A 223223-nucleotide genomic window follows, 5' to 3' on the forward strand; every position below is an offset into this window, starting at 1 on the left:
TTCTCCTTTCGCTTTACAATTAGCTTGAACACCTTTATTGTGTCGCGTTCGGAGTTTTTTTGGTATAACCTTCGACGCGCACCCGCATAGCGGGTGGTTTTTTGTCTCACACCTAACGGAGCGAGACGGACTAATAGTCACATAACAAAAAGATTGAAGGAAGTTGCTTTACAATAGCTCCCCTTCAATCTCTTTCAACTTTTATAAGCAACTTGTATTTCATCTAGGACTACAGCTATCATTACCATGATAAATCATATAACACAAAGTTTATTGTTTATCATCAGGCGCATTTTTATTACTATTGTTTAACCTTCAGATACTTAATTATCAACAAAATTCCCAACAAAATGTTTAAATAAAAGCCCAACTGATAAGTTTGTGTCAGGATTTCCAAACTTGTCCAAAGTCGTATCAAATCTTCTAGTGACATGCGGAAGAAATAACCCTCTGTAGCAATCCACAAAATCAAGAATAGATAACTTCCAGCAGCAAGCCATTTCGCCCACCGCTTTTTTAGTAAGAAAGCAATCAAGAGCGAACAAAGAAAGACAACTGTTACAATGTCATGTTCCATCAAAAAAGTAAAACCGTAATAGATTTCCACAAAGCGTCTACCATTATCCGCATTGACTCCTTTTATAAAAGGTAAGGCAAAACTTAAAATAAAACAGAGTTCCAATAGGTAACGTTTCAAGATTTTCATAGTACACCTCCTATAAGTTATAAACCCCAAAGCCCCCTTTATAGCTGATAAGTCAGTAGAAAGCAGCTCCTACTTCATCAATAAATTGTTCATCCTCTATCTACTTATATTATATACTATTGACTTACCACATTCAAGAAACCGCTTTATTTTTTTAACTTTTTATGGTATGATAGACAAAATATCTAGGGGAAAACAAATGACCAACGAATTTTTACATTTTGAAAAAATCAGCCGCCAGACTTGGCAATCTTTACATCGAAAGACAACACCTCCTTTGACAGAAGAAGAATTGGAATCTATCAAGAGTTTTAATGACCAAATCAGTCTTCAAGACGTTACAGATATCTATCTCCCCTTGGCTCATCTGATTCAGATTTACAAGCGAACTAAGGAAGATTTGGCCTTTTCAAAAGGAATTTTCCTCCAACGTGAAAGTAAATCTCAACCTTTTATTATTGGGGTTTCTGGGAGTGTTGCCGTTGGAAAATCAACAACCAGTCGCCTACTTCAAATCCTACTGTCCCGTACACTGACAGATGCTACGGTTGAGTTGGTAACAACTGACGGCTTTCTCTATCCCAACCAGACCTTGATTGAACAAGGGATTTTAAATCGTAAGGGATTTCCTGAAAGCTATGATATGGAAGCTCTTCTCAACTTCTTGGACTGCATCAAAAATGGACAAGATGTGGATATTCCTGTCTATTCTCATGAAGTCTACGACATCGTACCTGAGGAAAAGCAAAGTGTCAAAGCTGCTGATTTTGTAATTGTTGAAGGAATCAATGTCTTTCAAAATCCACAAAACGATCGTCTCTATATCACTGACTTCTTTGACTTTTCCATCTATGTAGATGCTGGAGTGGATGATATTGAGAGTTGGTATCTGGACCGTTTCTTGAAGATGCTGAGCCTAGCCCAAAACGACCCTGATAGCTACTATTATCGTTTTACTCAAATGCCGATTGGGGAAGTGGAGTCCTTTGCCCATCAGGTCTGGACCAGTATCAATCTCACAAATCTACAAAATTATATTGAACCAACTAGAAATCGTGCGGAAGTGATTCTACATAAAAGTAAGAACCATGAAATCGATGAAATTTACTTAAAAAAGTAATTTTCCCTTGTCAAAACGTAAGTTTTCAGATATAATGGTATAGTTAGTAAATATGGAGGTAAGAACATTGGCAAACATTAAATCAGCTATCAAACGCGCTGAATTGAACGTTAAACAAAACGAAAAGAACTCAGCTCAAAAATCAGCTATGCGTACTGCTATCAAAGCTTTCGAAGCAAACCCATCTGAAGAACTTTTCCGTGCTGCTAGCTCAGCTATCGATAAAGCAGAAACTAAAGGTTTGATTCACAAAAACAAAGCAAGCCGCGATAAAGCTCGTCTTTCAGCTAAACTTGCTAAATAAGAAACAGTCCATAGAGGCTGTTTTTTTGTCCTCAAATAGGAAAGGTAGAAAATGAAAATCGCAATTATCGGATATTCTGGTGCAGGTAAGTCAACTCTAGCTGAAAAGTTGTCTCACTACCACTCCATCCCAAAACTTCACATGGACACACTCCAATTTCAACCTGGTTGGCAAGACAGTGATCGCGAATGGATGTTAACCGAGATGAAAAATTTTCTTACCAAGCATGAAGCTTGGGTCATCGATGGTAATTATTCTTGGTGTTTCTATGAGGAAAGAATGCAGGAAGCTGACCAAATCATCTTTCTCAATTTTTCACCATTTACCTGTCTCTTTCGGGCCTTTAAGCGTTATCTTAAATACCGGGGAAAAGTCAGAGAAAGTATGGCTAAGGGATGCCCTGAACGCTTTGACTGGGAGTTTGTACGATGGATTCTCTGGGAGGGGCGAACAAAAAATGCTAAGGATAGATACCAATACTTAAACAATACTTACCCAGAAAAGATGCATATTCTCCATTCTCAAGCAGAGATTGATTGTTTTTTGCGATCTTTAAAAAAGTAAACAATATAGTAGCATTTCATTAAAATCAGCATGTACTGATTGACTAAAAAAGGAAGTTTTTCATCCAGAAAGTCTTCCTTTTTTCCTTTTATTCAACAATTAAAAATAACTCGAGCAATTTATAAATCAACAATAAAATTCCCCTAGAAATGAAGAGAATCTTGTTCATAGTTTCTGAGTTCGTGATACAAAAAAACTGAAGGAAGTATAATCCTACTTCTTTCAGTTTTTTATTGTCTCAATTTAGAAAAAACTTCTCCAATCTTACCTTCGATAACTAAATCAGCTTGGCTGTCTTGAGGAGTGCTGGACTTGTTGATAACGACAAGATTTGACCCTGAAAAATAATTGATTAGGCTAGCTGCAGGGTAAACAACTAAGGAAGTTCCACCAATGATCAACAAATCTGCTTGCTGAATGGCTCGAGCTGCGCGACTAAATACATCCATATCTAGCGCTTCCTCATAAAGGGTCACGTCAGGTTTGACCACCTTGCCACAATCTAAGCAGTAGGGAACTGGACCTCCAAGTTCCAAAAAGACAGTCAAATCATAAAAGCGATGACAGCCCAAACAATAATTACGATCTGCACTACCATGCAGTTTCAAAATTTTCTGAGATCCTGCCATTTCATGGAGACTATCGATATTTTGCGTCACAATCGCCTTTAATTTACCTGTTTTTTCCAACGACGCTAGATAATCATGTGCTAAATTCGGCTTGGCATCAGGATATACCAGATACTTTTTGTAGAAATCAAAAAAATCCTCTGGATAGCGCTCAAACATAGTGCGTGAAACCAGTTGCTCGGCAGTAAAATGGCGACCTAGTTTCAGACTATATATACCATCTGAACTACGAAAATCTGGAATATTAGACTCTGTAGAAACCCCTGCACCACCGAAAAAGACAATTCTCTGACTTTGATCAATAATACCTTGTAATTGTTCAATCTTATCCATTTTGTACTCCTAGGAATTTTCAAGTTAAAAAGTTGAAAGTCTTGACTTCTTGTCAACTTGGCTTCCAACTTTATTTGATTATGATTTAGATATTAAACTGACTAGTCTCGGTCCTTTGACACAATTAGGCTTTCTTCAATTTCCTTATTCTTACCTATTTCAGAATTGATTCATTGTTAATAGTTATCATTTGAGAACAAGAGAAATCATTCTGAATATAGCCTACTTTTAGTCTGCAATCAAGGTTTCCAAACCAACCTTCATCATATCAGTGAAGGTATTTTGACGTTCTTCTGCAGTCGTGTCTTCATCTGGATTGACCAAACTATCAGAAATAGTCATGATGGCAAGTGCGTCAACATGGTGTTGGGCTGCCAGATAGTAAAGTGCTGCTGCTTCCATTTCCACAGCCTTGACCCCCCATTTACCAAGCTCGATGTTCTTTTCAAAGTAGTTTGAATAAAAGACATCAGATGACAAAACGTTCCCAACGTGGGTTGTCATACCGAGATTTTTGGCAATATGATAAGCCTTATCTAGCAAATCAAAGCTAGCGATTTGTGGGAAATCGTACTGTGGCCAGTCATTGCGGATGATGTTAGAGTTGGTTGCAGCTGCCTGCGCCAAAACCAATTCACGTACGTGGACATCTGCATTCAAAGATCCTGCAGTTCCCACACGAATCAATTTTTTCACTCCGTAGTCAACAATCAACTCACGCGCATAAATCGAAATTGAGGGCATTCCCATCCCAGTTCCCATAACAGATACACGGTGACCCTTGTAAGTACCAGTGTAACCAAACATGTTACGCACTTCGTTAAAACAAACAGCATCTTCAAGGAAATTCTCCGAAATAAATTTAGCACGAAGAGGATCCCCTGGAAGAAGAATTTTATCAGCAATTTCACCCTGCTGAGCAGCAATATGGATAGACATAGTTAAGATATAAAGGGCGACAGAGAACAAAGTAAAAATAGGAAACTGACGTAGCATCAATGATGCTAGGAAGTTTATCTTTTTTACACAGTTCTCCGTCCGTATTCAGTTCAGCAAATACGGTTTACCCATCCTTTCTTTTATTGTTATGAAAAGTTTTCCGCTCGTGTTCAAATCAAAACACACGCTCTACCTTTCTTTTTTTTATTTTATTTTTATAGCTAGGAAAAATCGGATTCAATCATGACTCCGATAAACCTACTACATTTTTTTAAACAGTTATTGATAAATTGACGATAGTTTTTAATCTTTTAAGATAAATCTTTGATTAGAAGAAACGGTCGTTTTCTATCTTATTACTTTATTCTTTGACTTCTGACACAGTCTGTTAGCCCAAGAAAAGCGGTCTAACATTTTTGCAAATTCATAGGCTAAAACAGCTGTTACTAAGAGATACGGAAGAGAATCCAAACCTAGCCCAGTGAAACCTATTACTAATCCAGTTGCAGACCAGGGAGCCCTCAAGGTCACAGACAAAAAGCAAACCGATCCCAAAAGCAAAATGCTTGGCTGGCTATCCCCACCTAGAATCATTCCAAAGAGAGCAGCTCCAGCCATCCCCAAGGCAAAAGATGGCGTAAGTGTACCACCATAGGCCCCTGCCCACAGAGTAATAAGAACGACCAGTGCTTTTAGGATAAACAAGAGGAATACTGTTTTGCCATTGCTACCATTCAATACTTCCTGAGCCATCATACATCCATTTCCAAGTAGATGTGGAAAATAACTTGCCAACCCAGCAAGAAAAAGAAAAGCTGTGGGCAATGTGAGAAGTATTCGTTTATCTTTTATCCTGTTTGAAGACACTGCTTTACTCAAGCGACCAAAAAGCCAAGCTAGTGGGGTTAAGAAAAGAAGTAATAAGGGAATAATCCACATTTCCTTTAATGACCATGCGATGGCTGGAATCTGGTAGAGAGCCTGATCTGAAATAACCAAGCCTGCTGTATAGGTTGACACATAGGTAGTAAAACCGACTAAGACAACTCGTTTAATAGATAGAGCAATTCCTAGAGTTTCAAAAACAAAGAAGACACTTGTTAATGGAACCTGATAGACAGCTGCTAAACCAGCACCAGCACCACAAGCAAGGAGAAAGATTTGATCCTTCTTAGAGAGAGAACATATTTTTCCAATTGGTCCTGCAAATAGAGTTCCAATCTCTCGTGGCGCAGCTTCTTTACCAATAGGTGCTCCCCCTCCAACTGCAATAATCTGCCAAATTGAATGAAATAGCTGTTTTAAAAAATGAAGTTTGTATTGTGAAGTCTCATCCTTCATCTGTGCTTTAATGGAAAAAATCTGTGATTTGTTTTGCAAGAAATACCAGACCAAGGATGAGCTGACACCCACAATTATTAAACTTAATCCTATCCGCGATGAGGAAACTCCATCTGTCAAGAATACAGTTTGATGCTCTGATTGACCAAAAGCTATCCCCTCTATCATCTTTAAAAGATAATGTATAAAAATACCAGATAAACCTGAAACTATTCCTTGCAAAATGACTGCTAGGAATAATTTAAGATTATAAGGGATTTTCTGAAAAATACTCCTCAATTCTTTTAACATAGTAATAATTCAGCAAAAACGGCTTTAAGTACGCCTTTAAAATCACCTTTAACACACTCAATCACTTCTATAACCTCTTCGTGGTTAATCTCTTCTTTGAAACCAGTAGTATAGTTAGTAATACATAAAATTCCTAGAAATCTCAAACCTGATAGGCTACAACAATAACTTCAGGAGCAGTTGACATTCCGACCACATCTGTTCCAAGCATCTTATAGGTACGAATTTCTACTCGTGTTCAAATCAGAACACGTGCTCTACCTTTCTGTTTATACTCTTCGAAAATCTCTTCAAACCACGTCAACGTCGCCTTGCCGTATATATGTTACTGACTTCGTCAGTTATATCTACAACCTCAAAGCAGTGCTTTGAGCAGCCTGCGGCTAGTTTCCTAGTTTACTCTTTGATTTTCATTGAGTATTAATTTTGTTCTTTCACAGAGAGCTACCTGAGTTCTATTCAAGCTCAGGTAGTACTTCTCTTATGAACTAAATCATCTAACTGTCATTGTATCATCAGATTACAAGACATCGTCATCAGAAATCTTAGAATTTAATGTTGTTCCCCAATGGGTAATTTTACGGTGGGGTTGAGCTAAAATTGGTCTGTTTTCATAGATTGTTTGCCATCTATTCCATAGTAGACCTGTCTTTTTCTCAATCTTAATTCGCAGATTTCTCATATTTTCTTTGATTGGGAGGTTGAGGACAAAACCTGCAGTCTGGTTGCGACCGTTTCCTTCCCAAGAACGACTACGAACAACTTGGTTTCCATCTTTATCTACTGTAACTTCTTCCCAAGTTATAGAGTAGCGAGCAATGTAAGCTCCACTATGTTGAATTGTCAATGTTTTGTCTTTTGCAGGAGTTTGACTGATTGGTTGAACTGGCTTAGAAATTTGTGTCGCCGTCTCACCATTCGTAGCTATAAAGCGGAAAACTTCTACTTCTGCAAGACTGAGGGCTTGATTGTTCTTACGTAGTTGCACACGAACACGGCGTCCCAATTTCCCATTTAATTGAACATCCAAGCTCGTTCCGTCAAGTTTAGAAACATACTGTCTAGCAACTTCTTTCCCTTTTTCATCATATAAAATCACATCAAAGTCTGACAGACGTTTAGAAAGTTCTCCATCCCCACGGTTATGAAGGCGAACAAGTCCTACCTGTTCTGTACGACCTAAATCAACTTCCCACCAAGGCTGGTTTTCAAATTTTGTATGGGTAATTGATTGCTGGCTATAACTACTATTGGTATTACCATCCAAGGCACGACTAGCATCTCCTCCAAAATCAGTAGAACTTTGCTTGGCTTGTTTTTTCCAAGCGATATTCTCAGCACGATATACTTGGACTTCTGCAAGACTGAGGGCATTATAGCCTTCTAGCTCAATTCGAACATAGCGCGCTTTTTTATGGTTAATCGCAATTTGTGCTGATACATCTTTAAGAGATGTTATGCGTTTTCTCTCAATTTCTTTACCAAAACTATCTAACAGAATGACATCAAAGTTTGCCAATCTATCCTGGGCAGTGTCTGTTCGGTTGTAAATATTGATTTGGCGAATGGTTTCTTCTTTAGCCAAATCTACTTGCCACCAAGGCTTGGATTGGAAGTTGGTATGAGTGACAGAATTGTGACCATAGTTACCATCAACTTTGCCATCCACAGCTCTTCTAGCATCTCCTCCGAAAGCTGTCGAACTTTGAGTAACCTGTTTTCCTAAGGCAATATTTTCCATTGGTTCAGCGCTTGGTTGACTAGAAGATTGAGGCAGAGCCTGTTTCTTAAAGAATCGCACTTTATCCAATTTCGGATCACGATAACCATGTTTATCCAAGGTAGCTCGTTTACCAATATTAAAGTTAGGAATATCATTCATTCGACTTTCAAAATAGCCACGAGAACGGTGTTTAAAGCGTGAATTACCTGTAAATGTAACAATATCACGATCATTATGAATCAATGGAGTCACAACATTATCATTATCAACTACATAATGCTTAATTTTTCCACTAACAGCTAATTTACGGCTTTCCAAACCAACATCCCAGAAACCATTCTTAGCATTCCAAACAGTTCTGGAAGTAATCACTTTAGGCGCACTGAAAGTCGTCACTTTCCTCAATACATGGTTATAAAAGTCAGTATATTTTTGGTAAGCTTCAACCGCTGCAATCTGAGCTAGGTAGCCTCCAAGAGAATGACCTGTCATATACAACTTGGTAATACTTTTATCCTTGGCTAATTCCCCAACAACCTTGCGGATATCATCTGCTTGAGCTGGTTTATTTCCACCTAATAAAACCAAATCTGCACTTAAGTCCTTGGCGTCATTAACTCGCGTTCCACGAATAGCCAACATGTGCACCGTTCCATCTTTGAGATAAGGAAGGTCGCTCTTGGTCTCAAATAAGAAAGCATCCAAACCACTATCTGTATGGTAGGCTTTTTTCATTTTCCAGAAAGGAGCCAATTCATTGTGCATGAGTTTGTATTCTTGACGGTCAAGATAGAGACTAGGGAAAGGATTCTTATGATCTAAAATTTTCTCAATATAATCATCGTCTCGATAGGCTAACTCCATAAAGAGAAGAGAATCACGATCTGTGACATACCATTCTTTCTTATTGTCATCTTCTCCATCTGCCAAACCATCCCCATCACTGTCTGCTAGCAAGGGATGACTGTTATATCCTAGATAATCCTTACCATCTTTGTTGTAAACATAAAGTTCATCTTTGTTTTTGATGCCATCTTGGTCATCATCCCCTTCCAAATCAAGAACTTTTTCACCATAGAGAGATTCATCAATCAAATCATTTTCTAAATGCAATTCCCCTTTGGAAATCTTCACCAAATCTTCTGCGGTTAGAGAACGAGTATTTGTTGGTTTTTCTGTCACAACTTCTTCTTTAGTTTCTTCTACAGGAGCATGAACAGGTGAGTCTTGAGCTGGCTCTGTCATCTCTACTTTTGACTCTTCCCTTTTGTTTTCAAGAACTTCACTTGCTTCCGGAAGCGGTTGAGGAGCTAGTCTTGGCTCCTCTCTAAGAGGAGTTTCTAGTTTTGGAGCAACATTTTCCGGCTCTCTCAATTCCTCCTTAGAATCTGGCACTCTTGTTGCCACTTCAGATGTTACATCTTGTTTTACTTCATTGGCTGAAATTCCAGCTGGAGCTAGAAATGCGAAGCCGACTGCAACAGATACAACTCCGATACTTAATTTTTTTATGCCAAAGCGCATAATTCGTTGACCAATTTTCATTATTTCTTATCTTTCTTTTCGTTTATTTATAAGCAGACTCAAACTAAATCTCCTTGTCCCCTATATAAGACAAGGTTGAGAAATTCAGAAAGTAATACTCTTCGAAAATCTCTTCAAACCACGTCAGCGTCGCCTTACCGTAGATATGGTCACTGACTTCGTCAGTCTTATCTACAACCTCAAAACTGTGTTTTGAGCAACCTGCGGCTAACTTCCTAGTTTGCTCTTTGATTTTCATTGAGTATAAATTCATTCTTATCTTTCCTTATCATCCTAGTCTGCTTGGTAGGAAGCTAATGCTAGTATCCTAGAATCTTGTCTTTCACAATGCTAACTGTCAGACTCTTTCAGGTACAAGAGTAGGAAGAACCCCATAGTCTACCTATGTTTCTTCTTTATTCCGAATAGTCAACCATGAAAGGAAAGAGGCATTCCCCCTTTTAAATCTTTTTTCTTACAATTCTGCAAGAATAGCTTTAAGCAAGCCTTTGAAATCACCTTTGACACGTTCGGTTACTTCTACAACTTCTTCGTGATTGAGTTCTTCTTGGAAACCAGCCGCAAAGTTAGTAATACATGAAATTCCTAGAACTTTCAAGCCAGAGTGGGCTGCCACGATCACTTCAGGAACAGTAGACATACCAACTGCATCTGCTCCCAGTGTCTTATAGGCACGAATCTCTGCTGGTGTTTCATAAGTTGGACCAGTTACACCGATATAGACACCTTCATCAAGCTTGATACCCAGTTTTTTAGCTACTTCATGGGCAGTAGCACGGTATTCTGGTGTGTAGGCCTTAGACATATCTGGAAAACGAGGACCAAAGTCATCCAAGTTTTCACCTATCAATGGGTTTTGTCCTGTCATATTGATATGGTCTGAGATAGCCATCAAAGTACCAGGACCAAATCCGATACCACCAGCCGCATTGGTTACAATGACACCTTCACATCCGAGGACTTTCATGACACGAACTGGGAAAGTCACGACTTCCAGAGGATTGCCTTCGTAGAAATGGAAGCGACCTTGAAGAGCCAAGACCTTGCGACCTGCAAGTTCCCCATATACCAATTTACCAGCGTGGCCAACTACTGTTGAACGGCCCCAGTTTGGAATATCAGCATAATCTACTACAACTGGATTTTCGATTTCTTCTGCCAATTCTCCAAGTCCTGACCCAAGGATTAGACCGAACTCAGGCGCTTGGATTCCCTTTTCTTTCAGGAAGGCAGCTGTTTCATTGATTTTATCTAAAAATGTCATTGTGTGTCTCCTTTTTTAGTTTTTAGCATTTGACCGATTTTGTCAAAAGTTTTAGCATTGCGAATGGTAATGTGGCGATAGAAAGGCATCTTGAGCAGATCCTTGTGATAGGCAGTTTTAGAGTAGGTTTCTTCAGAAAATTTCCCCCAGAAAATACCAAGTTTTCCAAAATGAAGAACTTCATCTTCCAGTTTTAAACTGTCTACTTTCTCGATGACTTGATCCACATCCAAACCCTCAGTGTAAAATAGGACGTCTTTTCGTTCCAAGTCTTCGCTCCACCAAGCTGGGAGATTTTCCACTTCTGCTTCATAGTCTTCTTGACTCATTAGGGAAAAACTCTGAATAAATGGATAATGGACTGCAAAGAAAGTCTCTAATTTTTCAATCAATTGGGATTTTGAGTCTGCCGAAGTAAAGAAAATATTGCCACTGTTGATGTAGCTTTCAACCTTTTCCAGTTCCAATTCTGTCAGTTCTTGACGAAGCTCCGCCATGACGACCTTATTCTTGCCACCAACATTAATACCCCTCACCAGCAAAGCATAGTGCGTCATTTTATACCAATTTATCTAAGAAACTTTCCCCAATCATGGCTGTTTCAACACCAAAGTTATCTGCAACAGTCGCTGAAATATCTGCAAAATGTCCTACTGGAATCAAACCATTTCCTTTAAAGGCAGGACTGTAAGCCAAAAGTGGAATATATTCACGAGTGTGGTCTGTTCCTGCATAGGTTGGGTCATTTCCATGGTCAGCAGTAATCAAGAGGAGGTCATTCTCTCTCATGGCTGCGATAATTTCAGGTAAGCGTTCATCAAACTCATGCAGACAATCACGGTAACCGTGAGCATTACGACGGTGGCCGTAAAGAGCATCAAAGTCTACCAAGTTTGTGAATGAGAATCCTTTTTCAAACTCAGCAAGGCCCATGGTCTTCAATAGTGTATCAATTCCATGGCTATTTGACTTGTTGTGGCCCATGTCATGGTTGATACCAGCACCGTTAAAGATATCATTGATTTTACCCACAGCATAAGTATCGATACCAGCCTCATTCAATTTATCCAAAACAGTTGGGGCAAATGGAGATACAGCCAAGTCACGACGGTTTGCCGTACGAGTGAAGTTACCTGGCTCACCAACATATGGACGGGCAATGATGCGACCTAGAAGGGCTGGGCGCTCAAGGGTGATTGAACGAGCGTATTCACAGATACGGTACAATTCATCCAAAGGAATAATGTCTTCGTGGGCAGCAATTTGAAGAACTGGGTCAGCTGAAGTATAGATAATCAACTCTCCAGTTTCCATCTGACGTGGTCCAAAATCATCGATAACGGCTGTTCCTGAGTAAGGTTTGTTAGCTTCACGAATGACCTTACGTCCTGAAAATTCTTCGATTTTTGTCAAGATTTCTTCTGGGAATCCATTCCAGAAAGTATCGAAAGGCTCAGTAATGTTGAGTCCCATGATTTCCCAGTGCCCAGTCATGGTATCCTTACCAAGGGATACTTCTTCCAATTTTGTTGCATATCCAGTTGGATTGCTTTCTGCCGGTACAGTCTTAAGAGGAGTTTCACGAGGAATATTTCCAAGACCTATTTTAGCCATATTTGGGACATTCAAACCAACTGTTTTTGAAATGTGTCCCAGTGTGTCAGAAGCTCCATCTGGAACCCCTGCATTGACAAAGTTATTAGCATCTGGTGCTGCACCGATTCCTACAGAATCCAGTACCACCAAATGAATACGATTAAATTTAGACATCTTATGCCCCCTTCTATTTTTCTTTTCTTGAGGTTAAAATCTGAACCCCATCTCGTCCAGCAACAATGACCTTATCCACCATTTGGTTGAATAAACCGTGCTCTACGACACCAACGACATGGTCCAATTCTTGTCCGAAAGCAATTGGATCTTCAATGACATCCAAGGCAAGATCGATGATAAAATTCTGCATATCCGTCACAAAACGTTGGCCATCTTTTTCACGGAAACTTGGTTTGTAGCCAGCTCGTTCAAAATGACGAAAGACCTGCTCTGCACCATACTGAACCACTTCTACTGGCAATTTAAAAGCACCTAGTTTCTCGACCAGCTTGCTTTCATCAACTACCCAAATGTATTCTTTAGATGGTGTTGCAACCACCTTCTCCATGAGAAGGGCACCACCACCGCCTTTGATTCCGTTAAACTGACTATCCACTTCATCTGCACCATCAACCGTCACATCGACAAAGTCTACTTGGTCAATAGATTTGAGTGGGATATTAAGGCCTTCTGCCTGTTTAGTGGTCACACTAGAAGTCGTTACAGCTATAATCTGCAATCCTTCTTCCTTGATACGACGACCGATTTCTTCGACAAAATAATAGGCAGTCGAGCCTGTTCCAAGTCCAACGACCATGCCATCCTTGACAAACTCAGCAGCCTTGATACCTGCCATTTTCTTCAGATTTTCCACTCAAACACCTCCATTAAAGAGCTACCTCTATTATACCATGTAAAGGCTTTTATTTCATCTAAAAATACCTTTAGAATACTGCTTATTTATCCTTGAAATTGAATTTTTTTAATAAAAGTAGAGTTCTGACAAATCACTTTAAGTACGGATATAAACCAAATAAACTCTAACAAAAATAGATTTATAAGAGTAAGAAAACGAACAAATTTAGTTTCTCAGTGAGAAGAATGCTAAACGTTCGTTTTTTGTAATTTAAGAATAATGATACAAATTATCAACATTTTTTGTCTAACTATTTTAGACATATCTTTTCATTACTTTAGGAAGACAATTACTAATCTCCGTTGGCAAGACCACATAATGTTCTTGAGCTAGTTCTTGGGCAATAGCTGAATGAAGATGGGTCGCTACTGTCACACGTTCGTAGAGACTGGCCTGTCGGAATTGGCCTGCAAATCCTGCAATCATCCCAGCAAGCGTATCTCCCATTCCCCCAGTCGCCTGATAGGGACCGCCAACCTGTAACTGGTAATAATCAGATTGGCCAGCTTGCCAAATACGAGTAGCTGGACCTTTCTCCACCAAAATTGTTCCTTGAGGGAAGGAAGTTAGGGTACTAGTCGTTGCATCTTCGTTTTGCTTTTCAATCGTAATACCAGACAACTTTTCCCATTCTTTTTGGTGGGGAGTTAGGATAAGCTGGTTAGATGGAAACGACAAACTTGTCCTAGCAAGGATGGTTAAGGCCCCTCCGTCTACAATCAAAATCTGATTCTTTTTTAAGCCAGCAAAGACCTGTTTGACTAGTTCTTCTCCAAAAGCATCGTCTCGTAAACCAGGCCCCATCAAGACAACTTCTGCCTTCTCCAATTGCTCTTGTAACAATTGCTGGTCTTGAAGAGAAAAGGCCATAGCCTCAGGTAAATGACTGTGCAAAGCTGGGATATTTTCTCTATCTGTTCCAACAGTCACCAATCCTGCACCGCTTTTTACTGCTGCCAAGGCAGCCATGATGATGGCACCACCATAAGGATAAGTTCCACCCAGCAAGAGCAGACGACCGTAGTCTCCTTTATGACTTGTACGAGAACGTTCAATAATAATTTTTTCTAGTAAGGTTTGATCAATCACTTTCATCCTTTTTTCCTCAACTATCCTTTATCTGATTGTTTTAAAACAACTTGATAGACTTTCTTAGTCCACTCTTCTAAGTCTTCTCCAGCATAGTCAAGATAATGCACCCTATCTTGTATTTTAGTTGGAATAATATTTTCAAATTGGCTCTTATTATGAGTTGGAATAACACAAATATACAACTCACTAAATAAATTCAACATGTCCTTAATTTTTGCAACATGGTAGCCATCAAAAATATAACCAGTAACTTTAATCAAATCTGTATAGATAAAATGAAAACTCACTCCAGGAATAAACTTGTCTTGTAATTCTTTCTCTGAAGGAGCTCGACCTAATAAACGCTCCATCGCTAATCGATAACCAGAACTTGTATTTGACCACCCTAACATGACATAGTCAAAATAATCTATCGGATCCGATGCAGCATTTCTACTATCCAAAACCAACTCCTCAGCATCTCGCCCAAAGGCTTTCACAGCAGATAAGAGCTGACCTGTTTTAAAGATAGAAATAGCTGCATCTATAGTCGTAGTATGACTACAGTAGTCTGAAGTCACTAACCTCTTATGTAGATCATAAGTCGAGGCTACTATTTTATTTGTAGGGGTAAATGGTGGCAGAAAGGGATGCTGACAGATGTAATCTAAAATTTCTTTTTTTAAACAAGAATCAGCACAGTCAATACTTGTTTGACGTTTATGAAGTTTTTCGTAAGCTATAAATTTAGCAATTTTTTCTAATTCCCACTCTTGAATATTTGGATAATCAATTAGTGCTAAGTAGTATATTCCATCCCATTGTAAACTATATTCCCCATTATAAATTTTTAAAATCATCTAATCACCTCACTCCATTATACAACAAAAAGGAGGCGCAGACCTCCTTTTATAAACTTATTTCTAAAATTTAATACTCATTTCTGCCATTTCAGATATAGCTATAGAAAATACACTCTCTTCAGCGATTTTTCTCTTATTTTCTATCCAATGTCCGAAGTGCTGCCTGATAGGTTTGCTCCATCAGCATAGTAATGGTCATAGGACCGACACCTCCAGGAACTGGCGTGATGTGGCTAGCAAGTGGGGCAACCGCCTCATAATCAACATCCCCACAGAGCTTACCATTTTCATCGCGGTTCATCCCAACGTCAATGACTACCGCACCTGGTTTCACAAAATCAGGAGTCACAAACTTAGCACGACCGATTGCTACTACAAGAATATCTGCTTTAGCAGCTACCTTGGCAAGATTATGAGTACGTGAATGGGTCAAAGTCACTGTAGCATTCTTGGCCAAAAGAAGCTGAGCCATGGGTTTTCCAACAATGTTTGAACGACCGATGACAACCGCATTTTTACCTTCTAAATCAATCCCATATTCATGAAACATTTCCATAATTCCTGCAGGTGTCGAAGGAATCATGACTGGATGACCAGACCAGAGACGCCCCATGTTTAAGGGATGGAAACCATCCACATCCTTTTCTGGGTCAATAGCCAATAGAATCGCCTCTTCATCAATGTGTTTTGGTAATGGCAACTGAACCAAAATCCCATGCCAAGCTGGATCCTGATTATATTTAGCAATCAGGTCTAACAATTCCTCTTGAGTAATGGTCTCTGGAACTCGCACTACTTCGCTACGGAAACCAGCTGCAAGAGCTGACCTCTCCTTGTTGCGAACGTAGACTTGGCTGGCTGGATTGTCCCCAACCAAAATCACTACCAAACCAGGCACTAGACCTGTTTCTTCCTTTAATTTTGTAGTCTTTTCAGCCAACTGCCCCTGCAATTTGGCCGCTAAAGCTTTCCCATCAATAATCTGTGTCATATCACTTCTCTTTTCTTTCAAATATCTTCCATTATACCAAAAACCGCTAGTCCCCTCTAACACTTCTTTCCTAGGCTATCCTATAGTTTCAAACTATAAGAAAAAGCTCTGGTCGAGCTTTTCACTAATCTTGTCTTGAAAGTTTAAAATTGGTTACAAATAGCTTAACAAAGCTAACCTATAAAACCTTACTCAAGAAATCCTTAGTCCGTTGTTCTTGGGTTTGTTCAAAAATCTGTTCTGGTGTTCCATCTTCAACAACCACACCGTCTGCCATAAAGATGACACGGTCTGCCACCTCACGGGCAAATCCCATTTCATGTGTTACGATAACCATGGTCATTCCTGATTTGGCAAGGTCTTGCATAACAGCCAATACCTCACCTACCATTTCAGGATCCAAGGCTGAAGTTGGCTCGTCAAAGAGCAAAACATCAGGTTCCATGGCCAACCCACGCGCGATGGCAATCCGCTGTTGCTGCCCACCTGACAAACTCTGTGGATAAGCAGTTGCCTTATCTGGCAAACCAACTTTTTCCAAAAGTTCTTGGGCTCTCTTCTCAGCAACTGCCTTGCTCTCACCTTTGGTCTTGATAGGTGACAAGGTGATATTTTCCATCACAGTCATATTAGGAAAGAGATTAAACTGTTGGAAAACCATCCCCATCTTCTCACGCATAGCAAACAGGTCATTCTTCTTGTCCGTAATATCGACTCCCTCAAAGATAACCTTCCCCTTGGTTGCTTCTTCCAATAAATTCATAGAGCGAAGCAAGGTAGATTTCCCGCTCCCTGAAGGACCGATGATAACGACAACTTCTCCTCTTTTAATCTCGAGGTTGATGCCCTTCAATACTTCATTCTTTCCAAATGATTTATGTAAATTTTCAATTTTTATCAAGGTTTCTGTCATTATTTCTTATCTCCTTGTCCCATACGTTTTTCAAAAGCTTTCAAGGCTACTGTCAAAATAGAAGTCATAATCAAGTAATAAAAGGCTGCAAATAAAAGTGGTGTCAAAGGTAAATAGGTTGTTGTAGAAACTGTTGTAGCCCCGTTCCACAACTCCATGACACCGATAGCTGATAAGAGGGAGCTGTCCTTGATAATGGTGATAAATTCGTTCCCCAAAGCTGGCAAGATATTTTTGATTGCTTGTGGCAAAATCACATAGCGCATCGCATTTTTAGGACGAATCCCTAGCGAATAAGCCGCTTCTAGCTGACCTTTTGGAACCGCATTGATTCCAGCACGAACAGTCTCAGAAACATAAGCACCACTGTTCATAGAGATAATCAAAATCCCTGGAATCAGACGAGAAAGATCAACACCCAAAATCCCAACCTGAATAGTCGGAGCATTGATATGCATTAGAGCAAAGGCAATCATGATCTGAACCATCATCGGCGTCCCGCGGAAAATCCAAACGTACAAGTTGGCCAGCCAAACAAGCGGTTTAAACTTTGAACGTTGCCCAAAAGCCAAGACAACCCCTAAAATAGTTCCCAAAAAGACAACACAGATAGAAATGAGAACCGTCACAACAGCCCCATAGTTAAAATAAGGTAAATACTTAGGTAAAAAAGAAAAATTCATAGTCACACTGCTTTCTAAAATAGAGTACTGTATGATTATAACATGTATTGAATTAAAATTCAAATCTTTTATCCAATTTATTTAAAAATCTTTAAACTAGCAGAATTAGCGAGAAATCTTAGTTTTTTCTAGGCAAGTTGGCCTCCTTTATGGTAAAATAGTAACGATAAGAAATGAAGGAGAATCAAAATGGAATCACATTTGGTTAGAATCATCAACCGCCTTGAAGCAATGGCAAACGATGGCGGAAATTTAAAACGTAATTTTGAACGCGAAGGAGTTGTTGTTGCAGAAGTTGCATACAGCCACGACGAAGAAAACGGATCAATCTTTACCCTTCGTGATGTAGAAGCTCGCGAAACTTATACTTTTGATAGCATTGACTTGATTGCAATGGAGATTTACGAACTCCTTTACTAATACAAAACAAGCTGGGATTACACCCTGCATGTCTAACCAAAATCCTTTTTGTCTCACAAATAGGATTTTTTTATAGTCCAAATCCACGAAGATTTTCATTGTAACAACTTCTCAAAGCTACAATCTTTTTACTTGCTTTACACCCCAATCCTGTTATAATGAGAGTATAGAAATTTGACTATTTTTGACCTTTAAACAGGTCAGGCTAAAGAAAGAAATGAGGTAGATGTATGCTTTGTCAAAACTGTAAAATTAACGACTCAACAATTCATCTTTACACCAATCTCAATGGAAAACAAAAACAAATTGACCTCTGTCAAAACTGCTATAAGATTATCAAAACAGACCCTAATAACAGTCTCTTTAAAGGCATGACAGATTTGAACAATCGTGATTTCGATCCCTTTGGTGATTTCTTCAACGACCTAAACAATTTCAGACCTTCTAACAACACTCCTCCTATTCCCCCAACCCAATCAGGTGGAGGTTACGGTGGAAACGGCGGTTATGGTTCCCAAAATCATGGATCCGCTCAAACTCCACCACCAAGCCAAGAAAAAGGCCTGCTAGAAGAATTTGGTATCAACGTAACTGAGATTGCCCGTCGTGGAGACATTGACCCCGTTATTGGGCGCGACGATGAGATTATCCGTGTCATCGAGATTCTCAATCGTAGAACCAAGAATAATCCTGTCCTTATCGGTGAACCTGGTGTCGGAAAAACGGCCGTTGTCGAAGGCCTAGCTCAGAAAATCGTTGATGGCGATGTTCCACATAAACTCCAAGGTAAACAAGTCATCCGTCTGGATGTGGTTAGCTTGGTTCAAGGAACGGGTATTCGTGGACAATTTGAAGAACGCATGCAAAAACTCATGGAAGAAATTCGCAAACGTGAGGATATTATCCTCTTTATCGATGAAATCCATGAAATTGTCGGTGCAGGTTCTGCGAGTGATGGTAATATGGACGCAGGAAATATCCTCAAGCCAGCCCTTGCTCGTGGGGAACTGCAACTGGTCGGCGCTACTACCCTCAATGAATACCGTATCATTGAAAAGGATGCTGCCTTAGAGCGTCGTATGCAGCCTGTTAAAGTCGATGAACCAACGGTGGAAGAAACAATCACTATCCTCAAAGGAATTCAAAAGAAATACGAAGACTACCACCACGTTCAATATACCGATGCTGCAATTGAAGCAGCTGCAACTCTTTCCAATCGTTACATTCAAGACCGCTTCTTACCTGACAAGGCCATTGACCTCCTAGATGAAGCAGGTTCTAAGATGAACTTGACCTTGAATTTTGTGGATCCTAAAGTCATTGATCAGCGCTTGATTGAGGCTGAAAATCTTAAATCTCAAGCTACACGAGAGGAAGATTTTGAGAAGGCCGCCTACTTCCGTGACCAGATTGCCAAGTATAAGGAAATGCAAAAGAAAAAGGTCACAGACCAGGATACTCCTATCATCAGTGAGAAAACCATTGAACACATTATCGAGCAGAAAACCAATATTCCTGTTGGCGATTTGAAAGAGAAAGAACAATCTCAACTTATCCATCTAGCTGAAGACCTCAAGTCTCATGTTATTGGGCAAGACGATGCAGTCGATAAGATTGCCAAGGCTATTCGCCGGAATCGTGTCGGTCTCGGTACGCCAAACCGTCCAATTGGAAGCTTCCTCTTTGTCGGACCAACTGGTGTCGGTAAGACAGAACTTTCCAAACAACTAGCTATCGAACTCTTTGGTTCTGCTGACAGCATGATTCGCTTTGACATGAGTGAATACATGGAAAAACACAGTGTAGCTAAGTTGGTCGGCGCCCCTCCAGGTTATGTTGGCTACGATGAGGCTGGGCAATTAACTGAAAAAGTTCGCCGCAATCCATATTCTCTTATTCTCTTGGATGAAGTGGAAAAAGCCCATCCAGATGTTATGCACATGTTCCTCCAGGTCTTGGACGATGGTCGTTTGACAGATGGGCAAGGACGTACCGTTAGCTTCAAGGATGCCATCATCATCATGACTTCAAATGCAGGTACAGGTAAGGCAGAAGCCAGCGTTGGATTTGGGGCTGCTAGAGAAGGACGTACCAACTCTGTTCTCGGTGAACTCGGTAACTTCTTTAGCCCAGAGCTTATGAACCGTTTTGATGGTATTATCGAATTTAAGGCTCTCAGCAAGGAAAACCTCCTTCAGATTGTCGAGCTTATGCTTGCAGACGTTAACAAGCGCCTTTCTAGCAACAACATTCATTTGGATGTAACTGACAAGGTCAAGGAAAAATTGGTTGACCTCGGTTATGATCCAAAAATGGGGGCGCGCCCACTTCGTCGTACTATTCAAGACTATATTGAGGACGCAATCACTGACTACTACCTTGAAAATCCAAGTGAAAAAGACCTAAAGGCAGTTATGACCAGCAAGGGCAACATTCAAATCAAATCTGCCAAAAAAGCTGAAGTGAAAGCTTCTGAAACAGAAAAATAAATACTATATAAAATAAGTGGAAAATGAAAATTTTCTGCTTCTTTTTTACTAAAATAACTGTAATTTCTTGACAGCTTGCCCTTTGTCCATTATGATAATAATAACGATACTAGATAATGAGGAAAATGCAATGGCAAACCCAACTTTCGGAGAAAAAAAAGCGAATACAGACTATGTTTCACGTTACGGTGTATATGCAGTTATTCCTGACGCTGAACAAAAACAAATAGTTTTAGTTCAAGCTCCTAATGGTGCTTGGTTCTTACCAGGTGGCGAAATTGAAGCAGGGGAAAATCATCAGGAAGCCCTAAAACGTGAATTGATTGAAGAACTTGGATTCACTGCTGAAATTGGTACCTATTATGGACAAGCTGACGAATATTTCTACTCTCGTCACCGTGATACCTACTACTACAATCCTGCCTACCTCTATGAAGCGACTTCTTTCAAGGAAGTTCAAAAGCCACTAGAAGACTTTAATCATATTGCCTGGTTCCCTATTGACGAGGCTATTGAGAACCTCAAACGTGGTAGCCATAAATGGGCCATCCAATCTTGGAAAAAACAGCATAAGATTGACTAATACTCTTCGAAAATCTCTTCAAACCACGTCAGCGTCGCCTTACCGTAGGTATATGATACTGACTCTGTCAGTTCTATCCACAACCTCAAAACACTGTTTTGAGCAACCTGCGGCTAGCTTCCTAGTTTGCTCTTTGATTTTCATTGAGTATAAATCAAGCGACTTTATTCAAAAAGTGCTATAATAGAATTAGAAAATCGGAGGAAATATTATGAAGCTTATCAATACGACAAACTCACACTCGCAACTTGTAAAAAGTCAGCTAGAAAGTACCGATGCAACCCTTGTTGAGGTTTATTCTGCGGGGAATACAGATGTTATTTTTACCCAAGCGCCGCTTCACTATGAAATCCTCATCTCAAACAAACACCGTGCTATTCGTGAACCTGAAATCGAAACCATTCAAGAATTTTTCTTGAAACGTAAAATTGATAAGGACTCTATTGATGAAGCCAATATCAAGACACTCTACTCAGAGAAATTAATTGGAATTTCAATCCCAATCAAGTAAGGAAATTGAGTAAAAACTCGACTTGAGCGAAAGTCCAATAAGTCTTTCCATAATAAAACGCATAGTAGCAAGAGTTTCTACACCTGCTATTATGCGTTTTTATCATTTTGAAATCTTTTGCTAAAGATACTACTATAGAAAAAGATTTGATTCTGTTTCTCACACAATCAAATCTTTTTCTTTTATTAAAAACGAATCGTTTCACGTGTTTTCTCATATGAGGTAACAAAGCGATTGGTTACACCAGGCTCTGCCACTTCTAATGCTTGAGAAATCTTGTCAAATGAAGCGTGATAATCAAATTCTTTTTCAAAAATATCTAAAGCTTCGTTAAATGCTTCTTGAATGCGTTCATCAAATGAGCGATAGCGGTTAGAATATTGCAAGAGTTGCTCTGTTAAGGTTGCATATTGTACAATATTATAAGTTTCCGTTTCTAAAGCTTCCATATCATTCGTTGCAATTTCAAGAACTCGGGTAACAGATTCAATGTTAATCATTTTTTGTTCTAACTCAACCATTAAATCCTCGGTATTATTGCTTGCCGTAAAGAATAACTTCAAGAAAGTTTGTGGAATACCTGGCAGATTGCGTTTTTCCATGTATCGCTTGATAGTATGGAGACGATTGACATAAACATTGGCCTTTTGACGTGCATTGATATCATCTTTCTCAATTTGCGTCAGGCGCTCACTAACTGAAATTTGCTCATCTTCAATATCTTTTAGTTGAGTTTGTAAATCCTCAAGATTTTCTTCAAGAACTGAATAAGCTTGGGTTGGTTCTTCTTGATTTGAAGTTACCTCAACAATAGCTGCCTCAAAACTCTCTAATTCTGTCTGAATACGACGAACATGGCTTGCAGCTGTCTCAGGAAGTAAATAGGTCTTGCTCAAACGTGCAATATCTTCTCCCAATAAAGTATTATTCTCTTTCATATGTTGAAGGTAAGTTGGAAGAGTTGCAAGTAGATTTTCCACTACTTTCTGAGCAGCAATTTCTCGAGTAAAAATATCATACAAGGCATTGATTTCCTCTTGTGCCTGTCCATTCTCATATTCGGCATTATCCAATTCCAACTGACGAATATTCTCTTGGTTTTTCTTGAATGCTTCATAAAGCAAGTGGAAACGCGCTTCAATATCCGTTTCAACAAAATGATAATTAGCATCTAAGAGCTTACGATAACCATCTTCTAAATCTTCCAGTTGATCAGGTAGGTCTTTAGATAATGTCGCTACAATTGCTGGTATACGATCAACAATATGCGTTAAAGCCAAAATATGATTTTCAGCATTATCCAAAATCACAGCTGCTTCTACTGGATCTCCAGACGAATTTAAAGTTACAAACTGAGAAAACTCTGATTGGATATTTTCCAATTGTTTTTCAATTTCAGATAAACCTTGGCCATATTCTTCAGAATGATCTGCAACTCGGTGTTGCAACTCTTCAAACAAGTCCAAGGTATGAAGAACACGTCCACTATTTTTAGATTCTTGCTTCTCTAAGTCTGCCAAAGCATTGCGAATTTCAGCAATATCTTCTTCAATCAAAGTAATTTGACTCTCAATTTGGTCAATTTGATGACTGGCCTTGAGAAAACGAAATGAATGGTTATAGCCTTCTGCTTCAAAGAGATTATTTTCAATATCGGCAAAAGAGTTGAGAGATAAATCGACCCATTTTTGATTCCATTCACGGAAAGCCACTTGACTTTGTCCAATCAAGTGCATATTTTTTACAGCTTCTACTTCATCATTTACTGGAAGATTGTATAGTTCTTCTTTTCTTTCTTCTAGCGCCTCTAATCTTCCCTCGTTTCGCTTACGTAGAAAGATTGCCACTACATAAGCCAGAACTAAAATGACTGCAATTGCAACCATTAAATAAATTAGTTGTCCATTAGACATATCAAACTCCTTTTTTACTTGAAACAATCGTAATGATTATATCATATTTTTTAGACCAAGGGAACTACTTCTCCCTATTTTTTAGACATCAAGTGTACTATAAACGGCATTTTCCTCGATAAACTCACGACGAGGCTCTACTCGATCCCCCATCAACATATCAAAGATTTTATCTGCTTCTGCAGCATCATCTACAGAAACTCTAGCCATCAAGCGATGTTCGGGATCCATGGTTGTTTCCCATAACTGATGGTCGTCCATTTCACCCAGACCTTTATAACGCTGAATGGTTGGTTTGGCACGTCCTTCACTATGGCGGGCTAAAGCTTCTTGGAGTTTGATTTCTTGATCTGCACCTGGCTGGATGTATTCTTTAATCTCGCTTCCAACCTTGACACCATAGATTGGTGGTTGAGCGATATAAACATAACCAGCTTCTAGGATTGGTTTCATATAACGATAAATCAAGGTCAAAAGAAGGGTACGAATGTGGGCTCCATCGACATCGGCATCGGTCATCAAAACGAGTTTTTGGTAACGGGCTTTCGAAACATCAAATTCTGCGCCAAATCCTGTTCCCATGGCTGTGAAAAGACTACGAATTTCTTCGTTAGCAAGAATCTTATCCATGCTAGCTTTTTCAACGTTCAAAATCTTACCGCGAATCGGAAGGATAGCCTGAAACTCACGGTTACGACCAGATTTGGCTGATCCACCAGCTGAGTCTCCTTCGACGATGAAGAGTTCTGTTTCAGCAGGATTGTTTGAAGAACAGTCTGCTAGTTTCCCTGGAAGGTTGGAAATTTCCAAACCAGATTTTTTACGGGTGACTTCACGCGCACGCTTGGCAGCCACACGAGCCTTAGCAGCCAAAATCCCTTTTTCCACGATACGTTTGGCAATCTGTGGATTTTCCATGAGGAAATCGGAGAAGGCATCACTGAAGAGACGATTGGTAATCTTGACCACTTCGCTATTCCCCAGTTTGGTCTTAGTTTGTCCTTCAAACTGTGGATTTGGGTGTTTAACCGAGATAACTGCAGTTAATCCTTCGCGGACATCTTCCCCAGTTAAATTGTCTTCATTGTCTTTTAGTAACTTATTCTTACGAGCATAATCGTTGATAACACGTGTCAAGGCTGTACGGAAACCTTGTTCATGCGTTCCACCTTCATGTGTATGAATATTATTGGCGAAACTCATGACATTTTCATGGTAACCCGTTGTATACTGCATGGCTACCTCAACTGTGATATCATCCATCTCACCGTCTGTATAGATTGGTGTATCAAAGATCACATCCTTGTTCTCGTTGATATATTCAACGTAACTAGCAATCCCACCTTCATAATGGTAATTCTTGGTTTGTTCCAAACCTTGGCGCTTATCTGTGATGGAGATTTGAAGACCGCGATTTAGAAAGGCCAACTCTTGGATGCGTTTGTTTAATTTATCAAAATCAAAGGTTGTTGTTTCCGTAAAGATTTCTGGGTCTGGTGTGAAGTGAACCGTTGTTCCCGTTTTATCCGTATCTCCAACCACCTCAAGGTCTGCAACAACATGACCACGACGGTATTCTTGGTAATGAATCTTACCGTTTTTGTGGACATGAACATCTAACTGAGTGGAAAGAGCATTAACTACTGAAGACCCCACTCCGTGAAGACCACCTGAGACCTTGTAGCCGCCACCGCCAAACTTTCCTCCAGCGTGAAGGACAGTAAAGACAGTCTCAACGGCAGGTCGACCTGTTTTTTCCTGAATATCGACTGGGATCCCACGCCCATCATCGACAACAGTAATCGAATCATCTGGCTCAATAAAAACTTGAATATGGCTGGCAAATCCTGCCAAGGCCTCATCGATTGAGTTATCAACAATTTCCCAGACTAGATGGTGAAGACCTTCTTTTGAGGTTGACCCGATATACATCCCTGGACGCATACGAACAGCCTCTAAGCCCTCTAAAACTTGAATTTGACTGGCATCATAATCCTGTGCCTGCAGATTTTTGATTTCTTCTGTCATCTTATTCCTTTTTCTTATATGTCTAATACTTGTCTTAAATTCACGATACTGGTAAACAAGTGGGTATCCAATCCTGCTGCTTGACCTGCTTCGATATCAATCGGTCGATCACCAATGACAAGACCTGAGCTAATCTGATACTTTTCTCTTAAATAAATCATGGACTCAGGGTTTGGCTTTCTCTTAAAGCCTGAGCTAGAAGTCACTACTTCCGTAAAATAGGTTGTTATAGAAGTTTTTTCTAAAATTTCTAAGACCTGATTATTTCGATGAGAGACCAAAAAATGACGTCCACCTTGTTTTGAAATGTCTTCCAATAGGTCAGAAACTCCTTCAAACAAAATCGGGTGTTCAAGCTCTCTGGCTTCATTTTCCTTGTATTTTTCTAAAAAATTCTCTAAATTGGGAGCGAATATCTCAATCGCAAAAGGAGTAGAAACCTTTAAAGCCTGATAGACACTGTCATGGTCTTGTGTGATACCATACAATGCCAATGTTTCAACAAATGCAGCTGTTGAAGTTTCATAATTATCCAGTAAAGTTCCACCTAAATCCCAGATATAATCGTGATATTTCATACCCTTCATTATAGCATTTTTTTATGAAAAAAGCGATGATTTCCCTGATTTTTCCACATAAAAAACGAGAGAATAACTCCCGTTTTACTGATTTTTACCAAAGACATCTCGATAGAGCATTCCTGTTCGTAAACTCTCTGCGTCCCCTCCTAGTTGCTCCACCAACTCGTAGGCAAAGGCAAGAGCTGTCGAAGGGCCTCGACTGGTTGTCAAATGACCATCTACCACTACTGTTTCCTTTACATATTGACCATCAAGGATTTGCTCTTGAACGCCGTCATAACAAGTGTACTGCTTGTTTTTCAATATCCCTGCTTGATTGAGGGCAATTGGCGCAGCACAAATAGCTGCCAGTTTCTTCCCTTCTCGTTCGAAGCTTTGCAACTCTTGAATCAAGGCCTGATTGTCTCGCAAATGTACAGAACCAGGCATGCCGCCAGGAAGGACAATCATGTCATAGTCTGATAAATCACCATCAAAAACACGATCTGCACTTACTTGGATTGCATGCGACCCCATCACTTGCTTTTCAAAACCAACCATATCACAAGTAATATTGGCACGACGCAAGATATCTACAACTGTCAAAGCTTCAATTTCTTCAAAGCCCTGAGCTAACATAACTGCTACTTTAACCATGATTTTCTCCTTATTTAATTTGTTTTAATACAACCTTTTTCCGTTTGAATGGGACTTTTCCGCTCTTTTCTTCAGCTAGATTAGTCTGGTAACTCATCGATAAAAGCAAGCCAACACCAATCAAATTACTGATAATAGCCGATCCTCCTTGCGAAATGAAAGGCAGTGGAATCCCGGTCAAAGGAAGCAAGCCCGTTACAGCACCGATATTCTCAAAGATGTGGAAGAGCAACATCATAATCAAACCTGTGGAAATATAGGTGTAGAACTGGTTATTTGATTTGAGAGTAATCTTCAACATACGATAAATGAGCATGAGATAAAGGGCGATAACAAGGACAGAGCCAATAAAGCCAAAATCTTCTGCAATGACCGTGAAAATCATATCCGACTCTCGAACTGGGATAAGCAGATTCGAAGCATTAAAACCTTGACCAAATAAACCACCGCTCCCAATGGCAATCTGCCCTTGAGCCTGCTGGTAAGTCGTTGTTTGGGCAAACTCAAAGGGATTGAGCCAAGCCAAAATCCGATTGATTTGGTAGGTCGGCATTCCAATCTGGTGAAGAAAAGCCCTTCCGTCCTTGCTAATAAAGATGGCTAAGAAACCAGCAACTCCTGTTACAGCAGTCACAAATACTGGGATAATAATTTTCCAAGAAACCCCTGATAATAAAACGATTCCTGAGAAAATGGCTACAAAAACCAAAGCTGTCCCCAAGTCACTTTGAAGTGCTAAAAGAACTAGTACTGGAATAGTAAAGAGAATCATCCAGAAAATCAACAAAAAGTCCAGTGGAACTGTGCGTCTCCATTCCTTATGTTTTTTTGTAAATTGGACAATCACACGGGCCAACATGAGAATATAGGATATCTTCATAAATTCTGACGGTTGGAATAGGGTAATTCCATTTATTGATACCCAGTTTTTGGCACCCGTTGATGCAACTAGGCTTGGATTATAAAAGACAATCGGCAAGACCATAAGTCCCAAGCCTAAAATATACAGAAAGGGGGTCACTTTCCAAAGAAATTCTGTATTAAAGAGCATGACGATAAAACCAATCACAAGCCCCAAGGCGATCCAGGCGACCTGCTGCCCTAAAATGGGCAGAATATTATTTGGATAATCATGACTAACGGCTATATAGATAGCCACCACACCGATGACCAGTAGAAAAAATACTGGCAATAGCAAACTATAATCGACTCTAGAGTCGAGAGAACGTTTCATATACACTAACCTTATACTTTCATACAATACTATTTATCAAAGTTCATTTAAAAATTTATCAACAGCTTCATCAACTTCGGATCGAGAGACGGTTTTAACAGTCGCTTCTTTTGCTAGAGAAGTCACTATTTGCTTGCCGTATCGTTTTCCGACAATTCTCCTATCCAAAATAAGAGTTAAAGAACGTTGGTGTTCACGTCTCATACTTCTTCCCAAAGCCTGTTTTAAACGAATAATAGCCATTGGCAATTGATAATCATAAAAGGCATTTTTCCCTTCTTGAATTAGTTCCTGATTGATCTTTTTCGTCAAGGGCTCTTGAGGATTTTGGAAAGGAAGTCTTGGTACAACTTGAATTACAAAAGGATGACTTGAAAAATCAACTCCTTCCCAGAAACTTGCTGCGCCAAGCAGGATTTGTTGTTCACCTTTTTCAAAGCGTTTCTTTAGCTGATGAACATCCCCATTTTTATACTGGGCCAAGTGGCTAACTGGAAGTAAATCCGATACTGCTAGAAGCATGTCTTTAGCGGTAAAGAGAACCAAAATCGGTTGCTGGAAAGCTTGAACTCCCATCAGTAAATCAGCTACCTCTTGGGCATAAACTTCTAAGGAAGTTTCTGTTACTAGAGGAAAATCTTTGACCAAGACCACTTCTTGATCCTGTTTTTTACAAGCTTCAATCTTAACAAATTTAGCTTCGGGATAGCCTAACAGGTCTGCCAAAGAAACTCTTTGACTAATCTCAAGAGTGGCCGACACTCCCAAGACTTGACATGAATCAGGCACTAAGGAAGATAGAAGAATACGGCCTGATTTCGTAGAAGAAATCTGAATTTTCTTTTGACTCGTTTCAGTTGCTTCAAGCCAGTAATCTCGGTCAGCTGTAAAATAGCGAACCAGCTCCTCAAAGCCTTCTACCTCTAATTCTGAAAAATACTGATGGAGATTGACCAGAGAATCTAAGATATTTTTCCTAGATTTTCCAGACTGAAATTGTTCTATCAAGTAGAAGCACTCAAAGCGAATACTTTCTAGTATTCGTTGTTGGACCTTATTTTGCTCCTCCAGTAGAGCCTTATCAAGCAAATTGATAATAGACTGGATATCGTAGGTCTCTTGAAGCAGATTTTCTAGAGCTAACAAAATCTTTTGAACTTCATCAATAATCAATAAACGGTCACTGACAAATTCAGGATTATCTTCCAGTCTAGTTACAAGATAGGCATGATTGGTCACTAAAAGCTTGCAGGTTTGTGCCCTTTCTTGACTACGTTTCCAAAAATCTTCCGTCACAAATAAGCTATGAGATGATAAATTCCCATCATGACAAAGATCTGTCAGAAAATGTTGGTAACGGTAGAGTTGCCCAATTTCATCCAAATCTCCTGTTTCTGTCTCTGTCAACCAGACCAAGAGTTGCATTTTAAAACGTCTAAATAAGCGATTTTCATCATTTTCCTGCAAGGAACGATAAAAGGTATCCAACTTCAGATAATTGTGTGGTCCCTTTAAAGAATGAATATCTGTATGAAATACTTCCTTGAGACGTTTACCTTCTTCTTCCATGATTTGATTTTGAAGAATCTTTGTCGGAACACTAAGGACAATCTGACGATTTTCCACTTGGGACAAAGCGGGTAAGAGATAGCCATAAGTTTTCCCAATCCCAGTCGGCGCTTGAATCAGAGAGACAGGCTCATCTTTCAATAGCAAGCCAACCTCTTTAGCAAAACTTTCTTGTTCCTCCCTCACTTCAAGGTTCAACAAAGAAATATTTTTAGAAAAATCTTGAGATAGTTTTCGTAGCTCCAGGGGAGCTGTAGTTTTCTTGAAATACAGTCCTTGAACTTGGACCAAGTTTGGTGAACTCAGGATAGATTGACTTCGATAAATTTCTTCAATAACCAGATAGGACTCATATAAGAGAGCATCAGCCATTTCCAGCAAGCGTTCCAAGAGACCTTTAGGAAGTTGGGCCATCTTTTCCCGTAGAAATAAGAGTAATTCAGCAGTAGCTTGGGCATCTGAAAGGGCTGTGTGAGCGTGCTTAAGAGGAATTCCTAATTCCTGACACAAAATCGGCAAACTATATTTTTCCAGTTCTGGGAAAAAGACTTGAGCCAATTCGACCGTGTCCACACGAAGATTTCTTAGTTCATAGCCTTCAAAAAATAAATTCTCCGCCAAGAGATTAGCATCAAACTGAACATTATGGGCTACAAAAATCCCATCCTCCACCAAGTCAAAGATTTTTCTAGCAACTTGCGAAAAATCAGGTGCTTGCGCCAGACGTTGGTCTGTCAATCCTGTCAGTTCTTTGATATGAGCATCTAAGGGTTCATGTGGATTGACATCCGTCGTATAGTGATCGACGATTTTTCCGTCCTCAATCACAACAATTCCCACTTGGATAATTTTAGCCTTACTACCTGTGCTAGTTGCCTCTAAATCCACCACAACATAGCGATTACCAATCGTTTTCATTATAAAAAATTATACCAAAAAAAGGGCCATTTGGCACCTGCAAACATAGGATAATTTTCAAACTCAAGAAGGTTACTTGCCTTAAAAATCCCAGCAAACAGAGCATCCTAGCCTACTTATTTTTTTGAAAATATTGGAGAATAAGAAAAATTGAGAGAAGAAATATTTGCATCTTCCTTCTCTCAACGAATCATTTACTTTATTTAACCATGTCAGGATCGTAATCATAAAATCCTGTATCAAGGAAACGGTTTTTAGGATGTAACTTGCGCACTTCTTCATCCAGCAAGAAGGCTTGGTCATGACTAAAGTTGCCCTCTTGGATCAAGCTACGCGCTTGGATAAAGAGTTTTGCAATCTCAACAAAGTTCTGACCAGGTGTATAGAGACCTTCTAATTTCCAGTGAGTAAAGCCATGCTCCACCAATTCTGTTAATTTGGTCATCAAATCAAGGTCATTGTTGGCAAAGATGTGGGTACCATGATTGTCTTCAAAAATAGAATAGTGGCTCTCTGGGTCACTTGGCTCAGCCAAGAAGAGGTCACGCTTGCGAGTCTTTTCATCATCAATATGCGTAAAGTTATAGTAGTTTTGCAAGAGCGGACGTTTAGAATGATGGATGACACTAGCACCGTAAACCAAAACTTCAGCAGGAATTTCCAAAATCTCTGGCATTTTGAAAAGTTCAGCTGATGGAATTTCACGCGCCAAAACAGCCTCAGATGCGCCAGCCTTTTGTCCCCAGAAGTTGATCTGACGACTGCTTGTCACCATAGTTGAAGCATCATAAATGGTCTTAAATGAATAACCATCGCGGTTGACTACGTAAAAGACACCTGCATCCCCAATCGTAATGTAGTCTGTCTTGATTTCTTCCAAAAAGTCTAAGAAAGGTTTGATACGGTCCATCATATCTTGGTGCATGAGGGCATTGACTGCAACAATCAATTCCTTATCAGCATCATGAACCAGCTTAGCGATTTCACGCAATTGGTCATGACTAAAGGTTGTTGGCAGACGAAGGCCAAAATCTTTCTCACCGACATAGATACGGTCTACGCCAGCTTCGAGCAGTTGTTTAACTTGTTCAATACTTTCAGCAGTTGCTGTAATGATAATCTTTTCCATAAGAAAAATTATACCACATTTCTCAAAAATCAGCTATGCTTTGAAAATGAAAAGGGACTTTATTCTTTTTGTAACCTTTCTGTAATAATTCTCTGCTGAAAAAATGATAAAATAGGTATGTACTGTTAAGGAGAGAATCATGCCCGTAAGAAAATTACAATCCTATGAGGTAGACTATCAAGAAGAATTAAACCAGCAACTTCCTCATTATCAAGCTTATACACCTGAAGCACAAACTGATAGCAATCTCAAAGAAATTTTATTTTTTGTCAATATCGCTGTTTTTTGTATCTGCATTGCCATCTTTAGTTTTATCTTTTTATCATTAAAATTAACAACTGTGCTCGCCTTACCTGCAGCAATAGTATCCAGCTTACTTGTTTTAAAAGTCCAACGCTCTGTTATCAAACGAAAACTTAAAAAATAAACATATCGCCCCATCCGGAGCGATATGTTTATTTTTTCTTTTTAGATGGTGTGTGGATGGCAATCTTCACTTCAAAGATTGTTCCCTTGGGTTTATTATCTTTAACAGTAATGGTTCCTTTTAAGGCGTCTACAATTTGCTTGGCCAGAGATAATCCTAAACCAAAACCACCTTTTTGTCGGGTTCTAGCCTTATCAACTCGATAAAAGCGGTCAAAAATTTTCTTCTTATCTTCTGTCGAAATACCGACTCCATTATCAGAAACAAGTAAATACAGATTGCGATCGGTCGCCGAGATAAGAAAATCAATTTCACCATCCTCTTCAGTATACTTGACAGCATTATCAAATAGGATAGTCATCAACTGCTTCAAGAGAAGCTGATCTGTGACAATCGTGCGATGGATCCGATTTTCAAAACGGAAGACACGATCATTTTCCGAAGCAATCATCTCATAGTTTGTGAAAGTCGTATTAAAAAAGCTAGTTGGAACTTCTGCAAGTTCTGGCTTAATCCCATCATCTCTACGAGCTAAGTTCAGCAAGTTTGTCGTCAAAAAACGCATATTTCGGACTTCTTCCAAGCTCGATGCAATGCTTTCACTCACATCCATAATGGTAGCTTCTGGCTTACGAAAAAGGGTCTCTAAGCGATTTTGCAAAACTGCGAGTGGAGTTCGTAACTCATGACTGGCATTTTCCACAAAGGACTGTTGCTTCTGCATGCTCTCAAGCAGGGGCCTAACACTAACCCTAGCTAGATAGAGACTGGCAAGCAAAGACAAAATCCAGAAACTTGCCATCACAATCACAATCAATTTCTCATGCTTTTGACTGGCCTGCTCTAACTGACTGGTATTTATCAAGACAGCAGCATACTTGATATTGGTTGAAACCGAACTAATATTGGTTTCCATCAAAATCATACGATAGATTTCTTCCTGCCCATAGCTATTAAAAACCTGAATCTGATAGATATGGCCTAGTTCTTTCTTTTCTAACTTAATCTTATCCAAGCCCAAAAATCGATTTCCAGAAAGAAGTTGAGTAAAGTTCTTATCAAAGAGAATGACTTCCGTATTGGAACTGACATTGGGTTTTATCTCAGTCTTGCTAGTATCTGTAGCGGCATTTTCTAAATCTTTAATCTCTTCTGTTGCCCTATTTACTGCCAGCTGAATAACTGCTTGAGGATTTTCACTCAGTCCGTGGAGCTTATCATCCACCGAAGTATAAAGACTCGAATGCATGACTTGTAAAATAATCAGAGTCATGGTAGAGAAAATCAGAGTGAAGACACCAAAGTTGCGGATAAAATAACTAAAGTCATCCGCACACCATGTTTTTTTTAGTTTACTGAACATCTTTTAAAATATACCCAACACTGCGCAAGGTTTGCAAATTCTCTGCAAAAGTGGTTCCTTTTAATTTCTTACGGACTTTTGAAACATAAACTTCGACAACCGAAATCGTTGTATCACTATCAAATCCCCATAGACGATCAAAAATCTGAGTCTTAGGCAAAATAACATTTTGATTTTGAAGGAAATAAACTAATAAATCAAACTCTTTCCCCAGCAATTCGACAGGAGTATCTTCGACTTTAACGGTATTGGTTGACAAATTAACCACAATATTTCCATAAGTCAAGGTATTTTCATTAAACTTACCTGAACGTTTGAGAAGGGCTTGAATCCGCATTTTGAGTTCTTCTAGGTAGAAAGGTTTAGTCAGATAATCATCTGCTCCCAGTTCAAATCCATGTCCCTTGTCATCCAAACTTTCCTTGGCAGTCATAATCAGAACTGGAGTCGTAATCCCCTTTTCACGCAATTCTTTCAAGACTTGGAAGCCATTTTTTTCAGGTAACATCAAATCGAGCAAAATCAAATCATAGACGCCACTTTCAGCTTCATAGAGACCTTCTTCTCCATCAAATACCTGCATGACATCCGCAAAATCGTCTAAAAAGTCAAATACTGAATTTGACAGGCCTAGGTCATCCTCAACTAATAAGATTTTTATCATGAGAAACTCCTCCTTATTAAAACCATTATACCAAATTTGCCTTAAAAAAAACTCAACTCTCTGCATTTTACATGAGATAGCTGAGTTTTCTTTTTATTTTAGGCTTGTTTATGCATTTCCGTATTGAAGAACGACTGCTTCCACTGCAGCTTTTTCACGGTTAATCAAGTCAACACGCGCTGCAATTTCCTTGATTCCCATACCGATGTTACGGCTAAGAGCAAGGTCAGAAAGTTGTGGCTCAAAGAATTCCTTGTACTCTGCCAAGCGTTGCTGAGTCTTAAATACGTGTGCAGGAAGGATAACAAAGCTATCAAAGCTCATATCTCCACCAAGGGCTGCCTTAATCCAAGCCCAGTTTTCACGCGCCCAAGACCAAGCTGTTTCCTGAGTTGCTTGATGACCTAAGAATTGGTAATACCAAGCAGACAAGTCCTGCGGTTTGACCACAAATTTGTCCTTCCAAGAAGCAATCAAGGTTTGGATATTGTCCGCATCTTTACTATAGGCAAGAGCTGCTGCCAACTGACGTTTAAAGACAGCATCTGTTGCGTGAGTATAAGTATCAAGATAAAGTGCTAACAAGTCTTTAGTCTCATGATGTTTCATCTCATTGATCAGAACTTGTGAGCGAATTGCTGCTGGGAGTCCTGCAAGATTCTCCTTGTGAGCCGCGAAGATTTGGCTAGCGACTTGGCTAGCTTCTGCATCATTTGAGCGAATCATCATAGAAATGGCTAACTGACGAACCAATTCATCCTCATCTGATTCTCCGTCTTTAGCTTCAAAACCAAGACGGTCATAGTTGTGACGAGCCAATTTAGCAACCAAGGCTTTGAAGGCTATTTCAGCTTCTGTTCCTTCATCGATAAAGCGCTCGAGGGCAGAAATTACTTGAGAAATGGCTGAAACGACAAGGTAAGATTCTTCCTTAGCAAGTTTATCAAGGACTGGGAGCAAGTCAGCATAAGAAATGTGCCCTGCTTCAGCAAGCAAACGACGTTCTTGAACGATTTGAAGTTTACTTGTGTTATCAAGATTAACTAGGTCAGCAAGAACTGCATCCAACAAGTCTCCTTGATAGTCGGTAATGTAGTGGGCTGTATTTTCAGTATTGAAACGAAGAGCTCCGTCATTTTCAGCAAGAAGAGCTGCGTAGCCTGGAATTTCGATGCTTTCAGTTTCAAGTGTATCTGGCAAGCCTTTCCAGTTGCTATTGAGTGGCACAACCCAGAGACGGTTCTTGTCTTCGTTCTCACCGATGAAGAATTGTTTTTGTGAAATCTTCAAGACATCATTTTCAACTTTGACAGTAAGAACTGGGTAACCAGGCTGTTCTAACCAAGAATCCATAAAGGCTGCGACATCACGTCCTGACGCTTGACCAAGGGCATCCCAAAGGTCACGACCAATTGTATTGCTGTACTGATGTTTTTCAAAGTAGGCATGTAAACCTTTGGCAAAATCGGCATCACCTAGCCAACGGCGAAGCATGTGCATGAGGCGACTTCCTTTGGCATAGACGATAGCTCCGTCAAAGAGCGTATTGATTTCATCTGGATGTTTAACTTCGACGTGGACAGACTGAACGCCATCAGTAGCGTCACGTTCAAGAGCAAGAGGTACTCCACCTGTTTGGAAATCTTCAAAGATATTCCAGCTTGGTTCAATAGCATCCACACAGACGTACTCCATCATGTTAGCAAAGCTTTCATTGAGCCAAAGGTCATCCCACCATTTCATAGTTACGAGGTTACCAAACCATTGGTGAGCCAATTCATGGGCAACAACAAGGGCAACTTGTTGACGGCTAGCAAATGTAGAGTTCTCATCCACAACCAAGTAAACTTCACGGTAGGTCACCAGACCCCAGTTTTCCATAGCACCAGCTGAGAAATCAGGAAGGGCGATATGGAGAGATTGAGGAATTGGGTACTTAACTCCATAGTAATCTTCGTAAAACTCGATAGAGCGAACAGCGATATCCAGTGAGAAATCAAGATTTGAAAGTGGATGTGCTTTGGTTGAGTAGACACCTACCAGGGTACCGTTTTTAGTTTTAGCCGTCACACCTTGCAAATCACCCGCAACAAAGGCTAACAAGTAAGAAGACATGCGAGGTGTTGTCTCAAACTTCCAGATACCTGTTTCCTTACGGTTTTCAACATCGATTTCTGGCATGTTAGACAAGGCCAATTCATCTTCTGCTTGGTCAAAACGTAGAGAGAGGTCAAAAGTTGCTTTGGCTTCTGGCTCATCCACACATGGAAAGGCTTCGCGCGCAAAATGGCTCTCGAACTGAGTAGACAAGACTTCCTTCTTGACTCCATCAACTGTGTAATAAGAAGGGTAAATCCCTGTCATGTTGTCTGTGATTTTACCAGAAAAGGTAAGAACCACTTCAACTTGACCAGCCTCAGCCAATTCGATATGAAGGGCTTCATTGTCATGGTCAACTGTAAATGGACGAGCTTGACCTGCAACTTCTACAGAAGCGATTTCCAGGTCTTTTTGGTGGAGGGAAATACGGTCACTCTGTGCTTGACCAGTGATGGTCACCTTCCCTGAAAACGTCTTGGTCTCACGACTCAAGTCTAAAAATAAATCATAGTGTTCAGGAACAAATTGCTTAATAAAATGTTCAACTGCTTGCATAGTTTTCTCCTATTCTAAGTTTAAGAGCTAGAGCTCTTCTTCAAACAAACTTATTATATCATGTTTTGTCTAAGAAAAAAGGATTGGACAGCGATTTCTAAAACTTTCTTCCGTCTAACAGTCTACAGGGGGTAGACCTTGCGAAATTCTTCTAAAACAACCTTGCTGTCAGGTGTAAAAGTCTGTCCTGCCTCCCTCAGCCACTCGGCGAAACAATCCTCATGAACCTGACGCCAATAGGCTAAAGATTTGTCACCTTCCCCTTCTTTAAAGGCATGATCAGCAGAAACTTGATTGAAGGGTTCAACAGAAACCTTTGTAATTTCGACAATACAGACAGCTTGATCTTGGCTATTTAAAATGACATCGAAGGTCCCTTCTTGCGGAAGGGGTTCATCTTCTAGTGCGTAGAGGTCGTAGGCTGAAGCTGTTGCTGTCTTTTCTCCTTTTAAAACCAAATCTGCCAAGAGATCGGCTTCCACTCCAAAAGCCCAAGCATCGATTTCATCTCCGATAGAAGGATTGATTTGTTTGTATTTATTCCACATTTCTTGCGGTGTCATGGGTTTCTCCTTTGTAATTTTTTACTTTCTTCTTTTACACGTTTGAGGTGGTCTGGATGGTCAATTTCTAAATCAAAAATCTCCGGAATAGAGCTGTAATGGAGAATGCATTCGATATCCATCTGATTTATTTTTTGTATGAAAGAAGTATTCAGATAGCCTGCTACAGCAAAATCAATCTTTTTCATCCTTACTTTATCCTGCATATCTCTTAGCATATCTAACATTATTGGACTTTCCATATCATGCCATTGACTGTTTCTCACGGTCGCAAAAACAAAAGAAGTCAAATCATTCATTCCAACTACAATCTTTGAAATGCCCGTTTCCAGTATCCTATCCAAGTCAAAATACGCTGACGGTAATTCAATCATCGTTCCGACTTTCCCAGTAAAACCATGCTGATGTAATACTCTAATAGCTTGCTTTAATTGATCGGCATCATTGACAAAAGGAAAAATAACAGACAGATTGGGATTGGTTTGATAAACTTCTGTAACGACATTTGCCTCAGCCTGAAATTCATCCGAACACGCTAGTAAACGTCTAGTTCCTCTATAACCAAACAAAGGATGACGTTCATCAAAATACTCTTTAGTTCCCTCTAAACAATTGGCTTCTGTATTCGTTAATTCTGAAAAACGATACCAGACCTCTTCATCCGAGTACAAGGAACAAATAGTGTCTAGATAATCTTTTACAAATTGCTGACAACTTGATAACAGGATGTTTTGATTGAGCTCTCTCAATAAATATTCCCCACGAATCATGCCAACATGATGAAATAGTTGTGGGTAAACTTTTTCATCAAGTTTTTCGCCACTAAGAGCAAGTTGATTTTTCATCATTCACCTTCCAATTCATGTAAGAAGTATTGCCCAGTTCTGGAAATCCTAATAACTCTGCTTTGACCTTCAAGACTAATAGCGATGCATTTCTTCTGTAATCTCTTGAATATCCATCCAAACATATCCCAGTGAATCATTCGCACCATCAGATACAGCTTCCGAAATCGTAACTTGAGGTGCACTCTCATTCATTTCAACATCATACAAGGCCATGATATGGTGAACCATAAAATTTTTTAACTCTTCCCTGACGAAAACATCGTAGATTCGAGGATTAGAGTAGCTTCTAACAGTAAATCCCGTCTCTTCCATAACTTCTCTAGTCAGCGTTTCCGTCAGTCCTTCACCAAGTTGCTGACTGCCTCCAGGTAGATCATACCGATGTTGATAAGGGCCTCTCGTTTTTTCAATGCAGAGTAACTTCCTATTTTCAAAGCAAACAGCGTAGACTCCAAAGTGTCTTTTGATTTCCATCAGATCCTCCTACTTCAAAGACCAGCCACCATCTATTGTCAAAATTTGTCCCTGCATGGCAGATGCCTTTCCACTGGCCAAAAAGAGACTGACTTCTGCCACTTCCTCTGGTTCTATCCAACGTTTGATGGGTGTTTCACTAGCCACCCAGTCAGCCAATCCACCTGGCTCAAAATCTGCAGCGGTCATAGCTGTCTTGACTGCTCCTGGAGCAAGCCCAAATACCTGAATCCCAGCTTCTGCATAGTCTAGAGCCAACTGCTTGGTAAAGCCTGCCAAGGCGTGCTTCGAAGAAGTATAGGCGTGTCCACCGCCACCTGCTAGGCTAGAAGCGATGGAGCACATATTGATGATGATTCCCTTTTTATTTTCCAACATTTGTGTCAAATAAAATCGAGTCAACTCTACTGGAGTCACGTAGTTAATTTCAAAAATTTCTTGAATTTCCTGCGCTGTCTGTTCCAACAGTGGTTTATAATCATCCAAAACTCCAGCAGTATTGCACAAAATATCCACCTGTGGACACCAGTCAAAAATAGGCTCCAAGCCCAAGGTCAAATCTCTCTGTAAAAAGTGGAAATCACCCTGTAAGAGTGGATATTCACCTTGGTCAACTCCATAAACTTGATAGCCCTTCTCTAAAAAGAGGCTAGCTTGAGCCAGACCAATTCCTGAACTAACGCCTGTAATGAGTACACATTTAGTCATGCACTTCTACCCAATCCGTCGCCAAAACATCACAAGGTGTCGGACTCCACATGGAAAAACCTTCTCCTTCTCCAGACACGTTGATTAGGAAATAGGGCGTCACTTCAAGTGCAATCCCGTTTTGTTCAATAGTATCAAAGAGTTGGACATAGTTTTCAGCGCCTCCCCAACCAGTTCGTACATATTTTTTCTTAGCCTTTAACCCAGGCAGCATTTCTTCAAATGTCATATTTTTCTCCTTTGATTCTACATTCTTCATTTAATTATAACAAAAAAACCGCTTTACAACGGCTTTTTGACCGTGATTTATTTACATCTGCTTCTACTTATGGCAAATTATTCCCTGCTGCAAGATAAATTTCATACCATTCTTTTCTTGTTAAATTAAAGTTTGTCGCTTGGCTAGCTTCTATCAAATGCTTAGGATTTGTTGTACCTACGACTGCCTGCATTTTGGCTGGGTAGCGTAATATCCAAGAAATAGCAATAGTTGAAGAAGTTACTCCATATTTAATAGCTAAACGCTCAAGTACTTGATTTAAAGCTTGAAATTTCTCATTGCCAACAAAATTCCCTCTAAAATACCCGAATTGTAAGACAGACCATGCTTGAATGACCACATCGTGTAATTTGCAATATTCAAAAATGCTGCCATCTCGCATAGCTGCTTGACTATCTTCCATATTAACATGAAAACCTGATTCGAATCCTGGAGTAAAAGCCGCACTCAATTGTAGCTGATTAACAGTTAGCGGCTGCTTGACATCTTTTTTAAGCAACTTCATCATCATAGGATTTTGATTAGAAACTCCAAAATTTCGAACCTTACCTTGTTTATAAAGGAGATCAAAGGCTTCTGCTACTTGGTCAGATTCCATCAAAGCATCTGGTCGATGAAGAAGCAAGCTATCTAGATGATCAATCTTCAATCTTTGCAAAATACCGTCTACTGATTTTATAATATAGTCCTTAGAAAAATCAAAATAGGTAAATTCTTCAATGCGAATGCCACATTTTGACTGAATCCACATCTCTTCTCTTAAATCTGGACGATTTTTTAGGACAAGACCTAACAGTTCTTCACAACGACCACGACCATATATATCAGCCAAGTCGAAAGCATTGATTCCAACAGAAAGTGCTGTTTCTACAAGCTCTTCAACTTCTTTTACAGACTTATCTTCTATTCTCATCATTCCGAGAACAATTTCTGATAATTCTTTATCATCTTGACCAAGAGTTATGTATCTCATCAAATTTTTCTCCTTAAATTTCTAACATTCTTCTCTTCATTATAACAAAAAACCGCTTTGTAACGGCTTTTTGACTATATTTCACTCCATTTTATCTTCTTAAACCCACGGAACAAGACAAAGATTCCAATAAAGAGAACTGCTAAAGGAATAATCTTTGTGAGGAAAACATTTGAAATGCCCATCCACGCATAATAACGGAGCAGAGAGCCTACAATAAGATGGGCAACAATCATACTGACAAAGGGACGAAAGACCGCTTCTTTCCAATTCCAAATACTGATGACTAGAGAAAGCGTAAAGACAAGGAAACTATACCAGGGAGCAGGAAGATAAAAGGCTCCTTCTTGTATGAAACTTCCTATTCCTACATATCCTAGAACAACTAGCAGAACTATAGTCCCAACGACAACATAAGTGCCAATTTTCATCTTAGGATAATCTTGGACTAGCCCCCAACGTAAGATTGTGGCCACAAGTCCAAAACCAATCAGAAAAAGAAGAAGTTGCCCTAAAAATGTGAGCAAATTGACTGTTAAGAGAGGACCTTTAGAAAAATCACTTAGTAGTTGATAATAACGTAATACCGCTAGGACAAGAATTGGCGTCAAAAGGGACTCCTTGATAGAACTACGTGGCGCTTCCTTGAGCATCTCTTTCATTAATTTTTTAGGATCCTTACCTAGATAATCCTCTGCACTCATGCCATCTCGTTCTGCTTCTGAGAAATCTAACATCATCAAATAAATCTGCTCTCTGAGATAGTCCTCATCATAGAGAAATCCAGCAAGATTAAAACTATCCCACAGTTCCTCAAAATACTGCTGATTCTCCTCAGAAAACTCATGCAGCAAAGCGCTTGTTTCTTCGTAATACTTCATTTTCTTCATGGTTTAACCCCCATTCTTAATTCCTTCTACTTTTTGACTCAAATCGTCCCATTGTTGCCAAAAGACCGAGACACGCTCTTCTCCTTCTTTAGTTAACGAAAAATACTTCCGATCTGGACCATCTGGCGACGGACGCATGTCGCCTCTTATCCATTGATTTTTTTCTAACTTTTGCAACAAAGGATAAATAGTTCCCGGAACAATGGTGTCAAATCCAGCCTCTCGCAAAGTTTGAACCAACTCATAACCATATCGCTCTTTTTGACCAATCATATCCAAGACACAACCTTCAAGAACACCTTTTAATAGTTGAGTTTCCTTCATCACTTCTCCCTTCTAATCTATTTTGTAATACCTACTAGTAGCTCCACCTATAGTATACTACTTCTATACTAGTTTGTAAAGCATAATAGTTAATACTCTTCGAAAATCTCTTCAAACCACGTCAGCGTCGCCTTACCGTATGTATGGTTACTGACTTCGTCAGTTCTATCCACAACCTCAAAACCATGTTTTGAGCTGACTTCGTCAGTTTCATCTACAACCTCAAAGCAGTGCTTTGAGCAACCTGTGGCTAGTTTCCTAGTTTGCTCTTTGATTTTTATTGAGTGTAAATAAAAAAACAGAACTAGCATGAACTAGTCCTGTCTATTTTTACCCAATCACACTTCCGTTTGGTACAGCTGGATCAACTGTGAGAAGGGTTAATTGTCCATCATGTTCAGCTGATAGGATCATACCTTGGCTGACATATTTCTTCATCATTTTACGTGGTTTGAGATTGGCAACGATTTGAACTTTCTTGCCGACCAATTCTTGTTCATTTGGATAGTATTTTGCAATTCCTGAGAGGATTTGACGATCTTCTCCATCACCAGCATCCAAGCGGAATTGAAGCAACTTATCTGAACCTTCTACTTTAGACACTTCTTTGACTTCTGCGACACGGATTTCGACCTTGTCAAAGTCTTCAAACTTGATTTCATCCTTGTTGAGTTTGAGTTCAACTTCATCTGGGTTCCATTCTTTTTCGACAGCTGGCTTGTTTCCTTCCATTTGTTCCTTGATATAGGCGATTTCTTCTTCCATATCCAGGCGTGGGAAGATTGGTGTTCCTTTGGCAACTACTGTTACACCCTCAGGGAAAGCAGCCAAACTCAAGTTTTCAAGACTAGAAACTTCTGCTAAGCCAAGTTGAGTCATAACCGCACGACTAGTTTCCATCATAAATGGTTCAATCAAGTGAGCGACGACACGAAGGCTGGCTGCCAAGTGGCTCATAACACTTGCCAATTGGTCACGAAGAGCTTCATCCTTAGCCAAGATCCATGGAGCTGTCTCGTCGATGTATTTATTAGTACGAGAGATAAGAGTCCAGACTGCTTCAAGCGCACGTGGGTAGTCAACTGCTTCCATGTGTGTATGGTAGTCAGCGATTGATTGCTCTGCTACTTGAGCAAGAGCATTGTCAAACTCTGTTACACCCTCTACATAGGCTGGAATTTGTCCATCAAAATACTTGTTAATCATGGAAACCGTACGGTTGAGGAGGTTGCCAAGGTCATTAGCCAATTCATAGTTGATACGGCCGACATAGTCTTCAGGAGTGAAAGTTCCATCTGAACCAACTGGAAGACTGCGCATGAGGTAGTAACGAAGTGGATCTAGTCCATAACGCTCTACCAACATTTCAGGGTAAACGACATTCCCTTTAGATTTAGACATTTTACCATCTTTCATGACAAACCAACCATGGGCAATCAAACGATCAGGTAATTTAACATCCAACATCATAAGAAGGATTGGCCAGTAGATGGAGTGGAAACGAAGGATGTCTTTTCCTACCATGTGGAAGACTGTTCCATTCCAGAACTTGTCAAAGTTACTATGTTCGTCTTGACCGTAGCCAAGAGCTGTCGCATAGTTAAGAAGGGCATCAATCCAAACATAGACAACGTGCTTAGGATTTGATGGGACTGGCACACCCCATGTAAAGGTTGTACGAGAAACTGCCAAATCCTCTAAACCTGGCTCGATGAAGTTGCGAAGCATTTCATTCAGACGACCATCTGGAGTGATAAATTCAGGATGGGACTTGAAAAATTCGACCAAACGATCTTGGTATTTGCTGAGGCGAAGGAAGTATGATTCTTCAGATACCCATTCAACCTCGTGACCTGATGGAGCAATACCACCAGTTACATTTCCAGCTTCATCACGGAATACTTCCGCAAGCTGGCTTTCTGTAAAGAATTCTTCATCTGATACTGAATACCAGCCAGAGTATTCACCCAAATAGATGTCATCTTGAGCAAGCAAGCGCTCAAAGACCTGTGCGACAACTTTTTCATGGTAGTCATCCGTTGTACGGATAAATTTATCGTATGAGATATCTAGTAATTGCCAGAGTTCTTTAACTCCAACTGCCATTCCATCAACATAGGCTTGTGGTGTAATGCCAGCTTCTTCTGCTTTTTGTTGAATCTTTTGACCATGTTCATCAAGACCTGTCAAATAAAAGACATCGTAGCCCATCAGGCGTTTATAACGTGCTAGGACATCACAAGCAATGGTTGTGTAGGCAGAACCGATATGAAGCTTACCAGATGGATAGTAAATCGGCGTTGTAATATAAAAATTCTTTTCAGACATAATTTTTCCTTTCCAGGCAAATGAAACCTGTTTTTCTAACACTTCATTATATCACATTTTTAAGGATTTTCGATATGGAAATCTATACAAAAACAAGATAGACGAGTGTCCATCTTGTTTATTTTATTCATAACGAAGGGCTTCGATTGGGTCAAGTTTCGATGCCTTGTTGGCTGGCAAGACCCCAAAAACTATACCCACGCTAGCTGAAACTGCAAGACTAAATAGGGCAACTGGGATCGATACTCCCACTTCTATACCCGCAATCAAACCTTGCAGTAACAAACCTGCTAAGGCAGTTAAACCACTTGCAATTGTCAAGCCAATTAATCCACCTAACAAGGTCAAAATCATGGATTCAATCAAAAACTGGATTAAAATATTAGCACGAGTTGCACCCAAAGCCTTACGGAGACCAATTTCACGGGTACGCTCTGTCACCGAAACCAGCATGATATTCATAACACCAGTTCCTCCAACAAAGAGAGAAATACCTGCAATGGCACTAATAATCGTCGTCATAAAACTAAACGTTTGTTGAACTTCTGCAAATGCAGCTGACTCATCTGATACTTGATATTCTCCCTGTTGCAAGCCAGCAAGCTCTGTCATTTTTCGTGCCAGTTCTGGACCCAGAGTTGGAGTTAAACTGGTGTCATTCACTCGAAAGACAATATTAGCTATTTCATCTACATTAAAATTCGCAGCAAGGGAAGTATTTGTGGTAATGGGCAAGCCACCAAAACCATATATTTTTGAACGTTTAGCCTCTGGACTAGTATAAACCCCAATAACCCGGTAACTAAATCCATTGACTTCTACAACCTTGTTAATAGCCTCTTGAGGAGAGCCAAATAAACTAATGGACAATTCTTCATCAAGTAAAATGACACTTGCAAACTCTTTGAAATCTTGCTCTCTCAGACTACGACCTGCAAGAATTTCATTGTTAACAGCCTCCATATAGGTTCTATTCCCGCCTGTCAAATTGGCATTTTCAACCTTTTTATCTTTATAAGTCAAGATGGCGTTCGTTGAGTTGGTTACATAGTAATTATCCACTCCCTTGAGTTTGGCTGCCTCCTTGACCCAAGATTCTTGCGGTTTTGGTGGTTCAACATGAACTTCCTCTTCTTTTCCAGAAACCGTAAAAGCTGATTGTTTCTGAGTAAAAGACCCATCTTTACTTTTTTTAGAAGAGAAAAAGACACTAATATTCTTCTGAGATTTGGTCATATCTTTGTTGAGTTGACGAGATAGGGAGTCACCTAGAGCCATAATCACAACAACTGATGAAACACCTATAATAATCCCAATCATGGTAAGCAAAGAACGCATCTTATGAGCCATGATAGATGAAAAGGCAAATTTCAGATTCTGCATCTTAGTTTTCCTCCTTTTCTAACTGTGCACTATCAGATGAAATAACTCCATCTCGAATGACAATCTGGCGTTTAGCATAAGAAGCGATTTCAGGCTCATGCGTTACCATGATAATAGTTTTTCCTTCTTTGTTCAAGTCAACCAATAGTTGCATGATTTGGTTACCTGTTTTGGTATCCAAGGCTCCTGTCGGTTCGTCTGCTAGGATAATAGAAGGATTGTTTACCAAGGCACGCGCAATAGCCACACGTTGCTTTTGACCACCAGATAATTCCGAAGGTAAATGGTGACTACGCTCAGTCAATTCAACCTTATCTAGATATTCCTCAGCTAACTTGCGCCGTTTTGAAGCCGAAACTCCTGCGTAAATCAAGGGCAATTCTACATTTTGCAGAGCATTGAGTTTAGATAGAAGAAAGAACTGCTGAAAAACAAAACCGATTTGTTGGTTGCGGACCTTGGCTAGTTGTTTTTCACCAAGTCCAGCCACTTCTTGGCCTTCAAGATAATACTCTCCACTACTTGGTGTATCCAACATGCCAATCGTATTCATCAGAGTAGACTTACCCGAACCAGATGGTCCCATGATGGCAACAAATTCACCCTCATTCACTTCTAGGTTGATATTTTTGAGAACCTGCAGTTCTTGGTCACCGTTACGGTAACTTCTGCAGATATTTTTTAGACTAATTAGTTGCTTCATCAGCCTTCACCTCTTTTCCTTCCTCTAGAGAAGACGTTGGGTTACTGATGACCTTGACTCCATTTGTCAGACCTGAAGTGATTTCTTGGTTGTCTGCATCAGCATTACCCAAACCAACTTCCACTTTCTTGGCCTTTTTCTGCTCGTCAAGCACCCAGACATAGTTCTTATCATTTTCAGTCACAACACTTGTTAGAGGAACCAAAATGGCTTTACTCTTATTTTTGACCTCAACACTTACTGAGAATCCTTGTTTCAAATCACCGATTTCACTTGTAACATCAATAGTGTATGGATATTTAGAACCAGAATTACCAGAAGCTGCGGCAGCTGGACTAGCTGCTTCACCATTGTTTTTAGGATAGTCAGAAATATAGCTTAATTTCCCAGTCCATTTTTTATCAGGATACACTTTAGAAGTAAAAGTTACTTCTTGACCTACAGAAAGGTTGGCTAGATTGTACTCAGACAGTTCTCCCTTAACTTGCAAATTTTCATTACTTACGACATGAACGACTACTTGGCTAGCTCCTGTTGGAGATTTGGAAACATTATGGTTGACTTCGACCACAGTTCCCTCTAGGGTACTGAGAACCGTCATTGCATCTAACTGACTTTGAGCCTTACTTAATTGTGCTGCTGCATCTGCACGCGCATCACGGGCATCACCCAATTGAGCGTCAATAGAAGCAACAGAATTTCCAGCCACTGGAGTTGGGCTTTGCACCGTTGCATCTTCTCCTCCTGCTGGCGCAGAGGTTTGAGGAGCCGGAGCTGAAGCGGCTTCATTTCGTGCTTGATTGAGTTCATTGATATGACGATCTGCCTTCGCAACTGCTCGACTCGCTGAATCATAGGCCGCCTGGGCTTCTGAACTACTGTACTTGACTAGAGCCTGCCCTTCGCTGACCTTATCGCCCACAGAAACAAGGATTTCGTCTAAATCTCCCTTGCTAGCATCAAAATAAACATATTGTTCATTTTTTGCTGTTACTGTCCCTGACAATAAAACAGAGGATGCCACGCTTCCTTCCTTGGCAACAACAAGATGAGTAGGTTCATCTTTTACAGCGGTTTGAGATGGTTGTCTAAAGAGTAAAATCCCTCCAGCACCCAATACAACTACACTTGCAGCACCAATTGCTGCATACAATTGCCACTTTTTAGCTTTACCATTCTTTTTCTTCATAATGAAACTCCTTTTCTTTTTTACAATACTTTGCTATTATACCAGATTTCCCTCCAGCAAACAATGCAGTTCAGATGGAAATAATGACAGTTCAGGATTAAACAATCGTTCGGAAATTCTCCTTTTCTGTTGTACTAGTTATATAATACATTATTTTGACTTATTTGGCAAGCTTTTTTGCAATTTTTTGTGCGTAGCAGATTTTTGCAATCAAATCAAAAAAAAGATAGAATATGACTATCAAAAAAGACACTCGACTATTTAAAAGAGTACAAAGGAGTTTTCAATGAGAGAATACGATATCATTGCTATCGGTGGAGGTAGCGGAGGAATTGCCACCATGAACCGTGCTGGTGAACATGGAGCCAAAGCGGCCGTTATTGAGGAAAAGAAATTAGGTGGAACCTGTGTTAACGTCGGTTGTGTTCCGAAAAAAATCATGTGGTACGGGGCGCAAATCGCTGAGACTTTCCATCAATTTGGAGAAGACTACGGCTTTAAGACTACTGATCTTAACTTTGACTTTGCAACCCTACGTCGCAATCGTGAAGCTTACATCGATCGTGCTCGTTCTTCTTATGATGGCAGTTTTAAACGCAACGGTGTAGACTTGATTGAAGGCCATGCTGAATTTGTAGATTCTCATACTGTTAGCGTAAATGGTGAACTCATTCGTGCTAAACATATCGTGATTGCTACAGGTGCCCATCCAAGTATTCCAAATATTCCTGGTGCTGAGCTAGGTGGCTCTTCTGATGATGTATTTGCCTGGGAAGAACTTCCAGAGTCAGTTGCCATTCTAGGCGCTGGTTATATCGCTGTGGAATTGGCTGGCGTACTCCACACTTTTGGTGTCAAGACAGACCTCTTTGTTCGCCGTGATCGCCCTTTACGTGGTTTTGACTCTTACATCGTTGAAGGTTTGGTCAAGGAAATGGAAAGAACCAACTTACCACTTCATACTCACAAAGTCCCTGCCAAGTTAGAAAAAACTGCTGAAGGCATTACTATTTATTTCGAAGATGGTACCAGTCACACAGCTAGCCAAGTTATCTGGGCTACTGGTCGCCGTCCAAACGTTAAGGGATTGCAACTTGAAAAAGCTGGAGTAACCCTGAACGAACGTGGCTTTATCCAAGTGGATGAATACCAAAATACTGTTGTTGAAGGAATCTACGCTCTAGGTGATGTAACAGGTGAAAAAGAACTGACTCCAGTTGCAATCAAGGCTGGGCGTACCCTATCTGAACGTCTCTTTAACGGAAAAACTACTGCAAAAATGGATTACTCAACTATTCCAACTGTCGTCTTTTCACACCCTGCTATCGGAACGGTTGGTTTGACAGAAGAGCAAGCTATTAAAGAATACGGTCAAGACCAAATCAAGGTTTACAAATCAAGCTTTACTTCTATGTACTCTGCTTGCACTTGCAACCGTCAAGAAACTCGTTTCAAATTGATCACAGCTGGTTCAGAAGAAAAAGTTGTCGGACTTCATGGAATTGGATACGGTGTTGATGAAATGATTCAAGGATTTGCCGTTGCTATCAAAATGGGAGCAACCAAGGCAGACTTTGATGCAACTGTGGCAATTCACCCAACTGCATCTGAAGAATTTGTAACCATGCGTTAATCGAAACAAAAGAAGCAAAGCAAAAAACACTTCTAAATAGCAAAAAGCGAGTATTTCCGTAGTTGGAGATACTCGTTTTCTTATGTTTTATTTTATAGTATGTTGAAGTAAGATATGCAAAAATCAATTAACAAACCATAGCAAAATACAAGGATTATAATACAATCATTTATTCTTTTCTTTAAAAGATTCATATATTTTTTTATATAACTCTTTTATATCTTTTTTCTGAGAATTCAACTCTTCTTTACCGTAGTCAAAGTTTGCTACCACAAATCCCTCGCCATCATCAGAAAAAGTAAAAAATTCTATTTCAATTAGTTTATTATGCTTAGAGTCCTCTATAGTGTCTCCTAAACCATTATTGAATTTCTTCACTTCTTCTTCACGAACTCCGAACCCCGTAGCAGCTCCATTTGCAATGATGTTTGAAAATACTTCTTCTGAAGATGATACTTCTTTCACAGTTATGAAGTATATAGCTTCTTCCGTTTCTACTTGTCTCACTTTATTCCATTTTTCTGTATCACTAGAAGAAAGCGTATAGACTGTTAACTCTACCGTTGGCTTATTGATATTTTCTTTTGTAATCATTTGTTTTCCAAAAAAGAAGAAGGCAAGTAACCCAGCTACAAAGATCAAAGCAATATAAATTATCTTTTTCATACATTATACCCTATATCTTTCATGTCAATTATCACATCAACTTCGTTATAGACAGCTGGATCATGCGTCGCTATTATAACATATTTGTCTTCATCTTTTTCATTTAATAACAAACGAATGATTTCTTTTCCAATCTCACCATCTAAAGCTCCTGTGGGCTCATCTGCTAAAATAATTTTACGTGGTTTCATTAACATTCTGGCAATAGCTACACGTTGAGCCTGCCCACCAGACAATTCGTATATTTTTTGATGTAAATAGTCACTTGACAGTCCTACTTTTTCAAGTACGTCAGTTATTGTTTTTTTGTCTTTAGTGATAAGGCTCAGATTATCATATACTGTTTTGTTATCTATTAAAGAATAATTCTGAAATACATATCCAACAGTATTTTTAAAAAAAGTTCTTTCTTTTATCTTCCAAATATCTTGTTTATCAACTAAAACATTCCCACTGTCAATTTTTTCTAATCTTCCTATAATATTAAGAAGGGTACTTTTACCGGAGCCAGAACATCCAATCAATGCATAGCTTTTTCCAGATTCAAATATTAAATTTAAGTCTGTAAAGATCTTCTTTGAGCCGAAACTCTTTGAAACGTTCAAAAGGTCAATTGTCATGATTCATCTCCTTTTAAAATTTTAGTGTAGCTTTCAGATAATTTCCTAAAACTCATTATGATTGACAACATCAAAACTAGCAGAGAAGCCACTCCAATATATAGCAACTCTATTTGTCCTGTCATAAGAAATGTAAATAGAATAACCATTGTAATAGTCATCATAAAATATTTGAGACTTGAAATTGCTATATATGTTTTTGACAGACCCAAAATGATTTTTTTCACATATTCATTCTGTTTTAGAGTAATAAAAAGTTGGACATATTGATAAATGAGTATAAAGACAATACTGTAAATTATCTTCTGCAAGATTTGTGATAGTAGAATTTGGTGCTCTAAGGATTGAATCTTTAATTTCACAATTTGGTAAACATCTACTGGATTCATTGAGAAATTCAACGGGACAGTCATCTCATTTATTTTTTTTACCGCTTCAGGACTAAAAAGAGATTTATATAGTATGTTACTAGCCAAAGAAAACTTATTATTTTCCATCATTTTGTCTGTATCTAACACAACAACAATGTTATCTTTGCTATCTGCTACACTTGCCATTGGTAAAATATCTTTATTTTTATGATCGATATCAGCATCCTCATTAAAATAAAAAATTTTTTCCCCATCAGGAATTATTTGTACTGCAAGCTCTTCTTTTGTATAGTTTGTTCCAATAAATTGTTCTGCTACAACTGTATTCTCAATAGATTTCTGGTTTTCTTTCCACTTCTCAGGAATATAGATGGTTGCTATTTTATTATCTAAAAGATGATAGTTTGTTCCATTCACTTTATTTTGTAGGTTAGCACCTGTTTGATTAATATAAATCAACTCTTTATTTATTTCTGAATTCGTTATCCCGTCATTTTCTAATTGTTTAGAAAAATTTTCTATAACATGCGAAGTTTTCATGAAATCTGGAACATATGCCGAAGATCGTTCTATATATAAAAAATCTAAGTTTTTTAAGGCAGCAACTATCTGTAGATACTGACCATCTGAATCACTAACTTCTCCATTTTTAGCAGAGTTACTTTCAATTCCAAGGAACTCAATCCTTCTCCAGTCTTTTACTGTGTCCCATGGTACTAAATTCTGTATTTGTATGTTAATACTAGATTGACTACTATTTGTTTCTTGTAAAAAAATTCCTGAGACAAGAATGATAATCGAAATGATGACAAGCCATACGACAAAAATAAGTTTATTTTTCGCCTTGTTTTTGATAATTTCAATGGGCTTTTCAATCTGAATCGTCAACCAAAATAAAACAAAAGTAATAAGATCAATGATTTGAAATAGTATAAAATTCGTTAAAAGCAGAGAGAAAAATAACTTAGAACTATAGGTGAAGAAACCATTACCCAAAAAAGAACTGTAAGAAATCATCAATAAAGCCATCATAATCAGTTCAAAAATAAGAGAAATGACATACTCTCTTCTAAGGTCGTATACAGGCAAGCCCAAAGAACGTCGTATCACTCCTTCTTTGATCTGCCTCGTCCTAACAACAAATAAAACAACTAATAAAGTTAAGTAAATTGAACCCATTAACAGTATTCTTAAAGTTCCAGTAAATTGTAATATTCCTCCTATATACCAAGGATAAGCCATATATACTGTTTGTAGTCCAGTCATCGTAAGTGGTTTCAAACTGTCTACATCTATTTTCCCAAGTGTGTAATACATCCCTACTATTGGTGCTGACTTTAATTGTTCATTATTTACATCATCAAAGTTTACATACTTCAACTGACCCGAACTCTGAACGATTGGCTTGTAAATGGTAACCTTTTCCGTTTTTGATAAGTCACGAACCATTTCGTATATTTCGTTATTAGAAAGATTACTTTTTCCTTGGATAGAAAAAGCACCATCAATTGGTAAAGGTATGGGGATTTCGGTATCACTAATAGTGACCAGACCAATTGTAGCAATCAAACAAAAGAAGAATCCAATGATACATAATTTTAATTTCATAAGCAATTACCATATGACAAAAGACTCTATTTTATAATTGGGTCTCTTGTTTTCATAAATTATTGTTTAAAATCTATAATAATCCCAATGTGCATTTAATCGAACATCATTTCAAATTTTTTGCTTGAAAATGTCCATCTATAATCTTTTTTATCGTGAACTTTAACGTTCCCAAAATATTCGTTACTGATGACTCTGAACTAATATTATTTGAAGAACTAACAAAGTAATTCGAATAACCATAGCTATCACTTACACCATACTTCCATAAATCAATAATCGGATATAGAACTGGGATTGCTGTAGTTTCACTACCAACACTAGCTGTAGTAGCAAATCCAAAACTGAAAAAACTTGTAGCCAGCAAAATGAACTTCTTCTTAGTAAATTTTTGGTATTTTACTTCTCCTTGAATTATAATATTTGACAAAAACTCAGTAATAATTCTCTATTTTAAAATTGAACACATTTATTTGTAAGTGTTTACAATATTAATTTAATACTAATATTTTAGTTTGTCAAGTATTTATAGTATATTTTTTATTGATAAAATGGGATTATCTATAAAGGCGATTTACAAATCGATAAAAAACAATTATCCAACTTCTCTTGTGAATCAAATCGGCCGTTACAGTCTTTGTTACCTTGTTTTCAAAAATAGGTTGACAATAATTCTCCTACGAGTATAATAGTTACTATACATCAGAAAAGAGGTTAACTATTTTGAAAAAAGCTCACGTTTATGCTATCCCTGCTATTGGGGCTGCTCTCATTGCTGTTTTGGCACAAATCAGTCTTCCAATTGGACCTGTTCCCTTCACTCTGCAAAACTTTGCAATCGGCTTGATTGCTACTGTCTTTAGACCGAGAGAGGCTGTACTTTCTGTTGCACTCTATCTTCTTCTAGGTGCAATCGGTCTTCCTGTCTTTGCAGGAGGTGGAGCTGGATTTCAGGCTTTAGTTGGCCCTACTGCAGGCTATCTTTGGTTTTATCTCGTTTACTCTGGACTTACTTCTTCCCTAACTAACAGCAAGAGTGGGATTGTCAATATTTTTCTTGCAAACCTCTTGGGTGATGCCCTTGTCTTTGTCGGAGGGATTCTCAGCTTGCATTTTCTAGCTGGAATGGCATTTGAAAAAGCTCTTGTTGTGGGGGTATTTCCCTTTATCATTCCAGACCTTGGTAAACTTCTAGCTATTAGTTTTATTAGCCGTCCACTACTTCAACGCCTTAAAAATCAGGCTTACTTCGCTAACTAAAAAAGGATATCGAGTTGCCATGACTCAATATCCTTTTCTTTCATTTTGAAAACTTAGTTTCCTTTAAAAGCATCCACCATGGTTTGAAATTCTTCATTGGAGAGAGTAATCCCCTTGCCCATTTTAGTATGATCTGGACTCCAAGCACGAATATCAAACTTTGCAGGGGCACCATTAAAGCTCACACGGTTGATTTCCTTAGTCCAACCTTTTTCGTTTTCAGAAAGAGTCAACAAGTGCTCTTCGATTTCAAATGTAAATTCTGCCATTTTCTTCTCCTTTTTTAGCTTTCATTTGATTATTCGTAAAATCTTGTAGATTTTAGGAAAATTTTATATAATATTGATATAAAAGAAGGGAGGCCAATATGAGACATAAATTCCAGCAAGTTCTAGATAAAATACATGACTTTTTAAATGGACATGACCAACCTGACCAGACTGAAACCAACTCCCTTACAGCCACTATTGAAGAGGCTATCCAGAAACAAACCGCTGTTCACCTTATCTTGTCTGAGACAAGTTTTACAGGTGACATCATCAAATACGATCAACAAGGCCAGCAAATTATCGTGAAAAATTTTTCCAAAAATGTAAGCCGTATTATCCGCATAAGCGATATTCAACGCCTGCGATTTGTACCTTCAACTGTCCAAACAGCTCAAAAAAATAGATTTAAGAAAGAGTGAGATGTAGTTACTTCATCCCACTCTTTTTTCTTAGCGAACTTGTTCAAAATGTAAATGAACCGCGATATGATCTCCATAACCACTTCTTTCCAAGTCACGTTGCAGACGATAGGAAATGTAGTGTTCTGCAATGGTAATGTAACCTGCACCCAGTAAACGATGTTCAACCATAGACTGAATCATGCTAATGGTAGCACGTTCTACCTTGGCTTCTTCCAAATCCAAAACCACTTTTTTAGTGACTTGTGCAAGATTTTGACGCAAATCATCTGTCAATACATAGACAGTCTGGGCTGCCTTTAAGATAGCTTGGTAAATCTTATCTGGATTAAATTCAGCAATTTCTCCATCACGTTTGATTACTTGCATAGGTTTCTCCTTTATTCTTTGTTTTCTTTGATTTCTGCCAGCATTTTTTCTTCTTCTACTGTCAGTTGATAATCTTCAAGCAAATCCGGTCTGCGTTCGTAGGTTTTCTTCAAACTCTCATACAATCGCCACTGACGAATCTTTTCATGGTGCCCGCTCATTAATACATCTGGCACGACCATTCCTCGATAATCATAGGGACGTGTGTACTGAGGGTATTCAAGAAGGCCTGAAGAAAAACTATCATCTTGGTGGCTAGACTCCTTGCCAATCACTTCTGGAATCAGGCGTACCGTAGCATCAATCATGGTCATAGCTGCCAACTCTCCACCAGTCAAGACATAGTCCCCCAGGGAAATCTCATCCGTCACCAAGGTCTTAATGCGCTCGTCATACCCCTCGTAGTGACCACAGATAAAGATCAGTTCATCTTCTTTGGCCAAATCCTCAGCATAAGCCTGATCAAACTGCTTTCCAGCAGGATCGAGGAGAATCACGCGCGGATTTTTCTTTTCAATAGCATCAAAGGCATCGAAAATGGGTTGAGCTCGGAGCAACATCCCCTGACCGCCTCCGTAGGGCTCATCATCTACATGGCGGGCCTTTTCAGCATATTCTCGAAAATTATGATACTGGATATCCAAAAGCCCTTTTTCTCGAGCCTTTCCAACGATTGAGTGCTCTAGCGGAGAAAACATCTCTGGAAAGAGGGTTAAAATATCAATCTTCATCATCTAACCCTTCTAAAATTTCCACATCGACACGGTTATTCGGAATATCAACATTGAGAACCACTGGTGGAATATAAGGCAAGAGCAAGTCACGTTTGCCTTTTCGCTTGACCACCCAGACATCGTTAGCACCTGGTTGCAGGATTTCCTTGATGGTTCCAATCAAGTTATCACCCTCATAGACTTCCAAACCGATAATCTCGTGATAGTAGAATTCACCATCGTCTAGGTCATTCAAATCTTCCTCAGCAACCTTGAGACTGTATCCCTTATACTTTTCGATAGCGTTGATATGGTACATATCTTTGAATTTAATAATGTCAAAGTTCTTCTGTTTACGGTGGCTAGCGATGGTCACTGTTTGGATAAACTGATCTTTTTCATCAAACAAGGCCAGCTCAGCTCCTTTTTTAAACCGTTCTTCTGCAAAATCCGTCACAGACAAGACTCGCATCTCACCCTGCAACCCCTGCGTATTGACGATTTTCCCAACATTAAAGTAGTTCATCTTGTCTCCCGTAGTCTCCTTCTTTCCATCTTATTCTAACAATTCTCGAATAATAGCCGCAATTTTTTCCGCTTCGGACCATTGTAAATAATGGTGATTCCCTCCTAAAATGAGTTTAGTATTGGAAGTCCAATATTCTGATTCTCTGTACTCTTTTTCTCTATAAGGCTGACAAAAAACAAATACAGGGATACAATCTGGTATTGATACATCCTCAAAATCTTCCTCAATAATCTCTCCAGATATCTGAAATCCTGGATTTTGCTTTTCCAACTCTAAGCCTTTTTCTTGCATTATTTCCCAGATTTCTTTATTCGTTTCAGGACTAAATGTTGCTTGAGTTAAGTTCTTAAAATAAAGTTCAGGATCACACTCGTCAATCAGCCTCATCTGCTCTTCCATTTCTGGATAAGGATTTTCTGAAAAATCAGCAAACATGATTTTTTTAGTTGTCGGTTCAATTGCTAGTAAAGCCTGACACTTAATTGATTTGTTGAGTAATTTGCAAGCTAAAATTCCACTCAAACTATGTACACAAAGTATATATTCAAAAATCGCCAATTCTTCAAGCACTTCATAAACTGCATCTGCAAGATTATCTAGATTTTTTCCAGTTTGGTCATGAATCGGACTCCTACCTGTGTTCGGAAAATCAATTGTCAAATAACCAATTGTAGGAGGAAGTTTTTCAAGTATAAGTGAAAAATTTTCATAACTTGGTAGCAAACCTGCGCCACTTAAACAAACTAGCATTTTCTTTTGCTTTTGATAAGTAACAGAGAGACTACCAATCTCTGTAGATACTTCAAACCTCTTCATAAAGAAATCCACTCATTCTATATAATGAATTATTAAAAATCCTTATCCTTTATTTTATCATGTTCCAAGGATTTTCTCAAGTTGGAGGAAGGGGACAACATCTCTACTTTCCATTCAAAAATCCTTCCAAATCACGTTCATGCTGATATTTGATAGACGCCTTTTTGTCTTTTTCAAAAATAGTCTTGGTTAGATCTATGTCGTTGATGGCCGCAATTGCGACAGTGTAGTGAATAATATCAGCCAGTTCTTTTGCTAGTTCCTCGTTCGAATCTTGAACTCCTTCTTTTCTACCAGAACGACCATTCAAAACCTCAGCTACTTCTCCGACTTCCTCCACTAACTTCATAAAGAGACCTTCCTCAGTCCGAGACTGCTGGTAATGTTCCAGTAGGTAGTCTTGTAATTGTCTAAACGTTAAATCTTTCATATCCTGCTCCTTGCAAAAAAAGCGAGACATTCGTCCCGCCCTTCTTATTTTTCGTCAATAACGATTCTTACTTTTTTGTCTTCAGTTGGGACAGAGTAGACAATCGTTCTTATCGCAGAAATAGTGCGACCCTTACGACCGATTACACGACCCACATCGCTTTGATCAAGATCCAAATGATATTCCAAAAATTCTGGTGTATCTTCTATCTTGATAGTTAAGGCATCTGGTTGTGAAATCAAGGGTTTCACAATCGCAATAATAAGATTTTCAATCGTATCCATCTGTCAACCTACTTTAAACTTATTTTGAGAATTTAGAATCGTGGAATTTCTTCAATACACCTTCTTTTGAAAGGATGTTGCGAACTGTATCTGAAGGTTGAGCTCCATCAGCCAACCATGCAAGAACGCGGTCTTCTTTCAAAGTTACTTGGTTTTCAGCAACAAGTGGGTTGTAAGTTCCAACTGTTTCGATGAAACGTCCGTCACGTGGTGAACGTGAATCTGCTACGTTGATACGGTAGAAAGGTTTTTTCTTAGAACCCATACGAGTCAAACGGATTTTAACTGCCATTTTTAAAGTCTCTTTTCTTATTTTTTATTTCGGTGAAATAGCTGAGCTATTTAGCACATGTTCTATTATAGCAGATTTCTGGCAGGTGTCAAGAAAAAAACTTGACAGACTATAAAATTCTTAAACCTTTTAGAAATTTGTTAGAAGTAGGAAATAAATGTTTGAAAGAAGCTATCCGTGAATACTATTTTATACTCAATGAAAATCAAAGAGCAAACTAGGAAGCTAGCCGCAGGTTGCTCAAAGCACTGCTTTGAGGTTGTAGATAAGACTGACGAAGTCAGTTACATATATCTACGGCAAGGCAAAGCTAACGTAGTTTGAATTTGATTTTCGAAGAGTATTAGAAACATTTTATAAAGACCATCAAGTCAAACCCTCCATCTCTCCTGAACGAGATTTGGATACTTGGCTCCTAAATCCTAAGCCCATTCCCAAACGAAATATCAAGGATTTTAAGAACGATATCTACTAATTATTTATAAAATATGAAGTAATAGATTCTAAATAAGGAAATAATTTAGTTCTGTAAAAATTAACTTCTACACCTATAACGCTTATTCTGACAGACTTTATAATAGTCTAAGAAAAAAGTAGAGATTCATACAGTATCTAGATTTTCCAGAAATTTTTTATCATCAAATATTATTAACAAAACTATCCAAACCAAATCCGATGTATTGCTTCAAAGAATTCTTTAATTGTTTGACTATCGAGGGCTTTTATTAAAAAATTTTTTCAAATAATTACCACCTTGACACATAAAATTCTTGCTTTCTAAATTTAAATGTGATATATTTATAACATAAAATTTAAGTGTTATATATTTATAACATAAAAAGGAGTCTATCATGAAAAAAAGTCAAAAAATGCGTGGCCTCATTGCAATGATTGCCGTAGCTCTCTTTATTGATTTTATTGTTTTATTTGGTTCTAATCTTAGTTGGGGACCCAAGTTAGTTATTGCTGGTATTTCAGTGTTAGGTCAGATTGTAGCTATTTGGGGCTGGCTACATATGAAACCATGGCCTCATAAGAGTCAGAAAAGTAAGGGAAAGACTATTTTTGACTTGTCTGCTAAGCTTTACACGATACTTTTTTTTGCAGCAAGCATTTTTTATACAGTAGGGATTTGGGTTGCGACCCCAAGCGTAAGTTCTGGTATTAAAGAATGGATTTTGGGAATTGGCCTCGTTATTGAAGTGATTGTATTTGGTTTTTTCTGTTGGAAAAATGTCAAGGAAACTCCGGACGAACGCTTTTATGCTAATTTAGCCAAGGCAGCTAGCTTGATGTTTGTTTTTATACTAGGCACACTGATGATCCTAGCAGTTATCATTGGGTATATGGGGTCTCTCACTCTTTACATGGGACAGATATTTATTAGCATAGCTGCCTTGATTTTCATCTTTTCGGTTGTCTATCTTATCTTGGAACGTAGAGGATAAACATGGCCAAAGAAAGCAAGATTATTACTAATCTCAAATCTGTTCGTGAGTCCACAGGCATGACCCAGCAGGAGTTAGCCGACCTCATCGGCATGCGACGCGAGACAATTCTGCACTTGGAAAATAACCGTTACAACCCTTCGCTAGAAATGGCTCTTAAAATTGCTCAAGTTTTTAATCTGAAAGTAGAAGACCTCTTTGAACTCAGACAGAAAAAGGAAGCATAATTCTTTTCGAGACCTAGTATTAAGTTCATTGATTAATTAGGAATTGAAGCCAAAAGAAAAAATCCATTGAAAATGTGCTCTTTTAAAATACAGTAATTCTTTTGAATTAACCTTTACTAATTGTGAAACTTTACGAGCTTTCTTAAGATCTGGTTTCCTAAATACTTTGAGTATACTTATGGTATTGATGCCCCTAAGCATCTAAAAACTCTGGTGGAAAAAGATTATGCTGTCATTGAAACTGCTTTTTACTCACTTGACCATCTAATACGCTACCATGAAAAAGAATATCCTAAAGAAGAAGGGAATTACAGGACTTTCTAAAATGAAAGCTACCAACCTGAACCAAGCCCTTCATGAGCATTTTTCAGAAGAAGAATTAGCAATCGTGGCTACAAATTGACTCCAAAGGGAGAGGAAATACTGGAACAGTACCAGGACATTGTCGACCGTCATCCAAAGAAAAATCTCTAAACAAGCGATTTTTTGATTGTTGACTGTAAAACTGCCTTGTTACTAACATTTGAAATCCACTTCCTTTTAGGGTACAATGGTAGAAATGAATTTTTGAGAGGAATAGAATGAAAAAACTAGCAACCCTTCTTTTACTATCCACTGTAGCTCTAGCTGGATGTAGCAGCATCCAACGCAGTCTACGTGGTGATGACTATGTTGATTCCAGTCTTGCTGCTGAGGAAAGCTCCAAAGTAGCAGCCCAATCTGCTAAGGAGTTAAACGATGCTTTAACAAACGAGAATGCCAATTTCCCACAACTTTCTAAGGAAGTTGCTGAAGACGAGGCTGAAGTGATTCTCCACACGAGCCAAGGTGATATTCGCATTAAACTCTTCCCCAAACTCGCTCCTCTAGCAGTTGAAAACTTTCTCACTCATGCCAAAGAAGGCTACTATAACGGCATTACCTTCCATCGTGTCATCGATGGCTTTATGGTCCAAACTGGAGATCCAAAAGGGGACGGTACAGGTGGTCAGTCCATCTGGCATGACAAGGATAAGACTAAAGACAAGGGAACTGGTTTCAAAAACGAGATTACTCCTTATCTCTATAATATCCGTGGTGCTCTTTCTATGGCTAATACTGGTCAACCAAACACCAATGGAAGCCAGTTCTTCATCAACCAAAACTCTACAGATACCTCTGCTAAACTCCCTACAAGCAAGTATCCAAAGAAAATCATCGAAGCCTATAAAGAAGGGGGAAACCCTAGTCTAGATGGCAAACACCCAGTCTTTGGTCAAGTGATTGACGGTATGGATGTTGTGGATAAGATTGCCAAAGCCGAAAAAGATGAAAAAGACAAACCAACGACTGCTATTACTATCGATAGCATCGAAGTGGTGAAAGACTACGATTTTAAATCTTAAAAACCAAAGAAATACAGTATCCACATTCGGTACTGTATTTCTTTTATACTCATTCTTAAGTTAAATTATTAAAATCCCAGATTTGGTCCATCCAGCCTTCATAGAAGTCTGGTTCGTGGCAGACCATAAGAATAGATCCCTTGTATTCTTTAAGAGCACGTTTGAGTTCATCCTTGGCATCCACATCCAAGTGGTTGGTCGGCTCGTCCAGCACTAAAACGTTGTTTTCACGATTCATCAAGAGACAGAAACGAACCTTGGCTTGTTCCCCACCTGACAAGACCTGAATTTGACTTTCAATATGCTTGGTTGTCAAACCACAACGGGCAAGAGCTGCACGGACTTCTGCTTGGTTGAGAGCTGGAAAGGCATTCCAAACAGCCTCAAGTGGTGTTTGGCGATTGCCTCCTTCTACTTCCTGCTCAAAGTAACCAAGTTCTAAATAATCTCCACGCTCCACTTCCCCAGCGATTGGTGGAATAATGCCCAAGAGACTCTTCAAGAGAGTCGTTTTTCCAATACCATTAGCACCGATAATAGCAACCTTTTGATTGCGTTCAAAGGTAAGGTTTAAAGGCTTAGTCAGAGGACGGTCGTAACCAATCTGCAAGTCCTTGGCTTGGAAGATAAAGCGCCCTGGTGTACGAGCCGATTTGAAATCAAAGGATGGCTTTGGTTTCTCACTTTGCAGTTCGATAATATCCATCTTATCCAATTTCTTCTGACGGGACATGGCCATGTTTCGTGTTGCAACACGCGCTTTGTTTCGAGCGACAAAATCTTTAAGGTCTGCAATCTCTTTCTGCTGACGTTCGTAGGCTGCCTCTAGCTGAGATTTCTTCATAGCATAGACTTCTTGAAACTGGTAGTAGTCACCAGAATAACGCGTCAGCTGTTGATTCTCCACATGGTAGACAATATTAATCACATCGTTCAGGAATGGAATATCGTGCGAAATAAGGACAAAGGCATTCTCATAGTTTTGGAGATAGCGCTTGAGCCAGTCAATATGCTCAGCATCCAAGTAGTTGGTTGGCTCGTCCAAAAGCAAGATATCGGGCTTTTCAAGGAGGAGTTTAGCCAAAAGTACCTTGGTTCTTTGCCCACCTGACAAAGAGGTTACATCCGTATCCATGCCAAAGTCCATGACACCAAGGGCACGCGCTACTTCATCAATCTTAGCATCCAAAGTATAGAAATCACGACTCTCTAAACGGTCTTGAAGTTCTCCCACTTCTTCCATGAGAGCATCAACATCCGCTCCATCTTCAGCCATTTCCATATAAAGATCATTGATACGGACTTCTGCTTTGAAAAGCTCATCAAAAGCCGTACGGAGAACATCGCGCACCGACTGGCCTTCAGCAAGGACAGAGTGTTGGTCTAAGTAACCAGCAGTCACATATTTAGACCACTCAACCTTCCCTTCATCTGGCAGCATCTTACCAGTCACAATACTCATAAAGGTTGATTTCCCTTCACCATTGGCACCGACCAGGCCGATATGTTCACCCTTGAGGAGACGGAAGGACACATCTTCAAAAATTGCACGGTCACCAAAACCGTGACTCAGATTTTTAACTTCTAAAATACTCATTTTAATTCCTTATCTTGTTTTTATACTCTTCGAAAATCAAATTCAAACCACGTCAGCTTCACCTTGCCGTACTCAAGTACAGCCTGCGGCTAGCTTCCTAGTTTGCTCTTTGATTTTCATTGAGTATTATGTAATCGTTTATAAAGTAGCCAAGCCAGATAACCACCCAAGGTATTGGTCCACAAATCATCAATCTCAAAGACGCGATTAAAATCAAAGAAAAAGTCCAAGACTAACTGCGTACATTCAATTCCAAGACTTAAGAGAAAACTGAAAACAATGACTTTTTTTGTCTGTCTTAAGGAAGGAAACAGATAGATGAGTTGAAAGACCAGAGGGAAGAGCAAAAAGACATTTAAAATGTTCTGCAAAAAGATCCAAATGACTTGCCCCAAACTAGTCACTTCTCCCAGTTTCCAGAGAGAATTGAAAGGAGTCAAAAGAAAAACCAGGCGTCCAAGATGCTGAATACCTGGAGTTTCCACCCCCACGGGAGAATGTTCTTGAGGAGTAAAGCAAAAATAGACAATGCAAATGCTATAAAAAATGACTCCCCAGATCAAAACATGATTATAACTCTTCTTCATCATTAAGGATTGACTGCTGCGACTGCTTTCTGGCGGTCACGTTTCATTGTATTAGAGCGCAATTGTCCACAAGCTGCATCAATATCTGTACCATGTTCTTGACGAACCACACAGTTGACTCCTTTTTTCTTAAGCGTATCATAGAAGGCAAGGACGCGCTCTTTAGGACTACGGCTATATTGGTCATGCTCACTAACTGGGTTGTAAGGAATCAAGTTTACATAAGACAATTTCTTGATGTTCTTGAGCAATTCAGCCAATTCCAAGGCTTGTTCTACACCGTCGTTGACTTCATTAAGCATAATATACTCAAATGTTACACGACGGTTGGTTGTTTCAATGTAATACTCAATGGCTGCGAAAAGTTTTTCAATCGGAAAGGCACGGTTAATCTTCATGATACTTGAGCGTAATTCATTGTTGGGTGCGTGAAGGGAAACGGCAAGATTGACCTGAACTCCTTCATTAGCAAAATCACGAATTTTATGGGCCAAACCTGAGGTTGAAACCGTAATGTGACGAGCACCGATAGCCATTCCCTTGTCATCGTTGATAGTACGAACGAAATTTAAGACATTGTTATAGTTATCAAATGGTTCACCGATTCCCATGACAACGATATGGCTGACGCGTTCGTCCTGACCACGCTCATCAAAGTATTTCTGAACCAGCATGATTTGCGCTACGATTTCACCGTTATTGAGGTCACGTTGTTTCTTAATCAAACCAGAAGCACAGAAGGTACAACCGATATTACATCCGACCTGAGTGGTCACACAGACAGACAAACCGTAGTGTTGACGCATGAGTACTGTCTCAATCAGCATTCCATCTGGCAATTCAAAAAGATATTTAACTGTCCCATCAGCAGACTCTTGAACGATACGTTGTTTCAAGGGATTGACCACAAACTGGTCATTAAGTTTAGCAATCAAATCCTTGGAAAGGTTGGTCATCTCTTCAAATGACTGGACACGTTTACGGTAGAGCCATTCCCAGATTTGATCTGCACGGAATTTCTTTTCTCCCTGCTCCAAAACCCATTCCTGCATGGTTTGACGTGTTAAACTATAAATTGACGGTTTCATTTTTTCTCCTTATTCTCTACTCACTTCTGACGAATGACAAAATGACGTTGTCCCTTGTCCTCTTTCTGAGAATGCTGATCTTTCTGACGACGTCTATTTTTCTTATCTGCATTCGGTTTTCGTTTGGTTTGAACCGGTTTCTTTCCTTTTTTAGAAGATGTTTCTTCTTCCTTCTTACGCATTTTCTTGTCAAATGATGCTCGCTTAGGATCTTCATTTTCCAGGACAAAATAGGCACAACCGTAACTACAATACTCTAAAAGGTAGTCTTGTAAACGACTGATTTTTTCAAGTTTTTCTTCTGTTCGATCATCCTTGTAAAAACCTCGTAGGCGAAGCTGTTCGTTGCTCCAGTCTCCCACGATATAATCAAACTTGGTTAAGACTTCTGAAAAACGCTGATTAAAAGCCGTCACATCAAAGGCATCCTTGATATTTTCCACCAAGGAAAAAGCTATCCCTTCCGTTTCAACCTTGTCCCCGTGTAAATGGAACTCAGGACCAGGAAACTTGTTATAGTTGTATAATTCAGGTGCAATTTCTTTTCGCATAGATATCCTTTTTCCACGATTACTTAATACTTTATTCTACCATAATTTCTAGCAGTTAGCACGTTTCTCATAAAAATGAAAAAAGTCTGACGATTTTGTCAGACCAAAATAATATAACCTTAAAAAGAGAAGAACAATTCTTCCCTCCAACTATCATTATTTAGCAGCTGCGTACAATTCATCTACTTTGTTCCAGTTGATCACTGAGAAGAAAGCTTTGATGTAGTCAGGACGCACGTTGCGGTATTTCACGTAGTAAGCATGTTCCCAAACGTCCAAGCCCAAGATTGGTTTTTTACCTTCTGAGATTGGTGTGTCTTGGTTTGCTGTTGAAGTCACTTCAAGTTCACCTTCTTTGTTGACAACCAACCATGCCCAGCCAGAACCGAAACGAGTTGTTGCTGCTGCAGTGAAGGCTGCTTGGAATTCTTCAAATGAACCAAATGTTACATCGATTGCTGCTGCCAGTTCTGCTGAAGGAGCTGTTTTCTCAGGAGTCATCCATTCCCAGAAAAGAGCGTGATTCAAGTGTCCACCACCATTGTTGATAAGCGCTTGACGGATATCAGCTGGGATAGATTCTACATCAGCAAGCAAGGCTGCAAGGTCTTCACCGATTTCAGGGTGTTTTTCAAGAGCTGCATTGGCATTGTTGACATAAGTTTGATGGTGTTTGTCATGGTGCAAGTGCATTGTTTCCGCATCGATGTATGGTTCCAAAGCGTCGTATGCATATGGAAGTTCTGGTAAGATAATAGCCATCTGTAATACCTCTTTTTCTTTCTATATGAAAATGATAACGCAAACATTCACTTTTTTCAAGTTTTTTGCTTATAGATAAGGAAATCACTGAGATACTTTCTAATCATACTCTTCGAAAATCTCTTCAAACCGCGTCAACGTCGCCTTGCCGTAGATATGGTTACTGACTTCGTCAGTTCTATCCACAACCTCAAAACAGTGTTTTGAGCTGACTTCGTCAGTTTCATCCGCAACCTCAAAAACATGTTTTGAGCTGACTTCGTCAGTCTTATTTACAACCTCAAAGCAGTGCTTTGAGCAACCTGCGGCTAGTTTGCTCTTTGATTTTCATTGAGTATAAAACAAGCAAATCAGCAAGAAACCCACGACAAGATAATATTGACGCGGGTTGTAGTTTCAAAAAAATATCAATTTACCTGACTAGCAATCTGTAAGAGTGCCTTTTCAAAAAGGAAACCTTTTTCATAAAGACCTGTCTTAATCTGATAGTCTGTCTCAATCAAATAGGAAATAGCTTGCTTCAGAAAGCTCAAGGAAAGTCCTCGCGAATCCCTCAACGCAAACTTGATTTGATAGGGATTAAGATTACGTCCGAGAAAACTTCCTAGACTACTTCCAATCTGCGATTCTGTTTGCCCAGACTCCGACAAAATCTTCACCTGAGTAAAAGTCCGAAATTGTCCCAGCATGACTGCAATCAGTTTGATTTCATCTTCACCTTGCAAGGTCAAGTCCCTCACCAAATCTCGCGCCTGGTCCATCTTTTTAGTCAGAATAAACTGAGTTAAGTCAAAGATATTGTCCTGCAAGGTCTTGGGAATAGCGTTGACAATATCCTCTTCTTCGATAACAGAATCTGCCTTATAGGACTGTAAAAAGAGGAGATTTTTCTGAATTTCGCTAAATTGAAAACCAGATTTGATAAGGAGATTTTCAAAAGAATTATTGGCAAACTGCAGACCTTGTTTCTGGCTCCACTTTTGGAAATACTGGCGCAATTCTTGTTCTTTGGCTTCTACTGCGTCAAAAACCTTGGCATCACGCTTCAGTAATTTAACCAACCGTCTTTTACTATCCAGTTTTCCTTCCGCAAAGATCAACAACTTGGTTGTTGGCGAAGGATTGTCAAGGTATTCCTCAAACGACTTAAGCTCATCATCTGTTAAAAAGCGTTTCTTGGCTGTTGTCATATCAACAAAATGATCCAATATCACGATTTTCTCATCCGCAAAGAAAGGAAGGCTGACTAACTCCAGTTCCACATCCTTGTAAACTACTTCTTTCATATCAAAGTAGGCAAAGTTGAGGTCGGCAGAATCATAGCCAATCTGTTTCAATACTTGACTCTTCATCACTTCAAACTGACCCTGATCTGTCCCTGTAAATAGGCTTAGACTAGGTAAATTTGATAAAGTCAACTTCTGACTTTCTTCAATGGTTAGCATCTTCTCTCCTTTCTTCTGATTTTTTAATGAATTTAATCAATATAGCGCAATTCCCCACGGAAATCTTCTAAGCTCTCGTACCCTTTTTCCGCCATGATAGCTTTTAGTTCATTGGTAATACGTTCGAAAGCACCGACGCCTTCTTTGTGAAGGGTGGTTCCCACCTGTACCATACTGGCACCACAGAGGATGTGTTCAAAGGCATCACGACCAGTCAGAACTCCTCCTGTTCCGATGATTTGGATTTGAGGGTTTAAGCGTTGATAAAAGGCGTGAACATTAGCTAGAGCAGTCGGTTTGATATACTCCCCACCAATCCCACCGAAACCATTTTTAGGGCGAATAACGACAGATTCATCTTCTATATACAGTCCGTTTCCGATTGAGTTGACGCAGTTGACAAACTTGAGCGGATACTTGTTAAAAATAGCTGCCGCTTGGTCAAAGTGAACAATATCAAAATAAGGTGGAAGCTTAATTCCAAGAGGTTTTGTAAAGTAAGCAAATACTTCTGCCAAAATCCGGTCTGTTGTCTCAAAATCATAGGCAATCTGAGGTTTTCCTGGAACATTTGGACAGGAGAGGTTTAGCTCAGTCAGACCACGAAAATCACTCTCTTGGACTTTTTTCAAAATAGTATGGGTTTCCTCTGGAGACATGCCAACTAGAGATAAAAAGAAAGTTCGGTTCGGCTCTTTTTCCTGCAAGTCCAAAAGATAGTTCAAATAATAGTCTAAGCCCTTATTCGGCAAGCCCATAGAGTTGATAGAACCAAGTGGGACATCTTGATAGCGTGGCTCAGGATTTCCCTGACGGAAGTCCAAGGTTGCTGTCTTAGTGACAAAGGTTCCTGCCGCTGAGTTTTTAACCCCTTCTAGCTCCTCTATCGTCATACAAGCCACACCTGCTGCATTCATCAAGCAATTATCAAACTCAAAACCAGCAATTTGTGTTTTCGTTGATACCATGATTCTAATCCTCCAGATTCCTTTTATTGCTAATATTATACCACAGTTTTAATTCTAGGTTTACTAGATTCTATGGTTCTATCTATTTATTCGGAAAAGAAAGTCTAGTGCAGAAGTCATGCTATGGAAACAGCTAGTGTATTGGAAGTTTGAACAAGGTTTGGGTAACAGACTTTTGAATGAAGTCCAAGCAACAAGGAGAAATCTCAACCATGAGTCCATTCCATGACTCTGTTGCTCTAGAAAACCTTGCAATAGTCAAGTGATAACGAATAAAACTTTGGATTGAAATATCCCCATGATTATCTATTACGAGGAGAAATCTCAACCATTATCATTTTTAAAGAAATACATGTAAATCTCTACTTTCGCAAAATGGATTTTCAGAACAGTATCCCAGTATAGTTAAAAACCATAAAAAAGAGGGAGATTCCCTCTTTCTTCAATTCATTTATTTGACTGCTTCTTTCAAAGCGTTTACCTTGTCCAAGCGTTCCCATGGAAGGTCAATATCTGTACGTCCCATGTGTCCGTAAGCCGCTGTTTGACGGTAAATTGGGCGCTTGAGGTCCAGCATTTGAATAATTCCTGCAGGACGAAGGTCAAAGATTTGACGAGCCGCTTTTTCAAGCTTGCTTTCAGCTACTCTTCCTGTACCAAAGGTATCGATACGAACAGAAACAGGTTGGGCAACACCGATAGCGTAGGCCAATTGCACTTCCGCTTTCTTAGCCAGACCTGCTGCAACGATATTCTTTGCAATATAACGAGCTGCATAAGAGGCAGAACGGTCCACCTTAGTCGCATCTTTACCAGAGAAGGCACCGCCACCATGACGAGAGTAGCCACCATAGGTATCCACGATAATCTTACGACCAGTCAAACCTGAGTCTCCTTGAGGTCCACCGATTACAAAACGACCAGTAGGATTGATGAAGAATTTTGTTTGCTCATCCAAGTAAGAGGCTGGAATAACCTCTTTGATAACCTTATTAATGACATCATTGTGAATTTGCTCTTTGCTGACTTCTGGATCGTGCTGAGTTGAAATAACAACTGTGTCCACACGTACTGGACGGTCATTTTCATCATACTCAACTGTAACTTGTGATTTAGCATCTGGGCGAAGATAGCTGATTTCCCCAGATTTACGAAGATCTGCTAAACGACGAACTAACTTGTGGCTGAGTGAAATTGGCAATGGCATGAGCTCTTCTGTTTCATCCACTGCAAATCCAAACATGAGACCTTGGTCTCCAGCACCAATTAAGTCCAGCGGATCTTGGTCTGCATTTCCACGAACTTCTAAGGCTTCATTAACCCCTTGGGCGATATCCGGTGACTGCTCAACAAGTGACGGATGGACTCCCACCGTCTCTGCAGAAAATCCATACTCTGTATTGGTATAGCCAATCTCTGCAATGGTATCACGAACCACACGGTTAATGTCCACATAGGCATTTGTCGAAATTTCACCAAAAACATGGACAGAACCAGTATAAACAGCTGTCTCAGCAGCAACGTGCGCCTCTGGATCTTTGGCTAAAATAGCATCCAAAATCGCATCTGAAATTTGGTCTGCAATCTTATCTGGATGCCCCTCAGATACAGATTCAGACGTGAATAATTTACGTTCTGACATAAAAATGTCCCCCCTTAAAAATAGTGTTATAGAGTTACAAAGTACTGATAGAAATCCCTATCATCTACGAGTTGCGACGCGAAAGAAATAAAAACAATACTTTTTTATTTCTGAAACTAGTAAGGCGCATAGGGTGACCGCATTATAGCGGCAACCGTAGAATGACGAGCGACTACTTTGGAGCCGTCATTCTTTGCGAGTTGCGACTCGCAAGAAAAAATAGAAGTACCTACCATCTTATCGGGACTATATAACTTTATCATTATACCATTTTTAAACACAATTTGCAGTCTTTAATGTAGTGTTTCGGTTTAGATAGTTCGTTCTCATAAATCAAAAAGTTGGAGCTCAGCACTCCAACAATTACTATTAAAATGTTTGGCGTTTAGCTTTACGCTCTGCACGACCGCGAGCGCGATTTTCAGCACGCTTGGTTTTACGGCGCTTTTCATCAACCGCCCATTGAATTTTCTTCTTATAACCCGGTTTGACTTTTTTCTTTTTCTTTTTAACCAGACCAATCATTTCAATATCAAGCTTATCTTGTTTTTTCTCACGGTTGGCACGACGATCACGGTCATAGGTATCTTGAAATTCCCCGTCTTTGACCATCTTAGGAGTAAACTTGATTCCCAATTTCTCCAACTCACGGATATCCGAGTCATCGCTTGGCTGATAAAGGGTAATAGCTGTACCAGCTAGGCCATTGCGTCCAGTACGACCAACACGGTGCACAAAGAAAGATAAGTCTTGCGGAATGGCATCATTGATGACATGGCTAACACCTTCAATGTCAATCCCACGCGCCGCCAAGTCTGTTGCGACAATGTACTCAAAATCCAGATTATTCACCTGATTCATGATTCGCTTGCGCTCACGAGGAGCAATATCTCCATGAATCTTCGCTACCTTCAATCCTTGAGCAGTCAGATATGAATGTAATTCATCAGCACGTGTCTTAGTGTTGACAAAAATCATTGCCAAATAAGGCTGCATCAACTGAGTCAATTGATAAATTTGAGCATTCTTGTCACGTCCCTTAGTAGAAATCAACCAATTATCAATGGTATCAGAAATGACCGTTTTGGTCTTGATTTTCTCCATGACAGGATTTGACAAGTATTTTTTCAAGAATGGTTGCAACTTTTGTGGAATAGTCGCTGAGAAGACCATGAATTGCAGGTCCTTTGGAAGACTGCCAGCAATCTTATCAACAGTTTCCAAGAATCCCATATCCAAGGTCATATCTGCCTCATCGACCACAAAGGTCTTAGCCTTGTGAATAGCTAGGTCACCAGACTTAACTAAGTCATAAATACGGCCAGGCGTTCCGATAACAATATGAGGCTGCTTACTTGCCAATTTCTCAATCTGGCGAGCCTTATCTGTCCCCCCCACATAATTAACCACACGAACTTCCACTTCTGAGTGAGCTGAAATCTGACGAGCTGCTTGGTAAATTTGAGTAGCTAATTCACGACTCGGTGCAGTAATGACTGCTTGAACACTATCGCTGGCTTCATCTAATTGCTGGAAAATCGGCAATAGGAAAGTGTGAGTCTTACCCGAACCTGTTTTTGATTCTCCAACCAAATCTCGGCCTGACAGGACAATGGGAATCAACTTATCTTGTACCTCTGTTGGAGTTGTAAATTTCAACTCCTGCAGGGCTTCTCTAATATAGTTTTTAAATTGAAATTTCGTAAATGACATAATATCCTCGATTCTATCTATCTTACCAATTATACCATATTTTATTCCATTTCAGTAGCCTCACTTATTTATACTCAATGAAAATCAAAGAGCAAACTAGGAAGCTAGCCGCAGGCTGTACTTGAGTACGGCAAGGTGAAGCTGACGTGGTTTGAATTTGATTTTCGAAGAGTATTAGGCTATTTCCAGTAGCTTCTCTAATAAGAAAAAGGCTGGAATTTGTGAATCCCAACCTCTTTTCAGTTATTATTTCCAGTTTAAAATAGCACTCAAGCCATAGTGATCACTAACTTGCGGACTCTTGTTACCATCAAATACGACATGTAAATTTTCCACCGCTAACTCTTTGGTAGTAAAAACATAGTCGATCCGAAGGGGTTCAGTGTTCCCTTTCCATCCATCTATTTCTGGTGGAACAGTATAACTACCACTTTTCTCTTGAGCAACTTCAAATGCATCTTGTAAGCCTAATGGACTAGCTAAAATAGCTTGGTAGCCTTCCTGTCCAGCCGGATTGTTGAAATCTCCAGCTAGCAAAAGCGGCTTGTTCAATTCTTTCAAGACAGCCTCAAATCGTGCCCATTCTTCTTGGAAACCTTTATCCCACCAAGAAAGGTGGACACTTGAAACTGCAAGCTCCTTTCCATCAACTACAGTTTCAACCAAGGCAACACGGCGAGTATGATAGTCAGTTGGATCATCCACATCTGAAACTAAAATTTCTCTGGCTTCAATAGGTGTTTTAGACAAGATAGCCACACCTTCGTGGTAGCAATCATAACCGATATGGTTATAAGCCCAGGTCCAGTAGTAATTTTTCCCTTGCTCTGACAACTTTTCAACCAAGAGTCTAACATAGTGGTCTTGATGAATAGGCTCAGCTGCTGGCAAAGCTTGATAGAGATCATTAACCTCCACCTCTGGCGAAGTAATCTCCTGATTGATTTCTTGGAAACAAATCAAATCATAGTCTTTTTCAAGAATATCCTCAAGCAAAATCTGGAATTTTTCCTCTGCTTCTTTCTCCATCCAACTATGAGTATTGAGTGTTAAAAATTTCATTCTTTTCTCCCAAAATAAGAGGTTGGAATACAGCTTCCAACCTCAAGTATATTACAATTCTACTTTAGCAACTGCTGTTTTAGCTGCAAGAGAACCTGTTTTTTCTAATTTAACTGATTTAATTGCATCACCATTTGTGAAGACAACTACTGTTGAAGTTTCACGTCCTGCTGCACGGATAGCATCCAAGTCAGCTGTGACAAGGAGATCACCTGCTGCAACTTTTTGTCCTTCAGCAACATGAACTGTAAATGGTTTACCTTCAAGACTTACTGTGTCCAAACCAATGTGAACCAATACTTCAAGACCTGCTGCAGTCACAATACCAAGAGCATGTTTTGTTGGGAAGATGCTTGATACAGTACCTGAAACTGGAGATACAATATTTCCATTTGCAGGTTCTACTGCAAATCCATCACCCATCATTTTTTGAGCAAATACTGGATCTTTTACTTGTTCCAAAGCAACAACTTGACCGTCTGCTACTGAGTAAACTTCCTCAGTAAGACCTTTGAAGTGAACAGTGTTTTGTTGTGCTTCAGTCATTTGGCTTGGAAGAGTTTCAGGAATGATTTCACCTGAATCAAGGATATCTTGGATATCAGATTTCAATACGTCAGCTTTTGGTCCGTAGATAGCTTGAACCCCTTGTCCTTTCATGACAAGACCCATAGCTCCTTCTGCTTTCCATTGCTCTGCATTTCCTACTTTATCTGCATCTTTAACAGTAACACGGAGACGAGTCATACATGCATCAACATCAACGATGTTTGCGCGTCCACCAAGAAGGTTGATAATGTTTACAGCTTGAGAACCTGCTGCAACTTTCACTTCACTGCTAGCTTCTTCTGAACCTTCAGCAGTCTCATAGTTTCCGTTACGTCCTGGAGTTGCGTAGTTGAATTTTTGAATCATGAAGTTTGCGATAAAGTACATGATTACAGCAAAGAGAACAGTTACCCAAATGAAGTTAATGATATCCATACCGATACCAGCACTGATTGCAATAGGTGTACGAGTCAAGAACTCGATTGAACCGAATGAGTGCATACGTAGGTTTACGACATCAGCCATAGCAAAGGCTGCACCTTGAACAAGTGAGTAAACAAGATACATAGGTGTTGCGACGAACATGAACATGTATTCGATTGGTTCAGTAACCCCTGTCAAGAATGTTGCAAGAGCTGTCGCAATCATCATACCTTTGTATTTGTGTTTCTTGTCAGCATCAACATTACGGTAGATAGCCACAACCACACCCATCAAGATACCGAATGAACCAATCATTTGTCCAACTTTGAAACGAGCTGGATGTACTGTATCTAACAAGTGTTGGTATTGACTAGCATCAGTACCTTTAAGGTTTACAAGGTCTGTTACCCACGCAAGCCAAAGTGGATCTTGACCAAATACTTGGCTACCTTTAGCTGCACCAGTTAGGACCTCATAAGTACCACCAAGAGCTGTGTAGTTCATTGGGATAGTCAACATGTGGTGAAGACCAAATGGTAAGAGCAAACGTTCCAATGTACCATACAAGAATGGTGCAAGGATTGGAGCAGTTTCTTGTGAGTTAGCAATCCAGATACCAAAGCTATTGATACCAGTTTGCACAAGTGGCCAGAAAGCTGCAAGTACAATTGCAGCAATTATTGAACGAAGAATAACTACAAATGGTACAAAACGTTTTCCGTTAAAGAATGAAAGTGCATCAGGAAGCTTACGGAAGTTATAGTATTTATTGTAAGCAGTTGCTCCAATAAAACCAGAAATAATCCCTACGAAGACACCCATGTTCAATGCTGGGGCTTCCATAACACTAATGAAGTAATCAGCAACTTTGATTTGCCCACCCAATAGTGTTGAAACCATAGCATCTGGATTTTTCAACATATCGCCTGATACACCAAAGATTGTACCAGTGATACGGTTAATCAAGATGAAGGCAAGACCAGCGGCGAAAGCACCACCAGCACGTTCTTTAGCCCAGCTTCCTCCAATAGCGAGGGCGAACAAGATATGAAGGTTAACGATAACCCCCCAACCGATTTGCTCTAGTACACCACCAGTAATAACGAGTGGTGCAAAGGTTGGGTTAATCATCACGATAGACTTACCGATTGAAATCATCAAACCAGCAGCCGGCATAACCGCGATAACCACCATCAAAGCCTTACCGAATTTTTGCCAAAATTCGAAAGACAAGACATTTTTGAATGTATCTTTCATCATTCAAATCTCCTTTATTTTTATTTAGGCAAACGTTTTACGAAAACGTTTGCACCTTTTATGATTTAATTATACCACTTTAATTTTTTTTGTAAAGGCTTTTATTCAAAAAAATACTCTTTTTTCAAAAAAATTTCTAGTGCCAAATTTCAAGTTCAAGTTAGCCATCAAAAAGTCTTCTCCGGGCGACTTCTTGATACTCTTCGAAAATCTCTTCAAACCACGTCAGCGTCGCCTTACCGTATATATGGGACTGACTTCGTCAGTCTTATCTACAACCTCAAAACAGTATTTTGAGCATCCTGTGGCGAGCTACCTAGTTTGCTCTTTGATTTCCATTGAGTATTAGAAGTCCCTTTTCAAAAACTCTTGTAGCAAAAAAGGAGATTTTACAACCTCCTCATAAAAATAATTATTTTACCTAAATCTTCAAGAATCGGCGCATGGAAATTCCTGATCCCAGTGAACCAATGAAAATTCCAATCACAAATAGTAGGGCAATCATCAAAGGACTAAATAAATCTGGACTAATCATGGATAGATTTTGTCCTACCAACGATTTATTGACAGATTGGTAAACCATTTGATAAACAATAAAGACTAAAACAGATGGTGCGATAGCTCCCAATAAACCGATAAAGGCTCCTTCTAACAAGAACGGTCCACGAATATAACTGTTTTTAGCTCCGACCAAGCGCATGATTTGAATCTCGCGACTGCGGGAAATAATGGTAATACGAATGGTATTTGAAATCAAGAAAACTGCGACAAAAATTAACAAAGCAGCAATCCCTAGTCCCCAAACACGGATAAATGAAGCTAACTTGAAGAGTCTTTCTGTATTGGCACCGCCATCTTGAACCTCAGAGACACCTTCAATTTTTTTAGCATCTTCGGCTATAGTTTTTACATCATTTGGAGTGTTTGCCTCTACAATATAGGCATCATAGAGAGGATTGGCATCTCCTTCAAAGATTTTCCAGTTATCTCCCATTGTCTCGGTTAACTTTTCATATTGTTCTTCTTTACTTGAAAAGGTAACACTCTTAACCGTAGACATGTTCTTCAAAGAATCATATACCTTGTGGTAGTCATTATTTGTAACAGTTTGACCTTCTTTTTCAATTGTCTGACTGTTATCTTCCACATCCTTTCGGATATAAACTACTACACGGACATTATTTTCAATATCTGTAGCTAGTTTCGCTGTATTGAAAATAACAGAAGCAAATATTGCCACCAAGGTCAAAGTAATCATGACTGAACTGACAGCAGCTACTGTCATCCAACCATTTCGTTTCAAACTTTTTAAGGCTTCAAATAAATGGCGAAAAAATCTACTAATCATCGTATCCATACTCTCCTTTTGATTCGTCACGAACGACACGGCCATTTTCAATGGCAATGACACGGTGGCGCAAGGTATTTACAATCTGGCTATTATGAGTCGCCATCAAAATAGTTGTCCCTTGTAGGTTAATCCGTTCCAAAAGATTCATAATTTCCCATGAATTATCCGGATCTAGGTTTCCTGTTGGTTCATCGGCTATCAGTACTTTGGGATTATTTACAATAGCACGCGCAATCGCAATCCGCTGTTGCTCCCCACCTGAGAGCTCATTTGGGAAAGAACGAACCTTGTGCTTCAAGCCAACCAAGTCCAAAACTTCCATCACTCGTTTTTTGATATTACGGCGATTTTCCCCGATTACTTCCATAGCGTAAGCAATATTCTCATAAACCGTTTTCTTTGGCAACAGTTTATAATCCTGGAAGACAACCCCAACACTACGACGTAGAAGCGGGACATCTTTCTTTTTAATCTTAACCAGATTAAAACCAGCAACTGATAGGCTTCCTTTATCGATTTTTACTTCACGATACAGAGAACGAATAAAAGTTGACTTCCCTGCTCCTGAAGGTCCTACGATGTAAGCAAATTCCCCCGGTTGAACGCTGACCGAAACACCGCGTAGGGCAGTCGTTCCGTTGTCGTATTTTTTGACGACATCTCTCATTTCAATGATTGACATGTGACTTCCTTTCTATCTTAGCTAATGCGCCACTTGAGATAGGCATCGATAAAACCATCTAGGTCCCCATCCATAACCTTATCTACCTGAGCAACTTCAAAGCTAGTTCGGTGATCTTTTACCATAGTATAAGGCGTGAAGACATAAGAACGGATTTGGCTTCCCCATGTGATTTCTTTTTTCTCACCCTTGAGGGAATCTACCTCCGCAGCCTTCTTCTCTTGCTCCATTTGATAGAGCTTAGCCTGCAACATTTTCATGGCACGATCTCTATTTCCATACTGGGTCCGATCCACTGTTGATTGAACAACAATTCCAGTTGGAATGTGGGTCAGACGCACACCTGTTGAAACCTTGTTGACGTTTTGTCCACCGGCACCACCTGAACGGAAGGTATCCATCTTGATATCATCTTCACGGATTTCCACTTCAATAGTATCATCCAATTCTGGCATCACTTCTACAGATGTGAAAGAGGTATGGCGACGTTTAGCAGAGTCAAACGGCGAAATTCGCACCAAACGGTGAACTCCCATTTCTGACTTGAGAAGACCATAGGCATTAGGCCCTTCAAATGATAAGGTCACCGACTTAATACCAGCCTCATCACCTGCTTGATAATCCAATACTTCTACTTTAAAACCTTTAGCATTGCCATAGCGAGTATACATACGCAGCAACATATCACCCCAGTCCTGAGCCTCTGTACCACCAGAACCTGGATGGATTTCCAAGATGGCATTGTTGTGGTCATAAGGTTCCGACAAGAGAAGCGTCATCTCATAGCTGGTCATCATCTTATCAAGTTCGGCTAACTGCTCTACCAGTTCTTCTTGAACCGACTCGTCTTCTGCTAAAAAGTCCAATAAAATTTCAACTTCATCCTGCAACTCTTCCATCTTATGGAAGGTATTATAGGTGTTTTTTAATTCATTTAATTCTTGCGACGTTTTTTGGGCCGCGATATTATCGTTCCAAAAATCAGGTTCTGTCATCTTGTTTTCCAAGATGGCAATCTCTTCCTCTAGACCTTCTAGGTCAAAGAGACCCCCTGAAAGAAGCTAATTTTTCACGATTTGCGTCAATTTTTTGACGGATTACTGAAATGTCCATAAATACTCCTTTTTTACATCATTTCATTATAGCATATTTTATCATTTCTTTCCATCTTTTGCTCTAGTCCCTTTTTATGAAAAAAGAAGCCTTTCGGCTTCCCTTCCTACAAGACTTTTGCTGAAGTGCGAGTGATTTCTTCCACTTGAATGCCATTTGCTTCAAATTTTTCTTTCAAGGCTGGTAAATCAATTGATCCATCGATTTGAACTTCGATAATCACCTTACCATCCTTACGCGGAATATTGACTGTATGCGAAATATTCAAATTTTCTTCAACGATTAGAGAAACAATCTTACCAAGGACACCAACTTCATCTTCTGTAACAAAGCGCACACGAATTCCTTCTTCTCCATAACCAGCAATTTCGAGAAAGGCTTGGAAAACGTCACGGTCCGTAATAACCCCATAGACTTGATGGTTATCTACGACAGGAAGAATACCAATCTTGTTTTTCAACATCAGATAAGTTGCATCTTCTAGACTCGCATAGCCTGAGACAGTGACAACATCGCGAATCATGACATCTTTTACTTTTGTCTTATTCAGAAGATAATTCATCTCATAGATAGAAAGACTGGTTGCTTTTGATGGACTTGCTTGGGCAATGGTTCCCTCAGTCACCAAACCAACTAATTGATCATTTTCGATAACAGGCAAGCGGTGCAACCCTTGCTCTCTCATCAAATCTGCTGCATGAGATACTGTTGTATCTGGACTAATATACACTACCTTGCGGGTCATAAAATCTTTAACTGCCATGAGACTTCTCCTTTTCTATTCTTATCCCTATTATACAATCTTTTTGTAAATCTATCAAACGCTTACATTTCTTTTTCAAAATTCAGAAAAGTATGAATAAGCTAGCAAAAAGAGCTCTAAAATCGAGCTCTGTGAATGAAGGATAGGTACGCTTCATTCGGTTTTTTCAATTATTAGAAATTAATTTTTCAATGTAGATGAAGATTGCTTTGCAATCTCTATCCGCAACCTAAACTAGTCTCCCAGACTATGCGAAGATTACTTCGTAATCCTTATCCACCGACTAAAACAATCCACTGGATTCTGATGATTGCTTCGCAATCTCTATCTGCCGACTAAAAAGGTTCCCCGGACTATAATGATGATTACTTCGTAATCTTCATTTGCAACCTAAACTAGTCTCCCAGACTATGCGAAGATTGCTTCGCAATCTTCATCTGCCGACTAAAACAATCCACTGGATTGTTTTAGCCACCTAGATACGCTTTTCTTACTTCTTCTGATGAGGCGAGTTCTTTTCCTGTTCCTGATAGGACGATTTTGCCTGTTTCCAGTACATAGCCTCGGTCAGAGATTGCGAGTGCCTTATTGGCATTTTGTTCAATCAAGAGGACAGTTGTCCCTTGCTTCTGGATATCTTGAATGATATCAAAAATCTCTTGGATAAAGATTGGGGCAAGTCCCATTGATGGTTCATCTAAAAGAAGAAGTTTTGGTGTTGACATAAGAGCGCGTCCCATGGCAAGCATTTGTTGTTCCCCCCCTGAAAGAGTTGCTGCATCTTGGTTCTTCCGTTCTTCAAGACGAGGAAAGCGTGAGAAAACCTTCTTCAAGTTAGCTTGATTTTCTTCACGATTTTTCTTTAAGAAAGCTCCCATTTCAAGATTTTCCATAACAGTCAAGCCAGGGAAGACGTGGCGTCCTTCTGGTACTTGTGAAAGGCCACCTGCTACGATTTTCTGAGCCGGCATTTTTTGGATTTCTTGACCTAAAAATTCAATTTTTCCTGAACTCGGTCTAACCAAACCAGACAAGGTACGGAGAATGGTTGTCTTACCTGCACCATTGGCACCGATAAGTGAAACTACCTCTCCTTCATTCACTTCAAAGCTTACATCACGGACTGCTTGGATCATACCGTAATGTACAGAAAGATTATCAACTTTTAACATAGACATTAGGCTTCACCTCCTAGATAAGCTTCGATAACGCGTTTATTGGTCTTAATTTCGTCTGGAGTTCCTTGAGCAATTAAACGACCATATTCAAGTACGTAGATACGTTCTGTAACTTCCATGACCAGATTCATATCGTGTTCAATCAGCATGATCGTAATCTTAAATTCATCTTTGATACGACGAATTAACTCAGTCAATTCGGCTGTTTCCTGTGGGTTCATACCTGCTGCTGGTTCATCTAAAAAGAGAATTTTAGGTTCCGTAGCAAGGGCACGAACAATTTCCAAACGACGTTGTTGTCCGTAGGCAAGGTTTTTAGCAAGAGTTTCTGCATCACCATCTAAATCAAAGATTTTAAGCAATTCCAAAGCCTTAGCCTTTAATTCTTTTTCACTCTTGTAAAAAGCTGGTAAGCGCAAAAAACTAGCAAAAACATGTTGTTTGTGATGGTTGCCAAAAGCAATCAAAACATTATCCAAAACTGTTAAATCTTTAAAGAGACGGATATTTTGGAAAGTACGACCAAGTCCCAAAGAAGCAATCTTATAAGGTGCCTTCCCATTTAAAAGGTGACCATCTAGGGTTACTGTCCCCTCACTTGGTTCATAAACACCCGTCAAAAGGTTGAAAAGAGTGGTTTTCCCAGCTCCGTTTGGACCGATTAGTCCAACCAATTCCCCTTCGTTCAATTCAAGAGTCACATCTCCAACAGCTGTTAGACCGCCAAAATGTTTGGTTAACTGTTTTACTTCAAGTAATGCCATTAGTTTTGTTCCTCCTTCTTAGATTTTTTAAAGAAACGTGATAGGCTCAATTCCCACGTTCCAAGAAGTCCCCCTGGTCTGAAAATCATTACCAATACCAAGGCCAAAGCGTAGATAATCATACGCACGCTGGCAACATCTTGGAGAAGCATATTCAAAATTCCCAGAACAATAGCCGATACAATCGCACCTGTAATGGAACCAAGTCCGCCAAATACAACAATGATCAAAACGTTGATTGAGTTGATGAAAGTGTAATCTTTCGGTACAACTGAACCGATAAATCCTGCCTGAAGTGACCCTGCAATACTTGCAGTAATAGCACCAAAGACAAAGGCGATGATTTTAATTTTAGTCGTATTAACCCCAACTGACTCAGCAGCGATTTCATCCTCACGAACAGAGAGGGTTGAACGACCAATTGGGCTACGCAAGAAGTTCAAGGTTGCAACGGTTGTAATCACGACAAAGAAGTAAACCATTTGCCAAGTTGTAAAGTTTGGAATTCCCAAGATACCTGCCGCACCATTTGTAAGGCTTCCGCCATTGATGATAAAGATACGGATAATTTCAGAAACACCTAGAGTAGCTACCGCAAGATAGTCCCCCTTCAAACGCAAGGTTGGAATGCCGACAAGCAAGGCAACCGCTCCTGAAAGTAAAGCCCCTATCAGCATAGCTCCAAAGAAGGCACCGTAGGTCGGTAATTTAGAACCAATAATAGCTGCTGCATAGGCACCAATCGCCATGAAACCAGCATGACCAAGTGAAAATTGTCCTGAAAAACCAACGATTAAGTTGAGACCAACAGCCAGAATAATATTGATTCCAATTTGTTGTAAAATCTGTACATAGAACAGGTTGAGTACTCCAACTGAAACCAGTACACTAATCAAGCCATAACCAGCTAACAAAAGGAGTAACCATAGAATATTAACTTTTAAATTTTCCTTCATCGTTTACACCTTCTCTTTCACATTTTTACCAAGGATACCAGCTGGGCGGACAATCAAGATCAACAACAAGATTCCATAAACAATGGCATCACGGAAGTCTGACATCCCAAAGGCTGTCGCAAAGGTTTCTAATAGACCAATTACAAATCCACCAAGCGCCGCACCAGGAATGATTCCGATACCACCAAGTACTGCGGCAACGAAAGACTTAAGACCTGGAGTAACTCCCATCAAAGGCTCAAGAGAGTTATAATAGAGGGCAATCAGAACACCAGCCGCACCCGCAAGAGCAGAACCCAAAGCGAAGGTAAAGCTGATAGTACGGTTTACATTGATCCCCATCAATTGCGCCGCATCGCTATCTACTGATACCGCACGCATGGCTTTCCCCATCTTGGTCTTTTGAACAATGACTTGTAACAAAATCATCAAAATCAAGGAAATGGCCAAGATCATTAACTGCACGTTTGTTAGGCTAACTGGTCCCAAATCATAGCGAACTGTTTGAATCGCTTGAGGGAAGGCACGGGTATTGGCACCAACCAGATAGACCATGCCATACTCCAATAGGAAAGAAACCCCAATAGCTGTAATCAAAACAGCAATACGAGTAGAGTGACGCAAAGGTCGGTAAGCAAGGAACTCAATCACGACACCAAGAATGGCTGTCGCTAGCATAGCTACAATAAGCGCTACAAAGAAATTCATTTGGAAAGAATTAATCAAGAAATAACCGATAAAGGCTCCCATCATATAAATATCACCGTGGGCGAAATTGATGAGCTTGATAATTCCGTAAACCATGGTATATCCTAGGGCTAACAGCGCATAAACACTACCTAGAATCAAACCATTTACTAGTTGTTGGAGCATAAGATTCACTCTTTCTATATATAATTCCGAGGGTTTTCCCTCACTTTTTGATAGGTTCTTATACTCAATGAAAATCAAAGAGCAAACTAGGAAACTAGCCGCAGGTTGCTCAAAGCACTGCTTTGAGGTTGTAGATAAGACTGACGAAGTCAGTCACATATATAATCCAAGGCGACGTTGACGCAGTTTGAAGAGATTTTCGAAGAGTATTAAATATCGAAACAGGGAGTGAGTCCGAGGCTCATTCCCTATTTCAACATTTTTCTATTATGGTTTTACAACTTCTGCTGCTTCAACTTTACCATTGTTCATGGTCATCATGTAAGCAGTTTTGACTGTGTTGTGGTCTGCATCGAAGCTTGTTTGACCAGTTACACCTTCAAAATCTTTTGTTTTAGCAAGGTTATCCTTGATTTCACCTGAATTTTTAGCACCTTTTGCTGCGTTTGCTACAAGGTGAACTGAATCATAAGCCAAGGCTGCAAATGTTGAAGGCTCTTCATTGTACTTAGCACGGTAAGCGTCAAGGAAGGCTTTAGCTTTAGCTGAAACTTCTACAGTAGTTGAGAAGCCTGAGATAAAGTAGATGTTTGATGCTTTTTCAGCAGTTGCTTGTTGTACAAACTCCTCACCGTTGAATCCATCACCACCAACGATTGGTTTGTCAATTCCCATACCACGCGCTTGGTTTACAATTTTACCAGCTTCAGTGTAGTAACCAGGGACGATGATAGCATCAAAATCTTTCCCTTTCATTTTTGTAAGGGCTGCTTGGAAGTCTGTGTCACCTGCTACAAAAGTTTCATCTGCAACGATCTCACCCTTGTAAGCTTCACGGAAGGCTTTGGCAATACCTTTAGCATAGTCACTGGCATTGTCAGTGTAAAGAACCACTTTCTTAGCATTTAATTTTTCAGAAACATAGTTTGAGATAATTTTTCCTTGGAAGCTATCTTGGAAAGTTCCAATAAAGAGGTAATCTTGACCTTTAGTCAATCCATCTTGAGTCGCACTTGGTGAGATCAATGGGACACCTGCTTTTGTAGCATTCGCTACCGCAGCTGCAGTTGCACCAGATGTCGCAGGTCCTACGATTGCTGATACCTTAGATTGGGTTACAAGGTTAGTTGTTACTGAAGCAGCCTCTGCTGTTTCAGACTTGTTATCTTTATCGACTACTTCGATTTGTTTTCCATCGATACCACCTGCTGCATTGATTTCGTCAACAGCAAGTTGGGCACCTTTTTGTTCAGATGTTCCGTAGGCAGCTACGGCACCAGTTTCTTCGAAGTTAAATCCGATTTTAATTGTCTTTTCCTCTACTGAGTTACCAGCAGTGTTGACTGCTCCAGACTTCACTTCTCCACAGGCTGCAAGAAGTGCTACACTTGCAAGCGCCACAAACGATAGGGCAAATTTTTTCTTCATCTTTTTTGTCTCCTTATTTCTTAAATAGTCTGTTAAGAATATACCGAATTATCAGAAAATTGTCAACACTTTTCTTTAAATTTTTATCTGATAACGTTTTCTTCTCGGTAAAGGTTGCCCACAAAGGGTGTTTCCAGTTCTTGGATATGACAAACTCTGACTTTTTTGATAAACTTTTCCTTGCTCAAGCGCCCGACCAATTGCTCCACTTCTTGAGTTGGAACATAAAGTTGTAAGTAACGATGTTTCTTGGAATGATAGGTAATATCTCCATAATCCTGCAGTTTTTTGGCATCACGATTATAGTAAAGATAGATAATCAAGCCAGATCGATTGACTTTTTCAAACATGATAAATCCTCTTTCTAAGAAATCTCTCCCTATTATACCAAAAAAAGCAAACCCAGTCGAGTTTGCCTTCTATCATCATTAGTTCAATGAATTGTTGGCCATGATTTCATCAATAAAGCCATATTCGAGTGTTTCTTGGGCACTCATCCAGTTATCGCGTTCTGCATCTGCATGGACTTTTTCGATTGACTGACCTGAATTTTCAGCCAAGATTTTTTCCAAGGTATTACGAGTTTTAAGCAAGTGTTCTGCAGCGATCGCCATATCGGTTTGTTGAGTACCACCACCTGTACCACCCATCGGTTGGTGAATCATATACTCTGCATTTGGAAGCATGAAACGCTTGCCTTTTGCTCCACTTGATGCAATAACAGTCCCCATAGATGCAGCCATTCCCATAACGATGGTTTGGACATCTGCCTTGATAAAGTTCATAGTATCAACGATTGCCAAACCAGCTGAAACAGAACCACCAGGTGTATTGACATAAAGGTAAATATCTTTTGTACTATCTTGGGCATCCAAGAAAAGCAATTGGGCAATAACAGAGTTGGCCATATTGTCTTCAACGGGACCTGTCAGCATAATGATGCGGTCTTTAAGAAGACGTGAGTAAATATCGTAAGAACGTTCTCCACGGCTTGTTTGTTCAATAACTACAGGAATCATTCATTTCTCCTTTTGAGTTTTATTTTTGTTGGTCAAATGACAGAAGATAAGACTATTATAATATCTTGGTCAAAAAAGGTCAAATTTTTGCTCTGTTTTCATTAGACAGAAACAAAAACTCAACCTCCTTTCGTGACTGGAACTTCTTTTCCAAGTCATTCTTCTTTTCGATCTTATTTCGTACCGAACAAGCGGTCCCCAGCATCTCCAAGACCTGGAACGATGTAACCGTGTTCGTTCAAGCGTTCATCCAAGGCTGCTGTAAAGATTTCTACATCCGGATGAGCTTCTTGAAGGGCTTTTACACCTTCTGGAGCAGATACAAGGCAGACAAATTTAATATTTGATGCACCACGTTTTTTAAGTGAGTCAACGGCCAAGATTGCTGATCCACCTGTTGCCAACATTGGGTCTACTACAAAAATTTGACGTTGGTTAATGTCCTCAGGCAATTTCACCAAGTATTCAACTGGTTGAAGCGTTTCTTCATCACGGTACATACCAATGTGACCAACTTTAGCAGCTGGAACCAAGCTCAAGAGACCATCAACCATCCCGATACCTGCACGCAAGATTGGAACGATGGCCAATTTCTTACCTGCCAATTGTTTTTGAACTGTTTTTGTGATTGGTGTTTCGATCTCCACATCTTCTAGTGGAAGATCACGAAGTACTTCATACCCCATCAACATTGCAATCTCATCTACTAGCTCACGAAAAGCTTTTGTAGAAGTATCTGTACGACGCAAGATTGACAATTTGTGTTGAATCAGCGGGTGATTAATAACTTCAATTTTTCCCATTTTTGGAATTCCTTCTTTCAATTTATTCTTCTTATTATACCAAAAAACGGTTTAAAAATCTTTCTAAACCATTTATTTTTGATAATTTTTACATTAGATCTGCCTCTTTAAGAGCTGCCTGTACTGTCTCAAGTGGTAAATGGGTTAATTCTGTTCCCTTTTCTTGATAAAGGTATTGGGCATAGTCGTCCATTCGATACTGGTTAATATAAACCACGCGCTTGCAACCAACCTGCAGCAATTGTTTTGTACAGTTCAGACAAGGAAAATGGGTTACATAGGCTGTAAAGCCTTTAGGAACACCACGTTCTGCACCTTGAAGGATAGCATTGACCTCAGCATGAAGGGTGCGAACACAGTGTCCTTCAATGACTAGACATTCGTGGTCAATACAATGCTCGGTTCCTGATACCGAACCATTGTAACCAGTGGAAATAACCTTATTATCTTTTACCAGAATCGCACCCACTTTGGCACGTTTACAAGTGGATCGATTGGCAATTAGTAGGGCTTGGGCTGCAAAATACTCATCCCATGCTAGTCTTTTTTCAGTCATATCTCTTCTCCTTTTTCTCTATTTTTTAAAAAATGGTAACCGTAAATCCGCTATCTTTTCAGCAGGTACCTTCATGCCATCCTTGATCCATTTTAAAAGAACAGAGACGATGGCCGAGCTCCAAAAGGAATGAAGATAAGAGCTGACACCTTTTGATTTTCCATGGTATTTTTCTAAAAATTCCTGCATGGCTTGGACAAAGATTTTTTCTAAATGGTAATCCAAGGCCAGTTGAATCACTCTGGCTTCCTTTCTTGCTTCTCGGAAAAGGTGAACCCAGACCAGATAAAGGTCTGTCTTTAAATCGTAATGATGCAGCTGTTTCATAATATTGTGGACAGTTCGTTTAAAGACGCTTTCTAAAATCTCCTCTTTGGAATCATAATTGCGATAAAAGGCTGCACGCGAAACGCCTGCACGTTTGACCAATTCAGAAATACTAATCTTGGTCAAGTCCTTTTTTTCCAAGAGTTGTAAGAGGGCTGTTTCAATGGCTTCTCTGGTTAATAAATTGGATTCTTGGTTTGATTTTCTGAGATTTTCAAGAGACTTTTCAGAGATTCTACGTTCAGACATAACATTTTCTTTCTACTTGTCACAACAGACGGATGAGGCTTTTGTTTCAAGGGTTTTCATGATATAATTGTAAAAAAAGACAGAACCTTTGTCAATGTATAACTGACAAAGATGGAGAATTTCTATGACTTGGAAGATTATTGCTGACTCTGGTTGTGATTATCGTCAGCTGGCAACACCAGCTATTGACACAACCTTTGTAAGCGTCCCCTTAACCATTCAAGTAGCTGATCAGGTCTTTGTTGATGATGCCTGTCTTGATATTGACCAAATGATGGAAACCATGTATGCAACCGCAGAAGCTTCAAAATCAGCTTGTCCAAGCCCAGATGATTATTTGCGGGCATTTGAAGGTGCCAAAAACATTTTCCTAGTAACCATCACAGGTACTCTTTCTGGTAGTCACAATAGTGCGCAACTGGCCAAGAATATTTATCTGGAAGAACATCCTGACACTAAAATTCATGTAATTGATAGTTTGTCTGCTGGCGGTGAAGTTGACTTGCTTGTAGAAAAATTAAATGACTTGATTGACCAGGGCCTATCTTTTGAAGAAGTGGTTGAAACTATCACTGCCTATCAAGAAAAAACCAAGTTGCTCTTTGTTCTAGCAAAGGTCGATAACTTGGTAAAAAACGGCCGTTTGAGCAAGCTTATCGGTACAGTCGTTGGCCTTCTAAATATCCGTATGGTCGGAGAAGCTAGTGAAACTGGAACTCTCGAATTGCTACAAAAAGCAAGAGGACCAAAGAAATCGATTCAGGCAGCCTATGAAGAGTTAATAAAAGCTGGTTATGCTGGTGGCCGTATTGTCATGGCCCAACGCAATAACGAGAAATGTTGCCAACAGCTTTCAGAGCGAATTCGTGAAAATTTCCCACAGGCGGATATTAAAATTCTACCAACCTCTGGTCTCTGCAGTTTCTATGCAGAAGATGGTGGTTTGCTGATGGGATATGAAATTGATTAATTGCATTCTTGACAAGAGGTGACCTTCATCTCTTGTTTTTTTGTGGTACAATAGAGCTATGAAACATTTTGATACTATTGTTATCGGTGGGGGACCTGCTGGTATGATGGCTACGATTTCCAGTAGCTTTTATGGACAGAAAACCCTCCTCATCGAAAAAAATCGGAAACTCGGAAAAAAATTAGCTGGTACTGGTGGTGGTCGTTGCAATGTAACCAACAATGGTAGCTTGGACGACCTGCTAGCTGGCATCCCTGGAAATGGGCGCTTTCTCTACAGTGTCTTCTCCCAGTTTGATAACCATGATATCATTAACTTTTTTACAGAAAATGGTGTTAAACTTAAGGTCGAAGACCACGGACGCGTCTTTCCGGCCAGTGACAAATCACGAACCATTATCGAGGCTTTAGAAAAGAAAATCACTGAGCTAGGCGGCCAAGTTGCCACTCAAACCGAAATTGTTTCGGTTAAAAAAATCGACAACCAGTTTGTCCTTAAGTCCGCAGACCAAACCTTCACTTGTGAGAAACTCATTGTCACAACAGGTGGTAAATCCTATCCTTCTACTGGTTCGACTGGTTTTGGTCATGAGATTGCCCGTCATTTTAAGCACACCATTACCGAGCTTGAGGCAGCTGAAAGTCCTTTGTTGACAGATTTTCCACACAAGGCTTTGCAGGGTATTTCGCTGGACGATGTGACCCTAAGCTATGGTAAGCATGTCATCACTCACGATTTGCTCTTTACCCACTTTGGTTTGTCAGGCCCTGCTGCTCTGCGTATGTCTAGCTTTGTCAAGGGCGGAGAGGTTCTCTCACTCGATGTTTTGCCTCAACTTTCTGAAAATGACTTGGTTGCATTTCTAGAAGAAAATAGGGAAAAATCTCTAAAAAATGCCTTAAAAACTTTGCTTCCAGAACGCTTGGCAGAATTTTTTGTGCAAAGCTATCCTGAAAAAGTCAAACAACTGACTGAAAAGGAACGAGAACAACTTCTCCAGTCTATTAAGGCCCTCAAAATCCCTGTGACCGGAAAAATGTCCCTTGCCAAGTCCTTTGTCACCAAGGGTGGCGTCAGTCTTAAGGAAATCAACCCTAAAACCCTTGAAAGTAAGCTGGTACCTGGCCTCCACTTTGCTGGCGAGGTCATGGATATCAATGCCCACACGGGTGGGTTTAATATCACTTCAGCCCTCTGTACCGGCTGGGTGGCGGGATCAAACCCAATCTAAATCTAAATTATTCAATGGCTAAATCAGCCCCAAAAGAAAGGAAGTCCTTTGGAACATATTATCTTGTTAAGGGGAGTTACTCCTAATGGAAAAAATGCTATCCCTAAAATGTCTTATCTAGTAGATATCTTGACAGAAGCTGGTTTTCAACAAGTTCGAACTTATATTCAAAGTGGAAATATTATTCTTGAAAGTAACTTAGCTCTCGAAGAAATACGAGAACGTGTTCATACTCTGATAAAGGAAAAAATTGGGGCCGACTTAAAAATGGTTATCAAGAATAAAAGTGATTTTAAAAAAATTGTCCAAGAAAACCCGTTTGGAGAACACTATCTTTATGACCGTATACACGTGATTTTTTATCAAGAATCTATTCAAAGTCTCCCTTTAGAAAAATTGAAAATTGATTACGGTGAAGAAGAAATTTGTATCGGTAACCATTGTCTTTACCTCTATCTCCCTAGAACTGCAAAACAAAAGAAACTCCATACCAACTATCTTGAAAAGCTTTTTAATGTAGATTTGACAATGCGAAAACTAAATGTAGTAGAAAAATTATTAAGCAAGTAGTGCTTGAATTTAGTAAAAATCGGAAGATCACTCCTCCGATTTTATTTTGTCTGAGTTTGGACATAATGGGCAATGACATCTGATGTGTACTGAGCTGTTCCAATTCCAAATTTGTCAATGTTTTCCTTAAACTCTGGGTTGTAGACGTAGCCTTTACCGATATGACCGAAGACTTCAATAGTACAGTCGAATCCATAAGTACGAATGGCTTGCAAGAGTTTAGCAGCTTCTTCTTGATTTTCGGTTGCTGTTACAGGTAGACCAGCTTGAAGATTTTGTGCCAATGCTTGAAAAACTTGGTTGAAAGCAGCCGTAGCTTCGTCTTCGTGACCTTTTTGGCGCTCTAACGCTTGGTCCATGACTTCTTGTCCATATTTCTCTACCGCCTCTTGGTGGTATTTTTGATGGTCTTGATAGTTAAATCCAGCAAATTTCTCTTGAATGCTCATTTCTCTTTCTCCTTTTTGTTCTTGAATGGTTTTTTGCAAGGTTGAAATCAAGCTATCCAGATGTTGCCTTTCTCGAGTCAAATAGTCCAACTGCCTGGTCAAATGAGACAATAAACCTGTCCTTTCTTCCTTTAATAGCTCTGCTATTTTTTCTAAAGAAAAGCCTAGATATTTATAGTAAAGAATGACCTGAAGACGTTCCAAATCCTCTTTACTGTAGATTCGATAGCCGTTTCCTGACTTTAAGGGGACTAAGAGTCCTATCTTATCGTAGTGGTGTAGGGTCTTAACAGAGACACCTGAAAGCTGGGCAGCTTCTTTTATATGGTACATGATTTCCTCCTACATTGATAGTATAACCCCTCCCCTTAGGTCAGAGTCAAGCATTTTTGCGAAATTTTTTTACTTTATCATAACATGAAAATGGTTTTCTTGACAGACCTTAGAAAACATGATAGGATAGTCAAGTCTATCAATCAAAAGAAACGCTCACTTTAAGTACTGATGAGGCTATTTGCCAAGGGCAGTAGCTTTTTCTTTTGTAACACTAATTTTAGGAGTTTAACTATGTCTGAAAAATCGCAATGGGGTTCTAAACTGGGCTTTATCCTAGCATCTGCTGGTTCAGCCATCGGACTTGGTGCCGTTTGGAAATTCCCCTATATGACTGCTGCTAACGGTGGAGGTGGCTTTTTACTAGTCTTTCTCATCTCCACTATTCTAATCGGTTTTCCCCTTTTGCTAGCTGAGTTTACCCTCGGCCGAAGTGCTGGTGTTTCAGCTATCAAAACCTTTGGAAAACTAGGCAAGAATAGTAAGTACAACTTTATCGGTTGGATTGGTGCCTTTGCCCTCTTTATCCTCTTATCTTTCTACAGTGTTATCGGAGGATGGATTCTGGTTTATCTAGGCATCGAGTTTGGAAAATTGTTCCAGCTTAGCGGAACGGGTGACTATGCTCAGCTCTTTACCGATATTATTTCCAATCCAGCCATTGCCCTTGGAGCTCAAGCAGCCTTTATCTTATTGAATATCTTTATTGTATCACGTGGTGTTCAAAAAGGGATTGAAAGAGCTTCGAAAGTTATGATGCCCCTGCTCTTTATCATCTTTGTTGTCATCATTGGGCGCTCTCTCAGTTTGCCAAATGCCATGGAAGGGGTTCTTTACTTCCTCAAACCAGACTTTTCAAAACTGACAAGTGCTGGTCTCCTCTATGCTCTGGGACAATCTTTCTTTGCCCTCTCACTAGGGGTGACAGCCATGCTGACCTATGCGTCCTACTTGGACAAGAAAACCAATCTAGTTCAGTCAGGAATCTCCATCGTAGCCATGAACATCTCGGTGTCCATCATGGCAGGACTAGCCATTTTCCCAGCCATGTCAGCCTTCAACATCCAGTCTGAAGGGGGACCAAGCCTGCTCTTTATCGTCTTGCCTCAACTCTTTGACAAGATGCCTTTTGGAACCATTTTCTACATCCTTTTCCTCTTGCTCTTCCTCTTTGCGACGGTCACTTCTTCTGTCGTGATGCTGGAAATCAATGTAGGCAATATCACCAACCAGGACAACAGCAAGCGTGCTAAATGGAGTGTGATTTTAGGAATTTTGACCTTTGTCTTTGGCATTCCTTCAGCCCTATCTTACGGTGTTATGGCGGATGCTCACATCTTTGGGAAGACCTTCTTTGACGCTATGGACTTCTTGGTTTCCAATCTCCTCATGCCATTTGGAGCTCTCTGCCTTTCACTTTTTACAGGCTACATCTTCAAGAAGGCTCTTGCTATGGAGGAACTCCATCTTGATGAAACGGCATGGAAACAAGGACTTTTCCAAGTCTGGCTCTTCCTTCTTCGTTTCATCATTCCAATCATCATCATCGTGGTCTTCATCGCCCAATTTATGTAATCAAAAAGGACTTGAGTAGTAAACTCAGGCCCTTTCTTTTTTATGGATGGCTAACAATCAATTCCAAATCTTGCCCTTCCAGAGTCCAAGCTTCAACATCACTTGGTAGGATAAAGTGGCTGCCTTTTTGGATTGGATAGTTTTTTCCGTCAACAGTCAGTTGACCTTGACCAGCTAAGACACTAAACAAGCTGTAGTCAGCTGTCTTTTCAAAGTCAACTTCTCCAGTAATTTCCCACTTGTAAACTGCAAAGAAATCATTGGATACAAGGAGAGTGGAACGCAAATCATCTGCTTTAACAGTTACAGGACGGCTATTTGCAGGCTCACCAATATTCAAGACATCAATGGATTTTTCAAGGTGAAGTTCACGCAAGTTGCCCTTGTCGTCCTTGCGATCAAAGTCATAAACGCGATAGGTAGTATCACTAGACTGTTGGGTTTCAAGAATCAAGATGCCTGCACCGATAGCGTGCATAGTTCCACTTGGCACATAGAAGAAATCTCCAGCCTTAACTGGTACTTTTGTCAGCAAGGCATCCCAGTTTTTATCTTCGATTTGCTGGCGGAGTTCTTCTTTTGACTTGGCATTATGCCCGTAGATAATCTCTGAACCTTCATCCGCAGCGATGATGTACCAGCACTCTGTTTTTCCAAGCTCGCCTTCATGCTCGAGTCCATAAGCATCATCTGGATGAACTTGAACACTGAGCCAGTCATTGGCATCGAGAATTTTGGTCAAAAGTGGAAATACAGGCTCTGGACGGTTGCCAAACAATTCACGGTGCTCTGCATATAAAGTAGCCAGGTCTGTTCCCTCGAAACGACCATTGGCAACTTTAGAGACACCATTTGGATGGGCTGAGATAGCCCAGTATTCTCCGATTTTTTCACTTGGGATATCGTAGCCAAACTCATCACGTAGCTTGGTACCACCCCAGATTTTTTCTTGCATAACTGATTGTAAAAATAATGGTTCTGACATCTTGATCTCCTGTCTGATTTTTCTCCCCTCATTATAGCAAAAAAAGAGTTCGAATTGAACTCTTTTTCCTATCTTATAAAGTAGGGAGAAGATTTTGTAAAAATAGTAACGATATACTTTTTTCTTTGATAGAGACGAACATAAAAGACTCTCGTAAAGCTAGCTGTCACTGGACTTTTTTCCTCAACTCTCATTCAAAAATTACTTTAATGAAGCATCTATTTTCATAAACGAACAAAACTGAAACCAGTCTTCTTTTTAAATCAAAGCTGTAATAGCCGTCACAAGGCCAAAAACGATACCTGGTGCATTAGCAGCTGCAAGTGGAATATCTCTTTCCTTCTTGAAAAGACCATAGTAAACCCAGAGACTACAGTTGATAGCTGCGACTAGGGGTTGAATGAAGTTGCCTTTTTGACCGGCAAGATTATTCATGATTTGTGGGAAATATGATACATACATCATAACAGACATAAAGGTCGCTGCCCAGCCCAACACTTTCATTTGTTTTTCAGACATTTTCAAAACCTCTTTTATTCTTTTATACTTTCTATTTTATAATTTAATACAAAAATAAGCAAGACTTTAAGAGTTTTATTATAAAAATGTGAACTATCACAAGCTTGTGATAAGAAACAGACCGGATGACTCCGATCTGTTTAATCCATAAAATGTAAAAATGAATAGCTCTTGTCAATCAATGGATAGATTGATTGATTGTCAGCAAGCCGTGGTTAATGATTGCTGCAATATCTTCAAGACCATGCAAAATAAAACTTCCTACAATCAAACCTATAATAATTGAACAGATAATCATGGTCATACAGATTAGATAAACATCCTTTTTTTGCATCTCTTTCCTCCTAACGAATTAAGAAAATTCACTTACTACAGCTGTTTAATCATATTTCTCCTTTCCATATCAGTCTTATTTTCTGCTGTTATATTTTTATTATAAGATTTTAGGAAAACGCTGTCAACTATTTATATGCAATTTCTTTATATTAAAAAGACCGGATTGCTCCGATCTTTTCAATAGTTCATATTCTCAATTTCTGTTTTAAAAATAGCTAAGGTTAACGTCAAACGACTAAGCACCTTATTTCATACGATAAAAATCAAGCACTAGACCAGCTGGACCTTTAACTAATAAGGACTCTGTTCCCCAATCGGTTACAGCTGGACCGTTTACAATCTGGATACCAAGCTCTTTCAACCGTTGGTAATTCTGGTCTACATCCTCAACCTCGATATGAAGAATGATTCCTGACTGAAAATTTTCCAAAGGAACCAAATGATTTTGGGACAACATCAAACAGTGACTGCCAATAGTAAACTGAGCAAAACCATCATCAGCATAATCTGCCTTTTTATCCAAGATATGCTCCAAGTCAGCACAGACTTGGGGAACATCTGAAACGATAATATCTAATTGATTTAAATCCATTTACTCTCCTCCATAAAAAGACCGGATTGCTCCGATCTTTTCAAGTTTCTCTCTATGAAAATCAAAGAATAAACAAGGTATCGAACCGCAGGCAGTACTGGAGTACGGCGAGGTGAAGATAACACAGTTTACACTTGATTTTCGACGAGAGAAATTATTTAATTGCGCGTGATTGCAATCCTTCTTCTTCCAAGAAGAGACGGAATGGTACGAGTTCTTCTGCTTCGTATTTTTCCTTGAAGGCTTTGATTGCTTCTTCTGAGTGTTGTTTTGGATCCAACTCAAGTACTTCTACTGGAAGTGGACGGTGTGGAGTGATGCGAGCATCGATCACAACAGTTTTACCTTCTTTGTTCAATTTAACAGCTTCTGCAACAACTGCATCGATGTCTTCGATACGGTCAACTGTAAATCCTACAGCACCTTGCGCTTCAGCGATTTTCGCATAGTCAGCATTAGAGAAGTCACAACCAAACAAGTGTTTGTTTGTGTCTTCGTATTTGTCCTTGATGAAGGCATATTTACCATTTGAGAAGACAACGTTGATAACTGGAAGGTCGTATTGAACGTTTGTGATAACGTCTGGGTAGCACATATTGAATGCACCGTCACCCATGATGTTCCATACTTGGCGATCTGGATTGTCTTTCTTAGCAGCGATACCACCAGGAAGGGCAATACCCATTGTCGCAAAGAGTGGAGATGTACGCCACATGTTCTTAGGTGTCATGTGAAGGTGACGAGTAGATGTTTGAGTAGTGTCACCTACGTCGATTGAGTAGATAGCATCTTGATCAGCATGTTTGTTGATTGCATTGTAAACTTGGTACAATTGCAATTCACCCTCAGTTTTACCTTCGAGTTTGTTCATGTAATCACGCCAGTTTTGGTTGTTCTTAACGTTTGCACGCCACCATGGAGTAGATTCAACTGGGTTCACTTTGTCAAGGATAGCTTTAGCTGCTTGACCTGCGTCACCAAGGATTGAAGCGTCAAGGGCGTGACGTTTACCAAGTTTGTAAGGGTCAATATCAACTTGGATGAATTTTTCAGTGTTCTTGAATGCTTCGTAAACTTCAGCAAATGGGAAGTTTGAACCAAGGAAAAGAACTGTGTCTGCTTCAAAGACCACTTCGTTGGCTGGTTTCCAACCAACACGGTAAGCAGAACCTGTCAAACCTTCATAGTTCCATTCAAAGGCTTCAAAGTTTTTACCAGTTGTGATGATTGGTGCTTTGATTTTACGTGACAATTCAGTAATCACTTCACCAGCTTTAACACCACCGTAACCAGCATAGATAACTGGACGTTCAGCGTTGTTCAAGATTTCAACAGCTTTGTCGATTTCAACTTCGTTCAAGGCAGGAGCAATGAATGAACGCTCGTATGAACCTGATCCATAGTATGAGTTTTCGTCGATTTCTTGGAAACCAAAGTTTACTGGGATTTCAACAACAGCTGGACCTTTTTTAGAAACTGCAGCACGGCAAGCTTCGTCAATAACTTTTGGCAATTGCTCAGCGTAAGCTACACGTTTGTTGTATACAGCGATACCGTTGTACATTGGGTTTTGGTTCAATTCTTGGAAAGCATCCATGTTGAGTTCGTTAACTGGACGTGATCCAAGGATCGCTAGGAATGGAGTGTTATCCATAGCTGCATCGTAAACACCGTTAATCAAGTGAGTCGCACCTGGACCACCTGAACCAACTGCAACCCCGATTGAGCCACCGAATTTAGCTTGCATAACCGCTGCAAGAGCACCTGTTTCTTCGTGGCGAACTTGCAAGAAGCGGATATCTTTTTCTTCAGCCAAAGCGTCCATCAATGAGCTGAGTGTTCCTGATGGGATACCGTAGATTGTGTCTACGCCCCATGTTTTCAATACGTTAAGCATTGCTGCAGATGCAGTAATTTTCCCTTGAGTCATAGTGATAACTCTCCTTCAATTTTTTTAGACTTGGAGAATACGATTACATAGAATTGGAAACGTTCTCCAAACTTTTACTATTCCACTGTATCATATTTATGTTGACTTTTCTAAAAATCTGCTCAAAACTCTCTATTCTCTATTCTAATACAGTTTTGAAAATGCTGCCATTCCTGTTTTATAACAAAGAAATCTAGTCATTACTTTTAGTCTATTTTACTAAAGTTTAGTAAGAGTGAACTAGTCAGAACAGATACAGAACTAAAGGCCATGGCTAGACCAGCTAGTTCTGGATTGAGGGCCAGTCCAACACCTGAAAAGACTCCTGCTGCAATCGGAATTCCGGCGACATTGTAGATAAAGGCCCAGAAAAGATTGAGCAGAATTCGATTAAAGGTTTTCTTACTCATGTCAAAGGCACGTACCACTCCTAGGAGGTTATTAGTTGTCAACACCAAATCTGCTGACTCGATGGCAATATCTGTTCCAGCACCCATAGCAATTCCCACATCTGCTACACTGAGGGCAGGGGCATCATTGATACCGTCCCCAACAAAGGCTACTTTGCCAGCCGCTTGTAGTTTATGGATTTCATGGGCTTTTTCTTCTGGTAAGACACCTGCAATGACCTCTTCGATTCCAATCTGATCTGCAATAGCACGCGCCACACCGACATTATCTCCTGTCAGCATGACTGTTTTAAGACCACGTTTTTTCAACTGACTGATGGCAAGCTTGGCATTTTCCTTGGGAATATCTTGCAAAGCAAGCAAGCCTTTGATTTCATTGTCAACAGCTAAGAACACAACTGTCTTAGCTTCTTTTTCTAGTTCTTCTAGTTTATCTTGATAAGTGCTAGAAATGTTCATGCCATCCAGCATTTTAGCATTTCCAAGTAAAACTTGTTTTCCATTGATTTTCCCTGAAACACCTTTTCCGTGCGAGGCTTGGAAATTTTCAACAGTGTGAAGCTCAAATCCAGCTTCACTCGCTCGCTTAACAATAGCCTCAGCCAGTGGGTGTTGAGAAGTTGCTTCCAAGGAAGCTGCCAATCCAAGTACTTCTGCTTCGTCGCCGATGATATCTGTTACCACAGGTTTCCCTTCTGTCAAAGTCCCGGTCTTATCAAAGACAATAGTTTGAACTTTCTGGATTTCCTGTAGAACCGTTCCATTTTTGAGGAGAACCCCCATCTTGGCACTGCGACCTGTCCCCACCATAAGGGCTGTCGGTGTTGCAAGTCCCAATGCACAAGGGCAGGCAATAATCAGAACTGCTACTCCATAGAGAAGCGAAGACACAAAGCTCGCTCCAAGCACAACTACACTATCCCTGAGCAAGACGAACCAAACCCAAAAGGTCACAATCCCTAAAATGACAACTGCTGGGACAAAAATCCCTGAAATCTTATCCGTCAAGTCCTGAATCGGCGCACGACTTGTCTGAGCTTTCTTCACAAAATCCACAATCTGAGCCAAAACAGTCTCTGAACCAACTTTTTCTGCTCTAAAGACAAGAGTTCCACTATTATTGATGGTTGAGCCAATGACAGTATCTCCAACTATCTTGTCCACAGGCAGACTCTCACCTGTCACCATAGACTCATCAATACTAGAGATACCTTCTACTACGACACCATCAACCGCAATCTTTTCACCGGGACGCACTCGAACCAGGTCACCTACCTTGACTTGCTCCAAAGGGACTTGAACATAGTTATCCTCACGCAAGACTTCTGCAGTTTTAGCCTGCAAATCAAGTAATTTCTCCACAGCTTGGGAAGTATTTTTCCGCATTTTCTCCTCAAAAACGGCTCCCATAAGAACGAAGAAGAAGATAAATGCAGCACTTTCAAAGTAAACGGGGAGACCAGCAAAGAGGGCAACTAAGCTATAGAAATAGGCCACTAGGGTTCCCAGAGCAACCAAGGTATCCATGTTGGCATTGTGCTTTTTAAAACTAGCCCAAGCACTTTGGATATAAGGACCACCTGCTACTAGCATAATCGGTGTTGTGGCTAAAAAGGTGCCCCAACGCAGGACTTGGTGACTAATTCCTCCTGTCGACATTCCAATCATGAGAATCACAAGAGGCACAGTGAAGATACTGGTAATCCAAAAACGCTGTAAAAGTGATAGAGATTTTCGAGTCTTCTCAACTACGGTATAACTCCCCTTTTGCATCTTCATGCCACAAGAAAATTCATGTTGACCTAATTCTTGAGGTGTAAAACGAATGACTTTCTCCTCATCTACGCCGATTGGTTCCAAGATGCCTTCTTCTTCAAACAGAATTTCCTTATAACAGTTTGAAGGTGTCACACGGTGAAAGGTGATCTCAGCAGGAACTCCTTTTTGCAGTTGAATGTGGGCTGGATGGTAGCCTTTGTCTGCCGTGATACGGATTTTTTGAACACCATTTTCAAGATTTGCTTTTATAATTTCAGTCATATCATTCTCCTATTCTACAATCATCTTACCGTGCATCATATTCATGCCACAAGAGAAACCATACTCTCCAGCCTGCTCAGGTGTGATTTCCACTACATACTCTTCCCCCATAGGCAGGTCCGCATGCACACCAAAGTCTGGAAAAACAATTTGGTCTAGACAGGGTGAAGGGTCCTTACGGTCAAAGACAATACGGGCTGGCACTGATTTCTTGAGGATAATCAACTCAGGCGTATAGCCTCCCATGACTTCCACTCGAATCTCTTGGTAGCCCTTTTTTTGCTGGGCCTTTTGTCCAGATTTTTCAGGCTTTTTGAAAAACCAAAACAAGATAAACGCGATAAGGGCAATACAAATAATGGTTACAATACTATTTAACATGACGTCTCCTTTACATACAATTACATTTTACTTTTGTTACAGCGCTTGATTTCTTCTCAGAAATCACAGCTTCCAAGTATTCCAAGTCAGCCTGAGTAAAATCACATTCAGCAATCAAATCAGCCAACAAGTTCTTAATCCTACGAGAACAAACCTTGTCCTTGATATCTTGAACAAGTAAATCCCGACTTTGGTCCAAAGTTAAAAGGGCTGAATAGACAAAGAACTTGCCTTCTTTTTTCCTTGTCAGACACTCTTTCTCAACCAAACGAGCCAAAAGAGTCTGAATGGTCGACTTGGACCAGTCAAACCTCTCCGCCAGAACCCTGATCAAATCCGTACTGGTCTGCTCTCCTTGCATCCAAATAATCTTCATGACCTGCCATTCTGCATCTGAAATCTGCATAATCACACCTCCTAAATCTACATTTGTCAATTACAGTTATTAGTATACTTCTAAAATCTACATTTGTCAACTATAAAATCAATCTTTTCTTTGAAAAATAGAATTTTAACCCTATGATAAAGGATTTTCAATCAAATTTTACTATATAAACTATAAAAATATGCTATACTAAAGAAAAAAGAAAACAACCACTAGGGGTGCGTAAAGCTGAGATTAACGACCGTTAGATCCCTCTGACTCAATCTAGGTAATGCTAGCTGATGGAAGTGGAAATGATAATGGGGACTAGCAGTCTTCTATTACCTTCCTGAAACAGATTAGCTTGTTCTTAAGAATACAAACTTCAGTTGGTTGGGAGGTTTTAGATGACTTATTTACCCGTTGCTTTGACCATTGCAGGAACTGACCCAAGTGGCGGTGCTGGCATTATGGCTGATTTAAAGTCATTCCAAGCGAGAGATGTCTATGGAATGGCCGTTGTGACCAGTCTTGTCGCTCAAAATACCAGAGGCGTTCAATTAATCGAGCACGTTTCTCCTCAAATGTTGAAAGCCCAATTGGACAGTGTCTTTTCGGATATTCCACCTCAGGCTGTAAAAACTGGAATGTTGGCAACTACCGAAATTATGGAAATCATCCAGCCCTATCTTAAAAAGCTGGATTGTCCCTATGTTTTAGATCCAGTTATGGTAGCGACTAGTGGAGATGCCTTGATCGACTCAAGTGCTAGAGACTATCTCAAAACAAACTTACTACCTCTAGCAACGATTATTACGCCAAATCTTCCTGAGGCAGAAGAGATTGTTGGTTTTTCAATCCATGACCCCGAAGACATGCAGCGTGCCGGTCACCTGATTTTAAAAGAGTTTGGTCCTCAGTCTGTTGTTATCAAAGGCGGCCATCTCGAAGGTGGTGCCAAGGATTTCCTCTTTACCAAGGATGAGCAATTTGTCTGGGAAAGTCCACGAATTCAAACCTGTCACACCCATGGTACTGGATGTACCTTTGCTGCAGTCATTACGGCTGAACTAGCCAAGGGAAAAAGCCTTTATCAGGCAGTTGATAAGGCCAAGGCCTTTATCACAAAAGCTATTCAAGACGCTCCTCAACTTGGTCATGGTTCTGGCCCAGTCAACCATACAACTTTTAAAGATTAAGAAAAAAACTCTCTAGTTCCCACTTTAAGGGAATTAGAGAGTTTTTATACTCTTCGAAAATCTCTTCAAACTACGTCAGTTTCCATCTGCAACCTCAAAACACTGTTTTGAACGGACTTCGTCAGTCTTATCTAAAACCTCAAGGCAGGGCTTTGAGCAACCTGCGACTAGCTTCCTAGTTTGCTCTTTGATTTTCATTGAGTATTAGTTAGGAAATAATGTCATGCAACTTTGTTAAAAAGACTTGCGTTTTTGCCTCTATATCTTCTGCCTGCATCAAATCACGCACTACAGCTACTCCAGCTATGCCCGTGCCCATAAGTTGGTCAATGTTCTCTGAAGTCAAGCCTCCGATAGCAACTACTGGAATGTCAACCGTTTGGCAAATTGTTTTCAAGGTCGATATCAGAGTAATGGGCGCATTTTCCTTGGTGGTGGTTGGGAAAATGGCTCCTGTCCCCAAGTAATCTGCACCTGATGTTTCTGCTTCCAGAGCTCTTTTTATTGTTTTAGCAGTTACACCGAGGATTTTTTCAGGTCCCAAGACTTGTCGGGCAACCGAAACTGGTAGTTCATCGTCTCCGATATGCAGACCAGCAGCATCAACCGCAAGACAAACATCCAACCGATCATCGATGATCAAGGGTACCTGATAATCATCTGTTATTTCCTTGACTTGTTTTGCCAGTTGATAATATTGATTGGTTGTGAGATTTTTTTCTCGTAATTGGACTATGGTAACCCCTGAACGGCAGGCCGTCTCAACCTTTTCAATAAAGCTTTCCACGGAATCTTGATAGCGATTGGTTACCAGATATAGTCTAAGTGCTTCTCTATTCATAAACATCTCCTTTGATGGCATCTAACCAGTTTTTATCTCTTCTTAGAAGCGAAAGCTGATTGAGTACTCGGTAACGAAATTCTTCCAATCCCATTCCTTGAACAACTATTCTCTCAGCAGCGATATTGAGATAAGAGACTGCTAAGCAAGAAGCTTCAAAGGCAGTCTTTTCTTGGCTGAGAAAAACAGCTGTTAAAGCTCCAACCAAGTCTCCTGTCCCTGTTATCCAGTCTAATTCTGCACAGCCATTTCCCAGTACAGCGACCTGATTCTTCGAAACGATGAGGTCCTTGGGGCCAGTAACTAAGAAAGACATACCAGGATAGGTCTGACACCAGTCTTTCAAGACTTGAAGTAAATCCTCAGTTTCTTGGTCTTTAGCACTCGCATCGACACCAACGCCGTGGTGCTTTAAGCCAACAAGACTTCGAATTTCTGACATGTTTCCTTTAAGGACCGTGGGTCTATAGTCTAAAAGGTCTTTAACTAAGCTCTTACGAATGGATGAAGCCGTTACGCCAACCGCATCTACTACCATTGGGAGAGAAACTTGAGTTGCATAAGAAGCTGCCATACGGATTGCTTTTTCCTTCTCAGCTGACAAATGCCCCAAATTGATGAAGAATGCCTGGCTTTGCTTAGTAAAATCAAGAACCTCACGGGGGTCATCTGCCATGACAGGTTTGCATCCCAGAGCCAAAATCCCATTTGCTAGCATCTCACAAGAAATCTCATTGGTAATACAGTGAATGAGGGAACTAGAGCCTATAGGAAAAGGATTTGTCAATTCCTGCATCAGTCTATCCTTTCATCAAAAAAATATCCCTGCACTTTTTTAAAGAATTCCTGCTTGATTAAAAATCGAAAGGCAATAAAGGAAATCGCTGTACCAATCAAGGTTGCTCCGAAAAATCGAGGAGTGTAGATAAACCAGCTAAGCTTAGCAGCTGATCCTGTAAAGAGTACCATAACAGGATAGGAAACAATAGAACCAATAATACCTGTTCCCAAAATTTCTCCCAAGGCAGAAAAATAAAATTTTCGACCATACTTATAAAAGAGACCTGCTAGAAGGGCTCCAAAAGTCGCTCCTGTGAGAGCTAAAGGCGGAATCCCTTGAGTCGTCATACGGATAAAGGCTGTCACTGTAGCCATAACCAAAGCATAAACAGGTCCCATCATGATTCCCGCTAGAATATTGACTACACTGGACATCGGTGCCATTCCCTCAATCCGAAAGATAGGCGTAAGGACTACATCAAGGGCAATCATCATAGATAAAATGGTTAATTTGTGAACTTGTAATTGGTGCTTTCTCATGCTTCTATTCTTCTCCTTTTTCTAAAGACTGTAAATCGCTCTTCCATGTCTGGTGTTGGTAGGCCATTTCCCAAAACTTGGCTTCCATATGAACACTGATGTGGAAGGCATCTAGCATTTTTTTCTTGTCTGTCTCGTCACTTTCTCGATAGAGTTGATTGACCAAAGCTTCTTCCTCTCTGATCTGTTGCTCTAACTCATCCGTAGTATACGTTTCAATCCATTGTTGGTAGAGAGGATTTGGTGATGGTTTAAGATTAAGTGATTTGCCTATATCATGGTATAACCAAGGACAAGGTAGCAAACTTGCAAAGGCAATGCCCAAGTTTGGCTCTGCAAATTGCCGATAAATGTGAGAAATGTAATGATAACAGGTTGGAGCGATTGGATGTTGCTCCATTTCCTGATCGCTGATTTCCAATTCCTTGAAAAATTGTTGGCGGATAAATAACTCACCCTCCACTAGACTCTGAGCATTTTGTTTCAAGAGTCTTTTCATCTCTTGGTTTGAAGTCTTATCAGCCAAAAGGTGATAGATTTCTGAGAAGGCCTTCAGATAGTAGGCATCCTGAATCAGGTAATATCGGAAAATGGCAGGTTCTAAATTTCCCTCTTGTAATTGTAAAATAAAGGGATGATGAAAGGAAGCCTGCCAAGCTTCCTTAGATAATTCCATCGCAATATCTGTAAATTCCATAATAACTCCTTTATAAAAATAGACTGGTTTGAAGCAATAAAAAGAACAGCAGGTAGATGAATATTGTCCTTTGAGGAATATAAAAAGTCCGGTAGCTATTCTTCACCTGTGCATGTTCGTCATATCCATGCGCCGATAGAGCTCTCAGGTAAAGATGGCGCCATCTAAAGACCGTCATCAAAACCTTACTGTAAATCAAGGGCGACCAAAAATGTAGTTCTTGACCGCGTAATAAGCAAGCTTCCTTTAGGGACTTGATTTCTTTCTGGATAAGGGGAAAGGAATTGAATACCACAATCAAGGCATAGGCCCATGACCGTGATAACCCCTTTTGAGCCAAGTATAAAAGAAGCTCTTTTAGGGAAATAGAGGAAACAAAGACAAGGCCGATACAAACGGTCACAAAAGCTCTGGTACCAAGTATAACTGCTTGGGAAACATCACCATGCAAATGAACTGCCCAGTAGTTGGCAAAGGATGGCAAAATGGCAAGCAGAATCATCCAAGCCAATACTTTAAATCGACGGTAATAGAGCATAAAGAGAATACAAAATGCGACTACCGAAAGATTAAGAGCAATCGAAGGAATAAAAGATGTTTCCAAGGATAAAATCAGCAAAAAGAGACTGATAATCGGTGTCTGGGTTGCTACTTTGACCATACTATCTCACCTCCCCTTGAGTATCATTGTTCAGAGATGGGAGAGGTTTGGTAATGGTCACTTCTTTCACATGACTGAGCCCCTGACTAGTCATCTCAATCCAATAATCAACCACAGAGATCAAGGGATCCAAACGATGGCTAATGATCAGAAAACTTCTTCCTTGATTGCTCTCCTCCACAATCCACTGACAAAAATAATGGCAGGCTCTATCATCCAAACCAGCAAAAGGTTCATCTAGCAAAATCACAGAAGCCTTGCTGATCAAGATGGTCAAGAGCTGAAAAATCTTTTGCTGGCCACCACTTAATTGATAGGGACTCTTATCAAGAGCCTGCTCCAGATCAAAATATTGTAAAGCTTGGAAAATTCGCTGATTTCTTTCAGAATCAGGTCCATCTAATTGAAGTTCCTCTCGCAGACTGACTCGGATAAACTGTTTCTCAGCTTCCTGAACAACACCCGTCAGGTCACGGTACAAACTCTTTTTCTTTTTCAGGACTGTCCCCTTCCAAGTAATGCGCCCCTTATACTTTTGAAATTGAAGAATGGAGCGAAAGAGAGTTGATTTCCCAACACCATTATCACCCAAAATACAGGAAATTCCTTGGTAAAATGTAAAATTCACAATCGAAAAGAGGGGGCGATTACCAAGCTCACAAGTCGTTCGATCCATATGGAATAGTTCCGGGCTAGAAGCAACTTCCTTTGAAGTAACCTGTGTCATCTCAGAGGAAGGGATTTGAAACACTTCCCTTAGTTGTCCGTCTCTTAGCTCTACCATATGGTCTATATAGGCTTCATAGTCCGTTAAATCATGGTCGCACAAAATAACTGTCTTCCCCTTAGAGACCAACTCTTTTAGAATCTCCAATATCTCTATCCTACTCTTGCGGTCAATGGAAGCAAAAGGTTCATCCAATAGATAGACCCTAGGATTCATAGCAAAGAGAACAGCCAAGGCCGTCTTTTGCTTTTCTCCACCTGATAAGTGATGGATGGGACGGTGCAAGATGTCCTTGCAACGACATTGCTGGACAACCTCTGCTATTTTAGAATCCATTTCCTGAACGGGATGCCCAATATTTTCCAAGGTAAAAATCAACTCCTCAAACAAGCTCTCCATGGTAAATTGATGATTGGGATTTTGAAATAGAATACCAACCGTCTGGATACGTTCGATGATAGAAAGCTGACTGACCTCGCTCCCGTTTATCAGGACTTGACCGCTATAGGGAAGAGAACTGACTTGGGCAATCATTTGAAAGAGACTCGATTTTCCTGAACCACTGCTCCCAACTAACAAGGTAAAGGATTGCTCATGAAAAGTAAAATCAATCGGTTCCGAAAAAATTGGGGACTGAATCTCCCGTAATTCCAGACCCATCTATGCCTTTCCTCCAGTTGCAAACTGATGATAGAGTTTGACAATGGCACGAACCAAGATGGTACAGAAGAAATAAACAGAAATAAAACGTACCACAAGCAAGGAAAGGACAAACGGAAGTGAAAAGGCGTAGTAACCTAACTTAATGTATTCATAGATAAAGCTAACAAGCGTAATCCCAATACTATTAGCAGTTAGAGAGAGCCAACTTTCATAGCGATTTCTAGTTACGATAAAACCAAGTTCACTTCCCAAACCTTGAACCAAGCCGGACAAAAGGGCACCTAGACCGAATTGGCTACCATAAAGGACTTCAGCAAGCGCAGCTAGCACTTCTCCAATCGTTGCACTTCCGACTCTCGGAACAAAGATGGCAGCAATGGGCGCAGCCATACACCAGAGTCCAAAAAGGATTTCATTGGCAAAAGCCTGTAAACCAAGAGGTGTTAAGAGTAGGCTGAGAATATTATACACATATCCTGAACCAACGAAAACCCCACCAAAAAAGATAGACAAGAAAGCAAGCAAGATAACATCTTTTAACTGCCATTTTTTCAACATAAAAAAACTCCTTTTTTAAAGAAAAGTGGGGTGCTCAAGGTGAGCTACCAAAAGGCTTTATAGCACCTTCATCCAGTTTCGTAAAAGAAAAAACTCTAATTACAGATAGGAATTAGAGTTTAGCTTACAAGATTAGACCGTTCTTTTCGACATACGAAAAAAACTTTTCACATTTCCCTTCGCCAGTCTTAACTGTATCAGGTTCAATGGGTATCATCTCAGCCTAAAGCACCCCAAATGTCTTTATTATTTAATTGTATGATTATTATAACACACATTTTATACTAGTTCAAGAAATTGAACTGGAAATACAGCCTTGCACTCACAAAGACAGCAGATCTTTCTTTTGCAAAAACCAAATGTCTTGTTTGATAGATTAGCTATTTAAACTGAATCTGGACATATCTTTTTAGAAAAGGAAAACTTCCACTTACTTAGAATCCAAGGATAGATACCTATTGTTCACTCATTTCTCGAACAGTTTTTTCTATATTTTTTGCATACGATATTGCTGAAATGATTGAAACACCGTCAACATTGGTCTTCATAATGTCTTTAATATGTTGCGTCTGTATCCCACCAATTGCAACTAAGGGCATTTGTGGCAATAGTTTTCTCATCAATTTAAGACCTTCATAACCTATAGCGCCACCAGCATCATCTTTTGACTGGGTATCAAATACAGGACCAACACCAACATAATCTACATATTCAACTTTTGACTGTTGAAATTCTTTCTCGTTTTTTATAGAAAGACCAATTATTTTATCTGGCATCAATTTTCTAATTTCATCAACTCCAAGGTCATCTTGTCCTACATGTACGCCATCAGCGTCAATTTCCATCGCCAAATCAATATCATCATTAACAATAAACGGAACATTGTATTTTTTACAAAGATCCTGTAGTTTAATTGCTAATTTAACTTTTTCTTTACCTTCCAGGGCTCCCTCACCTTTTTCACGAAATTGAAATAAGGTTATACCACCTTTTAAGGCTTCCTCAACGACTCTATATAGATCTTTTCCTTGGCAAGTAGTCGTTCCACAAATAAAATATAGTTTTAGTAATTCTTTATGAAACATTTTACTTCACTCTTTTGAATTCCTTTACATCTTCATCTGAAATCTCGTATAAGGCATTCATAAATTCAACTTTAAATGTTCCAGGAAGATGTCCATTTGGACGTTTTTCTGCCATTTCTCCAGCGATATTGTAAACCAACATTGCTGTTTCTAATGATTTCAATTCTTGACCTTTTTCTAGTCCGATAAAGCTTGCTACCACTGCCCCTAATAAACATCCTGTCCCAATGACTTTTGGCATCATGGCACTACCATTATGAATCGTTACCACTTCTCCATTAACAGCAATCGCATCAACTTCTCCAGTCACTACTATTGGAATATGAAACTTAGCGTTGGCTGCTAGAGCAATCTCATCAATATTATCCACACCAGCACTATCTACTCCTTTAGATGCCACATTTATCCCTACTAAAGAAGCAATCTCTCCAGCATTCCCCCTAATCGCAGCTAGTTTGTAATTGTTGATTAAATCATCTGCTACTTTTTTTCTATATTCTCCTGCTCCACAGGCTACAGGATCTAAAACTGCTGGGACATTATATTTCTCTGCAATTTTCAGAGCAGCTTGGTATAATTTCCAATTATCATCCGTTAAAGTCCCAATGTTAATCAATAATCCTCCAGCATATTTTAATAGATCTTCTAAGTCTGCTGGGTACTCGCTCATAGCTGGTGAGGCACCCAGTGCTACTAATCCATTTGCTGTGAAATTTTTTACTACATCATTGGTTATGCAAATGACCAAAGGTGCTTTTTCTTTTAATAATTTTAAACTTGTCATATTGAAATCCTTCCTTTTCACTTTATACGATATACTGATTTCGATTTATCTCTATCTTTTGTTAAGAAATTTTTTTCATTTACATTGAATGATTTACCTCATCAAATTTGTAAATATCCTAAACTTTCTCTAGGCGTCATAACCAATATCAAAAAAGGCTAATTCTAAAGCGACCGCTTGATTCCAGCGTTGCTGAAGTTCTGTCAAATCTTCTCGACCTTTCCCGACACGATTGAGTTCGTCAACCAGAAATTGAACCCACTCTGCAAAGAAAGGACCTCTGTGGAGATTGATCCATTCCGAATGAATATAGGCTTCAGGTAGAGCCAAATCTTTAGAACCCCAGTCTAAATAGAGACCTTCTGCAATGACCAGCATGACCAAAAGATGAGCATAGTCTGATGAAGCCACTGCCGAATACATCAGATCCTGAAAGGCTTTTGTTACAGGGTGCAAGCTCACTTCCAGATAGTCATTCTCAGATACTTTTAACTCTTTGAAAGCCTTTTGGAAATAACCGTCTTCATCTGCTTCAAGAAAGCCTAGTTGCTTGGCAAAACGAAGCTTGGATTCAATCTGGTCTGCGTGGGCTACGCAGGCACCCAGCATGGATAAGAAGGCATCAAAGAAGTGATAATCTTGAATTAGGTAGTCTTTTAAGACCTTATTCTTAATTGTCCCTGCAAAAAGTTCCTTGACAAAACGATGATTGATTGCAGCCTGCCAATCCTTCTGACTATTTTTTAATAATTCTCCAACAGTCAAACCTGGCTCAAATGCATAAACCTGTGTTTCCATATTTATTTTTCCTCTCTTTACTCCTTAGTAATCAATAAAATACCAAGCAAAATCCTAGTTTCACTTGACCCTTTTAAAGAAAATCTAGGGCATTTGCAGAGAGCTACCTAAACAAACCTATCCAGTTTTATATAAACAAAAAAACTCCAATTACAATCAAGAATTAGAGTTGACTTACAAGATTTGATCGTTCATTTCGCCATACGAAAAAACGTTTCACATTTCCCTTCGCCAGTCTTAACTGTAGCAGGTTCAATGGGTATCATCTCAGCCTAAAGCACCCCAAATGTCTTTATTATTTAATTACTGCACCAGTATAGCAAAAAATGAAAGCTCTAGCAAGATATTTGACCGAAAAATATCTTTATATAGTTTTTGATAGCGATTTATTCTTCCAATACACGAAGAAAAACCTCCACATTCAGTGGAGGCAATCTCTTTTATCAATACAATTTTAAGTCACGTGGGTCAACTGGGAAGGTTGGGTTGTATGGATTGTGACGGAGCTTGAAGTGTTTGACATCTTCAATAGTCTGAGTTCCAGACAACTGCATGACTGTCTTCAATTCCGCATTCAAGTGTTCAAAGACTTGACGCACACCAACACTACCACCGAGAGCTAAACCATAGATAACAGGGCGACTAATAGCTACCAAGTCTGCTCCTGAAGCCAAGGCTTTAAAGACATGTTGACCACGACGAACACCAGAGTCAAAGACGATCGGCACACGTTTGTCAACTGCTTCTGCTACTTCTTGAAGTGAGTCGAAGGCAGCTGGTCCACCGTCGATTTGACGACCACCGTGGTTGGTTACCCAGATACCAGAAGCTCCTGCAGCAAGCGAACGTTCAACGTCCTCACGGCATTGTGGTCCCTTGACATACACAGGAAGTCCTGAGTATTCAGCGATAAATTCTACATCGCGTGGAGACAAGCGTTGTTTAGCTGATTTGTAAACAAAGTCCATTGATTTACCAGCACCTTCTGGCAGGTATTCTTCAACAATCGGCATGCCAACTGGGAAGACAAAACCATTACGCTTATCCACTTCACGATTACCCCCTACAGTAGCATCTGCCGTCAAGACAATCGCCTTATAACCTTCAGCCTTCACACGGTCCATGATGTGGCGGTTAATCCCGTCATCTTTACTAAAGTAAAATTGGAACCAATGAGGTGTCCCTTGGAGGGCTTCAGAAATCTCTGGAAGGTCAACAGTAGAGTAAGAACTGGTTGTGTAAAGAGAACCGAACTCATGCACACCACGCGCAGTTGCCACTTCACCTTGTTCGTTTGCCAATTTATGAGCCGCAACAGGCGCCATAATGATTGGTGAAGACAATTTTTCACCTGCAAATTCAATTTCTGTACTTGGATTTTCTACATTGCAAAGCGTATGCGGAACGATGAGTTTGTGGTTAAAAGCACGGATGTTCTCCCGTAAAGTAAAAGTATCCTCTGCTCCACTGGCGATATAACCAAAGGCTGCTTTAGGGATCACTTTTTGCGCCATGGGCTCCAAATCATAGGTATTGATGAAATCTACATGCCCTTCTGCATTGCTTGTTTTGTATGACATAAACTGTCCTCCTTGATTAAGTAAGCGTTTGCTTTTTACTATACAACTATAATAACTCTTTTTTCAATCATTTTCAAGAGTTTTGCTTAAAAACCATCTTATTTTTTCATACAATATACTATCCCTACTTTCCTTAAACTCTAAACTTTAGTCTATATTAAGTGAATCGTTGAGATTTTTTGCTGCCAGGCATTTGAACTACTTTTTTATTTGCTGATTCTATCTACTAATGCTATAAAAAACAAGTGAATAAGACACCAGAACATCCTCTAATAGGGCCTAGGGACTTATATCAATCCCATATATACTGTTTAAGCAAGATACTATCCTAGTGACGCTAACTTCCTATCCCACTTATTAATTTTTATTTATAGTGAATCTGAACAAATCAATTGGGGGATCCAAGTCAATTTCTAGTACTTTTTGAAAAGTTTCAGCGTACTATCGTAAAATGAAATAAAACATGCGCAAATTGATTAGGGAATTTAAACCAATTTCTAACAATGTCTTAGAAATCAAAGTGTACTATTTCAACTTCAACACACTATACTTCATTTTCTCCTTAAATTCAGTCTCTTTTTGCATCAAAAAACCTCTGGCAAGAGCCAGAGGATAAGTGCTTATTTCATTGTTGGAAAGAGCAATACGTCACGGATAGTAGTTGTATCAGTGAGGAGCATGCAGAGACGGTCGATACCGATTCCCAAACCACCTGTTGGTGGCATACCATATTCAAGGGCTTCGATGTAGTCGTAGTCGATACCTGTTGCTTCATCATCACCAAGTTCTTTGGCTTTGGCTTGGGCTTCAAAACGACTAAGTTGGTCGATTGGGTCGTTTAGCTCAGTAAAGGCATTACCGTACTCCTTAGTCATGATGAAGAGCTCGAAACGGTCAGTAAAGCGTTGGTCTTCAGGATTCTTCTTAGCCAGTGGAGATACAGCTACTGGATGTCCATAGACAAAGGTTGGTTGGATCAAGGTTTCTTCAACAAACTCTTCAAAGAAGGCATTGATAATGTGACCAACTTCAGTATAGTGTTTCTCAACTGGAACTTTCTTCTCAGCAGCGATAGCTTTAGCTTCTTCCAAAGTCATGTCTTGCCAGAAATCTACACCAGTAATGTCTTTGATAGCATCCACCATGTGAACACGTTTAAATGGTTCATTGATTTTGATTTCAGTACCTTGGTAGTTGACTGGACCATCGCCCTTAACTGATTTAGCAGCGTGTTGGATAATACCTTCAGTCAAGTCCATGATGTCTTGGAAGTCAGCATAAGCTTGGTAGACTTCGATAGAAGTAAATTCAGGGTTATGAGTAGCGTCCATTCCTTCATTACGGAAGATACGGCCGATTTCATAGACACGCTCCATACCGCCAACGATAAGGCGTTTCAAGTGAAGCTCAGTCGCGATACGAAGCACCATGTCAATGTTTTGGGCATTGTGGTGGGTGATAAATGGACGGGCAGAAGCACCACCAGCTTCGTTGTGAAGAACAGGTGTTTCCACTTCAAGGAAACCTTTTTGATCAAGGTAACGACGAATTTCAGAAATGATTTTTGAACGAGTGACAAAGCGCTCAAAGCTTTCACGATTCGAAATCAAGTCAAGGTAACGTTTACGGTAAATTGTTTCAACGTCTGTCAAACCATGGAATTTCTCAGGAAGAGGACGAAGAGCCTTAGACAAGTGTGTGATGTGAGTAGCCTTGATAGAGAGTTCTCCCATATCCGTACGCATCACTTCACCTTCGACACCAAGGAAGTCACCAAGGTCTGCTTTTTTGAAGATTTCGTAGTTTTCTTCACCGACAGCATCCTTACGAACGTAGATCTGGATTTGACCTTCGCGGTCTTGAAGGTGGGCAAAACCTACTTTACCTTTACCACGTTTGGTTACCAAGCGTCCTGCGATAGTTGCTGTTTCATTTTTATCATGTAATTGTTCTTTATCGAGGTCGGCATATTTATCTTTTAATTCTTGTGAATTTGCAGTACGTTCAAAACGTTTTCCGAAAGGATCGATTCCTTGTTCACGGAGCGCAGCCATTTTTTCACGGCGAACGATCTGCTGGTCATTTAGTTCTTCCATATGTTCTGTAGACATGGGATCCTCCTAGTTTTACTCAAAATTGAATACGATGAGTCATTTTTTGCGATACTCCCATTTTATCATAAATAAGCAAGAAATTCACGGATAATCTTTCAAAACTAAAAAGAACTTGACGCTAAAATCACTGAAAAGACTGGGATAAGCAAGAAATTTCAACATCTCAGAAAAGGAAATCTGACCATGTTTATGGATTATACTTTAACCCTTGTAACTTTCATGACGTGTGCTACTTTTTATATAAGAGCAAGCCAAGCAAATCTAAAACTTAAACAATTGACGTAAAAAACATTAACAACTTGAATCTTGCCATTCATACACCTGATATGACAGAATAGTATAATTTTTAACCTTTTAGTCTTTTGATTTTTTACACCTCTTGCCAATTTTCTTGGTCTTCTTTAAATCGTTTTAGAAGGTCGAGTCCTTCTGGTGTGATATAACCTTCTTCTTGGGCTAGGTGAATGAGTTCACTATAGTTAGAAAGCGTTACTAGTTTGACACCTGCATCTGAGAAGTTCTTATCTGCTTTTGGCAATTGGTAGCTGAAAATCGCTACAACACCGAGAACCTCTGCTCCTTCTCGCTTAGCTGCTGCCACGGCCTCGAGAACAGAACCACCTGTTGAAATAAGGTCTTCAACCACTACCATTTTTTGACCTTGAGCTACACGGCCTTCAATTTGATTACCAGCTCCATGGTCTTTTGGTTTGCTACGGATGTAGGCAAATGGCAGGTTCATCTTGTCAGCAATGATTGCTCCGTGAGGAATCCCTGCTGTCGCAGTTCCTGCAATCACCTCAACCTCAGGAAAAGCTTCTTTGATAGCTTCCACAAAGCCATTTTCAATTAGGGTACGAGTTTCTGGATAGGCTAGTGTCACACGATTATCAGTGTAAATAGGTGACTTGATGCCAGATGCCCAAGTGAAAGGCTCATCTGGTTTGAGGTAAACGGCTTGGATTTTCAAGAGGTGGCTAGCGATATCTTTAGCAAGTGTCATGGTCTTCTCCTTTTATTTTTCTACTCTAGTTCTTTAATTTCAGTCCTGTGTCCATTCATCCTTGATGGCATGATAAGCTGCAACAGGATCCTTAGCTTGGGTAATGGGACGTCCCACTACGATATAGTCACTACCGATTTGATAGGCATCAGCAGGTGTCATAACGCGTTTTTGGTCTCCAACTGCAGCTCCCTGTGGACGAATTCCGGGCGTTAAACAGATAAAATCTGGTTTGGTAGCCTGCTTGATGACTTGCACTTCCTGAGCTGAGCAAACAACACCGTCTAATCCAGCTTCAGCTGTCTTCTTGGCATAATGAATCACAGACTCTTGCAGGCTGGTTTGGATATTTTGAAAATCCTGCATCTGGGCTTCCGACGTTGAGGTCAGCTGAGTGACGGCAATCAATTTGGCTTGGTTTCCAAGACCTTCACGCGCAGCCTTCATCATCTCTACACCCCCAGCCGCATGAACATTGGTCATATCCACTCCAAGCTGAGACAAGACCTTCATTGCTGACTTGACTGTATTGGGAATGTCATGAAGCTTGAGATCCAAAAAGACACTATGATCCAAGCCTTTCAAGTAGGATACAATCTCAGGCCCTGTTGCGTAATAAAGCTCCATCCCTACCTTTAGATAAAGGCTTTCTTCCTCTGGAAAAAGAGCTAAAAATTTCTTGACCGCCTCAAAACTTGGAAAATCAAGAGCAATAACTGGACGATGTTCTCGCATAGGTTTCTCCTTTTACCTTTGCTAGTGAGAGAGTCTGGCCACAAGAAGCCACGAAAAAAGGAACCTGCCAACAGCAAGGTTCCACGAAAAATGGGTAGTCTCCACCCTTTCACCGTCTAACCTTAGCTGCCTCTCTGGACTGCTTTAAAGGTTTTCTATTATTCTATTATTTCTACTAGCACTTGTCAAGTAAAAACATGGTCACTAAAGAGCTATAGAAGAAAAGCTAAACCTAGCGACGCGATGAACGCTGACTTGTTTGGTTTCGATTGCTCTCTTCCTCTTGTTTTTTCTGTTCTTCTTCTAAACGTTTACGTTCTTCTTCCTGCTTTTTCTCGGCTTCCTTAGCCTCTTGTTTGGCTTTTTCCTCAGCTTCCATAATTAATTTATCCGCTACAGTGTAGCTGTAAATTCCAGCTTCCATGTCAATCACACTCGGTTCTGACAATTGTGGCTTAATCTTGCTGTAATAAGGCAATTTCTTGCTCATTTCAGACAGGGGAACCAAGACTTCGTCCGAATCATTCATGGTCAATCGAATTAAATCGGAAGTCACCTTGCTGGGAGCTAGTTCCACCTTTTGGATAGCTGCCTTGAGTTCTGGGCTAATTTGAGCAAGTTCTGAGACAAAAGCCTTGATTTGTTCGCTATCATTAAAGAGAACTGATATATAAGTTTCTGGCAAACTGACCAAGCTCACAGAACTAGTCTCAAGCTGACCGCTTGAAAGGATTGGATAATGATTTTCACCAGAAACATAGTAGGCCACAATATCGTATTCTTTAACCTTGATAGTAAACTTGGTTGGAAATTGATAGACAAGTTGAGCTGATTCAACCCAATAATTAGACTTGATCCGCTCTTCATATTTTGCCTTGTCTAGCAGAAGGTTAATCGTATAATCCGTATCCTGAATGCCTGAAGCCTGTCGAATATCATCAGCCGTAGTTTGAACCGTTCCCTCAACACGAATATCCTTCATGGTCGCATAAGGACTGAGTAAGTAGGCAGAGACAATCAATAAAAGCAGACTTGGAAATAAAATCGTTAAGGCTCGTAAGATATGAATACCAGGAATCTTTGCTTTGGCTGGTTTTTCTTTTGTAGCCTTTTTAGCAAGATTTTTATCCTGTTCCTCCTTCTCTTTAGACCCTGATTCTTCTATCTCTTCTTCCTCTTTATCAACCTCTGAGGATTCTACTTTTTCTTCAGACTCTTCCTTAGCTGATTCTGGGTCCTTTGGGTCAGATTCACTCTTCTGGTTCTCAGTTTCATCTGACTTTTCAGATTTTGAATCCATTCGAGCTTGTCTTTCCTTTTCCTTCTCCTCAGCTAGGGCTGCCTCTTCTTCAGCCTTCTTTTTTAGATATTCTTGGTTTCGTTTCTGCCATTCTGATAACTCTTTCAATTCTTCGAGGATTTCTTTGCCCTCATTTTTCTTATCTTTTGACATTTACTTTCCTTATGATAAATCTTTTTTCAACAATTGATAAAAATCTGCTAGAGATTTCAATTCCTTTGAAGCCTTCATCTTGGCTTGATAGTCTTCCTTGTGGCTTAGTAAGTGAGAAAGCTTCTCTTCCAAACTATCCAAGGTCAAATCGCTTTCTTGAAGCTCTTCTGCATAGCCTTTTTTTACAAAGTAAGCCGCATTTTCAATCTGGTCACCACGACTAGCTTCACGACCAAGTGGCACAATGATATGTAATTTTGCCATGGCCAAGAGCTCAAAAATCGTATTGGCACCACCACGTGTCACAACAATATCAGCCAATTCCATCAAGGGTTGATAGAGATTGGTTACATAGTCAACACGAAAGAGATTTTGGCTCAACTCGTTCAGACTAGAATCTCCAGTTAGATTGATAATATTGTAGCGCTCTGTCAGTTCTTTCTTATGGTCTGTCACCAATTGGTTAAAGACACGAGCGCCTGCAGAACCACCGACAAACAATACAGTTGGCAATTTAGGATTAAAGTGGGTTTGAATATCCACCAATTCATCGGGTTCTGGACTTTTTTGGTCTGAAACCTTGGTCACTGCTCCCACATGCTCGACCTTAGCCAAACTTGAAGCCTGTTCAAAAGTTGAATACATTTTCGTCGCAAATTTATAGGCGATTTTATTGGCCAAGCCCATAGATAGGTCAGATTCGTGAATAAAGACAAGCACTCCTGACACACGCGCAGCGATAACTGGCGGCACAGAGACAAAACCTCCCTTTGAAAAAAGGGCCTGTGGACGAATTCGTAACATGATAAAGAGCGATTGGACAATTCCCCAACCAACTTTAAAGACATCCAGCATATTTTGCCAAGAGAAATAACGACGTAATTTTCCAGTCGCAATGGGGTGGAAAGTGACATCCAAGCCTGACTTGAGGATTTCTTGGTGTTCAATACCACGCTTGTCCCCGATATAGTGGACTTCCCAACCATCTTCGATGAACTTGGGCATTAACAAAAGATTGAGGGTAACGTGTCCCACCGTCCCCCCACCTGTAAAGACAATTTTTTTCATATTATTCCTTTAACTCCGCTACTGTGTCGATAAAGAGGTCGCCACGTACTTCAAAGTTAGCATACATATCCCAGCTGGCATTGGCAGGACTGAGAAGAACCACATCTCCTTGAGTCGCAAGTTCATAGGCTTTGCGGGCCGCATCTGCAATGTCAGTTGCATCCACATATGCTACACCAGCCTTGTCTGCTGCCCGTTTGACACGTTCGGCAGACTGACCGAGGATGACCATCTTCTTGAGTCCAGTAATGTCTGGCACCAATTCGTCAAACTCATTCCCACGGTCCAAACCACCTGCAATCAAAACGACCTTGCTGTTGTCAAATCCTGATAAGGCTTTTTGAGTTGCCAAGATATTGGTTGACTTACTATCATTATAGAATTTGACACCCTTGATTTCATCCACAAATTGGAGACGGTGTTTGACACCACCAAAGGCTGAAAGAGTTTCTTTAATAGTTTGATTGTCTACACCACGGAGCTTGGCTACAGCAATAGTCGCAAGGGCATTTTCCACATTGTGGCTACCTGGAACACCGATTTCATTCGCTGCCATGACCACTTCCCCACGGAAGTAGAGTTGACCATCTTCCAGATAAGCTCCATCAACCTTTTCAAGTGTTGAGAATGGTACAACTGTAGCTTGTGTTTTAGTAGCCAATTCTTTTGCCAAGTCTTGGTTAAAGTTCAAGACAAGGAAATCAGCCGCTGTCATCTTGTTCTGGATATTCCACTTGGCTGCTACATATTCCTCAAAAGAACCATGATAATCGATATGAGTTGGCATGAGGTTGGTAATAACCGCAATCTCAGGATGGAATTCTTGAACACCCATGAGTTGGAAAGAAGAAAGTTCCATAACAAGAGTGTCCTTGTCTGTCGCTGTTTGAGCGACCTGACTGGCAGGATAGCCGATATTTCCTGATAAGAGACCATGTTGGCCAGCAGCAGTCAAAACTTCCCCAATCATAGTCGTTGTGGTTGTTTTACCGTTCGAACCTGTGATACCGATAATTGGCGCTTCTGAAATCAAGTAAGCCAATTCCACCTCAGTCAAGACTGGAATTCCCTTGGCCAAAGCCTTTTCAATCATGTGATTGCTATAAGGAATGCCTGGATTTTTTACCATGAGGGCGAACTCTTCATCCAAGAGTTCCAAAGGATGGCCACCTGTAATGACCTTGATTCCTTCTTCCAGCAAACTTTGCGCAGCTGGATTGTCCTCGAAAGGCTTCCCATCATTTACCGTTACAATGGCACCTAGCTTGTCCAACAAACGAGCTGCAGATTCACCAGACTTGGCCAAACCTAAAACAAGGACTTTCTTATTTTTAAATTGATCTATTACTTTCATGTCTCGAACTCCATTTCTACTCCTACTATTTTACCATTTTTATGGAAATAATTCTAAATGAAAATGCTCAGATTAGGCATTCTAACAAGCAAAAAGAGAGCCGAAACTCTCTTTTTTATCTTCTTTTACTTTTTTTGACTGGCATGAGTGTGATGTCTCTCACACTAAAGTAAGCTAGGATTAACATGGCTATTGCTAGGAATATTTCTGTTGGTAATTGAAAAATTTTCAGAAAAGATAGAGCCAACAAAACCAAAAGTGCCACTAAAATACATACCATAGCGACGATATTGACTGTCCCTTTAATGCTTTCTGGTGTTGCAAATACATAGAGTAGGAGCAGTAAAATTCCTAGGACTAAATAGACCATCTTTCTCTCTTTCTAGCTCTTATTCAGCTGATTTTTTCTTCTTGTTAGCTTTCTCACGCTCTGCTTTGTTAAGGATTTGTTTACGCAAACGGATAGACTCAGGCGTTACTTCCATGTACTCATCGTCGTTCAAGAACTCAAGAGACTCTTCAAGTGTCAAGATACGAGGTGTCTTGATAACAGCTGTTTGGTCCTTAGTAGCTGAACGAACGTTGGTCATTTGTTTCGCCTTAGTGATGTTAACTGTCAAGTCATTTTCACGAGAGTTTTCACCGATGATCATTCCTTCATAAACCTCAGTACCTGGGTTGACAAAGATCGTACCGCGTTCTTCGATAGACATGATTGAGTAAGTTGTAGCCTTACCAGCATCGATAGAAACAAGGGCACCACGGTGACGACCACCAATTTCACCTGGAATCAATGGCAAGTATTGGTCGAAGGTGTGGTTCATGATACCGTAACCACGAGTCATTGACAAGAACTCAGTTGAGTAACCAATCAACCCACGCGCTGGAACAAGGAAGACCAAACGAGTTTGACCATTACCAGTTGAAATCATATCCAACATTTCACCCTTACGTTCAGAAAGGCTTTGGATAACAGAACCTTGGTATTCTTCTGGAGTGTCGATTTGAACACGTTCAAATGGTTCGCATTTAACACCGTCGATTTCTTTTACGATAACTTCTGGACGAGATACTTGAAGTTCATAGCCCTCACGACGCATTGTTTCGATAAGGATTGACAAGTGCAATTCTCCACGTCCTGAAACAGTCCATTTATCTGGAGAGTCAGTTGGGTCGACACGAAGGGAAACGTCTGTTTGCAATTCTGCCTGCAAACGTTCTTCTACCTTACGAGAAGTTACCCATTTACCTTCTTTACCAGCAAATGGTGAGTTGTTAACCAAGAAAGTCATTTGAAGAGTTGGCTCATCGATGTGTAGGATTGGAAGAGCTTCAACTGCATCTGTCGGAGTGATAGTTTCACCGACAAAGATATCTTCCATACCAGAAACGGCAATCAAATCACCTGCTTTTGCTTCTTGGATTTCACGACGTTCCAAACCAAAGAAACCGAAGAGTTTTGTAACACGGAAGTTTTTAGTTGTGCCGTCAAGTTTAGAAAGGGTAACTTGGTCCCCAACCTTAACAGTACCACGGAAGACACGACCGATACCGATACGACCAACGAAGTCATTGTAGTCCAAAAGTGATACTTGGAACTGCAAAGGCTCATCTGAGTTATCTACTGGAGCTGGGATATGGTCGATAATCGTGTCAAAGATTGGTGCCATAGTAGCTTCCTGGTCAGCTGGATCATCTGACAATGAAGAAGTCCCGTTGATAGCTGAAGCATACACCACTGGGAAGTCAAGCTGGTCGTCATCAGCACCAAGCTCGATGAACAGTTCCAAGACTTCGTCCACTACTTCTGCTGGACGAGCTGATGGTTTATCGATTTTGTTAACAACCACGATTGGGACAAGGTCTTGTTCCAAAGCTTTTTTCAATACGAAACGAGTTTGTGGCATAGTTCCTTCGTAGGCATCTACGACCAAGACAACACCGTCAACCATTTTCATGATACGCTCAACTTCTCCACCGAAGTCCGCGTGTCCTGGTGTGTCCATGATGTTGATACGAGTTCCGTTGTAAGCAACAGCTGTATTCTTAGCAAGGATGGTAATTCCACGCTCTTTTTCGATATCGTTTGAGTCCATAGCACGCTCAGCCAATTCAGTACGTGCATCAAGAGTCTCTGATTGTTTCAATAATTCATCAACAAGGGTTGTTTTACCGTGGTCAACGTGGGCGATAATCGCAATGTTACGGATATCTTCTCTAAGTTTTGTCATGATTTCCTCTATAATATTCAAAATTTATTTTCTAACTGAACGATTATACCATAATTTCAGGTAAATAACATAACTCAAGCAAGTGTAAATGTTTTCACTATGCTTTTCTTTTCACATCAAGCCTTTTCAAAGCAAGCGACTTATGATAAGATAGGCACAGTATGCGTTTAGATAATTTATTAGCCCAAGAAAAAATCAGTCGAAAGGCCATGAAACAAGCCTTACTAAAAGGAGAAATTTTAGTCGATGCTTGCCCAGCCCGCTCCTTAGCCCAAAACATCGATACAGGACTACAAGAACTCCTTTATCAGGACCGAATCATTCAAGGCTATGAGCACACCTACCTTATGCTTCATAAGCCTGCTGGTGTCGTTACAGCCAACAAAGACAAGAAACTTCCAACAGTCATGGATCTCCTTCCGCCTGACATCCAGTCTGACAAGCTCTATGCCGTCGGCCGACTGGACCGAGATACGACAGGACTCCTCCTCTTGACCGATAACGGTCCCTTGGGCTTTCAGCTCCTCCATCCCCAATATCATGTGAATAAGACTTATCAAGTTGAGGTTAATGGACTTCTAACACCTGACCATATCCAAGCATTTCAAAAGGGAATTGTCTTTTTAGATGGCACTGTCTGTAAAGCTGCAAGACTAGAGATTCTATCTGCAAGTCCTTCCTTCAGTCAAGCCTCCATCACCATTTCAGAAGGAAAATTTCATCAGGTTAAGAAAATGTTTCTCTCGGTTGGTGTCAAGGTGACCTCCCTCAAACGCACCCATTTTGGCCCTTGGAGCTTGGATGAAAACCTGCAAGAGGGAGACTATCGCTCCCTCAACTCAGAAGAGCTGACAAGCATTCGTGAATTTCTCAGAAAAAGTGGTTAAAAAATGAGCTCGGAAACATCCAAGCTCGTTTTCTTATTTCTCAACTTTGACTTTCCCTTTCCAAGAATCCAGTCCATAAGAAAGGATATAAATCTCAGAAAAACCTTGTTTTTTCAAGTAAAGGGCCGCATTTGTGACACGTTGCGCACGTTGGTTTTCGTAGAGAAGGACAGGTTTGTCTTTACGCAGGGCTGCAAGACTAGTCTTCAACTGACTTGAAGGAATATTACGGGCACCAAGGATATGTTTTCTGTGGAATTCTGCTGGATCACGCAAATCAATCAATTGACCTGTACGAATCAAGGCTTCAAATTCCTCATTATCCACAATTTTAGCCGCACGGCGAATACGAAGATAGTTAAAGCCCATCCACGCCAACATTGCCAGTATAAGTGCCCACAAAATCCAAGTAACCATTAGTTCTTTTCTCCATTTTTCTCAATATAATCCAATTCTACCTTGTGCTCTCTGCGAAGAACCGCTTCCGCTTCCAGATAATCCAGTTTGTCCATCAGCCCTGCATCGTAAATCCGAGAGAGTTCCAACTTCATCAGTTCAATATCATATAAGCGTTTTCCCATATAAACAATAATACCAAATCGTTTGAGGAATTGCTGCACATCATAGAATGTTTTCATAAGACTCATTCTAGCAAATTTTTGTGTTTTTTTCAAGAAGAGACTCACACAATACCTTGATTTTCCTATCTTCCTTGGCGATTCTGACGCAAGTGTGGTACAATAAAAACATGAGAATTCAACAATTACATTATATTATCAAAATCGTCGAAACTGGCTCCATGAATGAGGCAGCCAAGCAACTCTTTATCACTCAGCCGAGTCTTTCCAATGCTGTGAGAGATTTGGAAAATGAAATGGGTATTGAAATCTTTATCCGCAATCCCAAGGGCATTACCCTGACCCGTGATGGAATGGAGTTTCTCTCTTATGCCCGTCAGGTTGTCGAGCAAACTCAGCTTCTGGAGGAACGCTATAAAAATCCTGTCGCCCACCGTGAACTCTTTAGCGTTTCGTCTCAACACTATGCCTTTGTGGTCAATGCCTTTGTATCGCTACTCAAGAAAAGCGATATGGAAAAATACGAACTCTTCCTTCGTGAAACTCGTACTTGGGAAATTATCGATGACGTCAAGAACTTCCGTAGTGAGGTCGGTGTCCTATTTTTGAACAGCTACAACCGTGATGTTTTAACCAAGATGCTGGATGACAATCATCTGCTGGCTCACCATCTCTTCACAGCACAACCGCATATCTTTGTCAGCAAGACCAATCCTCTGGCAAAGAAAGACAAGGTCAAACTATCTGATTTGGAAAACTTCCCTTATCTCAGCTATGACCAAGGGACGCACAACTCCTTCTACTTTTCAGAAGAGATTCTTTCCCAAGAACACCACAAGAAATCCATCGTAGTCAGCGACCGTGCTACCCTCTTTAATCTCTTGATTGGTTTGGATGGATATACCATTGCAACAGGGATTTTGAACAGCAACCTCAACGGAGACAATATCGTTTCTATCCCACTGGATATTGATGACCCAATTGAACTGGTCTATATCCAGCATGAGAAAACCAGCCTATCTAAGATGGGCGAACGCTTTATCGACTATCTACTAGAAGAAGTCCAGTTTGATAGTTGATAAATGATAAGAACCAATATGTAGGCTAGCAACAACCTGCATATTGGTTCTTTTTACTTATAATTAAAAGTCTCCCCTGCCAACTTATCAGCTAGCTTAGGAAAGAGGGTATAAAACTTATGGGCTAGGTTCAACAACATCGGTAGATTGAGTTCTCGTTTGTTTTTTCCTATAATCTTGACAATCTTTTTAGCCACTGCATCTGACTCTAGCAGGAAGCGTTCAACCGACTTAAGATAGGTACCATCTGGGTCGGCTTGGTCAAAAAATCCTGTTCGGATTGGTCCTGGATTAACCGTCGTTACATAAACACCATAGGACATGAGTTCGAGGCGCAGAGCATTTGAAAAACCAATGGCCGCAAACTTGGTCGCTGAGTAGAGACTAGACTTGCCAGTAGCGATCAAACCTGCCATGCTAACAATATTGATGATATGGCCTTTTCGACTTTCCTTCATTCGAGCCGCAAGGCGACGAGACAGATTCATTAGGGCAAAGGTATTGACCTCGAACATCTGATGAATATCTTGGTCGGAAATCTGGTCAAATTCCTCAAAAATCCCGTAACCAGCGTTGTTAATCAAGACATCAATCTTGCCATAGCGGAGATAGAGGTCAGTTACCAGAGTTTCTAAGGCTGAATCATCGGTAATATCGATTTCAATCAATTCTGCACAGGGATGATTTCTGTAGATTTGGACTAATTTTTCCTTATTTCGACCAAGCAAGATGAGTTGGTCATTGGGCAGGAGTTTGACCATTTCTTGGGCTAGACCACCGCTAGCTCCGGTAATGAGAATAGTAGACATACTTATCCTTTCTCAAGCTTTTAGATTTCCACTTCTTCCAAGTCTTTGACCACATGGACATTTTCAAAAACACTAGCAGCGTCTTTCTTGAGTTTGCTGATATCTTTTGAGAGAAAACGGGCACTGATATGGTTGAGCAAGAGGCGTTTGGCACCTGCTTCTACCGCTACTTGTGCAGCTTGCATGTTAGTAGAGTGGCCATGGTTACGAGCAATTTTTTCATCACCCTTGCCATAAGTGGATTCATGGACAAGGACATCGGCATTAACAGCCAGACGCACACTGGCACTAGTTTTTCGGGTGTCACCAAGAATAGTGATAATCTTACCTGGACGTGGCGCTGAGATATAGTCAGCTGCCTTGATTTCAGTCCCATCTTCGAGAACAACGTTCTGACCGTTTTTGATTTTTCCAAAAAGTGGGCCAAATGGGACGCCAGCAGCCTTGAGCTTTTCAGCATCCAAGGTACCTTCTAGGTCCTTTTGCATGACACGATAGCCAACACAGAAAATAGTATGATCCAGCTCCTCTGCATACACCGTGAATTTATCGGTTTCAAGGATTTTTCCTAAAGAATCTTGGTCAAACTCATGAAAATGAATACGGTAAGGCAGGCGCGAACCGGACACACGAAGACTGGTTAAGACAAAGGACTTAATCCCTTGCGGTCCATAGATTTCCAAATCTGTCTGCTCTTCATTGGCCTGAAAGGCACGGCTAGAAAGGAAACCTGGCAGACCAAAAATGTGGTCTCCATGCAAGTGAGTGATAAAGATTTTGCTGACCTTACGTGGTCTAATTGTGGTTTCCAGAATGCGATTTTGCGTACCTTCTCCACAGTCAAAGAGCCAGACTTCGTTAATCTCGTCCAAAAGTTTCAGGGCGAGACTTGAAACGTTGCGGGCTTTAGAGGGCTGGCCAGCCCCCGTTCCTAAAAATTGAATATCCATTCGATACTTCCTAATTAATCAATATATAACATGGCTGTGCGGTTTTCCGATCGGAAATAGCGCTTGCCAGAAAAAGCAGTAGCTTCTTGTAATAGCTCCTCTTGGCTGTATCCTTTAAGACGCTTGCGACCATCAGCCAAGCTTTCCAAATCAGTCAAAGCTGTTAGACTCTCCATGCTAACAACTTCCTCATCTCCAACAGCCTTCATGTAAATCTTGCCAGACTCCTCAAAGACCAGTTGATGGGGGAAAATTTGCGCAATTTCAAAAAGCAAGTCATCTGAGATTACCTTTTCATTTTCAGAGAAAATCCGACCCAGACCCTCACTCTCATAGCAAAAACCAAAGGATTTACCAGACAGGTTAAGGCGAATAAAAGGTTTGTTTTCAAGAGTGAAACTAGGTTCAGCATTGTAGAGATTCAGTTCCTGACTGACTTCTGCAAAATAATTCGTCGCAGTCTCAGGACTCTTTTTCTGGTATAGCTCTGCAAAGTAGGCATTGACCACACTTGGCGGAGGTGTGATAAGTGTCAACTGCTCCTGCTCTGTCTTGCCAGCTAGAAGCTGATCCAGATAGACCTTGTCCAGATTTGTATAGCCCCCATATTTTAGAGCCAACGTTTTAATATCAGTCATAAAATTCCTCTAACCTCCATTTATTTTTCTCAGAAATGTAGCCTGTAATCACTTCTCCATCATCTTGGTAGTCACGATCTTCAAGAATCGCAACACTTTCTAAATCATGAATCTTGTAGGACTTTGAAAAAGGCACTCGCAGGGTAAAGGGTTCGAAAATATCCTTGATTTTCTCTAAAAACAAAGCCTGCAAATTCTCACGACTATCCTCAGACTTGGCAGAAATGAGGGCATAAGGCGTTTGGGTAGGCGTGAAATCTTCCACCAAATCCGCTTTATTATAGAGGGTCAGGCGAGGAATATCTTCCATATCTAAGTCTTTCATAATAGACAGAACCGTTTTTTCATGCTCCTCATGGTAAGGATTGCTGGCATCGATAACATGAACCAGAAGGTCCACATGCTTGCTTTCTTCCAAGGTCGACTTAAAACTGGACACCAACTCTGTCGGCAAATCTTGGATAAAGCCCACGGTATCTGTCAAAGTTACTTGAAGATTGCCCCCCAGATGGATACTCTTAGTCGTCGCGTCCAGAGTCGCAAAGAGCTCGTCAGCCTCATACTGGGTTTTACTGGTCAAGGTGTTCATAATAGTTGACTTCCCAGCATTGGTGTAACCAATCAAACCAATCTTAAAGGTGCTGGACTCCAGACGTTTTTCTCTGATTGTGGCCCGATTTTTCTCAACCACCTTGAGTTGGCGCTCGATATCCGTGATTTGATTGCGAACACTACGACGGTTCAACTCCAGCTGGCTTTCACCAGGACCACGGGAACCAATTCCCCCTGCCTGACGGCTGAGCATAATTCCCTGACCAACCAAGCGAGGCAAGAGGTATTTGAGCTGGGCTAGGTGAACTTGGAGCTTCCCTTCATGGCTTCGAGCTCGCATGGCAAAGATATCCAAAATCAACTGCATACGGTCAATGACCTTAACACCCAGAACTTCTTCTAGATTGACATTTTGCCTTGGGGTCAGACGGTTGTTGACGATGACAGTGGTGATTTCTTCTGCATCCACCATGAGGGCAATTTCTTCCAACTTACCAGAGCCGACGAAGGTCTTAGAATCATACTTTTCACGTTTTTGTCTGTAGCTATCTACAACGACTGCCCCAGCTGTCTTAGCTAGACTGGCCAATTCTTCCATAGAGAGATCAAAATTGTCCATGCCCTGCAATTCTACACCAATGAGCAGGACCCGTTCCTCTTTTTTCTCCGTTTCAATCATCTAAAAACTCCTCTATCTGGCTTAAAATTCGGTCTTGCACACCAGCTTCTCCAATCTGATAAAAGGTGACCTGCATGCGATTACGGAACCAGGTCAACTGACGCTTGGCAAAACGACGGGTCGCCTGTTTGAGGCTCTCACTAGCTTCCTCCAAACTCTGCTCTCCACGGAAATAAGGAAAGAGTTCCTTGTAACCAATTCCTTTAGCAGCCTGCACATCAGGGTAATGGTCAAAAAGCCACTTGGCCTCATCCAAAAGCCCAGCCTCAAACATCAAATCCACTCGATGATTGATTCGTTCATATAATTGACTGCGCTCATCATCCAAGCAGATAATCAGCGGTTCATATAGACTCTCTTGATTTTCCAAATCCTGACCAAAATGAGCAATTTCCAAGGCACGCATAGCACGACGACGATTAAACTGGGGAATCTCAAGACCTGCTTGCGCCACCAGATGAGCTAATTCCTCATCTGTATAAGGCTCCAAACTAGCCCGATAGGTCAAAATCTCTTCATGGGGAGTCTCCCCACCCAGGTGATAACCTTCTAGCAAACTCTGGATATAAAGTCCTGTTCCACCAGCGATAATAGCAAGCTTGCCACGGCTGTGAATATCCTCAATAGCCATCTTAGCTTCTGAAACAAAATCAAAAGCCGAGTAAGACTCGGTTACCTCTCTAACATCGATTAAATGATGAGGAACAGTTGCCTGCTCTTCTAGACTAGCCTTAGCCGTTCCAATATCCAGACCTCGATAGACTTGCTGGCTATCTCCACTAACCACTTCGCCATTAAAACGCTTGGCCACTTCAATGGCTAGAGCCGTCTTTCCAACTGCAGTCGGTCCAACAATCACAATTATTTTTGTTTTCATCTTTTTTCCTTGAAAAATTCCCATTTTTTCGTTACTATTATTATAACACAAAAAGGTCAGTCAGAAAAATGTGACCTCTTGAGGAGGCTGGCTGATTAAGAAGATAAAGGAGGAAGACTCATGACTAAAGGATTCGCTAAAGGTCTTGTAACAGGTGTCGCAGGAACTGTCGCTGCCGTTGCAGGTGCAGTATACGCATTTAAAAAGAAAGTAATCGAACCAGAAGAGCAAAAAGCAGCTTTCATCGAAGAAAACCGTAAAAAAGCAGCTCGACGTCGCGTATCACGTTAAGAAACAAAAGAAGTTGGGAGTTATTTTCTCAACTTCTTTTTTCTATTCTTTTATACTCAATGAAAATCAAAGAGCAAACTAGGAAACTGGCCGCAGGTTGCTCAAAACACCGTTTTGAGGTTGTAGATAAGACTGACGTAGTAAGCTCAAAACACTGTTTTGAGGTTGTTGATGAAGCGACGCTGACGTGGTTTGAAGAGATTTTCGAAGAGTATTAAATAGCTAGATCAAACTTCAACTGTGGCTTGACAGGGTCATAATCCACCAACTCAAAATCTTCTGCTTTGATATCAAAGAAATTGGTCCCATCTGGAACATTCAAGACCAAACGTGGTTGGCAGTTTGACGGCTCACGACGAAGCAATTCCTGAGCTTGTTCAAATTGATTGTCATAGATATGGAGGTTGTTGATAAAATAGAAGAACTTCCCAACCTTCCAGCCAAAATGCTTGGCAATCATCATTTGAAGAGCCACGTACTGCATAGCGTTGATGTGGTGGGCCACCAGCATGTCATTCGAACGCTGGGTCAAGGTCGCATCCAGATAGATTTCCCCATCAACACGACGGACATCAAACATGGTCTGAAAAGCGCATGGGAGCAGCCCATCTGTTTCTTCGAAAGCTTGGTAATCCCAGAGGGAGATGATATTGCGGCGGTTCCAAGGATTGGCTTCCAACTGTTTAAGAAGCTTATTGATAATGTCGTGTTTCTTAACAACGGCACCATAGCGCTCACCGATGGTTCCTGTATTTCCAACTTCCCAGTCATTCCAATAGTGAACATTGTACTTGTCATTGAGAACTTCTAGGCTATTAGACTGGTCTTGGTAGATCCAGAGAACTTCTTTGATGGCGGATTTGATGGCAATGGGACGCAAGGTTGTGATAGGAAATTCTCCTTTTGCCAAGTCATACTCAGCAAATGCACCCGTTACATATTTAGAGTTGGCAACAGTCCCATCCTTGTACTTGGGACGGGCCTGCTCAGAAAAGACACCGTCTTTGAGGATTCGTTCAATATTCTCTTTAAAAATCGTATCTGCTTTTGTCATTTACTCTCACCTCATTTATTGTCCTAACTAGTATAGCATAAAAAAAGAAAGGAGGAAAATCACTCGCTTTTAGAAAGCAATTTTCTCCTTCTTTATCTTATTGCAATACAAGTGATGCTGCTCCGATAACTCCAGCGTCATTTCCTAGAGTTGCAAGAGCTAATTTAGTAGATGTGCGTACTTGTGGGAAACTATTTTCATCGTAGACTTTTTGAACACCTTGTAGAAGGAATTCTCCCGCAGCTGATACACCACCACCGATAACGATTGTTGATGGGTTTAGGATTGAACCAATGTTAGCACAAGCGATTCCCAAGTAACGTGAGAAGTTACGGTAAACGATTAAAGCAAGGTCGTCTCCTTCTTTTGCAAGGTCAAAGACAGTCTTAGCAGTTACTTCTTCTCCGTTATCAATCAAGCGTTTCAAAGCTGCATCGCCTTCGTATTCATCCGCATAGCGACGAGTCAAGTTGACAATCCCTGTTGCTGAAGCAACTGTCTCAAGGCAACCTTTCTTACCGCAAGTACATGCAATTGGTTGGTCAAAGTCAACAGTGATGTGGCCAAGCTCACCTGCTGCACCAGCAACACCGTGAAGCAATTTGCCTTCTGCAACGATACCGCCACCAACACCAGTACCGAGTGTCATAAAGACAACATCTGGTTGGTTATCACCAGCACCCATCCAGCGCTCACCAAGAGCTGCCACGTTGGCATCATTATCGATGAAAAATGGAATGCCCAAGGCTTTTTCAATCTTTTCTTTGATTGGTTGAAGGGTTTTCCAGTTGAGGTTGTAGGCACCGATAACAGTCCCTTTTTCACGGTCAACCACACCTGGTGATCCCATTCCGATACCTTGGAAGTCTGCTGCTGCCAATCCAAGCAAATCCAAACGATGTTGAATAGACTCAATCATATCATCAACGATATGACTTCCCTCATCCAAAATGTTAGTCTTGATAGACCATTTTTCTTGGATTTCTCCTGCTGTTGTTAAGATTGCAAATTTGATAGAAGTTCCACCAAGGTCAATCCCAATAATCTTTTGACTCATCATATTCTCCTTTTTCATTATGAATTAATTGAAAATGCTTACAGTACTAGTATAACAAAATTCACTCATTTATGCAAAGGTTTGCATTAACTTTCTAAATTTTATCTAATTTATGGTTTCCAGAGACCTGAGGCATCTACATAGTAGCGGCCTCCATCAACTCGCTCATTCTTAGCCATTTTGCCATCTGATTTCAAATAGTAGTTTCCTTGCCATGCATTGCGAGCGTATGAACCATCTGATTTCAAGTAATACCAGGCTTGATAAGAAGAGTCATAAACCCACTCACCTTGTGCCATTTTACCGTTTGACTTCAGGTAGTAAGCTCCTTGCCATGCATTGCGAGCATATGAACCATCTGATTTCAAATAATACCAAGCTTGATAAGAAGAGTCATAAATCCATTCACTCTGTGCCATTTTACCATCTGATTTCAGGTAATAGCTTCCCTGCCATGCATTTTTCACTGGATTGCCATTTCCATCAAAGTAGTACCAAGCACCATCCTGCTTAACCCAGCCACTTGTTGTTGCTGAACTTGTATCAGTTTGGGTTGTAGTCTCTTGTTTTGCTTTAAAGGCACCCTTAGGGGCATTTTTCAATTCACAAGCCACACCATCATGATCGCGGTCTAACCTGGCAGAATACCCAGGTTCTCCCTTGTGAATATCTGCGTATCCATTCGCCCAAGCTTCTTTACAACTAGAAAAATGAATATTTTCCTCTGCTAAAACTGGTTGTGAAAATAAGGCTAAAACTGACAACGTCGCCAAACTCATTTTAAAAAATAGACGTTTGTTCATTACTTTCTCCTATAGGAATGTTATCGATTTCAATATTATTTTATCAAACTTATTTCAGCAATTCAAGGAAACTTCTGGTATTTTCTACAAACTCCTTTGGTTTTTCCTTATTCAAGACATGAGAGCCGTCTGGGATAATCTGAAATTGGGATTCTGATATTAGTTTATGAAGACTTCTCATAGAACTAAGATTCGGTTTATCTTTGCTGCCACAAATTAGTAAGGTTGGATAGGGGCAAATCCCTGCTATATCCGTTAAATCAAGTGTCTTCAATTCTTTGGAAATACCTATTATAAAAGTCTTGTCTGCCCCCTGTTTTTCAAATAGTCTTTTGGGAAGTAGTTTAAAAATCAGCAACTGAAGATAAAATAGGATATTCCCTGCTAATTTAAGCGGGCATCCTGATAAAACCAAAGCTCGAAGATTTGGTAAATCGTAACTGGAAAGTTCTAGTGCCAGGGCAGCACCTAAGGACAATCCAATCAAAACAAAAGGTTCTATCTCTTGAGCTAGTTGCTGATAAACTCGCTCCTTGGCTTTTTGATAGCTGCCAACTCCAGAAGGAAATAACTCGATAGCCTCAGAAGAATAATCTGTCAGTAGATTCCGAACTTCTTTCCAACTCTCTCCGGACTGCCCTAACCCATGCAAAAATATCAGTTTCATCTAATTCTCCTCAAGTCTTAGTTCATACAAGCCTCTCACTGCATTACAGCCATATATAGCCTCAACTTGGGCTAAGTCTGTCAAGGTCAAGACTTTCTCTTCTACTTGTCCTGTTTCTAGTAAATACTGACGGTAAATTCCTGGCAAGATACCAAGTCTGATAGGCGGTGTGTAGAGTTTTCCAGCGATTTTCAGAACCAAATTTCCAATAGAGGTTTCAAGTAGCTCTCCTGACTTATTGTGGTATATCTTCTCTTGTTCCCCTAGGCTCAAATGCGGTCGGTGGCTTGTTTTAAAATAGGTAAATGCTTGTTGCAAATTGGCTTCCTGCAGGCAGAGTTGGGCATGGCAGAAGGTTGGACTGAGAGGTTCCAATACTTGACGATCGACTTCTATCTCTCCAGACTTGCTAAGGCTAATTCGCAAGCGGTAGTCTTGATCAATGTCACAATCCTGACACTCTTCCTCTATCTTTTGTTTCAAGTTTTCTGAATCAAATGGAAAGGCAAAATACCGACTAGCTTTTCTCAGTCTTTCCAGATGTTGTTCTTCAAACAGCAGTTGTTTTTGGCTGATTTTTCCAGTTGTAATTATTTGGAAAAGAGCTTGTTTCCGATAAAGCACAGCAGCCTTTTGATGAACCTCACGATATTCAGATTCCCAAGTGCTATCCCATGTAATACCTCCGCCAACTCCATAGATGGCTTGACCTTTGTGAAGTTGAATAGTACGGATAGCAACATTAAAAATCCGTCGTCCATTTGGAAGCAAGAGACCAATCGTTCCACAGTAGACTCCGCGCGGTTGTGGCTCCAAGTCCTTGATAATCTCCATAGTCGCAATTTTCGGTGCGCCCGTTATGGATCCACAAGGAAAGAGAGAGCGAAAAATTTCAACAAGGTCCACATCCTCTCGCAATTGACTCTTGATGGTCGAAGTCATCTGCCAAACCGTTGAATACTGTTCTACTTGGCAAAGACGCTCCACGTGCTCACTCCCCACCTCAGAAATACGATTCATATCGTTGCGCAAGAGGTCCACAATCATCATGTTTTCAGAGCGATTTTTGGGATCCTGCTCCAGCCAACTAGCCTGTTCAAGATCTTCTTGGTCAGTTACCCCACGCTGAGTCGTTCCCTTCATTGGGCGCGTTGTCAACTCGCGGTCATTCTGCTCAAAAAAGAGCTCTGGACTCATGGAAATCACTGCCATCTCGTCATGTTCCACATAGGCATTGTAGCCCGCCTCCTGCTCTACCACCATACGATTGTAGATAGCAAAAGGATTGGCAGACAACTCCTGCTTGAGTTGGACAGTGTAGTTGACCTGATAGGTGTCTCCCTGCCGCAAATGATAGTGAATCTGGGCAATCGCCTTTTCATAGTCTGTTGCAGACGTTACTTCCTGCCAATTTGAAGGCAAATCAACCTCATCATAAATCAGAGGAATAGGGGATGTTTCTACCCTATCATGAACGGTAAAATATAGCAGATACTCTGCCAGTAAAGGAGCTTTATGAACTGCTAATTTCTCCTCAAAAGCAGGTGCAGCCTCATAGCTGACATAACCCACCACATAGTAGCCCTGCTCTTGGTAGCTTTCCACTTGTGCCAGCAAGGCTGTTACTTCCGCTAAATCTCTCGTTTTTAACTCTTTGATAGGCTGGGTAAAGATGTATCTCTCCCCCAAAGCCCTAAAATCAATCACTGTTTTTCTATGCATAGCTTAAGTATAGCATAAAAAGGCAGATACAGACAAAGCTGATCTACCTTTTTACGATTTTATTCATCCCTATGCTTGTGGTGCAGTAAATAGATCACCAGAGAAACCGTCTGTGTTTTTAAGTAATGCTTTGTACACTTTAGCTTTAAGATTTACAGTATTTGTATATTTGTCTTTAATTTTAGGGTCATTTAACTCCTGTAAATCTTTAGTCACAGCTGCATTGAATAATGCTTGTAGTCTACTATATGAAGAGATGTTTTCACCGTCAATATTAATTTCTGTGAATCCTCTTTGAGCTTTTGTAAGAACTTCCTCATACCAAGTTTTTTTCCAGTCTTCAAGAGTTTTAAATTTACCACCAGAAACTTTATCAATAATAAATTTATCACTTAGAGTTTGACTTGCTTTATTGGCTTCGGATTTATATTTATTAGAAACATATCCGATGAATCCATTTTCGTATCCGAAATATCCCCACATACGAAATGCATTATGTTTAAATGATGCAGCCCCAGGAGCACCATCACTGGTATTACCACCATAGATACCAGTCATCATATTTATATTCACATAAGCAGTTCTAAAATCAGATGGATCGTATGTGTTATTTCCAGGAGCACCATGTTTGGTAATGAAATTATTATCAATTAAATCATTAATGTTATTTAATTGAAGTGCTTTCTCAGTGTCATTTAAATCGCGAATTTTGTCAAACTGGTGAGGTTGTCCGTCCTTACGCATTTGTTTATCCATTTTCTTGAACCAGCTATCATTGTTACCTTGTAATTTTGGTAAGACAGCTTCAGCTTCAAGAGAATCTAACATCATCAGAGCTTCATTATAGTTCTTCATATATTTATCAATAGCTTCTCGTGATTGAAGCTTATTAGGGTTATAGTTGTACCATTGATTACCATCATTTGAACGTTCAAATGCCATATTTAATCCAAGTGCGCCGTATTCACCTTGGTGTCCATGTTCTGCTGGGGACTGTAACATGCCTTGAGCAAAGGCTTCTAAGAATGTTCCTTCACGATGCGTGTATCCTCCATAGTAAGCTACGCGGTCATTTATATGAGTAGTCTCATGCGTAAATGCAGACGCACCATATTCACTAATCATATCAGACATAACAAATACAACTTTAGCTCGAGTATCATTCTTGTCATCATAATATGTAGCATATGCCCCAGCAACAGCTCCATTAGGACCGTAATGCTCACCGACAGGACCATAAAGCTCACGAGTAGGTGGATAAATGCCTGTTCCATCTTCGAACTTACCATATTTATCCATCCATTGCCCCCATTTATGACCCCAAACTTGGTAACCTTCCCATACTGGAGTTACAATATCTTTGACAAGCTTATTTTTTACCGCATCTGTTGCTAAACGATACCAGAAATCAAGATAGTTAATTTGTCTGTCTGCAGCCAAATTAATATTATCCTTCCACTTATCCAGTGTGGTATTGTATTTATTAGCAGTCCCAAATGATATAGTATTGTAGGTCGATATCAAGAATGCTTGGGTTTGTTTAAGGTTAAGGAGCGGTAAAATCATCTTTTGATGGTATCCGCGAGATAAATTGTCAAAAGCACGATACTTAGCAGTTTTAATAGCCTCTTCACGTGACTGACGTTCTGCTACATAAACCTTACCTTCAGTGGAGTGAATAAACCAATCATTCAAATTTGTGTCGGCTGTCAATAACTTCATATTATATCGTAAGAAGTCAATAAGATTTCCAGACACCGTGTTCTTAGCCAATACCTCTCTAAATGCATCATGTGTACGATGACCTTTTAAAGTATTTTCTTTTGAACCAATTTCAATCAGTCTATCTAAGACATCTACATTTTTACCATAAAAATCTGGTTTAAACATCATTAAGTCTTTAATGGTTTTACCATCAAAATTGATACCATAATATCGATTTAGGTAAGCAAGACCTAACATAATTTTTGCGCTATTGTCTTGAACTTTCTTAACAAGAGCTCTTTGAGTTGCGTCTGATATGTTTAATTGATGATCTTCTGATTCCACAAGATGTTTGACAATCGTATCCATATTAGACTTCAATTCTTGGAAATGTTCCTCAAAATAGAAGTCACGAATATATCCATTTTGGCGTTGCTCTGTGTTTGCACTCTTATCTTTACTGTCATTACGTCTATCCAAGATCGAACGGACACCCGCAGACTGAAGTTCTACTGAAGTCAAGGCTTCCTTAACCTTAGTCATCAGATCACTACGATCTTTAACAACCATGTTTGGTGTGTAAACAATATTTTGACCGACTATATTATATTCTTTCACTTGAGCTACTCCAGAATCAGAATTGACTGCCACGGACATTTCTTCCTTTATACCATCAGCGTAGTGAATCATAATCTTATCAATATCAGATAAATCTGTAACAAATTGACCATTCTTCATACCTGTAACAGATAATACTTCTTTCTTCACAAGATTTGAATCTTGCTCTAACTTATTACCCTGATTTACAATCCAGTCTTTGTTATAAAATGGTTGAAGTTTAGCAATATTTCTATAAGCTTGGTCATATTCTGATTTGTAGTTTTGAATCAGTTTATATTCTTTATCTTTAGTTTCAATATTGTTTAATCTATTTGTTTGAAGTTCTTCACTCTCAAACAAATTTGCAGTAATGCCATAACCAGCTACACGTTTATCAGCATCTTCTTTGGAAATTTCTTTCAAATTATGGGATAAAGTATATGACTTACTACCGACACTAACTCCTAAAACACTATAGTTGTTTTTAATATATGGAAATGCAAAATCACTGTCATTAATATCTGGAGAACCATATAATATTTCACCTTTTACTACCTTAGCGTAACTCACATTGTCATCAGCATTTCCCCAAGGCCAGTTTTTACTGATTAAACCTCCAGCTTCAACAGGGTTTGATAAATTAATCACACCTTTCATAACTGACTTACGTAATTTTGTAAATCTATCACGTCCAGCACCATTTATTCTATGTTCCATGACGGCAACAATTCCACCAACACGTACACGATTACCTGTAAGATTAGCATCGACATAAGCTCTATCAATAATACCTTCGTACATACGGCCTGCAATACCTCCCATATAGGAGTTAGCACCATTACCAGTTGTATGGATATTACCTATAAAAGCTATATTTTCAAGTCTTGAAGCATGCTCTATCCAGTTCACAAATCCAGCCACATGATTACGACCTGTAATATTACCCGTTACTTTAACATCTTTAATAAGAGACTGGTCACCTTGCATTTTATGACTGATGACAGAAACATGATCTTCTGACGGAAGATTGATATTCACATTTTCAAAATTAATATTTTGCACTTTACCATTATCAATTAAATGAAATAAAGGCTTTTTCAAATTATAAATAGCATAGTGCTTATCGCCATCACTAGAGAGCGTACCCTTAAAATTACCTGTTACATATGATTTACTACTAACATCTAGATACTGTGCATCTAAACTTTTTCCTAATTTAAACTCACCGTTAGGATTTTTCTGCATAGCATCTACTAAATCTTTGAAGTTATAGTAAACGTTATTTTGCGATGCTTTGGGTTTCTCTATGTAATAAGTGTACGTTTGACTCAAGCTATTATTTGAATCACGTTGGATTAAATCAGGAGCTGAAGCAGTAACTTTAAATAGGGATGTCTCCTCCTCAGTTACTTCCTCTATATTAGTAATGGCAAGCCTTGTTACTTTATTATGATTAGTGGTAATTTTTAGATAATATGACGTTAGATTTTCTGGAACAGTTTCTAGAAGGCTACTATCTGTTTCATTTCCATTCTCATCCACTTTCATCAATCTTGTTTCTTTAATATCTTTAATCTCAACTTTTTTAAGGTCTAGTTGGATTGGTTGATTATCTAAGATTTCTGTTACATCACCGTTACCTCTATCGTAAACCATAGTTGTAGATAGAGTGTATTCTTTGTAATACTCTAGGTTTTTAAATGCTGCGTCTATAGTTTCATTATTTACATCATCGCCTGTAAGCTCTACAGTGCTAACAACTGTTTCTCCTTTTTTCAGAGTAGCTGTAATTGATTTAATTTTTGTTTTATTTTGGTTTTCTAGAGAATACTTAGCAATTGCTTCACGTTCTAATACTTTCTTATCAGTGTTTACAAATTTTAATACTGGTTTTTCAGTCAATGGAACTAAGTTTTTGATAGCTTCTTGTAATCTTCTAGTAGCATCATCTACTTTACTTTGAGTGGCAGCTTCATCTGAATTTACAGGGTTTGCTGCTACAAGGGCATCTTCTAAAGCTTTCCATGTTTGAGTAGTGTATTCTTCTTTATGTTTGCTGTTAGCTGTGTTAATAGCATTTTGCAATGCAGTCTTATCGACGGCAAGAGCATTTATAGCGGCTTGAAGAGCTTTAGTAGCCGCATCTATTTCACTTTGTTTAGGAAGTGGAGTAGTTTGATCGTTGATTTCTTTGGCTTTGATTTCGGCTTGTTTGAAGTTGTTCCAAGTTTTTGGACTGTAGTCAGTTTCTTGTTTTTGATTAGCAACTGTTATTTGCTCTTGTAATTTTGTTTTATCAACATTAAGTGCATCAATAGCGGCTTTCAAGTTCTTAGCGGCTTCATCGATTTGAGTTTGAGTAGCAGTAGCGTTATCTTCTACGGCTTGAGCAGTTTTTTTCGCTTCTTCTAATGCAGACCAAGTCGCAGGACTATGATCAGCTTCTGTCTTAGAGTTAGCATCAGCAAGTTGTTTTTCCAGTTCAGTCTTATCAGTTTTTAATGCATCAATAGCAGCTTTAAGTTTTTTAGCAGTTTCATCGATTTGAACTTGAGTAGCTTTGTCGTTGTATTTTACAGTTTGAGCGTCAGTTTTCGCTTCTTCCAAAGCGTTCCAAGATGTAGCACTGTAGTCAGTTTGAGTTTTTTCGTTTGCAAGGTGAAGTTGTTTTTCAAGTTCGGTCTTATCTGTGGTTAAACCAGCGACAGCAGCTTTAAGTTTTTCATAAACATGATCAACTTCGCTTTGCTTAGTAGCTGGGGTGTTTGTAACTTTTTCAGCTTCAGCTAATACATCTTGAAGGTTTGCCCAAGATGCATCACTGTAGTGCTCTTTAGTTTTTGATTTTGCGTCAGCGATAGTTTTGTTTAACTCAGTTTTATCGACACTTAGAGCATCGATAGCCGTTTTAAGTTTATCTGTCTCGCTATTTACCTCAGGCTGTTTTACAGACTCTGAAGCATAGACACCTTTTGCAGTTTCTAAAACAGGAGTCAATGCACCATAACTTGCTGTAGAATAATCAGTAGGAGAAACTGAACTAGCTTTATCAATTTGATTCTTTAACTCACTTTTATCAACTGGTTCTTTAGTACCAATACCTTTTATTTCATCTACTGGCTTGGTTGTTATTGTATCCTCTAATACTTTACTAGACTGTTTTCCATCAATAGTAGTGACTTCAGTTAAAATAGTGCGTTCACCTGCCACACCTTCTCGAATAACTTTTGTTTCTCCCTTAGTGAGATTCTCATCGTCTTGCTCAATTGTCTTAAAAGGCACAGACTCTTTAGTTACTATAACTTCAGGCTTAATCTCTATTACATTTAGCACACCTTCTTCAGGAGTTGTTTTATGTTCTACTTTTGGTGTTTCGTCCTGATGTTCTACAGTTTCTTCAGCCTTGGTATCTGGAGTTGACTCTTCTTGTTTCGGTGTTTCTTCCGCAGTCTTCTCTTCTTTAGAAGCTTCTGGTTGCTTTTCTGGCTCGACTGGTGCTATTGGTGCCGTTTCGTCTTCTCTTGGTACAACTGGTTCACCTACTTGTTCAACTTTTGATTCCTCAGCTGGTTCCGTTTGTTTTTCTACAGCAGGCGTTTCAACTTTTGGTTCTTCAACAGGTTGATTAGCAGCCTCATCTTTTGTTTTTACTACTTCTGGCTGTTTATCTTCTTGTTTCGGTGTCTCTTCCGATACCTTATCCTCTTTAGGATCTTCTTGTTGTGATGAATCTTTTGGTATCCTTGGTTGCTCCGGTTGTGTAGGTTGCACGGGTTGTTCTGGGACTTTTGCTTGTTCTACTGGTGGTTCAACTTTTGGCTCCTCAGCTTGTTTATCTGATGGTTGACTTTCTGGCTTGACTGGTGCTTGTTCATCTATTTTTGAATCAACTGCTCCACTTACTTCTTCAACTGGAGCTGATTCTGCTGAAGCTTCTTTCCCCTCTTCTGCTTTAGGAAGGGTGTCGTCAGTAGGTTTTACCTCCGATTTTGGTTCTTCCTTTGGACTTTCTTCTGTTTTAGGTGCTTCTTCTTTTGGAGCTTCCTCTGTCTCTACTGCTTGGTTTTTTGGCTTAGCTTGCTCCTGATTTGTTGTTACTTGGGGATTCTCAACTTCGACCACAGTCACCTCTCCAGGTTTAGCTGAGGCTTCTTCTAAAACAGTGTCCAAGCCAAGCGTTTTGAGGATGTCGCCTGATAGATAACCAACATAGCGATAGCCCTCCATTTCAACAACACCCTCTCGACTAGCCGGTGCTAGGGTCGCAACTGGGTCTACAGCCCCTGCACTAGGAAGAACTACCAATCCCATAGCTCCAACTAAAAAGACGCTGGCAATTTTCTTTCTCTTGTAGATTAAAAGCAAGCTCCCAACAGTCAGCAAACCAAAAGCTGTCAAAACAGATGCTTCTGTCCCTGTTTGTGGCAGCTGGTCTTTTTGATACACCAAACCATATACAACTTCATTTCCATCAGGTTTTCCTGTCTTGATTAAATCTTTAGCTTCTTGTGAAATAACTTCTTTATCTACATAGTGATAGGTAGCTGCATCCACTACAGAAGGAGCCATCAAAAGGCTTCCAAGAAATACAGAACCTACAACTCCCTTAATCTTACGAATTGAAAAACGGTCTTTTTTAAACACTTTCATCTCCTTTATTCATTCTCACGACTTTCTAATAGAATCTTGCGGATAGTGCGCACGCGCACCTCCGATTAATTTTGGACGACTAGCCAGCGCCGTTACATGTGCATGACCAATCTCTCTCAAAAGAGGGCGAATCGGAACCTGAACATGCTTGACATGCATGCCAATTGCAGTGTCTCCGATATCCAATCCAGCATGAGCCTTGATAAATTCAACCTCAACTGGATCTTGCATAAACTTAAAGGCTGCCAACTGACCCGAACCTCCTGCATGGAGAGTCGGAAGGACACTGACGATTTCCAGACCAAACTGCTCTGCCACCTGACGTTCAACGACGAGAGCTCGATTAACATGTTCACAACCTTGAACGGCTAAATGGATACCTCTACTACCTAGAATACCCAAGATAGTCTCCACTATCAGCTCACCAATCTCTTGACTGGATTCTTTCCCAATCTGACCACCTATCACCTCACTAGAAGATAGACCTAAAACAAAAAGGGCCCCCTGCTTCAAATTGGCCTTTTCTAAAACATCTTCTACTATCTGACGTGTTTCTCTTTGAATCTGTGTCTCGTTCATCTCTGTCACCTCTTTTGTCACTCTTCTATCATACCGTTTTTTCTTATTTTTAGCAAGATAGACAACCTAGAAAGCTTGCCCAATTACGCATAAAACTCCCAGAATTGACTGGGAGTTAGCTAGTTTCTATTCTATTTATGTATATTTCCACTTTCGTCCCTTTTTGGGGCCTAGAATCAATCTTCATCTGGTAATTGTCTCCAAAATGAAGTTTGAGTCGCTGATCAACATTTTGCAGACCAACTCCCCCACGTTTGAGTTGACTTTGACTACTATCACCAGCATCTTGGAAGCCAACGCCATCATCCTCAATGCGGATGACCAAGCCCGAATCCTGTTTCTGGACAGAAACTCTAATATGTCCCTGACCTTCCTTCTCCTTGATGCCATGGTACAGAGCATTTTCCACCAAAGGTTGTAACACCAGTTTAGGCAAGACTAGATTATCAAAGGCAGGATTTTCAGCAATCTCATATTCCAGCTTATCTCCGTAACGTTGTTTCTGGATAAAGAGATATTGGCGGACATGATTGATTTCATCAGACAGGCAAATCAAATCTTTACCCTGATTGAGTGCCAAGCGGAAATAGGTTGCCAAAGACTTAGTCACCTGAACCACTCTCTGACTATCCTGAAATTCAGCCATCCAGATGATGGTGTCCAAGGTGTTGTAGAGAAAATGCGGATTAATCTGGCTGGACAGGGCTTGAAGTTGGTACTGACGGGTTGTTTCTTCTTGGCTACGAACATCTGCCATCAGCTGATCAACCTGATCCAACATAGCATTGAACTGGCGAGACACTTCTCTCAGTTCATGGGCACCAGTTTCCTTGGCACGCAGATTCTGATTACCAGAAGCAATCTCCAGCATGGTTTCTCTCAAGTCATTCAGAGGAGCAATCCAGCGTTTGAGACTAAGCCACACCAAGCAGAGACAGGCAAGAAGAGATGTGAAACTGGCTCCAAGCAAGGTCCACATGAGTTGACTCCTAACCTTGTCTAACTTCTCCAACGAGGACACACCAAGCACCGTCCAATCAGTTCCTGCAATCTTTTCCTGACTGACGTAGGATTTGTGGCCAGGAGTATAGCCCTGACCCGTCTCGATGTAGGGTTTCATAGCCTCCATTTCGCTAGACGAACTATAAACTGTGTGTTGAGGATGATAAACAAATTCATGGTTTTCATTGATGATAAAGGCAAAACCCTGCTGACCCAACTGGAGCTGCTTGAGATAGGCTTCCAGAGTTTCATAAGAAATATCCAAACGAAGTACACCCAGATTGGCTCCCTTTGCATCAACAAGTTCCTGAGTGATAGAAATAACCCACTGACTATCCGACTTACGAGCTGGTGTCAAAACAGGCTTAGCTCCCTGATGAATGGCCTTTTGGTACCAATCCTCAGCCATCATATCAGAGGAAGTTTTCATCTGCACACTGTCATCTGTAGAAATGACCTGACCGGATTTGGTTACCAGCACAACAGTTTTCAAGTCCTGATCTGCCTTTAAGATGGTCAAAAACAGATTTCGAATTCCCTTGACCTTGTCTTGACTGGGATTCTCAGCATAGGCTAGGACATCCGCCTGCTGGGTCAAACTGGTCGAGGTGGTTTCTAATTTTTTGATATAAGACTGGATAAAGTGGCTAGTCTGACTGATAGTCGTTTGGCTATTACCTTCAATGGTAGCCTCAATGGCTGAAGAACTAGATTGATAGTAGAACGTACCAACCAGAACTAGGAGAATGAGAAAGACCAAAAAGATGGAAATAACCATTCTAACTAGGAGAGAAGAACGCTTCATCGACCTTCTCCCTTCTTAAACTGACGAGGTGTCACACCCGCAATCTGTTTAAAACGTTGGGTAAAGTAATTCATATCTTCAAAACCAACTTTTTCAGCTATCTCATAAATCTTTAAATCCGTTGTTAAGAGCAAGAGCTTAGCTTGTTTGACACGTTCTCGCACCAGGTAATCCTGAAAAGGTAGACCCAACTCTTTCTTAATCAAAGAGCTCAGATAAGTCGGGCTAAAGCCCAAGTCACTGGCCAAAGCCTTTAAACTAAACTGGCTGTCATCTAGATGAGACTGAATTTTCTGGGCCAAGTTTCCTTCAAACTTATCAGTCAATAAATCTTGTAACTGCTCTTCTTTCTCTTCCTTATCCAACTTTTGCTTGATTTTCCCCAACATTTCCTCAATATCCTGACGAGAAAAGGGCTTGAGCAAGTAGTCATCTACACCTAGTTTGACAGCAGACAAGGCATAATCAAAATCATCGTAACCTGTCAAAAAAACTAGGTGAACCTGAGGATAGGTTTCTCGGACCAGACTGGCCAACTGAATGCCATTTAGTTGAGGCATGTTGATATCGGTCAAAATGATATCCGGCACCTGCTTTTGAATCAATTCCCAAGCCTGTCTTCCATTTTCAGCCTGACCGATGATTTCCATATCGTAGGCTGCTACATCGACCAGCTTGGTCAAGCCTTGTCTTACCAGATACTCATCTTCTACGATTAAGATTGTGTAGGTCATGCTTCTCTCCTTTGTCACTTACTAGTATCAGTATAGCAAAATTCTCCTCTAACTGCTTAGGAAAGACTTCTTAATCAACATAATCTAATAAATAAGCGTAGCCTTTTTCTTCCATTTGATCTTTAGGAATAAAGCGGATAGAGAGACTATTGATACAGTAGCGCAAGCCCCCCTTGTCCTGTGGTCCATCCGTAAAGACATGGCCAAGGTGAGAATCTCCAACTCGGCTCCGCACTTCCATGCGCGTCATATTGTAAGACTTATCTTCCTTATAGGTAGCAACATCTGGGCTGATGGGCTGGGTGAAACTAGGCCAACCACAACCAGACTCAAACTTGTCCTTTGATGAAAAGAGAGGTTCGCCAGTTGCCACATCCACATAGATACCAGATTCGAATTTATCCCAGTAGCGGTTTGAAAAAGCTCGCTCTGTTTGATTTTTCTGGGTAACTGCATACTCCTCAGGTGACAGGGTCTTTTTCAATTCTTCATCACTTGGTTTGGGATATTTGCTGGCATCAATGACTGGATAGGCAGCCTGATTGACATTGATATGGCAGTAGCCATTTGGATTTTTCTTGAGATAGTCTTGGTGGTAATCCTCTGCCACTACAAAATTCTTCAAGGTTTCCTTTTCAACTGCCAGAGGTTGATCGTATTTCTTAGCAACTTCATCAAAGACTTGGTTGATTACCTCTAAATCCTTGTCATCTGTGTAATAAACACCAGTACGATACTGAGTCCCTACATCATTTCCTTGTTTATTTTTGCTGGTTGGATTGATAATGCGGAAATAATGAAGCAGGATTTCCTTGAGGGAAATTTGATTGGCATCATAGGTAACATGAACAGTCTCCGCATGACCTGTTTGGTTAATCAATTCGTACTTGGTTGTTTCCCCTCTACCATTTGCATAGCCTGATACGGCATCTGTCACTCCGGGAACGCGGGAGAAGTATTCCTCCACTCCCCAGAAACAACCTCCAGCTAGATAAATTTCGTGCAAGTCTGCGTCTTTACTAACTTCTGTTTTTTTCACTGTTTTTCCTCCTTGGCTAACTGCCGCTTTCTCAATTTGCGAGGCATCTGTCTGTCCTGCATTTCTTATCAATAGAAAATAGAAACCGGTTATGGCTAGGAAAAATACTCCTAGCAACAAGATGATTTTTAACTTATCATTCATAGAACACCTCCTAGGCCAATTCCTTCAAAGTTTGCAAAATCGCATCTTTTTCCATAAAACCTGGTTGGGTTTTGACCAATTTTCCTTCACCATCTATAAAGGCTTGAGTTGGGTAAGAACGGACGCCATAAGTTTCCAAAAGTTTGCCTGACGGGTCAACTAGGACTGGGAAATTTTTATAATCCAAGCCCTTATACCAATTCTTAAAGTCCGCTTCAGATTGCTCTCCCTTGTGTCCTGGTGACACTACTGTCAAGACCACATAATCGTCACCAGCATCCTTAGCGATTTCATCTGTATCTGGAAGGCTGGCCAGACAGATGGAACACCAAGAAGCCCAGAATTTGAGATAGACTTTCTTGCCCTTGTAATCAGATAAACGGTAGGTCTTGCCATCTACTCCCGTCAGTTCAAAATCAGCAACTTCTTTCCCTTTAGCTGCGCTTGTTTTACTAGCTGTCTGCTCCATCTTCATTTCATCTTTCATTTGGTGTTCACTAGTCATGGACTTGCCTGAACAAGCCGTCAAACAAAGGAGCGAACCTGCTCCAAGAACACATGTTTGCCATTTTTTCATATTGATATTCCTTTCCATTTTATTCAAATAATTGACTTAAAATTGAAGCATTTCCAAACAGAACTAAGAGTCCCATCACGATAATAAGAAAACCACCCACTTTTTTGAGAATCCCGAGATAAGGATGGAGTTTTCGAAAATGTTTCAAAACATAGCTAGAGGCTAGAGCTAGAAGCAAGAATGGTAGCGCCAAACCCAACGTGTACACCAACATGAGACCCGCTCCCTGCCAAGCACCTGAACCACCTGAAGCCGCTAAAGCCAAAACAGAGCCAAGAACCGGCCCCACACAAGGCGTCCAAGCAAAACTAAAAGTTAACCCCAGTAAAAACGCCTGACTATAGCCCTTACCATTTTGCCCCTGTCCTTGCAGTTGTAACCTCTTTTCCTTATAAAGTCCCTTAAAGTGTAGAATCTCCATCTGGTGCAAGCCTAAGAGAATGATAACCGCACCCGTCACATATTGAAACCAAGAAGCATAAAGCAAATCGCCTAAAAAACCAGCTCCATAGCCTAGTAAGATAAAAATAAAGGAAATCCCCGCTATAAAGGCCAGAGTTCGCAATAAACTAACAACTGAGATGGAAAATTTGCCACTAGAAGCCTGAGCACCATCCTTATCATCTAGTAACACCCCTGCATAGACTGGTAACAAGGGTAAGATACAAGGAGAAAAGAAGGATAGAATCCCTGCCAAAAATACACTTAGAAAAAAGAAAATATGATCCATAAAGTTCCTCCTATCATTTTATTGATAGATTTATTATACTCCTTCCATTTTCGAAAAAACAGGGATAATGATAGGGAAAAATAGGAATTTAATCAGATGATTTAGAAATATTGGACAAAAACTATACAAAAAACTGTCAAAGCAAAAAAGCGCATAGTATCAAGGCTTTATAGAACCTTGATACTATGCGCTTTTGTAATGGATAAATAGTTAGTCTTTTCTAAAACTAGGATCTTTCAAACTCTGCACACTGGCATTGATCACCGCGCCTAGGATAACAATTTTAGCAATCAAGATAAACCAAAACATCATAACAACAAGAAGAACAGAACCTAAAATTCGGACGTCCACCAAATGATGGACATAGTAATTGAGATAACTAGAGAACAGAGTTAGTAAACCTAAAATCACTAAGAGAACAAAGGCACTACCTGGTAGGGTATAACTAAGTTTCCTGTTAGATAGATTGGGAAGAAAATAATAAAGCATGACCAAGATAGCAAAGAGGAGGGCGTAAGTCAGAGGACCTGCCAACCCTTGTAAAGCCTGATAGATAATGCCATCTTTTGTCCAATAATGAGCAAGTAGATCCAAAATCATCTGACCAAACAAGCTCAAAAACAAGGCAAAAGCAAAGAGGAGCTGCAAGCCAAAACTGACTAGGAGACTCACCATCTGATGGGAAATAAGTCCACGACTCTTTTCGACGCCATAAGCCTTGTTAAGAGCTTTTTGTAAGAAATTCATAGATTTTGAAAAACTCCATAGCGCCGACAAGACAGAAAAACTCAATAAACCTGTTGAAGGTTGGGTCAAGACTTCTCTGGCTATTTTTTCCACACCTTCATAGAGGCTTGGGGGCAGGACGTCTTTCACAAAGCCCAGAAATTCTACCACAGGAATCTGAAAATAAGGCAGGATATTGACCACCACCAAAAGCAGGGGAAAAATCGAAATCAACCAATAGTAGGCTACTGCGACACTGGTCAACTCACTATCTGATGCTTGATAATAATGCAAAAAAGCTTTTAATAGAGGCTTGTCTATCAGCTCTTTCCACCACTTTTTCATGTCACACTCCTTCACTTATAATCTTATACTCAACGAAAATCAAATAGCAAACTAGGAAGCTAGCCGCAGGTTGCTCAAAGCCCTGCTTTGAGGTTGTAGATGAAACTGACGAAGTCAGCTCAAAACACTGTTTTGAGGTTGTGGATAGAACTGACGAAGTCAGTAACCATACCTACGGTAAGGCGACGCTGACGTGGTTTGAAGAGACTTTCGAAGAGTATTAACTAATTTCTTCTTACTAATTCCACCATATCATAAGGCAGGGTATTGGCAGCTTCCTTCAGAGAATAGTTCTCTAAGTTATTGACATTTTGTCGTAACTTCTTGGCATACTTGGTCGTAATCAATCGTTTTTCTTCGTATTCGAAAATCAACTTGCGCTCCAGATAATATCCTCTCAGCATTTCATCGATATTGTTGGGCTTGACGCGATTGATAACCCGTTCGACAAAGGCACCACTGCTGATAATAGCTGTTTCACGAAGACGAGACTCCTGCATAAAACTAATCAAAGAGCGTCTATAGACTCCCTTCAGGTTTTCCAAACTTTCAATAATCATCTCTGTATTAGCAAGATAGAGCTCTGCTATTTGGTCATAATCAAGAGCACGGAGACGGCTTTGCTCCTTGTCCTTCCAGCTACGGAAGGTCTTTCCGAGAGTAAAAACTTCATGCAGGAGAAAACGTAAAATCCTCAAGGAAACAAGAAAATAATAGGTCAGTCTTGACGCAAACTTACGATTGATTCCTCGTTCTATGTTTTTCAGATAACGTTGGTAAACTCGGTAAGCACGATTGCTAATGTTCCCCTCTTCATAGGCCTGTTCCAATCCATCACTTTCAATACTAAGAATCAAGAGTTTCAAAGCAGCCCAGTCTTCTTGAGCCCCCTTATTTTCTTGACTCAGGATGAGATTTTCAATACGTCCATGGTAATTGTCAATAGCCGCATAGAGAGGGAGCTTATTTCTCGTGCCTTCCAACTCTTTTTCCAACTCTAGCGTTACTTCATTCAAAATGGCAATATGCATGAGATAATCCTTGCTTTCTTCCTCTTCATCAGAAAGATGAGGCAAGACCACGAGGCCTGTTAAAAAACTGACAAGCGTCACACCTGCGACAAGGAAAAGTAAGAGAGGATACTCCTGCTCTAAATTACTTGGTATCAGAAGAATTGTAGCAATCGACACGGTTCCCTTAACACCTGAGAAGGTCAAGAGAAGCATATCCTTCATATACTTATTTAGCTTTTTCTTGAGACGTCTAGTCCTATAGGCATAATAGCCATAGATCATGACAAAACGAATAGCAAAGAGGACAAAGGTAAGAGCGACAAGAGATCCCAATAAAAGTAAGGGATTATAGATTGGATTGGTCAAGATAGGTTCTGCTATCATTTCCAACTCCATCCCTAAAATCACAAAGACAGAACCGTTGAGCATAAAGTTCACTGTATGCCAGACCGTCTCGGTCACCGTATCCACTTGGGCTTCGAGGAGCGTAATTTTCTTAAAACGGCTTGCCTTTAAAATCCCAGCAACTACAACGGCAATAATCCCAGAAACGTGTACTTCTTCTGCCAGAAAGAAGGTCACCAGAGGCAAACTCAATTCTAATAAAAGCTCACTGGCAATATCCGTTGCTCGCACACTTAGCAAGAAGCTATGGAGGAAACGGTTGGTCATGGCTGTTAAAAAGCCAATCAAAAAACCGCCTAGAATTGAAAAGATGAGCGAACTGCTAGCTTGCCCAAGGGAAAAGGCTCCAGTTGTCCAAGCTGTCAAAGCTACCTGAAAAGCCACCAAACCAGAAGCATCATTCAAGAGTCCTTCACCTTTAAGAATATTGGACACGCGCTTAGGAAAGCTAAAACGCTCCGAAAGAGAGGCAAAGGCCACCAAATCCGTAGGCCCAAGTGCCGCCCCAACAGCCAAGCAAGCCGCCAAGGGAAGACTGAGCCAAAGAAGATGGGCCAAGCCACCCAAACTCAGGGTCGAGATGAAAATCACTGGAAATATGAGATAAACAATGATTCGCCAGTGTTTTAAAATAGCTGTAATATCCGCTTCTTCCGACTCTCGAAAAAGCAAGGGCCCGATAACCAGGGCCAAAAACAACTCTGTATTGAGATGAAAGTCGGTATTGGGTAAAAAGAGACCAATCACGATTCCCAAAAGAATCTGCACCAAAGGGAGAGGCAAAAAGGGCAGGAGCTTATTGGTGGTACTTGAGACAATCAAAACCAGTAAAAATAGGATGAGGTAAATCAGTAATTCCACGCACGTCCTCCTTAATCTTTTTTACAACAGGATTCAAATATCTCCTTCTGCTCTTTGATTTTTTGGTCAATCGTGGAACAATCCTTGTGCTCAATTTTTCTCTGGCACCGTTCCATCTCAAGAGCAACTAATTTTTTCTTGATTTTAAGCATTTTTTTGCTCATATGCGCTTGGTCTAACACTCCCACCGCTCGTTCGTGGTGGGTTGATTCAACAAAATTCTGGCGCATGGCATCCAGCTTTTCACGTAGGTATTGTTTATCCATGTCTATATCTCTCTAATTTTTCAATCATCACTAAAAATGGTGGGTTGTTGACTTGGTTTAAAGTTCTGTAAATGGTAGCTGTAAACTCCTGTTGGTTCAACTGGCTAACAAAATCCAAGACAGCATCCCTCTCGAGGTCGCCTCCTTCATGACCATAGTAGATCATAATAGCAATCCGTCCCCCTTTGACAAGTAAGCTACACAGCTTTTCTAAAGCTTCAATCGTTGTCTGAGGTTGGGTAATGACTGACTTATCAGCCGACGGCAGATAGCCCAGATTAAAAATCCCTGCCTTGGCTTCTGTTACAAACTGATCCAGTGTCTCATGACCTTGCAAGATCAACTGGGCATTTGTCAGGCCAGCCTGGTCCAAACGCTCCTTGGTCTTTTCCAAGGCTTGTGCCTGAATATCAAAGGCATAGACTTTCTTGGCTAATTTGGCTAGAAAAAGGGTATCGTGGCCATTTCCCATTGTCGCATCCACAACGATATCCTCTTTTGTCACGACTTCAGCCAAAAAATCATGTGCCATCTCAAGTGGTCTTTTCATTTTTAAACTCCTGTTTTACAGCCTTGCATCCTTGAACACTTCCACGACGTCGCATTTCAGTTTCAATAGCATTTAGCACTTCCCATTTATTGAGGCTCCACATAGGCCCAATCAGCATATCTCTAGGTGCATCTCCTGTGATTCGATGGATGACGATATGCTTGGGAATGATTTCCAGTTGATCACAGATGACCTTGACATATTCGTCCTGGCTCATCAGTTGTAAACGTCCCTCGTGGTAATCTCGTTGCATACGCGTATTGGTCATCAAGTGAAGCAAATGCAGTTTAATTCCTTGAATATCATTATCCGTGACACAGCGGCGGACATTTTCAATCATCATTTCATGTGTTTCGCCAGGAAGTCCATTGATCAAATGGGAAACAATCTCAATCTTGGGATACTTTCTCAAACGCTTGACCGTTTCCACATATAATTCATAGGAATGGGCGCGGTTAATCAGATCAGAGGTTGTTTCATAAGTAGTCTGCAAGCCCAATTCTACCGTCACATGCATGCGCTCCGACAACTCAGCCAAATACTCGATAGTTTCGTCTGGTAAACAGTCTGGGCGCGTTCCAATATTGATTCCTACTACACCTGGCTCATTGATAGCCTGCTCATAGCGCTCTCGGATGACTTCCACCTTTTCATGGGTGTTGGTAAAATTTTGAAAATAAACCAGATACTTCTGAACATCCGGCCACTTACGATGCATAAAGTCAATTTCCTTATAAAATTGCTCACGGATAGGCGCGTCCGGTGCTACGATAGCATCTCCAGAACCTGAAACCGTACAAAAAGTACAGCCTCCATGAGCCACAGTCCCATCACGATTGGGACAGTCAAACCCCGCATCAATAGGGACTTTAAAGGTCTTTTCTCCAAATAGTTTTCGATAATAATCATTCAAAGTATTATAAGATTTCATAACTTTCATTATAACAAAAATCACCCACAATCTCAAAAGCCTGACTTTCCTATAAATTCCTCTGTTTCTCGTTTCCATTAGCCATTTTTTATGATACAATATGGATATGATTTTAATGAAATTAGCATCTATTTTATTATTGATACTGACCTTAGTAGTCTGCATTATCATAACCAAACTTTTTAGATTAAAAAAACTAGGACGAAACTTTGCGGATTTGGCTTTTCCAGTCTTGGTATTTGAATATTACCTGATCACAGCTAAAACCTTTACCCATAATTTCCTCCCTAGACTGGGCCTAGCCCTCTCAGTCCTAGCCATTATTCTCGTCTTTTTCTTCCTTTTTAAAAAACGCAGCTTTTACTATCCTAAATTCATCAAATTCTTCTGGCGTGCAGGATTCTTATTAACCCTTTTCATGTATATCGAGATGATTGTTGAATTGATGGCTCAGAAATAAAAAACTAAATCGAAAACACCTCAATCAAACTGAAATACAGTGATTGAAGTGTTTTTCTTTATATCTTTTTTAATAATTCTTATACTCAATAAAAATCAAAAAGCAAACTAGGAGGCTAGCCGCAGGTTGCTAAAAGCACTGCTTTTAGGTTGTAGATAGAACTGACGAAGTCAGCTCAAAACACTGTTTTGAGGTTGCAGATGGAAGCTGACGTGGTTTGAAGAGATTTTCGAAGAGTATTATTTTCCTTCTTTATTAGGAAAGAGGTAACCAATACCTACACAAGCCAGCACGCCTGCTCCAATCACCAAGCCACTTGAAATTGGCAAAAGGTCCAAAATTGCATTTGCGATGATAAAGGCAATAATGAAGCACATCAGACTAGCCTTGTAATCCTTTTTTAAAAGATTCTCTAGAGTGAAAAAGAGGAACAAGCCTACCGGAATCAGTGACCAGAGATTGACATCTAAACTTGGCCAGCCAACAGAACCAAAATACACTACTGTCGCTGCTGCTACTAAAAATACAATCCCTAATAATTTTTTCATTTTGATCTCCGATTTCTTTTTTAGGAACTTTAGTTATCTGATAGTGAGGCCTCACGTCTCTTACAAAAATCATTATAGCAGAGGTCAGTTTCAAGAACAAGGTCTTTTGCCTATCTGGTCTTTATCTCGGTCTAAATGGTTCAATAATAGCGATAAAATAAGGAAGCAGGTGAAAAACTTCCTTCCAAATAAAAAGGAATTAAGCAACCAAACGCTACTTAATTCCTTGAAATTATCTCATCACCTCTATTAGCCTTTAAATTTTGATAGACTCTATTTTCTAATCAATGTGACCAATATTGTCAATACTAACCCTTTCAATCAATTCATTAGTTGTCGAAACTAAGTCTATTAATAAATCCAAAAAGAGTATCAATAGTAAAGTAAACTAAATAATTGAGTTATAAATGGCTATTTTCACAAAACTGTTTCATCATCACACTATCTCAGTACATAAACCATTTTTTCATCTATAGCTTTTGTCTTCATCTTAATCTTTTTTCTTTAATCCAAGAAATGTGCCTACGGTAAACAGTATTCCAGCAACGAATAATGTAAAGACTCCGCTAACTGTTCCGGTTTTTGGTGACTTATTAAGATTGTTAGTAGTTAATTTGCTATCGATATTGGTGTCTTTATTGGCTATGTTCTCTGGTTCATTAGGATAAACTTCAGTCTTATTTTCAAAGTTTTTATCATTTCTATCAGGAACTGTAGCTTTGACATCCTTAGTTAAATCAGATCTTTGACTTTCATCTAATTGACTATAATTTACTTGTACAGGAATTGTAGCTGTGACACCATCAGTTGAATCAGATTTGTGTGAATGATTTTCTCTTTGGAAATCCTCTTTTCTGTGACTTTCATCTAATTGATTATGATTTACTTGTACAGGAACTGTAGCTTTGACACCTTCAGTTGAATCAGATTTATGGGAATGATTTTCCCTTTGTAAATCCTCTTTTCTGTGACTTTCATCTAATTGATTATGATTTACTTGCACCTTATTTTTCTTTTTGGATACATCAAAAGTAGGTTTATTTTCTTCCTCCTTTTTCTCCTCTATTTTCTTGAATACAGGTTTTATAAAGGTATCTTTTGATAAATTAAGAACATAGCCAGCATCTTTTTTCCCTTCGAAACCAGCAATTTCCCAACCATCAAATTGATAGCCTTTTTCTAATTTACCCTTATAGACAGGTAAAATGAAATCTTCTTCCGACACTATCTTAGAACTCATTTCTTTTCCATTTTGCATGGTCACAGTTACCGTATGAGGTTTTAGTTCTCTTACCTCTCCCGTATCTTTGTTTAAAATGAATTCTTTTACAGTTGTATTTCTTGCAAAATCTTTTACAAGAATCTTAATGTTTAGTGTCTTATCTGTTAGTTGTTTAATATCATCAAATGATGTGTATTCTTTTCCATTTACATAAATATGTTTGTCTTGAATCTCACCATTGAATCCATTATCTCTTTTATCATTGATATTAAAGACTACAGATTTTCCGTTAGCATATTCGATACTTGTATTTCCCTTGGGATCAATGTTTACTTCTGGTTTAACATTATCATATAAAAATTGATAGTGTACTCCAACCGCTTTCGCATTCAAATTGCTATAGCCAGTTTGAAGATAAACATTTCCATCCATATCTGTTACCTTATCTGGAAATCCGTTTGCTTTATAATCTTTCATCCCCCAGTCCATGATGTCACCGTCTTTAACATTAAGCTTAACGTTAAAATCTCTAGTGTTATCAATGTGTAAATCTCCGTAGATTAAATAATTATCTACAACCGATTCATTAACTCTCAATTCCCAGTTAAAACCACCCTTATCAGAAATCTTACCTCTTAAATAAAATTCTGGATTTCGTACATAAATTTTATTAGATTTAGATGGATTAAAGTAGTTCTTATTCATTGAAAGGTTTACTGGTTTGGTATCAATAAATAACATGGAGCCATCTTCTTTTATAGCTTCTACATTAGAATATTCCTCCCCATGATACTCTTTATTATCTTTACCAAATAATACAAGTTTAGAGGAATCTGTCACAAGATTTCCATCTTTATCGATTGCCTCCCCTTTATCATTCATGTTAAAGGTAAACACTTGATATCTTACAATGTTAAAGCCATCCAAAGCCGACATTAATACTGATTGAGTGCTTCTTCCATCTTTAACATTTCTACTATCAGCATAAATTATTTTTTCTGAAAGGACTCTTAGATTAGGATTGGCCTTTTGTATTTTTGCTATATCTTCATTGCTATAGACTCCATTTCCTTCTAACATATCCGTTTTTCCAGGATTATAGGTAGTCACTTTTAGTGCATAGCCTTTTCTCAGAATGATATTATCCTTTAATAGATATTGTTGTTTTTCTGAATCAGAATAGATTTTACCAGATTCCATTTCAGTTAAATTGTTTGGTTTGTTTTTTGAAAGATCACCTTCTCCTAATTCTATTACATTCCCATAACTTGATGCATAGGGATATTCTGTTTTAGTTTCCCTATTTTTTTCAGGCATTCTAATTTTAGTTTTAGCTTTTGTTTTACCCTTATCTTTTACAAGGATATTCATATCACCCGTAAAGGATAGACCATCGACTACATCATTTGTATTTGCAAATAAGTCAAAGGTTAGAGTTTTAGTTTGTGGGTCGTATTTACTTGCCTTAATTTCTATTAATTTGAAGCCATTGCCATAGTAAGCCTTAGCATTTTTGGATACATTACTTACTTTTCCAAGAATTTCAAAATGTCCATCCTTTGATGGGCTTAATACACCACCAAGCTTTGATTTAACATCATCAAGTTTCTCAGTCTCATATTCTAGAGCACTTCCATCCACATAGGCAGTTATATTTCCCTTAGTATCATATTGATAATCAAGCTCTACTTTTCTTTTTCCGCCATTTACAAAGTCTTCTTCTTCCTTATATTTCTTTTTAATTAGTTTCTTTAGGTCTTTATTTTCAAAGTTTCTTACAGTAGAGATTTCTTTGTCTAACTCTAGAGTTGAAGGTCCCTCTATAGGTTTTTCTTCAACAGTCTCTTTCTTTTCTTCTACGTTATTTGAGGCTTCTGGACTTTGGGCATTTTTAAGTTTATCTTCAGAAATTTCCCCTAGTTTTTTGTAAGAAGAAGCATCTTTGTCAGGATCTACTAGGTAATAAGAAATCATTCCATTTTTGTCAGCCTTATCAGCAAATTTAATTCTATGGATTTTGGTAAAGTTGCTTGCGCCATCTAGGGCGATTACTTCGATGATTTTTCCTCTTAAATTTCCTGCTCCGCTAATTTCGTAGATGGTATTTCCGTCTTTGTCAAGTTTCCTATTTCTTCCTTCACCCTCTCCGGCGTAAGTTACATCAAGATTTTTCTCAACATCTCCATACTTATCGACAAGAGCTGCACCTGCATACCATACTTCGTTGGCTACTTCTTCAAATTTCTCAGGATGTTCTTTTTGGTCTCTAGCAAACAAGGTTTCGTGTTTGTACTCATCCTTTACCTTGTGGTAGGTATCTTTTGCAATCAATTTAATTTTATCTGGATTAGAAAAATCAATTGAAATAATTCTTGGAGCTGTATTATCAATTTTTACTGGTATATAAGAAACCTGCCATGGATAATCCTTGGTTAATCTATATTTGAATTTATAGAAATATTGACCTTCCGCAATCGGTTCAAATTGACCTCTTATCCTAGTAGCAGGATCTTGATTATCCTTACTTTCTGGTGCATTTTCTTCTCTACCTCTAGGATTATAGATGAGTCCATCCCACTTCAAGTCACCCCAAACTTTTAGTTTAGATGATTTGATTCCCTTTGCATCATTGCTTTTAGAATTTAAAATTCCTCTAATAAAGTGTTCTCTCGAAATGACTTTTAAGTCTCTTTGATTTTCTCCCTCTTTATTTATATTTACTATTGAAATCAATCCTTCTTCTGCACTTCTTAATACAAGTGGAGAAGGTGTTAATCCTCTTTCTAGTGAAACACTTTGTGGTTCTCCCTTTGAGTCAAGTGGATATACCCTAGCAACATTAGATCCACTAGTGGATTCTGCATGAATACCTTGGTTGTTAAAGGCAAATAAGTCTGGGTCTTGGTCTAGTGATGTAATATTTTTATCTTTTCTGTTTTGAATAATAGCTGCTGGATTAAATTTATCTATACCATGTTCTCCACCAATACCTTTGTTCAAGGTTCCAGGAATTTTCGGTTTACCATCATCATCATAACCTTCCATTGTTTTTGATTTTGATCCTTCTTCCCAAGCCCATTTATCAAGGATTGGTTCGTGGTTCCAATTCCCAGCAAATCCCATTAGAGGCATCGACAAAGAAGGTTGGAAGTTTATTTTCTTCCCGTTAGAGTTTAGAGCTTCCATTTCTTCCACTGACTCAAAATGAATAAATGATTCTACAAATTTATTTTTGTCTTTAGCCTCTCCAACATTTATAACCGCATTCAAATCAAAGCTAGAATTTGCGCCTATAGTGAAAGTATCATGCTCAAATGTGATATTTGCTCCTTTGATTTTTTCTGGATGGATTTCTGGAACAATTTGCTTCCCATCTGGAGATTTTTCATCTTTATATGTTTCATCCAGTTTTAATCTGTCAGTTAGAGAATCTGTAGTTATCGCTGATGCTGAAACTTTAAAGGTTAAAGGTCTGTCTGATGTATTGTGAAGCTTAACTGTAAAATATTTTTCTTCTCCTTTTATTTCTTTAAGAGAAATAGAACCATAAGAGTTTACCAAACCTTTAGAATCCTTGTTTTTGAAAGTCGCTACAACTTCATTTCTCAAAGCATTGGCAACATTAATTAGCCCTGCTCCCTGTTGTCTAGGTGATGCAAAGTATTGGCTTTTTTCTTTCCAAGACGTTGCGTCCATCATAGGTCGCGCAGTATTTTGTAAAGCAATTTTTGTAAGACTTGTAAGGTCTATTTTGTCATCTCCCTCAAGATTTTTCAATACAGGTCTTTCAAGCATTTCCTTTAACTTAGGTCTAATCAAAACAGTAGAAGCTGCTACGATTGGAGTTGCCATACTAGTTCCTGACATATAGCCATAAGTTGATTTCCCATTAATGACATTGAGAGTAGATTTAATGTTTTTACCAGGTGCTGAAACATCGGGTTTTAAAAGTAAATCTACTCTTGGCCCCCAAGATGTGGATCCTGCTGGAACGATGATATCTTCTTTATAGAGTTCTTTGTCTGTGTCAGGTGCAAACTTAAAGTCAATCTCTTTTTCGTCACCTACATTCGGTTTGTTGGAATTAAAACTTTCCATATCAATTGGATAGTATTGCTCCAATTTATCTTTAAAATCTTCTTTATTATTTCTTTTGACTTCAGTTTTTTTATCAGGATTAATCATGTTCCATAGCTTTACACCATCATCTCCTGAAATTGAAAACACTTGACTTTTAGTAGCTTCATCCGCTTCATATCCCATAGCTGGAAGCTCTGTCCAATTATCTCTATTGTAGTAATTGACAGTATTTACAACCATAATGGCGCGTGCGCCCTTATCCGTAGCTTTTTTAAAAGCATTTTTTAAATCCTTTGTATAAATTCTATCCATTACTGCAATTTTGCCCTTAAGATTCAAACCTATCAACTCTTGGTCTTGTCCCTTGCCTATATATACAAATTTCAATTTATCAGGAGCTTTTGAACCATCTTCATTTGTTGTGATTTTATTCTTATCGAAAAAGGCCCCTATATTTCTGTATTTAAAACTTTTTCCTCCAATCTTAACTTTATCAAACTCAACTGTTTGATTTTTAGCAGATGCAACCGCTATCGCATCTTCATGTGCTGCTGTTCGCGTTACATTTCCAGTGTCGGTCATTTTCAGATGATTATTTGCCACTAAATCCCAAGAAGAACTTGAAGCAGAAGTCGCATAGTTACCCGTAGCTACAACCATTGGAATGCCTGCTTTTCTTAATGCTCTAATAGCTTGCCAATATTTCTCACCTACAAGACCTGTTCCTGTAAAACCAGATGATACCGAAACAACATCAACGTTGTGTTTGATAGAATCTTCAATAGCATGAAACATTGTTTCATCCCCTGCGAACCCAGATCCTGCGTCAGAGTACATTTTATAAGAGAAGATCTGTGCATTAGGTGCAATTCCATCTATTCCATTAAAGTTCTTGATGTCTTTTTCAGTATCATTTCCCGCAAGAATCCCTGCAATATGCATTCCATGTGGATCAAAATAATCACTTCCATCATCAGCTTTTTCTACAGTTATTTTACCACCATTATAATAATTGAAAGCATGAGGAATCTTATCACTCAACCAGAAATTTTTATCAGTACCTTTTAAGTCTTCTTTTTTAAATCTCATTGAGTCTTTAGCATCATCATCAATCCTCATGGCCTTATGCCTATAATCTGTCCCGGTATCGATATTTGAAATGACCATACCTCTACCATCAAAGTTTTTCCCAAATTGAGCATTAATGGCCTTTAGGTAATCGATAGCCTCCTCAACTCCAATTTCCTTTCGGGCATGATTCATCATGGGTTGGAGTTTTTGTGACCGTTCAACCGATGAAATACCTTCTATTAGTTTAATTTTATCCAGATTATCTGGAGTTGTTTCTATTGAAACACCATTAAAAATCGTATTATAGGTATATAAAACGTTTGTATCCTTAAGATTGGATAATTCCTTGATTGCTTTTTCTCCAGATTCTTTATCTTTAAATTCAGCAATATAGACAAGTTTATCCTCTTTTTTGGGACTTTCTGGGTCTTTACTTGCAGACGAGTCCGCTTTATCTTCTTTGGATTGATTGGAATCTTCTTTGATTTTTTCTTCTTCATTGCTAGTTTTGTTATCTATCACAGATTCTTTACTAACAACTTCTTTTTCCTCAATAACCGTTGTTTTCTTCTCTTCAGTATCTTTTGAAGTTTCTATAGCATTATGAATATTTTCATGTTTTTCTTTATTTTCTGCTTCCTTATCTACTACTACTTTTTCTGTATCAGAGATATTTAAAGCATCTTCAGAGCTAGATGTGTCTGCTAAAACTACCTCATTAGGGACATATGCTGCTAAAATAACTGCAGCTGTGGTTAATGACAATACTGTACTTTTTTTCATTTTAATTCCTTACATATTTATTTAAATTCCAATAGATAGTAAACTTTAACTTTGCTAGCCTTTGTTATAAAAAGTTTTACTAAGTATTATCTAGGAAATAGAGTAGTACATTTATATATAATTGTTAGCTCTCCATAAAAATAGTATATCATTTAAAAAATTTAAGTCAAGAAAAATTAAGGATGGTTAATTTTATTTTTAACGCATGTTAATAAATGATGCAAAAGTTTCGTACTTAACGGGGATACATTATAAGCACATTCATACCATCAAAAATAGTAGCAATCAAATTGAACCACTACCAAAATCACAAAGTCAAACATCATTGATGAAATATCAGCGCTATTAAACAATATAAATAACCGCTAAGAATAAGGCTTAACGGTTATTTATACATATCTATTTTTTCAAATCTTCAGTCATATGTTCACCTGTGACCTAGGCTTTACGAGTGCCTTGCTCTAGCAACTAATACTCAATGAAAATCAAAAAGCAAACTAGGAAACTAGCCGTAGGCTGCTCAAAACACTGTTTTGAGGTTGTAGATAAGACTGACGAAGTCAGCTCAAAGCACTGCTTTGAGGTTGTGGATAGAACTGACGAAGTCAGTCACATATAAACGGCAAGGTGAAACTGACTTTGTTTGAAGAGATTTTCGAAGAGTATGAATACTCACGTCCCTTACAAAAATTATTATAGCAGAGGTCAGTTTCAAGAACAAGTTCTTTTGCCTATCTGGTCTCTATATCGCTCTAAGTGGCTAAATAGTTAAGAAAAAAGAAACCCAGTAGAATGAGTTTCTTCATTTTGCCGATTGCAGGGATCGAACCTGTGACCTAGGCTTTACGAGTGCCTTGCTCTACCAACTGAGCTAAATCGGCGATTACACTTACAGTATAGCACTCTGAGAATAGATGTCAAGTAATTTTCATCTCTATTAGAAAAAGTCTGTCCTGAGACAAGGCTTTGAGTTTCTTCATCTTAGGACCCTGCACTTTCATAAGAATCCAAGCCCCTGTCCCATAATTTCAAGGAAATGACAAAGAAGACTAGGGAAATCAAAATCAAACCTCCGATGTTAAAGATTACATCCTTGTCCTGCAAGAAATAGCTAGCAGGATAGTAGGCTGTAAAGGCAAATGGCACGATAAAGCTAATCAACCAACGAAGAAATGAATTATAAATGGAAATCGGATACTTGGCAAAGTCATTAAACATATAAAAAATGTAGATCATGGCGCCTGACTGCTTGGTCCAAAAAGCGATACTAGCTGTCGCGATTTTAAGAGAAGTATAAATCAAGGTCGCAAAAGGAATACAAACTAGGAAAAGCAGGAATTTTGGAAGAGTCCAAGCAATGCTGGTCACTGTTGTTCCCAGTAGGATACCACCGACCAAGAGCTCGCCCAGGGCATCAATCTGAAAGGTCTCAACCAAGATGTGAAAGAGAGGATTGATAGGACGTGTAAGATACTTGTCAAACTCCCCTTTTCGCACCAAACGCTGTCCCAGAGCCCAGAGATTATCAAAAAAGAGATGGTCCAGCCCCTTGGGAATCAAGGAAAATCCATAGATAAAAGCAATCTCTTGAAAAGTCCAACCTTCTAGGGATGGGATGTGTTGAAAGATGACATTGAGAAACAAGAGGTTCAAGCCTTGGGTCAGAAAAACTCCCAGGACACCAACTACAAAATCCACCTTGTATTCCATGATTTGCTTGATATATTGTCTGATAAAAATCAGATGCATACGCTGATATTTTTTCATACTAACCTCCTTGAATGGTGATAAAGGACTGGACTCGTTTCCAAATCAACTGAGACAAGCCCACCATCACTAAGAGCCAGAAAAACTGCAAAAGGAGTGCCTGAAGCATCTGACTGGCATCGTATTTCCCAACAATAATCATGACTGGTGTGTAGATTAAGGATGAAAAAGGCAGGAAGGACAGAATATCTGAAACAACCTTTGGAAAGAAAGCCAAGGGAATCAAACTTCCAGACATAAAGGCCACTATAGAAGTCTTAAGTAGGTTGGAACCCCAAAGATTTTTAAACACAAAGGCAGAAAATCCAAAGCAGATATTAAAGAAAAAGTTAATCAGATAGGCTAGCGTTAGACTAAAGAGATAAAGGACAGTTAAACCCAACACTTCAACAACGCCTTGCCCAGATAAGATTTTCATCAAGACAATGACACTTAAAAATGGAAGGCCAACGCTAATAAAAATCAACCACTTGGAACCAAGCTCAGTGAAAAGATAAGAGGCCGCAAAATGCACTGGTCGCAACAAACGCATGATAATGGAACCATCCTTGACCTCCTCCCCAATCATAAAGGAGCTATCAGACCTGGTCAACAGATTGGTCACAAAACTCATAATGATGTAGAGGGTGATATCTGCCATACTAAAGCCCTGAATCAAAGACTCCTGAGAGGAATCAAAGACAGCCTTCCAGAGATAAAAAGCCACAAAAGCACCCATGACATCGCCGATCCGATAGAGAATAAAGTTGACTCGGTAAGTAATCAACTCCTGAACCCCTGCATTGATAAAGGGTTTATAACGTCTCCATAATTTGATCATCCTAGAGCTCCTTTCGGTAGAAGCGACGGATAATATCCTCAATATCCGTATCCACCATCTTCAAATCGCGGATCTCAAAATCAGACAGGGTTTGCTTGATAATATCAGCTGACTGATAGCGGGAACTATCGAATTCAATGTTGAGACTATTCCCCTGTCTACCAATGCTCATATCCGAAAAGCCTTCATAGTGAGAAACGAGATGACTTTGACCTGGTAGTAGTTCAAAGGAAAGAGTCTTCATCTTGCCAAAGGTTTCCTTGAGTTGGCTCACCGTTCCATCAAAAATCTCCTGCCCCTTATCAATCATAAAAATTCGATCACAGAGTTGCTCAATATCGCTCAGGTCGTGAGTGGTCAAGAGAATGGTTGTTTCTTCCTCCTGATTGATTTGGGTAATAGCTCGACGAATGTTATCCTTGACCGAAACGTCCAGGCCAATAGTTGGCTCATCTAAGAAAAGAACCTTGGGATTGTGAAGCAAGGAAGCTGCAATGTCCGCCCGCATGCGCTGCCCTAGTGAAAGAGTCCGTACAGGATCCTTGATAAAGTCCTTCAAATCCAAGACTTCATTCAAAAAGTCCATACGCTTATGAAAGAGCGAATCTGGCACATCGTAAATCTCCTTCAAGACCGTGTAGGTCTCTTGTAGAGCCAAATCCCACCATAGCTGGGTGCGTTGTCCAAAGACTACACCAATATCCTTGACATAATCTTGGCGATTATCCTGGGGAATCTTGCCGTTAATCCGACAAAAACCAGATGTCGGTTTCAAAATCCCAGTCAGCATTTTAATGGTTGTCGACTTCCCAGCACCATTTGCCCCGATGAATCCTAAAATCTGCCCCTTGGGAACCTCAAAGGTCAAATCCTTGACCGCTTCAAAGGTCTGCTTTTCAGGATGAATAAAGGAGCGCAAAGCCCCCTTCAAGCCCGGTTCCTTAACAGTCTTCACAAAATTTTTCTGAAGATGTTCCACTTCTATCATTGCCATATCTATCTCCCTATGGTAAGGAATTGCAACATTGTCTTTTGACTACAAATATTCTAAATCCTTACTTTCTACACCTTCTACATTTTATTACTACAGAAGGCTTTATACCAACCTATTATAATCTAATAAAAAATAGAATGCAAGCGTTTGCCTAAAATTTGTGAAATTGAAAATTTTTCTCTTAAAATAATACTTTTAATCAAAAATTCCGTTGATTAGAAATTGGTTTAAATCCCCCAATCAATTTGTCCATTTTTTATCTCATTTCACTGTACAATAAGTGAGACTGAAAAAAGTCTTTAAAATTAAAAACGCATAATATCAGGTCTTGAAAAACTTGATACTATGCGTTTTATTGTGGGAATATTTACTTCATTTTATCCTGAAATGAAGTTTTTGCCCATCCTCATTAAGGACAATCTGTTCATTGCAAACAAATTATACCCATTAGAAAGATTAGTCTTCTTTTTTCTTGCGAGCAAGAAGTCCAAATCCACCTAGGACTCCAAGAAGTCCAAGCGCTGCAAGACTAGCGTTAGCTTCTGTACCTGTGTTAGGCAATTCTTTTTGACCATCAACATATTTAGGTGTTGCTGGCATTTGAGGTTTAGCTGGCTCTACCGGTTGTGCTGGTTGAGTCGGTTCAACCGGTGTTGGAGTTGGCATCTCAACTTTGCGGAAGATATGTCTGATATTTCCATTTGAATCTGTCACAGTCTTCACATATTCGTAACCTGGAATTGTTCCCGGTTCTTTAGAACCTGGCTCAGTTGGTTTCAATGGATTTCCATTCTCATCTGTCCAAGTAGTTGTATTTTGCTTACCTGGATTTGGTTGAGGAGCTGGTGGTGTTACTTTTTCATAAACATGAACAGTATCTCCATTTGACAGTTTCTTCGTTTCTACGAATCTGTATTCTGGAATGTCTTTCTTATCGACTGTACCTGGCTCACTTGGATAGTTTGGAATCTCTTTGCCTTCTTTATCTTTGAAGAAGGTACTTACTTTTTCGTAGATATGTTCAGTATCACCATTTGGTAATTTCTTAGTCTCTACGAATCTGTATTCTGGAATATCTTTCTTATCTACTGTACCTGGCTCACTTGGATAGTTTGGAATCTCGTTTCCGTCTTTATCTTTGAATGAAGTTGTTACTTTTTCGTAGATGTGTTCGATATCTCCGTTTGGAAGTTTCTTAGTCTCTACGAATTTATAACCTGGAATCGTTTTAGCCGGAGTTTCTCCTTCTTCTGTTGATTTCACAGGGTTGTTGTCTTTATCAACAGTAATAAGATTGCCTTCCTTATCCTTGAATGTTGTTGTTACTTTTTCATAGATATGCTCAATATCGCCATTTGGTAATTTCTTTGTTTCTACGAATTTATAACCTGGGATCGTTTTAGCTGGGATTTCTCCTTTTTCTGTTGATTTCACAGGGTTGTTGTCTTTATCAACAGTAATAAGATTGCCTTCCTTATCCTTAAATGTTGTTGTTACTTTTTCATAGATATGAGTAGTATTACCCTTGCCATCAACTTTAGTTTCAACAAATCTATAGCCCGGGAAGTCCTTCTTATCAACTTTGCCATCTTCTGTAGTACTTCCTGAAACAACATTCCCATCTGTGTCTTTAAACTCCGTTACAGGACGCACAGTTGGAGTATAAGTTTCAGAAACTACTTTACCATTGACGTCTTTCACTTGAACTGTTACTCCAGAAGTTTGTCCTACAAAATCTTTTTCTGGTGTAAATTCAACGACTCCATCCTTAAGTACATATGTTCCTTCTCCTGGAACTACAACTTCTTTCACTTCTTTACCAGTTTTATCAACTAATGTTAGAGTAGATTTATCAAGCTCAACTTTTTCATGACCTTTATTAAAGTTTACTGTTGTATTATCTTGATCTGGCGTATCAAATACTACAGGAGATGTTTGAGTAGTTCCACGAGCTCCTTCAGTAACCGATGAAGCACCTGTTGGAGTCACAGCTGTTACCGTTGGGGTGTAAGTCGTTGTTGTCGCTGTTCCGTTGGCATCTTTCACTTGAACTGTTACTGGAGTTGCCTTGCCTACAAAGCTTGAAAGAGGTTGGAAGGTGATGGTGTTGGTGTCTTTGTTTAGACTGTAGGTACCTTGATCTGCCACTGTGACAGTTGTAGTTTCTGCTCCATTGGCATCAAGAAGCGTTACCGTTCCTTTATCTAGCTCAACAGACTTCGCAACAGTTTCAACCATAGCACTACCTTTAGTAAAGTTCACAGTGCTAGCGTCTGTATCTGCAGTATCATACTTAATAACTGAAGTCTGGGCTTGTCCTTGCGGTCCAGTTGTCTCTGAAGCTTCAGAGCTTGGTGTTACTGGAATAACTGTTGGGGTGTAGGTAGCTTCTTTCGTAATGCTTGCAGTTTCATTCTTGGCATTTTTAACAGTCGCAGTTGCTTCAACTTTGATGGCATCTGGTGTCCCCTTATACGCACCATCTGGTTGGAAGGTGACTTTACCTGTCGTTGAATCAATTGTATACTTACCAACTGATTGAACAACTACAGATGTTTTATCTGTCGCTTGGCCTGTAGTTGGATCCACAAGTTTATAGCCTGTGATAGTCGTTGTTGCTTCTGCTCCATTTGACAAGGCAAAGGTTGGAGTTCCACTTTGAGTAGCCCCTTGAATGTCTTTCGATGTCACATTAGTCGACGTTAGAGAAACTGGAGTAACTGTCGGAGTGTAGGTAGCGGTTGAAGTTTCACCATTTGAGTCCGTTGCTTGAACAGTAACACCTGTCCCCTTCTCTTTGTATGATGGATCTGGTACGAAGGTCACAAGACCTGTTGTTGGTTCAATTGTGTACGTCCCCTCACCTGGAATTGTCACACTATCCGTTGCTTGATTTGTTTCTGGAGAAATCAACTGGTGCTTCACAACTGTTACACTCTTGTCTGAAGTCTTAAAGGTTGGAGTTCCACTTTGAGTAGCCCCTTGAATACCAGTCGATGTTGCATTTTCAGATGTCATGGTCACATCTGTTACCGTTGGGGTGTAAGTCGTTGTTGTCGCTGTTCCGTTGTCATCCTTCACTTGAACTGTTACTGGAGTTGCCTTTCCTACGAAACTTGAAAGAGGTTGGAAGGTGATGGTGTTGGTGTCTTTGTTTAGACTATAGGTACCTTGATTGGCCACTGTGACAGTTGTAGTTTCTGCTCCATTGGCATCAAGAAGCGTTACCGTTCCTTTATCTAGATCGACAGACTTCTCAACAGTTTCAACCAGAGCACTACCTTTAGTAAAGTTCACAGTGCTAGCGTCTGTATCTGCAGTGTCATACTTAATAACTGAAGTCTGGGCTTGTCCTTGCGGCCCAGTTGTCTTAGAAGCTTCAGAGCTTGGAGTTACTGGAATAACTGTTGGGGTGTAGGTAGCTGTCGCAGTTGCAGTGAGTGGGTTGCCAGTAGTATCATTAGCAAATGTTACTGTCAAACGTACTGTAACTGCTGGTGCTTCCCCTGTAAAGTCTTTTTCAGGAGTGAAAGTGACCAATCCTGTATCTTTATCAATCTTGTAAGTACCTATTGTCTTACCATCTTTTGTAGCCGTTACAGAGCCATCTATCGCTCCTTCAAGGCTATAGAGTTTTGTTCCCTGATCAATCTCTGTCTCTTTCTCAGTCTCAGTTTCGGTATCTGTTTTAAACTCAAATGTTGGGTTACCTGATTGTGGACGTCCTTGAATAGCCAATGATTTCGTAGGTTGACCCTCTATATCCAGAGGAGTAACAGTAATAGTGTAGACTGTTCTTGCCGTGGATGTGTTTGCACCATGATCTGTCCCTGCTGTTGTCTCACCAACGTTTGTCTCATCAACTAGGTTAGTATTACTATCCATAACATCTACTGTAACCGTATAAACACCAACTTCTGTCAATTTTAAGCTTGTTGCATCTGGGTAATTATGAGCATCACCAGTCTTTGTGTAAGATGCAACCACCCCACCATTTGGATCAGTTACTGTAATAGTTGTTATCTTGGTATTGTGACTAGTCTTGAAAGTTTTCTCAGCATCACTTGTAGATGGAAGTGAGTCATCTTCTGCATCAGCTACTGTCACATGAGCATTAGTTGTTACCGTACTTACTCCGTCCAAACTGCGATCTACTAAGTCTACAGTTGTATTCATCTTAGTTGTATAAGAAGTCGAAGTAACAGTTGGTTTTCTATTGATAATCGTAGCTTCGTCCGTTGATTCTGCTGTAGTAGCCTTAACCACACCAGAAAATCCTGATGAAGTAGATACTTCCCAATGATCAGCATCTGTCTTTCTAGCTGTCACTACTGACTGATCCGATGACGACCATGTGTTCGTAGCTTTATCGTAAGAAACTGTTACATAGGTTCCATTCCCAACTCTTGTAGCTAAGGTATTTTCTCTCGCATAAACTGTTTCTTTACGAGTCACATCATTAACTGCTGTAACCTTTCCTGTAGCATCATAACTACGGTTATAGGCATAAATATAGAACTTGATAGAGCCATCCGCTTGCACAGAGGTGTAAACTTCTCTATTCGTTACATCATAAGTACCATCTCTGTGATCGGTTCTAACAGTCGCATATTCAGCTGGTAGTTCCCAACGTCCACTTGTTTTATTCAAGGTTGCAACATGTGACGAGTTATCATTATCTTGGAGTGTGACAGATGAACGCATCAAGGATGCTGTAACAGCTTCTGTTTTAGCATAAACAGATATCTTATTTACACCAGCTGTTGCTGTCATTTCACTTGTAACTTTTAATTTAAATTGTTCACCAACTGTTCCGACTAATTCACCAGCTGTCACTGCTGTATTTGTAGTTCCCTCCGCGGCAACATACCACTTGCCTTCTCTATTTTCAAGTGCTGTGACACTTCCATCAGGCATGGTTACCTTGGCATAGGTAGCTCCTTTAGAGATAGTCACTGGGACTTCTGTTCCATATGCAGCAATGTTGAGGACATCAATTTTCGGTGCTACCTTAACTGTGATACCTGCATGGGTTTCTTGCCCCTGGGTTGTCCAACCATTTGCACCTGTTGGCTGGTTCCAGTCCTTAGCATAGGCTGTAACATAATAAATACCAGCTTCCGTTGGAGTCCCACTAATCAAGGCCTTCCCTGTATAACCCGTAGTCACACCGTCAGGACTAGTTAAGGGTTTACTACCATCTAGTGCATAGGTCAATCCCGGAATCTCTGTATCCACGGCACGAGCTGTTCCAGTAGCTGTCACAATATTACCCGAGATTCCTGTAGTACTTGGTCCGTATTGATTACGGACTGTAACATTCGTCCCATCTGCTAGCGTATAGCTAACATTAGCACCGCCAGACATAGCACGAGAACCTGAAGTATCTGAGTAGTGGATATCAATACTATTTGTAGAGTGACCTTGTTCATTGGTAAAGCTACTTTTACCAACCTTTCCTTCAAAGACCTCTCCATTGGTTCCAATGTTTGGTGGAGTTGTATCTTGCCAACCAATCCAACCCCCACGAAGATTTCGGTACACTGCACGTACAGTAGCATTGGTCTGTTTATTGGTATAGGTCACATACATCCGCGTATCATATACCCCATTTGCCAGACCATCTGTCACAATCTTCCCCTGAATAGTATCTGTAGCTGCATTATAGGTTAAACCTGTTGGTAAGTTTGTCGGCTCTACCTTTGAAACCTCCCAGCCAGCTTTGGCTGCTTTCTCTGTCACACTAAATCGTCCCTTGATTTTTTCGATATAAACACGGTCAGTACCTTGTTCATAGACATAGTGATAGATGTGGGTTGCAAGGTATTCATATCCTCCTCCTGCACCAAAAACTACATTATTACCTGTTGAAATTGTTGACCCATCTGCACGGAGTTTTCCTTTCCAGAGGGGAGCTTCTGCAGCCAAGGCTTCTGCTTGTTCCTTGGTTAGAGGAAAATCCATTCGACCTTTATTATTATTTCCTTGACCTGAGTTGCCAGGATTCGTGTCGGTACCTGTCCGTTGGTGAGAGTACACGACTGCTTCCAGAGTCGTAATATCTCCACTGATTCTATCCGTTGAGACATCTCCTCTTGTAGCGGCAGTTGCACCAAAGGTATAGATATCCTTACCTGTTGCAGAGGCTTCTGTTATAGCTGTTGAAACTATCTTATAAGTGCCATCCCCCTGCGGAATGGATATATAATCTTTGGCATTTGGTTGTGCAATTACACCACCGGCAGGAGGCGTATCAGCCAAGGAAACAGAAAATTCTTCTTTGCCTGTTTTACGGAGAGTAACATATACAGCTTCAATAGATGACTTCAGTTCTGCCATCGATTGGTTAAGGGCTTGGGCACTCGCATCACCATTTGCTAAAGCAGCCTTTGCTTCTGTAATTTTAGCAGCATTGCTGGCTATGGCAGCTCTAATAGCACTCTTGACATCTTCAGAAAGGCTTGAATCATTTGCTTCTTTTTCCAAAAAACTATTTACTAAACGATTGGTTACATCCGCCTCTGACACTCGCTTTTCTAACTCTACTTTTTCAGATGATTGATTTGTTTCTGCTGTATCGACTTGATTAGCTTGTGCTTGACTAGACGCCTCTGCGATTACAGTAATAGCATTTGTTAGCGCTTGGACTTGCTGAGCGACCTCTTCTTGACTTGGTTTAGCTTCTAAAACTGCTTGCGCACTTGTCAATGTTTGATTAGCAAAGTCAAGAGCTAGACTGTCTGTCCCCTTAGTAGCCGACTGGATTGCAGTACGTAAGGTCAAAATTTTCGATTGTAGTTCCGTCTTATCTGCAACTGTTTCTGTAGAGGATTCAGTTACCGCTGCTTCGGTATTCTCATCGCTAGCTTGGGATGAGGCAGTATCTTCACTAGCATCTCTAGTTAAAACTGGCTCTGCGTCATAAGTAGTGGGTTTAGATGAGTTAGCACCTTGATTAGCACCTTCATCGCCTATGGTCAGTGTTGGAGTCGTTGTTGAAGATGTTTCATTAACTCCTTCTACTTCTGTCGCTGAAACCGCACCAGTTCCAAGAAACATCAAACCAGCCGCAATCGCCACTGATGCTGCCCCAAAACTATACTTACGAATACCATACCGAAGGTATCTTTCAGTTCTAAAATCTTGTTGACCTCTCTTCATGAGATTCAACCTCCTTGATTTATTTTATTCGTGTTGATTTAAAGCATTAGGGCAAATAAAAAGCCCCCCCCCCTTAAATTTTTTAGTAATATTAAGAGAAGAACATCTTAAAAAAGATTGCTATATGATTGTAAACACTTTAACTGATTATAACATTTAAATTTATAGCATTCAAGTATTATAACTGATAATTATTGAGTTTGAATGAGTATTTTTTAATTTTATTAGAGATTTTTCTATTTTTCATTAACGATGATCAATGCTTTAGTATAAAACCAATTTAAATACGCTTAAAGAGTATTGTATTGAAACACGTGACTCTAAGAATAACAGCAGTAACTTAAATTTATACTCTTCGAAAATCTCTTCAAACCACGTCAGCTTCACCTTGCCGTACTCAAGTACAGCCTGCGGCTAGCTTCCTAGTTTGCTCTTTGATTTTCATTGAGTATTACCTTACAAGAAGATATTTTGAAATCAAAAAAAGTTGAGACATAGCGTCTTCAACTTTTTTACATTACTTTAACTACTGATTAAAGTGAGTTTACATCAACTTTGATACCAACACCTTGAGTAGTTGTGATAGTCAAGTTTGTTACGTAAGTTCCTTTAGCTGTAGCTGGTTTTGCTTTTTGGATTGTTTCGTTGAAAGCTTTGAAGTTTTCAACCAATTTTTCAGCTTCAAATGATACTTTACCGATGATTGCTTGAACGTTACCTGCACGGTCAGCACGGTAAGTGATTTTACCACCTTTAGACTCTTCAACTGCTTTAGCAACATCCATAGTTACAGTACCAGTTTTAGGGTTTGGCATCAAGTTACGTGGTCCAAGGACACGTCCAAGACGTCCAACAAGAGCCATCATGTCAGGTGTAGCGATAACTACGTCGAAGTCCAACCAACCGTCGTTGATTTTAGCAACAAGGTCATCTTCACCAACAAAGTCTGCACCAGCAGCTTTTGCTTCTTCAGCTTTTGCACCACGTGCGAAAACAAGAACGCGTGAAGTTTTACCAGTACCGTTTGGCAATACCATTGCTCCACGGATTTGTTGGTCAGCTTTTTTAACGTCGATGTTCAAGTTGTAAGCAACTTCTACAGTTGCGTCAAATTTTGCAAAGTTAGTTTCTTTTGCAAGTGCTACAGCTTCTTCTACGCTGTATGCTTTTGTGCTGTCGATTTTCTCAAGAGCAGCACGAAGTTGTTTGCTTTTTTTAGCCATTTTCTATTCTCCTTGTAAGTGGTTCAATCGATTTTCATCTCCCACGTCACTTCTCGAAATGATGAAGTCTTGCGGGTTATATTGGGAGTGTTATTGATTAGTCAACAACAGTGAATCCCATAGAACGAGCAGTACCTTCGATCATACGCATTGCAGACTCTACGTTTGCTGCGTTCAAATCTGGCATCTTAGTTTCTGCAATTTCTTGTACTTGTGCACGAGTAACTGTAGCAACTTTAGTTTTGTTAGGTGTACCTGATCCTTTTTCAACACCTGCAGCTTTTTTCAAAAGAACAGCAGCTGGTGGTGTTTTAGTGATGAAAGTAAATGATTTATCTTCGTAAACTGAGATAACAACTGGAATGATCATACCAGCTTGGTCAGCTGTACGAGCGTTGAACTCTTTTGTGAATCCCATGATGTTGATACCAGCTTGACCAAGAGCAGGTCCAACCGGTGGAGCTGGTGTAGCTTTACCAGCAGGGATTTGCAATTTTACAAGTTTTTCGACTTTTTTAGCCATTTTTAAATCCTCCTTTGTGGTTTTGGCGGTAATTAGAGATTTTTACCTCCCACAAGTATGCTTTTCACATACCCATCTATTATACACTATTTATCTGGAATTGCAAGAGAAAAGTTTATTTTTTAATCGACGTAATCTCCACCTTCAAATCCATAGTATTCTTCCAAACTGAGACCACTCTCAGCAATTTCTTTAGCTTCTTTTCCTACATAACGCAAGTGCCATTCCTCAGCCATATAGCCTGTTTCCTTTTCCTTGCCTTTGAGATAACGGACAACAAAGCCATAATCAGCTGCATGGTCCAAAAGCCATTGGGCTGCTTTTTCTTCTGTCACCAGATCACCATTTGTCCCAATCACATCAAAGGCTAAACCTGTCTGGTGTTCGCTATAGCCAGGTCGAGCAGAATAACGGTCGGCAGCTTCTTTCCCATCTTGATTGACATAATCTTGATAGAGCTTGGTCTGAGTTTCATAACTTCTAAAGCCACTGTAATGATCGCTGATTGGGAAACCTGCCTCTTGCATCGCTTTGATGAGTTTGACCAACTCTGCCTTGGCTGTTGGATTTTCCCCTGGATTGTAGTCTTTCGACAATGGATAGTGTTTATTGGCTACGATGATTTCATCATATTTTCCTTGGATGCTGTAGTAATCTCCCTTGTTAACCACTTCTGCTTTCTTCTGGGCAGTTCCTTGAGACTTACTTCCGACTGTCCCATCAGCTTTGGCTGTCTGTTCTGTCTTAGTTTCTCCATCTTCATTTTTTGCTTTTTCTTGTGAACAAGCTGCTAGACTCAAGGCTAGCAAGGCTGTCAAGACAAGGTATCTTTTTTTCATTTCTACTCCTTTATTTCTAATAGGTTATCTACTTCTAACGATAAACATTTAACTAATTTTTTAATCTCATCCGGTTTTGCTTGGCAGGTTTCTGCTGTCATTTCTTCAAAGGGAACCCACCATACTGGACCACGTCCCTTGAGACCGTGACCATTCATATCACCTGTTCGTCTAGGAAACAGATGCCAATGAAGATGGGCATCACCATTTCCTAGCAGTTCGATATTCATTTTCTCGGTAGCAAAGGCCTTAGCAACTGCCTCTTGGACTAAACTCATTTCCTCTAGAAAACGGATTCTAGTTTCCTTCTCTAAATGATGCAATTCTGTGACGTGTTCCTTGGCTAGAAAGAGACTATAACCTGCAAAATACTGGTGGTCTCCAATCACAAGATAGCCTGTTTCTAGTTCTCTCACAAAGTAAGGATTTTTCCCAACTTTAATGAGCTCAATTCTCTGACAAATAAGGCACATATTAGTCTACCAATGCGCTCTTAAGGTAAGCATCAACCATACGCTCCGTTGCAACCACCGAGTCAATATGAGTGCGCTCATAAGAATGGCTAGACTCGATACCAGCACCGAGAAGGGCGTGTTTAACTTCTGCCCCTGCAGACATAGCTGCCGAAGCATCCGAACCATAAAATGGATAGATATCCAGCTTAAATGGAATATCTTGTTCTTTAGCCAAAGCAACCAAATGTTGACGGAAGTCATAGTGATAAGGCCCTGAAGCATCCTTGACACAGATAGACACTGTGTACTCATCTGTTTGCTGGTCATCTCCCATAGCTCCCATATCCACAGCCAGATATTCTACTACCTGAGCAGGAATGTTAGAGTTTGCACCATGCCCCACTTCTTCAAAAACTGAAAAAGCAAAATGGGTTGTTACTGGCAACTCAATCTTCTCTTCCTTATAAATACGAAGCAGGTTAAGCAAAATAGCTGCGCTGACCTTGTCATCCAAATGACGAGACTTGATAAAACCTGTCTCTGTCACGATGGTTCGTGGGTCAAAGCTGATAAAATCACCAGCCTCAATCCCAAGAGCACGAGTTTCTTTTTCATTGCTTACTTTTACATCCAAACGCACTTCCATATTATCTTGCGTGCGTTCTGCAGTTCCTGCATCCTTGTAGACATGGCAAGAAGTCTGGTGTATGAGAATGGTTCCTGATAGCTTTTGACCTGTGCTAGCTACATGAACGATACAGTTTTCTCCTTCAATCATGTTCCAAGGAAAACCACCGATACGATCCAATTTGAGACGGCCGTCTGGTTTGACAGCACGGACAATAGCACCAAGCGTATCTACATGGGCAGTCACATAGCGTTGTTGCTCATCATTTTGACCTTTGATGGTCACATTGACACCGCCCTTGGCTGTACGAACTGGCTGGTAACCAAAACCTTCTAGAGTCTTGACTAAATAGTCCGAAATCTCCCGAGTGAAGCCCGTTGGCGACGCAATGGTTGTCAGTTCTTTAATATATTCTACTGTTTGATTCATTTCTTCACCTCTTTTGCTACCTATTATAACACATTTATCATCGGATAAAAAAGAAAATCACTCCTGTAGACTTGACTACAAAAGTGAATTTAGTGATTATTCCATTTCAAAAACATCGCTTTCTTGCTTGTTTGGCAGAACCAATGAGAGCAAGATTCCGACAATAGCTGGTACCAACCATGGGAGAGATGCCTTGGCAAAAGGAAGAGTGTTGACAAGGTTTGCAAGAAACTCAACCTTAAACGAGCTTCCTAGTACGCTTGCAATAGCAATAGCTGTAACCACAGCAATTGTCAACTGCATACCTGGTTTTGAAAGGGCCACAAATTTGTTCACAATGACAATCATAACGATAGCAATCGTGATTGGGTACAAGATAACCAGTACTGGAATTGAGTACTTGATAATCGCATCAAGACCCAAATTAGCAATGGCAAATCCAATCAAGGTAAAGGCTGTAGCATAAACCTTATAGCTGATTTGTGGGAAGCGCTCATTAAAGAACTCAGCTGTAGACACAATCAAACCAACTGTTGTTGTGAAGCAGGTTACGGTAACCATAGCTGCAAGGAAGAGTTGAGCTGTTGAGCCAAATATTTCTTGAGTGGCTTGTGACAAGATGTAAACACCTGGTGTTCCACCCTTCATAGCCTCAGTTGGTACTGGGAAATGATTTCCAAGGAATCCTAAACCGATGTAAAGAGCGCTAAAGGCAAGGGCTACAACGATACCAACGACCCAAATAGTTGAAATGTATTCTTTCTTACTTGAAAATCCAAGTTGTTTCAAGGTTTGAACTGCGATTACGCTAAAGGCAACTGAAGCAAGGGCGTCCAAGGTATTGTAACCTTCTAGGAAACCTGTCCCAAAGGCAGAAGCTTGATAAGCAGCTGAAGCAGCTTGAGGACTTGTTCCACCATATTTGATAGCTCCTAGAACAACCAAGATAACAATCAAAATCGCAAAGACTGGCGTTAAGATACGGCCGATACGGTCTAAGATTTTTGATGGATTAAGTGAGATTAGATAGGCTGCTACAAAATACAGAACCGTAAAGACAATCAAGCCAAGACCTTTATTTGCATCCGACAAAAGAGGGCTAATCCCTACCTCGTAAGCTGTTGTCGCAGTACGTGGGATGGCAAAGAATGGACCAATTGACAAGTAAAGAACTGAGAGGTAAAGAGTCGCAAACCAAGGTGCTATCTTTGTTGAAATCTCGTAGATATATCCTTTAGGATTTAGCGTTCCAATAATAAGAGTCAAGACGGCGATACCGACACCTGAAAAGACAAAACCTGCGATGGCAGGAAGAAAATGTTCTCCAGATAGAGCACCCAGAGAAGGCGGAAAAATCAAGTTCCCCGCACCAAAAAATATTCCAAACAAGAGCAAACCTGTTAGGGCACCTTTTTTAGCCATGAAAATCTCCTTCATATTTATAAAATACTGACTTAGTATATCATGAATAAGAGTATGAAAAAAGTATCACGAAGTAAATATTGAATGTTTTCAAGATTCTCAAAAATGAGAATTATCTAAAAATAAAACTCTCCTACCCAGTCCACACCAAGCAGGAGAAAATTCTTACGTTTAGAGTTCTTCAAAGGCAGTCATACCACCTTGTACATTGATAACCTCATAACCCTGTTCTGCTAGAAATTGACAAGCACGCACCGATCTCATTCCAGATTTGCAAATAACATAATGTAACTGGTCCTTGTCCAACTGATCATAGGTATCAGCCAGTTGACTCAGAGGAAGGTTCTGAGCGCCTTCTAAGTGAAGAGCTTTAAACTCATCCACTTCTCTCACGTCCACTAGAGAAAGTTGGTCGTTTTGGTAAAGCTGGTAAAATGCGTCAAAAGTAATTTCTTTCAATCTTTTTCTCCTAATACTCTTCGAAAATCTCTTCAAACCACGTCAGCGTCGCCTTACCGTGCGTATGGTTACTGACTTCGTCAGTTCTATCCACAACCTCAAAACTGTGTTTTGAGCTGACTTCGTCAGTTCTATCCACAACCTCAAAACTGTGTTTTGAGCAGCCTGCGGCTAGCTTCCTAGTTTGCTCTTTGATTTTCATTGACTATAAAATAGTTTTAATTCTTTTTTTCAACTCTGGCACCACTTCTGCCTCAAACCAAGGATTTTTGGCCATCCAGATTTGATTTCGTGGTGAGGGGTGAACTAGTGGAAAATAGGTTGGCAAGTAGTTCTGGTAATGTTTTACCCGTTCTGTCACCTTGCCACTGATTTTTTCCTGTAAATAGTAGGCTTGGGCATACTGGCCAATCAAGAGGGTCAACTGAATATCGGGTAATTCTTGCAAGAGCTGCGGATGCCATTTTTCTGCAAACCCAGTTCTCGGTGGCAGGTCACCTGACTTACCATGCCCTGGAAAGTAAAAATCCATAGGCAGAACAGCAAAATATCCTGAATTGTAAAAGGTATCTTCATCCACACCTAGCCACTCCCGCAAACGATCACCACTTTTGTCCTTCCAGTAAAGGCCTGCTTCTTGGGTTTTAAGACCAGGCGCTTGACCGATGATATTGATGCGAGCAGTCTTTGGCGCTGCAAAGAGAGGTTCGATTCCGCGTTCTGTATAGCTGGCATTTTGTGGATCTGACATAATAGCCTGCTTGATTCTTTCAATTTGAGACATCTACTTTCCCTCCAAAAAGAAGTCTAAGCATACAATCTCAGACTTCTATCGTTTTATTTGATCAATTCATAAATAGCTTCGGCATAAATTGCTGCTGCTCGGAAGAGATCATCCAAGGCGATAAATTCATTGGCTTGGTGCATGGTGTCAATTGAGTCTGGGAACATGGCACCGTAGGCAACTCCGCGTTCGAGCAAACGACCAAAGGTTCCACCACCGATAACTTGCTCGTGACCTTTAAGTCCAGTTTGTTTTTCATAGACATTCAACAAGGTTTGCACAAGTGGATCTTCCATTGGCACATAGTGAGGCGTATGACCATGTTCAGAAAGGCTAACAGAAGCAACTGGCAAGTTTTCAAGGACTGACTTGATTTGTTCTGGACTTGTTCCTTTTGGATAGCGGATGTTAAGGGCAATGGTATTGTCAGCACTTGTTTCATCGAAGCGGAAGACACCCGCATTCATAGAAAGGGCACCCATCTTTTCATCCACATGAGCAATCTTGAGATTTTCACCCTCATGGTCGTTCAAGAGAATTTTACCAGCGATGTCAAGGTAGTCTTTGGCCGGACCAGCAAAGTCAAACTGGCTGAGGAAGAGAGCTAGGTAAGTAGCACCATTAACACCTGAAGCAGGCATAGCACCATGGGCTGATTTACCAATGATGGTCACCTTGTATTGGCCAGCTTCTTCTTGAATTTCTCCTCTGAGCTTGTGTTCTGCAACAAAAGCATCTAGTTTAGCTTGCAAGTCAGCCAAATCACCTGAAACGACTGCTGTTGCTGATTCAGGTACCATGTTTTCACGTAAACCACCTGTAAAGCTGTGAAGACGGGCTGTACCTGTATTTTCACCTGCAAAATGTAGGTATTCTGTAATATTTCCTTTTTCACCATTGATGATAGGGAATTCAGCGTCTGGAGAGAAACCGAAGTCTGGTTTGGCAAGTCCTACGTGCTCGAAGTAGTAGTCCATGTCTGCCCAGCCTGATTCTTCGTCTGTTCCGACGATGAAGCGAACTTTTTTAGAAGTTGGAAGGCCCAATTCTTTGATGATTTTCAAACCATAGTAACAAGCTGTTGTAGGTCCCTTGTCGTCCGAAGCCCCACGCGCATAAAGGCGACCGTCTTTGATAGTCGGTGTGTAAGGATCTGTATCCCAACCGCTACCAGCAGGAACCACGTCCATGTGGGCAAAGATTCCGAGAACTTCTTCTCCATCACCAAACTCAAAATGTCCTGCGTAGTTATCAACATTTTTAGTTGGGTAGCCATCGCGGTCTGCGATTTCAAGGAATTTTTCCAAGGCTTTTACCGGTCCAGGTCCAAATGGATGTTCAGCATCAACCTTGCTGTCATCACGTTCTGAGTTGATTTCTAAAAGGCTAAACAAGTCAGCCAAGAGATCTTCTTTGCGTTTTTCTACTTCTGCTGTAAAATCAATTGTTGTCATTTCTTTCTTCTTTCTATCTTTTCTCAATGATTTCATCTACTGGCAAGCGGTAACTTGGTTCCAATTTTTCGTCTGTGTATCCCACTGTAATCAAAAGTTCTGGGCGGAAGCGGTCTTCGATATCCAAAACTTCGTTGACTTTTGATTTGTCAAAACCAAGAATCAGATTTGATCCGATTCCCTGATCTGTAAGAGCCAAAACCAAATTCATAGCAACCAAACCTGCATTGAGGGCTAGGTAGTCGCTGACCTGTTGTTCATTGTAACGCGCAAACTCGGCAGGCAAATTTTTCATAAAGTATTGAAGTTGCTCTTCAGAAAAGTTATTAGCACCGCCAACTCGGGCAATCTTACGAGCACGTTTAGCCAAATCTGTGTCTGTAAACAGGGCAATGGTTACAGGCGCTGATGATACCTGTTCAAAGTTTGAACCGTAAGCCAATTTTGCTAGTTCAGCATTTTTCTCACGTACTACCACAAATTTCCAAGGCTGGCTGTTGTGGGCACTTGGTGCCAAGGTTGCAATTTCGATAGCCGTACGCACATCTTTTGGATAAACTGGCTTATCAGTGAAATGCTTAGTCGCATGACGTTTTTTATTTAATTCAAGAAATTTCATAATCGATTTCCTTTTCTAATTCTACTGCTTCCATTCTACCATATTTTGAAAGAGCTTGCAGGGATTTTTCATGATTAAGTTTTTTCTATCACGGACATAAAAGATATATATTGGTTTATCAGGAAAGTTTCTGATAAACTAGCAGATAACTTTACATTTGAATGGAGATATTATGAAAAAATTCAGCCTATTACTAGCCATCATCCCCTTTTTGGTTGCCTGTGGAAATCAAGCTACACCTAAAGAAACCAGCTCTCAAAAGACAATCGTCGTTGCTACAGCTGGCGATGTGCCACCATTTGACTACGAAGACAAGGGCAATCTGACAGGCTTCGATATTGAAGTTCTAAAAGCAGTTGATGAAAAACTCAGCGACTACGAGATTCAATTTCAAAGAACTGCCTGGGAGAGTATCTTCCCAGGACTTGATTCTGGTCACTATCAGGCTGCAGCCAACAACCTGAGTTACACAAAAGAGCGTGCTGAAAAATACCTTTACTCACTTCCAATTTCAAACAATCCCCTCGTCCTCGTCAGCAACAAGAAAAATCCTTTGACTTCACTTGACCAAATCGCTGGTAAAACAACGCAAGAGGATACCGGAACTTCAAACGCTCAATTCATCAATAACTGGAATCAAAAACACACTGATAATCCTGCTACTATCGATTTTTCTGGTGAAGATATCGGCAAACGAATCCTAGACCTCTCTAACGGCGAATTTGATTTCCTCGTTTTTGACAAGGTATCCGTTCAAAAGATTATCAAGGACCGTGGCTTAGACCTTTCTGTGGTTGACTTGTCTTCTACTAATAGTCCTAGCAATTATATCGTTTTCTCAAGTGATCAGAAAGAGTTTAAAGAGCAATTTGATAAAGCACTCAAAGAACTCTACCAAGACGGAACACTCGAAAAACTCAGCAATACCTATCTAGGTGGCTCTTACCTCCCAGATCAATCTCAGTTACAATAATACTCTTCGAAAATCTCTTCAAACCACGTCAGCTTCGCCTTGCCGTACTCAAGTAATGCCTACAGCTTGCTTACTAGTTTGCTCTTTAATTTTCATTGAGTATAAGATATATTAAAAACGATTGGACCAGTCAATCGTTTTTAGTTTGCATTGGTTATTTTAGGAAACTCTTACAAAAAATCAAAAAAATTCTTCACATCTTCTACATACCCATGCTTTTCAATTAAGCTGGTTAAGAGTTCCAGATTGTGCCCCTGATAGTTATCTTCACGACGTAGCTCTTCATACATTTCGATAAAGGGAAGGCCCTTGGACTTGGCCAATTCTAACTCCGCTTCGTAGTCATAAGCGACTTTACGAAATAGGATATTTACCAATTCCCCATCTTCAACTTCTATCACGGCATACTGGGCACGGTGATTTTTTAACGCCTCCCAATTAAAATAGGGCATGCCAATCGACCCTGGATTGATGATTTGTTGCCCTTGACTGCCATAACGAAGCAACTGCTTGTGAACATGACCATAGACTGCCACGTCAACTTCATCATCTAGGAGTTGGTCAAATTTCTCTGTATCATTCTCAACTAGCAAGTCACCACCATAGTTCTTATTTGGCAAATTATGAGAGATAGAAAAGCGCAATCCGTCAATTTCTTTCTTTTCCAGCAAAGGCAAGCTTCGTAGCCAGACAATCGTTGCAGGATCCATTCGCTCCATCAAAAACTGGGTCATGCGCATTGACTGGATTTCTTTCGGATGTTCCAAACCATATTCGCCATCCAAGGCCTCAAGGACACGATCATCCCAATTTCCTCGAACACTGGCTGTGATAGGAAGGTCCTTTAGCAGGGCGACTAAGTCATTTGCGCCTGGACCAGGAAGAAAAATATCTCCCAGAAGCCAGTATTCACTGACCCCTTGATTTTTAGCATCTGCAATCACTGCTTCTAAAGCCGTCGCATTTCCATGAATATCTGATAAAATTGCGATTTTATGTTTCATTGTGGTTTCCTTCCATTTGGTAATCTACTCTTTCTTCTGCCACTTGAGGCAAGGTTTCTGTTTCATGCGGGTTCAACTTGTTTTGCACAGCCTCTGCGACAAGTCTCGGCACTCCAACTTCGACAATCTCATCCACACTGGCTTCCTTGATTTTTGTCAGAGACTTGAAATGCTTCATAAGATTCTGCTTGCGTTTAGGTCCCAGACCGTCAATTCCATCCAGTTGTGATGAAAAGGAATTTTTGGAGCGCAGTTGGCGGTGGAAAGTAATGGCAAAGCGGTGCACCTCATCTTGAATGCGTTGGAGGAGGAAAAATTCCTGAGAATTGCGAGACAACTCCACCACCTCAAGCGGATCTCCAAAGAGCAATTCATGGGTTTGGTGCTTATCATTCTTTTGCAGCCCAGCAATTGGAATATCCAAGCCTAGTTCCTCTTGGATGACTTGCTTGGCAATATTGACTTGACCTTGTCCACCATCAATCACAATCAAATCTGGCGGAGTCAAAGCCTCACGTTGAACTCGGCCATAGCGTCTGCGAATAACCTCACGCATACTAGCATAGTCGTCTGGCCCAACGACAGTCTTGATTTTATACTTACGATAATCCTTCTTACTTGGTTTGCCGTTGACAAAGACCACCATGGCAGAAACAGGGCTAGTTCCCATGATATTGGAGTTATCGAAGGACTCGATGCGAACTGGAGTCGGAATTTGGAGCAAACGACCTAGATTTTCAATAGCTCCTTGGGTCTTTTCGACAGATTTCTCTAGCAGATTAAATTTCTGCTCTAGGCTGACTCGAGCATTCTTTATAGCCAAATTGACCAGTTGCTTTTTCTCGCCACGTTGGGGTTTGAGTACCTTGGTATCCACCAAGGCCTTGACTGCTTCTTGGTCAATATCCTGAGGAATCAATACTTCATTGGGAATCAGGTGAGATTTTTCTTGATAAAATTGTCCCACATAGGTCAAGAAGTCCTCATCCGGATCATTGTAGTAGGGGAAGAAGTTAACATCTCGTTCGATGAGCTTGCCCTGGCGAACAAAGAAAACCTGAACACACATCCAACCCTTGTCTACATAGTAGCCAAAGACATCTCGATTTTGGAGATCCTTAGCCATAACCCGTTGCTTGGTTCGAAGCGTTCCAATAGCCTGAATCAGGTCACGGTATTCCGCTGCACGTTCAAATTCCATAGTCTGGGCTGCCGTTGCCATCTTGCCCTTGAGATCATCAATGATTTTGTCATCCTGCCCTTTCAGAAAATCAGAGACCTCCTGGGCCATGGACTTGAAATAAGCCTCATCCTTCTTACAGATGGTATGGGCCATACATTGACCGATATGGTAGTAAAAGCAGACCTTAGAGGGTGGATTGGTACACTTGCGAAAAGGGAAAATTCGATCCAGCAACCGCTTGATTTCATTGGCTGCCCCCACATCTGGATAAGGTCCAAAGTAGAGACCGCCGTCCTTTTTGACCTGACGGGTAATAATCAAACGAGGATAGCGTTCATTGGTAATCTTGATGAAAGGATAGGACTTATCATCCTTGAGCATGATATTGTACTTGGGCTTGTTTTCCTTAATCAGGTTGATTTCTAGGAGAAGTGCCTCAATATTAGACTCCGTAACGATAAATTCAAAATCCACAATCTCAGACACCAAAGCCTCTGTTTTGGTATCATGACTTCCACGGAAATAGGACCGCACGCGGTTACGCAGATTTTTTGCCTTTCCTACATAGATAATGGTGCCGTTTTTATCCTTGTGAATGTAGCAACCAGGGCTGGTCGGCAAGAGCTCTAGTTTTGATTTAATCAAGTTGTTCATAATTCCATTATAGCAAAAAAGTAGGGAAAGATAGTCCCCTACTCATTGGTCTCATATAATTTTCGAAGTCTTTCAACATCCTCTTCCTGAATACCATAAAAGGAACCTGCAGGTTGCATCACAGACTTCTCATCTGTATGGTCCAAGCCAATCGCATGCCCCAACTCATGTTCTGCCGTATGGACAATGCGCTCATATGAATAGCCATAGTTAGGATTGGACAGATAATAGTGATTCAACCGCACCGTTACGGATAAGAATTGCCCTGTTAAGAGATTGGTCTGACTTTCCGCCTCTCCTGCCACAGGAGTGTTTCCATCGTTCATCTCCGTAGCCGTAATATCTGCCTTGCTGGCCTCAGTCACGAGTTCAAAATTAAAAGCACCAGTTTGATTCCAATTCTGGATTGCTTCTAAATAAGCTTCTTGAAAGCGTGAATCCATCTGGGGATCCAAGTAAATACGAGCAGAAGCCTGCGGCCACCTTCCTTCAGAATGTTGATGGCTATCTGTCTGGTTCAACTTAGGCAGTTGCCCTGTTTTTTCCCATTGGTCGATACTTTGTTGACCAATCTTGACTGACCGTTCTGCTTGCTTCAGCGCACCTTGAAAATCACCGTTCAGATACCAGAGAAAACCAAAAGCAAGAGCGCATAAGAAAACAACTATCCAAACCAGGCGCCAAAACAAACGCCACACAAAAGAAAAGAAAGCCCCTATCAAACGAAAAAGCCAGCGCATATCCTTCCACCTTTCTAGCAAATAAAGACTATTTTACTAAAACAAGCTGAAAGAAAACTAAATACTAGCTTTTTCATCTTAACGTCCTAATATTTTTTTGAATAACTGGATAGTTTTGTATTTTAAAGGCGATGGATGATAACGGAAAGTTCCTGCTTTACGTACAATATAGCCATTAAAATTTTGTTTAAAACGCAAAACACCATCACTTCCATCAAAAATCCCTTGAATCCCTAGGAAGTTATATTTAGGTATTCCACGTTTTATGCTTTCCAACATAATATATTTTTGAAGCAGTGCAGGGGCATAGAACTTATTAAACTCAGTGTAGGAACCACTAAAGAGGTAAGTCGTTTCCTGAGGCATATAAACAAATAAACTCCCGGCTAAAACAATATCTTCTTCTCCATATTTTTCAATCAAGTCTCGCGCTTCTGCTTTTCGAACTTCAAACGTTTCAAATTGACTAGAATATTCTCTCAGTTGATTTTGTTTTTTCTCAGAATGAGGATTTTTACTCAAATCAAGTCGCAACTTATCCAAGATTTCTTCTAGTTTACTTTGTTCACCTTGCAATTTGCTCATATAGTCCGAAAAATTTAAGCTTGCTATGAGAAACTCCGCTTGTTCTCCAAAAGCATCATAAAAATGCTCATAGTATTCTAAACTTTTATCACTATATTCTCTACGTTCAGAGGTTTCTTTTGTGATGTTCTTAAAAATTGATAACTCTTCACGTTTTAACTTTTTCAACCGAATGCCAAAGGTTTCAGCCTTTTTCACCAAGGGTTTCCCTTTTTTGCTAAAACTTTTAAGCAAGTTCTTTTCAGTTAATTCTGTCAAATCCTTATAATATAACCAATCCGGCTCTCCACCTGGATAACCCGTTGTCAATCCATCAAATTGATAACCTAAATCAGTCAAACCTTGAATCATACTTTTTTTCTCAGCATCTATTGAATTACCTTGGCTATCAAAAGTTTGATAAGTTTCATAAGGTTTTACAAGCAACTCTAATACACCATTTTGCTTGGCATATTCTTTTAACTCCGCATAAAAAACTGGAAGAGCATCTTGTTGGGTATAAATCGGCCCCGAATTGATCTCCATATGCAGACCACCCAGCATGGGCAAGCTATAAACCAGAGCTGCAACTTGAATCTCTCCTTCTTGTTTCAAAGCAAGATAAACAATTCGAGCCCCTCTTTTTTCTAGCAAATCCCCCATCTGGACAGATTGCATAAAGGAACGAGAAGAAACCTGATCAGAATAAGCCTGAAACTCTTCTTTCGTGAGTGTAATTAGTGCCATATACTTACTTTCTATGTTTTTTTCTTAATGTTTTACGGAAATCAAGAGCAAGTCTTAACAGAGGATAGAGAGGATGAGTGGGCATTGTAAATTCACCCAAATATTCTTCAATCGTTGGATTAAATTTTTCCTTAAAATGATAAAGACCACCATTGAGAGAGTTTTCAACACCACCTAAATTTTGCCAGACCATACCTCGCTCAAAGGTATAGCGAGCCGTTTCATACCAAGTTAAAATCGGAGCATTGTAACGTTTAAAAGCATCATCCATACCAGCATATAGATTGACAGAGGTAGTACCAAATTCCAAACTCAAAGTAGCCGCTAAGGGAACTCTCGCTTGACCTGCATCTATATATTCCTGCAGGAAAGTCAATTCCTCTAACAAACGTTCTTTTTCCTTCTTCTGCGCTTCTACTTTTGAAGTGCGAGTCGACTCAGTAAAGGTCTCTTCCAAGGCTCTATTTTTCGCCAACTGTTCTTCTAATTCTTGCGAACGTTTAGAGACATCCAAGGTTGCCAAGGTGATGTAGGCCTTGTCCTTAAAATTATCTAACAATTTTTTATAATAGGCTTCATTCCTCAAATGAATCTCTTTCCGCTTCTCGGTTTTTTTCATCAAAAAGGAAAAAGACTCCAATAATTCAGTTCCGCCAAATTGAATCTCTACCCCCTTATTCCGTGCTGTTCGAATAGCCTGTTTTGTTGATTTAGAAAGTTTATCTTCTTCAAAATTTTCTTTATATATTTTCGCCTGAATACGAGGCTGAATGGTGTCATCCATTTCGGTTGTCCGCCCAGACCACTTCACTCCTAATTGCCCTAAAATCTCAACAATAGAAAGTTTTTCAGGATATTCTGTTTTATCTTGATTAACCAAATGTTGAGATAGACAAATACTTGGATCGAAAGTCACAAAAACCGCTCTCTTACTGCGAGCATAAGACTTAATGGACTGAATGACAAAACTCAAAAGTTCCGTATCCCCATAATCCAATATGGGTCCTCTTGGGACGTAAAACATTTTATAGCCTAGCGGAAGAGCTCTAATCAAAATACTAGCTGTCGCCAGTAATTTTTCTTCCCTGTAAACACCAAACTTCTCATGTTCCCAGTCAGACTTAACTTCCTCCCAAGCACTGCTTTGTAATACATTGCCTAATTCATGGTCTTTGACAAACTGATCATATTCTAATGCGGGAATGCCAATTTGATAACGGTACATTTCCTACTCTCTTTCCTCCAGTATCTTATTACTATTCTACTACTTTCGCTTGAAAAGTCTAGTGAAAACATATTTTATTTTAGTCCTACTCCCCCTATGCTGAAGTTCAAACTAAGTCAATCTCTCTTCTAATTTGAAATCAATCGGTAGGGTTGCTAAAAAACGTTCCAATTGTTTTTCCCAATAATACCACTCGTGAGTTCCAGCGCTATGGCTATAGGTCACATCAAAACCTAGTTTTTTGAGATTTTTCACTGCGAGATTATTGGCTTCATACAAGAAATCCTGCTCGCCACACCAAGCCCAGAGCTTGGTCTTTTTATCCGATTTTTTAGCCAGACTTTCAAGAGAATAGGGGCTAGCTGTCCAATCTTTAATCTCCCCAAACACACCTCTCCAATAAGCCGGTGTTCCCAAATCTTGGCTTTCAGGAGAAAAATCTTGAAAGCTAAGAGCACCTGAAAAACTAGCTGCATGAGAAAAACAATTTGTAGCAAGAGCCAATTTGAAACAGCCATAGCCTCCCATAGAGAGACCAGCGATAAAGGTCTTTTCACGCTTGCTAGTCATGTTAGGGAAGAAGCGTTTTAAAACCTCTGGCAATTCCTCTGCTAGAGCTGTGTAATAGTCAAAACCATATTGGGTATCGGTGTACCAACCGTTGCTGGTATTAGGCATGACAACGATGAGATTGGTTCCTCGAAGCAAGCGTTCTACATTGGTCCGCTTGAGCCAGCTATTATGGTTGCCAGACATCCCATGCAAGAGGTACAAGACGGGAATATCTTTACAATCTGGTTCTTCCACTCGATTGGCATCGGGGTAAAGAACATTCACTCCCCACTCCATATCCAAAACTTGTGAGTAATACTCGATTTTCATTACTGCCATAATTTTTCCTCTATTTTTCTATAAGAAAAAGCCGAAACTCGACTTTCTCCCTGTTTATTTCAACGATTATTTTGCTTCCATGACTACTGGTAAAATAGCTGGACGACGTTTGGTTTGGTCAAAGAGATACTTGGTAAGATTATCACGAACCTTCCCTTTAAGGTCTGCCCAGTCAAAGTCATCTCCTTGAAGATAGTCTTCTACCGTTTGATTAATCAATTCTGAACTTTCACGGAGAATATCGCGACTCTTCTTGAGATAAACAAATCCACGCGTGTGAACACGAGCCTTGGCCACAATTTTCTTCTCACGACGGTTAACGGTGATTGCGACGATGAAAATTCCATCTTCTGACAAGACCTTACGATCACGAAGAACCACATTTCCAACATCACCGATAGCATTCCCGTCAATCAAGACATCCCCTGCTGAAACTGCGCCAGCCGGGACAAAGTCCCCATTCTCATAAGCCATGCTGGTTCCCTTTTTAGGGATGAAAATGCGTTCTGGCAACATACCTACTGCCATAGCAGCCTTAGCATGGGCATCCAACTCGCGGTATTCCCCTTGAATTGGGAAGAGATACTTAGGTTGCAAGAGATTGATCATCAACTGCAAATCACGCGCATTTCCGTGCCCTGATACATGTAAACTTTGGGTAATCAATTTGACAACCCCTCCTGCCTGATAAATCATATTTTCCACACGCGCAACGAAGGCTTCTTTAGCAATAGACGGAGCCGTAGCAATATAGACCAGGTCCCCATCCTTGATTTCTACATAACGATGGCGACCAATCGACATCTTACGAAGTCCATTGATAGGTTCACCCATACGACCTGTCTCAAGAATAATCAACTCATGGTCTTCAAAGCGAGACATATCTTTCGGCTTAATCAAGAGAATTTCGTTGGCTAAAGACAACTTCTTGAGACGAATCGCTGTGCGGACGATATTTTCAATATCAAATCCTGTCAAGACGATACGTCGACCTGTTTTATCCGCAGCGTCAAAAATCTGCTGGATACGAGAAAGGTTACTGGAAACAGCTGCAACGATGATACGACCTTCCCAGTCAGCAATGGTTTGGGTAATTTCATCTCTAACTTCACTTTCACTAGCCACCTGAATATTGCTGTCCGCATTGGCCGAATCACTGAGGAGAGCCAGGACGCCGTCACGACCGATTTCTGCCAAACGAGCGAAGTCTGTCGCATAGGATTCACTAGCTGTCTGGTCAAATTTGAAGTCACCTGTATAAACGATGCTCCCTTCAGCTGTCTTCAAGACAATTCCCAGGCTCTCTGGAACGGAGTAAGTCGTAGGGAAGAAGGAAACCACTGTCCCACCAAAATCAATCTCCGTATCTTCATCAATAACATGAAAATCATTAAATTTCTTGACTGCGTCATTTCCTTTGACAAAGAGTTTTGCCAACTCAATGGTCAACTCAGAGCCAAATACAGGTACCTTGGCTTCAGCCAAGAGATAAGGCAGAGCACCAATAGCATCTGCATGTCCGTGAGTTAAAAATACCCCAGCAATTCGATCTTTATTTTCAAAAAGGTAGTCCATCTTTGGAATCACCACATCGACCCCTAATTGTTCATTTTCGGGATATTTTAACCCTGCATTCAAAACAAAAATGGACTCTCCAATTTCAGCAATGTACATATTTTTCCCATTTTCACGTACACCACCAAGTGTTGTTAAACTAATATTACTCATTTTTCCTCCAAAATCTTAGTTTATCTTGATTATAGGGTTGCTTACCCTCTTATTCTAAAAGCACTATTACTGTTAGCCGAATCTTTTCCTACCATTATACCATTTTTTTGATGATTTTCAAAATGAAGATTTGTTTTCAAAAAAGAGCTGGTTTCCCAACTCTTTCCTATGATCTACTCTTTTTCCATTAAACAAAGTATAAATTTCTAATTATCTTTTTATATTTTCTTAAATGCTCGTAAAGCCTTATTCTATGTGCTTTCGAGTATTTTTACTGTAGGAAGATACTTCACGTTTCTTTGCATATTTCCTCATGTCTTAGCTGTCAGAAGTGGTAAATAAGTAGTAAATTCATTTGTACTACTAAGCAACAAGACGCTCCTGTTGCTTCTCTTTATTCAAGCGTTTCATTTCTGCCATTGCAGAATCGAATGTTGCATGTGCGTAATAGTTCAGCGTCATGGCTATATTAGCATGTCCCATAATGTACTGTAATGCCTTTGGATTCATTCCTGCATTTGCATAGTTGGTACAGAATGTATGTCGCAAACTATGTGGAGTGATGTGTGGCAATTTATCCTCGTTATACTTATTGTATTTCTTAACAAGACCTTTCATCATGCCGTTGTAATCACTTGCCACTTTTGGATAGTTCTTTCTATTAAGAAAGAGGAAATCACTATATCCATCAATCTCAACACGCTTATCATTCTTTCGATTCGCTAACACTCGCTTAAATGCTTGATAGGCTTCTTCAACCATAGGAACTTGACGTTCGCCACTTTTGGTCTTTGGTGTTTCAATGTAGTACCCAATTTCAGTATCTCTCAATAGCTGATGGTCTATATTGACAAGACGATTCTCAAAATCTAAATCTGGAAGTGTCAAACCACCAAACTCTGAAATACGAAGACCTGTTTTTAAGAGTATCAGAATTTCATCATAATTTTTGCTGTAGGTTTTATCAGCTTTTGCAAAGGCTAACAGTTTTTCTTCCTGTTCTTCTGTTAGTACGGTCTTAGGGACAGTATCATCATCAAGAACTGCTTTCAGTTGAAAGTCAAATGGATTCTTCCGAACACAATCATCTTGTATAGCAATATAGAATGAAGCCTTTAAAGAACGTTTGTAGTTATTGATGGTTTGATAAGCATAACCATTTTCACTCATTCTAATAGCCCATTCTTTAGCGTCTGATGGCTTAATACTGTCAATACTTCTTACACCTAACTTGTCTTTCTTCAAAATATCCATAAGATATTTGCGTCCAGTTTCAGTGTTTTTTCTAACCTTTGGTCTTTGAGCGTTCTGTTTTGCGTAAAGCTGGCAGAGTGTCATTTTCTTTCCTACAACATCAATACCATCATGAATGTCTTTCTGTAACTCTGCGATTTTCTCTCTAAGTGAGATACAATCACGCTTTCCTGCTGGTACTCGGTCTGTAGCCACAAGTTTCCACGAGTAAACAAATTGCGGTTCTCCAAATGAATCTATATATTTGTATAAGTATCTTCCGTCTTTTCGTTGGCTCTCTCCAGTCTTTAAGATTCGACCTTTATTGTCACGTCTTTTTTCTGACATGGCATTTGCTCCTTTCCTTTATGGAAAGAGCCTTGATACGACTTAATACTATTTTATCATATACAAGACCCTTTGGCGACGCTAGATTGCGTCCAATGTATCTATAATTTTTTCAAATTGTTTTCGTTTAATCTGAATACGATTGCCATTCATAATCAGCCAATTTGCATTTTTATTTTCCTCTGCCAAGCGTCGTAGCTTGTTTTCGCCAATACGAAAATATTTTGACGCTTCTTCAATGGTTAGGGTATAACGTTCCCAAATAGGAATGTCAGTCTGCTTCATAAAATCCTCCTTTCCAAATCACTTATTTGGATTTCATAAAAGTTGTTTTACCAGCAATCGAACAGCTTTAGCAAAGCTCACGGGAGTTCCACCCCTGCATGGTTCTCATGTAGCCATACTCATTGCCTGCGACGGTTTTATCACGCTCGGACTATTGACTGTATGGGAGTATCATTATCACGATAAGAATGTCGTTGCAGGCAATCCTGCTAAAGATTGCTTCTCGGATCACTAACATGAATCGCTCGCTATCTTTATAAGATAGGTCATGGCGGTTAGTTCCGTTGGCTCTTTTCTTATCGAAACGTATTCGATTACTTTTATTCAGTTTTCAAAGAACAATGGCTCGTTAGCCTATCAAAACACATTGAAAGCTCAATATGCTTTGGTGGAATAACAAACCTCCCTGTTCGGGAAGCGTGGAATGGTTTAGCACGCTTCCACGAAAGGAGAGAGGATATTACTTAATTTCAAATGACAAAATCTTTGTAATCAGTCTGGTTTCCATTCTTCCACGTAAGACTTCATCAACGACCATACTTTGATTGCCATATTCATCTTTCATAAGTCGTAGGGAACGCTTCGTTATGTACCCTCTGTAATGATGTAGAATCTGGTTAATCGCTTCTGTATCGCCATCTGTTGCCTTTACAATGAGAGGAAAGGGAATCATAGGATATTGTGTTTTCATTCTTCAAATTCCTCCATAAACTTTTTGATTAAGGCTAGTCCACTGGTTCTATGCCGATAGACAGTAGAACGGTTCAATTTCAACAGGTCTGCAATTTCTGAATCGCTCATGTCCATAAAGTAAAACAGCAGTAGAATTTCACGTTTCTTGTCTGGCAACTCACGTAATGCTTCACTCAATAAATCATTTTCAACGCCTACTGATAACCCATTGAGTGTAAAAATCTGAAAGTCAGTTGAATAGTTATCTGTTGTCGCAAACTGGCTAACAAGATAATCGCCAACATCCGAAAAGGACACCTCACGCTTTGCAATCCTTGAAAGATAAAGCATATAATTCTTTCGCTCGTCTTCCATAGCACGTTTACAGATATAGTCAAACTGATTTTCTATTGTGGTCTGAAAAGAAGATGGTTTCATGTTTCTCACCCCCTTTCTGTCTAGGAAAGGAAGTGAGCCTTGCTCGTTTATCTCCTTTCACTCTTAGTCCCAATGTGAAAGGGGGATTTGTTGCATTACTGATAAATAAACTTTGTAAAAAAGTTCTGAATAGCCAAAAAAGCATATAAACAGATTTATTTCTCTGTTTACATGCTTCTGTTATTCTATCTATATGATTTATAAAACCACATTGGTGGACGTACTTATCTATTGCAGATAGACGACTTTTTTTGACAAGAACCCAATGTAAGGAAATTTATTGTATATGATGTACTTCATGGCGACGTTGACCTCCAACAAACCGCCATTTGGAAGTAATATACAATATTTTAACAGCGTAAATAGCACTACCATATAACGGTTTTTTTTATTGGCGTTTAGTAGTGCTTTTTATTAAATATAAACCTATAAACCATATAACACGTTTTTCTATACCTGTTTTTAATTCAGTAGGAACAATAAAATGTATAGAGGTGGTCTACTATGCGTAAAAAAGAAGATAAATATGATTTTAGAGCCTTTGGTTTAGCCATTAAAGAAGCTCGATTGAAACGAGGTTTAACTCGTGAACAAGTGGGAGCATTGATTGAAATTGACCCACGGTACTTAACTAATATTGAAAATAAAGGGCAACACCCCAGCATACAAGTTCTTTATGACCTTGTATCGTTACTTCATGTTTCCGTTGATGAATTTTTCTTACCTGGGGTCCCGAGCGCTTAGTGGGAATTTGTATCGATAGGGGGTACAAATTCCCACTAAACCAATGTTTCAAGGCCTATTTATTTTTTATATTCAATTCTCTTAAGTGTTTAGGAATAGATAACAAGTCAAATTTATACTCTCCAAGAAAAGTGATATGCTCCCAATTAATAGGAGATACATGCTTCATATACTTAGTTACTTCGGGATCTATTTTGACGAGATAATTATAAGCTGCTTGTAAGTAGACGGCGTTCCATATACTTATTGCATTTATTAACACATTAAGCGCACTAGCACTTTGAAGTTGTCGGCGAATATCGCGCTCCATAAATTTTCCGCGTCGCCCAAAAAATAGTTCTCTAGCTAAAGCATTAATCGCTTCTGTCTTATTTAGTCCATGAGTGATCCTTCGCCGTAGCTCACTATCTGTAATATAATCTATCATAAAAATGCTCTTTTCAATGCGACCTAGTTCTCTCAGTGCAAGAGCTACTCTATTCTTACGTGCGTATGAGCCTAGCTTTCCTAATAGTAAAGAACTAGATACTTTTCCTGTTTGAATCGAATAGGCGATTCGTTTAATTTCATCATAGTTTTCTTCAATAATTTTTACATTGATTTTTCCGCTTATATCTTCTGATAAGTTAGGGTAGTAGGAAGGTGATTTGATAGAAAATAATTGTGATTTTTTTATATTTCTGATGCGAGGTTCAAAATCAAAGCCTAGTAATGCGGTCATTCCAAACACCTGATCAGAATACCCATTTGTATCAGTAAAATGTTCCTCAATATCTAGATCTGTTTCATGATAAAGTAGGCCATCAAGGGTATGAGTAGCTTCCCTTGTATTAGTTGAAGCAACCTCGATATGATGAGTCGTATGCCTATCATTTATTGATCGAATCATTGTAGCTCCTTTTTCCATACTTTTGTAATGTGGATTAACATCGGATTTTAGAGCTGAGACGCCCACTGGGACGCGCATTCCGTCTGAAGCAGTGGTTTTTCCTTCACCCCAAAAGTCTGCAACAGGAAGCTTTAACTGATAATTAACCAAAACAGATTGAGCACGAGTCAGAGCTTCTTTATAAAAGCGCCATTGTTTGGCATTGGCTAACTGAGAATAAGAAATTCCAGGAGTTGATTGGGCCATTTTTTCAAGACCAATATTCATCCCTAAACCCAGCAAAGCAGCAAAAATAATTTTTCTTTCTTGTTCACTCGGCGGTTTCCCTGTAGAATCATGACTAAATTCTTGTGAAAAGTTGGTCCAACTGTCCACCTCAATTAAAAGATCACTAAGCCTTATCTTAGGAATTATTGAATAAAGTTTTTTTCTATATATTTCTGCTTCGCTAGGTGTAACTTTTTCCAACTTTTTAAGGTTTGCTCTTGAAATTCTCTTATCAACTGTCGAATAAAATTGAAGCTGTAAATCTAAAATTATTTCCCGATCCTTTAAATAGTCCTCAAACGTGTCTGGAATAGTTTCTGAATCAATACAAGCAGATAAATCAACTAAGTAATCATCAATATTTCGATGGATCATACTTCCTTCAACTGAAATATCTCCTGATCGAATATTGTTCTTTAGCTCGGTGAAAGCTACTAACTCATAGTAAGACCGATCTATTTTCCCCTCTTCTGGCCGAACAAGGCTTTTCCATTTTTTACTCACAAAATCAGTAGAAGTATCTGCCGGTATTTTTCTTTTACCACTATTGTGTAAATCAGTTAGTTGAGTTAGGGCCATGAGGACTGGATTTGCTGCCGGAGTTGCTTTGAACGAAAGGGTCCTCAATAACATTGGCGTGTATCTTCGGAGGTAATTAGCTTTATTTCGAACCATTTCTAAATAGCCATGATTTTTATTACCTGTAATTTTTTTAGCTTCTTCTCCATCTTGTACTAAATCTTCCCAAGGCATGATTCGTTCAATTTCGTCAAAAGGATTACTATCATTATCTTTTGCAAAGTGAAGAGCATCAATTAAAGAAGCATAATGTTCCAATTTTTTAGTAGCCAATTTTCCTTTTTCTTTTAACTGTTCTTGTGAATCACGTGTCCCTTTGCGTTTAATACTTGCTAAAATGCGGTCATTAATCTCAATCAGTTGATCGATCAGATATTGATGATGATTGACTAAAAAAGCAATAAGTAAAGAGTATCTTTTTTCAAGCTCAAAACGGGAGAAGTCATATGCATCATAATTTTCCCCTAGTCTAGCTAGCTGAAGAAACCTGTTCCGATTAATATGGGAGACATTAATTGTCCCGAGTCCCATGGAAGCAATCACTTCCACTTTTTTACAAATACTCATAAAGCTTTCTGGATTTGCCTTACCTGGAATGTCTTTTAGCCAAGCGAGTTTAGTTATTTTCGTCTCTTCATAAATTTGAAACAAACTCTCTAGTTTTTCAATTTGTATATCTGTTAATGAACAGAGTAATATTGAAAATAAGTTGTTTTCTGCTTTATCTCGACAGCGGCTTATAATGTCTTCAAGTGTAGCTATAGATGGAAAAATAATTCTTTTTCGAGTTAAGAAATCAATTGTTTTTTTCATTAGATAGATAGAGTCATCATTTTCTAAAGCTAGTTCAATTAAATATTCTATTAACTGTTTTTGTGTATTAGCACTACCGAATCGATGATAGTTGAATACTTCTAAGATCTCGTTGAAGTGATTTGCACGTGTATTTCTATGATCATATGAATTTAAATCAATTGCATCAAGATGGAGCTGTCGACTCACATAAGAAGTTAGTCTGGTTGATTTAATCGGCCAATTACTTAAAGAACACCCAGGATACCGGGCCAAACAAAGTTGTATCGCAAATCCTAGTTTATTGACCTTTCCACGGTGTTGATTAATAACCTCCAGATCATAATCAGAAAAACTAAAATACGCTTTAAAATCCTCTTCTGATAAGTGGTCTACAGAAAGAAGTTGTTCACGCTGTGAAGTAGTTAAAATTCTTTTCATAGCCATATCTTAAGCATTCCTTTTATTGAGGTAACGGTAAAAGGTTGTTTTGCTTAATTTAGAGGCATCAAGAATTTGACGAATAGAATACTCTTTGCTGTCATACATTTTTAAAGCTAAATCAATTGATAGCTTACCTTTACTTGGACGGCCCCCTTTTTTTCCTCGGACTCTGGCTGCCTTAAGACCAGAGTTAGTTCGTTCAATAATAATATCCCGTTCCAGTTCTGCTAAACTAGCCATAACTCGGAAAAAGAATCTTCCCATAGACGTTGAAGTATCTACGTTATCTTGAATAGATATAAAATTGACACTAAGTTCTTCAAATAATTCAGAAAGTTCAATCAAATGTTTAGTTGATCGTGAAATTCGATCTAACTTGTAAATGACAACAGAATCTCCTTCACGTAGTAGGTTGATCATTTCTTCTAATTGCGGTCGGTCTTTTTTCGCACCAGTTACTTTTTCTTGAAATAATTTATCAATTCCATAATGAGTAAGTGCATCAATTTGTAAACTAAGATTTTGATCATCCGTACTCACTCGAGCATAGCCAAAAATCATAAAAAAACCTCCTTAATTTTATAATTTAAATGTACCATAACTCATTAAGTATAACTATATAGGAACTATGAAAAAGGAACGGATTTTGGTACTTGATTTACTTAAAAAACATTTAGAAAAAGCAGGAAAATGAAAAGGTACCATAAACGGTCGTTTATGGTACCATTCAAATTTATCCTTATTGTACAAAATAACAGCGAAATTTTTAAATCTATTCCTTATCGATACAAATTCCCCGTAGGCGCTAGGGACCTCTTTAGCTCCTTGGAAGCTGTCAGTAGTATACCTAATAATTTATCTACATTCCCTTTAGTAACGTGTAACTTTCCAAATTTACAAAAGCGACTCATAGAATTATTTCCTCCCGTTAAATAATAGATAACTATTAAAAATAGACAATACTTGCTCATAAGTAACGGTACTTAAATTGTTTACTTTGGCGTGTTTCATTGCTTGATGAAACTGATTTTTAGTAAACAGTTGACGATATTCTCGATTGACCCATTTTGAAACAAAGTACGTATATAGCTTCCAATATTTATCTGGAACATCTGTGGTATGGCGGGTAAGTTTTATTAAGACACTGTTTACTTTTGGTTTAGGATGAAAGCATTCCGCTGGCAGCTTAAGCAATTGCTGAATCGAGACTTGAGTGTGCAAGAGCAACCCTAGTGTTCGGTGAATATCCAAGGTACGCTTGTAGAATCCTTCTTCAACAATCAGATAGATGTCAGACGCATGGCTTTCAAAAACCACTTTTTTAATAATTTGTGTGCTTAAATGGTAAGGAATATTCCCAACAATTTTATACCTCTGTTTGTTAGGGAATTGAAACTGTAGAATATCTTGGTGAATTAAAGTGACACGAATGTTCAGTTTTAATTTTTCTGACGATAAGTTGAATAGATGACTGTCTAATTCAATAGACGTTACCTGTTTACTTATTTTAGCCAGTTTCGTCGTTAAATGCCCTTTACCTGTTCCAATTTCGTAAACGGTATCGGTTTCTTTTAAATTCAATTGTTTTATTATTTGGTTGAGTACTTTTTCACTCGTTAAAAAGTTTTGAGAATATTTTATATTTTTGTTCATGTAATCACTCCTGAAGTGATTACATCTGTAAATAAATACAGAAGTTAAACGATTTGTTTGTAATTTTAGTTATCTGTTTAAAAAGTCATAAGATTAGTCACTGGTAGGAATTAATCTAACGTATTTATTTATCTGCGTAATCACTGTTTTTAGTCTGTTTCAAAACAGTAGATGTTTTATCTACATTACGCATTTGGAATACCAACATGACGAATCCCTCCTTCTTAATTACAAATTTTTAGCATCTAATTTAACTTCAATTCCTATTATACACAAAATTTTAAGATAATGCACTATCAACACACTCTTAAGTTTGCTTCTAAGTCTTATTTCCATAACTTTAGGGTTAACCATACGCAAGACCAATCACTCTCGGACAATACTCATGATTTTAATGATAAAATCCATGTTAAACCCATAGATAAGAAATACACCTGCAATAACCGTTACCTGTTTGTGCCAATTTAAAAATGCACCACTTTTTTATAATTAAAACGGTTGAAAACTGTACCACTAATAACTCACAATAGAGAGATGTCACCGTCAAGTTAAATGTACAAAATAACAGCGAAATTTTTAAATCTATTTCTTATCGATACAAATTCCTCGTAGGCGCTCGGGACCCCTACCTGCTAATAACTTGGTAAAAAGCACCCGACGATTACAGATAGAGAAATACATGGATAGCTTTACAGACAAAGAACTATCCTTAATGGAATCTTTAGCCAGCGGTATCAACGAAGCAAGAAACATCGAAGACTAATTAAAAGAATCCATACATAACGGAAAGAGCCGATAAAATGAGATTGTATTAATCTCATTTTATCGGCTCTGCGTCTTTGCGTCTGGCTCTGTAATCACAGTTACTTTGAACTGCTTTATTTCAATTAAATTTTCTTGTCTGCATTTCGGACAATAGAGGGGGAATTTTTTTAATTCAGTATCTTCCCTTATCTTTAATCGTGTTTTATTTCCACATACAGGACACAATATCCACTTGTAGTTTATAATAACTATCTCCTCCTTTACACTTTAATTCAAATCTTTATTAAAAAATATTTCATCTTATTTAACAAGAAACCATATTTATATAACAACATAAAATACACTAAGTTATTTTATTGAACATATATCGTACTTTATCTATCCGACTATTTGGACGACGGGGCTGGCAAACAGGTTCACCGGTAGTAACATGGTACCCTTTTAACTCTGTTAAACAAACACTACGTCCATTTGTAAAGAAAGTTAAATCACTACGATATTCTTGAATACACCGAGCAGGGATTTCTCCACTAAGAATGACCTCATTATTTTTCAATTGAGTGTCTACGATGTTCGCACAATATTTAGGAGCATCGTTGTATGCTCGTGAAAGATATTCCTGTGGCGCATAAATTTTAAAACTAAGATATGGCTCTAACAATTCTGTTCCAGCTTTTTTTAAGACTTGTTCCAATACAATAGGAGCAAGCATCCGAAAATCTGCTGGGGTACTAACAGGGCTATAGTATAAGCCATACTTAAAACAGATTTTACAGTCCGTCACATTCCAACCATACAATCCTTGTTCACAGCCATAGCGTATCCCCTCCATAACTGCATTTTGAAACGATTGATTTAAGTATCCAAGAGAAACCGAGCTCTCATACTGTACTCCGCTCCCTAATGGAAGCTGTGCTACAGATAGACCAATGGAAGCCCAGAAAGGATTCGGTGGAACTTCGATGTGAATGGTATACTCTGCTTTTTTTAACGGTCTTTCCATATAAATGACTGTAGGCTCTTTTATTTCTATCTCCACATGATACTTTTCTTGCAGCAGAGCACAAGTCACTTCCATTTGTACTTTCCCTAAGAAAGAAAGTATGATTTCATGTGTCGCAGAATCCACATAATATCGCAGAAGCGGGTCACTGTCGGAGATTTCTAAAAGTGCATCAAGTAACATTTCCCTTTGTTGAGGTTTGCTCGGTTCAACAGTCGTTTGCAGCAGAGGGAGGGGATTTTCAATTCTCTCTCTCTGTGGCAATAGCTTTGTATCTCCAAGAACACTATTTAACTTCAAAAACTCATTCTGCAAAATAACAATTTCCCCGGAATAAGCCTTATCGATTTTACATAATTCACCATTTATTGAAGTATACATTTCTGTAATTTTTATTTTTTCCTTTTCCGATATTCTAACCGAATCTCGCAAATGCAGTACGCCACTATAAAGACGTATATATGCAAGACGCTGTCTTTTTTCCGAATACTCAATTTTGAAAACATTTCCGCAAAGTTCAGACGGACCTCGATGTGTTGATGAATAAAATTTATTAGTAATAACTTCTATAAGGTTATCAATCCCTATATTACTTTTTGCACTTCCATGATAAAGAGGGAACAGAGAACAATTCTGAAATCTTATGCTTTCCTCTTGTTCGAGTTCCAATGCTTCTAATGATTTACCGGACATATATTTCTCTAAAAGGTCATCGTTTCCCTCTATTACCGTATCCCATTGTTCAGATTCGGTAAAGTTCGTCACACACATATTAGGATACAGTTCTACCTTCTGTTTGATTACAATTTCGGCAGAAAGTTTCTCTTTAATATCCTGATAAACCGTTGATAAATCAATTCCATTTTGGTCAATCTTATTGATAAAAAAGATTGTGGGAATCCCCATTTTCCTAAGTGCATGAAATAATATACGAGTTTGTGCTTGTACGCCATCTTTTGCAGAAATCAGTAGAATTGCCCCATCTAAAACTGATAATGAACGATATACTTCTGCTAAGAAATCCATATGTCCTGGCGTGTCTATGATGTTCACCTTCGTATTTTCCCACTGAAAAGAGGTTATTCCTGTCTGAATTGTAATTCCTCTCTGACGTTCTAAAAGCGTATTATCCGTCCTCGTTGTACCTTTGTCCACGCTTCCTAATTCTGTAATCGCTCCACTGTTATATAATAAGCTTTCTGTTAAGGTAGTTTTTCCCGCATCAACATGAGCTAAAACTCCAATATTAATAATTTTCATGTGATTTTCCTCCATTCAAAAGCCCAAAAGGGCATAAAAATCCCAGTGATAAATACTCTTATCACTGGGATTTTTATGCATAACCATAGGCATACAAAGCATACAGATATTCTCCGGATACTTTAGAATCACATGATAAAGGTATTCTTAAACTGGGTACAAAAAACTAAGCCCTCCTAAAAAAGGACATCCAATTATTTGTTCCCACTATCAAATTGACAGTTTATTTAAGAATACCTTGCCGCATATTTATTAACTCCTTTTAAATAGATACTTAAATAATAGCACGTAAGAGCATATTTGTCAAGGAATCTCCAATTTTTTATCAAAGAGAGTACGTGATTACAAAATAGCTGTAATAATGTACCAATATTTGTTATTCTATAATCTTCCAATTACTCCCGTTCTTTTCAAGTACCAAATCAAATTGAGATACCTGCGTTGCTTTGGTCTGCTGGTCGATATACTCCACTGTCAGCGATACCGTGACTTGATTATCCTTACGATTGTGAATAGGATTTACCAGTTCTTGAAAGATGTACTCTTTTCCGATTGGTTTTAATATCCCGTCATTCACATAGTAGGAAAGTTCACTGGCTGTCGCTGTAGGATAGAGCTTGAAGAACGTCGTTAAAAACTCATTGATTTCATTGGTTGTAATGGAATCAACCGTCCCCTCACTTTCAATGGCTTTTGGTTTATAACTTGATTTCTTAGGTATGTTGGTAATGGTCGGATTCTTAACCAGTACCATATTTCCAGAACCATCTACATAGACACTCACTATATAAGCAGAGTGGACGGTCTTTGTATTTTCTCCCTCTGTAATGAGCTGGTCTACACTGTAGGTTACATTAAACTCATTGTCGCCAGTTGGCTCTACCGTCCATATCTGAAATCCTCTTACAGAAGACGATACAGGAATATCTTTGCGTACTGTATCAACATTGAGAGCTTGAAGTTCATCTGTCAGATAGCCTTTTAGACTTTCCATTCGATTATCAATGGACTTATCGGATTGCTCCCATGAATAGTAGACTTTCGCAAAGTTCTCTACAAAATTTTCTACATGATGAGTATCAACGTATTCCTTTTCTATGATAGTTGTTTCGTGAATAGTATGAGTATCTATAGCTGTAAAGTGCTTGAATATCGCAAAGCTGAAACTAAGCCCTAAAAGTACCCACAAGGCAATCACAACCTTTTTATGAGGATTGACCTTATAGACACGAGGTTTCTTTTCCTTTGGTATCTGTTTTTCTTTATTCTGATTTTTTCTAAATTTCATCATTAAATCTTCCTTTCTCATTGTTTGATTCGTCCTGCTCCCACTAAATGCTGTTGCCAGTAGGGGCTTGTTAAGTCGGCATAACCGATTGGGTCGCCTGCATGAAACATACGGTTATTGCCAAGGTATATCCCAACATGAGTAATATAAGAGCCAGCGTTATAGGTAGAATGAAAGAAAACCAAATCGCCAGCTTGTGCTTCCGATAGTGGGATATGCTGGGTCACATCATATTGCTGTTGTGCGGTTCGTGGTAAGTTAATTCCAGCTTTTCCATACGTCCATTGTGTCAGTCCGCTACAATCAAAAGAAGTAGTCGGGGAAGCTCCACCGTAAACGTATCGCCAGCCCTCATATTTCAGTGCTTCGTCCATGATGGCTTGTACCGTATCATCATCAAACTCTGTTGTGACAAGATACTGCGTTACCAGTTGCACATAAAACATATTGCCATAGTTGTATCGCCAGCCCCCATTGATAGGTATGGCTATGGGATTGGGGTAAGACACTTTTTCGCCACCTGAATACTCTTTTGAGAAACTTTGAGCCAGTTCAAAGGTATATTTATTTCCACGATTAGCCACATACCCTAAGAAACCACCACCATAATTGTAGGACTGGATAACCGATTCTAAATCTACACTGAGCCTTTCGCTACTGGCTAATAATTCACTGAAATACTTCACACCTTGCTTAATGGATTCTTCTGTACTCAATGAATTAGGTGGAAGACCGAGGGATTCCGAGGACTGCATAACATCTTCCGCAGTACCGCCCGATTCCACCTGTATAATCGCAAGAAGTATGTTGACATATTCTTCAACGCCATATTCTTTGGCATATTTTTCTACCATAGGCTTATGAGCCAGCACTTCTGCGGAAACATTCACACCTCCATAATGAATATTGGAAATTCCGCTGTCCTGTTCATCTGAAAATAAAATGGCAACAAACAGAAGCAGTGAGAAGACCATCAAGAATAATCCAGAACCACCAATCACTAAAGTTTTCAACTTCATGGTTTCTTACCGACTTTCTTAATGGTGGCGGTTTTGATTGGTGGTCTACTTCTTGTATTTTGTAGTGGTACTCTTTGAACAGTAGACGGACGTTCTTTTGTGATTGGACGTTGTGAAGTTCTATCTGCTGTAGTGGTTGAAGTTGCTGGCTTTTGAACGGTTTTTTCTTGAACGGTATTGCCTTGGCGTTCCACTTTTGGACTTGAAAAATCGGACTTAACTGCTGGACGCTCTTGTTTGGCTTGTTGAGATTCCTTATATGAAGTCTGAATATTAGACTGTTTTGAGGTCTGTTCATCATGATATTGTTCTTGTCTTGTAGTCGGTCTTTCATGAACAGAAGAAGCAGGCTGTTTTTTCTGTTTGACCTGTTCCATTTCAGAGCGACGCTTCGCAATGGTTTTTCGCCTTTGTTCCTGCTGTTCCTTGCGTCCACTGGCTCTGTCCGCTTTGGTTTGAGAAATACTACTGGTTAAATCACGGACATTCTCTTTTACTTTGGATTTTCCTTGATATACTGCATATCTTGCATTGGTCGGCAAATCTTTAACCTGTTCTTTCAAACCACTAGCAGTGTCTACCATTCTGTCTTTGGTATCAGCTACTGTACCGATGGTTTGACCGATACGTTTTCCAAGTGTTGATTTTTCCTTTCCGTCTGGTCGGGAGTGATCTGCTTGTGTCCTTGCAGAACTCCCCGAACCCGACTGTCCTTTTTTACCTGTAACAATGGCAGACCCAGCCCCTAGAGTAGTCATGGAACGTCCAAGTTTCCGCTGTAGACGGTGCATGTGAGCGTGCATAAGCATACGAGGTTTTCTCATCACACGACTTCCCACACTTTGAGAATCGTTACTCTGTAGAGAAAACATACTCATTAAATCGCCCAGCTTGAAGTAGATTCCTGCAAAGGTCACAATCTGTAGAAAAGCAATCAAAAAGAACGGATAACCAGCCGATAAGGTATAGAGCATGGTTGAAATACTAAATGCTGTCGTAATAATCAATGTGATTCCAGCTCGTGTCAAAATGGTATTAAAGAGCTTTGTTATGGCTCGTTTTGACATACCATCAAATGATGGAATCATGCTTAAAATAAAGCTCACAGGCAGAAACATAGCATAGATGATAAAAAGTACCTGCGAGAAAATCATGATTCCTGTTAATAGGAATACAAATATGGAAATCCCAATATTGAAGACAAATAGGAAGAAGACTGTACCTAAACGGTTAATGGTCTTTGTAATGGTTAGATTGGTATTGCTTCTGTCTTCAATTTCTTCCGCAACAATTTTTTCTCTGTCTTCGCCATTGTTGGAATCTGGGCTGGTGGAGAGCAGGCTTTCCACACGGTCAATACCGATACTTTCAATGTCTGAACTGTTGTATTGAAGCAGTAGCCACGGTTGCTGAACCTGTATGGAAAACAGGCTATCTCTGATTAAGTCCACGCTGTCCTTGCCTTGACTATCGGAATGGGGCATGACAATCTTCGTGCCAAGTGATAAACTGGCATTACTGATGTCTGATGAAAAGTCATTGATTTTTTTAATGTAGTCGGGAGCGTAGGCAATAAAGGAAGCCGATAGGATAAACACCAGCACAAAATTCATAATGGCATGAATTGCCTTTGTGGTTTCTCTCTTTATCAGTCCCGTATAGGCAACATAAACCCCAAGAACCAAAATCAAGAGTAAGAGGAATCCAACATAGAAACCCTCTGTTGAAAATCCGTTTGCACTCACACCAGCTAAGGTCTGCATATTCTTACCAATGGAATCTGCTGTAGCGGAAATGAAGTCTAAGGAATAGGCTTCCTGTACTAAGTAACCTGTCGCATTGGAAACATACAAACTGATTGTCCAAATAAAATTGGTAATGGCATATAGTCCATACATGACCTGTTTTCCAATCCCGTCCGACCAGTTCCACGGAAGCCAGCCCCAGCTATTATCCACATAAAAATCCAGTTGATAGTTTTCAAGTGGGTATCGGCTGTATTCATTTGCCACATTGACCGTATCATCTACCAAGCCCGCAGCTTGAACCACCGTTCCCAGCATGGCTAAAAGAAAAATGGCAATCACAAGTGTGAAAGCCACTGTCATTGCCACTTTACCTAGACGTTTCAGCGTCCAGTTTGATTTTATTCTGTTTACTATTGATGGTTTCACATTTACACCTCTTTTCGCACAGGTGGTCTGGTATCAAAGGCATGGAGCAGTTCTTCAAATACAGGGTGGAACTGTATCACACCGACACGACCATATAAATCACTGATAAGGCATTGCCCGTTTTCCAAATCACGCAATCGCTTCTGATTGTTTTCGTCCTCTGGGTCTACACCAAAAAAGGCTAAGGTCTTTTTAATCTCGTTAAGGTCAGTGGAACGAAATGCAAATTTTAAGCCGAGGTTATTTTTCAGTTTTTCATCTAAGAGGTCGTCTGTATTTTGGGTCACGAAATATACCCCAGCGTTCATAGCACGACCAGCCCGAACCAGCTTCATAGATAGTGTTTTTCCTTGTGCTACCTGTAAAAAGCTCCATGCTTCGTCTAAATCTACAATCTTGAAAATGCTTCGGTCTGTATGGATAAAGTCTAAAGCAAAGGTACTAATGACAATCAGCATAGCAACGGATAAAAGCTCCATAGTGGTATATTCCTCAAAGGAAGTTTCCTTGTCGGGAAGTACCAAGTCCGCAACCTGTATAATGTTCAGTTGTTTTTCTAAGCTGATAGACTGCTCCACATAACCATTACTGAATAATAAATGTGCAAAGTCATAGTCTGTAAAACTTTCGATATGGTCGGCTATACTGGTACTTAGTGGCGTATTCTCAACCCGTAATTCCTCAATCACTTTCATCAACCCTCGTACTTCACTATTGGTTACTGCACGAATGGCTTTTCTAAGGATTGGGAAGCGTTCCCCATCACGAGAGGAAATCCCCGTAAGGAATGTCAGAATATCAATAGCCAGTGATTCAGAATCTTTGGGATTTTTCATAATCACATAAGGGTCAAGTAAGCCTTTGTTTTTCTCATCAGAAGTCAGAGTGACGATATTGATTTCATGGGAAATCTCTGGCAAGGTTTCTTTCCATCTGCCACGTTCTGCTTTTGGGTCTACAATCACTGCTTGTGCCCCATAAAGCACCGCATAATAGACGATAAGGTTATTCGCAAAGGATTTACCACCACCCAGCGAACCAACAAAAGCCGACGCTAACGCATTGGTTACTGAACCCTTAACCCCTTGACTGGCAAGAGCAGGTTTCAGATAGACATTGCGTCCAGTATCTAAGCTGTAGCCAACATAAATCCCCTCATTTTCCCCCAGCATTTGAGTAGCACCAAAACCTAAACCAGCGAGGAAATCAGAGGTCACGTATTGAATATAATCATTCATATAACGCTTGCTGGCAGGTAAAAATTCTTCATGTAAGCCGAGCATATCCCCAAATGGTCGTACCAGTTTTACGCTTAAATCGTCATAAAAATCTTTCACTTCATTACAACGACGTTTGAGTTCGTCAAGATCATTTGCTGATACCCTTACCACATAAGACAGCTTGTACATAGATTCCTTGCTTTGGTCTAAATTGGTTTCCAGCTCATTCACACTTTCCAGAGCTTCCGCCACATTGGAGCTGGTTTCATTATCACTTTGCCAAGCGTGGTTATCCAAGTCTTTCAGTTCTTTCTTTTTATTGCGGACAGTAGATAGGGCTTTACGATTCGCTACAATTTCCACATTCATTGACGTATCAATCGGGAATGTAAATTGCTGTTGCTGGTAGTAGAAGATTTCAGAGGACGGGAAGTCCAGTTCTCCGACAATGCTGTTAATGGTAAAGTAAGCTACATAGACGGTTTCATCTTCCTGCTGGATTTTCAAATATCGCTGTTTTTCTTCCACCAAACAGCGAGTAGGCTTAATCAAGTCATAGTATTTAATCAGCGTTTCATTATCCAGCTTTTTCTTTGATAGATGGTACTCATACTCTTCATAGGCAGTGCCTGTCTGTCCGTAAAGGTGTTCAATCAGATAGCCGAAGTCGTCCTTATCTAACCTGCGGATTTTGAAACGACGAGAGATTTTATTTTCTAAGAGCTTTTCCATCTTCTGAAAACGCAGGATTTCATCATTACTCATACTAACAAAATCGCCCATCAGCTTATGGTTCACATCATAGACAAAATCAGACAAAGCATTTTTTGCTTCAACGGTAAGACTTTTCATAGAAAACTCCTGATCGTTGAGAAGCAACTTAAAGCCGATAAAGAAACGGTAGTTCACTTGATTTTCGCCAATCATGGATATTAAAGCGTCTGTCTGTTGGTCGATTTTGTCATAGGCAACCGCTTTGAGCTTGCCAGTGACTTCATTTTTGGAACGCTCTTGTGCAGAACGTATGCTGGATTCTGTACTGATTTGTAAAGCATGAATTTTGCCATCACGATTTTGTGCGATAAGCTGTCTGAAAGAATCATGCACTTGTATTTTCTGTTCTGGACTTAGAAATGAGTAATTGTAAGGAACAAGCTCATAGTAAGCATAACATTCCCCGTCTTTATTCCAGACGAGATTGTTTTCAATGTATTTAATTGGATATGCCATAAAATTCACTCCTAACTGCTGTAATGGCTTCTTGTGGCTGGTTTCTGCCAAGCGTTACTTTTTTCCTGCATAGGTCAGCTTTGGTCGCAGTGCATAAGCAATGACAGACTTCAAAAATCCATAAGGCTTTTTACCATCAAAAGTTTTTGTAGACATAAACCATGTGAAAGCCACAGGAATCCCAAAGTATTTGAGAAATGCTCCCTCTATCATGGAAAGAGGGGGCAAGTTGCCAAGTATCATCACTGCAAAGAGTGACACGACAAACCATGTCATTTGCGTAAAGGTTATGGGAAACGGAAGTCTAAAATCATTGATAGAATACAGTACCTTTTCCACAGACCAGATACTGGTATAGCTTCGTATTTTCTTCATGTAATCAATCCTTTCATAAAAAATAGGGGTAGCTGATTGAGCCACCCCGTAAAATAGAAAATCTGCCAGTAGTAATGTACCGACAGATTTAATAGACGATTTCAAAAATCCCATGATTGGTTGAGATAAACGTTCCTGAAAGGTCTAAATCCCGACCATAGGCTTGATAATCAATATAGTTTTGAAGACTAGCTGGTACTTCGCCTAAAGCACCCGTTTCTTCAATGTAGTAGCGTGCCACGTCATACATATCATCACAATCGGAATGAATGATAATATCCTCTTGATGTTCGCTTAGTTCTTCAATGCTTGAAAAATGAGTGAGCAGAGCAGATAGCTCCGATTGTAATTCTTCGGGTAATTCCGATACCATTTCCCATAGTCGATTGAGTTCGCCAATGGAAGTGTATTCGTCAACCGTAAAGGGTAACTCGTAGTCATGAATGGCGTATTCCTCATATTCATCATTCAAGCCGATTTTCTCTTTGACTTCCTCAAAGTCAATGGGAAAGGTAAACCACGCACCGACCAATTCGCCCTCATTGTATTTGCCTAAATTCGCAATATAGACTTGCATATCGTCCATATATTCACGTCCTTTCTTTGTAGAGATTCAAAAATCCCTACCGCACTTCGTTTGGTGTACCATTCCTTTGCGGAACATAAGAAAACCACTTATATTCCACAAAAGAACGGTTTTATTTAAGCACCAATAATGCGATTGAATAGCTCTAGTAAAATGTCTTTTACTCCAGCAGCGTTGAAGACTAAGCCAACCGCAATAATCGCAATAATTAAAAAGCCAATCAGTTTGCTAAACTCACGCTTGAAGCCAAGATACAAGCCAATCACAACGATTGCTAAAAGCACCAGTGATTGAGCGTTTGATAGAAACCAGTTATAAAGGTTTTGTCCAAAATTCATAAAAATGTTCTCCTCTCTATATTCAATGAATTTGTATTTGAGTTATTTTTTTGTTGTTATCACGTCCTGTTCTTTTACTGACTGTTGCTTCAAAATCTGCTTGTGTCGGTCTGTCAGTTTCGCATGGTCGAGAATGTCTTTTACAACCTGCGTCTGGTTGATTTCATCAAGTTTAATCGCAACCTTTAAGGTCGGGGCAACTTGATGAGATAGCCAGTTCAGCGTCCTTTGGAAGGAGTAAGGCTCTGGTTTTGTGGTTAGTTTTAATCGTTCACGATTGTTCCCAATAAACCAAGCCCATTCTTCATTCAGTTTCCAATCAGAACGAGGTTTGGAATCGTCTTTATCTACAAAACGGATATACCGATTGATAATTTTAAAGGCGGTATGCTCTGGATTGTCATAGACGAGTAAATCACGGACTGCATAATAGGCACGCTCATTTTTCAATCGAATCTCAAAACGGTTTTTTACTTCTGCGTCTTCAATGGGAATATCATTTTTCTTGTACTGCTCGTAGTCCTTTTCATAGATACAGAAATAAACTTCACTTTGTAATGAACCGATATAGAGGGTGTTTCCCATACATTCCTTTTCCTCTTTGCGTACCAGTTCGCCACTGCGATAGCTTTTAAAACTGCGGAAGACGGAGATACATTCTTCCTGTTGGCACTTTTCAGTGAGTACAGGGATATTCAAAATCCCTGTCTTATCGTTAATGGCAAGGTCAAGGCGTTTCATCACACCGCCAGCCACCAAAACGTCCATAAAGAACTCATACCAGCTTCTTTGTTGTGCCAGAAGATAGCTTTCAAATTGTCTGCACCCACGACCTTTCAATTCCACCAGAACTCCTTTGTCCAGTTCATGGGAGCAAAGGACGAATATGTCGCCTAAAGCATAATGCTCTGAATAAGAATAGAAACCATAGTCCTCATGAAGAAAATAGGACAGTTTCAGTTGTAAGATGTTTTCGACCACCTGCTGTACGTCTGTTGTCGGAAAGCGAATCCTTACATAATCAAACAGCATTTCAAGGGGAGCGTCGGGATTGAAGCGTTCCAGAGCTTCCCAAAGGGACTGCTGTAAATCCTCTGATGGCTTGACTTTTCCTGTTTCAATATCGCTTAGATACTGCCTTGTAATACCAGTCGCAACAGCTAAACGGTTTTGAGATAGTCCATAAGCCAAGCGTTTTTCTTTTAAATGCTGTAACCAAGTTTGTTCATTCAGTAAAAATCCCTCCAATCAAAAAGGCGTATGTCAACTTTTAAAGCCCATTTGACATACGCTGAAATTTTGTAAATCCCTTGTAACCAAAGGATTTTCTAATGTTTTTTTGACTGTTTCCTGTCGATTTGTACCCCCCTGTTAGATACGGGGGGTTAAGTGCTGGCGTGGCTATTGCCACACCAGCCAGCAAGATCAGTCCACACCTGCGACTTCCGCTTCGCACGTCGCCTGCGTGGACTGTCTGCTGTTGGATAACTTTTTAATTTCCTCCAAGAAATCATATCCTTTTGGTACAAGGGGAGTATAAAACTCTGATATGACACTTGTTCCTACATCAACATAGCCACGACCTTTGATTCGCTTTAAGAAGAAATCCTTTTGTACGTCACTGCCAAACATCATGCCATAGCCCATTTCAGACATACGACCTAAAGCCACTCTGAAATTAAACTGATCACGGATTCCGTCGCCTAAATATTTTGCGTCTGGACGTTGACAAGCCAGTATTAGAAAGAAGCCAGCTTGACGACCTAACATGACAATCTGTTTCAGCTTATTCATAACTGCGGTGTTTTCTTTTGTTCCCAGCATTTCCATGAAAGCGACGTATTCATCAAAGATTAAGAAGTGTGCCGGGAGACCTAAGTAAGCATAATTTTTGCCAGTCTTATAGTTCTTCATCTGCTTCATTTCCTCACTACGTTTCATCATTTCTTCATAGAATGTTTCAATGCAAGAAAGCAAGTCTTCTTTTCTATAGTAGACATTTGCCATCACAGAACCTAAGTCCGCAAGGTCAGCATTTTTCGGGTCAAGAATATACAGTTTTGAATCTGTATGAAGCAAGGCTTCAATCAGTGTCAGTATAAAGTAAGTTTTACCGCCACCTGTACCACCAGCAATCAACATATGAGGGAGCTTATCATATTCCCACCATACGTTTTTCATTAAGCGAAGTTTACCATCTTTAGCTTCTACTTCATCAATAGAAATACGACTGGCTATGGTGTCATAGAGCAAAGTATATTCCACATAGGAATCCTTTAACTCTTTATCCGTCAGCTCACAGTACAAGCCACTCTCTAATTTCTTTTCCAAGTGTAAGAGTTGGTCTTGATATTTTCCCAGCGTGATTTCCACCCGTATCTGTATCAAGCCATTTTTAAGTCGATAATACATTTTAGGGAAGTAGGTTATCTTTTCCTTTGTACGACCAGCACTATCTTTAAAGAAACCCTCTGTTTTGACCTGTTCAGATTCATACCACTTGTTTTCAAGTATCATCTTTGCCAGTTTTTGACGGTGGTAAAGTTGTTTAACCGTATCATAGCGAACCCGTTTGAATACAAACGCTATCGTAAAATGAAAGACTAAATCTTTACCAGATGGGCGAATCCTTTTACCACGCTGTTTCATGCGAAAAAGTCTCCTTTCTACCTAGCGACTATTTGTCTTGTGTCGGTTCTTTCTTTGCTTGTGGTTGAGCTTTGAATGAACTAGAATCCTTTGTCAGCACAATATCGTCTGCCTTGATATACCAGTCAACATCTGCTCCTTGATAGGTGGCAGTAGCAACGGTGTCCGCAATGGGATTGATAAGTTCCACCCGTGCGTTATAATCAAACTCTTTCAAAGGCACGCTGGCAGGAATACTTACTTGAATCATGCGTCCTTGTCCTTTGGATTTTAAGTCATAGGTACGTTCCTTGATTTCATCTGAAACCGACCCGTCTTCATTTTGGATTCTCACTTCACGACGTAGAGCAGAGAATTTCAATTCTCCAAAAGTCGTGTCTTTATCTAATACAATGCCATTTGCTAATCTCATCATTTTTCCTCTCTTTCTTTATTCTTTTATCATGTCGTCAGCATGTAAAAGGTAATTTGTAAAACCACGAGTGCCGATTTTGTAGCCCTCTGCGGTAATACGTGGATTGACTAACTTCACACGTTCCTCAAAGCCGAAATGTTTTTCGCCAGCTTCAGCAGGAAGCACCACCACAATATCATCTGCTCTTTGAACATCAGAATAGAGATTATAGCTTCTTGATAAGACAGTTAGCCGTCCGTTGATTCTTCGCTGAACGACTTTATCCTCGCCAGCAAATTCTAAATTGCCGAATGTTTTTTCCATGTTGGGAATCACAAATTTAAGTTCCATATTTTTACCTATCCTTTCTTTTTTATTGGCTGAATGAATGTTTGATGGTCTTAAAGAGTGGGGAACGACCTTTTGATTCTTGATTTTTTGTTTTCATAAGTTCACTTCCTTTCAAAATCGGGTAAAAAAATAGACACCTCATTTTTTGAAGTGTCTACCTATTAAATATTCAAATTTTATTGGAAGTATCTTTATATCTTCACTTTTCAAGGATAAATCGTCGTATCAAAGCTCATTCATAAGTAGTAAATTAGTAGTAAATTGAGTGGTTTTGACCTTGATAAAGTGTGATAAGTCCAGTTTTTATGCGGATAACTAGATTTTTATGCTATTTTTCTTTGAAAAAGTCATAAATTTCTTGCACGGTACCCAGCGCCATCATTTCTTGGTCTTTGACGGTTTGTTTGAGATTTTGATAAATCTGACTTTCTCCTATCTCTCGCTTTGGCGCTTCTTTATTGACTGTCATGACACCATCTTTGATGGTCACAAAGCCTAGCTCTTCAAATACTTGAATCATCTTGACCAGCAAGATTTGTTGAATATTAAGATAAACTGCCAAATCCTTGAGCTTATAGCGAATATCAAACTCTGGGAACTGGTAAATGGTCTTGTACAATTTGGCAAACTGCTCTCTAGTCCCATAACCTGTCAGATAATAGGCCTTATCAATGTCATTTTTGAAATAGACAGCAGAGAAATTCTGTTCCTGAAAAATGGTCTTCAGCAGTGTAATATCCTCAGGAATGGTTTTTACAACAACCGCGTTACTAGTCGCTAAATCTGGCACTTCCCCAGCAAAATCCAAGACTGGAACTCCTTCTGGCAAGACTGCATTTTTCCCACGAATGTTAAAGAGTTGAACACCTTCCACACGCGCATCCACCATCATCAACTGCAGGGCAGTTTGACCATTCCATTGATTGACAGACAATTTGACTGCCAACTCTAGATTTTTGGTTTGAGAAAACTCTGTCGCCCATCTGCCTTGGCCAAAGGCCACCACTTCAAAACTCGCCTCACCCTTGGAAATTTTCAGCTTGAGATGGGCATTTCCTGCTCCCATAGTACGAGCACTTTCGACCTGAAAATCCTTGATATAAAAGATAGGTTTCTGATTGTCCATTCCAAAAGGTGCCAAGCGCTCAAAGTTCTTGACTGTTTCAAGACTCAAAGTCTCCAAATCCAACTCTTCATCTAGGTTTAACTTATTCTTGCCACCAGCATCTGCGCCTTTTTCACGGACATAGTCTTCCAAAACCTGAGATAAATCTGAAAGTTTCTCAACTTCCAGCGTCATACCAGCCGCACCAGCATGGCCACCAAAGGCGATGAAGAGGTCGCGATGGGGATCTAGGGCTTCAAAAATATCGACCGCTTCCACACTACGGGCACTACCCTTGGCACGACCGTCCTCTATATTGAGAACGATGACTGTCTGCCCTAGTTCTTCCAATAAACGACCAGCGACAATACCCAGAACCCCAGGATTCCAACCTTCCTTGGCCAAGACTTGGACCTTCTTCTCAGAATCCACCATAGTCTTAGCTTCTTCATAGATAGACTGAACGATTTCCTTGCGCTCTTCGTTTTTCTGATGAATCATGAGGGCAATCTCGTGCGCCTCCTCATCATCAAAGCCAGTCAACAAATCAATGGCTGGATTGGGATCATCCAAGCGGCCCAAGGCATTCAAACGAGGGGCAATCTGGAAACCAACCGTTTCTTCTGTTACTTCGTTGGCAGCTATCCCAGCCATATCCAGCATTTCTTGCAGGCCGATGCGCTGGGTATGACCTAACATTTCCAGACCATATTGAACCAAGATACGGTTTTCATCCGTCAAACTCACCATATCAGCAATAGTTCCGATAGCCACCAAGTCAAGCAGTTCCACTTGGACTTCCTCCAAAAGGGCACAAGCCAGCTTAAAAGCCACTCCACAACCAGCCAAATATTTGAAAGGATAGTCTGCATCTGGATGCTCAGGATGGACAATGGCATAGGCATCTGGCAAGGTTTCAGGCATGGAATGGTGGTCAGTCACAATGACATCCACTCCCATAGACTGGGCCAATTCAATTGCTTCATGACCAGCAACCCCATTGTCCACTGTCACAATTAAGGAAATCCCTTCTTGCTCGATAAAGTATTTATAGACACTGGCATTAGGTCCATAGCCATCAGTGAAACGATTTGGCAAGTAAACACGGCACTCAGCACCAAGCTGTTCCAAACTTTCCTTCACAATCGAAGCCGAAGTCATGCCATCCGCATCGTAGTCTCCATAAACGAGAATACTTTCCCCTTCTTCAATGGCCTGACGAATTCGTTCCACTGCCTTGTCCATATCATGGAGCAGATAAGGATCATGCAAGTCCTTCAAGGAAGGCTCTAAAAACTTTTTCAGACTTTCTTGGTCCTGAATCCCTCTTTCAAATAATAACCGAGCCACCTCAGGACCCAGTCCAGCCTTCTTGGCTATCTTTGTAAAATCCGCATCTTCAACCTGCGGGGCAAACTGCCATTCATAAGTAGGTGTTATCAAAAAGACATCCACTCTTTCTAAGAATTCTATTGCTTCATTATAACATGATTTAGACGTTTTCTCTATCCAGATTGCTTTTTTATAAAATTTTAGTGAATTTTTTCAGATATGATTTGACAAGACAAATTTTTTGGTGTAGAATCATGTTATAAAATCTAACACAAAGGAGATTCCTTATGGCTTTAGTAGAATTTGAACACGTCGAAAAATATTACGGAGACTACCACGCACTCCGCGACATCAATCTCCGTTTTGAAAAAGGGCAAGTTGTTGTCCTCCTAGGTCCATCTGGTTCTGGGAAGTCCACTCTTATCCGCACCATCAATGGTTTGGAGGCTGTCGACAAGGGAAGTCTTCTAGTCAATGGCCACCAAGTTGCTGGTGCCAGCCAGAAAGTTTTAGTGCCTCTACGTAAGGAAGTCGGCATGGTTTTCCAGCATTTTAACCTCTACCCTCACAAAACAGTGTTAGAAAACGTAACACTTGCACCCATAAAAGTTCTAGGAATTGATAAAAAAGAAGCTGAAAAAACAGCCCAAAAATATCTGGAATTTGTAAATATGTGGGACAAGAAAGATTCATATCCAGCCATGCTGTCTGGTGGACAAAAGCAACGGATTGCCATTGCACGTGGACTCGCTATGCATCCGGAACTCCTCCTCTTCGATGAACCAACATCCGCCCTTGACCCTGAAACTATCGGAGACGTTCTGGCAGTTATGCAAAAATTGGCCCACGATGGTATGAATATGATTGTCGTCACCCATGAAATGGGCTTTGCCCGTGAAGTTGCGGACCGCATCATCTTTATGGCTGATGGAGAAGTGTTGGTGGATACGACAGATGTTGATGACTTTTTCGACAATCCAAGCGAACCTCGTGCCCAACAATTCCTCAGCAAAATCATCAACCACGAAAGTGACAAAGTCAAATAAGGAGGCGCCTATGAAAAAGAAATTCTTTTTATCAGCATTATTGATTAGCCTTTTGGGCCTTGCTGCTACAAAACCAGTTCAGGCTGATACCAGTGTCGCAGATATTCAAAAAAGAGGCGAGCTGGTTGTTGGTGTCAAACAAGACGTTCCCAATTTCGGTTACAAGGATCCCAAGACAGGGACCTATTCTGGTATCGAAACGGACTTAGCCAAGATGGTCGCTGATGAGCTCAAGGTCAAGGTTCGCTATGTGCCTGTTACCGCTCAGACACGTGGCCCCCTTCTAGACAATGAACAGGTTGACATGGACATTGCAACCTTCACCATCACAGACGAACGCAAAAAACTCTACAACTTTACCAGTCCCTACTACACAGACGCATCTGGATTTTTGGTCAATAAGTCTGCCAAAATCAAAAAGATTGAGGACCTAAACGGCAAAACCATCGGAGTTGCCCAAGGTTCCATCACCCAACGCCTGATTACTGAACTGGGTAAAAAGAAAGGTCTGAAGTTTAAATTCGTCGAACTTGGTTCCTACCCAGAATTGATTACTTCCCTGCACGCTCATCGTATCGATGCCTTTTCCGTTGACCGCTCGATTCTGTCTGGCTACATCAGCAAGCGCACAGTACTACTAGATGATAGTTTCAAGCCATCTGACTACGGTATCGTTACCAAGAAATCAAATACCGAGCTAACCAAGTATCTTGATAACTTGGTTACTAAATGGAGCAAGGATGGTAGTTTGCAGAAACTTTATGACCGTTACAAGCTCAAACCATCTAGCCATACTGCAGATTAAGGAGGATACCCCATGACAGATTTATCATCTTGGACAGCCTATTTTCAGGATTTTGGACAATTTTTCAATGGTTTCCTCTTCACTCTTGCACTAGCTATCGGATCTTTTATCCTAGCCATGGTTTTGGGCATCTTCTTTGGAGCCATGTCAACCAGCAAGCGTCCAATATTGAGAATTTTAGCTCGCATCTTTGTCGAATTTTACCAAAATACTCCCCTCTTGGTGCAGTTTGTTATCGTTTTTTATGGCCTACCTCTTATCAGTGACCATATCATCATGATTCCAATTTATTGGACAGCCGTTCTCTGCGTGGGTCTCTATCACGGCGCCTATATCGCTGAGGTGATTCGCTCAGGTATTCAGTCTATTCCTAGCGGTCAGATGGAGGCCGCCTTGTCGCAAGGTTTTACCTATATCAGCGCCATGCGCTTGATTATCTTGCCTCAGGCCTTCCGTATCATTCTCCCTCCTTTGACCAATCAAATCGTCAACCTCATCAAGAATACCTCGACAGTTGCTATCATCTCTGGAGTGGACTTGATGTTTGTGACCAAGTCTTGGTCAGCCCTCAACGGAAATTACATCCCAGCCTTTCTAGGTGCTGCCCTTCTCTACTTTTCTCTATGCTTCCCTGTTGCCCAGTTTGGTCGCAAGATGGAGCAAGCCAACAAAAAAGCCTATTCACTTTAGGAGGTTACTATGGAATCCATTTTAGAAGTTTTAACCCCAGATAACCTAGTCTTTATCTTTAAAGGATTTGGCTTGACCCTCTACATTTCTCTGATTGCCATCGTCCTCTCTACCCTTATCGGAACGGTGCTAGCCGTCATGAGGAATGGGAAAAATCCTGTCTTACGCATTATCTCCAGCATTTATATCGAGTTTGTGCGTAACGTTCCCAACCTCCTCTGGATTTTCACTATCTTTTTAGTTTTCAAGATGAAATCCACTCCAGCAGGTATTACAGCCTTTACTCTCTTTACATCAGCGGCCCTGGCTGAGATTATCCGAGGCGGTCTCAATGCCGTGGACAAGGGGCAGTACGAAGCAGGAATGTCACAAGGATTTACTTCTGCACAAATCCTCTACCACATCATTCTCCCACAAGCTATTCGCAAAATGTTGCCAGCCATCATTTCTCAGTTTGTAACCGTGATTAAGGATACCAGTCTCCTCTACTCTGTCATCGCCCTGCAAGAGCTCTTTGGAGCTAGCCAAATTCTCATGGGCCGTTATTTCGAACCAGAGCAAGTCTTCAGTCTGTATATCCTGATTGCCCTCATCTACTTCAGCTTTAACCTAGCAATCTCTAGTCTGTCTCATATGCTAGCAAAACGCTGGCAACAAGCTGCAGAATAATACTCTTCGAAAATCTCTTCAAACCACGTCAGCTTCACCTTGCCGTATATATGTTACTGACTTCGTCAGTTCTATCCACAACCTCAAAACAGTGTTTTGAGCAACCTGCGGCTAGCTTCCTAGTTTGCTCTTTGATTTTCATTGAGTATAAACAGCCACTCTCCAGTTCAATTGGAGAGTTTTTTTGATGAGAGTAGATATTTATAGACCTCAATTTGACACCATACTTTTTCTATGATAAAATGTAACAAATTTATTTACAACAAATCAAATCTAAATGAAATGGAATTTTCTATGAAAGCACTCAAAGGACTACTCTTTATCATAGCTAGTTTTATCTTGACTATGTTGACTTGGATGAACACTTCTCCCCAATTCATGATTCCAGGACTAGCTTTAACAAGCCTATCTCTGACTTTTATCCTAGCCACTCGTCTCCCCCTACTAGAAAGCTGGTTTCACGGTTTGGAGAAGGTCTATACTGTCCACAAATTCACAGCCTTTCTCTCCATCATCCTACTCATCTTTCATAACTTTAGTATGGGCGGCTTGTGGGGCACTCGCTTAGCTGCTCAGTTTGGCAATCTTGCTATCTATATCTTTGCCAGCATCATCCTTGTCGCCTATTTAGGCAAATACATCCAATACGAAGCTTGGCGATGGATCCACCGCATGGTTTACCTAGCTTATATTTTTGGACTCTTTCATGTCTACATGATAATGGGCAATCGCCTCCTCACATTTAATCTTCTAAGTTTTCTTGTTGGTAGCTATGCCCTTTTAGGCTTACTGGCTGGTTTTTACATCATCTTCCTTTATCAAAAGATTTCCTTCCCCTATCTAGGGAAAATCACCAATCTCAAACGCTTAAATCACGATACTAGAGAAATTCAAATCCATCTTAGCAGACCTTTCAACTATCAATCAGGACAATTTGCCTTTCTAAAGATTTTCCAAGAAGGCTTTGAAAGTGCTCCGCATCCCTTTTCTATCTCAGGAGGTCATGGCCAAACTCTTTACTTTACTGTCAAAAATTCAGGCGACCATACCAAGAATATCTATGATAATCTTCAAGTCGGCAGCAAAGTAAGCGTAGACAGAGCTTACGGACACATGATTATAGAAGAAGGACGAGAAAATCAGGTTTGGATTGCTGGAGGCATTGGAATAACCCCCTTCATCTCTTACATCCGTGAACATCCTATTTTAGATAAACAGGTTCACTTCTACTATAGCTTCCGTGGAGATGAAAATGCAGTCTACCTAGATTTGCTCCGTGACTATGCTCAGAAAAATCCTAATTTTGAACTCCATCTAGTAGACAGTAGGAAAGACGGCTATCTTAATTTTGATCAAGAAGAAGTACCCGAACAGGCAACCGTCTATATGTGTGGTCCTCTTTCTATGATGAAGTCACTCTCCAAACAGATTAAGAAACAAAATCCAAAAGCAGAGCTTATTTACGAAGGATTCAAGTTTAAATAACCACTCATACTCTCCTGAGAATTCTAGGAGAGTTTTTTATAGCCAAATGAAACAAGACCGGAGCGATGGAATTTTGGCATTCAAATCAATTGATAAGAATGTTTTATAGTGGAATGAAATAAGATACGAACAAATTGATTAGGAAAATCAAATGAATTTATAGAAATCTTTTAGCAGTCATGGCGTCCTATTCCAGTTTCAAAACGCTATAGAAGCAGCATTGTGCTAGTCTAGATCCAGTTTACTATACTAAAACGAGTAGCTTGAAATCAAAAAACCCACCCAATGGGCAGGTCTTCTCTGTATTATTCAGCTAGATTAAGCTTTACCTTCTGAACCGAATACGTCGATACGTTCTTCAACTGATGCTTGGATAGCTTTTACACCGTCAGCCAAGAATTTACGTGGGTCGAAGAGTTTTTTCTTGTCGTATTCTGCTTCGTTTGCTTCGTAGTCACGAGCAAATTTACGAGTTGCGTTCGCGAATGCGATTTGGCATTCAGTGTTAACGTTAACTTTCGCAACACCCAGTTTGATAGCTGCTTGGATTTGCTCATCAGGAATACCTGAACCACCGTGCAATACGATTGGGAATCCTGGAAGAGCTTCTGTCAATTTTTGCAAGTGGTCAAGGTCAAGACCTTCCCAGTTTGCTGGGTAAGGACCGTGGATGTTACCGATACCAGCTGCCAAGAAGTCGATACCAGTTTCAACCATTGCTTTAGCGTCTTCGATTGGAGCCAATTCACCTTTACCGATGATACCGTCTTCTTCACCACCGATAGTACCAACTTCAGCTTCTACTGAGATACCTTTAGCGTGTGCTTTTTCAACAACATCTTTAGCCAATTTAAGGTTTTCTTCAACTGGAAGGTGTGAACCGTCAAACATGATTGAAGTGTAACCAACTTCGATACACTCAAGTGCATCTTCGTAGTGACCGTGGTCAAGGTGGATAGCTACTGGTACAGTGATACCCATTGATTCAACAAGGTTAGCGATCAAGTTGCGAGCAACTTTGTAACCACCCATGTATTTAGCAGCACCCATTGAAGTTTGGATCAAAACTGGAGCTTTTTTAGCTTCTGCTGCGCGCAAGATAGCTTGAGTCCACTCAAGGTTGTTTGTGTTAAATCCACCAACTGCATAACCGTTGTCACGAGCTGCTTGGACAAATTTTTCTGCTGAAACGATTGCCATTTTATCAGGCCTCCTGTATATTTTTATGGGTCATCCCATTTACATTGTTCATTTTATCACTTTTTGACAAAAAAATCTAGTTTTTCCCGCAGTTTCGATTGAATTTCTTCTAGCTTCATCTATGTAAACCCTTTCTCTCCCTAGTCTTGGGCGACTTTTGGAAAAACTATGAAGAAGGTTAGACGATTCTCCTTCATCTCGAAACGATAAGCTAATTTTTCATGTTCTAATAGACTCTTGACCACAAAGAGCCCCATCCCAGAACCCTTGGCCTTGCGACTAGCATTATCAGAAAAAGATTGAGCTAGTTTTTCTTGTTCTTCTGAACTACAGCTATTTTCTATAAAAAGTTCCCCTTCTCTTTCTCCAATGCGAACTAAGCCACCTGGAACAGAGTGCTTGATGGCATTGCTGATGAGATTAGACAGGATCAACTTCATGACTGATGGGTTTAGATAAGCCTGCTGATGAGTCAAACTATTGTCTATATGGAGCTCTCTATCCTTGGCTAGTAAAGCATAATCCTTAACCAGACTTTGCGTCATCTGGTGTAGGTCAATTGTTTCCCTATCATCTCGCAATTCTTGCACAGACGAGAGGGAAAGTATCTGCAGAACATGGTGATTGAGTTCATCCACAATCCCCAAGGCAACTCCTAGATAGTGGTCTCTATCCTTATAACGACCGATATTCTCTTTCATATTTTCAATCAGGATTTTCAAACTGGCCAGTGGTGTTTTCAGTTCATGGGAAGCCCCTCGTAGGAATTCAACCTTCATCTTCTCAAGCTGGAGAATGGCTTCATTCTTTTCATGCAAGTCCGCAATAACAGTTAAAAGGTGCTGGTAAAGGCTATTGATTTGTTCTTTGAGATCACCAATCTCATCCTTGGAATCTACGCGCAATCGCACTTGAGTATCCAGTTCCATCATCCGTCGGGTCACCCGCTTGATTTCCAAAATCGGGGCCACAATGGTCCGAGCGTAGATGTAGGCCACCAAGAGGGAAATCAGAAAGGAGGCCAGCAGGGTATAGGGAAGAAACTGGAGACTGATTTGCTCTGCTTCCTTTTGCAAATCCATGGAAGCTAGAAACTGGAGAGTCATAGTACCACCGTCCTGCGTTGTCACCTCCCGCTCCTCAATAAAGAGGGAGGTAGTCTGACGGTCCGTATCCAGAGGAAGGTTGTCCTTGACTTCTAACTTGTCCTCGGTCATCTCGCCCTTAACGGCCCCCTTGATATCACTAGTCTGGGAATACAAGTCTAACACTTGCTCGATGCTCTGCCTATCCTTTCCCTCTAGGGACTGGGCAATGGCTGTTGCCTTCTGACCAATGGTTTCCTGACGATGACTCAGATAAGTCGAGGGAAAAAGAAAATAAATAGCTAAATGGAGACAGACGACTAGAACACTAAAAATCGAGAAGGTATAGATAAATATCTTTGTAAATAAACCTGTTCGTTTCATTTTCGCTCCAATTTATAACCAACATTGCGCACAGTGAGGATGCAGTCCAGGTCTAGCTTTTTCCGCAGTTCCTTGATATAAACATCAATGACTCGGTCAAAGGGAACCTCATCTGTCGCCTTCCAGACGGCATCGATAATCTGAGAACGAGTCAAGGCTCGTCCTTCATTTTTAACCAAATAATCAAGAATTTCCAACTCTTTGGCATTGATAGCTACTTCCTCACCTGCTAGGCTGGCACTGTAACTTTCAAAATCCACCTTGGTATCCTTGTAGGAGAAGATTCGTCCCATATCGTAATAGCGCTTGAAAATCGCGTCTACCCTCACTTTTAAGAGGGAGAGGGAGAAGGGTTTTTCCAGATAGCCATCTGCCAGAGAGGCAAAGGCACTCATCTTGTATTCCTCATCCTGAAAGGCAGTCAGCATCAAGACAGGAACCTGACTGGTTTTACGAATCTCAGCTAGGACTTCTAAGCCATTGAGCTTGGGCATCTGGATATCCAGTAAAACCAAAGCCACCTCATAGCTGGAAAATTTTTCTAAGGCTTCTTGCCCATCTGCCGCCTCAATGGTTTCATAGCCACAATCCGTCAAGTAATCACTGATCCCCTCACGGATCATCTCTTCATCTTCTACAATTAAAATTTTCATACTTTAACTGCTCTCTATTTTTTATTTTTCTTAGAATAACTACCTACTCTATTTTCTATTATAGTCTCTTGCTGGCCTTTTGTCTGTAAGCAACTGACCACTAGATAAAACAAAGAGAGCCTATCGCTCTCTCTGCTTGCATTTCACTCCCTATGGAATGAAGGTTATTTGGTTTTTAAACTAGTGGGACTTTTTTAAAAGGCTGTAGTCCTTACTGGTTGTATCTTAGCTTATTTTGTAAACTCTACAACATAATCGTAGCCTTTTTCTGTTTTCGCCCCAAAGTAGAAATCATTTACTCTATATCCACGATTTTCGACCTTAGCAATTTTAGCTTTGATTGCTTGTTTTACTTCTTCTTTACTAGCATTTTTTGGAAGTTTGATAGTAGTATCACCATCTACATCCAATGCACCAGCTATACCTGGTAGAGTTTTTAGGTTGAAGTAAATGTTAACATTCACAGTTTCTTTTACTTCTGTTGATCTTTTAGCCCTTCTTTGAACTAGTGGAGCTTTTCTAAAGCCTGTAGTTCCTACTGGCTGTGTTTTGGATTCTTTTGTGAATTCTACAACATAGTCATAGCTATCTCCACCTTCAATGATTTGATCTAAGTCTGTTTTTGACGTAACTGTAAAGCCTTGTTTTTTAAGTTTCTCGATTTGGGCTTTTGTTTTTTCTTCAACAGCTCGTTTTAATTCCTCTTTAGATGTCTCTCCAGAGAAAGTAAGCACATTTTCGCCACCTAATTCTCCTAATGCTCCAGCTATATCTTTAAGAGATGTTAAATTATAGTAGACATTTATGTATTTAGTTTTATTAGACAAATCTCTTTTTACAACTTTTTTAGCTCTTACTTGAACTTTTGGTGCAATTCTGAAGCCTGTAGTTCCTGTAGTTTCCTTAGTGAAAGTTACTACGTAGTCATAATGAGTTGCATCTGCTTGATCAATACCTACAAAGTACTCATCAGAAATTTTGTACCCCTTTTTTTCAAGCTCTGCTTTTTTCTTATCTATTCTTGCTTTTAAAATAGATTTCAAAGCTTCACCAGAGACATCTTTTGGTATGTCAACTTCATTTTCACCACCTAAATCATCAAAGAATCCCGGAATATCCTTCATACCATCAAAATTATAATAAATAGAAACTTTATTTTGAGGTTCACTTACACTTCTAGGACGACGAGTTACTCGAGGTTGGTAAACTGGTGCATTTCTAAAAGCTGTATTCTCTGGTGTACTATTTCCATGCCCAATAACATTGTTATCTCCGATATGTGTTCCTTCTGGTCCGTTTCCAGATAATCCTGAATTTGTGTAATCTGGTTTCTTATACTCAACTCCTGGAGTTGCAATAGTAGCTAAGTTTTCGTCATATTTATCCACTACAGCCGCTTGATTATCCGTAGTTTTTGCTTGTTTCATTTCTTCTTTAGCTTTGTTTGTATATTCTTCTACTTTTAATCTAGCTTCTTCTTTTTTACTTGGTGATAGACTGCTTGAGTCAATTTCTTCGAATTTATTTTTTTTACGTATTTCTATCTCTTCTCTATTTTCCTTTAAGCCTTGTTCAAGATTATCTTTTGGTTCATTTGAAGTATTCGAATTACCTGCAGTATCTTCTGTCGGATGTACTGGTGCTGCTGGTTCATTTTGTGTTCCCTCTGCTACAGCTGTTGTTCCAGTAGTTTCTGAACTTTCTTCAGTAGGAGTTACTGGTGCTCCAGTTTCTTCTTTTGAGTCTTCTGCTGGTTGACTAGTATTCGAATTACCTGCAGTATCTTCTGTCGGATGTACTGGTGCTGCTGGCTCATTTTGTGTTCCCTCTGCTACAGCTGTTGTTC

The 223223-nt window shown here is 39.9% G+C and carries 210 protein-coding genes, 1 tRNA gene, 7 pseudogenes and 3 riboswitches; of the genes and pseudogenes, 36 read left to right on the forward strand and 182 right to left on the reverse strand.

What is annotated here, in order from left to right; all coding sequences use genetic code 11:
* Window positions 1-301 precede the first annotated feature (301 nt).
* Window positions 302-706 (reverse strand): hypothetical protein, encoded by a 405-nt coding sequence (locus tag HT679_RS06555; RefSeq protein WP_173213662.1) that lies wholly within the window; start codon window positions 704-706, stop codon window positions 302-304.
* Window positions 707-905: 199 nt separating this feature from the next.
* On the opposite strand from HT679_RS06555, the gene coaA reads away from it, so the two are divergent.
* From coaA to HT679_RS06570, 3 genes are all read left to right on the forward strand, one after another.
* On the forward strand, window positions 906-1826 hold the full coding sequence (gene coaA / locus HT679_RS06560; RefSeq protein ID WP_173213663.1) for a type I pantothenate kinase: 921 nt from the start codon (window positions 906-908) through the stop codon (window positions 1824-1826).
* 67 nt (window positions 1827-1893) lie between these two features.
* Entirely contained in the window at window positions 1894-2130 is a 237-nt protein-coding gene (gene rpsT / locus HT679_RS06565; RefSeq protein WP_001274000.1) for a 30S ribosomal protein S20, read from the forward strand.
* Window positions 2131-2181: 51 nt separating this feature from the next.
* Window positions 2182-2694 (forward strand): DNA topology modulation protein, encoded by a 513-nt coding sequence (locus HT679_RS06570; RefSeq protein WP_173213664.1) that lies wholly within the window; start codon window positions 2182-2184, stop codon window positions 2692-2694.
* Between the two features lie 230 nt (window positions 2695-2924).
* Here HT679_RS06570 and HT679_RS06575 read toward each other — a convergent pair whose 3' ends face one another.
* From HT679_RS06575 to HT679_RS06645, 15 genes and pseudogenes are all read right to left on the reverse strand, one after another.
* The gene (locus HT679_RS06575; RefSeq protein WP_173213666.1) at window positions 2925-3656 is read right to left on the reverse strand and encodes an NAD-dependent protein deacylase; all 732 of its coding nucleotides are present in this window, start codon (window positions 3654-3656) and stop codon (window positions 2925-2927) included.
* Between the two features lie 228 nt (window positions 3657-3884).
* A complete protein-coding gene (gene deoD / locus HT679_RS06580; RefSeq protein WP_173213898.1) occupies window positions 3885-4595 on the reverse strand; it encodes a purine-nucleoside phosphorylase in 711 nt (236 codons plus the stop codon).
* Window positions 4596-4943: 348 nt separating this feature from the next.
* Window positions 4944-6227, reverse strand: coding sequence for a chloride channel protein (locus HT679_RS06585; protein ID WP_173213668.1), 1284 nt, complete (start codon window positions 6225-6227; stop codon window positions 4944-4946).
* Window positions 6221-6456, reverse strand: a pseudogene (locus HT679_RS06590) (purine-nucleoside phosphorylase); the annotation flags it as partial. The gene HT679_RS06585 and the pseudogene HT679_RS06590, both read right to left, overlap by 7 nt.
* A 291-nt stretch (window positions 6457-6747) precedes the next feature.
* Entirely contained in the window at window positions 6748-9495 is a 2748-nt protein-coding gene (locus HT679_RS11570; RefSeq protein WP_173213670.1) for a thiol-activated cytolysin C-terminal domain-containing protein, read from the reverse strand.
* 43 nt (window positions 9496-9538) lie between these two features.
* On the reverse strand, window positions 9539-9748 hold the full coding sequence (locus HT679_RS11375; RefSeq protein WP_240148104.1) for a hypothetical protein: 210 nt from the start codon (window positions 9746-9748) through the stop codon (window positions 9539-9541).
* A gap of 201 nt (window positions 9749-9949) precedes the next feature.
* Entirely contained in the window at window positions 9950-10759 is an 810-nt protein-coding gene (locus tag HT679_RS06605; RefSeq protein ID WP_138702284.1) for a purine-nucleoside phosphorylase, read from the reverse strand.
* Window positions 10756-11316 (reverse strand): DUF1697 domain-containing protein, encoded by a 561-nt coding sequence (locus tag HT679_RS06610; protein WP_173213672.1) that lies wholly within the window; start codon window positions 11314-11316, stop codon window positions 10756-10758. The genes HT679_RS06605 and HT679_RS06610 overlap by 4 nt, the downstream gene beginning before the upstream one ends.
* 1 nt (window position 11317) lies before the next feature.
* Window positions 11318-12529, reverse strand: a complete 1212-nt coding sequence (locus HT679_RS06615; protein ID WP_038805088.1) for a phosphopentomutase — start codon at window positions 12527-12529, stop codon at window positions 11318-11320.
* 13 nt (window positions 12530-12542) lie between these two features.
* Window positions 12543-13226, reverse strand: coding sequence for a ribose-5-phosphate isomerase RpiA (gene rpiA, locus HT679_RS06620; protein WP_173213674.1), 684 nt, complete (start codon window positions 13224-13226; stop codon window positions 12543-12545).
* 297 nt (window positions 13227-13523) lie between these two features.
* Window positions 13524-14363, reverse strand: a complete 840-nt coding sequence (locus HT679_RS06625) for an NAD(P)H-hydrate dehydratase (protein ID WP_173213676.1) — start codon at window positions 14361-14363, stop codon at window positions 13524-13526.
* A 14-nt stretch (window positions 14364-14377) separates the two neighbouring features.
* Window positions 14378-15199: a phosphate ABC transporter ATPase gene (locus tag HT679_RS06630; protein WP_173213679.1), complete on the reverse strand. Its 822-nt coding sequence runs from the start codon at window positions 15197-15199 to the stop codon at window positions 14378-14380.
* 136 nt (window positions 15200-15335) lie between these two features.
* Window positions 15336-16193, reverse strand: coding sequence for a bifunctional methylenetetrahydrofolate dehydrogenase/methenyltetrahydrofolate cyclohydrolase (locus HT679_RS06635; protein ID WP_173213681.1), 858 nt, complete (start codon window positions 16191-16193; stop codon window positions 15336-15338).
* 178 nt (window positions 16194-16371) lie between these two features.
* On the reverse strand, window positions 16372-17106 hold the full coding sequence (locus tag HT679_RS06640) for an amino acid ABC transporter ATP-binding protein (protein ID WP_000140955.1): 735 nt from the start codon (window positions 17104-17106) through the stop codon (window positions 16372-16374).
* Window positions 17106-17789: an amino acid ABC transporter permease gene (locus tag HT679_RS06645; RefSeq protein WP_001011642.1), complete on the reverse strand. Its 684-nt coding sequence runs from the start codon at window positions 17787-17789 to the stop codon at window positions 17106-17108. Before HT679_RS06645 ends, HT679_RS06640 begins: the two co-directional genes overlap by 1 nt.
* Window positions 17790-17978: 189 nt before the next feature.
* On the opposite strand from HT679_RS06645, the gene HT679_RS06650 reads away from it, so the two are divergent.
* From HT679_RS06650 to HT679_RS06665, 4 genes are all read left to right on the forward strand, one after another.
* Window positions 17979-18209: a DUF1797 family protein gene (locus HT679_RS06650; protein ID WP_000443574.1), complete on the forward strand. Its 231-nt coding sequence runs from the start codon at window positions 17979-17981 to the stop codon at window positions 18207-18209.
* 230 nt (window positions 18210-18439) lie between these two features.
* Entirely contained in the window at window positions 18440-20698 is a 2259-nt protein-coding gene (locus tag HT679_RS06655; RefSeq protein ID WP_173213683.1) for an ATP-dependent Clp protease ATP-binding subunit, read from the forward strand.
* Window positions 20699-20828: 130 nt separating this feature from the next.
* The gene (locus HT679_RS06660; protein WP_000013084.1) at window positions 20829-21281 is read left to right on the forward strand and encodes an NUDIX hydrolase; all 453 of its coding nucleotides are present in this window, start codon (window positions 20829-20831) and stop codon (window positions 21279-21281) included.
* 211 nt (window positions 21282-21492) lie between these two features.
* Entirely contained in the window at window positions 21493-21792 is a 300-nt protein-coding gene (locus tag HT679_RS06665; RefSeq protein WP_000767194.1) for a DUF1827 family protein, read from the forward strand.
* 185 nt (window positions 21793-21977) lie between these two features.
* On the opposite strand, the gene ezrA is transcribed toward HT679_RS06665, so the two are convergent.
* From ezrA to HT679_RS06700, 7 genes are all read right to left on the reverse strand, one after another.
* Complete coding sequence (ezrA, locus tag HT679_RS06670) at window positions 21978-23705, reverse strand: septation ring formation regulator EzrA (protein WP_173213685.1); 1728 nt, start codon at window positions 23703-23705, stop codon at window positions 21978-21980.
* An 81-nt stretch (window positions 23706-23786) separates the two neighbouring features.
* Entirely contained in the window at window positions 23787-25733 is a 1947-nt protein-coding gene (gene gyrB / locus HT679_RS06675) for a DNA topoisomerase (ATP-hydrolyzing) subunit B (protein WP_173213687.1), read from the reverse strand.
* 14 nt (window positions 25734-25747) lie between these two features.
* A complete protein-coding gene (locus HT679_RS06680; RefSeq protein WP_173213689.1) occupies window positions 25748-26311 on the reverse strand; it encodes an HAD family hydrolase in 564 nt (187 codons plus the stop codon).
* 84 nt (window positions 26312-26395) lie between these two features.
* Window positions 26396-26950, reverse strand: a complete 555-nt coding sequence (locus HT679_RS06685) for a DJ-1 family glyoxalase III (protein WP_173213691.1) — start codon at window positions 26948-26950, stop codon at window positions 26396-26398.
* A gap of 10 nt (window positions 26951-26960) precedes the next feature.
* Window positions 26961-28184, reverse strand: coding sequence for an FtsW/RodA/SpoVE family cell cycle protein (locus HT679_RS06690; protein WP_173213694.1), 1224 nt, complete (start codon window positions 28182-28184; stop codon window positions 26961-26963).
* Window positions 28185-28220: 36 nt separating this feature from the next.
* Complete coding sequence (locus HT679_RS06695; protein ID WP_173213696.1) at window positions 28221-30671, reverse strand: bifunctional DnaQ family exonuclease/ATP-dependent helicase; 2451 nt, start codon at window positions 30669-30671, stop codon at window positions 28221-28223.
* 199 nt (window positions 30672-30870) lie between these two features.
* Complete coding sequence (locus HT679_RS06700; protein WP_101785251.1) at window positions 30871-31800, reverse strand: peptidase U32 family protein; 930 nt, start codon at window positions 31798-31800, stop codon at window positions 30871-30873.
* Window positions 31801-31939: 139 nt separating this feature from the next.
* Here HT679_RS06700 and HT679_RS06705 point away from each other — a divergent pair, with 139 nt between their 5' ends.
* Window positions 31940-32227, forward strand: coding sequence for a DUF3270 domain-containing protein (locus HT679_RS06705; protein WP_050390168.1), 288 nt, complete (start codon window positions 31940-31942; stop codon window positions 32225-32227).
* Between the two features lie 28 nt (window positions 32228-32255).
* On the opposite strand, the gene ciaH is transcribed toward HT679_RS06705, so the two are convergent.
* The 16 genes and pseudogenes from ciaH to HT679_RS06785 all read right to left on the reverse strand — a co-directional run bounded on the left by ciaH (window position 32256) and on the right by HT679_RS06785 (window position 47572).
* Window positions 32256-33590, reverse strand: a complete 1335-nt coding sequence (ciaH, locus tag HT679_RS06710; RefSeq protein ID WP_173213699.1) for a two-component system sensor histidine kinase CiaH — start codon at window positions 33588-33590, stop codon at window positions 32256-32258.
* A complete protein-coding gene (ciaR, locus tag HT679_RS06715; RefSeq protein WP_000590639.1) occupies window positions 33580-34254 on the reverse strand; it encodes a two-component system response regulator CiaR in 675 nt (224 codons plus the stop codon). Before ciaR ends, ciaH begins: the two co-directional genes overlap by 11 nt.
* A gap of 108 nt (window positions 34255-34362) precedes the next feature.
* On the reverse strand, window positions 34363-36909 hold the full coding sequence (locus HT679_RS06720) for a M1 family metallopeptidase (RefSeq protein ID WP_173213701.1): 2547 nt from the start codon (window positions 36907-36909) through the stop codon (window positions 34363-34365).
* Between the two features lie 122 nt (window positions 36910-37031).
* Window positions 37032-37472, reverse strand: coding sequence for an ASCH domain-containing protein (locus HT679_RS06725; RefSeq protein WP_173213704.1), 441 nt, complete (start codon window positions 37470-37472; stop codon window positions 37032-37034).
* Window positions 37469-38317 carry a putative PEP-binding protein gene (locus HT679_RS06730; RefSeq protein WP_173213900.1) on the reverse strand — a complete coding sequence of 283 codons (849 nt, stop codon included), beginning with the start codon at window positions 38315-38317 and terminating at the stop codon, window positions 37469-37471. Before HT679_RS06730 ends, HT679_RS06725 begins: the two co-directional genes overlap by 4 nt.
* A pseudogene (locus tag HT679_RS06735) lies at window positions 38295-38794 on the reverse strand (NUDIX hydrolase). Before HT679_RS06735 ends, HT679_RS06730 begins: the two are co-directional and overlap by 23 nt.
* A gap of 9 nt (window positions 38795-38803) precedes the next feature.
* A complete protein-coding gene (locus tag HT679_RS06740) occupies window positions 38804-39502 on the reverse strand; it encodes a 3-oxoacyl-ACP reductase (RefSeq protein WP_173213706.1) in 699 nt (232 codons plus the stop codon).
* Window positions 39495-39731, reverse strand: coding sequence for a DUF2829 domain-containing protein (locus HT679_RS06745; protein WP_000142161.1), 237 nt, complete (start codon window positions 39729-39731; stop codon window positions 39495-39497). Before HT679_RS06745 ends, HT679_RS06740 begins: the two co-directional genes overlap by 8 nt.
* A gap of 97 nt (window positions 39732-39828) precedes the next feature.
* The gene (locus HT679_RS06750) at window positions 39829-40755 is read right to left on the reverse strand and encodes an aldo/keto reductase (RefSeq protein ID WP_173213712.1); all 927 of its coding nucleotides are present in this window, start codon (window positions 40753-40755) and stop codon (window positions 39829-39831) included.
* Between the two features lie 74 nt (window positions 40756-40829).
* Window positions 40830-41645, reverse strand: a complete 816-nt coding sequence (locus tag HT679_RS06755; RefSeq protein WP_173213714.1) for a hypothetical protein — start codon at window positions 41643-41645, stop codon at window positions 40830-40832.
* Between the two features lie 3 nt (window positions 41646-41648).
* Window positions 41649-41969 (reverse strand): PadR family transcriptional regulator, encoded by a 321-nt coding sequence (locus HT679_RS06760; RefSeq protein WP_000665422.1) that lies wholly within the window; start codon window positions 41967-41969, stop codon window positions 41649-41651.
* 89 nt (window positions 41970-42058) lie between these two features.
* On the reverse strand, window positions 42059-42280 hold the full coding sequence (locus HT679_RS11380) for a hypothetical protein (protein ID WP_240149582.1): 222 nt from the start codon (window positions 42278-42280) through the stop codon (window positions 42059-42061).
* Between the two features lie 19 nt (window positions 42281-42299).
* On the reverse strand, window positions 42300-44297 hold the full coding sequence (gene metG, locus HT679_RS06770) for a methionine--tRNA ligase (RefSeq protein ID WP_173213716.1): 1998 nt from the start codon (window positions 44295-44297) through the stop codon (window positions 42300-42302).
* Window positions 44298-44420: 123 nt separating this feature from the next.
* Window positions 44421-45680, reverse strand: coding sequence for an ABC transporter permease (locus tag HT679_RS06775; protein WP_173213718.1), 1260 nt, complete (start codon window positions 45678-45680; stop codon window positions 44421-44423).
* 1 nt (window position 45681) lies between these two features.
* Window positions 45682-46383, reverse strand: a complete 702-nt coding sequence (locus HT679_RS06780) for an ABC transporter ATP-binding protein (RefSeq protein ID WP_173213720.1) — start codon at window positions 46381-46383, stop codon at window positions 45682-45684.
* Window positions 46367-47572 (reverse strand): efflux RND transporter periplasmic adaptor subunit, encoded by a 1206-nt coding sequence (locus HT679_RS06785; protein ID WP_173213723.1) that lies wholly within the window; start codon window positions 47570-47572, stop codon window positions 46367-46369. The genes HT679_RS06780 and HT679_RS06785 overlap by 17 nt, the downstream gene beginning before the upstream one ends.
* A 286-nt stretch (window positions 47573-47858) precedes the next feature.
* Here HT679_RS06785 and gor point away from each other — a divergent pair, with 286 nt between their 5' ends.
* Window positions 47859-49205: a glutathione-disulfide reductase gene (gene gor, locus HT679_RS06790; RefSeq protein ID WP_173213725.1), complete on the forward strand. Its 1347-nt coding sequence runs from the start codon at window positions 47859-47861 to the stop codon at window positions 49203-49205.
* Between the two features lie 165 nt (window positions 49206-49370).
* Here gor and HT679_RS06795 read toward each other — a convergent pair whose 3' ends face one another.
* From HT679_RS06795 to HT679_RS06805, 3 genes are read right to left on the reverse strand one after another with little or no spacing between them, the layout of a single operon-like run.
* A complete protein-coding gene (locus tag HT679_RS06795; protein ID WP_173213727.1) occupies window positions 49371-49871 on the reverse strand; it encodes a hypothetical protein in 501 nt (166 codons plus the stop codon).
* Window positions 49868-50491 carry an ATP-binding cassette domain-containing protein gene (locus tag HT679_RS06800; RefSeq protein ID WP_173213729.1) on the reverse strand — a complete coding sequence of 208 codons (624 nt, stop codon included), beginning with the start codon at window positions 50489-50491 and terminating at the stop codon, window positions 49868-49870. Before HT679_RS06800 ends, HT679_RS06795 begins: the two co-directional genes overlap by 4 nt.
* Window positions 50488-52470 (reverse strand): ABC transporter permease, encoded by a 1983-nt coding sequence (locus tag HT679_RS06805; protein WP_173213731.1) that lies wholly within the window; start codon window positions 52468-52470, stop codon window positions 50488-50490. The genes HT679_RS06800 and HT679_RS06805 overlap by 4 nt, the downstream gene beginning before the upstream one ends.
* A 723-nt stretch (window positions 52471-53193) precedes the next feature.
* Here HT679_RS06805 and HT679_RS06810 point away from each other — a divergent pair.
* The gene (locus tag HT679_RS06810; protein ID WP_112443490.1) at window positions 53194-53730 is read left to right on the forward strand and encodes a biotin transporter BioY; all 537 of its coding nucleotides are present in this window, start codon (window positions 53194-53196) and stop codon (window positions 53728-53730) included.
* Between the two features lie 53 nt (window positions 53731-53783).
* Here HT679_RS06810 and HT679_RS06815 read toward each other — a convergent pair whose 3' ends face one another.
* Window positions 53784-53999 (reverse strand): YdbC family protein, encoded by a 216-nt coding sequence (locus HT679_RS06815; RefSeq protein ID WP_000807422.1) that lies wholly within the window; start codon window positions 53997-53999, stop codon window positions 53784-53786.
* Window positions 54000-54097: 98 nt separating this feature from the next.
* Here HT679_RS06815 and HT679_RS06820 point away from each other — a divergent pair, with 98 nt between their 5' ends.
* Window positions 54098-54418 (forward strand): hypothetical protein, encoded by a 321-nt coding sequence (locus tag HT679_RS06820; RefSeq protein ID WP_001216100.1) that lies wholly within the window; start codon window positions 54098-54100, stop codon window positions 54416-54418.
* A 30-nt stretch (window positions 54419-54448) separates the two neighbouring features.
* Here the strand turns inward: HT679_RS06820 and HT679_RS06825 are convergent, their stop codons facing one another.
* From HT679_RS06825 to rpsP, 7 genes are all read right to left on the reverse strand, one after another.
* Window positions 54449-54787, reverse strand: a complete 339-nt coding sequence (locus tag HT679_RS06825; RefSeq protein WP_001196041.1) for an ATP cone domain-containing protein — start codon at window positions 54785-54787, stop codon at window positions 54449-54451.
* Between the two features lie 11 nt (window positions 54788-54798).
* Window positions 54799-55518: a tRNA (guanosine(37)-N1)-methyltransferase TrmD gene (trmD, locus tag HT679_RS06830; protein ID WP_112443778.1), complete on the reverse strand. Its 720-nt coding sequence runs from the start codon at window positions 55516-55518 to the stop codon at window positions 54799-54801.
* Window positions 55508-56026 (reverse strand): ribosome maturation factor RimM, encoded by a 519-nt coding sequence (rimM, locus tag HT679_RS06835; RefSeq protein WP_112443489.1) that lies wholly within the window; start codon window positions 56024-56026, stop codon window positions 55508-55510. Before rimM ends, trmD begins: the two co-directional genes overlap by 11 nt.
* A gap of 30 nt (window positions 56027-56056) precedes the next feature.
* Entirely contained in the window at window positions 56057-56845 is a 789-nt protein-coding gene (locus tag HT679_RS06840) for an alpha/beta hydrolase (protein WP_112443488.1), read from the reverse strand.
* 103 nt (window positions 56846-56948) lie between these two features.
* The gene (locus HT679_RS06845; protein WP_112443777.1) at window positions 56949-57275 is read right to left on the reverse strand and encodes a MazG nucleotide pyrophosphohydrolase domain-containing protein; all 327 of its coding nucleotides are present in this window, start codon (window positions 57273-57275) and stop codon (window positions 56949-56951) included.
* Between the two features lie 44 nt (window positions 57276-57319).
* Window positions 57320-57559: an RNA-binding protein KphA gene (kphA, locus tag HT679_RS06850; RefSeq protein WP_000379617.1), complete on the reverse strand. Its 240-nt coding sequence runs from the start codon at window positions 57557-57559 to the stop codon at window positions 57320-57322.
* 19 nt (window positions 57560-57578) lie between these two features.
* Window positions 57579-57851 (reverse strand): 30S ribosomal protein S16, encoded by a 273-nt coding sequence (gene rpsP / locus HT679_RS06855; protein WP_000268760.1) that lies wholly within the window; start codon window positions 57849-57851, stop codon window positions 57579-57581.
* Between the two features lie 177 nt (window positions 57852-58028).
* On the opposite strand from rpsP, the gene HT679_RS06860 reads away from it, so the two are divergent.
* The 5 genes from HT679_RS06860 (at window position 58029) to HT679_RS06875 (ending at window position 60911) form a co-directional block, all read left to right on the forward strand.
* Complete coding sequence (locus HT679_RS06860; protein ID WP_160109902.1) at window positions 58029-58175, forward strand: hypothetical protein; 147 nt, start codon at window positions 58029-58031, stop codon at window positions 58173-58175.
* 527 nt (window positions 58176-58702) lie between these two features.
* Complete coding sequence (locus tag HT679_RS06865; RefSeq protein WP_173213733.1) at window positions 58703-59299, forward strand: DUF3796 domain-containing protein; 597 nt, start codon at window positions 58703-58705, stop codon at window positions 59297-59299.
* Between the two features lie 2 nt (window positions 59300-59301).
* Window positions 59302-59526: a helix-turn-helix transcriptional regulator gene (locus tag HT679_RS06870; RefSeq protein WP_173213735.1), complete on the forward strand. Its 225-nt coding sequence runs from the start codon at window positions 59302-59304 to the stop codon at window positions 59524-59526.
* A 277-nt stretch (window positions 59527-59803) separates the two neighbouring features.
* Window positions 59804-59929 (forward strand): hypothetical protein, encoded by a 126-nt coding sequence (locus HT679_RS11575; protein ID WP_262081709.1) that lies wholly within the window; start codon window positions 59804-59806, stop codon window positions 59927-59929.
* A 178-nt stretch (window positions 59930-60107) separates the two neighbouring features.
* Window positions 60108-60911 (forward strand): peptidylprolyl isomerase, encoded by an 804-nt coding sequence (locus HT679_RS06875; RefSeq protein WP_173213737.1) that lies wholly within the window; start codon window positions 60108-60110, stop codon window positions 60909-60911.
* Between the two features lie 55 nt (window positions 60912-60966).
* Here the strand turns inward: HT679_RS06875 and HT679_RS06880 are convergent, their stop codons facing one another.
* The 25 genes from HT679_RS06880 to HT679_RS07000 form a co-directional block, all read right to left on the reverse strand.
* Window positions 60967-62508, reverse strand: coding sequence for an ABC-F family ATP-binding cassette domain-containing protein (locus HT679_RS06880; RefSeq protein ID WP_049499635.1), 1542 nt, complete (start codon window positions 62506-62508; stop codon window positions 60967-60969).
* A gap of 116 nt (window positions 62509-62624) precedes the next feature.
* Window positions 62625-63098: a VanZ family protein gene (locus HT679_RS06885; protein WP_173213739.1), complete on the reverse strand. Its 474-nt coding sequence runs from the start codon at window positions 63096-63098 to the stop codon at window positions 62625-62627.
* Window positions 63098-64183 carry a 23S rRNA (adenine(2503)-C(2))-methyltransferase RlmN gene (rlmN, locus tag HT679_RS06890; protein ID WP_000804760.1) on the reverse strand — a complete coding sequence of 362 codons (1086 nt, stop codon included), beginning with the start codon at window positions 64181-64183 and terminating at the stop codon, window positions 63098-63100. The genes HT679_RS06885 and rlmN overlap by 1 nt, the downstream gene beginning before the upstream one ends.
* 20 nt (window positions 64184-64203) lie before the next feature.
* On the reverse strand, window positions 64204-64734 hold the full coding sequence (locus HT679_RS06895) for a YutD family protein (RefSeq protein ID WP_173213741.1): 531 nt from the start codon (window positions 64732-64734) through the stop codon (window positions 64204-64206).
* 156 nt (window positions 64735-64890) lie between these two features.
* The gene (gene sodA, locus HT679_RS06900) at window positions 64891-65496 is read right to left on the reverse strand and encodes a superoxide dismutase SodA (RefSeq protein WP_173213744.1); all 606 of its coding nucleotides are present in this window, start codon (window positions 65494-65496) and stop codon (window positions 64891-64893) included.
* A gap of 407 nt (window positions 65497-65903) precedes the next feature.
* The gene (holA, locus tag HT679_RS06905; protein ID WP_173213746.1) at window positions 65904-66941 is read right to left on the reverse strand and encodes a DNA polymerase III subunit delta; all 1038 of its coding nucleotides are present in this window, start codon (window positions 66939-66941) and stop codon (window positions 65904-65906) included.
* 32 nt (window positions 66942-66973) lie between these two features.
* The gene (locus HT679_RS06910; RefSeq protein WP_173213748.1) at window positions 66974-67909 is read right to left on the reverse strand and encodes a dihydroorotate oxidase; all 936 of its coding nucleotides are present in this window, start codon (window positions 67907-67909) and stop codon (window positions 66974-66976) included.
* 451 nt (window positions 67910-68360) lie between these two features.
* On the reverse strand, window positions 68361-69551 hold the full coding sequence (gene metK, locus HT679_RS06915) for a methionine adenosyltransferase (RefSeq protein ID WP_173213750.1): 1191 nt from the start codon (window positions 69549-69551) through the stop codon (window positions 68361-68363).
* A gap of 369 nt (window positions 69552-69920) precedes the next feature.
* On the reverse strand, window positions 69921-71264 hold the full coding sequence (locus HT679_RS06920) for a DEAD/DEAH box helicase (protein WP_173213752.1): 1344 nt from the start codon (window positions 71262-71264) through the stop codon (window positions 69921-69923).
* Window positions 71265-71510: 246 nt separating this feature from the next.
* Window positions 71511-72326 (reverse strand): endonuclease/exonuclease/phosphatase family protein, encoded by an 816-nt coding sequence (locus HT679_RS06925; RefSeq protein ID WP_173213754.1) that lies wholly within the window; start codon window positions 72324-72326, stop codon window positions 71511-71513.
* Between the two features lie 51 nt (window positions 72327-72377).
* On the reverse strand, window positions 72378-74558 hold the full coding sequence (locus HT679_RS06930) for a PTS transporter subunit IIBC (protein ID WP_173213756.1): 2181 nt from the start codon (window positions 74556-74558) through the stop codon (window positions 72378-72380).
* Window positions 74559-74976: 418 nt separating this feature from the next.
* Window positions 74977-75903, reverse strand: a complete 927-nt coding sequence (ftsX, locus tag HT679_RS06935) for a permease-like cell division protein FtsX (protein WP_000625541.1) — start codon at window positions 75901-75903, stop codon at window positions 74977-74979.
* Window positions 75896-76588: a cell division ATP-binding protein FtsE gene (gene ftsE / locus HT679_RS06940; protein WP_000022265.1), complete on the reverse strand. Its 693-nt coding sequence runs from the start codon at window positions 76586-76588 to the stop codon at window positions 75896-75898. Before ftsE ends, ftsX begins: the two co-directional genes overlap by 8 nt.
* 17 nt (window positions 76589-76605) lie before the next feature.
* A protein-coding gene (gene prfB, locus HT679_RS06945) for a peptide chain release factor 2 (protein WP_100127798.1) occupies window positions 76606-77701 on the reverse strand; the annotation gives its coding sequence in 2 pieces (ribosomal slippage) (window positions 76606-77628 and window positions 77630-77701; 1095 coding nt in all).
* 106 nt (window positions 77702-77807) lie between these two features.
* Entirely contained in the window at window positions 77808-78464 is a 657-nt protein-coding gene (locus tag HT679_RS06950; protein WP_000268665.1) for a CBS domain-containing protein, read from the reverse strand.
* 467 nt (window positions 78465-78931) lie between these two features.
* Window positions 78932-79642 carry an ABC transporter ATP-binding protein gene (locus HT679_RS06955; protein ID WP_000062200.1) on the reverse strand — a complete coding sequence of 237 codons (711 nt, stop codon included), beginning with the start codon at window positions 79640-79642 and terminating at the stop codon, window positions 78932-78934.
* Window positions 79642-80406 carry an ABC transporter ATP-binding protein gene (locus HT679_RS06960; RefSeq protein ID WP_001185995.1) on the reverse strand — a complete coding sequence of 255 codons (765 nt, stop codon included), beginning with the start codon at window positions 80404-80406 and terminating at the stop codon, window positions 79642-79644. The genes HT679_RS06955 and HT679_RS06960 overlap by 1 nt, the downstream gene beginning before the upstream one ends.
* Complete coding sequence (locus HT679_RS06965) at window positions 80406-81362, reverse strand: branched-chain amino acid ABC transporter permease (protein ID WP_173213758.1); 957 nt, start codon at window positions 81360-81362, stop codon at window positions 80406-80408. The genes HT679_RS06960 and HT679_RS06965 overlap by 1 nt, the downstream gene beginning before the upstream one ends.
* Window positions 81363-81365: 3 nt before the next feature.
* Window positions 81366-82235 carry a branched-chain amino acid ABC transporter permease gene (locus HT679_RS06970; protein WP_000941427.1) on the reverse strand — a complete coding sequence of 290 codons (870 nt, stop codon included), beginning with the start codon at window positions 82233-82235 and terminating at the stop codon, window positions 81366-81368.
* Between the two features lie 267 nt (window positions 82236-82502).
* Window positions 82503-83663, reverse strand: coding sequence for an ABC transporter substrate-binding protein (locus HT679_RS06975; RefSeq protein WP_050236908.1), 1161 nt, complete (start codon window positions 83661-83663; stop codon window positions 82503-82505).
* An 83-nt stretch (window positions 83664-83746) separates the two neighbouring features.
* Window positions 83747-84013 (reverse strand): YlbG family protein, encoded by a 267-nt coding sequence (locus tag HT679_RS06980; RefSeq protein ID WP_050223575.1) that lies wholly within the window; start codon window positions 84011-84013, stop codon window positions 83747-83749.
* 78 nt (window positions 84014-84091) lie between these two features.
* Window positions 84092-84682 (reverse strand): ATP-dependent Clp protease proteolytic subunit ClpP, encoded by a 591-nt coding sequence (gene clpP / locus HT679_RS06985; RefSeq protein WP_000613475.1) that lies wholly within the window; start codon window positions 84680-84682, stop codon window positions 84092-84094.
* Window positions 84683-84855: 173 nt separating this feature from the next.
* Window positions 84856-85485, reverse strand: a complete 630-nt coding sequence (upp, locus tag HT679_RS06990; RefSeq protein ID WP_000515975.1) for a uracil phosphoribosyltransferase — start codon at window positions 85483-85485, stop codon at window positions 84856-84858.
* Window positions 85486-85573: 88 nt separating this feature from the next.
* Entirely contained in the window at window positions 85574-86041 is a 468-nt protein-coding gene (locus HT679_RS06995) for a cytidine/deoxycytidylate deaminase family protein (protein WP_000136973.1), read from the reverse strand.
* Window positions 86042-86059: 18 nt separating this feature from the next.
* A complete protein-coding gene (locus HT679_RS07000; protein ID WP_173213760.1) occupies window positions 86060-86617 on the reverse strand; it encodes a TetR/AcrR family transcriptional regulator in 558 nt (185 codons plus the stop codon).
* Window positions 86618-86741: 124 nt separating this feature from the next.
* Here HT679_RS07000 and HT679_RS07005 point away from each other — a divergent pair, with 124 nt between their 5' ends.
* Genes HT679_RS07005 through HT679_RS07015 form a run of 3 tightly spaced genes read left to right on the forward strand, consistent with a single transcriptional unit; the run spans window position 86742 to window position 89388 of the window.
* Window positions 86742-87587 carry a DegV family protein gene (locus HT679_RS07005; protein ID WP_050973139.1) on the forward strand — a complete coding sequence of 282 codons (846 nt, stop codon included), beginning with the start codon at window positions 86742-86744 and terminating at the stop codon, window positions 87585-87587.
* A gap of 58 nt (window positions 87588-87645) precedes the next feature.
* The gene (locus tag HT679_RS07010; RefSeq protein WP_050973144.1) at window positions 87646-88818 is read left to right on the forward strand and encodes an NAD(P)/FAD-dependent oxidoreductase; all 1173 of its coding nucleotides are present in this window, start codon (window positions 87646-87648) and stop codon (window positions 88816-88818) included.
* A gap of 48 nt (window positions 88819-88866) precedes the next feature.
* The gene (locus tag HT679_RS07015) at window positions 88867-89388 is read left to right on the forward strand and encodes a DUF1697 domain-containing protein (RefSeq protein WP_173213762.1); all 522 of its coding nucleotides are present in this window, start codon (window positions 88867-88869) and stop codon (window positions 89386-89388) included.
* Between the two features lie 41 nt (window positions 89389-89429).
* On the opposite strand, the gene HT679_RS07020 is transcribed toward HT679_RS07015, so the two are convergent.
* Window positions 89430-90170: a MerR family transcriptional regulator gene (locus HT679_RS07020; RefSeq protein WP_050973141.1), complete on the reverse strand. Its 741-nt coding sequence runs from the start codon at window positions 90168-90170 to the stop codon at window positions 89430-89432.
* A gap of 234 nt (window positions 90171-90404) precedes the next feature.
* On the opposite strand from HT679_RS07020, the gene HT679_RS07025 reads away from it, so the two are divergent.
* Window positions 90405-91745, forward strand: coding sequence for a sodium-dependent transporter (locus HT679_RS07025; protein ID WP_173213764.1), 1341 nt, complete (start codon window positions 90405-90407; stop codon window positions 91743-91745).
* 40 nt (window positions 91746-91785) lie between these two features.
* Here HT679_RS07025 and manA read toward each other — a convergent pair whose 3' ends face one another.
* From manA to HT679_RS07065, 8 genes are all read right to left on the reverse strand, one after another.
* Window positions 91786-92730 carry a mannose-6-phosphate isomerase, class I gene (gene manA, locus HT679_RS07030; protein ID WP_138700161.1) on the reverse strand — a complete coding sequence of 315 codons (945 nt, stop codon included), beginning with the start codon at window positions 92728-92730 and terminating at the stop codon, window positions 91786-91788.
* A 258-nt stretch (window positions 92731-92988) separates the two neighbouring features.
* On the reverse strand, window positions 92989-93249 hold the full coding sequence (locus HT679_RS07035; RefSeq protein WP_004261618.1) for a SemiSWEET family transporter: 261 nt from the start codon (window positions 93247-93249) through the stop codon (window positions 92989-92991).
* Window positions 93250-93427: 178 nt separating this feature from the next.
* Window positions 93428-93583 carry a hypothetical protein gene (locus HT679_RS07040; protein ID WP_173213766.1) on the reverse strand — a complete coding sequence of 52 codons (156 nt, stop codon included), beginning with the start codon at window positions 93581-93583 and terminating at the stop codon, window positions 93428-93430.
* A gap of 246 nt (window positions 93584-93829) precedes the next feature.
* Window positions 93830-94177, reverse strand: a complete 348-nt coding sequence (locus HT679_RS07045; protein ID WP_173213768.1) for a VOC family protein — start codon at window positions 94175-94177, stop codon at window positions 93830-93832.
* A 154-nt stretch (window positions 94178-94331) separates the two neighbouring features.
* The gene (gene spxB / locus HT679_RS07050; RefSeq protein WP_112443465.1) at window positions 94332-96107 is read right to left on the reverse strand and encodes a pyruvate oxidase; all 1776 of its coding nucleotides are present in this window, start codon (window positions 96105-96107) and stop codon (window positions 94332-94334) included.
* A gap of 206 nt (window positions 96108-96313) precedes the next feature.
* Window positions 96314-98557 (reverse strand): heavy metal translocating P-type ATPase, encoded by a 2244-nt coding sequence (locus tag HT679_RS07055; RefSeq protein WP_173213770.1) that lies wholly within the window; start codon window positions 98555-98557, stop codon window positions 96314-96316.
* A gap of 9 nt (window positions 98558-98566) precedes the next feature.
* The gene (locus HT679_RS07060; RefSeq protein ID WP_000935055.1) at window positions 98567-98938 is read right to left on the reverse strand and encodes a cupredoxin domain-containing protein; all 372 of its coding nucleotides are present in this window, start codon (window positions 98936-98938) and stop codon (window positions 98567-98569) included.
* A 10-nt stretch (window positions 98939-98948) separates the two neighbouring features.
* Window positions 98949-99344 carry a CopY/TcrY family copper transport repressor gene (locus HT679_RS07065; protein WP_173213772.1) on the reverse strand — a complete coding sequence of 132 codons (396 nt, stop codon included), beginning with the start codon at window positions 99342-99344 and terminating at the stop codon, window positions 98949-98951.
* Window positions 99345-99527: 183 nt separating this feature from the next.
* Window positions 99528-99626: riboswitch (TPP riboswitch) on the forward strand.
* An 83-nt stretch (window positions 99627-99709) separates the two neighbouring features.
* On the opposite strand from HT679_RS07065, the gene thiD reads away from it, so the two are divergent.
* A complete protein-coding gene (thiD, locus tag HT679_RS07070) occupies window positions 99710-100501 on the forward strand; it encodes a bifunctional hydroxymethylpyrimidine kinase/phosphomethylpyrimidine kinase (RefSeq protein WP_173213774.1) in 792 nt (263 codons plus the stop codon).
* Window positions 100502-100576: 75 nt separating this feature from the next.
* Here the strand turns inward: thiD and HT679_RS11580 are convergent, their stop codons facing one another.
* The 20 genes from HT679_RS11580 to typA form a co-directional block, all read right to left on the reverse strand.
* Window positions 100577-100699 carry a hypothetical protein gene (locus HT679_RS11580; protein WP_262081728.1) on the reverse strand — a complete coding sequence of 41 codons (123 nt, stop codon included), beginning with the start codon at window positions 100697-100699 and terminating at the stop codon, window positions 100577-100579.
* Between the two features lie 10 nt (window positions 100700-100709).
* A complete protein-coding gene (thiE, locus tag HT679_RS07075; RefSeq protein WP_173213776.1) occupies window positions 100710-101342 on the reverse strand; it encodes a thiamine phosphate synthase in 633 nt (210 codons plus the stop codon).
* A complete protein-coding gene (locus HT679_RS07080) occupies window positions 101335-102138 on the reverse strand; it encodes a hydroxyethylthiazole kinase (protein WP_173213778.1) in 804 nt (267 codons plus the stop codon). The genes thiE (HT679_RS07075) and HT679_RS07080 overlap by 8 nt, the downstream gene beginning before the upstream one ends.
* The gene (gene thiW / locus HT679_RS07085; protein WP_125409352.1) at window positions 102138-102662 is read right to left on the reverse strand and encodes an energy coupling factor transporter S component ThiW; all 525 of its coding nucleotides are present in this window, start codon (window positions 102660-102662) and stop codon (window positions 102138-102140) included. The genes HT679_RS07080 and thiW overlap by 1 nt, the downstream gene beginning before the upstream one ends.
* 4 nt (window positions 102663-102666) lie before the next feature.
* Complete coding sequence (gene tenA / locus HT679_RS07090) at window positions 102667-103359, reverse strand: thiaminase II (RefSeq protein ID WP_173213780.1); 693 nt, start codon at window positions 103357-103359, stop codon at window positions 102667-102669.
* Between the two features lie 10 nt (window positions 103360-103369).
* The gene (locus tag HT679_RS07095; RefSeq protein WP_173213782.1) at window positions 103370-104020 is read right to left on the reverse strand and encodes an energy-coupling factor transporter transmembrane component T; all 651 of its coding nucleotides are present in this window, start codon (window positions 104018-104020) and stop codon (window positions 103370-103372) included.
* 1 nt (window position 104021) lies between these two features.
* Window positions 104022-105407 (reverse strand): ABC transporter ATP-binding protein, encoded by a 1386-nt coding sequence (locus HT679_RS07100; protein WP_173213784.1) that lies wholly within the window; start codon window positions 105405-105407, stop codon window positions 104022-104024.
* On the reverse strand, window positions 105408-105968 hold the full coding sequence (locus HT679_RS07105) for an ECF transporter S component (protein WP_050108240.1): 561 nt from the start codon (window positions 105966-105968) through the stop codon (window positions 105408-105410).
* Window positions 105969-106125: 157 nt separating this feature from the next.
* A riboswitch (TPP riboswitch) is annotated at window positions 106126-106214 on the reverse strand.
* Window positions 106215-106423: 209 nt separating this feature from the next.
* Entirely contained in the window at window positions 106424-107053 is a 630-nt protein-coding gene (thiE, locus tag HT679_RS07110; protein ID WP_173213786.1) for a thiamine phosphate synthase, read from the reverse strand.
* Window position 107054: 1 nt separating this feature from the next.
* On the reverse strand, window positions 107055-107837 hold the full coding sequence (thiM, locus tag HT679_RS07115; protein ID WP_050262178.1) for a hydroxyethylthiazole kinase: 783 nt from the start codon (window positions 107835-107837) through the stop codon (window positions 107055-107057).
* A gap of 129 nt (window positions 107838-107966) precedes the next feature.
* Window positions 107967-108635, reverse strand: coding sequence for a TenA family protein (locus HT679_RS07120; protein WP_173213788.1), 669 nt, complete (start codon window positions 108633-108635; stop codon window positions 107967-107969).
* A gap of 206 nt (window positions 108636-108841) precedes the next feature.
* Window positions 108842-108930, reverse strand: a riboswitch (TPP riboswitch).
* Between the two features lie 148 nt (window positions 108931-109078).
* A complete protein-coding gene (gene lctO, locus HT679_RS07125) occupies window positions 109079-110215 on the reverse strand; it encodes an L-lactate oxidase (RefSeq protein WP_173213790.1) in 1137 nt (378 codons plus the stop codon).
* Window positions 110216-110835: 620 nt separating this feature from the next.
* Window positions 110836-112326 carry a lysine--tRNA ligase gene (gene lysS, locus HT679_RS07130; RefSeq protein ID WP_173213792.1) on the reverse strand — a complete coding sequence of 497 codons (1491 nt, stop codon included), beginning with the start codon at window positions 112324-112326 and terminating at the stop codon, window positions 110836-110838.
* Window positions 112327-112699: 373 nt separating this feature from the next.
* The gene (gene pyrE / locus HT679_RS07135; RefSeq protein ID WP_173213794.1) at window positions 112700-113332 is read right to left on the reverse strand and encodes an orotate phosphoribosyltransferase; all 633 of its coding nucleotides are present in this window, start codon (window positions 113330-113332) and stop codon (window positions 112700-112702) included.
* 39 nt (window positions 113333-113371) lie between these two features.
* On the reverse strand, window positions 113372-114067 hold the full coding sequence (gene pyrF, locus HT679_RS07140; protein WP_173213796.1) for an orotidine-5'-phosphate decarboxylase: 696 nt from the start codon (window positions 114065-114067) through the stop codon (window positions 113372-113374).
* Between the two features lie 232 nt (window positions 114068-114299).
* Window positions 114300-115520, reverse strand: a complete 1221-nt coding sequence (locus HT679_RS07145; RefSeq protein ID WP_173213798.1) for a cell division protein FtsQ/DivIB — start codon at window positions 115518-115520, stop codon at window positions 114300-114302.
* A 9-nt stretch (window positions 115521-115529) separates the two neighbouring features.
* Entirely contained in the window at window positions 115530-116588 is a 1059-nt protein-coding gene (locus tag HT679_RS07150; protein ID WP_173213800.1) for a UDP-N-acetylglucosamine--N-acetylmuramyl-(pentapeptide) pyrophosphoryl-undecaprenol N-acetylglucosamine transferase, read from the reverse strand.
* A 1-nt stretch (window position 116589) separates the two neighbouring features.
* Window positions 116590-117942: a UDP-N-acetylmuramoyl-L-alanine--D-glutamate ligase gene (gene murD / locus HT679_RS07155; protein ID WP_173213803.1), complete on the reverse strand. Its 1353-nt coding sequence runs from the start codon at window positions 117940-117942 to the stop codon at window positions 116590-116592.
* A gap of 115 nt (window positions 117943-118057) precedes the next feature.
* Complete coding sequence (locus tag HT679_RS07160; RefSeq protein ID WP_000262803.1) at window positions 118058-118312, reverse strand: DUF3165 family protein; 255 nt, start codon at window positions 118310-118312, stop codon at window positions 118058-118060.
* Between the two features lie 19 nt (window positions 118313-118331).
* Window positions 118332-120173, reverse strand: coding sequence for a translational GTPase TypA (gene typA, locus HT679_RS07165; RefSeq protein ID WP_000164111.1), 1842 nt, complete (start codon window positions 120171-120173; stop codon window positions 118332-118334).
* A gap of 161 nt (window positions 120174-120334) precedes the next feature.
* Between typA and HT679_RS07170 the strand changes: the two genes are divergently transcribed.
* Complete coding sequence (locus tag HT679_RS07170) at window positions 120335-121060, forward strand: 16S rRNA pseudouridine(516) synthase (RefSeq protein ID WP_173213805.1); 726 nt, start codon at window positions 120335-120337, stop codon at window positions 121058-121060.
* A 33-nt stretch (window positions 121061-121093) separates the two neighbouring features.
* Here HT679_RS07170 and HT679_RS07175 read toward each other — a convergent pair whose 3' ends face one another.
* Together HT679_RS07175 and HT679_RS07180 are read right to left on the reverse strand one after the other, a co-directional pair.
* Window positions 121094-121477: a rhodanese-like domain-containing protein gene (locus tag HT679_RS07175; RefSeq protein WP_000259257.1), complete on the reverse strand. Its 384-nt coding sequence runs from the start codon at window positions 121475-121477 to the stop codon at window positions 121094-121096.
* Entirely contained in the window at window positions 121477-121746 is a 270-nt protein-coding gene (locus HT679_RS07180; RefSeq protein WP_033689072.1) for a YqgQ family protein, read from the reverse strand. Before HT679_RS07180 ends, HT679_RS07175 begins: the two co-directional genes overlap by 1 nt.
* A 62-nt stretch (window positions 121747-121808) precedes the next feature.
* Here HT679_RS07180 and HT679_RS07185 point away from each other — a divergent pair, with 62 nt between their 5' ends.
* The gene (locus HT679_RS07185) at window positions 121809-122717 is read left to right on the forward strand and encodes a LysR family transcriptional regulator (protein WP_001222592.1); all 909 of its coding nucleotides are present in this window, start codon (window positions 121809-121811) and stop codon (window positions 122715-122717) included.
* Between the two features lie 53 nt (window positions 122718-122770).
* Here HT679_RS07185 and HT679_RS07190 read toward each other — a convergent pair whose 3' ends face one another.
* Genes HT679_RS07190 through miaA form a run of 5 tightly spaced genes read right to left on the reverse strand, consistent with a single transcriptional unit; the run spans window position 122771 to window position 127222 of the window.
* On the reverse strand, window positions 122771-123526 hold the full coding sequence (locus tag HT679_RS07190; RefSeq protein WP_173213807.1) for an SDR family oxidoreductase: 756 nt from the start codon (window positions 123524-123526) through the stop codon (window positions 122771-122773).
* 20 nt (window positions 123527-123546) lie between these two features.
* Window positions 123547-124476: a ribonuclease Z gene (gene rnz, locus HT679_RS07195; protein WP_173213809.1), complete on the reverse strand. Its 930-nt coding sequence runs from the start codon at window positions 124474-124476 to the stop codon at window positions 123547-123549.
* Window positions 124477-124490: 14 nt separating this feature from the next.
* Window positions 124491-125114: a cystathionine beta-lyase gene (locus HT679_RS07200; RefSeq protein ID WP_173213811.1), complete on the reverse strand. Its 624-nt coding sequence runs from the start codon at window positions 125112-125114 to the stop codon at window positions 124491-124493.
* Complete coding sequence (gene hflX, locus HT679_RS07205; protein ID WP_173213813.1) at window positions 125107-126345, reverse strand: GTPase HflX; 1239 nt, start codon at window positions 126343-126345, stop codon at window positions 125107-125109. The genes HT679_RS07200 and hflX overlap by 8 nt, the downstream gene beginning before the upstream one ends.
* The gene (gene miaA, locus HT679_RS07210) at window positions 126338-127222 is read right to left on the reverse strand and encodes a tRNA (adenosine(37)-N6)-dimethylallyltransferase MiaA (protein ID WP_173213816.1); all 885 of its coding nucleotides are present in this window, start codon (window positions 127220-127222) and stop codon (window positions 126338-126340) included. The genes hflX and miaA overlap by 8 nt, the downstream gene beginning before the upstream one ends.
* A 120-nt stretch (window positions 127223-127342) precedes the next feature.
* On the opposite strand from miaA, the gene HT679_RS07215 reads away from it, so the two are divergent.
* Both HT679_RS07215 and HT679_RS11385 read left to right on the forward strand, forming a co-directional pair.
* Window positions 127343-127513 carry a DUF3042 family protein gene (locus HT679_RS07215; protein ID WP_173213818.1) on the forward strand — a complete coding sequence of 57 codons (171 nt, stop codon included), beginning with the start codon at window positions 127343-127345 and terminating at the stop codon, window positions 127511-127513.
* A 59-nt stretch (window positions 127514-127572) separates the two neighbouring features.
* Complete coding sequence (locus HT679_RS11385; RefSeq protein ID WP_240149583.1) at window positions 127573-127731, forward strand: chlorohydrolase; 159 nt, start codon at window positions 127573-127575, stop codon at window positions 127729-127731.
* On the opposite strand, the gene HT679_RS07225 is transcribed toward HT679_RS11385, so the two are convergent.
* The 17 genes from HT679_RS07225 to HT679_RS07305 all read right to left on the reverse strand — a co-directional run bounded on the left by HT679_RS07225 (window position 127728) and on the right by HT679_RS07305 (window position 150486).
* Window positions 127728-128567: a thymidylate synthase gene (locus HT679_RS07225; protein ID WP_173213820.1), complete on the reverse strand. Its 840-nt coding sequence runs from the start codon at window positions 128565-128567 to the stop codon at window positions 127728-127730. The genes HT679_RS11385 and HT679_RS07225 overlap by 4 nt on opposite strands.
* 97 nt (window positions 128568-128664) lie before the next feature.
* Window positions 128665-129624 (reverse strand): ROK family glucokinase, encoded by a 960-nt coding sequence (locus tag HT679_RS07230; protein ID WP_033684051.1) that lies wholly within the window; start codon window positions 129622-129624, stop codon window positions 128665-128667.
* A gap of 110 nt (window positions 129625-129734) precedes the next feature.
* Window positions 129735-130427, reverse strand: a complete 693-nt coding sequence (locus HT679_RS07235; RefSeq protein ID WP_173213822.1) for an excalibur calcium-binding domain-containing protein — start codon at window positions 130425-130427, stop codon at window positions 129735-129737.
* Between the two features lie 49 nt (window positions 130428-130476).
* Window positions 130477-131094 carry an alpha/beta hydrolase gene (locus HT679_RS07240; RefSeq protein ID WP_164226712.1) on the reverse strand — a complete coding sequence of 206 codons (618 nt, stop codon included), beginning with the start codon at window positions 131092-131094 and terminating at the stop codon, window positions 130477-130479.
* Entirely contained in the window at window positions 131095-132816 is a 1722-nt protein-coding gene (gene pabB / locus HT679_RS07245) for an aminodeoxychorismate synthase component I (protein WP_173213824.1), read from the reverse strand.
* A 69-nt stretch (window positions 132817-132885) separates the two neighbouring features.
* Window positions 132886-139764: a ZmpA/ZmpB/ZmpC family metallo-endopeptidase gene (locus HT679_RS07250; protein WP_173213826.1), complete on the reverse strand. Its 6879-nt coding sequence runs from the start codon at window positions 139762-139764 to the stop codon at window positions 132886-132888.
* A gap of 21 nt (window positions 139765-139785) precedes the next feature.
* Entirely contained in the window at window positions 139786-140349 is a 564-nt protein-coding gene (locus HT679_RS07255) for a TIGR01440 family protein (protein WP_050390108.1), read from the reverse strand.
* 115 nt (window positions 140350-140464) lie between these two features.
* The gene (locus tag HT679_RS07260; protein WP_173213828.1) at window positions 140465-142156 is read right to left on the reverse strand and encodes a sensor histidine kinase; all 1692 of its coding nucleotides are present in this window, start codon (window positions 142154-142156) and stop codon (window positions 140465-140467) included.
* Window positions 142153-142890 (reverse strand): response regulator transcription factor, encoded by a 738-nt coding sequence (locus HT679_RS07265; protein WP_173213831.1) that lies wholly within the window; start codon window positions 142888-142890, stop codon window positions 142153-142155. The genes HT679_RS07260 and HT679_RS07265 overlap by 4 nt, the downstream gene beginning before the upstream one ends.
* Before the next feature lie 70 nt (window positions 142891-142960).
* On the reverse strand, window positions 142961-144073 hold the full coding sequence (gene msrB, locus HT679_RS07270; protein WP_173213833.1) for a peptide-methionine (R)-S-oxide reductase MsrB: 1113 nt from the start codon (window positions 144071-144073) through the stop codon (window positions 142961-142963).
* Between the two features lie 10 nt (window positions 144074-144083).
* Window positions 144084-144650, reverse strand: coding sequence for a redoxin family protein (locus HT679_RS07275; protein WP_050253208.1), 567 nt, complete (start codon window positions 144648-144650; stop codon window positions 144084-144086).
* Window positions 144651-144669: 19 nt separating this feature from the next.
* A complete protein-coding gene (gene ccdA2, locus HT679_RS07280) occupies window positions 144670-145380 on the reverse strand; it encodes a thiol-disulfide oxidoreductase-associated membrane protein CcdA2 (protein ID WP_173213835.1) in 711 nt (236 codons plus the stop codon).
* A gap of 210 nt (window positions 145381-145590) precedes the next feature.
* On the reverse strand, window positions 145591-146451 hold the full coding sequence (locus tag HT679_RS07285) for a YihY/virulence factor BrkB family protein (protein WP_173213837.1): 861 nt from the start codon (window positions 146449-146451) through the stop codon (window positions 145591-145593).
* Between the two features lie 224 nt (window positions 146452-146675).
* Window positions 146676-148730, reverse strand: coding sequence for a cation:proton antiporter (locus HT679_RS07290; RefSeq protein WP_173213839.1), 2055 nt, complete (start codon window positions 148728-148730; stop codon window positions 146676-146678).
* Window positions 148731-148741: 11 nt separating this feature from the next.
* Entirely contained in the window at window positions 148742-148996 is a 255-nt protein-coding gene (locus HT679_RS07295) for a hypothetical protein (RefSeq protein WP_173213842.1), read from the reverse strand.
* Window positions 148989-149546 (reverse strand): class I SAM-dependent methyltransferase, encoded by a 558-nt coding sequence (locus HT679_RS07300; RefSeq protein ID WP_173213844.1) that lies wholly within the window; start codon window positions 149544-149546, stop codon window positions 148989-148991. Before HT679_RS07300 ends, HT679_RS07295 begins: the two co-directional genes overlap by 8 nt.
* A complete protein-coding gene (locus tag HT679_RS07305) occupies window positions 149530-150486 on the reverse strand; it encodes a TIGR01212 family radical SAM protein (protein WP_173213846.1) in 957 nt (318 codons plus the stop codon). The genes HT679_RS07300 and HT679_RS07305 overlap by 17 nt, the downstream gene beginning before the upstream one ends.
* Before the next feature lie 91 nt (window positions 150487-150577).
* On the opposite strand from HT679_RS07305, the gene HT679_RS07310 reads away from it, so the two are divergent.
* On the forward strand, window positions 150578-150937 hold the full coding sequence (locus HT679_RS07310) for a DUF3397 domain-containing protein (RefSeq protein ID WP_173213848.1): 360 nt from the start codon (window positions 150578-150580) through the stop codon (window positions 150935-150937).
* Between the two features lie 239 nt (window positions 150938-151176).
* Here HT679_RS07310 and HT679_RS07315 read toward each other — a convergent pair whose 3' ends face one another.
* A complete protein-coding gene (locus HT679_RS07315; protein WP_173213850.1) occupies window positions 151177-151485 on the reverse strand; it encodes a hypothetical protein in 309 nt (102 codons plus the stop codon).
* Window positions 151486-151975: 490 nt separating this feature from the next.
* Window positions 151976-158641, reverse strand: coding sequence for a S8 family serine peptidase (locus tag HT679_RS07320; protein WP_173213852.1), 6666 nt, complete (start codon window positions 158639-158641; stop codon window positions 151976-151978).
* Window positions 158642-159119: 478 nt separating this feature from the next.
* Between HT679_RS07320 and HT679_RS11390 the strand changes: the two genes are divergently transcribed.
* Window positions 159120-159260, forward strand: coding sequence for a hypothetical protein (locus tag HT679_RS11390; protein WP_240149437.1), 141 nt, complete (start codon window positions 159120-159122; stop codon window positions 159258-159260).
* A gap of 189 nt (window positions 159261-159449) precedes the next feature.
* On the opposite strand, the gene HT679_RS07330 is transcribed toward HT679_RS11390, so the two are convergent.
* From HT679_RS07330 to HT679_RS07405, 16 genes are all read right to left on the reverse strand, one after another.
* Window positions 159450-159522 (reverse strand) — tRNA-Thr (locus HT679_RS07330).
* A 100-nt stretch (window positions 159523-159622) separates the two neighbouring features.
* Window positions 159623-160408 carry an ABC transporter permease gene (locus HT679_RS07335; RefSeq protein ID WP_173213854.1) on the reverse strand — a complete coding sequence of 262 codons (786 nt, stop codon included), beginning with the start codon at window positions 160406-160408 and terminating at the stop codon, window positions 159623-159625.
* A gap of 1 nt (window position 160409) precedes the next feature.
* Window positions 160410-161228: an ABC-2 family transporter protein gene (locus tag HT679_RS07340; RefSeq protein WP_173213856.1), complete on the reverse strand. Its 819-nt coding sequence runs from the start codon at window positions 161226-161228 to the stop codon at window positions 160410-160412.
* Window position 161229: 1 nt separating this feature from the next.
* Complete coding sequence (locus HT679_RS07345; RefSeq protein WP_173213859.1) at window positions 161230-162222, reverse strand: ATP-binding cassette domain-containing protein; 993 nt, start codon at window positions 162220-162222, stop codon at window positions 161230-161232.
* A gap of 456 nt (window positions 162223-162678) precedes the next feature.
* Window positions 162679-169383 (reverse strand): YSIRK-type signal peptide-containing protein, encoded by a 6705-nt coding sequence (locus HT679_RS07350; protein ID WP_173213869.1) that lies wholly within the window; start codon window positions 169381-169383, stop codon window positions 162679-162681.
* A 533-nt stretch (window positions 169384-169916) separates the two neighbouring features.
* Window positions 169917-170606 (reverse strand): 50S ribosomal protein L1, encoded by a 690-nt coding sequence (gene rplA, locus HT679_RS07355; RefSeq protein ID WP_001085675.1) that lies wholly within the window; start codon window positions 170604-170606, stop codon window positions 169917-169919.
* A gap of 97 nt (window positions 170607-170703) precedes the next feature.
* On the reverse strand, window positions 170704-171129 hold the full coding sequence (rplK, locus tag HT679_RS07360; RefSeq protein ID WP_001085807.1) for a 50S ribosomal protein L11: 426 nt from the start codon (window positions 171127-171129) through the stop codon (window positions 170704-170706).
* A gap of 122 nt (window positions 171130-171251) precedes the next feature.
* Window positions 171252-171968 carry an LD-carboxypeptidase LdcB/DacB gene (ldcB, locus tag HT679_RS07365; RefSeq protein ID WP_173213871.1) on the reverse strand — a complete coding sequence of 239 codons (717 nt, stop codon included), beginning with the start codon at window positions 171966-171968 and terminating at the stop codon, window positions 171252-171254.
* 2 nt (window positions 171969-171970) lie between these two features.
* Window positions 171971-172441 (reverse strand): HIT family protein, encoded by a 471-nt coding sequence (locus HT679_RS07370; RefSeq protein ID WP_173213873.1) that lies wholly within the window; start codon window positions 172439-172441, stop codon window positions 171971-171973.
* A 1-nt stretch (window position 172442) separates the two neighbouring features.
* Window positions 172443-173480, reverse strand: a complete 1038-nt coding sequence (locus HT679_RS07375) for a M42 family metallopeptidase (protein ID WP_173213875.1) — start codon at window positions 173478-173480, stop codon at window positions 172443-172445.
* Between the two features lie 96 nt (window positions 173481-173576).
* On the reverse strand, window positions 173577-174902 hold the full coding sequence (brnQ, locus tag HT679_RS07380; RefSeq protein ID WP_173213877.1) for a branched-chain amino acid transport system II carrier protein: 1326 nt from the start codon (window positions 174900-174902) through the stop codon (window positions 173577-173579).
* Between the two features lie 171 nt (window positions 174903-175073).
* A complete protein-coding gene (locus HT679_RS07385; RefSeq protein WP_173213879.1) occupies window positions 175074-175361 on the reverse strand; it encodes a rhodanese-like domain-containing protein in 288 nt (95 codons plus the stop codon).
* Between the two features lie 10 nt (window positions 175362-175371).
* Window positions 175372-175563: a chlorohydrolase gene (locus tag HT679_RS11395; RefSeq protein ID WP_240149584.1), complete on the reverse strand. Its 192-nt coding sequence runs from the start codon at window positions 175561-175563 to the stop codon at window positions 175372-175374.
* A gap of 3 nt (window positions 175564-175566) precedes the next feature.
* Window positions 175567-176145 (reverse strand): uracil-DNA glycosylase family protein, encoded by a 579-nt coding sequence (locus HT679_RS07395; RefSeq protein WP_173213881.1) that lies wholly within the window; start codon window positions 176143-176145, stop codon window positions 175567-175569.
* A 53-nt stretch (window positions 176146-176198) separates the two neighbouring features.
* Window positions 176199-177599: a dipeptidase PepV gene (gene pepV, locus HT679_RS07400; protein ID WP_173213883.1), complete on the reverse strand. Its 1401-nt coding sequence runs from the start codon at window positions 177597-177599 to the stop codon at window positions 176199-176201.
* A 13-nt stretch (window positions 177600-177612) separates the two neighbouring features.
* Complete coding sequence (locus HT679_RS07405) at window positions 177613-178218, reverse strand: nitroreductase family protein (protein WP_173213885.1); 606 nt, start codon at window positions 178216-178218, stop codon at window positions 177613-177615.
* A gap of 172 nt (window positions 178219-178390) precedes the next feature.
* Between HT679_RS07405 and HT679_RS07410 the strand changes: the two genes are divergently transcribed.
* Window positions 178391-179191 carry an amino acid ABC transporter substrate-binding protein gene (locus tag HT679_RS07410; protein WP_101514738.1) on the forward strand — a complete coding sequence of 267 codons (801 nt, stop codon included), beginning with the start codon at window positions 178391-178393 and terminating at the stop codon, window positions 179189-179191.
* A 170-nt stretch (window positions 179192-179361) separates the two neighbouring features.
* Here HT679_RS07410 and HT679_RS07415 read toward each other — a convergent pair whose 3' ends face one another.
* The 9 genes from HT679_RS07415 to HT679_RS07455 form a co-directional block, all read right to left on the reverse strand.
* Window positions 179362-180195: a metallophosphoesterase family protein gene (locus HT679_RS07415; protein WP_173213887.1), complete on the reverse strand. Its 834-nt coding sequence runs from the start codon at window positions 180193-180195 to the stop codon at window positions 179362-179364.
* Window positions 180185-182032 carry an excinuclease ABC subunit UvrC gene (gene uvrC / locus HT679_RS07420; protein WP_049513191.1) on the reverse strand — a complete coding sequence of 616 codons (1848 nt, stop codon included), beginning with the start codon at window positions 182030-182032 and terminating at the stop codon, window positions 180185-180187. Before uvrC ends, HT679_RS07415 begins: the two co-directional genes overlap by 11 nt.
* A 38-nt stretch (window positions 182033-182070) precedes the next feature.
* The gene (locus tag HT679_RS07425; RefSeq protein ID WP_049513189.1) at window positions 182071-182772 is read right to left on the reverse strand and encodes a M57 family metalloprotease; all 702 of its coding nucleotides are present in this window, start codon (window positions 182770-182772) and stop codon (window positions 182071-182073) included.
* A gap of 78 nt (window positions 182773-182850) precedes the next feature.
* A complete protein-coding gene (murN, locus tag HT679_RS07430) occupies window positions 182851-184083 on the reverse strand; it encodes a peptidoglycan bridge formation alanyltransferase MurN (protein ID WP_049513187.1) in 1233 nt (410 codons plus the stop codon).
* 4 nt (window positions 184084-184087) lie between these two features.
* On the reverse strand, window positions 184088-185308 hold the full coding sequence (locus tag HT679_RS07435; protein WP_050111454.1) for an aminoacyltransferase: 1221 nt from the start codon (window positions 185306-185308) through the stop codon (window positions 184088-184090).
* 111 nt (window positions 185309-185419) lie between these two features.
* A complete protein-coding gene (locus HT679_RS07440) occupies window positions 185420-186199 on the reverse strand; it encodes an alpha/beta hydrolase family protein (protein ID WP_050083937.1) in 780 nt (259 codons plus the stop codon).
* 66 nt (window positions 186200-186265) lie between these two features.
* Window positions 186266-187927: a ribonuclease J gene (locus tag HT679_RS07445; protein WP_000065626.1), complete on the reverse strand. Its 1662-nt coding sequence runs from the start codon at window positions 187925-187927 to the stop codon at window positions 186266-186268.
* Between the two features lie 363 nt (window positions 187928-188290).
* Window positions 188291-189508: a tyrosine-type recombinase/integrase gene (locus tag HT679_RS07450; protein ID WP_001291561.1), complete on the reverse strand. Its 1218-nt coding sequence runs from the start codon at window positions 189506-189508 to the stop codon at window positions 188291-188293.
* Between the two features lie 81 nt (window positions 189509-189589).
* Window positions 189590-189793: an excisionase gene (locus HT679_RS07455; protein WP_000814511.1), complete on the reverse strand. Its 204-nt coding sequence runs from the start codon at window positions 189791-189793 to the stop codon at window positions 189590-189592.
* Here HT679_RS07455 and HT679_RS11400 point away from each other — a divergent pair.
* Entirely contained in the window at window positions 189777-190028 is a 252-nt protein-coding gene (locus HT679_RS11400) for a hypothetical protein (protein ID WP_001845478.1), read from the forward strand. The genes HT679_RS07455 and HT679_RS11400 overlap by 17 nt on opposite strands.
* A 225-nt stretch (window positions 190029-190253) precedes the next feature.
* Here the strand turns inward: HT679_RS11400 and HT679_RS07460 are convergent, their stop codons facing one another.
* Window positions 190254-190484 carry a helix-turn-helix domain-containing protein gene (locus HT679_RS07460; protein ID WP_000857133.1) on the reverse strand — a complete coding sequence of 77 codons (231 nt, stop codon included), beginning with the start codon at window positions 190482-190484 and terminating at the stop codon, window positions 190254-190256.
* Window positions 190481-190903, reverse strand: coding sequence for a sigma-70 family RNA polymerase sigma factor (locus HT679_RS07465; protein WP_000804885.1), 423 nt, complete (start codon window positions 190901-190903; stop codon window positions 190481-190483). The genes HT679_RS07460 and HT679_RS07465 overlap by 4 nt, the downstream gene beginning before the upstream one ends.
* A gap of 504 nt (window positions 190904-191407) precedes the next feature.
* Between HT679_RS07465 and HT679_RS07470 the strand changes: the two are divergent.
* A pseudogene (locus tag HT679_RS07470) lies at window positions 191408-191629 on the forward strand (helix-turn-helix transcriptional regulator); the annotation flags it as partial.
* 73 nt (window positions 191630-191702) lie between these two features.
* Here the strand turns inward: HT679_RS07470 and HT679_RS07475 are convergent.
* The 5 genes and pseudogenes from HT679_RS07475 to HT679_RS11585 form a co-directional block, all read right to left on the reverse strand.
* Complete coding sequence (locus tag HT679_RS07475; RefSeq protein WP_001240982.1) at window positions 191703-194621, reverse strand: Tn3 family transposase; 2919 nt, start codon at window positions 194619-194621, stop codon at window positions 191703-191705.
* Window positions 194622-194624: 3 nt separating this feature from the next.
* Window positions 194625-195179 carry a recombinase family protein gene (locus HT679_RS07480; RefSeq protein WP_000576156.1) on the reverse strand — a complete coding sequence of 185 codons (555 nt, stop codon included), beginning with the start codon at window positions 195177-195179 and terminating at the stop codon, window positions 194625-194627.
* A 354-nt stretch (window positions 195180-195533) separates the two neighbouring features.
* The gene (gene erm(B) / locus HT679_RS07485; RefSeq protein ID WP_001038790.1) at window positions 195534-196271 is read right to left on the reverse strand and encodes a 23S rRNA (adenine(2058)-N(6))-methyltransferase Erm(B); all 738 of its coding nucleotides are present in this window, start codon (window positions 196269-196271) and stop codon (window positions 195534-195536) included.
* Between the two features lie 124 nt (window positions 196272-196395).
* Entirely contained in the window at window positions 196396-196479 is an 84-nt protein-coding gene (locus HT679_RS07490) for a 23S rRNA methyltransferase attenuation leader peptide (RefSeq protein WP_001814874.1), read from the reverse strand.
* A gap of 48 nt (window positions 196480-196527) precedes the next feature.
* Window positions 196528-196613 (reverse strand): annotated as a pseudogene (locus HT679_RS11585) (MLS leader peptide); the annotation flags it as partial.
* A gap of 283 nt (window positions 196614-196896) precedes the next feature.
* On the opposite strand from HT679_RS11585, the pseudogene HT679_RS07495 reads away from it, so the two are divergent.
* Window positions 196897-197034, forward strand: a pseudogene (locus HT679_RS07495) (XRE family transcriptional regulator); the annotation flags it as partial.
* Window positions 197035-197093: 59 nt separating this feature from the next.
* Here the strand turns inward: HT679_RS07495 and HT679_RS07500 are convergent.
* From HT679_RS07500 to recJ, 16 genes and pseudogenes are all read right to left on the reverse strand, one after another.
* The gene (locus tag HT679_RS07500; RefSeq protein WP_000336323.1) at window positions 197094-197261 is read right to left on the reverse strand and encodes a cysteine-rich KTR domain-containing protein; all 168 of its coding nucleotides are present in this window, start codon (window positions 197259-197261) and stop codon (window positions 197094-197096) included.
* Window positions 197262-197379: 118 nt separating this feature from the next.
* On the reverse strand, window positions 197380-199299 hold the full coding sequence (gene tet(M) / locus HT679_RS07505; RefSeq protein WP_000691734.1) for a tetracycline resistance ribosomal protection protein Tet(M): 1920 nt from the start codon (window positions 199297-199299) through the stop codon (window positions 197380-197382).
* 15 nt (window positions 199300-199314) lie between these two features.
* Window positions 199315-199431 carry a tetracycline resistance determinant leader peptide gene (locus tag HT679_RS07510; protein ID WP_001814923.1) on the reverse strand — a complete coding sequence of 39 codons (117 nt, stop codon included), beginning with the start codon at window positions 199429-199431 and terminating at the stop codon, window positions 199315-199317.
* A 244-nt stretch (window positions 199432-199675) separates the two neighbouring features.
* Window positions 199676-200608, reverse strand: a complete 933-nt coding sequence (locus HT679_RS07515) for a conjugal transfer protein (RefSeq protein WP_001224318.1) — start codon at window positions 200606-200608, stop codon at window positions 199676-199678.
* A complete protein-coding gene (locus tag HT679_RS07520; RefSeq protein WP_000769868.1) occupies window positions 200605-201606 on the reverse strand; it encodes a bifunctional lysozyme/C40 family peptidase in 1002 nt (333 codons plus the stop codon). Before HT679_RS07520 ends, HT679_RS07515 begins: the two co-directional genes overlap by 4 nt.
* Window positions 201603-203780, reverse strand: coding sequence for a membrane protein (locus HT679_RS07525; RefSeq protein WP_000804748.1), 2178 nt, complete (start codon window positions 203778-203780; stop codon window positions 201603-201605). The genes HT679_RS07520 and HT679_RS07525 overlap by 4 nt, the downstream gene beginning before the upstream one ends.
* 2 nt (window positions 203781-203782) lie before the next feature.
* Complete coding sequence (locus tag HT679_RS07530) at window positions 203783-206230, reverse strand: ATP-binding protein (RefSeq protein WP_000331160.1); 2448 nt, start codon at window positions 206228-206230, stop codon at window positions 203783-203785.
* Window positions 206214-206605 (reverse strand): annotated as a pseudogene (locus HT679_RS07535) (conjugal transfer protein). Before HT679_RS07535 ends, HT679_RS07530 begins: the two are co-directional and overlap by 17 nt.
* 88 nt (window positions 206606-206693) lie before the next feature.
* On the reverse strand, window positions 206694-207191 hold the full coding sequence (locus HT679_RS07540) for an antirestriction protein ArdA (protein ID WP_000342539.1): 498 nt from the start codon (window positions 207189-207191) through the stop codon (window positions 206694-206696).
* Between the two features lie 116 nt (window positions 207192-207307).
* On the reverse strand, window positions 207308-207529 hold the full coding sequence (locus tag HT679_RS07545) for a hypothetical protein (protein ID WP_001009056.1): 222 nt from the start codon (window positions 207527-207529) through the stop codon (window positions 207308-207310).
* 42 nt (window positions 207530-207571) lie between these two features.
* A complete protein-coding gene (mobT, locus tag HT679_RS07550) occupies window positions 207572-208777 on the reverse strand; it encodes a MobT family relaxase (RefSeq protein ID WP_000398284.1) in 1206 nt (401 codons plus the stop codon).
* 22 nt (window positions 208778-208799) lie between these two features.
* Window positions 208800-208952, reverse strand: a complete 153-nt coding sequence (locus HT679_RS07555; protein WP_000879507.1) for a hypothetical protein — start codon at window positions 208950-208952, stop codon at window positions 208800-208802.
* 2 nt (window positions 208953-208954) lie between these two features.
* Window positions 208955-210178, reverse strand: a complete 1224-nt coding sequence (locus HT679_RS07560; RefSeq protein ID WP_050077837.1) for an FtsK/SpoIIIE domain-containing protein — start codon at window positions 210176-210178, stop codon at window positions 208955-208957.
* Between the two features lie 28 nt (window positions 210179-210206).
* Window positions 210207-210593, reverse strand: a complete 387-nt coding sequence (locus HT679_RS07565) for a YdcP family protein (protein ID WP_000985015.1) — start codon at window positions 210591-210593, stop codon at window positions 210207-210209.
* A gap of 15 nt (window positions 210594-210608) precedes the next feature.
* Entirely contained in the window at window positions 210609-210923 is a 315-nt protein-coding gene (locus HT679_RS07570; RefSeq protein WP_000420682.1) for a YdcP family protein, read from the reverse strand.
* 328 nt (window positions 210924-211251) lie between these two features.
* Window positions 211252-213471 carry a single-stranded-DNA-specific exonuclease RecJ gene (gene recJ / locus HT679_RS07575; RefSeq protein ID WP_173213890.1) on the reverse strand — a complete coding sequence of 740 codons (2220 nt, stop codon included), beginning with the start codon at window positions 213469-213471 and terminating at the stop codon, window positions 211252-211254.
* A gap of 176 nt (window positions 213472-213647) precedes the next feature.
* Between recJ and HT679_RS07580 the strand changes: the two genes are divergently transcribed.
* From HT679_RS07580 to HT679_RS07600, 5 genes are all read left to right on the forward strand, one after another.
* Complete coding sequence (locus HT679_RS07580) at window positions 213648-214406, forward strand: amino acid ABC transporter ATP-binding protein (RefSeq protein ID WP_138701765.1); 759 nt, start codon at window positions 213648-213650, stop codon at window positions 214404-214406.
* A gap of 10 nt (window positions 214407-214416) precedes the next feature.
* Complete coding sequence (locus HT679_RS07585) at window positions 214417-215211, forward strand: transporter substrate-binding domain-containing protein (protein WP_138701764.1); 795 nt, start codon at window positions 214417-214419, stop codon at window positions 215209-215211.
* Between the two features lie 12 nt (window positions 215212-215223).
* Window positions 215224-215901 (forward strand): amino acid ABC transporter permease, encoded by a 678-nt coding sequence (locus HT679_RS07590; protein WP_000131137.1) that lies wholly within the window; start codon window positions 215224-215226, stop codon window positions 215899-215901.
* 9 nt (window positions 215902-215910) lie between these two features.
* Window positions 215911-216570, forward strand: coding sequence for an amino acid ABC transporter permease (locus HT679_RS07595; protein ID WP_000443889.1), 660 nt, complete (start codon window positions 215911-215913; stop codon window positions 216568-216570).
* 294 nt (window positions 216571-216864) lie between these two features.
* The gene (locus HT679_RS07600) at window positions 216865-218055 is read left to right on the forward strand and encodes a ferric reductase-like transmembrane domain-containing protein (protein WP_173213892.1); all 1191 of its coding nucleotides are present in this window, start codon (window positions 216865-216867) and stop codon (window positions 218053-218055) included.
* Window positions 218056-218373: 318 nt separating this feature from the next.
* Here the strand turns inward: HT679_RS07600 and HT679_RS07605 are convergent, their stop codons facing one another.
* The 4 genes and pseudogenes from HT679_RS07605 to HT679_RS07620 all read right to left on the reverse strand — a co-directional run.
* A complete protein-coding gene (locus HT679_RS07605; RefSeq protein ID WP_001018997.1) occupies window positions 218374-219255 on the reverse strand; it encodes a class II fructose-bisphosphate aldolase in 882 nt (293 codons plus the stop codon).
* Window positions 219256-219395: 140 nt separating this feature from the next.
* Window positions 219396-220724: a sensor histidine kinase VncS gene (vncS, locus tag HT679_RS07610; RefSeq protein WP_173213894.1), complete on the reverse strand. Its 1329-nt coding sequence runs from the start codon at window positions 220722-220724 to the stop codon at window positions 219396-219398.
* Complete coding sequence (gene vncR, locus HT679_RS07615; RefSeq protein WP_173213896.1) at window positions 220721-221377, reverse strand: response regulator transcription factor VncR; 657 nt, start codon at window positions 221375-221377, stop codon at window positions 220721-220723. Before vncR ends, vncS begins: the two co-directional genes overlap by 4 nt.
* A gap of 230 nt (window positions 221378-221607) precedes the next feature.
* A pseudogene (locus tag HT679_RS07620) lies at window positions 221608-223223 on the reverse strand (hypothetical protein); the annotation flags it as partial.

It is taken from the genome of Streptococcus sp. 4886 (genome assembly GCF_013276485.1).
Classification (GTDB): domain Bacteria; phylum Bacillota; class Bacilli; order Lactobacillales; family Streptococcaceae; genus Streptococcus.

Coding starts and splice junctions, on each gene's coding strand:
- HT679_RS06555 (WP_173213662.1), bottom strand. CDS start 706: ATGAAAATCTTGAAACGTTACCTATTGGAACTCTGTTTTATTTTAAGT.
- coaA (WP_173213663.1), top strand. CDS start 906: ATGACCAACGAATTTTTACATTTTGAAAAAATCAGCCGCCAGACTTGG.
- HT679_RS06570 (WP_173213664.1), top strand. CDS start 2,182: ATGAAAATCGCAATTATCGGATATTCTGGTGCAGGTAAGTCAACTCTA.
- HT679_RS06575 (WP_173213666.1), bottom strand. CDS start 3,656: ATGGATAAGATTGAACAATTACAAGGTATTATTGATCAAAGTCAGAGA.
- deoD (WP_173213898.1), bottom strand. CDS start 4,595: ATGTCTATCCATATTGCTGCTCAGCAGGGTGAAATTGCTGATAAAATT.
- HT679_RS06585 (WP_173213668.1), bottom strand. CDS start 6,227: ATGTTAAAAGAATTGAGGAGTATTTTTCAGAAAATCCCTTATAATCTT.
- HT679_RS11570 (WP_173213670.1), bottom strand. CDS start 9,495: ATGAAAATTGGTCAACGAATTATGCGCTTTGGCATAAAAAAATTAAGT.
- HT679_RS11375 (WP_240148104.1), bottom strand. CDS start 9,748: ATGAATTTATACTCAATGAAAATCAAAGAGCAAACTAGGAAGTTAGCC.
- HT679_RS06605 (WP_138702284.1), bottom strand. CDS start 10,759: ATGACATTTTTAGATAAAATCAATGAAACAGCTGCCTTCCTGAAAGAA.
- HT679_RS06610 (WP_173213672.1), bottom strand. CDS start 11,316: ATGACGCACTATGCTTTGCTGGTGAGGGGTATTAATGTTGGTGGCAAG.
- HT679_RS06615 (WP_038805088.1), bottom strand. CDS start 12,529: ATGTCTAAATTTAATCGTATTCATTTGGTGGTACTGGATTCTGTAGGA.
- HT679_RS06625 (WP_173213676.1), bottom strand. CDS start 14,363: ATGAAAGTGATTGATCAAACCTTACTAGAAAAAATTATTATTGAACGT.
- HT679_RS06630 (WP_173213679.1), bottom strand. CDS start 15,199: ATGATTTTAAAAATTTATAATGGGGAATATAGTTTACAATGGGATGGA.
- HT679_RS06635 (WP_173213681.1), bottom strand. CDS start 16,193: ATGACACAGATTATTGATGGGAAAGCTTTAGCGGCCAAATTGCAGGGG.
- HT679_RS06640 (WP_000140955.1), bottom strand. CDS start 17,106: ATGACAGAAACCTTGATAAAAATTGAAAATTTACATAAATCATTTGGA.
- HT679_RS06645 (WP_001011642.1), bottom strand. CDS start 17,789: ATGAATTTTTCTTTTTTACCTAAGTATTTACCTTATTTTAACTATGGG.
- HT679_RS06650 (WP_000443574.1), top strand. CDS start 17,979: ATGGAATCACATTTGGTTAGAATCATCAACCGCCTTGAAGCAATGGCA.
- HT679_RS06655 (WP_173213683.1), top strand. CDS start 18,440: ATGCTTTGTCAAAACTGTAAAATTAACGACTCAACAATTCATCTTTAC.
- HT679_RS06660 (WP_000013084.1), top strand. CDS start 20,829: ATGGCAAACCCAACTTTCGGAGAAAAAAAAGCGAATACAGACTATGTT.
- HT679_RS06665 (WP_000767194.1), top strand. CDS start 21,493: ATGAAGCTTATCAATACGACAAACTCACACTCGCAACTTGTAAAAAGT.
- ezrA (WP_173213685.1), bottom strand. CDS start 23,705: ATGTCTAATGGACAACTAATTTATTTAATGGTTGCAATTGCAGTCATT.
- gyrB (WP_173213687.1), bottom strand. CDS start 25,733: ATGACAGAAGAAATCAAAAATCTGCAGGCACAGGATTATGATGCCAGT.
- HT679_RS06680 (WP_173213689.1), bottom strand. CDS start 26,311: ATGAAATATCACGATTATATCTGGGATTTAGGTGGAACTTTACTGGAT.
- HT679_RS06685 (WP_173213691.1), bottom strand. CDS start 26,950: ATGGTTAAAGTAGCAGTTATGTTAGCTCAGGGCTTTGAAGAAATTGAA.
- HT679_RS06690 (WP_173213694.1), bottom strand. CDS start 28,184: ATGAAACGTTCTCTCGACTCTAGAGTCGATTATAGTTTGCTATTGCCA.
- HT679_RS06695 (WP_173213696.1), bottom strand. CDS start 30,671: ATGAAAACGATTGGTAATCGCTATGTTGTGGTGGATTTAGAGGCAACT.
- HT679_RS06700 (WP_101785251.1), bottom strand. CDS start 31,800: ATGGAAAAGATTATCATTACAGCAACTGCTGAAAGTATTGAACAAGTT.
- HT679_RS06705 (WP_050390168.1), top strand. CDS start 31,940: ATGCCCGTAAGAAAATTACAATCCTATGAGGTAGACTATCAAGAAGAA.
- ciaH (WP_173213699.1), bottom strand. CDS start 33,590: ATGTTCAGTAAACTAAAAAAAACATGGTGTGCGGATGACTTTAGTTAT.
- ciaR (WP_000590639.1), bottom strand. CDS start 34,254: ATGATAAAAATCTTATTAGTTGAGGATGACCTAGGCCTGTCAAATTCA.
- HT679_RS06720 (WP_173213701.1), bottom strand. CDS start 36,909: ATGCAAGCAGTTGAACATTTTATTAAGCAATTTGTTCCTGAACACTAT.
- HT679_RS06725 (WP_173213704.1), bottom strand. CDS start 37,472: ATGACACCGCAAGAAATGTGGAATAAATACAAACAAATCAATCCTTCT.
- HT679_RS06730 (WP_173213900.1), bottom strand. CDS start 38,317: ATGAAAAATCAACTTGCTCTTAGTGGCGAAAAACTTGATGAAAAAGTT.
- HT679_RS06740 (WP_173213706.1), bottom strand. CDS start 39,502: ATGACTAAATGTGTACTCATTACAGGCGTTAGTTCAGGAATTGGTCTG.
- HT679_RS06745 (WP_000142161.1), bottom strand. CDS start 39,731: ATGACATTTGAAGAAATGCTGCCTGGGTTAAAGGCTAAGAAAAAATAT.
- HT679_RS06750 (WP_173213712.1), bottom strand. CDS start 40,755: ATGAGATACATAACTCTTGGTCAAGATGATAAAGAATTATCAGAAATT.
- HT679_RS06755 (WP_173213714.1), bottom strand. CDS start 41,645: ATGAAGAAAATGAAGTATTACGAAGAAACAAGCGCTTTGCTGCATGAG.
- HT679_RS06760 (WP_000665422.1), bottom strand. CDS start 41,969: ATGAAGGAAACTCAACTATTAAAAGGTGTTCTTGAAGGTTGTGTCTTG.
- HT679_RS11380 (WP_240149582.1), bottom strand. CDS start 42,280: ATGCTAGTTCTGTTTTTTTATTTACACTCAATAAAAATCAAAGAGCAA.
- metG (WP_173213716.1), bottom strand. CDS start 44,297: ATGTCTGAAAAGAATTTTTATATTACAACGCCGATTTACTATCCATCT.
- HT679_RS06775 (WP_173213718.1), bottom strand. CDS start 45,680: ATGCAGAATCTGAAATTTGCCTTTTCATCTATCATGGCTCATAAGATG.
- HT679_RS06780 (WP_173213720.1), bottom strand. CDS start 46,383: ATGAAGCAACTAATTAGTCTAAAAAATATCTGCAGAAGTTACCGTAAC.
- HT679_RS06785 (WP_173213723.1), bottom strand. CDS start 47,572: ATGAAGAAAAAGAATGGTAAAGCTAAAAAGTGGCAATTGTATGCAGCA.
- gor (WP_173213725.1), top strand. CDS start 47,859: ATGAGAGAATACGATATCATTGCTATCGGTGGAGGTAGCGGAGGAATT.
- HT679_RS06795 (WP_173213727.1), bottom strand. CDS start 49,871: ATGAAAAAGATAATTTATATTGCTTTGATCTTTGTAGCTGGGTTACTT.
- HT679_RS06800 (WP_173213729.1), bottom strand. CDS start 50,491: ATGACAATTGACCTTTTGAACGTTTCAAAGAGTTTCGGCTCAAAGAAG.
- HT679_RS06805 (WP_173213731.1), bottom strand. CDS start 52,470: ATGAAATTAAAATTATGTATCATTGGATTCTTCTTTTGTTTGATTGCT.
- HT679_RS06815 (WP_000807422.1), bottom strand. CDS start 53,999: ATGGCAGAATTTACATTTGAAATCGAAGAGCACTTGTTGACTCTTTCT.
- HT679_RS06820 (WP_001216100.1), top strand. CDS start 54,098: ATGAGACATAAATTCCAGCAAGTTCTAGATAAAATACATGACTTTTTA.
- HT679_RS06825 (WP_001196041.1), bottom strand. CDS start 54,787: ATGCAAGTAATCAAACGTGATGGAGAAATTGCTGAATTTAATCCAGAT.
- trmD (WP_112443778.1), bottom strand. CDS start 55,518: ATGAAGATTGATATTTTAACCCTCTTTCCAGAGATGTTTTCTCCGCTA.
- rimM (WP_112443489.1), bottom strand. CDS start 56,026: ATGAACTACTTTAATGTTGGGAAAATCGTCAATACGCAGGGGTTGCAG.
- HT679_RS06840 (WP_112443488.1), bottom strand. CDS start 56,845: ATGAAGAGGTTTGAAGTATCTACAGAGATTGGTAGTCTCTCTGTTACT.
- HT679_RS06845 (WP_112443777.1), bottom strand. CDS start 57,275: ATGAAAGATTTAACGTTTAGACAATTACAAGACTACCTACTGGAACAT.
- kphA (WP_000379617.1), bottom strand. CDS start 57,559: ATGGATACGATTGAAAATCTTATTATTGCGATTGTGAAACCCTTGATT.
- rpsP (WP_000268760.1), bottom strand. CDS start 57,851: ATGGCAGTTAAAATCCGTTTGACTCGTATGGGTTCTAAGAAAAAACCT.
- HT679_RS06865 (WP_173213733.1), top strand. CDS start 58,703: ATGAAAAAAAGTCAAAAAATGCGTGGCCTCATTGCAATGATTGCCGTA.
- HT679_RS06870 (WP_173213735.1), top strand. CDS start 59,302: ATGGCCAAAGAAAGCAAGATTATTACTAATCTCAAATCTGTTCGTGAG.
- HT679_RS11575 (WP_262081709.1), top strand. CDS start 59,804: ATGAAAAAGAATATCCTAAAGAAGAAGGGAATTACAGGACTTTCTAAA.
- HT679_RS06875 (WP_173213737.1), top strand. CDS start 60,108: ATGAAAAAACTAGCAACCCTTCTTTTACTATCCACTGTAGCTCTAGCT.
- HT679_RS06880 (WP_049499635.1), bottom strand. CDS start 62,508: ATGAGTATTTTAGAAGTTAAAAATCTGAGTCACGGTTTTGGTGACCGT.
- HT679_RS06885 (WP_173213739.1), bottom strand. CDS start 63,098: ATGATGAAGAAGAGTTATAATCATGTTTTGATCTGGGGAGTCATTTTT.
- rlmN (WP_000804760.1), bottom strand. CDS start 64,183: ATGAAACCGTCAATTTATAGTTTAACACGTCAAACCATGCAGGAATGG.
- HT679_RS06895 (WP_173213741.1), bottom strand. CDS start 64,734: ATGCGAAAAGAAATTGCACCTGAATTATACAACTATAACAAGTTTCCT.
- sodA (WP_173213744.1), bottom strand. CDS start 65,496: ATGGCTATTATCTTACCAGAACTTCCATATGCATACGACGCTTTGGAA.
- holA (WP_173213746.1), bottom strand. CDS start 66,941: ATGCTAACCATTGAAGAAAGTCAGAAGTTGACTTTATCAAATTTACCT.
- HT679_RS06910 (WP_173213748.1), bottom strand. CDS start 67,909: ATGGTATCAACGAAAACACAAATTGCTGGTTTTGAGTTTGATAATTGC.
- metK (WP_173213750.1), bottom strand. CDS start 69,551: ATGTCAGAACGTAAATTATTCACGTCTGAATCTGTATCTGAGGGGCAT.
- HT679_RS06920 (WP_173213752.1), bottom strand. CDS start 71,264: ATGTCATTTACGAAATTTCAATTTAAAAACTATATTAGAGAAGCCCTG.
- HT679_RS06925 (WP_173213754.1), bottom strand. CDS start 72,326: ATGAAATTTTTAACACTCAATACTCATAGTTGGATGGAGAAAGAAGCA.
- HT679_RS06930 (WP_173213756.1), bottom strand. CDS start 74,558: ATGATGAAAGATACATTCAAAAATGTCTTGTCTTTCGAATTTTGGCAA.
- ftsX (WP_000625541.1), bottom strand. CDS start 75,903: ATGATTAGTAGATTTTTTCGCCATTTATTTGAAGCCTTAAAAAGTTTG.
- ftsE (WP_000022265.1), bottom strand. CDS start 76,588: ATGTCAATCATTGAAATGAGAGATGTCGTCAAAAAATACGACAACGGA.
- HT679_RS06950 (WP_000268665.1), bottom strand. CDS start 78,464: ATGGCAGTTAAAGATTTTATGACCCGCAAGGTAGTGTATATTAGTCCA.
- HT679_RS06955 (WP_000062200.1), bottom strand. CDS start 79,642: ATGTCTATGTTAAAAGTTGATAATCTTTCTGTACATTACGGTATGATC.
- HT679_RS06960 (WP_001185995.1), bottom strand. CDS start 80,406: ATGGCATTACTTGAAGTAAAACAGTTAACCAAACATTTTGGCGGTCTA.
- HT679_RS06965 (WP_173213758.1), bottom strand. CDS start 81,362: ATGAAGGAAAATTTAAAAGTTAATATTCTATGGTTACTCCTTTTGTTA.
- HT679_RS06970 (WP_000941427.1), bottom strand. CDS start 82,235: ATGCTCCAACAACTAGTAAATGGTTTGATTCTAGGTAGTGTTTATGCG.
- HT679_RS06975 (WP_050236908.1), bottom strand. CDS start 83,663: ATGAAGAAAAAATTTGCCCTATCGTTTGTGGCGCTTGCAAGTGTAGCA.
- HT679_RS06980 (WP_050223575.1), bottom strand. CDS start 84,013: ATGTTTGAAAAAGTCAATCGATCTGGCTTGATTATCTATCTTTACTAT.
- clpP (WP_000613475.1), bottom strand. CDS start 84,682: ATGATTCCTGTAGTTATTGAACAAACAAGCCGTGGAGAACGTTCTTAC.
- upp (WP_000515975.1), bottom strand. CDS start 85,485: ATGGGAAAAATTGAAGTTATTAATCACCCGCTGATTCAACACAAATTG.
- HT679_RS06995 (WP_000136973.1), bottom strand. CDS start 86,041: ATGACTGAAAAAAGACTAGCATGGGATGAGTATTTTGCAGCCCAAGCC.
- HT679_RS07000 (WP_173213760.1), bottom strand. CDS start 86,617: ATGTCTGAACGTAGAATCTCTGAAAAGTCTCTTGAAAATCTCAGAAAA.
- HT679_RS07005 (WP_050973139.1), top strand. CDS start 86,742: ATGACTTGGAAGATTATTGCTGACTCTGGTTGTGATTATCGTCAGCTG.
- HT679_RS07010 (WP_050973144.1), top strand. CDS start 87,646: ATGAAACATTTTGATACTATTGTTATCGGTGGGGGACCTGCTGGTATG.
- HT679_RS07020 (WP_050973141.1), bottom strand. CDS start 90,170: ATGTACCATATAAAAGAAGCTGCCCAGCTTTCAGGTGTCTCTGTTAAG.
- HT679_RS07025 (WP_173213764.1), top strand. CDS start 90,405: ATGTCTGAAAAATCGCAATGGGGTTCTAAACTGGGCTTTATCCTAGCA.
- manA (WP_138700161.1), bottom strand. CDS start 92,730: ATGTCAGAACCATTATTTTTACAATCAGTTATGCAAGAAAAAATCTGG.
- HT679_RS07035 (WP_004261618.1), bottom strand. CDS start 93,249: ATGTCTGAAAAACAAATGAAAGTGTTGGGCTGGGCAGCGACCTTTATG.
- HT679_RS07040 (WP_173213766.1), bottom strand. CDS start 93,583: ATGCAAAAAAAGGATGTTTATCTAATCTGTATGACCATGATTATCTGT.
- HT679_RS07045 (WP_173213768.1), bottom strand. CDS start 94,177: ATGGATTTAAATCAATTAGATATTATCGTTTCAGATGTTCCCCAAGTC.
- spxB (WP_112443465.1), bottom strand. CDS start 96,107: ATGACTCAAGGGAAAATTACTGCATCTGCAGCAATGCTTAACGTATTG.
- HT679_RS07055 (WP_173213770.1), bottom strand. CDS start 98,557: ATGACTGAAATTATAAAAGCAAATCTTGAAAATGGTGTTCAAAAAATC.
- HT679_RS07060 (WP_000935055.1), bottom strand. CDS start 98,938: ATGTTAAATAGTATTGTAACCATTATTTGTATTGCCCTTATCGCGTTT.
- HT679_RS07065 (WP_173213772.1), bottom strand. CDS start 99,344: ATGCAGATTTCAGATGCAGAATGGCAGGTCATGAAGATTATTTGGATG.
- thiD (WP_173213774.1), top strand. CDS start 99,710: ATGACTTATTTACCCGTTGCTTTGACCATTGCAGGAACTGACCCAAGT.
- HT679_RS11580 (WP_262081728.1), bottom strand. CDS start 100,699: ATGAAAATCAAAGAGCAAACTAGGAAGCTAGTCGCAGGTTGCTCAAAG.
- thiE (WP_173213776.1), bottom strand. CDS start 101,342: ATGAATAGAGAAGCACTTAGACTATATCTGGTAACCAATCGCTATCAA.
- HT679_RS07080 (WP_173213778.1), bottom strand. CDS start 102,138: ATGCAGGAATTGACAAATCCTTTTCCTATAGGCTCTAGTTCCCTCATT.
- thiW (WP_125409352.1), bottom strand. CDS start 102,662: ATGAGAAAGCACCAATTACAAGTTCACAAATTAACCATTTTATCTATG.
- tenA (WP_173213780.1), bottom strand. CDS start 103,359: ATGGAATTTACAGATATTGCGATGGAATTATCTAAGGAAGCTTGGCAG.
- HT679_RS07095 (WP_173213782.1), bottom strand. CDS start 104,020: ATGGTCAAAGTAGCAACCCAGACACCGATTATCAGTCTCTTTTTGCTG.
- HT679_RS07100 (WP_173213784.1), bottom strand. CDS start 105,407: ATGGGTCTGGAATTACGGGAGATTCAGTCCCCAATTTTTTCGGAACCG.
- HT679_RS07105 (WP_050108240.1), bottom strand. CDS start 105,968: ATGTTGAAAAAATGGCAGTTAAAAGATGTTATCTTGCTTGCTTTCTTG.
- thiE (WP_173213786.1), bottom strand. CDS start 107,053: ATGTTTCATAAAGAATTACTAAAACTATATTTTATTTGTGGAACGACT.
- thiM (WP_050262178.1), bottom strand. CDS start 107,837: ATGACAAGTTTAAAATTATTAAAAGAAAAAGCACCTTTGGTCATTTGC.
- HT679_RS07120 (WP_173213788.1), bottom strand. CDS start 108,635: ATGGAAACACAGGTTTATGCATTTGAGCCAGGTTTGACTGTTGGAGAA.
- lctO (WP_173213790.1), bottom strand. CDS start 110,215: ATGTCATACAAAACAAGCAATGCAGAAGGGCATGTAGATTTCATCAAT.
- lysS (WP_173213792.1), bottom strand. CDS start 112,326: ATGTCTACAGAACATATGGAAGAACTAAATGACCAGCAGATCGTTCGC.
- pyrE (WP_173213794.1), bottom strand. CDS start 113,332: ATGACACTTGCTAAAGATATCGCTAGCCACCTCTTGAAAATCCAAGCC.
- pyrF (WP_173213796.1), bottom strand. CDS start 114,067: ATGCGAGAACATCGTCCAGTTATTGCTCTTGATTTTCCAAGTTTTGAG.
- HT679_RS07145 (WP_173213798.1), bottom strand. CDS start 115,520: ATGTCAAAAGATAAGAAAAATGAGGGCAAAGAAATCCTCGAAGAATTG.
- HT679_RS07150 (WP_173213800.1), bottom strand. CDS start 116,588: ATGAAAAAAATTGTCTTTACAGGTGGGGGGACGGTGGGACACGTTACC.
- murD (WP_173213803.1), bottom strand. CDS start 117,942: ATGAAAGTAATAGATCAATTTAAAAATAAGAAAGTCCTTGTTTTAGGT.
- HT679_RS07160 (WP_000262803.1), bottom strand. CDS start 118,312: ATGGTCTATTTAGTCCTAGGAATTTTACTGCTCCTACTCTATGTATTT.
- typA (WP_000164111.1), bottom strand. CDS start 120,173: ATGACAAAACTTAGAGAAGATATCCGTAACATTGCGATTATCGCCCAC.
- HT679_RS07170 (WP_173213805.1), top strand. CDS start 120,335: ATGCGTTTAGATAATTTATTAGCCCAAGAAAAAATCAGTCGAAAGGCC.
- HT679_RS07175 (WP_000259257.1), bottom strand. CDS start 121,477: ATGGTTACTTGGATTTTGTGGGCACTTATACTGGCAATGTTGGCGTGG.
- HT679_RS07185 (WP_001222592.1), top strand. CDS start 121,809: ATGAGAATTCAACAATTACATTATATTATCAAAATCGTCGAAACTGGC.
- HT679_RS07190 (WP_173213807.1), bottom strand. CDS start 123,526: ATGTCTACTATTCTCATTACCGGAGCTAGCGGTGGTCTAGCCCAAGAA.
- rnz (WP_173213809.1), bottom strand. CDS start 124,476: ATGGATATTCAATTTTTAGGAACGGGGGCTGGCCAGCCCTCTAAAGCC.
- HT679_RS07200 (WP_173213811.1), bottom strand. CDS start 125,114: ATGACTGATATTAAAACGTTGGCTCTAAAATATGGGGGCTATACAAAT.
- hflX (WP_173213813.1), bottom strand. CDS start 126,345: ATGATTGAAACGGAGAAAAAAGAGGAACGGGTCCTGCTCATTGGTGTA.
- miaA (WP_173213816.1), bottom strand. CDS start 127,222: ATGAAAACAAAAATAATTGTGATTGTTGGACCGACTGCAGTTGGAAAG.
- HT679_RS07215 (WP_173213818.1), top strand. CDS start 127,343: ATGACTAAAGGATTCGCTAAAGGTCTTGTAACAGGTGTCGCAGGAACT.
- HT679_RS11385 (WP_240149583.1), top strand. CDS start 127,573: ATGAAAATCAAAGAGCAAACTAGGAAACTGGCCGCAGGTTGCTCAAAA.
- HT679_RS07225 (WP_173213820.1), bottom strand. CDS start 128,567: ATGACAAAAGCAGATACGATTTTTAAAGAGAATATTGAACGAATCCTC.
- HT679_RS07230 (WP_033684051.1), bottom strand. CDS start 129,624: ATGAGTCAAAAGATTATTGGGATTGACCTTGGTGGAACTTCTATCAAA.
- HT679_RS07235 (WP_173213822.1), bottom strand. CDS start 130,427: ATGAACAAACGTCTATTTTTTAAAATGAGTTTGGCGACGTTGTCAGTT.
- HT679_RS07240 (WP_164226712.1), bottom strand. CDS start 131,094: ATGAAACTGATATTTTTGCATGGGTTAGGGCAGTCCGGAGAGAGTTGG.
- pabB (WP_173213824.1), bottom strand. CDS start 132,816: ATGCATAGAAAAACAGTGATTGATTTTAGGGCTTTGGGGGAGAGATAC.
- HT679_RS07255 (WP_050390108.1), bottom strand. CDS start 140,349: ATGAACGAGACACAGATTCAAAGAGAAACACGTCAGATAGTAGAAGAT.
- HT679_RS07260 (WP_173213828.1), bottom strand. CDS start 142,156: ATGAAGCGTTCTTCTCTCCTAGTTAGAATGGTTATTTCCATCTTTTTG.
- HT679_RS07265 (WP_173213831.1), bottom strand. CDS start 142,890: ATGACCTACACAATCTTAATCGTAGAAGATGAGTATCTGGTAAGACAA.
- msrB (WP_173213833.1), bottom strand. CDS start 144,073: ATGAATGATAAGTTAAAAATCATCTTGTTGCTAGGAGTATTTTTCCTA.
- HT679_RS07275 (WP_050253208.1), bottom strand. CDS start 144,650: ATGAAAAAATGGCAAACATGTGTTCTTGGAGCAGGTTCGCTCCTTTGT.
- ccdA2 (WP_173213835.1), bottom strand. CDS start 145,380: ATGGATCATATTTTCTTTTTTCTAAGTGTATTTTTGGCAGGGATTCTA.
- HT679_RS07285 (WP_173213837.1), bottom strand. CDS start 146,451: ATGAAAAAGTGGTGGAAAGAGCTGATAGACAAGCCTCTATTAAAAGCT.
- HT679_RS07295 (WP_173213842.1), bottom strand. CDS start 148,996: ATGGATAAACAATACCTACGTGAAAAGCTGGATGCCATGCGCCAGAAT.
- HT679_RS07300 (WP_173213844.1), bottom strand. CDS start 149,546: ATGAAAAGACCACTTGAGATGGCACATGATTTTTTGGCTGAAGTCGTG.
- HT679_RS07305 (WP_173213846.1), bottom strand. CDS start 150,486: ATGAAAGTTATGAAATCTTATAATACTTTGAATGATTATTATCGAAAA.
- HT679_RS07310 (WP_173213848.1), top strand. CDS start 150,578: ATGGATATGATTTTAATGAAATTAGCATCTATTTTATTATTGATACTG.
- HT679_RS07315 (WP_173213850.1), bottom strand. CDS start 151,485: ATGAAAAAATTATTAGGGATTGTATTTTTAGTAGCAGCAGCGACAGTA.
- HT679_RS07320 (WP_173213852.1), bottom strand. CDS start 158,641: ATGAAAAAAAGTACAGTATTGTCATTAACCACAGCTGCAGTTATTTTA.
- HT679_RS11390 (WP_240149437.1), top strand. CDS start 159,120: ATGAAAATCAAAAAGCAAACTAGGAAACTAGCCGTAGGCTGCTCAAAA.
- HT679_RS07335 (WP_173213854.1), bottom strand. CDS start 160,408: ATGAAAAAATATCAGCGTATGCATCTGATTTTTATCAGACAATATATC.
- HT679_RS07340 (WP_173213856.1), bottom strand. CDS start 161,228: ATGATCAAATTATGGAGACGTTATAAACCCTTTATCAATGCAGGGGTT.
- HT679_RS07345 (WP_173213859.1), bottom strand. CDS start 162,222: ATGGCAATGATAGAAGTGGAACATCTTCAGAAAAATTTTGTGAAGACT.
- HT679_RS07350 (WP_173213869.1), bottom strand. CDS start 169,383: ATGAAGAGAGGTCAACAAGATTTTAGAACTGAAAGATACCTTCGGTAT.
- rplA (WP_001085675.1), bottom strand. CDS start 170,606: ATGGCTAAAAAAAGCAAACAACTTCGTGCTGCTCTTGAGAAAATCGAC.
- rplK (WP_001085807.1), bottom strand. CDS start 171,129: ATGGCTAAAAAAGTCGAAAAACTTGTAAAATTGCAAATCCCTGCTGGT.
- ldcB (WP_173213871.1), bottom strand. CDS start 171,968: ATGAAAAAAAGATACCTTGTCTTGACAGCCTTGCTAGCCTTGAGTCTA.
- HT679_RS07370 (WP_173213873.1), bottom strand. CDS start 172,441: ATGTGCCTTATTTGTCAGAGAATTGAGCTCATTAAAGTTGGGAAAAAT.
- HT679_RS07375 (WP_173213875.1), bottom strand. CDS start 173,480: ATGAATCAAACAGTAGAATATATTAAAGAACTGACAACCATTGCGTCG.
- brnQ (WP_173213877.1), bottom strand. CDS start 174,902: ATGGCTAAAAAAGGTGCCCTAACAGGTTTGCTCTTGTTTGGAATATTT.
- HT679_RS11395 (WP_240149584.1), bottom strand. CDS start 175,563: ATGAAAATCAAAGAGCAAACTAGGAAGCTAGCCGCAGGCTGCTCAAAA.
- HT679_RS07395 (WP_173213881.1), bottom strand. CDS start 176,145: ATGTCTCAAATTGAAAGAATCAAGCAGGCTATTATGTCAGATCCACAA.
- pepV (WP_173213883.1), bottom strand. CDS start 177,599: ATGACAACAATTGATTTTACAGCAGAAGTAGAAAAACGCAAAGAAGAT.
- HT679_RS07405 (WP_173213885.1), bottom strand. CDS start 178,218: ATGAAATTTCTTGAATTAAATAAAAAACGTCATGCGACTAAGCATTTC.
- HT679_RS07410 (WP_101514738.1), top strand. CDS start 178,391: ATGAAAAAATTCAGCCTATTACTAGCCATCATCCCCTTTTTGGTTGCC.
- HT679_RS07415 (WP_173213887.1), bottom strand. CDS start 180,195: ATGAAACATAAAATCGCAATTTTATCAGATATTCATGGAAATGCGACG.
- uvrC (WP_049513191.1), bottom strand. CDS start 182,032: ATGAACAACTTGATTAAATCAAAACTAGAGCTCTTGCCGACCAGCCCT.
- HT679_RS07425 (WP_049513189.1), bottom strand. CDS start 182,772: ATGCGCTGGCTTTTTCGTTTGATAGGGGCTTTCTTTTCTTTTGTGTGG.
- murN (WP_049513187.1), bottom strand. CDS start 184,083: ATGGCACTAATTACACTCACGAAAGAAGAGTTTCAGGCTTATTCTGAT.
- HT679_RS07435 (WP_050111454.1), bottom strand. CDS start 185,308: ATGTACCGTTATCAAATTGGCATTCCCGCATTAGAATATGATCAGTTT.
- HT679_RS07440 (WP_050083937.1), bottom strand. CDS start 186,199: ATGGCAGTAATGAAAATCGAGTATTACTCACAAGTTTTGGATATGGAG.
- HT679_RS07445 (WP_000065626.1), bottom strand. CDS start 187,927: ATGAGTAATATTAGTTTAACAACACTTGGTGGTGTACGTGAAAATGGG.
- HT679_RS07450 (WP_001291561.1), bottom strand. CDS start 189,508: ATGTCAGAAAAAAGACGTGACAATAAAGGTCGAATCTTAAAGACTGGA.
- HT679_RS11400 (WP_001845478.1), top strand. CDS start 189,777: ATGTCAGTCTGCTTCATAAAATCCTCCTTTCCAAATCACTTATTTGGA.
- HT679_RS07455 (WP_000814511.1), bottom strand. CDS start 189,793: ATGAAGCAGACTGACATTCCTATTTGGGAACGTTATACCCTAACCATT.
- HT679_RS07460 (WP_000857133.1), bottom strand. CDS start 190,484: ATGAAAACACAATATCCTATGATTCCCTTTCCTCTCATTGTAAAGGCA.
- HT679_RS07465 (WP_000804885.1), bottom strand. CDS start 190,903: ATGAAACCATCTTCTTTTCAGACCACAATAGAAAATCAGTTTGACTAT.
- HT679_RS07475 (WP_001240982.1), bottom strand. CDS start 194,621: ATGGCTATGAAAAGAATTTTAACTACTTCACAGCGTGAACAACTTCTT.
- HT679_RS07480 (WP_000576156.1), bottom strand. CDS start 195,179: ATGATTTTTGGCTATGCTCGAGTGAGTACGGATGATCAAAATCTTAGT.
- HT679_RS07490 (WP_001814874.1), bottom strand. CDS start 196,479: ATGTTGGTATTCCAAATGCGTAATGTAGATAAAACATCTACTGTTTTG.
- HT679_RS07515 (WP_001224318.1), bottom strand. CDS start 200,608: ATGAGAAAGGAAGATTTAATGATGAAATTTAGAAAAAATCAGAATAAA.
- HT679_RS07520 (WP_000769868.1), bottom strand. CDS start 201,606: ATGAAGTTGAAAACTTTAGTGATTGGTGGTTCTGGATTATTCTTGATG.
- HT679_RS07530 (WP_000331160.1), bottom strand. CDS start 206,230: ATGGCATATCCAATTAAATACATTGAAAACAATCTCGTCTGGAATAAA.
- HT679_RS07540 (WP_000342539.1), bottom strand. CDS start 207,191: ATGGACGATATGCAAGTCTATATTGCGAATTTAGGCAAATACAATGAG.
- HT679_RS07545 (WP_001009056.1), bottom strand. CDS start 207,529: ATGAATTTTGGACAAAACCTTTATAACTGGTTTCTATCAAACGCTCAA.
- HT679_RS07560 (WP_050077837.1), bottom strand. CDS start 210,178: ATGAAACAGCGTGGTAAAAGGATTCGCCCATCTGGTAAAGATTTAGTC.
- HT679_RS07565 (WP_000985015.1), bottom strand. CDS start 210,593: ATGATGAGATTAGCAAATGGCATTGTATTAGATAAAGACACGACTTTT.
- HT679_RS07570 (WP_000420682.1), bottom strand. CDS start 210,923: ATGGAACTTAAATTTGTGATTCCCAACATGGAAAAAACATTCGGCAAT.
- HT679_RS07580 (WP_138701765.1), top strand. CDS start 213,648: ATGGCTTTAGTAGAATTTGAACACGTCGAAAAATATTACGGAGACTAC.
- HT679_RS07585 (WP_138701764.1), top strand. CDS start 214,417: ATGAAAAAGAAATTCTTTTTATCAGCATTATTGATTAGCCTTTTGGGC.
- HT679_RS07590 (WP_000131137.1), top strand. CDS start 215,224: ATGACAGATTTATCATCTTGGACAGCCTATTTTCAGGATTTTGGACAA.
- HT679_RS07595 (WP_000443889.1), top strand. CDS start 215,911: ATGGAATCCATTTTAGAAGTTTTAACCCCAGATAACCTAGTCTTTATC.
- HT679_RS07600 (WP_173213892.1), top strand. CDS start 216,865: ATGAAAGCACTCAAAGGACTACTCTTTATCATAGCTAGTTTTATCTTG.
- HT679_RS07605 (WP_001018997.1), bottom strand. CDS start 219,255: ATGGCAATCGTTTCAGCAGAAAAATTTGTCCAAGCAGCTCGTGACAAC.
- vncS (WP_173213894.1), bottom strand. CDS start 220,724: ATGAAACGAACAGGTTTATTTACAAAGATATTTATCTATACCTTCTCG.
- vncR (WP_173213896.1), bottom strand. CDS start 221,377: ATGAAAATTTTAATTGTAGAAGATGAAGAGATGATCCGTGAGGGGATC.